The sequence below is a fragment of the Paracoccus endophyticus genome, assembly GCF_003286075.1.
Lineage (GTDB): Bacteria > Pseudomonadota > Alphaproteobacteria > Rhodobacterales > Rhodobacteraceae > Paracoccus > Paracoccus endophyticus.
Genome location: NZ_QLUV01000003.1, coordinates 1 through 220,353, shown reverse-complemented (window position 1 = coordinate 220,353; position 220,353 = coordinate 1). Strand labels below are relative to the sequence as shown.

At 69.2% G+C, this 220,353-nt stretch carries 223 protein-coding genes, 3 tRNA genes and 2 pseudogenes (1 of these 228 only partly in view); 155 read left to right on the top strand and 73 right to left on the bottom strand.

Annotation, left to right across the window (positions count from 1 at the left end; genetic code table 11):
• Positions 1-859, top strand: partial view of a tRNA 2-selenouridine(34) synthase MnmH gene (gene mnmH / locus DPQ23_RS06030; RefSeq protein WP_112873795.1) — the 3' portion only. 251 nt of this gene lie to the left of the window's left edge; the window shows 859 of its 1,110 coding nt (coding positions 252-1,110); its start codon lies off the left edge, out of view; the stop codon is at positions 857-859.
• An 82-nt stretch (positions 860-941) separates the two neighbouring features.
• Here mnmH and DPQ23_RS06025 read toward each other — a convergent pair whose 3' ends face one another.
• Positions 942-1,676: an NAD-dependent deacylase gene (locus DPQ23_RS06025; protein ID WP_112873794.1), complete on the bottom strand. Its 735-nt coding sequence runs from the start codon at positions 1,674-1,676 to the stop codon at positions 942-944.
• 1 nt (position 1,677) lies between these two features.
• On the bottom strand, positions 1,678-1,980 hold the full coding sequence (locus DPQ23_RS06020) for a hypothetical protein (RefSeq protein WP_112873793.1): 303 nt from the start codon (positions 1,978-1,980) through the stop codon (positions 1,678-1,680).
• Between the two features lie 155 nt (positions 1,981-2,135).
• Between DPQ23_RS06020 and DPQ23_RS06015 the strand changes: the two genes are divergently transcribed.
• The gene (locus DPQ23_RS06015; RefSeq protein ID WP_420818566.1) at positions 2,136-2,918 is read left to right on the top strand and encodes an HAD family hydrolase; all 783 of its coding nucleotides are present in this window, start codon (positions 2,136-2,138) and stop codon (positions 2,916-2,918) included.
• Here the strand turns inward: DPQ23_RS06015 and DPQ23_RS06010 are convergent.
• Positions 2,894-3,082 carry a heavy-metal-associated domain-containing protein gene (locus DPQ23_RS06010; protein ID WP_112873791.1) on the bottom strand — a complete coding sequence of 63 codons (189 nt, stop codon included), beginning with the start codon at positions 3,080-3,082 and terminating at the stop codon, positions 2,894-2,896. The genes DPQ23_RS06015 and DPQ23_RS06010 overlap by 25 nt on opposite strands.
• A 130-nt stretch (positions 3,083-3,212) precedes the next feature.
• On the opposite strand from DPQ23_RS06010, the gene DPQ23_RS06005 reads away from it, so the two are divergent.
• Together DPQ23_RS06005 and lepA are read left to right on the top strand one after the other, a co-directional pair.
• Positions 3,213-4,055 (top strand): DMT family transporter, encoded by an 843-nt coding sequence (locus DPQ23_RS06005; RefSeq protein WP_240602474.1) that lies wholly within the window; start codon positions 3,213-3,215, stop codon positions 4,053-4,055.
• A gap of 40 nt (positions 4,056-4,095) precedes the next feature.
• Positions 4,096-5,895: a translation elongation factor 4 gene (gene lepA, locus DPQ23_RS06000; protein WP_112873789.1), complete on the top strand. Its 1,800-nt coding sequence runs from the start codon at positions 4,096-4,098 to the stop codon at positions 5,893-5,895.
• A 6-nt stretch (positions 5,896-5,901) separates the two neighbouring features.
• Here the strand turns inward: lepA and DPQ23_RS15375 are convergent, their stop codons facing one another.
• The gene (locus DPQ23_RS15375; RefSeq protein ID WP_162630650.1) at positions 5,902-7,356 is read right to left on the bottom strand and encodes a P-loop ATPase, Sll1717 family; all 1,455 of its coding nucleotides are present in this window, start codon (positions 7,354-7,356) and stop codon (positions 5,902-5,904) included.
• Positions 7,357-7,578: 222 nt separating this feature from the next.
• Between DPQ23_RS15375 and DPQ23_RS05995 the strand changes: the two genes are divergently transcribed.
• The 5 genes and pseudogenes from DPQ23_RS05995 (at position 7,579) to DPQ23_RS05980 (ending at position 9,560) form a co-directional block, all read left to right on the top strand.
• Positions 7,579-8,103: a nucleoside deaminase gene (locus DPQ23_RS05995; protein ID WP_112873788.1), complete on the top strand. Its 525-nt coding sequence runs from the start codon at positions 7,579-7,581 to the stop codon at positions 8,101-8,103.
• 273 nt (positions 8,104-8,376) lie between these two features.
• Positions 8,377-8,525: pseudogene (locus DPQ23_RS16115) on the top strand (TraR/DksA family transcriptional regulator); the annotation flags it as partial.
• Complete coding sequence (locus tag DPQ23_RS16110; RefSeq protein ID WP_338067047.1) at positions 8,517-8,690, top strand: TraR/DksA family transcriptional regulator; 174 nt, start codon at positions 8,517-8,519, stop codon at positions 8,688-8,690. The pseudogene DPQ23_RS16115 and the gene DPQ23_RS16110, both read left to right, overlap by 9 nt.
• 69 nt (positions 8,691-8,759) lie before the next feature.
• Positions 8,760-9,287, top strand: coding sequence for a cytochrome b (locus DPQ23_RS05985; protein ID WP_112873787.1), 528 nt, complete (start codon positions 8,760-8,762; stop codon positions 9,285-9,287).
• A 69-nt stretch (positions 9,288-9,356) separates the two neighbouring features.
• Positions 9,357-9,560, top strand: coding sequence for a hypothetical protein (locus DPQ23_RS05980; RefSeq protein WP_112873786.1), 204 nt, complete (start codon positions 9,357-9,359; stop codon positions 9,558-9,560).
• Between the two features lie 7 nt (positions 9,561-9,567).
• Here DPQ23_RS05980 and DPQ23_RS05975 read toward each other — a convergent pair whose 3' ends face one another.
• Positions 9,568-10,335, bottom strand: a complete 768-nt coding sequence (locus tag DPQ23_RS05975; protein ID WP_112873785.1) for an alpha/beta fold hydrolase — start codon at positions 10,333-10,335, stop codon at positions 9,568-9,570.
• A 91-nt stretch (positions 10,336-10,426) separates the two neighbouring features.
• Between DPQ23_RS05975 and DPQ23_RS05970 the strand changes: the two genes are divergently transcribed.
• Complete coding sequence (locus DPQ23_RS05970; protein ID WP_112873784.1) at positions 10,427-10,807, top strand: hypothetical protein; 381 nt, start codon at positions 10,427-10,429, stop codon at positions 10,805-10,807.
• A 90-nt stretch (positions 10,808-10,897) separates the two neighbouring features.
• Here DPQ23_RS05970 and glyA read toward each other — a convergent pair whose 3' ends face one another.
• Positions 10,898-12,181: a serine hydroxymethyltransferase gene (gene glyA / locus DPQ23_RS05965; RefSeq protein ID WP_112873783.1), complete on the bottom strand. Its 1,284-nt coding sequence runs from the start codon at positions 12,179-12,181 to the stop codon at positions 10,898-10,900.
• Between the two features lie 152 nt (positions 12,182-12,333).
• Here glyA and DPQ23_RS05960 point away from each other — a divergent pair, with 152 nt between their 5' ends.
• Positions 12,334-13,086 (top strand): NAD kinase, encoded by a 753-nt coding sequence (locus DPQ23_RS05960; protein WP_240602465.1) that lies wholly within the window; start codon positions 12,334-12,336, stop codon positions 13,084-13,086.
• Positions 13,087-13,200: 114 nt separating this feature from the next.
• Positions 13,201-14,799 carry a peptide chain release factor 3 gene (locus DPQ23_RS05955; protein ID WP_112873781.1) on the top strand — a complete coding sequence of 533 codons (1,599 nt, stop codon included), beginning with the start codon at positions 13,201-13,203 and terminating at the stop codon, positions 14,797-14,799.
• Between the two features lie 46 nt (positions 14,800-14,845).
• Here the strand turns inward: DPQ23_RS05955 and gdhA are convergent, their stop codons facing one another.
• Together gdhA and DPQ23_RS05945 are read right to left on the bottom strand one after the other, a co-directional pair.
• On the bottom strand, positions 14,846-16,195 hold the full coding sequence (gdhA, locus tag DPQ23_RS05950) for an NADP-specific glutamate dehydrogenase (RefSeq protein ID WP_112873780.1): 1,350 nt from the start codon (positions 16,193-16,195) through the stop codon (positions 14,846-14,848).
• 198 nt (positions 16,196-16,393) lie between these two features.
• The gene (locus DPQ23_RS05945; protein WP_112873779.1) at positions 16,394-16,816 is read right to left on the bottom strand and encodes an OsmC family peroxiredoxin; all 423 of its coding nucleotides are present in this window, start codon (positions 16,814-16,816) and stop codon (positions 16,394-16,396) included.
• A gap of 94 nt (positions 16,817-16,910) precedes the next feature.
• Here DPQ23_RS05945 and DPQ23_RS05940 point away from each other — a divergent pair, with 94 nt between their 5' ends.
• Positions 16,911-17,795 (top strand): DMT family transporter, encoded by an 885-nt coding sequence (locus DPQ23_RS05940; protein ID WP_112873778.1) that lies wholly within the window; start codon positions 16,911-16,913, stop codon positions 17,793-17,795.
• Here the strand turns inward: DPQ23_RS05940 and DPQ23_RS05935 are convergent.
• Positions 17,792-18,982, bottom strand: a complete 1,191-nt coding sequence (locus DPQ23_RS05935; protein WP_112873777.1) for a deoxyguanosinetriphosphate triphosphohydrolase — start codon at positions 18,980-18,982, stop codon at positions 17,792-17,794. The two genes, DPQ23_RS05940 and DPQ23_RS05935, sit on opposite strands and share 4 nt — an antisense overlap.
• A 162-nt stretch (positions 18,983-19,144) precedes the next feature.
• On the opposite strand from DPQ23_RS05935, the gene DPQ23_RS05930 reads away from it, so the two are divergent.
• From DPQ23_RS05930 to glmM, 8 genes are all read left to right on the top strand, one after another.
• The gene (locus DPQ23_RS05930; protein WP_112873776.1) at positions 19,145-19,468 is read left to right on the top strand and encodes a HesB/IscA family protein; all 324 of its coding nucleotides are present in this window, start codon (positions 19,145-19,147) and stop codon (positions 19,466-19,468) included.
• Between the two features lie 3 nt (positions 19,469-19,471).
• Entirely contained in the window at positions 19,472-20,740 is a 1,269-nt protein-coding gene (locus tag DPQ23_RS05925; RefSeq protein WP_112873775.1) for a hemolysin family protein, read from the top strand.
• A 63-nt stretch (positions 20,741-20,803) separates the two neighbouring features.
• The gene (gene xth, locus DPQ23_RS05920) at positions 20,804-21,592 is read left to right on the top strand and encodes an exodeoxyribonuclease III (protein ID WP_112873774.1); all 789 of its coding nucleotides are present in this window, start codon (positions 20,804-20,806) and stop codon (positions 21,590-21,592) included.
• 90 nt (positions 21,593-21,682) lie between these two features.
• Positions 21,683-24,247 (top strand): putative PEP-binding protein, encoded by a 2,565-nt coding sequence (locus tag DPQ23_RS05915; RefSeq protein ID WP_112873773.1) that lies wholly within the window; start codon positions 21,683-21,685, stop codon positions 24,245-24,247.
• Positions 24,248-24,442: 195 nt separating this feature from the next.
• The gene (locus DPQ23_RS05910) at positions 24,443-24,964 is read left to right on the top strand and encodes a cell wall hydrolase (protein ID WP_112873772.1); all 522 of its coding nucleotides are present in this window, start codon (positions 24,443-24,445) and stop codon (positions 24,962-24,964) included.
• A 131-nt stretch (positions 24,965-25,095) separates the two neighbouring features.
• Positions 25,096-25,884: a dihydroneopterin aldolase gene (locus tag DPQ23_RS05905; protein WP_112873771.1), complete on the top strand. Its 789-nt coding sequence runs from the start codon at positions 25,096-25,098 to the stop codon at positions 25,882-25,884.
• 47 nt (positions 25,885-25,931) lie between these two features.
• On the top strand, positions 25,932-26,927 hold the full coding sequence (gene folP / locus DPQ23_RS05900; RefSeq protein WP_112873770.1) for a dihydropteroate synthase: 996 nt from the start codon (positions 25,932-25,934) through the stop codon (positions 26,925-26,927).
• A complete protein-coding gene (gene glmM / locus DPQ23_RS05895; protein ID WP_112873769.1) occupies positions 26,924-28,270 on the top strand; it encodes a phosphoglucosamine mutase in 1,347 nt (448 codons plus the stop codon). Before folP ends, glmM begins: the two co-directional genes overlap by 4 nt.
• A 210-nt stretch (positions 28,271-28,480) precedes the next feature.
• On the opposite strand, the gene DPQ23_RS05890 is transcribed toward glmM, so the two are convergent.
• Together DPQ23_RS05890 and dksA are read right to left on the bottom strand one after the other, a co-directional pair.
• A complete protein-coding gene (locus DPQ23_RS05890; protein ID WP_112873768.1) occupies positions 28,481-29,614 on the bottom strand; it encodes an FAD-dependent monooxygenase in 1,134 nt (377 codons plus the stop codon).
• A 4-nt stretch (positions 29,615-29,618) separates the two neighbouring features.
• Entirely contained in the window at positions 29,619-30,041 is a 423-nt protein-coding gene (dksA, locus tag DPQ23_RS05885) for an RNA polymerase-binding protein DksA (protein WP_112873767.1), read from the bottom strand.
• A gap of 161 nt (positions 30,042-30,202) precedes the next feature.
• Between dksA and DPQ23_RS05880 the strand changes: the two genes are divergently transcribed.
• Positions 30,203-31,045 carry an AAA family ATPase gene (locus DPQ23_RS05880; protein WP_112873766.1) on the top strand — a complete coding sequence of 281 codons (843 nt, stop codon included), beginning with the start codon at positions 30,203-30,205 and terminating at the stop codon, positions 31,043-31,045.
• 42 nt (positions 31,046-31,087) lie between these two features.
• On the top strand, positions 31,088-31,543 hold the full coding sequence (locus DPQ23_RS05875) for a GNAT family N-acetyltransferase (protein WP_112873765.1): 456 nt from the start codon (positions 31,088-31,090) through the stop codon (positions 31,541-31,543).
• A 98-nt stretch (positions 31,544-31,641) separates the two neighbouring features.
• Here DPQ23_RS05875 and DPQ23_RS05870 read toward each other — a convergent pair whose 3' ends face one another.
• The 10 genes from DPQ23_RS05870 to mdh form a co-directional block, all read right to left on the bottom strand.
• Entirely contained in the window at positions 31,642-32,133 is a 492-nt protein-coding gene (locus DPQ23_RS05870; protein WP_112873764.1) for a lytic transglycosylase domain-containing protein, read from the bottom strand.
• 239 nt (positions 32,134-32,372) lie between these two features.
• Positions 32,373-33,761: a dihydrolipoyl dehydrogenase gene (lpdA, locus tag DPQ23_RS05865; RefSeq protein WP_112873763.1), complete on the bottom strand. Its 1,389-nt coding sequence runs from the start codon at positions 33,759-33,761 to the stop codon at positions 32,373-32,375.
• Positions 33,762-33,843: 82 nt separating this feature from the next.
• On the bottom strand, positions 33,844-34,245 hold the full coding sequence (locus tag DPQ23_RS05860) for an MAPEG family protein (RefSeq protein WP_112873762.1): 402 nt from the start codon (positions 34,243-34,245) through the stop codon (positions 33,844-33,846).
• On the bottom strand, positions 34,242-34,502 hold the full coding sequence (locus tag DPQ23_RS05855) for a hypothetical protein (protein ID WP_112873761.1): 261 nt from the start codon (positions 34,500-34,502) through the stop codon (positions 34,242-34,244). Before DPQ23_RS05855 ends, DPQ23_RS05860 begins: the two co-directional genes overlap by 4 nt.
• A 51-nt stretch (positions 34,503-34,553) precedes the next feature.
• Positions 34,554-36,137, bottom strand: coding sequence for a 2-oxoglutarate dehydrogenase complex dihydrolipoyllysine-residue succinyltransferase (gene odhB, locus DPQ23_RS05850; protein WP_112873760.1), 1,584 nt, complete (start codon positions 36,135-36,137; stop codon positions 34,554-34,556).
• Position 36,138: 1 nt separating this feature from the next.
• Positions 36,139-39,105 (bottom strand): 2-oxoglutarate dehydrogenase E1 component, encoded by a 2,967-nt coding sequence (locus tag DPQ23_RS05845; protein WP_112873759.1) that lies wholly within the window; start codon positions 39,103-39,105, stop codon positions 36,139-36,141.
• 268 nt (positions 39,106-39,373) lie between these two features.
• A complete protein-coding gene (locus tag DPQ23_RS05840; RefSeq protein WP_112873758.1) occupies positions 39,374-40,438 on the bottom strand; it encodes a glycosyltransferase family 2 protein in 1,065 nt (354 codons plus the stop codon).
• A gap of 27 nt (positions 40,439-40,465) precedes the next feature.
• Positions 40,466-41,353 (bottom strand): succinate--CoA ligase subunit alpha, encoded by an 888-nt coding sequence (sucD, locus tag DPQ23_RS05835; protein ID WP_112873757.1) that lies wholly within the window; start codon positions 41,351-41,353, stop codon positions 40,466-40,468.
• Between the two features lie 324 nt (positions 41,354-41,677).
• Positions 41,678-42,871 carry an ADP-forming succinate--CoA ligase subunit beta gene (gene sucC / locus DPQ23_RS05830; protein WP_112873756.1) on the bottom strand — a complete coding sequence of 398 codons (1,194 nt, stop codon included), beginning with the start codon at positions 42,869-42,871 and terminating at the stop codon, positions 41,678-41,680.
• 217 nt (positions 42,872-43,088) lie between these two features.
• Positions 43,089-44,051 (bottom strand): malate dehydrogenase, encoded by a 963-nt coding sequence (gene mdh / locus DPQ23_RS05825; RefSeq protein WP_112873755.1) that lies wholly within the window; start codon positions 44,049-44,051, stop codon positions 43,089-43,091.
• Between the two features lie 124 nt (positions 44,052-44,175).
• On the opposite strand from mdh, the gene DPQ23_RS05820 reads away from it, so the two are divergent.
• Positions 44,176-44,916: a sulfite exporter TauE/SafE family protein gene (locus tag DPQ23_RS05820; RefSeq protein WP_112873754.1), complete on the top strand. Its 741-nt coding sequence runs from the start codon at positions 44,176-44,178 to the stop codon at positions 44,914-44,916.
• Positions 44,917-45,006: 90 nt separating this feature from the next.
• Here the strand turns inward: DPQ23_RS05820 and DPQ23_RS05815 are convergent, their stop codons facing one another.
• Positions 45,007-45,543, bottom strand: a complete 537-nt coding sequence (locus tag DPQ23_RS05815) for a YciE/YciF ferroxidase family protein (RefSeq protein WP_112873753.1) — start codon at positions 45,541-45,543, stop codon at positions 45,007-45,009.
• 193 nt (positions 45,544-45,736) lie between these two features.
• Here DPQ23_RS05815 and DPQ23_RS05810 point away from each other — a divergent pair, with 193 nt between their 5' ends.
• The 12 genes from DPQ23_RS05810 to DPQ23_RS05755 all read left to right on the top strand — a co-directional run bounded on the left by DPQ23_RS05810 (position 45,737) and on the right by DPQ23_RS05755 (position 54,121).
• A complete protein-coding gene (locus DPQ23_RS05810; protein WP_112873752.1) occupies positions 45,737-46,582 on the top strand; it encodes an HpcH/HpaI aldolase/citrate lyase family protein in 846 nt (281 codons plus the stop codon).
• Positions 46,583-46,640: 58 nt separating this feature from the next.
• A complete protein-coding gene (locus DPQ23_RS05805; RefSeq protein ID WP_112873751.1) occupies positions 46,641-47,195 on the top strand; it encodes an NnrU family protein in 555 nt (184 codons plus the stop codon).
• A gap of 1 nt (position 47,196) precedes the next feature.
• Positions 47,197-47,403 (top strand): DUF1737 domain-containing protein, encoded by a 207-nt coding sequence (locus tag DPQ23_RS05800; RefSeq protein WP_112873750.1) that lies wholly within the window; start codon positions 47,197-47,199, stop codon positions 47,401-47,403.
• The gene (locus DPQ23_RS05795) at positions 47,400-48,440 is read left to right on the top strand and encodes a MaoC family dehydratase (RefSeq protein WP_112873749.1); all 1,041 of its coding nucleotides are present in this window, start codon (positions 47,400-47,402) and stop codon (positions 48,438-48,440) included. Before DPQ23_RS05800 ends, DPQ23_RS05795 begins: the two co-directional genes overlap by 4 nt.
• A gap of 195 nt (positions 48,441-48,635) precedes the next feature.
• Positions 48,636-49,028 (top strand): succinate dehydrogenase, cytochrome b556 subunit, encoded by a 393-nt coding sequence (gene sdhC / locus DPQ23_RS05790; protein WP_112873748.1) that lies wholly within the window; start codon positions 48,636-48,638, stop codon positions 49,026-49,028.
• A gap of 14 nt (positions 49,029-49,042) precedes the next feature.
• Positions 49,043-49,432, top strand: a complete 390-nt coding sequence (locus DPQ23_RS05785) for a succinate dehydrogenase, hydrophobic membrane anchor protein (protein ID WP_112873747.1) — start codon at positions 49,043-49,045, stop codon at positions 49,430-49,432.
• A 9-nt stretch (positions 49,433-49,441) separates the two neighbouring features.
• Complete coding sequence (sdhA, locus tag DPQ23_RS05780; RefSeq protein WP_112873746.1) at positions 49,442-51,244, top strand: succinate dehydrogenase flavoprotein subunit; 1,803 nt, start codon at positions 49,442-49,444, stop codon at positions 51,242-51,244.
• The gene (locus tag DPQ23_RS05775; RefSeq protein ID WP_112873745.1) at positions 51,244-51,606 is read left to right on the top strand and encodes a hypothetical protein; all 363 of its coding nucleotides are present in this window, start codon (positions 51,244-51,246) and stop codon (positions 51,604-51,606) included. Before sdhA ends, DPQ23_RS05775 begins: the two co-directional genes overlap by 1 nt.
• On the top strand, positions 51,606-51,926 hold the full coding sequence (locus tag DPQ23_RS05770; RefSeq protein ID WP_112873852.1) for a hypothetical protein: 321 nt from the start codon (positions 51,606-51,608) through the stop codon (positions 51,924-51,926). Before DPQ23_RS05775 ends, DPQ23_RS05770 begins: the two co-directional genes overlap by 1 nt.
• A gap of 109 nt (positions 51,927-52,035) precedes the next feature.
• Positions 52,036-52,815: a succinate dehydrogenase iron-sulfur subunit gene (locus DPQ23_RS05765; protein ID WP_112873744.1), complete on the top strand. Its 780-nt coding sequence runs from the start codon at positions 52,036-52,038 to the stop codon at positions 52,813-52,815.
• 160 nt (positions 52,816-52,975) lie between these two features.
• Positions 52,976-53,164, top strand: a complete 189-nt coding sequence (locus DPQ23_RS05760) for a hypothetical protein (RefSeq protein WP_162630649.1) — start codon at positions 52,976-52,978, stop codon at positions 53,162-53,164.
• A 102-nt stretch (positions 53,165-53,266) separates the two neighbouring features.
• On the top strand, positions 53,267-54,121 hold the full coding sequence (locus DPQ23_RS05755) for an urea carboxylase-associated family protein (RefSeq protein ID WP_420818567.1): 855 nt from the start codon (positions 53,267-53,269) through the stop codon (positions 54,119-54,121).
• Here the strand turns inward: DPQ23_RS05755 and DPQ23_RS05750 are convergent.
• Positions 54,091-54,462 (bottom strand): ArsR/SmtB family transcription factor, encoded by a 372-nt coding sequence (locus DPQ23_RS05750; RefSeq protein WP_112873741.1) that lies wholly within the window; start codon positions 54,460-54,462, stop codon positions 54,091-54,093. The two genes, DPQ23_RS05755 and DPQ23_RS05750, sit on opposite strands and share 31 nt — an antisense overlap.
• 121 nt (positions 54,463-54,583) lie before the next feature.
• Between DPQ23_RS05750 and DPQ23_RS05745 the strand changes: the two genes are divergently transcribed.
• The 5 genes from DPQ23_RS05745 (at position 54,584) to DPQ23_RS05725 (ending at position 57,778) form a co-directional block, all read left to right on the top strand.
• Entirely contained in the window at positions 54,584-55,132 is a 549-nt protein-coding gene (locus DPQ23_RS05745) for an AtpZ/AtpI family protein (protein WP_112873740.1), read from the top strand.
• On the top strand, positions 55,122-55,919 hold the full coding sequence (locus tag DPQ23_RS05740; RefSeq protein WP_112873739.1) for a F0F1 ATP synthase subunit A: 798 nt from the start codon (positions 55,122-55,124) through the stop codon (positions 55,917-55,919). Before DPQ23_RS05745 ends, DPQ23_RS05740 begins: the two co-directional genes overlap by 11 nt.
• A gap of 54 nt (positions 55,920-55,973) precedes the next feature.
• Positions 55,974-56,216, top strand: a complete 243-nt coding sequence (locus DPQ23_RS05735) for a F0F1 ATP synthase subunit C (protein WP_036702121.1) — start codon at positions 55,974-55,976, stop codon at positions 56,214-56,216.
• Positions 56,217-56,633: 417 nt separating this feature from the next.
• The gene (locus tag DPQ23_RS15890) at positions 56,634-57,206 is read left to right on the top strand and encodes a F0F1 ATP synthase subunit B' (RefSeq protein WP_276310550.1); all 573 of its coding nucleotides are present in this window, start codon (positions 56,634-56,636) and stop codon (positions 57,204-57,206) included.
• The gene (locus tag DPQ23_RS05725) at positions 57,203-57,778 is read left to right on the top strand and encodes a F0F1 ATP synthase subunit B (RefSeq protein WP_112873737.1); all 576 of its coding nucleotides are present in this window, start codon (positions 57,203-57,205) and stop codon (positions 57,776-57,778) included. Before DPQ23_RS15890 ends, DPQ23_RS05725 begins: the two co-directional genes overlap by 4 nt.
• Before the next feature lie 147 nt (positions 57,779-57,925).
• Here the strand turns inward: DPQ23_RS05725 and DPQ23_RS05720 are convergent, their stop codons facing one another.
• Positions 57,926-58,585, bottom strand: a complete 660-nt coding sequence (locus DPQ23_RS05720; RefSeq protein WP_112873736.1) for a YiaD family glycine zipper/OmpA-like lipoprotein — start codon at positions 58,583-58,585, stop codon at positions 57,926-57,928.
• Positions 58,586-58,937: 352 nt separating this feature from the next.
• Here DPQ23_RS05720 and nth point away from each other — a divergent pair, with 352 nt between their 5' ends.
• Together nth and DPQ23_RS05710 are read left to right on the top strand one after the other, a co-directional pair.
• The gene (gene nth, locus DPQ23_RS05715) at positions 58,938-59,594 is read left to right on the top strand and encodes an endonuclease III (protein WP_240602463.1); all 657 of its coding nucleotides are present in this window, start codon (positions 58,938-58,940) and stop codon (positions 59,592-59,594) included.
• A gap of 51 nt (positions 59,595-59,645) precedes the next feature.
• Positions 59,646-60,641, top strand: coding sequence for an adenosine kinase (locus DPQ23_RS05710; protein WP_112873734.1), 996 nt, complete (start codon positions 59,646-59,648; stop codon positions 60,639-60,641).
• A gap of 148 nt (positions 60,642-60,789) precedes the next feature.
• Here DPQ23_RS05710 and DPQ23_RS05705 read toward each other — a convergent pair whose 3' ends face one another.
• The 5 genes from DPQ23_RS05705 to DPQ23_RS05685 form a co-directional block, all read right to left on the bottom strand.
• A complete protein-coding gene (locus DPQ23_RS05705) occupies positions 60,790-62,979 on the bottom strand; it encodes a 3-hydroxyacyl-CoA dehydrogenase NAD-binding domain-containing protein (RefSeq protein WP_112873733.1) in 2,190 nt (729 codons plus the stop codon).
• A 14-nt stretch (positions 62,980-62,993) separates the two neighbouring features.
• Positions 62,994-64,205 (bottom strand): acetyl-CoA C-acetyltransferase, encoded by a 1,212-nt coding sequence (locus tag DPQ23_RS05700; protein ID WP_112873732.1) that lies wholly within the window; start codon positions 64,203-64,205, stop codon positions 62,994-62,996.
• Positions 64,206-64,503: 298 nt separating this feature from the next.
• Positions 64,504-66,279, bottom strand: coding sequence for an acyl-CoA dehydrogenase C-terminal domain-containing protein (locus DPQ23_RS05695; RefSeq protein WP_112873731.1), 1,776 nt, complete (start codon positions 66,277-66,279; stop codon positions 64,504-64,506).
• A gap of 16 nt (positions 66,280-66,295) precedes the next feature.
• Entirely contained in the window at positions 66,296-66,697 is a 402-nt protein-coding gene (locus DPQ23_RS05690; protein WP_112873730.1) for a MerR family transcriptional regulator, read from the bottom strand.
• Positions 66,698-66,816: 119 nt separating this feature from the next.
• Positions 66,817-67,194 carry a MerR family transcriptional regulator gene (locus tag DPQ23_RS05685; protein ID WP_112873729.1) on the bottom strand — a complete coding sequence of 126 codons (378 nt, stop codon included), beginning with the start codon at positions 67,192-67,194 and terminating at the stop codon, positions 66,817-66,819.
• 208 nt (positions 67,195-67,402) lie between these two features.
• Between DPQ23_RS05685 and DPQ23_RS05680 the strand changes: the two genes are divergently transcribed.
• The 3 genes from DPQ23_RS05680 to DPQ23_RS05670 are packed head-to-tail and all read left to right on the top strand — an operon-like array spanning position 67,403 to position 69,627.
• A complete protein-coding gene (locus DPQ23_RS05680; protein WP_112873851.1) occupies positions 67,403-67,801 on the top strand; it encodes a PaaI family thioesterase in 399 nt (132 codons plus the stop codon).
• Between the two features lie 52 nt (positions 67,802-67,853).
• Positions 67,854-68,303 (top strand): PaaI family thioesterase, encoded by a 450-nt coding sequence (locus DPQ23_RS05675; RefSeq protein WP_240602504.1) that lies wholly within the window; start codon positions 67,854-67,856, stop codon positions 68,301-68,303.
• Between the two features lie 7 nt (positions 68,304-68,310).
• Positions 68,311-69,627: an MATE family efflux transporter gene (locus DPQ23_RS05670; protein ID WP_112873727.1), complete on the top strand. Its 1,317-nt coding sequence runs from the start codon at positions 68,311-68,313 to the stop codon at positions 69,625-69,627.
• 35 nt (positions 69,628-69,662) lie between these two features.
• Here DPQ23_RS05670 and DPQ23_RS05665 read toward each other — a convergent pair whose 3' ends face one another.
• On the bottom strand, positions 69,663-69,977 hold the full coding sequence (locus DPQ23_RS05665; RefSeq protein WP_112873726.1) for a DUF1476 domain-containing protein: 315 nt from the start codon (positions 69,975-69,977) through the stop codon (positions 69,663-69,665).
• Positions 69,978-70,108: 131 nt separating this feature from the next.
• Here DPQ23_RS05665 and purC point away from each other — a divergent pair, with 131 nt between their 5' ends.
• From purC to rnr, 9 genes are all read left to right on the top strand, one after another.
• A complete protein-coding gene (gene purC / locus DPQ23_RS05660; RefSeq protein WP_112873725.1) occupies positions 70,109-70,867 on the top strand; it encodes a phosphoribosylaminoimidazolesuccinocarboxamide synthase in 759 nt (252 codons plus the stop codon).
• A 10-nt stretch (positions 70,868-70,877) separates the two neighbouring features.
• Positions 70,878-71,117 (top strand): phosphoribosylformylglycinamidine synthase subunit PurS, encoded by a 240-nt coding sequence (gene purS, locus DPQ23_RS05655; RefSeq protein ID WP_112873724.1) that lies wholly within the window; start codon positions 70,878-70,880, stop codon positions 71,115-71,117.
• A gap of 65 nt (positions 71,118-71,182) precedes the next feature.
• Positions 71,183-72,055 carry a LysR family transcriptional regulator gene (locus DPQ23_RS05650; protein WP_112873723.1) on the top strand — a complete coding sequence of 291 codons (873 nt, stop codon included), beginning with the start codon at positions 71,183-71,185 and terminating at the stop codon, positions 72,053-72,055.
• A 94-nt stretch (positions 72,056-72,149) separates the two neighbouring features.
• The gene (locus DPQ23_RS05645; protein WP_112873722.1) at positions 72,150-72,665 is read left to right on the top strand and encodes a formate dehydrogenase subunit gamma; all 516 of its coding nucleotides are present in this window, start codon (positions 72,150-72,152) and stop codon (positions 72,663-72,665) included.
• On the top strand, positions 72,665-74,197 hold the full coding sequence (locus tag DPQ23_RS05640) for a formate dehydrogenase beta subunit (protein ID WP_112873721.1): 1,533 nt from the start codon (positions 72,665-72,667) through the stop codon (positions 74,195-74,197). Before DPQ23_RS05645 ends, DPQ23_RS05640 begins: the two co-directional genes overlap by 1 nt.
• Complete coding sequence (gene fdhF / locus DPQ23_RS05635; RefSeq protein ID WP_112873720.1) at positions 74,194-77,082, top strand: formate dehydrogenase subunit alpha; 2,889 nt, start codon at positions 74,194-74,196, stop codon at positions 77,080-77,082. The genes DPQ23_RS05640 and fdhF overlap by 4 nt, the downstream gene beginning before the upstream one ends.
• Positions 77,079-77,945: a formate dehydrogenase accessory sulfurtransferase FdhD gene (gene fdhD, locus DPQ23_RS05630; RefSeq protein ID WP_112873719.1), complete on the top strand. Its 867-nt coding sequence runs from the start codon at positions 77,079-77,081 to the stop codon at positions 77,943-77,945. The genes fdhF and fdhD overlap by 4 nt, the downstream gene beginning before the upstream one ends.
• A gap of 3 nt (positions 77,946-77,948) precedes the next feature.
• The gene (locus DPQ23_RS05625) at positions 77,949-78,206 is read left to right on the top strand and encodes a formate dehydrogenase subunit delta (RefSeq protein ID WP_112873718.1); all 258 of its coding nucleotides are present in this window, start codon (positions 77,949-77,951) and stop codon (positions 78,204-78,206) included.
• Positions 78,207-78,283: 77 nt separating this feature from the next.
• Positions 78,284-80,551 carry a ribonuclease R gene (gene rnr, locus DPQ23_RS05620; protein WP_112873717.1) on the top strand — a complete coding sequence of 756 codons (2,268 nt, stop codon included), beginning with the start codon at positions 78,284-78,286 and terminating at the stop codon, positions 80,549-80,551.
• An 81-nt stretch (positions 80,552-80,632) separates the two neighbouring features.
• Here the strand turns inward: rnr and DPQ23_RS05615 are convergent, their stop codons facing one another.
• Positions 80,633-82,228 carry a phosphoenolpyruvate carboxykinase gene (locus DPQ23_RS05615; protein WP_112873716.1) on the bottom strand — a complete coding sequence of 532 codons (1,596 nt, stop codon included), beginning with the start codon at positions 82,226-82,228 and terminating at the stop codon, positions 80,633-80,635.
• Between the two features lie 154 nt (positions 82,229-82,382).
• Here DPQ23_RS05615 and DPQ23_RS05610 point away from each other — a divergent pair, with 154 nt between their 5' ends.
• From DPQ23_RS05610 to DPQ23_RS05585, 6 genes are all read left to right on the top strand, one after another.
• Positions 82,383-82,820 (top strand): HPr kinase/phosphorylase, encoded by a 438-nt coding sequence (locus tag DPQ23_RS05610; protein ID WP_112873715.1) that lies wholly within the window; start codon positions 82,383-82,385, stop codon positions 82,818-82,820.
• 34 nt (positions 82,821-82,854) lie between these two features.
• The gene (gene rapZ / locus DPQ23_RS05605) at positions 82,855-83,880 is read left to right on the top strand and encodes an RNase adapter RapZ (protein WP_112873714.1); all 1,026 of its coding nucleotides are present in this window, start codon (positions 82,855-82,857) and stop codon (positions 83,878-83,880) included.
• The gene (locus DPQ23_RS05600) at positions 83,877-84,290 is read left to right on the top strand and encodes a PTS sugar transporter subunit IIA (protein WP_112873713.1); all 414 of its coding nucleotides are present in this window, start codon (positions 83,877-83,879) and stop codon (positions 84,288-84,290) included. The genes rapZ and DPQ23_RS05600 overlap by 4 nt, the downstream gene beginning before the upstream one ends.
• Complete coding sequence (locus DPQ23_RS05595; protein WP_112873712.1) at positions 84,287-84,565, top strand: HPr family phosphocarrier protein; 279 nt, start codon at positions 84,287-84,289, stop codon at positions 84,563-84,565. The genes DPQ23_RS05600 and DPQ23_RS05595 overlap by 4 nt, the downstream gene beginning before the upstream one ends.
• 5 nt (positions 84,566-84,570) lie before the next feature.
• Complete coding sequence (locus DPQ23_RS05590) at positions 84,571-85,188, top strand: TetR/AcrR family transcriptional regulator (RefSeq protein WP_112873850.1); 618 nt, start codon at positions 84,571-84,573, stop codon at positions 85,186-85,188.
• A gap of 85 nt (positions 85,189-85,273) precedes the next feature.
• Entirely contained in the window at positions 85,274-85,651 is a 378-nt protein-coding gene (locus DPQ23_RS05585; RefSeq protein WP_112873711.1) for a DUF2852 domain-containing protein, read from the top strand.
• Positions 85,652-85,696: 45 nt separating this feature from the next.
• Here the strand turns inward: DPQ23_RS05585 and DPQ23_RS05580 are convergent, their stop codons facing one another.
• From DPQ23_RS05580 to DPQ23_RS05565, 4 genes are all read right to left on the bottom strand, one after another.
• Positions 85,697-87,061 (bottom strand): glutamate--cysteine ligase, encoded by a 1,365-nt coding sequence (locus DPQ23_RS05580; RefSeq protein WP_112873710.1) that lies wholly within the window; start codon positions 87,059-87,061, stop codon positions 85,697-85,699.
• A gap of 126 nt (positions 87,062-87,187) precedes the next feature.
• Positions 87,188-88,297 carry a chorismate synthase gene (gene aroC / locus DPQ23_RS05575; protein WP_112873709.1) on the bottom strand — a complete coding sequence of 370 codons (1,110 nt, stop codon included), beginning with the start codon at positions 88,295-88,297 and terminating at the stop codon, positions 87,188-87,190.
• Positions 88,298-88,351: 54 nt separating this feature from the next.
• Positions 88,352-88,690 (bottom strand): carboxymuconolactone decarboxylase family protein, encoded by a 339-nt coding sequence (locus DPQ23_RS05570; protein ID WP_112873708.1) that lies wholly within the window; start codon positions 88,688-88,690, stop codon positions 88,352-88,354.
• A 28-nt stretch (positions 88,691-88,718) separates the two neighbouring features.
• Entirely contained in the window at positions 88,719-89,789 is a 1,071-nt protein-coding gene (locus tag DPQ23_RS05565; RefSeq protein ID WP_112873707.1) for an NAD(P)/FAD-dependent oxidoreductase, read from the bottom strand.
• A 137-nt stretch (positions 89,790-89,926) separates the two neighbouring features.
• On the opposite strand from DPQ23_RS05565, the gene DPQ23_RS15370 reads away from it, so the two are divergent.
• On the top strand, positions 89,927-90,100 hold the full coding sequence (locus tag DPQ23_RS15370; protein ID WP_162630648.1) for a hypothetical protein: 174 nt from the start codon (positions 89,927-89,929) through the stop codon (positions 90,098-90,100).
• 513 nt (positions 90,101-90,613) lie between these two features.
• Here the strand turns inward: DPQ23_RS15370 and DPQ23_RS15365 are convergent.
• From DPQ23_RS15365 to fliK, 4 genes are all read right to left on the bottom strand, one after another.
• A complete protein-coding gene (locus tag DPQ23_RS15365; RefSeq protein ID WP_162630647.1) occupies positions 90,614-91,216 on the bottom strand; it encodes a hypothetical protein in 603 nt (200 codons plus the stop codon).
• A 3-nt stretch (positions 91,217-91,219) separates the two neighbouring features.
• Entirely contained in the window at positions 91,220-94,558 is a 3,339-nt protein-coding gene (carB, locus tag DPQ23_RS05560; protein WP_112873706.1) for a carbamoyl-phosphate synthase large subunit, read from the bottom strand.
• Positions 94,559-94,770: 212 nt separating this feature from the next.
• Positions 94,771-95,517, bottom strand: coding sequence for a flagellar hook capping FlgD N-terminal domain-containing protein (locus DPQ23_RS05555; protein ID WP_240602461.1), 747 nt, complete (start codon positions 95,515-95,517; stop codon positions 94,771-94,773).
• A 4-nt stretch (positions 95,518-95,521) separates the two neighbouring features.
• On the bottom strand, positions 95,522-96,088 hold the full coding sequence (fliK, locus tag DPQ23_RS15360) for a flagellar hook-length control protein FliK (protein ID WP_162630646.1): 567 nt from the start codon (positions 96,086-96,088) through the stop codon (positions 95,522-95,524).
• A 935-nt stretch (positions 96,089-97,023) separates the two neighbouring features.
• Between fliK and DPQ23_RS05545 the strand changes: the two genes are divergently transcribed.
• The 6 genes from DPQ23_RS05545 (at position 97,024) to DPQ23_RS05520 (ending at position 100,572) form a co-directional block, all read left to right on the top strand.
• Entirely contained in the window at positions 97,024-97,266 is a 243-nt protein-coding gene (locus DPQ23_RS05545) for a hypothetical protein (RefSeq protein ID WP_112873704.1), read from the top strand.
• Complete coding sequence (locus DPQ23_RS05540) at positions 97,259-97,573, top strand: hypothetical protein (RefSeq protein WP_112873703.1); 315 nt, start codon at positions 97,259-97,261, stop codon at positions 97,571-97,573. The genes DPQ23_RS05545 and DPQ23_RS05540 overlap by 8 nt, the downstream gene beginning before the upstream one ends.
• A gap of 172 nt (positions 97,574-97,745) precedes the next feature.
• Positions 97,746-98,954 (top strand): flagellin, encoded by a 1,209-nt coding sequence (locus tag DPQ23_RS05535; RefSeq protein ID WP_112873702.1) that lies wholly within the window; start codon positions 97,746-97,748, stop codon positions 98,952-98,954.
• A 78-nt stretch (positions 98,955-99,032) separates the two neighbouring features.
• Positions 99,033-99,395 (top strand): flagellar biosynthesis regulator FlaF, encoded by a 363-nt coding sequence (gene flaF / locus DPQ23_RS05530; RefSeq protein WP_112873701.1) that lies wholly within the window; start codon positions 99,033-99,035, stop codon positions 99,393-99,395.
• On the top strand, positions 99,392-99,793 hold the full coding sequence (gene flbT / locus DPQ23_RS05525; RefSeq protein WP_112873700.1) for a flagellar biosynthesis repressor FlbT: 402 nt from the start codon (positions 99,392-99,394) through the stop codon (positions 99,791-99,793). Before flaF ends, flbT begins: the two co-directional genes overlap by 4 nt.
• Complete coding sequence (locus DPQ23_RS05520) at positions 99,790-100,572, top strand: DUF1217 domain-containing protein (protein ID WP_112873699.1); 783 nt, start codon at positions 99,790-99,792, stop codon at positions 100,570-100,572. The genes flbT and DPQ23_RS05520 overlap by 4 nt, the downstream gene beginning before the upstream one ends.
• Positions 100,573-100,676: 104 nt before the next feature.
• On the opposite strand, the gene DPQ23_RS05515 is transcribed toward DPQ23_RS05520, so the two are convergent.
• The 3 genes from DPQ23_RS05515 to DPQ23_RS05505 form a co-directional block, all read right to left on the bottom strand.
• Positions 100,677-101,717: a DUF475 domain-containing protein gene (locus tag DPQ23_RS05515; RefSeq protein ID WP_112873698.1), complete on the bottom strand. Its 1,041-nt coding sequence runs from the start codon at positions 101,715-101,717 to the stop codon at positions 100,677-100,679.
• Between the two features lie 124 nt (positions 101,718-101,841).
• Positions 101,842-102,801: a magnesium transporter CorA family protein gene (locus DPQ23_RS05510; protein ID WP_112873697.1), complete on the bottom strand. Its 960-nt coding sequence runs from the start codon at positions 102,799-102,801 to the stop codon at positions 101,842-101,844.
• Between the two features lie 77 nt (positions 102,802-102,878).
• Positions 102,879-103,865: a DUF808 domain-containing protein gene (locus DPQ23_RS05505; protein WP_112873696.1), complete on the bottom strand. Its 987-nt coding sequence runs from the start codon at positions 103,863-103,865 to the stop codon at positions 102,879-102,881.
• Positions 103,866-104,024: 159 nt separating this feature from the next.
• On the opposite strand from DPQ23_RS05505, the gene cobS reads away from it, so the two are divergent.
• Positions 104,025-105,002, top strand: a complete 978-nt coding sequence (gene cobS, locus DPQ23_RS05500) for a cobaltochelatase subunit CobS (protein WP_162630645.1) — start codon at positions 104,025-104,027, stop codon at positions 105,000-105,002.
• A 113-nt stretch (positions 105,003-105,115) separates the two neighbouring features.
• Here cobS and DPQ23_RS05495 read toward each other — a convergent pair whose 3' ends face one another.
• A complete protein-coding gene (locus tag DPQ23_RS05495; RefSeq protein ID WP_112873694.1) occupies positions 105,116-105,607 on the bottom strand; it encodes a hypothetical protein in 492 nt (163 codons plus the stop codon).
• Between the two features lie 118 nt (positions 105,608-105,725).
• On the opposite strand from DPQ23_RS05495, the gene cobT reads away from it, so the two are divergent.
• The 18 genes and pseudogenes from cobT to DPQ23_RS05405 form a co-directional block, all read left to right on the top strand.
• Complete coding sequence (gene cobT / locus DPQ23_RS05490; RefSeq protein ID WP_112873693.1) at positions 105,726-107,585, top strand: cobaltochelatase subunit CobT; 1,860 nt, start codon at positions 105,726-105,728, stop codon at positions 107,583-107,585.
• A gap of 1 nt (position 107,586) precedes the next feature.
• Positions 107,587-107,907, top strand: a complete 321-nt coding sequence (locus tag DPQ23_RS05485) for a hypothetical protein (RefSeq protein ID WP_112873692.1) — start codon at positions 107,587-107,589, stop codon at positions 107,905-107,907.
• Positions 107,904-109,727 (top strand): aminopeptidase P family protein, encoded by a 1,824-nt coding sequence (locus DPQ23_RS05480; RefSeq protein WP_112873691.1) that lies wholly within the window; start codon positions 107,904-107,906, stop codon positions 109,725-109,727. The genes DPQ23_RS05485 and DPQ23_RS05480 overlap by 4 nt, the downstream gene beginning before the upstream one ends.
• Positions 109,728-109,925: 198 nt before the next feature.
• The gene (locus DPQ23_RS05475; protein WP_112873690.1) at positions 109,926-111,305 is read left to right on the top strand and encodes an FAD-binding oxidoreductase; all 1,380 of its coding nucleotides are present in this window, start codon (positions 109,926-109,928) and stop codon (positions 111,303-111,305) included.
• A gap of 158 nt (positions 111,306-111,463) precedes the next feature.
• Positions 111,464-112,267 carry a glycoside hydrolase family 25 protein gene (locus DPQ23_RS05470; RefSeq protein ID WP_240602459.1) on the top strand — a complete coding sequence of 268 codons (804 nt, stop codon included), beginning with the start codon at positions 111,464-111,466 and terminating at the stop codon, positions 112,265-112,267.
• Positions 112,231-112,923, top strand: a complete 693-nt coding sequence (locus DPQ23_RS05465; RefSeq protein WP_112873688.1) for a CPBP family intramembrane glutamic endopeptidase — start codon at positions 112,231-112,233, stop codon at positions 112,921-112,923. Before DPQ23_RS05470 ends, DPQ23_RS05465 begins: the two co-directional genes overlap by 37 nt.
• 91 nt (positions 112,924-113,014) lie before the next feature.
• Positions 113,015-115,009 (top strand): aspartate--tRNA ligase, encoded by a 1,995-nt coding sequence (aspS, locus tag DPQ23_RS05460; protein ID WP_112873687.1) that lies wholly within the window; start codon positions 113,015-113,017, stop codon positions 115,007-115,009.
• Between the two features lie 135 nt (positions 115,010-115,144).
• The gene (locus DPQ23_RS05455; protein WP_112873686.1) at positions 115,145-116,512 is read left to right on the top strand and encodes a DUF1800 domain-containing protein; all 1,368 of its coding nucleotides are present in this window, start codon (positions 115,145-115,147) and stop codon (positions 116,510-116,512) included.
• Between the two features lie 10 nt (positions 116,513-116,522).
• Positions 116,523-117,698 (top strand): DUF1501 domain-containing protein, encoded by a 1,176-nt coding sequence (locus DPQ23_RS05450; RefSeq protein ID WP_112873685.1) that lies wholly within the window; start codon positions 116,523-116,525, stop codon positions 117,696-117,698.
• Between the two features lie 89 nt (positions 117,699-117,787).
• Positions 117,788-120,448 (top strand): alanine--tRNA ligase, encoded by a 2,661-nt coding sequence (gene alaS / locus DPQ23_RS05445; protein ID WP_112873684.1) that lies wholly within the window; start codon positions 117,788-117,790, stop codon positions 120,446-120,448.
• Positions 120,445-120,744 carry a DUF1330 domain-containing protein gene (locus tag DPQ23_RS05440; protein WP_112873683.1) on the top strand — a complete coding sequence of 100 codons (300 nt, stop codon included), beginning with the start codon at positions 120,445-120,447 and terminating at the stop codon, positions 120,742-120,744. The genes alaS and DPQ23_RS05440 overlap by 4 nt, the downstream gene beginning before the upstream one ends.
• A gap of 60 nt (positions 120,745-120,804) precedes the next feature.
• Positions 120,805-121,599: a class II glutamine amidotransferase gene (locus tag DPQ23_RS05435; protein WP_112873682.1), complete on the top strand. Its 795-nt coding sequence runs from the start codon at positions 120,805-120,807 to the stop codon at positions 121,597-121,599.
• Between the two features lie 117 nt (positions 121,600-121,716).
• Positions 121,717-122,958 carry an RSP_2647 family RNA methyltransferase gene (locus DPQ23_RS05430; RefSeq protein WP_112873681.1) on the top strand — a complete coding sequence of 414 codons (1,242 nt, stop codon included), beginning with the start codon at positions 121,717-121,719 and terminating at the stop codon, positions 122,956-122,958.
• On the top strand, positions 122,955-123,506 hold the full coding sequence (locus tag DPQ23_RS05425; protein ID WP_112873680.1) for an RSP_2648 family PIN domain-containing protein: 552 nt from the start codon (positions 122,955-122,957) through the stop codon (positions 123,504-123,506). Before DPQ23_RS05430 ends, DPQ23_RS05425 begins: the two co-directional genes overlap by 4 nt.
• A 95-nt stretch (positions 123,507-123,601) precedes the next feature.
• Positions 123,602-125,053, top strand: coding sequence for a glucose-6-phosphate dehydrogenase (zwf, locus tag DPQ23_RS05420; protein ID WP_112873679.1), 1,452 nt, complete (start codon positions 123,602-123,604; stop codon positions 125,051-125,053).
• A gap of 7 nt (positions 125,054-125,060) precedes the next feature.
• Positions 125,061-125,729 carry a 6-phosphogluconolactonase gene (gene pgl / locus DPQ23_RS05415; protein WP_112873678.1) on the top strand — a complete coding sequence of 223 codons (669 nt, stop codon included), beginning with the start codon at positions 125,061-125,063 and terminating at the stop codon, positions 125,727-125,729.
• Positions 125,719-127,374, top strand: a complete 1,656-nt coding sequence (gene pgi, locus DPQ23_RS05410) for a glucose-6-phosphate isomerase (RefSeq protein WP_112873677.1) — start codon at positions 125,719-125,721, stop codon at positions 127,372-127,374. The genes pgl and pgi overlap by 11 nt, the downstream gene beginning before the upstream one ends.
• Positions 127,375-127,413: 39 nt before the next feature.
• A pseudogene (locus tag DPQ23_RS05405) lies at positions 127,414-127,577 on the top strand (transposase); the annotation flags it as partial.
• A 187-nt stretch (positions 127,578-127,764) separates the two neighbouring features.
• On the opposite strand, the gene DPQ23_RS05400 reads toward DPQ23_RS05405, so the two are convergent.
• Complete coding sequence (locus DPQ23_RS05400) at positions 127,765-128,745, bottom strand: alpha/beta fold hydrolase (RefSeq protein WP_112873676.1); 981 nt, start codon at positions 128,743-128,745, stop codon at positions 127,765-127,767.
• Entirely contained in the window at positions 128,746-129,030 is a 285-nt protein-coding gene (locus tag DPQ23_RS05395) for an SCP2 sterol-binding domain-containing protein (protein WP_112873675.1), read from the bottom strand.
• Positions 129,031-129,151: 121 nt separating this feature from the next.
• On the opposite strand from DPQ23_RS05395, the gene DPQ23_RS05390 reads away from it, so the two are divergent.
• The 4 genes from DPQ23_RS05390 to fdxA are packed head-to-tail and all read left to right on the top strand — an operon-like array spanning position 129,152 to position 133,592.
• Positions 129,152-129,658: a tetratricopeptide repeat protein gene (locus tag DPQ23_RS05390; protein WP_240602457.1), complete on the top strand. Its 507-nt coding sequence runs from the start codon at positions 129,152-129,154 to the stop codon at positions 129,656-129,658.
• Between the two features lies 1 nt (position 129,659).
• On the top strand, positions 129,660-132,809 hold the full coding sequence (locus tag DPQ23_RS05385) for a helicase-related protein (RefSeq protein ID WP_112873673.1): 3,150 nt from the start codon (positions 129,660-129,662) through the stop codon (positions 132,807-132,809).
• A gap of 25 nt (positions 132,810-132,834) precedes the next feature.
• Complete coding sequence (locus DPQ23_RS05380; protein WP_112873672.1) at positions 132,835-133,218, top strand: RNA-binding S4 domain-containing protein; 384 nt, start codon at positions 132,835-132,837, stop codon at positions 133,216-133,218.
• A 35-nt stretch (positions 133,219-133,253) separates the two neighbouring features.
• Positions 133,254-133,592, top strand: coding sequence for a ferredoxin FdxA (gene fdxA / locus DPQ23_RS05375; RefSeq protein ID WP_112873671.1), 339 nt, complete (start codon positions 133,254-133,256; stop codon positions 133,590-133,592).
• A gap of 264 nt (positions 133,593-133,856) precedes the next feature.
• On the opposite strand, the gene DPQ23_RS05370 is transcribed toward fdxA, so the two are convergent.
• Both DPQ23_RS05370 and DPQ23_RS05365 read right to left on the bottom strand, forming a co-directional pair.
• On the bottom strand, positions 133,857-134,330 hold the full coding sequence (locus tag DPQ23_RS05370; protein ID WP_112873670.1) for a DUF302 domain-containing protein: 474 nt from the start codon (positions 134,328-134,330) through the stop codon (positions 133,857-133,859).
• A gap of 24 nt (positions 134,331-134,354) precedes the next feature.
• Positions 134,355-134,804, bottom strand: a complete 450-nt coding sequence (locus DPQ23_RS05365; RefSeq protein WP_205961417.1) for a thioredoxin domain-containing protein — start codon at positions 134,802-134,804, stop codon at positions 134,355-134,357.
• Positions 134,805-134,919: 115 nt separating this feature from the next.
• Between DPQ23_RS05365 and DPQ23_RS05360 the strand changes: the two genes are divergently transcribed.
• From DPQ23_RS05360 to DPQ23_RS05320, 9 genes are all read left to right on the top strand, one after another.
• Positions 134,920-135,654 carry a cytochrome c biogenesis CcdA family protein gene (locus DPQ23_RS05360; protein ID WP_112873669.1) on the top strand — a complete coding sequence of 245 codons (735 nt, stop codon included), beginning with the start codon at positions 134,920-134,922 and terminating at the stop codon, positions 135,652-135,654.
• A gap of 225 nt (positions 135,655-135,879) precedes the next feature.
• Entirely contained in the window at positions 135,880-136,377 is a 498-nt protein-coding gene (soxX, locus tag DPQ23_RS05355) for a sulfur oxidation c-type cytochrome SoxX (RefSeq protein ID WP_240602455.1), read from the top strand.
• A 37-nt stretch (positions 136,378-136,414) separates the two neighbouring features.
• A complete protein-coding gene (soxY, locus tag DPQ23_RS05350) occupies positions 136,415-136,909 on the top strand; it encodes a thiosulfate oxidation carrier protein SoxY (protein ID WP_112873667.1) in 495 nt (164 codons plus the stop codon).
• Positions 136,910-136,944: 35 nt separating this feature from the next.
• Positions 136,945-137,274: a thiosulfate oxidation carrier complex protein SoxZ gene (gene soxZ, locus DPQ23_RS05345; RefSeq protein ID WP_112873666.1), complete on the top strand. Its 330-nt coding sequence runs from the start codon at positions 136,945-136,947 to the stop codon at positions 137,272-137,274.
• Between the two features lie 88 nt (positions 137,275-137,362).
• Positions 137,363-138,223, top strand: a complete 861-nt coding sequence (soxA, locus tag DPQ23_RS05340) for a sulfur oxidation c-type cytochrome SoxA (protein WP_112873665.1) — start codon at positions 137,363-137,365, stop codon at positions 138,221-138,223.
• Between the two features lie 147 nt (positions 138,224-138,370).
• On the top strand, positions 138,371-140,062 hold the full coding sequence (gene soxB / locus DPQ23_RS05335) for a thiosulfohydrolase SoxB (protein ID WP_112873664.1): 1,692 nt from the start codon (positions 138,371-138,373) through the stop codon (positions 140,060-140,062).
• 45 nt (positions 140,063-140,107) lie between these two features.
• Entirely contained in the window at positions 140,108-141,388 is a 1,281-nt protein-coding gene (gene soxC / locus DPQ23_RS05330) for a sulfite dehydrogenase (protein WP_112873663.1), read from the top strand.
• Complete coding sequence (locus DPQ23_RS16170; RefSeq protein ID WP_112873662.1) at positions 141,372-142,319, top strand: c-type cytochrome; 948 nt, start codon at positions 141,372-141,374, stop codon at positions 142,317-142,319. The genes soxC and DPQ23_RS16170 overlap by 17 nt, the downstream gene beginning before the upstream one ends.
• Before the next feature lie 59 nt (positions 142,320-142,378).
• Positions 142,379-143,299, top strand: a complete 921-nt coding sequence (locus DPQ23_RS05320; protein ID WP_112873661.1) for an MBL fold metallo-hydrolase — start codon at positions 142,379-142,381, stop codon at positions 143,297-143,299.
• Here DPQ23_RS05320 and DPQ23_RS05315 read toward each other — a convergent pair.
• Positions 143,272-144,381, bottom strand: coding sequence for a YeeE/YedE family protein (locus DPQ23_RS05315; RefSeq protein ID WP_112873848.1), 1,110 nt, complete (start codon positions 144,379-144,381; stop codon positions 143,272-143,274). The two genes, DPQ23_RS05320 and DPQ23_RS05315, sit on opposite strands and share 28 nt — an antisense overlap.
• A 319-nt stretch (positions 144,382-144,700) precedes the next feature.
• Between DPQ23_RS05315 and DPQ23_RS05310 the strand changes: the two genes are divergently transcribed.
• Positions 144,701-145,210 carry a CarD family transcriptional regulator gene (locus DPQ23_RS05310; RefSeq protein WP_112873660.1) on the top strand — a complete coding sequence of 170 codons (510 nt, stop codon included), beginning with the start codon at positions 144,701-144,703 and terminating at the stop codon, positions 145,208-145,210.
• A gap of 296 nt (positions 145,211-145,506) precedes the next feature.
• On the opposite strand, the gene DPQ23_RS05305 is transcribed toward DPQ23_RS05310, so the two are convergent.
• Positions 145,507-146,892, bottom strand: a complete 1,386-nt coding sequence (locus DPQ23_RS05305) for a dipeptidase (protein WP_112873659.1) — start codon at positions 146,890-146,892, stop codon at positions 145,507-145,509.
• 162 nt (positions 146,893-147,054) lie between these two features.
• Here DPQ23_RS05305 and hemA point away from each other — a divergent pair, with 162 nt between their 5' ends.
• The 3 genes from hemA to ispG all read left to right on the top strand — a co-directional run bounded on the left by hemA (position 147,055) and on the right by ispG (position 150,883).
• The gene (hemA, locus tag DPQ23_RS05300) at positions 147,055-148,284 is read left to right on the top strand and encodes a 5-aminolevulinate synthase (RefSeq protein ID WP_112873658.1); all 1,230 of its coding nucleotides are present in this window, start codon (positions 147,055-147,057) and stop codon (positions 148,282-148,284) included.
• A 111-nt stretch (positions 148,285-148,395) separates the two neighbouring features.
• Complete coding sequence (locus DPQ23_RS05295; protein ID WP_112873847.1) at positions 148,396-149,652, top strand: helix-turn-helix domain-containing protein; 1,257 nt, start codon at positions 148,396-148,398, stop codon at positions 149,650-149,652.
• Between the two features lie 97 nt (positions 149,653-149,749).
• The gene (ispG, locus tag DPQ23_RS05290) at positions 149,750-150,883 is read left to right on the top strand and encodes a flavodoxin-dependent (E)-4-hydroxy-3-methylbut-2-enyl-diphosphate synthase (protein ID WP_112873657.1); all 1,134 of its coding nucleotides are present in this window, start codon (positions 149,750-149,752) and stop codon (positions 150,881-150,883) included.
• Positions 150,884-150,975: 92 nt separating this feature from the next.
• On the opposite strand, the gene DPQ23_RS05285 is transcribed toward ispG, so the two are convergent.
• A complete protein-coding gene (locus tag DPQ23_RS05285) occupies positions 150,976-151,761 on the bottom strand; it encodes a DsbA family protein (protein ID WP_338067045.1) in 786 nt (261 codons plus the stop codon).
• Between the two features lie 151 nt (positions 151,762-151,912).
• Here DPQ23_RS05285 and DPQ23_RS05280 point away from each other — a divergent pair, with 151 nt between their 5' ends.
• The 5 genes from DPQ23_RS05280 (at position 151,913) to DPQ23_RS05260 (ending at position 159,433) form a co-directional block, all read left to right on the top strand.
• A complete protein-coding gene (locus DPQ23_RS05280; RefSeq protein WP_112873656.1) occupies positions 151,913-153,055 on the top strand; it encodes a pyridoxal phosphate-dependent aminotransferase in 1,143 nt (380 codons plus the stop codon).
• Positions 153,052-154,425, top strand: a complete 1,374-nt coding sequence (locus DPQ23_RS05275; RefSeq protein WP_240602453.1) for an N-acetylmuramoyl-L-alanine amidase — start codon at positions 153,052-153,054, stop codon at positions 154,423-154,425. The genes DPQ23_RS05280 and DPQ23_RS05275 overlap by 4 nt, the downstream gene beginning before the upstream one ends.
• Before the next feature lie 108 nt (positions 154,426-154,533).
• Positions 154,534-157,047 carry a penicillin-binding protein 1A gene (locus tag DPQ23_RS05270; RefSeq protein ID WP_112873655.1) on the top strand — a complete coding sequence of 838 codons (2,514 nt, stop codon included), beginning with the start codon at positions 154,534-154,536 and terminating at the stop codon, positions 157,045-157,047.
• A gap of 142 nt (positions 157,048-157,189) precedes the next feature.
• Positions 157,190-158,317 carry a peptide chain release factor 2 gene (prfB, locus tag DPQ23_RS05265; RefSeq protein WP_112873654.1) on the top strand — a complete coding sequence of 376 codons (1,128 nt, stop codon included), beginning with the start codon at positions 157,190-157,192 and terminating at the stop codon, positions 158,315-158,317.
• Positions 158,318-158,386: 69 nt separating this feature from the next.
• Positions 158,387-159,433 carry a patatin-like phospholipase family protein gene (locus DPQ23_RS05260; RefSeq protein WP_112873653.1) on the top strand — a complete coding sequence of 349 codons (1,047 nt, stop codon included), beginning with the start codon at positions 158,387-158,389 and terminating at the stop codon, positions 159,431-159,433.
• Between the two features lie 25 nt (positions 159,434-159,458).
• Here the strand turns inward: DPQ23_RS05260 and DPQ23_RS05255 are convergent, their stop codons facing one another.
• Genes DPQ23_RS05255 through tyrS form a run of 4 tightly spaced genes read right to left on the bottom strand, consistent with a single transcriptional unit; the run spans position 159,459 to position 163,225 of the window.
• Positions 159,459-160,151 carry a DUF502 domain-containing protein gene (locus DPQ23_RS05255; protein ID WP_112873652.1) on the bottom strand — a complete coding sequence of 231 codons (693 nt, stop codon included), beginning with the start codon at positions 160,149-160,151 and terminating at the stop codon, positions 159,459-159,461.
• Positions 160,152-160,182: 31 nt separating this feature from the next.
• Complete coding sequence (locus tag DPQ23_RS05250) at positions 160,183-161,097, bottom strand: pseudouridine-5'-phosphate glycosidase (RefSeq protein WP_112873651.1); 915 nt, start codon at positions 161,095-161,097, stop codon at positions 160,183-160,185.
• The gene (locus tag DPQ23_RS05245; RefSeq protein ID WP_112873650.1) at positions 161,094-161,984 is read right to left on the bottom strand and encodes a PfkB family carbohydrate kinase; all 891 of its coding nucleotides are present in this window, start codon (positions 161,982-161,984) and stop codon (positions 161,094-161,096) included. The genes DPQ23_RS05250 and DPQ23_RS05245 overlap by 4 nt, the downstream gene beginning before the upstream one ends.
• Positions 161,981-163,225 carry a tyrosine--tRNA ligase gene (gene tyrS / locus DPQ23_RS05240; protein ID WP_112873649.1) on the bottom strand — a complete coding sequence of 415 codons (1,245 nt, stop codon included), beginning with the start codon at positions 163,223-163,225 and terminating at the stop codon, positions 161,981-161,983. The genes DPQ23_RS05245 and tyrS overlap by 4 nt, the downstream gene beginning before the upstream one ends.
• A gap of 74 nt (positions 163,226-163,299) precedes the next feature.
• On the opposite strand from tyrS, the gene DPQ23_RS05235 reads away from it, so the two are divergent.
• The 12 genes from DPQ23_RS05235 (at position 163,300) to DPQ23_RS05180 (ending at position 171,510) form a co-directional block, all read left to right on the top strand.
• Positions 163,300-164,385 carry an anhydro-N-acetylmuramic acid kinase gene (locus DPQ23_RS05235; protein ID WP_112873648.1) on the top strand — a complete coding sequence of 362 codons (1,086 nt, stop codon included), beginning with the start codon at positions 163,300-163,302 and terminating at the stop codon, positions 164,383-164,385.
• Positions 164,386-164,522: 137 nt separating this feature from the next.
• Entirely contained in the window at positions 164,523-165,365 is an 843-nt protein-coding gene (locus tag DPQ23_RS05230; protein ID WP_112873647.1) for a PRC-barrel domain-containing protein, read from the top strand.
• Between the two features lie 160 nt (positions 165,366-165,525).
• A complete protein-coding gene (locus DPQ23_RS15355) occupies positions 165,526-166,743 on the top strand; it encodes a hypothetical protein (RefSeq protein ID WP_162630644.1) in 1,218 nt (405 codons plus the stop codon).
• 175 nt (positions 166,744-166,918) lie between these two features.
• Positions 166,919-166,995 (top strand) — tRNA-Asp (locus DPQ23_RS05220).
• A gap of 27 nt (positions 166,996-167,022) precedes the next feature.
• Positions 167,023-167,099 (top strand) — tRNA-Asp (locus tag DPQ23_RS05215).
• A 121-nt stretch (positions 167,100-167,220) separates the two neighbouring features.
• The gene (locus DPQ23_RS05210) at positions 167,221-167,673 is read left to right on the top strand and encodes an SspB family protein (protein ID WP_112873646.1); all 453 of its coding nucleotides are present in this window, start codon (positions 167,221-167,223) and stop codon (positions 167,671-167,673) included.
• A gap of 217 nt (positions 167,674-167,890) precedes the next feature.
• A complete protein-coding gene (fumC, locus tag DPQ23_RS05205) occupies positions 167,891-169,288 on the top strand; it encodes a class II fumarate hydratase (RefSeq protein ID WP_112873645.1) in 1,398 nt (465 codons plus the stop codon).
• Position 169,289: 1 nt separating this feature from the next.
• Complete coding sequence (locus DPQ23_RS05200; protein WP_112873644.1) at positions 169,290-169,640, top strand: VOC family protein; 351 nt, start codon at positions 169,290-169,292, stop codon at positions 169,638-169,640.
• Between the two features lie 11 nt (positions 169,641-169,651).
• Positions 169,652-169,861: a DUF4169 family protein gene (locus DPQ23_RS05195; protein ID WP_112873643.1), complete on the top strand. Its 210-nt coding sequence runs from the start codon at positions 169,652-169,654 to the stop codon at positions 169,859-169,861.
• Positions 169,854-170,114: a ribbon-helix-helix domain-containing protein gene (locus DPQ23_RS05190; protein WP_112873642.1), complete on the top strand. Its 261-nt coding sequence runs from the start codon at positions 169,854-169,856 to the stop codon at positions 170,112-170,114. The genes DPQ23_RS05195 and DPQ23_RS05190 overlap by 8 nt, the downstream gene beginning before the upstream one ends.
• Before the next feature lie 53 nt (positions 170,115-170,167).
• Positions 170,168-170,911, top strand: coding sequence for a YebC/PmpR family DNA-binding transcriptional regulator (locus DPQ23_RS05185; protein ID WP_112873641.1), 744 nt, complete (start codon positions 170,168-170,170; stop codon positions 170,909-170,911).
• Positions 170,908-171,510 carry a LysE/ArgO family amino acid transporter gene (locus DPQ23_RS05180; RefSeq protein ID WP_112873640.1) on the top strand — a complete coding sequence of 201 codons (603 nt, stop codon included), beginning with the start codon at positions 170,908-170,910 and terminating at the stop codon, positions 171,508-171,510. The genes DPQ23_RS05185 and DPQ23_RS05180 overlap by 4 nt, the downstream gene beginning before the upstream one ends.
• On the opposite strand, the gene DPQ23_RS05175 is transcribed toward DPQ23_RS05180, so the two are convergent.
• The 4 genes from DPQ23_RS05175 to thrS all read right to left on the bottom strand — a co-directional run bounded on the left by DPQ23_RS05175 (position 171,507) and on the right by thrS (position 176,102).
• Positions 171,507-172,139: a DsbA family oxidoreductase gene (locus DPQ23_RS05175; RefSeq protein WP_112873639.1), complete on the bottom strand. Its 633-nt coding sequence runs from the start codon at positions 172,137-172,139 to the stop codon at positions 171,507-171,509. The two genes, DPQ23_RS05180 and DPQ23_RS05175, sit on opposite strands and share 4 nt — an antisense overlap.
• Positions 172,136-173,614 (bottom strand): class I adenylate-forming enzyme family protein, encoded by a 1,479-nt coding sequence (locus DPQ23_RS05170; protein WP_112873638.1) that lies wholly within the window; start codon positions 173,612-173,614, stop codon positions 172,136-172,138. Before DPQ23_RS05170 ends, DPQ23_RS05175 begins: the two co-directional genes overlap by 4 nt.
• A 95-nt stretch (positions 173,615-173,709) precedes the next feature.
• Complete coding sequence (locus tag DPQ23_RS05165; protein ID WP_112873637.1) at positions 173,710-173,916, bottom strand: cold-shock protein; 207 nt, start codon at positions 173,914-173,916, stop codon at positions 173,710-173,712.
• 236 nt (positions 173,917-174,152) lie between these two features.
• Positions 174,153-176,102, bottom strand: coding sequence for a threonine--tRNA ligase (gene thrS, locus DPQ23_RS05160; protein WP_112873636.1), 1,950 nt, complete (start codon positions 176,100-176,102; stop codon positions 174,153-174,155).
• Between the two features lie 167 nt (positions 176,103-176,269).
• On the opposite strand from thrS, the gene DPQ23_RS05155 reads away from it, so the two are divergent.
• Positions 176,270-177,013, top strand: coding sequence for an alpha/beta fold hydrolase (locus DPQ23_RS05155; RefSeq protein ID WP_112873635.1), 744 nt, complete (start codon positions 176,270-176,272; stop codon positions 177,011-177,013).
• 123 nt (positions 177,014-177,136) lie between these two features.
• Here the strand turns inward: DPQ23_RS05155 and phaZ are convergent, their stop codons facing one another.
• Entirely contained in the window at positions 177,137-178,465 is a 1,329-nt protein-coding gene (gene phaZ, locus DPQ23_RS05150; RefSeq protein ID WP_112873634.1) for a polyhydroxyalkanoate depolymerase, read from the bottom strand.
• A gap of 997 nt (positions 178,466-179,462) precedes the next feature.
• On the opposite strand from phaZ, the gene DPQ23_RS05145 reads away from it, so the two are divergent.
• From DPQ23_RS05145 to urtE, 17 genes are all read left to right on the top strand, one after another.
• Positions 179,463-181,244: a PHA/PHB synthase family protein gene (locus DPQ23_RS05145; RefSeq protein ID WP_240602497.1), complete on the top strand. Its 1,782-nt coding sequence runs from the start codon at positions 179,463-179,465 to the stop codon at positions 181,242-181,244.
• 138 nt (positions 181,245-181,382) lie between these two features.
• Positions 181,383-181,850 (top strand): Phasin, encoded by a 468-nt coding sequence (locus tag DPQ23_RS05140; RefSeq protein ID WP_112873632.1) that lies wholly within the window; start codon positions 181,383-181,385, stop codon positions 181,848-181,850.
• A gap of 134 nt (positions 181,851-181,984) precedes the next feature.
• Positions 181,985-182,638 (top strand): polyhydroxyalkanoate synthesis repressor PhaR, encoded by a 654-nt coding sequence (gene phaR, locus DPQ23_RS05135; protein WP_112873843.1) that lies wholly within the window; start codon positions 181,985-181,987, stop codon positions 182,636-182,638.
• Between the two features lie 53 nt (positions 182,639-182,691).
• Positions 182,692-182,781, top strand: a tRNA-Ser gene (locus tag DPQ23_RS05130).
• Positions 182,782-183,154: 373 nt separating this feature from the next.
• A complete protein-coding gene (locus tag DPQ23_RS05125; protein WP_112873631.1) occupies positions 183,155-183,958 on the top strand; it encodes an urease accessory protein UreD in 804 nt (267 codons plus the stop codon).
• Positions 183,959-183,967: 9 nt separating this feature from the next.
• Positions 183,968-184,270 carry an urease subunit gamma gene (locus tag DPQ23_RS05120; RefSeq protein ID WP_112873630.1) on the top strand — a complete coding sequence of 101 codons (303 nt, stop codon included), beginning with the start codon at positions 183,968-183,970 and terminating at the stop codon, positions 184,268-184,270.
• Positions 184,271-184,279: 9 nt separating this feature from the next.
• Complete coding sequence (locus DPQ23_RS05115; RefSeq protein ID WP_112873629.1) at positions 184,280-184,837, top strand: HupE/UreJ family protein; 558 nt, start codon at positions 184,280-184,282, stop codon at positions 184,835-184,837.
• Position 184,838: 1 nt separating this feature from the next.
• On the top strand, positions 184,839-185,153 hold the full coding sequence (locus DPQ23_RS05110) for an urease subunit beta (protein ID WP_112873628.1): 315 nt from the start codon (positions 184,839-184,841) through the stop codon (positions 185,151-185,153).
• Positions 185,143-186,846 carry an urease subunit alpha gene (gene ureC / locus DPQ23_RS05105; protein WP_112873627.1) on the top strand — a complete coding sequence of 568 codons (1,704 nt, stop codon included), beginning with the start codon at positions 185,143-185,145 and terminating at the stop codon, positions 186,844-186,846. The genes DPQ23_RS05110 and ureC overlap by 11 nt, the downstream gene beginning before the upstream one ends.
• 7 nt (positions 186,847-186,853) lie before the next feature.
• The gene (locus tag DPQ23_RS05100; protein WP_112873626.1) at positions 186,854-187,318 is read left to right on the top strand and encodes an urease accessory protein UreE; all 465 of its coding nucleotides are present in this window, start codon (positions 186,854-186,856) and stop codon (positions 187,316-187,318) included.
• The gene (locus DPQ23_RS05095; protein WP_112873625.1) at positions 187,284-187,949 is read left to right on the top strand and encodes an urease accessory protein UreF; all 666 of its coding nucleotides are present in this window, start codon (positions 187,284-187,286) and stop codon (positions 187,947-187,949) included. Before DPQ23_RS05100 ends, DPQ23_RS05095 begins: the two co-directional genes overlap by 35 nt.
• Entirely contained in the window at positions 187,946-188,563 is a 618-nt protein-coding gene (gene ureG / locus DPQ23_RS05090; RefSeq protein WP_112873624.1) for an urease accessory protein UreG, read from the top strand. The genes DPQ23_RS05095 and ureG overlap by 4 nt, the downstream gene beginning before the upstream one ends.
• Positions 188,564-188,839: 276 nt before the next feature.
• Complete coding sequence (urtA, locus tag DPQ23_RS05085; RefSeq protein ID WP_112873842.1) at positions 188,840-190,117, top strand: urea ABC transporter substrate-binding protein; 1,278 nt, start codon at positions 188,840-188,842, stop codon at positions 190,115-190,117.
• A gap of 51 nt (positions 190,118-190,168) precedes the next feature.
• On the top strand, positions 190,169-192,067 hold the full coding sequence (gene urtB / locus DPQ23_RS05080) for an urea ABC transporter permease subunit UrtB (RefSeq protein ID WP_112873623.1): 1,899 nt from the start codon (positions 190,169-190,171) through the stop codon (positions 192,065-192,067).
• A gap of 5 nt (positions 192,068-192,072) precedes the next feature.
• On the top strand, positions 192,073-193,296 hold the full coding sequence (gene urtC / locus DPQ23_RS05075) for an urea ABC transporter permease subunit UrtC (protein WP_112873622.1): 1,224 nt from the start codon (positions 192,073-192,075) through the stop codon (positions 193,294-193,296).
• Positions 193,293-194,033, top strand: a complete 741-nt coding sequence (urtD, locus tag DPQ23_RS05070; RefSeq protein WP_112873621.1) for an urea ABC transporter ATP-binding protein UrtD — start codon at positions 193,293-193,295, stop codon at positions 194,031-194,033. The genes urtC and urtD overlap by 4 nt, the downstream gene beginning before the upstream one ends.
• 1 nt (position 194,034) lies before the next feature.
• The gene (gene urtE, locus DPQ23_RS05065; protein ID WP_112873620.1) at positions 194,035-194,742 is read left to right on the top strand and encodes an urea ABC transporter ATP-binding subunit UrtE; all 708 of its coding nucleotides are present in this window, start codon (positions 194,035-194,037) and stop codon (positions 194,740-194,742) included.
• A 120-nt stretch (positions 194,743-194,862) separates the two neighbouring features.
• Here the strand turns inward: urtE and DPQ23_RS16050 are convergent, their stop codons facing one another.
• Both DPQ23_RS16050 and DPQ23_RS05055 read right to left on the bottom strand, forming a co-directional pair.
• The gene (locus DPQ23_RS16050) at positions 194,863-194,988 is read right to left on the bottom strand and encodes a hypothetical protein (RefSeq protein ID WP_276310549.1); all 126 of its coding nucleotides are present in this window, start codon (positions 194,986-194,988) and stop codon (positions 194,863-194,865) included.
• A gap of 238 nt (positions 194,989-195,226) precedes the next feature.
• On the bottom strand, positions 195,227-196,276 hold the full coding sequence (locus tag DPQ23_RS05055; protein ID WP_112873619.1) for an NAD(P)-dependent alcohol dehydrogenase: 1,050 nt from the start codon (positions 196,274-196,276) through the stop codon (positions 195,227-195,229).
• 3 nt (positions 196,277-196,279) lie between these two features.
• Between DPQ23_RS05055 and DPQ23_RS05050 the strand changes: the two genes are divergently transcribed.
• The 8 genes from DPQ23_RS05050 (at position 196,280) to DPQ23_RS05015 (ending at position 203,936) form a co-directional block, all read left to right on the top strand.
• On the top strand, positions 196,280-197,440 hold the full coding sequence (locus DPQ23_RS05050; RefSeq protein ID WP_240602449.1) for an ATP-binding cassette domain-containing protein: 1,161 nt from the start codon (positions 196,280-196,282) through the stop codon (positions 197,438-197,440).
• Between the two features lie 8 nt (positions 197,441-197,448).
• Positions 197,449-198,372, top strand: a complete 924-nt coding sequence (locus DPQ23_RS05045; RefSeq protein WP_112873618.1) for a 3-hydroxyacyl-CoA dehydrogenase — start codon at positions 197,449-197,451, stop codon at positions 198,370-198,372.
• Positions 198,373-198,376: 4 nt separating this feature from the next.
• A complete protein-coding gene (kce, locus tag DPQ23_RS05040) occupies positions 198,377-199,312 on the top strand; it encodes a 3,5-dioxohexanoate:acetyl-CoA acetone transferase (RefSeq protein WP_112873617.1) in 936 nt (311 codons plus the stop codon).
• A 403-nt stretch (positions 199,313-199,715) separates the two neighbouring features.
• Entirely contained in the window at positions 199,716-200,513 is a 798-nt protein-coding gene (locus tag DPQ23_RS05035; protein ID WP_112873616.1) for an ABC transporter substrate-binding protein, read from the top strand.
• A gap of 63 nt (positions 200,514-200,576) precedes the next feature.
• On the top strand, positions 200,577-201,245 hold the full coding sequence (locus DPQ23_RS05030) for an amino acid ABC transporter permease (protein WP_112873615.1): 669 nt from the start codon (positions 200,577-200,579) through the stop codon (positions 201,243-201,245).
• Positions 201,246-201,249: 4 nt separating this feature from the next.
• Positions 201,250-201,912: an amino acid ABC transporter permease gene (locus DPQ23_RS05025; protein ID WP_112873614.1), complete on the top strand. Its 663-nt coding sequence runs from the start codon at positions 201,250-201,252 to the stop codon at positions 201,910-201,912.
• A gap of 19 nt (positions 201,913-201,931) precedes the next feature.
• The gene (locus tag DPQ23_RS05020; RefSeq protein ID WP_112873613.1) at positions 201,932-202,657 is read left to right on the top strand and encodes an amino acid ABC transporter ATP-binding protein; all 726 of its coding nucleotides are present in this window, start codon (positions 201,932-201,934) and stop codon (positions 202,655-202,657) included.
• Positions 202,658-202,667: 10 nt separating this feature from the next.
• Positions 202,668-203,936 carry an NAD(P)/FAD-dependent oxidoreductase gene (locus DPQ23_RS05015; RefSeq protein ID WP_112873612.1) on the top strand — a complete coding sequence of 423 codons (1,269 nt, stop codon included), beginning with the start codon at positions 202,668-202,670 and terminating at the stop codon, positions 203,934-203,936.
• A gap of 305 nt (positions 203,937-204,241) precedes the next feature.
• On the opposite strand, the gene DPQ23_RS05010 is transcribed toward DPQ23_RS05015, so the two are convergent.
• Both DPQ23_RS05010 and DPQ23_RS05005 read right to left on the bottom strand, forming a co-directional pair.
• On the bottom strand, positions 204,242-205,534 hold the full coding sequence (locus DPQ23_RS05010; RefSeq protein ID WP_112873611.1) for an NAD(P)/FAD-dependent oxidoreductase: 1,293 nt from the start codon (positions 205,532-205,534) through the stop codon (positions 204,242-204,244).
• 14 nt (positions 205,535-205,548) lie between these two features.
• Positions 205,549-206,214, bottom strand: a complete 666-nt coding sequence (locus DPQ23_RS05005; protein WP_240602447.1) for a helix-turn-helix domain-containing protein — start codon at positions 206,212-206,214, stop codon at positions 205,549-205,551.
• 36 nt (positions 206,215-206,250) lie between these two features.
• On the opposite strand from DPQ23_RS05005, the gene DPQ23_RS05000 reads away from it, so the two are divergent.
• The 5 genes from DPQ23_RS05000 (at position 206,251) to DPQ23_RS15350 (ending at position 209,731) form a co-directional block, all read left to right on the top strand.
• Complete coding sequence (locus DPQ23_RS05000; RefSeq protein WP_112873609.1) at positions 206,251-207,012, top strand: ABC transporter substrate-binding protein; 762 nt, start codon at positions 206,251-206,253, stop codon at positions 207,010-207,012.
• A 67-nt stretch (positions 207,013-207,079) separates the two neighbouring features.
• Positions 207,080-207,730, top strand: coding sequence for an amino acid ABC transporter permease (locus tag DPQ23_RS04995; protein WP_112873608.1), 651 nt, complete (start codon positions 207,080-207,082; stop codon positions 207,728-207,730).
• Positions 207,727-208,461: an amino acid ABC transporter ATP-binding protein gene (locus DPQ23_RS04990; RefSeq protein ID WP_112873607.1), complete on the top strand. Its 735-nt coding sequence runs from the start codon at positions 207,727-207,729 to the stop codon at positions 208,459-208,461. Before DPQ23_RS04995 ends, DPQ23_RS04990 begins: the two co-directional genes overlap by 4 nt.
• 2 nt (positions 208,462-208,463) lie before the next feature.
• Positions 208,464-209,354 carry a 2-hydroxyacid dehydrogenase gene (locus DPQ23_RS04985; protein WP_112873606.1) on the top strand — a complete coding sequence of 297 codons (891 nt, stop codon included), beginning with the start codon at positions 208,464-208,466 and terminating at the stop codon, positions 209,352-209,354.
• A gap of 98 nt (positions 209,355-209,452) precedes the next feature.
• The gene (locus DPQ23_RS15350) at positions 209,453-209,731 is read left to right on the top strand and encodes a hypothetical protein (RefSeq protein ID WP_162630643.1); all 279 of its coding nucleotides are present in this window, start codon (positions 209,453-209,455) and stop codon (positions 209,729-209,731) included.
• Between the two features lie 170 nt (positions 209,732-209,901).
• Here DPQ23_RS15350 and DPQ23_RS04980 read toward each other — a convergent pair whose 3' ends face one another.
• Complete coding sequence (locus DPQ23_RS04980) at positions 209,902-210,705, bottom strand: universal stress protein (protein WP_112873605.1); 804 nt, start codon at positions 210,703-210,705, stop codon at positions 209,902-209,904.
• A 266-nt stretch (positions 210,706-210,971) separates the two neighbouring features.
• Here DPQ23_RS04980 and DPQ23_RS04975 point away from each other — a divergent pair, with 266 nt between their 5' ends.
• Entirely contained in the window at positions 210,972-212,057 is a 1,086-nt protein-coding gene (locus tag DPQ23_RS04975) for a calcium/sodium antiporter (protein ID WP_112873604.1), read from the top strand.
• A gap of 28 nt (positions 212,058-212,085) precedes the next feature.
• On the opposite strand, the gene DPQ23_RS04970 is transcribed toward DPQ23_RS04975, so the two are convergent.
• The 9 genes from DPQ23_RS04970 to DPQ23_RS15345 all read right to left on the bottom strand — a co-directional run bounded on the left by DPQ23_RS04970 (position 212,086) and on the right by DPQ23_RS15345 (position 219,325).
• Positions 212,086-213,780 (bottom strand): complex I subunit 5 family protein, encoded by a 1,695-nt coding sequence (locus tag DPQ23_RS04970; RefSeq protein ID WP_112873603.1) that lies wholly within the window; start codon positions 213,778-213,780, stop codon positions 212,086-212,088.
• Entirely contained in the window at positions 213,777-215,252 is a 1,476-nt protein-coding gene (locus DPQ23_RS04965; RefSeq protein ID WP_112873602.1) for a complex I subunit 5 family protein, read from the bottom strand. The genes DPQ23_RS04970 and DPQ23_RS04965 overlap by 4 nt, the downstream gene beginning before the upstream one ends.
• On the bottom strand, positions 215,249-216,706 hold the full coding sequence (locus DPQ23_RS04960; RefSeq protein ID WP_112873601.1) for a complex I subunit 5 family protein: 1,458 nt from the start codon (positions 216,704-216,706) through the stop codon (positions 215,249-215,251). Before DPQ23_RS04960 ends, DPQ23_RS04965 begins: the two co-directional genes overlap by 4 nt.
• Positions 216,703-217,029: an NADH-quinone oxidoreductase subunit K gene (locus tag DPQ23_RS04955; RefSeq protein ID WP_112873600.1), complete on the bottom strand. Its 327-nt coding sequence runs from the start codon at positions 217,027-217,029 to the stop codon at positions 216,703-216,705. Before DPQ23_RS04955 ends, DPQ23_RS04960 begins: the two co-directional genes overlap by 4 nt.
• A complete protein-coding gene (locus tag DPQ23_RS04950; RefSeq protein ID WP_112873599.1) occupies positions 217,026-217,970 on the bottom strand; it encodes an MnhB domain-containing protein in 945 nt (314 codons plus the stop codon). Before DPQ23_RS04950 ends, DPQ23_RS04955 begins: the two co-directional genes overlap by 4 nt.
• Positions 217,967-218,260, bottom strand: a complete 294-nt coding sequence (locus DPQ23_RS04945; RefSeq protein ID WP_112873598.1) for a cation:proton antiporter — start codon at positions 218,258-218,260, stop codon at positions 217,967-217,969. The genes DPQ23_RS04950 and DPQ23_RS04945 overlap by 4 nt, the downstream gene beginning before the upstream one ends.
• Entirely contained in the window at positions 218,257-218,562 is a 306-nt protein-coding gene (locus DPQ23_RS04940; protein WP_162630642.1) for an MrpF/PhaF family protein, read from the bottom strand. The genes DPQ23_RS04945 and DPQ23_RS04940 overlap by 4 nt, the downstream gene beginning before the upstream one ends.
• Complete coding sequence (locus tag DPQ23_RS04935) at positions 218,555-219,052, bottom strand: Na+/H+ antiporter subunit E (protein WP_112873596.1); 498 nt, start codon at positions 219,050-219,052, stop codon at positions 218,555-218,557. The genes DPQ23_RS04940 and DPQ23_RS04935 overlap by 8 nt, the downstream gene beginning before the upstream one ends.
• A gap of 78 nt (positions 219,053-219,130) precedes the next feature.
• Positions 219,131-219,325, bottom strand: a complete 195-nt coding sequence (locus tag DPQ23_RS15345) for a hypothetical protein (RefSeq protein ID WP_162630641.1) — start codon at positions 219,323-219,325, stop codon at positions 219,131-219,133.
• Between the two features lie 114 nt (positions 219,326-219,439).
• Between DPQ23_RS15345 and DPQ23_RS04930 the strand changes: the two genes are divergently transcribed.
• Both DPQ23_RS04930 and DPQ23_RS15340 read left to right on the top strand, forming a co-directional pair.
• Positions 219,440-219,718, top strand: a complete 279-nt coding sequence (locus DPQ23_RS04930; protein WP_112873595.1) for a DUF2442 domain-containing protein — start codon at positions 219,440-219,442, stop codon at positions 219,716-219,718.
• On the top strand, positions 219,715-220,353 hold a 639-nt coding region (locus tag DPQ23_RS15340; RefSeq protein WP_205961416.1), incomplete at its 3' end, for a hypothetical protein. The genes DPQ23_RS04930 and DPQ23_RS15340, both read left to right, overlap by 4 nt.

Sequence of the window (220,353 nt, the reverse complement as noted above, 5' to 3'; positions counted from 1 at the left end):
GCGCGACCGTGGCGGCGGATGGCGGCCGCTGGTCTATTGCTGGCGCGGCGGCCAGCGGTCGGGCGCCTTCGCCACCATCCTGGACCAGATCGGTTGGCGGGTCAGCCGGCTGGAGGGCGGCTACAAGACGTGGCGCGCGCTGATCGTCGATCAGGTGGAACGGCGCGGCTTTGGCGCGCCGGTCGTGGTTCTGGACGGCAACACCGGATCGGCCAAGACCGCGGTCCTGCATCGGCTGGCCGCGCGCGGCGTGCAGGTCGTCGATCTCGAGGGGCTGGCCAACCACCGCGGCAGCCTGTTCGGCGCGATGCCCGGCGGCCAGCCCTCGCAGAAGATGTTCGAGACGCATCTGGCCATGGCGCTGGCCGGCCTGGACCCGGCCCGGCCGGTCGTGGTCGAGGCGGAAAGCTCGCGCATCGGCGATCGCGGGCTGCCCCGCGCGGTCTGGAAGGCCCTGTGCGCCGCCCCGCGCCTGAGGCTGGACGCACCCCTTTCGGCGCGCGCCGCCTATACCGCCGGGTCCTATGCCGAGGCCGTCGCCGAACCGGGACGCGTCGCCGACACGGTGGCGCAGTTGGCGCGGCTGCATCCGGCGGACCGCATCGCGGACTGGGCGGCGATGGCCGACCGGGGCGACTGGGGCGCCCTGGCCGAGGGGCTGATGCGCGACCATTATGACCCGCGCTATCGCAAGCACCGCGAGCGCTATGCCGAGCGCGAGGTCGCGGTGATCGACGCGCCCGCGCTGGATGCCGCGGGGCTTGATCGGGTGGCGGCCTTGGTCGAGGGCGTGGCGGACAGGATGGCGGCGCAGGACGCGCCGACCCCGGGCGCCGGACCGCAGACGGGGCCGGAATAGCCGTCCGCCGTGCGTTGGCGCCGACCCGGGCCTGTGCGGCGGGCAGGGCACCTTGGATACGCGCCGCCGCCGTGCGTGCCGATCAGCCGGGGCCGATCAGCCCCTCGACCCAGGCGGGTACGGTCCGGCCCGCCGGGCCTGCGATGCTGGCGTCGAACCGGTCGAGGGCGTCGTCGGTGGGGACCAGGTTCAACTCGACCGTCTCGGCCCCCACGGCGCGGGCGAAATCGACAAAGCCCGCCGCCGGATAGACCTGCCCTGACGTGCCGATGGCCGCGAACAGCTGCGCCCGGGCCAGCGCCTGCTCGATCTGGTCCATGTGATACGGCATCTCGCCGAACCACACGATGTCCGGGCGCGTGCGCGGGCGCCCGCAGGCGGGGCAGGGGTCCGCCGGCGCCATGGCGGCGGGCGCCGTCCAGCGATGGTCGCAGGCCGCGCACAGCGCGCCGTCGATGCGCCCGTGCATGTGGATGACGTCGCGCGCGCCCGCGCGTTCCAGCAGCGTGTCGATGTTCTGCGTGACCAGGGTCACGCCGGGGTGGTGCGACAGGCGCGCCAGCGCGGCATGGGCCGGGTTCGGCTGCGCCGTGGCCGCAGCGGCGCGGCGCATGTCGTAGAACCGCAGCACCAGCGCGGGGTCGCGGTCGAACGCCTCGGGCGTGGCCACATCCTCGATCCGGTGGCGTTCCCACAGGCCGTCGCCGTCGCGGAAGGTGGGAATGCCACTTTCGGCGGACAGTCCAGCCCCGGTCAGCACGACGATGCGGTCGGGCGCCCGGCCCGGGCCGCGGCGGGATGCGGGCGTCACCGTCATCTCAGCGGGTGCAATACGCCTCGGCCGTGGCGGCGAATGTCTTGTAGCGCGCCCAGAATGCGTTGTCGGCGGCGGTTTTCGACATCCGCACCTCTTGCGCGAGTTGTGCGTCGCGGAAGAACACCGCCGCGCGGCGCTGGTCGCTGCGCGACAGCGTCATGTCGGCGACCTGCTGGATGCATCCGCACAGGGGCGCGTTGCGCGCCCCCCGGTCCGAGCGCACGCAGGCGTTGTCGATCGGCCCGGCCACGGCCAGCGGCGCGGTCAGGATCACGGCGGCCACGACGACCACGGGTTTCAGCATGTTCACTCTCCTCGTCCCCAGGCTGCCTTGGCGGCAGTCGTCCCCTGCCGGTCGCACCCGCCGGCTTGGCCACAGTATACCAGAGCGGTTAACAGGCAACAAACGCGCGTCGATCGCATATCTGCGACTATACGCCCTGGCCGCCGCAAGATGATGTGGCTGCGCCTGTCGGGCCGCCCCCGCCCGCGCGAATCGGCCCCTTTGCCGCCGCCGCGGGCGGTGCTATCCCCGGGGCCATGCTGACCATCGCCTTCGACGCCGACGACACGCTGTGGGAAAACGAGACGTTCTTCCACCTGACGCAGGACGATTTCGTCGCCCTGCTGGCGGGACACGCGGACGCCGCCACCGTCCGCGCGCGCCTGCATGAGACCGAGATCCGCAACCTCGACCTCTACGGATACGGGATCAAGGGCTTTACCCTGTCGATGATCCAGACCGCGCTGGAGCTGACGGACGGCGACCTGCCCGGTCCCACCGTGGGGCGGCTGCTGGCGCTGGGCCAGCAGATGCTGCGCCATCCGGTGCGGCTGCTGCCGGGGGTGGACCACGCGCTGACGGCGCTGCGCGAGCATCGCCTGTGGCTGATCACCAAGGGCGACGTGCTGGACCAGGAACGCAAGATCGCCGCCTCGGGCCTCGCCCCGCTGTTCGACCGGATCGAGATCGTGCAGGACAAGACGCCCGAGGCCTATGCCCGCATCCTGCGCCGTGCCGATGTCGCCCCCGCAGACCTGCTGATGGTGGGCAACGCCATGCGGTCGGACGTGCTGCCGGTGCTGGCGCTGGGGGGCATCGGCGTCCATGTGCCCCACGAGCTGGGCTGGGCGCATGAACAGGCCGACGACCCCGACAGCCCCAGGTTCCACCGGCTGGCCAGCCTGACCGAACTGCCGACGCTGGTGCGGCGGCTTCAGTCCAGCGGCTGGGGGGTATAGCCCGCGTCGCGGATCAGCTCGGCCGCGCGCGCGGTGCCCAGCCCCCCGACCGTGACGGTCTTGCTGGACAGGTCGGCGGATGCGGTGCCCCCCGCGCCCTTGATGGCGGTCTCGATCGCGGCGGTGCAGTGGCCGCAGGTCATGTCGTCGACTCGGAACTTCATGGTGTGCCTTTCGCGCTTGACGCAGTGGGCGGACTCTAGCATCGCCGGCGGGATGAGCCAGCCCCGCACCCCTTGCCCGACGGCCCTTGCCCCCTTGTCTGCGGGCGGCAACCTGCGCGCGGCCGGGCTGATGACCGGCGCCATGGCCATGTTCGCGCTGGAGGATGCGGGGATCAAGCTGCTGGCCCAGCGCCTGCCGGTGGGCCAGATCGTGGCCACCATCGGCGTGCTGGGGCTGGGCATCTTCTGGATGCTGCTGGCGCGGCAGGGCGGGCGGATGTTGACGCGCGACCTGATCCGGCCCGTGGTCGTCCTGCGCAACGCGGGCGAGACGCTGGGCACGCTGTCCTTTGTGTCGGCGGTGGCGCTGACGGACCTCGCCTCGGCGTCGGCGATCCTGCAGGCCCTGCCACTGGCGCTGGTGCTGGGCGCTGCGCTGTTTCTGCGCGAACGCGTGGGCTGGCGGCGGTGGCTGGCGATCCTGATCGGCTTTGCGGGGGTGGTGGCGATCATCCGGCCCGGCCTGTCGGCGTTCCAGCCTGCGTCGGTGCTGGCGCTGGTGGCCGTCGCGGGGCTGGCGATCCGCGACCTGTCCACGCGCCGGATGCCGCGGCACGTTCCCTCGCATCAGCTGTCGGCCTCGGCCTTCGGGGTGCTGGCCCCGGCCGGGCTGGTCCTGGCCGCGGCGCAGGGCACGCCCCTGCTGCGCCCCACGGGCGCCGAGGTCGCGACCTTTGCCGCCTGCATCGGCGTGGGCGTCGCGGGCTATGCCATGATGGTGATGGCGACCCGCGTGGGCGAGGCGTCGATGGTCGCGCCCTTCCGCTATACAAGGCTGGTGTTCGCGCTGGTTCTGGCGGTCCTGGTCTTTGCCGAGCGGCCGGATGCGGTGACGCTGGCCGGCGCCGCCGTGATCTGCGGGTCGGGCGGGTTCGCCATGTGGCGCGAACTGCGGCGCGGACGGCGTTCCTGACCCCTTTTCGCAACCGGGACCGCCCTGTATAGCCCGGCGCATGACCCAGCTTTCCCTGATCCGCAACTTCTCGATCGTGGCCCATATCGACCACGGCAAATCCACCCTGGCGGACCGGCTGATCCAGTCCACCGGCACCGTCGCCGACCGCGACATGAAGGAGCAGATGCTCGACAGCATGGACATCGAGCGCGAGCGGGGGATCACCATCAAGGCCAACACCGTCCGCATCAGCTATCCGGCGAAGGACGGGCAGACCTATGTGCTGAACCTGATCGACACCCCCGGCCACGTCGATTTCGCGTATGAGGTCAGCCGCTCCATGCGCGCCGTCGAAGGGTCGCTGCTGGTCGTGGACGCGACGCAGGGGGTCGAGGCGCAGACGCTGGCCAACGTCTATCAGGCCATCGACGCGGGGCACGAGATCGTGCCGGTCCTGAACAAGATCGACCTGCCCGCGGCCGAGCCCGACCGCGTCAAGGCGCAGATCGAGGACGTGATCGGCATCGACGCCAGCGACGCCATCCCGATCAGCGCCAAGACGGGCTTGGGCATCCCCGACGTGCTGGAGGCCATCGTCCACCGCCTGCCCGCGCCGAAGGGCACGCGCGAGGCGCCGCTGAAGGCGATGCTGGTGGACAGCTGGTATGACGCCTACCTGGGCGTCGTCGTGATGATCCGCGTCATGGACGGCGTGATCCGCAAGGGCGACCGGGTCCGCATGATGCAGACCGGCGCCGTCTACGGCATCGACAAGCTGGCCGTGCTGACCCCGCAGATGGTGGACATCGCGGAACTGGGTCCGGGCGAGATCGGCGTCTTCACCGCGTCCATCAAGCAGGTCCGCGACACGCGCGTGGGCGACACGATCACCCACGAGCGCAAGGGCACGGACAAGGCGCTGCCCGGCTTCAAGCCCGCGCAGCCGGTGGTGTTCTGCGGGCTGTTCCCGGTGGACGCCAACGACTTCGACGCCCTGCGCGACGCGATCGAGAAGCTGGCGCTGAACGACGCGTCCTTCAGTTCCGAGATGGAAACCTCGGCCGCGCTCGGCTTTGGCTTCCGCTGCGGCTTTCTGGGCCTGCTGCATCTCGAGGTCATCCGCGACCGGCTGGAACGCGAATACGACCTGGACCTGATCACCACCGCGCCCAGCGTGGTGTTCAAGCTGCACATGAAGGACGGCGAGGTGCGCGAGTTGCACAACCCCGCCGACATGCCCGACGTGATGCTGATCGACCATATCGAGGAGCCGCGGATCAAGGCCACGATCATGGTTCCCGACGAATACCTGGGCGACGTGCTGAAGCTGTGCCAGGACCGCCGCGGCATCCAGCTGGACCTGACCTATGCGGGCTCGCGCGCGATGGTCGTCTATGACCTGCCGCTGGCCGAGGTCGTCTTCGACTTCTACGACCGGCTGAAGTCGGTGACCAAGGGCTATGCCAGCTTCGATTACCAGATTTCGGAATACCGCGAGGACAACCTGGTCAAGATGTCGATCCTGGTGAACGACGAGCCGGTGGACGCCCTGTCCATCATGGTCCACCGCGACCGCGCCGAGGCCCGCGGCCGGGCGATGGTGGAAAAGCTCAAGGACCTGATCCCCCGCCACATGTTCAAGATCCCGATCCAGGCGGCCATCGGCGGCCGTGTCATCGCGCGCGAAACACTGGCGGCTTTGCGCAAGGACGTGACGGCCAAGTGCTATGGCGGCGACGCCACACGGAAAAAGAAGCTGCTGGAGAAGCAGAAGGCCGGCAAGAAGAAGATGCGCCAGTTCGGGAAGGTGGAGATTCCGCAGAGCGCGTTTATCTCGGCGTTGAAGATGGATGGGTGAGCGCGCTCAAAGTAGAGCTATCGTTTCCAAGATTTCATGCACCGACTTCGGCTGTAGAGCCCAACGATAAGCAGGATGTACTTCCCAATGATAACCAAAGTCGACAAATTGGCTCTTCAGCATCCTATTTTGATCAAAATATGTCCACTTTGTTTTTCCACCTTCATCGGACCTGGCGACGATGAAGTCTATCTTGTACAAAAACTCGGCTAGGGACTTTGGTGTGACGGCGGTTCCTGATGTAAACCGAAAGTTATGATTCTGCATGATGTTGTGCAACTTCGTTACCAGCTGGTCGTTTGTGTAGAGCCACCTCCGATCCTTTGCTTCCTGCGTTTTTCCGCTCGGACGCATATTATAGAGTAGTTTTTCGATTTCAGGGAGCTCTGAACGAAACTCAAGAATCAGATCAGTGATGCGGCCTTGGGAATACTCGCCAAAGACGCTTTCAAGGTCAGTAGAAGTGATTATAGAGTGGTTCTCGCGGTGAGCCTCTTGAGCAGCTTGAGTTAAGAGTTTCACTAAGTCTCGCGGGCGATTTCTGTTTAATGAAAGAAGAACAACGTTTATTGGCGCATTCTGCCAGTGACCTCGCCCTACGTTGAACCTTTCCTCTATGATCGGAAAGAGCTCACGCGTTATCTCCGACTGACTGCGCAGATGAAATTCCTCAAATTTAATGTTCTTACGAAAATAGTGCGCGACTCTAAGCGCCATTACTGTTATGATATCGTGCCGGTTCCAACTTAGACGAACTACATTACTTTCGACCTTATCAGTGCTCTCGTCCGAAGTTCTGAAAAGATAATAGGCATCGCTACGTAGTCCAATTCGAATCCGAATCCTGCTGTCTTCGTTGGTGATATCGCGCGCCGCGTTAATCAGCGCGGAAATGTTGTTTATGTCATTCCTGCTTGCTGACCACCCCCGATCAAGATCATCTATGTAGACGCTTACTGTGCCGGATTTCGAAAAGCCGCTTCTAAGCCGAAGAATTTCATCATCAGTGCTGCCGCCTACAAGTGAGTTTGCCTTGGCTATAAGAGAGTGGATGAGCTGCTTGGCAGTCGACTCTATTGCTCCTGCACGGCTCTGGGGATCGAAGTAGTGGAGCTTGTCCAAAGCTTTTTGTGCAATAGCATGGAGGATTAGTTTTTTGTATTCGTCGATCTTCTTTATGAATGACATATTTTCAGCGTCCGATAGAATCAAGTCATTGGGCCGCACAAAGATAGCTAGTTGGCTGCTCTCCTCGTCTTCTAGGTGGGACATTCGTAGGAGAGCGCTTTTCCCAATCCCCTTGTGACCCACCAGAATGCGAAGCGGAAGGGGAGCTCGGATGTTTTCGTAGGCCTTATTTCTAAGAAAATAGGCCTTAAGACGCTGCGGATCATCGTCCTCTGCTGCATCAGTTCCGAAGAGTTCGCGCAGGGTCGCGTCATCAAAGTTTAACTTCTGCATCACTGCTCCTCTTCTCGTAGGCGGTTACTATAAACGGCTCATTCGTCACCTCAAGGGAGTGTTACATCAGCCTGCTAGCAGCTAGATGGTGTGTGCTCCGTATGCATCTGGCCCGCCACAAGGGTGCATGGAAAGTGCGCACGTTTAGCGGACCGCCTGCAGCTTGCCTCTGTTGCAAGTCGCCGATCTCGCGCTGCATCAAGAAGACCGCTATAGTAGGAGATCTTTGGTGGCAAAGTTGCACAACCCAACTCACCCAAAGCACCCCATGACCCCACCGCCACCGACCTCCACCACCTCCGCCGCTGCATCGAACTCGCCGCCGAGGCACTCGCGGCGGGGGACCAGCCGTTCGGCTCGGTCCTTGTGGCGGCGGACGGGACCGTGCTGGCCGAGGATCGGAACCGCGTGGGCACCGGCGACGCGACGCGGCACCCCGAACTCGCGCTGGCGCAATGGGCCGCCCGCCACATGACCCCGGAGGAGCGGGCCAATGCCACCGTCTTCACCTCGGGCGAGCATTGCCCGATGTGCGCCGCCGCGCATGGCTGGGTCGGGCTGGGGCGGATCGTCTATGCAAGCTCGGCCCGGCAGCTCGCCGACTGGATGGCCGAGCTTGGCGCGCCACCCGCGCCCGTCCGCGCCTTGCGGATCGCGCAGGTCGTGCCCGGCCTGCAGGTCGATGGGCCGGTGCCCGCGCTTGCGCAGGAGCTGCGCGACCTGCATCGCCGCCACGCCCAGGCCTAGGGCGGACCGCGCCGCCAGACGGACCCATGCGGCCAATCGTTCGTCCGCGGCACCGATCCGGGCTTCACGGGAACGATCCGAAACCCGCGCAAGCGCCACGGTAATGACCGTCAGGGCGCCGGACAGGCGCGGGCAGGGCCGCGCCCTTTGCCCGCGGGATGGGCGCCGCGCAGGCTGCGGCCGATCCCCGCCCCCAACCCTAAGCCTTGACGAACCGCACCGCCGCCGCTGATCTGGACCAAGGCACATCCGCCACGACAGGGAAGGCCCGCCATGACCCCAGACGCCGCCAAGGACATCCTCCTCGCCCGCCGGGCCGAGCTGCTCGGCAACCTGGAACGCATCGAGGACCAGCTGGACGATCCCATGCCCAAGGACTGGGAGGATGCGGCGTCCGAACGGCAGGGGACGAGGTGCTGACCGCGCTGGGCCAGTCCGACCGGGCCGAGATCCGGCGCATCGACGCGGCGCTGGCGCGGATCGCGGCCGGGGACTACGGCGACTGCGTCCAATGCGGCAACCCGATCCCGGACAAGCGGCTGCAACTGCTGCCCGACACGCCGTTCTGCGCAAATTGCTCGCCCTGAGCGGGCTTTGGAACATTCCGGCCGCTTGCGGCATTTCCCGCCTGAACCCCCGGCACAAAGGCCAGCCCCATGCGACAGCCAGCCCGATATTCCGCCATCCAGATCGCGCTTCACTGGGGCGTGGTCGTCCTGATCGTCGTCCAGCTGCTGACGGGCGGCCTGATGGCCGAGTACTTCGACGCCCTTCTGAAGGCGGGCGAGGACCGGCCCATCATGGGCAACGCCGTCTGGCACATCGTGTCGGGCATCCTGATCCTGATCTTCATGCTGACGCGGCTGGCGCTACGCTATAGCCACGGCGCGCCGCCGCCCAAGGCGGATTCGCCCGAGTGGGACAAGCTGCTGTCCAAGCTGAATCACTGGCTGTTCTATCTGGTGCTGATCGCGATGCCGCTGGTCGGGCTGGCCGCCTATCTGATCCCCAGCGAAAACCTGGGCGAGTTGCACGAAAGCACCGCCCCGGTGCTGCTGGCGCTGATCGCGCTGCATCTGGCGGGGGTGGTGTATCACCAGTTCATCCGCAAGGACGGGCTGATCCGCCGCATGACCCGCCCCGAGCGGGGAGTCGAGCATGTGCCGCCCGCCCGGCCGCGCTAGGCTGATCTGGATCAAGGCGCCGCCCTCAGCCTGCCCTAGACAGGCAGAAACCGCACAGAAAGGTCTGCGATGCCCCGGCTTGTCCTGTTCATCTCGCTGATCACGGTCCCGACGCTGGCGGGCATCGGCGTGATCATCATGCTGGCGCTTGGCTATTACGATTCGCGCGCGATCCTGCTGTCCGCCGCGGTCGGCGCGCTGGGCGGGTTCCCGGTCAGCTGGCTGGTGGCCCGCCGCCTTCAGCAGGCCGACCCCAGCAAAGGCCGCGACTGACCGCCCCTCAGTCGTTCAGGAACGCGGCGATGCGGGCGGCGACCTCGGCCGGCCGCTCGGCGTGCAGCCAGTGGCCGGTGCCGGCCACCGTCTCGACCACCGCGTTGGGAAACAGCCGGGCGATCGCCGCCAGCCCGTCGTCGTCCACATAGTCGCTGTCGCCACCGCGCAGGACCAGAACCGGCCCGTCGAAGGGCGTGCCCCCCTCTGGCCAGCCGGTCAGCGCGCCCATCTGCTCGCGCAGCACGTCCAGGTTCATCTTCCACTGCGGGGGATTGGCCTTGACGTCCAGGGATTGCAGCAGAAAGGCCCGCACGCCGGGATCGTCCAGATGGCGTCCCAAGGCGGCATCGGCGGCCGATCGGCTGCTCACTCCCGACAGGTCCGCCGCCTCGATCGCGTCGATGACGGCGTGCTGGCTGTGGCCGTAGGCCAGGGGTGCGATGTCCAGCACGACCAGCCGGCGCACGGCGGCGGGTTGCGTCGTCGCCAGCCGCATGGCCGCCTTGCCGCCCATGGAATGGCCGATCACGTCCGCGGGGCCGCCGTAGTCGGCCACGACGCGCGCCAGATCGCCCGCCAGCGCATCATAGGAATGGTCGTCGTCCCAGAACGAATCGCCGTGATTGCGCATGTCGACCGAGATCACGCGCCGCGTGTCGGCCAGCGTGCGGGCGATCACGCCCAGGTTGCGTCCCTGGCCGAACAGCCCGTGGGCGACGATCACGGGGGGCAGGGGGGTGGGCGGGCCGGCATGGGTGGCGTTCAGCGTCATGCCGGCCAGTCTAGCGTCATTGGCAACGACCCGCCATGCCCCCTATCCTGCGGGCACGGATGCCGGGCGGGGACGGATGTCGGGAGGTCGGATGACAGAGGATGTGCACGCGATGGCCGACGAGGTCGCGCAGCTGATGGCGCAGCGCCTGGGCGGCGCGCGGCGGGGCACGCGGCCCGATCTGGCCACCATGCTGCGCCGTCGCGGCGGCGCATTGCCGCGCCGCCAGCGCCGTGCGGCCCGGCTGCTGGCGCAGATGCAGGCGCAGGCGCGCAGCCCCCGGGTTGCGCGCCAGATCGACATCCGCCCCGCCGCCCGCGCCCATGCCGATCTGGTCCGCTATCTGCGGCCGCTGGGCACCGCCGCGCGCTGGCAGGCAGGCGCGCTGAACCTGACCGCGGCCGTCATGTTCGGGCTGATGGTGCTGGCGGCGGGCGTGCTGTGGGTGCTGGTCTGGCGGGGCCTTGTCTAACGGCCCGTGCCCGTGCGGGCGCACCGCGGGACCCGCGACGTACAGCGGCCCGCGCGGCGATGCGCGCGGGCGGGTGCTTTCCTTCCGGTCTTAAAGGTCCGGGTACAGCGGGAAACGCGCGCAGAGCGTCTTGACCTCGCCGGCGACCTTCGCCTCGACCGCGGCGTTGCCGTCGGCGCCGTTCGCGGCCAGCCCGTCCACGACCTCGACAATCCAGCGGCCGATCTGGCGGAACTCCTGCTCGCCAAAGCCGCGGGTGGTGCCGGCGGGCGAGCCCAGCCGCACGCCCGATGTCACCGTCGGCTTTTCAGGGTCAAAGGGGATGCCGTTCTTGTTGCAGGTGATGTGGGCGCGGCCCAGCGCATCCTCGGTGTGGTTGCCCTTGACCCCCTTGGGGCGCAGGTCCACCAGCATCAGATGCGTGTCGGTGCCGCCCGTGACGATGTCGAGGCCGCCCTTCATCAGCTCGTCCGCCAAGGCCTGTGCGTTGGCCACAACGGCTTTGGCATAGTCCTTGAAATCCGGCCGCAGCGCCTCGCCGAAGGCGACGGCCTTGCCGGCGATCACATGCATCAGCGGTCCGCCCTGAAGGCCGGGGAAGATCGCCGAGTTCACCTTCTTGGCGATCGTCTCGTCGTTGGTCAGGATCATCCCGCCGCGCGGGCCGCGCAGCGTCTTGTGCGTGGTCGTGGTGGCGACATGGGCGTGCGGGAAGGGCGAGGGGTAGAGCCCCGTCGCGACCAGGCCCGCGAAATGGGCCATGTCCACGATGAAATACGCCCCCACCTGATCGGCGATGGCCCGCATCCGCGCAAAGTCGATGATCCGCGGGATGGCCGAGCCGCCGGCGATGATGGCCTGGGGCTTGTGCTCGTTGGCCAGCGCCTCGACCTGGTCATAGTCCAGCAGGCTGTCCTGCTCACGCACGCCGTATTGCACCGCGTTGAACCACTTGCCCGACAGGTTGGGCCTGGCGCCATGCGTCAGGTGGCCGCCGGCATCCAGGCTCATGCCCAGGATGGTGTCGCCCGGCTTCAGCAGCGCCAGGAAGACGCCCTGGTTGGCCTGGCTGCCGCTGTTGGGCTGGACGTTCGCGAACGCGCAGCCGAACAGTTGCTTTGCCCGGTCGATCGCCAGCGTCTCGGCGATGTCCACGAACTCGCAGCCGCCGTAATAGCGCTTGCCGGGATAGCCTTCGGCATATTTGTTCGTCAGGACCGAACCCTGCGCTTCCAGCACCGCCTGCGAGACGATGTTCTCGGACGCGATCAGCTCGATCTCGTCGCGCTGGCGGCCCAGTTCCTTGCGGATGGCGTCGAAAACCGCGGGATCGCGGTCGGCCAGCTTCTCGGTGAAAAACGCGTTGTCGGCCATGGGGTCTCCTCCGGCGGGTCTACAGGGGCTGTTAGCCCGTTTGTGCCGATGGTTCCAGAATGCACGCGACGGCGCCGGCGCGGAAATGCGTCCGGGGGGACGCCCGACCGCCAAGGCTTGCCAAGCGGCGGCCCGGGTGCAGGATGCGGGCCATGACCGCGATCCACTTCGCCGCCAACGACACCGAGATCGCCACCAGCGCCCTGGGGCGGCTGATGCATCGCTATGGCCAGGCGCCCGTATCGCGCGCCGACGTGATCGTGGCGCTGGGGGGCGACGGCTTTCTGCTGTCCACGCTACGCCAGAACCTGGGGCTGCCGGTCTATGGCATGAACCGCGGCACGGTCGGGTTCCTGATGAACGACTATGACGAGGCGGACCTGCCCCGGCGCATCCGGGCGGCCGAGGAAACCGTCATGCACCCGTTGGCGATGCTGGCCAGCACGCCCGAGGGCGAGGAGCACAGCGCCCTGGGCATCAACGAGGTCAGCCTGCTGCGCGCGGGCGCGCAGGCCGCCAAGCTGCGCATCAGCGTCGATGGCCGCATCCGCATGGAGGAGCTGATCTGCGACGGCGTGATCCTGGCCACGCCGGTCGGCTCGACCGCCTACAACTATTCGGCGGGCGGGCCGATCCTGCCGCTCGGCTCGGACGTGCTGGCGCTGACCGCCATCGCCCCGTTCCGGCCGCGCCGCTGGCGGGGCGCGATCCTGCCGCAATCGGGCGTGGTGCGCATCGAGGTGCTGGAGCCCATGAAGCGCCCGGTCATGGCCGACGCCGATTCCGCCGCCGTCGAGCGCGTCCGCTGGGTCGAGATCCGCAACGAGCCGCGCATCAGCCACCGCATGCTGTTCGACCCCGGCCACGGGATGGAGGAACGGCTGATGCGCGAGCAGTTCGTCTGACCCCAAAGAACGGGGGGCGCTGCCCCCGACCCTGCGGGCCTCCCCCGGGATATTTGATCAAGGAAGAACGGGGGGTCGATTGCCTCAGGGCGGCCCTCGCGCTAAAGGCCGTCCATGCTGGACAACCGCCCCCAACTGCCGCCCGACATCGCCCGCCGCCGGACCTTTGCGATCATCGCGCACCCGGACGCCGGCAAGACGACGCTGACCGAAAAGTTCCTGCTGTTCGGGGGCGCGATCCAGATGGCCGGACAGGTCCGCGCCAAGGGCGAGGCGCGGCGGACCCGGTCCGACTTCATGAAGATGGAGCAGGACCGGGGGATCTCGGTCTCGGCATCCGCCATGTCGTTCGACTTCGGGCCGTATCGCTTCAACCTCGTGGACACGCCCGGCCACTCGGATTTTTCCGAGGATACCTATCGCACGCTGACGGCCGTGGACGCCGCGATCATGGTGATCGACGGGGCCAAGGGCGTGGAAAGCCAGACCCGCAAGCTGTTCGAGGTCTGCCGGATGCGCGACCTGCCGATCCTGACCTTCTGCAACAAGATGGACCGGGAAAGCCGCGACACCTTCGAGATCATCGACGAGATCCAGGAAAACCTGGCCATCGACGTGGCCCCGGCAAGCTGGCCCATCGGCTCGGGGCGCGAGTTCCTGGGCACCTATGACCTGCTGCACGACCGGCTGGAGCTGATGGACCGCGCCGACCGTAACCGCGTGGCGGGGTCGATCCGCATCAGCGGGCTGGACGACTCCAAGCTGGCCGAGCATATCCCCGCCGACCTGCTGGCCAAGCTGCGCGAGGAGGTCGAGATGGCGCGCGCGCTGCTGCCCGCCTTCGACCGCAAGTCGTTCCTGGAAGGGCACATGACGCCGATCTGGTTCGGCAGCGCGATCAACAGCTTCGGCGTCAAGGAGCTGATGGCGGGCATCGGCGAGTACGGCCCCGAGCCCCAGCCCCAGACCGCCGCGGAACGCCAGATCGCGCCCGAGGAGGACAGCGTCACCGGCTTTGTCTTCAAGGTGCAGGCCAACATGGACCCCAAGCACCGCGACCGGGTGGCGTTCGTCCGCCTCGCGTCGGGGCATTTCGAGCGGGGGATGAAGCTGCTGCACGTGCGGTCGAAAAAGCCGATGGCGGTGTCGAACCCGGTCCTGTTCCTGGCCGCCGACCGCGAGCTGGCCGAAGAGGCCTGGGCCGGCGACATCATCGGCATTCCCAACCACGGGCAGCTTCGCATCGGCGACGCCCTGACCGAAGGCGAGGCGCTGCGCTTCACCGGCATCCCGTCGTTTGCGCCCGAGCTGTTGCAGACCGTACGCGCGGGCGACCCGATGAAGGCCAAGCATCTGGAAAAGGCGCTGATGCAGTTCGCCGAGGAGGGCGCGGCCAAGGTCTTCCGGCCCGCCATCGGATCGGGGTTCATCGTCGGCGTCGTGGGCGCGCTGCAGTTCGATGTGCTGGCAAGCCGGATCGAGATGGAATACGGCCTGCCCGTGCGCTTCGAGCCGTCGCAGTTCACCAGCGCCCGCTGGGTCGCCGGCCCCCGCGACAAGGTCGAAGCCTTCGCCGCCACCAACAAGCAGCACATGGCCACCGACCACGACGGCGACCTTGTCTATCTGACGCGCCTGCAATGGGACATCGACCGCGTGATGCGCGACCATCCCGACCTGAAGCTGACGGCGACGAAAGAGATGATGGTGTGAGACACGAAACCGACCGGGACGGCGCCGCCGCCCCGGTCGGTTTCCCTTAGACCACGCCCAGCGCCTGCATCGCCTCGGCCACGCGGACAAAGCCCGCGATGTTGGCGCCCAGGACATAGTTGCCTGGCTCGCCGTATTGCTCGGCGGTGGTGGCGGTTTCGTCGTGGATGGTGCGCATGATGCCTTCCAGGCGCGTCGCGGTCGTCTCGAAGGTCCAGCTGTCGCGCGAGGCGTTCTGCTGCATCTCCAGCGCGGATGTGGCGACGCCGCCGGCGTTCGCGGCCTTGCCGGGCGCAAACAGGACGCCCGCCTTGTGGAACGCCTCGATCGCGTCGGGGGTGGCGGGCATGTTGGCGCCCTCGGCCACGACCTCGACCCCGTTCTTGATCAGCGTGCGCGCGTCGCGGCCGTGCAGTTCGTTCTGCGTCGCGCAGGGCAGCGCGACCGCGCAGGGCACGTCCCAGACCGAGCCGTTGGCCACGAAATGCGTGCCGGTGCCCTTGAGACGGGCGTATTCGCTGATCCGGCCGCGGCGGACCTCCTTGATCTGCTTGACCAGGTCCAGGTCGAGCCCGGCCTCGTCCACGACATAGCCCGCGCTGTCCGAGCAGGCGACGACGATGCCGCCCAACTGCTGGACCTTCTCGATGGCATAGATGGCGACGTTGCCCGATCCGGACACGACGACCTTGCGCCCGTCCAGCGACTGGCCCCGCGCGGCCAGCATGCTGTCCACGAACCACACCGTGCCGTAGCCGGTCGCCTCTTTGCGCGCGCGCGAGCCGCCGTAGGACAGGCCCTTGCCGGTCAGCACGCCCGCCTCGTAGCGGTTGGTCAGCCGCTTGTACTGGCCGAACATGAATCCGATCTCGCGCCCGCCCACGCCGATGTCGCCCGCCGGCACGTCGGTGTATTCGCCCACATGGCGCCACAGCTCGGTCATGAAGGACTGGCAGAACCGCATGATCTCGCGGTCCGACCGGCCCTTGGGGTCAAAGTCGGACCCGCCCTTGCCGCCGCCGATGGGCATGGTGGTCAGCGCGTTCTTGAAGGTCTGCTCGAAGCCCAGGAACTTGATGATCCCCAGGTTCACCGAGGGGTGGAACCGGATGCCGCCCTTGTAGGGGCCCAGCGCACTGTTGAACTGGACGCGGAAGCCGCGGTTGATCTGCACGTCGCCCGCATCGTCGATCCACGGCACGCGGAAGATGATCTGCCGTTCGGGTTCGCAGATGCGTTCGATCAGCGCGTTGTCGGCGTAATGGGGATGCTTGGCCAGAACCCGGCCGAGGCTGTGCATCACCTCGTGGACGGCCTGGTGGAATTCGGGCTCGCCCGGATTGCGCCGCAGGACGGTCGCGGTGATCTGGGCCAGCACGGCCTCCTGGTCGGACATGATCGGGGTTCCTTTTCGCCTGATGCCGGAAAAAGCGGCACCCGCTGCGCATAGTTAGCGCGGCCGCCACCGTCAATGCGCCGGAATGCGGCACGGCAGCGCGGGCATTCCTGTCGCCGGGCGACGGGACAAGGGGGGCGGCACGGCCCCCGACGGGCGGGGGCCGTGCAGGTCCGGGGGGCCGGCCTGCGCCGGCCGTCAGGCGACGGTGGCGTCCAGCGTGATGTCGGCCTTGAGCAGCTTGCTGACCGGACAGCCCGCCTTCGCCTTGTCGGCGGCGGCGCGGATCGCGGCCTCGTCGCCCGTGCCGCTGATGCGGGTGGTCAGATGCGCGGTCTTGATGGCAAAGCCGTCGCCGTCCTTGTCCAGCCCGATGGCCGAGGTCGTCTCGATCGAGACATCGGTGATGCCCGCCTCGGCCAGGATCATCGACAGCGCCATGCTGAAGCAGGCGGCGTGGGCGGCGCCGATCAGCTCCTCGGGGTTGGTGCCCGGCTGCCCCTCGAACCGGGTCCGAAAGCCGAAGGGCTGCGCGGCAAGGACGCCCGACTCGGTCGAGACCGTGCCCCGTCCGTCCTTGAGCCCGCCTTGCCAGGTCGCCGAGCCAGTCTTGGTGATCATCGCGTCCTCCGTGGTTGAGACGCGGCCCAACGCGCCGCGCGTTGCACCGGTTCACCAAGGGCGATAGCTGCGCGTCGGCAAAGGGGACCGCGCGATGCCGATCCATGAACTGGCTGCGCTGGGCGCGGCCGTCTGCTGGGCGATGACCGGCCTGCTGGCGGCGGCGCCGGTGCGCGCGCTGGGACCGTTCGGGTTCAACCTGATCCGGCAGGGCTTTGTCGCAGGGCTGCTGGCGGTGCTGGTGGCGGCGACGGGGCGCTGGCGGGGCATCGACCCGGACTGGGTCGGGCCGCTGGTCTGGTCGGGGCTGGTCGGGATCTTCCTGGGCGACACGGTGCTGTTCTTTGCGCTGCAGCGGCTGGGGCCGCGCCGCACGGGAGCGCTGTTTGCCATGAACGCGCCGCTGGCCGCGCTGCTGGGATGGCTGTTTCTGGGCGAGACGCTGTCGGCGCAGGGCGTGGCCGGGGTGGCGCTGTGTTCGGCGGGGGTGGCCGTCTGCGTGCTGGGGCGCGGGGGGCTGCATCACTTGGACCGGGTGCGCGGCCCGGTCTGGATCGGGGTCGCGCTGGGATTGCTGGCGGCCCTGGGGCAGGCGGGCGGGTCGCTGATCGCGCGCCCGGCCATGGCGGCGGGGATGGACCCGGTCGTCGGCTCGCTGATCCGGGTGGCGGTGGCGGTCGCCTGCCTGTCGGCGCTGGGCGCGACCGGGCTGCGGCTGTTTCGCCCCACCGGCCCGCTGACCGCGCCGGTCGCCGCGCAGATCATGGCCTCGGGCCTGCTGGCCATGGTGGTGGGCATGACGCTTTTGCTGTTCGCGCTGCAGGGCGGCAAGGTCGGCATCGTGTCCACGCTGTCGGCGCTGTCGCCGGTGATGATCCTGCCGATCCTGTGGGCGGTCACGGGCGAGCGCCCGACGGCCGCCAGCTGGACCGGCGCCCTCCTCGCCGTCGCGGGAATGGCGCTGATCTTTTTGCGCTAGGGGCGCGGGCCGCGCGTCAGGCGGCTGTATTCCGCAATCGCGAACCGGTCGGTCATCCCGGCCACATAATCCAGCACGACGCGCGCCCGCTGGGTGCGGTCGGGGGCGGCCGCCGCCTCGGCCTGCCAGTCGGGGGGCATCAGGCGCGGGTCGTCCAGCAGCATCGGAAAGATCGTGTTCAGCATCGCCGTCACCCGCGCCCGCTCGTCCATGACCGAGGGGGCGCGGTACATCCGCGTGAACAGGAACCCCTTGATCGCCTTGAGGTTCTGGTACAGCGGCTTGGAAAACCGGATGATCGGGCCGTCCATCGCGCGGATCGCGTCGGCGCTGTCGGGCTGCGCGGCCTCGATCCGGCCCTGCGCCACGGCGATCACGTCCTCGACCATGACGCCGAACACCCGGCGCAGCGCCTCGTGCCGGCGGCGCATCGGGTCGAGGGCGGGATGCAGGCGGTCCACCTCGGCAAAGGCCGGGCCGATCAGCGGCAGCTCGGCCAGGTCGGCTTCGGTGAACAGCCCGGCGCGCAGGCCGTCATGCAGGTCGTGGTGGTTATAGGCCACGTCGTCGGCGACGGCGGCCACCTGCGCCTCGGCGCTGGCATAGGTGGACAGGCGCAGGTCCCAGGCGGCGTCCACCTCGGCCAGCGCCCAGGGCAGCGGCGGGGCGTCGCCCCCCGGCCCGGCCGGGCCGGTGACGGGACCGTTGTGCTTGGCAATGCCCTCCAGCGTCTCCCACGTCAGGTTCAGCCCGTCAAAGCCCGCGTAATGCCGCTCCAGGCGCGTCACGATCCGCAGCGCCTGCGCGTTGTGGTCAAAGCCCCCATGGGGGGCCATCAGCGCGGCCAGCGCATCCTCTCCGGTGTGGCCAAAGGGCGGGTGGCCCAGGTCGTGGGCCAGTGCCACCGCCTCGGCCAGGTCGGTGTTCAGCCCCAGCACGCCGGCGATGGTGCGTGCGACCTGGGCCACCTCGATCGTGTGGGTCAGGCGGGTGCGATAATAGTCGCCGCGATAGTCATTGCCGTCCTGTTCCACGAAGACCTGCGTCTTGTGCTTGAGCCGCCGGAACGCGCTGGAATGAATGATCCGGTCGCGGTCGCGCTGCCAGGGACTGCGAAAGCTGGACAGTTCCTCGGGAAAGCGGCGGCCGCGGCTGTCGGCAGGGTGGCAGGCGAAACGCGCGGTCATCGGATGTCCTTGGCCGGTCCGGGTCGCCCGCGCGCCGCCGCCGGGTCGCGCGGGCGAGGGGCGCGCGGAACGGCCGGCCGGGTGGGGCAGGGCGGGCGCGCCTTGCGACGACCCGGTGTCCATCCTATATTCCGGGACACGCAATCGAAACGGGAACGCCCCATGAACCTGCCTCCCACGGTGACGCCCCGCGCCTTTGCGCGGCTGGCCGACATCAACGCGGGCGGCGACGGCCAGCCCCTGCGGGTGGCGGTGCTGGGCGGCGGATGCTCGGGATTTCAGTACGACATCCGTCTGGACGCGCCCGCGCCCGACGACCTGGTGATTGAGGGGCAGGGGCAGCGCGTGGTCGTCGATCCGGTGTCGCTGCCTTTCCTGTCGGGTGCCACCATCGACTGGTCGGACGAGCTGATCGGCGCGCGGTTCGTCATCGACAACCCCAACGCAAGCGCGTCGTGCGGCTGCGGCACCTCGTTCTCGATCTGACGCATGTGGCTTGAGATTCTGCTGATTCTGGCGCTGACGGTGGGCAACGGCCTGCTGTCCATGTCCGAGCTGGCCGTGGTGTCAGCACGCCCGGCGCGGCTGGCCAGCATGGCTGAAAAGGGCGACGCCGGGGCGCAGGCCGCGCTGCTGCTGCTGGACGAGCCGGGCAAGTTCCTGTCATCGGTGCAGATCGGCATCACGCTGGTCGGCGTGCTGACCGGGGCGGTGTCCGGCGCGACGCTGGGGGCGCGGGCCGGGACGACGCTGGTCGGGATGGGCGTGCCCCATGGGCTGGCGCAGACGCTGGGCGTGGTCCTGGTCGTGGCCGGGATCACGGCGCTGTCGGTGATCCTGGGCGAACTGGTTCCCAAGCAGATCGCCATGTCGAACCCCGAAGGCATCGCCTCGCGCGTGGCGCCCGCCATGCGGATGGTGGCGCGCATCGGCACGCCGCTGGTGTGGGCGCTGGATGCGCTCAGCCGGCTGACGCTGCGCCTGATCGGCATCCGCGACAGTTCGGACCGCGCCATCACCGACGAGGAGGTGCGGATGACCATCGCCGAGGCCGCGCAGGCCGGCGTGCTGATGGAGGGCGAGCGCGGCATGATCGCGGGCGTCATGCGCGTGGCCGACCGCTCGGCCGCGGCGATGATGACGCCGCGCCGCGATGTCGAGACGATCGACCTGAACGACCCGCCCGCGGTGATCGTGGCCAAGGCGCGTGCGGCCCGCTTTTCGCGCCTGCCGGTCACGGACGGGGCCGCCGACGAGATCCTGGGCGTCGTCGCCCTGCGCGACCTGATCGGGGTCGAGGCCCCCGACCTGAGGGCCCTGATGCGCGAGGCGCCGACGGTGCTGGACGCCGCCGACGCGCTGTCGGTGATCGAGGTGATGCGCGCCACGCCCTCGCGCATGGTGCTGGTCTATGACGAATACGGCCATTTCCAGGGCATCATCACCGCCATGGACCTGCTGGAGGCGATCACCGGCGATTTCGTGGACCGCGACGGCGAGGAACCCGACATCGTTCGGCGCGCGGACGGATCGTGGCTGGTCGCCGGCAGCGAAAGCGCGGATGAATTCGCCGGCGAAACCGGGTTTCCGGTGCCCGAGGGGGATTTCAACACCGTCGCGGGCATGGTGCTGGCCATCATCAACCGCATCCCGCGCACGGGCGACGTCTTCACCCACGACGGCTGGACGGTCGAGGTGGCCGACATGGACGCGATGCGGATCGACCGGCTGATCGTGACCTCGCCCAGCGCGGACTAGGCGTCCGGGCGCGCAGCCGCCCTGCCTTGCCCCCTTTGCGTGCGGGCTGCTAGGGTCGCGGCCATGAAGATCGCCAGTTTCAACGTCAACGGGATCAAGGCGCGGCTGCACCAGCTGACCGCCTGGCTGCCCGAGGCGCAGCCCGACATCGTCGTCCTGCAAGAGATCAAGAGCGTGGACGAGGGCTTCCCGTCGGACGCGATCGAGGACCTGGGCTGGCGGGTCTGGACCCACGGCCAGAAAAGCTGGAACGGCGTGGCCGTGCTGTCGCGCCTGCCCGTCGAGGATGTGCGCCGCGGCCTGCCGGGGGACGACGGCGACGAACAGGCCCGCTGGATCGAGGCCGACGTAATGGGCGAGCGGTGCATGGTGACGGTCGCGGGCCTGTATCTGCCCAACGGCAACCCCGCGCCGGGGCCGAAATACGACTACAAGCTGGCGTGGATGGAACGGCTGCGCCACCGCGCCGGGGCGCTGCTGGCGACCGAGGCGCCGGCGGTCATGCTGGGCGACTACAACGTCATCCCCGAACCGCGCGACGCCGCGCGCCCCGAGAACTGGGTGGACGACGCGCTGTTCCTGCCCGAAACCCGCGCCGCGTTCCGCCGCGTCGTCCACCAGGGCTGGACCGACGCGATCCGCATCCGCGCCCCGCAGGCGACCCGCGGGCCGTTCACCTTCTGGGATTACCAGCGCCAGTCCTGGGACCGCGACAACGGCATCCGCATCGACCACATCCTGCTGTCGCCGCAGGCCGCCGACCTGATGCGCGACGCGGGCGTGGACCGCGACCAGCGCGCGGGCGAAAAGCCCAGCGACCACGTTCCGGTCTGGGTGGACCTGGCGGCCTGACAGGACGCACCGGCGCATCCCTGCGGCAGACCGCCTGCCGGCGTTCGCGCTTGCAGCCTGCGCGTGCGGGCGCTTAGGGTCGGGGCCATCATGGACCAGCCCCGCGACACCTCTTCGGTCATCGAGATCACGCCCTCGGCCCCCGTCACGACGGCCGATCACGGCTGGCGCGCCAAGTGCCTGCAACGGCTGATCCGCATGGACCTGCCGGTGCCGCGCAGCTTTGCGATCTCGGCCGCGGCGGTGCGCGGCATCGCGTCGGGGCGGATGCTGGCACGCGGCGATCTGGACCGGCTGATCGCGGCAGCGGGCGGGCTGGTCGGGGTGCGGCCCTCGGCGCTGAACCCGGAATGGGGCGGGCCGGGGACGGTCCTGAACGTGGGCATCAACGCGGCCTGCCATGCGCGGCTGGCGCAAAGGCTGGGGGTCGACGCGGCAGACGCGCTGTATCGCGGGTTCGTGCAGTCCTATGCCATCCATGTGGCGCGCCTGGACCCCGACATGTTCTCGGAACCCGACGCCACACTGGCCGACGCGCTGGCGGCTTACCGCGACGAGACGGACGAGGATTTCCCCCAGGACCCCGCCCGCCAGCTGGCCGAAGTGCTGCGGTCCATGGCGCGCGCGTGGGACGGGCCCAGCGCCCGGCTGCTGCGGCAGGCCAAGGGCGCACCTGCCGACGCCTCGCTGGGGCTGGTGGTGCAGGACATGGCACTGGCCCTGGGACCGGGGGTCACCGGGTCGGGCACGATCCAGTTCATCGACAGCGTGACCGGCGCCCCCGGCATCACGGGGCGGTTCCAGGGCCAGACCCAGGGGCGCGCGATGCTGGCCGATGCCGTGACGCTGTATCTGACCCGCGATCCCCGGGGCCCCTCGCTCGAGGAGACCGCGCCCGGCGTGTTCGCGGATCTGGTCCGCTTTGGCGTGGCGGCGCGAGAGCGGCTGCGCGAAGAGATGCAGATCGAGTTCGTCGTGGCCGACAGCGAGCTGTCGATCATCGACGCGACGCGGGTGCAGCGATCGTCGCGCGCCGCCGTGCGGATCGCGGTGGCGCTGGGCCGCGACGGCATCATCCCCACGGACGAGGCGGTGATGCGCGTCCAGCCCCGCGCGCTGTCGGACCTGCTGCACCACCAGGTCGACCCGCGTGCCCCGCGCGACCTGATCACGCGCGGCATGGCCGCCAGCCCCGGCGCGGCCACCGGGCGCATCGTCTTCACCGCCGCCGCCGCGCAGGCCGCCGCAGCCCGGGGCGAGCCCTGCGTGCTGGTGCGCCGAGAGACGGTGCCCGAGGACATCCGCGGCATGCACGCCTCGGTCGCGGTGCTGACCGAACGCGGCGGCATGACCAGCCACGCCGCCGTCATCGCGCGCGGCCTGGGCCTGCCCTGCATCGTGGGGGCGTCCGGCATCAGCATCGACGCCCGCGCCCGAACCCTGACCGCCGGCGCCCGCAGCTTCCGCGAGGGCGAGGAGATCACCATCGACGGCACCTCGGGCGAGGTGCTGGCCGGGGCCGCGGCGATGCTGGAGCCGGCGCTGGACGACGCCTTCAACCAGCTGCTGGAGTGGGCCGACGCGGCCTGCACCATCGCCGTGCGCGCCAACGCCGACACGCCCGAGGACGCGCGCACCGCCCGGATGTTCGCGGCCCAGGGCATCGGCCTGTGCCGCACCGAGCACATGTTCTTTGACGAAAAGCGCCTGCCGGCCATGCGCGAGATGATCTTCGCCGACCGGCCCGAGGATCGGCGGCTGGCGCTGGATCGCCTGCTGCCGATGCAGCGCGACGATTTCACGACGCTGTTCCAGATCATGGACGGCCTGCCGGTCACGATCCGCCTGTTCGACCCGCCCCTGCACGAGTTCCTGCCCCACGACCGCGAGGGGATGCGCGAACTGGCCGAGACGCTGGACCTGCCCCTGTCCGACGTGGTCCGCCGCGTCGATGCGCTCAGCGAGTTCAACCCGATGCTGGGGATGCGGGGGGTGCGGCTGGGCATCGTGATCCCTGAAATCTACGAGATGCAGGCCCGCGCCATCTTCGAGGCCGCCGTCGCCGCCGGCCGCAAGGGCGAGGGGGTGGTGGCCGAGATCATGATCCCGCTGGTCAGCGCCATGCGCGAGGTCGAACTGGTCCGCCACCAGATCGAGGGCGTCGCCGCCTCGGTCCGGCAGGAAACCCGCACCCGCTTCGACTATCGTCTGGGCGTGATGGTCGAGACCCCGCGCGCCGCGCTGCGCGCGGGTGACATTGCCGAGCACTGCGCCTTTCTGTCGTTCGGCACGAACGACCTGACCCAGATGACCTATGGCCTTTCGCGCGACGACGCAGGCCGGTTCATGGGCAGCTATGTGGCCCAGGGGGTCTATGCCGAGGACCCGTTCCACATCCTGGACCAGGAGGGCGTGGGCGAGCTGATCCTGACGGGCGTCAAGCGGGCGCGGGCGCGCAAGCCGGGGATCACCCTGTCGGTCTGCGGGGAACATGGTGGCAATCCCGAGTCCATCGCCTTTTGTTTGCACGCAGGAGTTGACTATGTCAGCTGCTCGCCTTTCCGTGTGCCCATCGCCCGGCTGGCCGGGGCTCAGGAATCGATTCGCGCCTTGCGCGCGGCGCAGGCGTGCGAGGGCCTGAAGGCCGGGTCCTAGTCCGCGGCTTTTTGCACAGATCCGCTCAAATGCCCGATCACCTCCGGCGGGAACCCGCCCGAACGGGCCGGATTCGCCCGGGTTCCCGTCCTCACGGCCCTGTGTGCTGGAATCACAGGCCCGTTCATCCCACCCCGTTCGTCACGGGCCGGCAGCTGCCACTGCGGCCTTGGGGAAACGATACGGGACTGTTCTATGCAAAAGCTTCTCTCGCGGCTGGTGCGCATCGGTGTGTGTGTTGCGTGCGCCCTGCCCCTGATGTCCATGACCTCTGCCCCTGCCGCGGCCGAGGCGTCGCTGAACCCGGCACGGGTGTCGTCGAAGGGCGGCGATTCCATGAAGTGCCTGACCGAGGCGCTGTACTTCGAGGCGCGGGGCGAGCCGGTCAAGGGCCAGCGCGCCGTGGCCGAGGTGATCCTGAACCGCGTCGATCATCCCAGCTTTCCCAAGTCCGTCTGCGGCGTGGTCAACCAGCGTGGCCAGTTCAGCTACAAGGGCGGCAGCCTGCGGATGCGCGACGGCAGCGCCGCCGCCCGCGCGGCCCGCATCGCGGCCGAGGCGCTGGCCGGCGCGCCCCGCACCCTGACCGGGGGCGCCACGTATTTCCACACCACCCAGGTCCGGCCGTCATGGTCCAAGCGGTTTACCCGCACGACCCGGATCGGCGCGCATATCTTCTATCGCCGCGGCGGCGGGCAGCGCGTCGCCTCGAACTGAGGGGGCGGCCGGCACCGGCCTTCGACATCGACGGGCGCAGCGCGGACACCGCCTGCGCCCTTTTCTGTCGCACCCGTGTTCGGTTTCGCGCACCGCCTTGCGGCAAGGCCGTTTCCGGTTAATCAGATCCGATGGACCAGCCCGACCGCATCCACCTGCGTGACCATGTCGTCACCGCCGACATCGGCGCGTTCCAGACCGAACGCGGCCAGCCGCAGCGGCTGCGCTTTACGATCGAGGTCGATCTGGCCGAGCCGGTGTCGGCCGCGGACGATCAGGTGGACCGCATCCTCAGCTATGACGTGCTGACCGGGGCCGTCTCGACGGCGCTGGCCGACGCGCGCGTGGCCCTGCTCGAGACGCTGGGCGAGCGGATCGCGGCCCAGGTCCTGCGCCATCCGCGCGCGGCCCGGATTTCCGTGACCATCGAAAAGCTGGACCGCGTCCCGGGTGCGCTGGGCGTCACGCTGGTGCGCCGGGCCGCGCGGGTGGCGCCCCTGCCGTCCGGCGCGCCGCCCGCCGTGCTGTTTCTGGGGACGGACGCCGCGCTGCCGCCCGGGGCGGTGGTCGTGGTGCCCGATGCGCCGCGCCTGCCGCTGCCGCAGGGCGGCGACGCGCGGCGCATTGCGCTGCTGGCGCTGGACCAGGCGGCCTGGGCGCTGGCCGGGCAACGGGGCCTGACCGTCGCCGACAGCCGGACCGAGATCGACTGGGCCGCGACCGAGAGGCGCGCCGTTGTCTGGGCGCCCGCGCGCATGGCCGCGGACGTTCCCGACCTGCCGGCGGACCCGGTCGCGCTGGCCTTCTGGATCGCGCAGCGGCTGGGCGCCCCCCGGCTGGACCTGGCCCTGCCGCACGGTGTGCCCCTGCCTGCGCCCTTGGCGGATTTCCGCGGCACCGTGGCCCGCGCAGGGGGCTGAGCTTGTCCAGCCGCGTACTTTGTGAGCACTCTGCGCCCTGATCCCCCATGAGCCCGACGCAGCACCCCCGACCCTATTGGCGACCCATCCCCGACCCGGCCGGCGGCCGCTGGCGGCTGGCGGGCGGCTGGGTCGGTTTCTCGCGGCTGGAACGCCTGACCCGCGGCGGCGCGCCCGAAATCGTCGACGCCGCCCCCGATGATGTGCTGGCCGCGCTGACGGCCCCGCGCCCGCCCGTCCTGGGCCTGTCCATGGACCGGCCCCGCGTCATGGGGATCGTCAACGTGACGCCGGACAGCTTTTCCGACGGCGGCCGCTGGACTGCCGACGGGGCGGCGCATGGGCGCGGCCTGCTGGCGGCGGGGGCCGACATGCTGGACATCGGCGGCGAATCGACCCGCCCCGGCGCGGCCGAGGTGCCTGTGGCCGACGAGATCGCCCGCGTCGTCCCGGTGATCGCAACGCTGGCCGGGCTTGCCCTGTCCGTCGACACGCGCAAGGCTGCCGTGGCGCGTGCGGCGCTGGCCGCCGGGGCGGGGATGGTCAACGACGTGTCGGGGCTGGACTTTGACCCCGACATGGCCGCGACGGTGGCCGAAAGCGGGGCCGCCCTCTGCCTGATGCACGCCCAGGGCGTGCCGCAGACGATGCAGGACGACCCGCGATACGACGACGTGCTGCTGGACGTCCATGACGCGCTGGCCGACCGCATCGCCCGCGCGGTTGCGGCGGGCATCCCGCGCGCGCGCATCGTCGTCGATCCCGGCATCGGCTTTGGCAAGACGCAGGCGCACAACCTGGCGATCCTGCGCCGCATCGGGCTGTTTCACAGCCTGGGCGTGCCGGTCCTGCTGGGGGTGTCGCGCAAGGGCTTTGTCGGCGCCATCGGCGGGGCGGACAACCCGGCCGACCGCGACCCCGGTACGCTGGCGCTGACGCTGGCGGCGGTCGCGCAAGGCATCCAGATTCACCGCGTCCACGACGCGGCCGGCATCAGACAAGGCCTGTCCCTGTGGCAGGCCGTCGAAGGGACACAGACATGACACGACAGCTTTTCGGCACCGACGGCGTGCGCGGCCAGGCCAACACCCACCCGATGACGGCCGAACTGGCGCTGCGGCTCGGCGCCGCCGCCGGGCGCTATTTCCGCTGCGACGGCAGCAACGGGCATCGCGTGGTGATCGGCAAGGACACGCGGCTGTCGGGCTATATGCTGGAAAACGCGCTGACCGCCGGGCTGACCAGCACGGGGATGAACGTGCTGCTGCTGGGGCCGGTGCCGACGCCTGCGGTGGGGTTCCTGACCCGGTCCATGCGCGCCAGCGTGGGGATCATGATCTCGGCCAGCCACAACCCGGCCGAGGACAACGGCATCAAGTTCTTCGGCCCCGACGGCTTCAAGCTGTCGGACGAGGCCGAGGCCGAGATCGAGGTCATCCTGCAGGGCGAGATCCCCCTGGCCCCGCCCCGGCAGATCGGTCGCGCCCGGCGGATCGACGACGGCCGCGGCCGCTATGTCGAATATGCCAAGACGACCTTCCCCGCCGGCCAGCGGCTGGACGGGCTGAAGGTGGTGATCGACTGCGCCAACGGCGCCGCCTATCGCGCCGCGCCCGACGTGCTGTGGGAATTGGGGGCCGAGGTCATCGCGCTGGGCGTCAAGCCCGACGGGTTCAACATCAACGACGGCGTGGGCTCGACCCACCCGCAGGCCTGTGCCGAGGCCGTGCGCCAGCATGGCGCGCATCTGGGCATCAGCCTGGATGGGGACGCCGACCGCGTGATGATCGTGGACGAGACTGGCGCGGTCGCGGACGGCGACCAGATCATGGCGCTGCTGGCGGGGCGCTGGGCCGACCAGGGACGGCTGCGCGGGGATGCGCTGGTGGCGACAGTGATGTCGAACCTGGGGCTGGAACGGCACCTGTCGCGCCGCGGCCTGCGGCTGGAGCGCACCGCGGTGGGCGACCGCTATGTGGTGGAGCGGATGCGCGCCGGCGGGTTCAACCTGGGCGGCGAGCAGTCGGGCCATATCGTAATGACCGACTATGCCACCACCGGCGACGGGCTGATCGCCGGGTTGCAGTTCCTGGCCGCCCTGGCCGACAGCGGCGAGCGGGCCAGCACCCTGGTGCGCCAGTTCGATCCCGTCCCGCAGATGCTGAAGAACGTGCGCTTTGCCGCCGGCGCCGATCCCCTGTCCACCGCGCCGGTCCGGGCCGAGATCGCGGCGGCCGAGGCGCGGCTGGCGCAGTCGGGCCGCGTGCTGATCCGCAAGTCCGGGACCGAGCCGCTGATCCGCGTCATGGCCGAGGCCGAGGACGAGGGCGTGCTGCGCGAGGTCGTGGACGGGATCGTGGCCGCCGTGGAAAAGGCCGCCGCCTGACGGCGGGGCCGCCCGCGGCCCTGCATCCGGCACGGCGGGGGCAGGCGTGGAAAGGACCGCCGGTTGGCGTGCAGGTCGCGCACGCCCGGTCCGGCATCCGGGCGCGACGACGACCCCGGGCCGTGTCCCGTTTGCGGCAGAACCAGTCCAATCCGGCGGGCGGGCACGCGCAGGGCAGGGGGCCAGCCACCCGCCTTCACGGCTGCGGCGTCAGGCGACCGCCGTCGGGTCGTGGTCGTAAACCCAGGCGAACCGCTCGAACACGGCGCGCGGCGCCAGCCGGTCTGCCAGCCGCAGCGCCGTATGGCCCACCCTGCGGCGCGGGCCGGACAGGTGATAGTTGCGCGCATTGGCATTCGCCGCCTCGACGATGCGGACGCAGCGCGGGCGCCGCAGCGCCTGATAGCGTGCCAGCGCCCGCGGCTGGTCGGCGTCGGCGTCCAGGCAGGCGGCCAGCACCCAGGCATCCTCGATCGCCATGCAGGCCCCTTGCGCCAGGAAGGGCAGCGTCGGATGGGCCGCATCCCCCAGGATCGCGCGCCGGTCGTCGTGCCAGCGCGGGGCAACGCGGTGGCGGTGCAGCCCCCAGACGGCACAGTCGGTCACCTGCGAAAGCCAGCCCGGAACCGGCCCGCCGAAATCCGCGAAGGCGGCGCGCAGGGCGGCGGGGTCGTCGGGCCGGGACCAGTCCTCGGCCGTCCAGGCGGCCCGTTCCTCGACCGCGACGATGTTGCGCAGCCCGTAGGCCAGCGGATAGCTGACCATGTGCCGCCCGGGCCCCATGAACACCTGCGCGCCAAAGCTGGCGGCGTCTTCCAGGGGCACCAGCGTCCGCCATGCGGCCTGCCCCGTGAAGAACGGCGTCTCGGTTCCGTTCAGGGCGACCCGCACGCGGCTGTGCAGCCCGTCCGCGCCGATCAGCAGCCCGGCGTCGGGCAATGTCTCGACCGGGGTGTCCAGCAGGATCGTGGCCCCGGCGGCGCGCGCGGCGTCGTCCAGCACCGCGATCAGCCGCGCCCGATGCACGGTGCGAAAGGCCGCGCCGGGACGCCAGCGGTCGAAATCCATGTGCAGCACACGGGCACCCGCCGCATCGCGCAGCGTCACCCCGTGCGAAGGCACCGACACGGCGGTGAAATCGCGACCGATGTCCAGCGCCTCGAGGACGCGCACCGCGTTGGGGCTGACCTGGATGCCCGCGCCCACCTCGCGCAGCGCGCCCGCGCGTTCCAGAACGGTCACGGCCGCGCCGCGCCGGGCCAGCGCCAGCGCCGCGGTCAGTCCGCCGATGCCCGCGCCCACGATGGTGACGGCGCGACCCGCAAGGGCACCGGCCGCGGCCATATCCTTAATCCTCGCGGTGGACGCGCTCGCGCCGTTCGTGGCGCTCCTGCGCCTCCAGCGTCATGGTGGCAATGGGGCGGGCGTCCAGGCGGCGCAGGCTGATCGGCTCGCCAGTCATCTCGCAATAGCCGTATTCGCCCGTGTCGATCCGCCGCAGCGCCGCGTCGATCTTGCTGACCAGCTTGCGCTGGCGGTCGCGGGTCCGCAGTTCGATCGAGCGGTCGGTTTCCTCGGACGCGCGGTCGGCGATGTCGGGGACGTTGCGGCCGCTGTCCTGCAACCCCTCCAGCGTTTCGGCCGACTGGTCCAGCAATTCCTGTTTCCACGCCACAAGCTTGCGGCGGAAATACTCCAGTTGGCGATCGTTCATGAAGGGCTCGTCTTCGGCCGGGCGATAGTCTTCGGGCAGAAAGGTCTGGCGCTTCATTGGTCCTCCGGCCGGGCCGGGCAGGGCGATCCGGCTCCTCGGGCGTCCGCATAAAGGATGAGGGCACGAAAGGGAAGTGCCGGCGCCGGACGGCATGGTCACAAACTTGCGGCTGCCGCGGACGGGCACTAGGGTCGGCGCGACGCTGGAAAGGATGCCCGATGCAGTTCCGTTCGACCGACCGCTATGTCGCGCCCCCCGATCTGGCGCTGGCCGTGAACGCCGCCGTGACGCTGGAGCGCCCCTTGCTGGTCAAGGGCGAGCCGGGCACCGGCAAGACCGAGCTGGCCCGGCAGGTGGCCGCCTCGCTGGGCCTGCCGATCCTGGAGTGGAACGTCAAGTCCACCACCAAGGCCCAGCAGGGCCTGTACGAATACGACGCGGTCAGCCGGCTGCGCGACAGCCAGCTGGGCGACGCGCGGGTGCATGACGTCGCCAACTATATCCGGCGCGGCAAGCTGTGGCAGGCCTTCGACGCGCCCGGCAAGGTCGTGCTGCTGATCGATGAGATCGACAAGGCCGACATCGAGTTTCCCAACGACCTGCTGCAGGAACTCGACCGGATGGAGTTCCACGTCTACGAGACCGGCGAGACGGTCGTGGCGCGGCACCGCCCCGTGGTCGTCATCACCTCGAACAACGAAAAGGAACTGCCCGACGCGTTCCTGCGGCGCTGCTTCTTCCACTATATCCGCTTTCCCGACGCCGAGACGCTGAAGCAGATCGTCGCGGTCCATTACCCCGGCCTCAAGCCGCGGCTGCTGGACGAGGCGCTGACCCAGTTCCTGGAGTTGCGCGAGGCGCCGGGGCTGAAGAAGAAGCCCTCGACCAGCGAATTGCTGGACTGGCTCAAGCTGATCCTGGCCGAGGACCTGTCCCCCGAGGACCTGAAGCGTCCGGCGGGCGAGATGCTGCCCAAGCTGCACGGCGCGCTGGTCAAGAACGAACAGGACGTGGCCCTGTTCGAACGGCTGGCGTTCATGGCCCGCCGCCAGGCGCGCTGAGCGGATGGCCGCGTCCCGCCCGGCGATGCAGGGGCGCACCCGATGAGCGCGGGTCTGACGGTGCGCCCGCTTGCGACGGCGGATCGCACGGGCTGGCAGGCACTGTATCGCGGCTATCAGGCGTTCTACGGGTTTCACCACCGACCCGACGGGTTCTATGACGCGGCATTCGCGCGGCTGACGGGCGCAGACCCGCAGGATTTCCGCGGCCTGCTGGCCGAGGCGGGCGGCGTGCCCGTCGGCCTTGCGCATTACGTCTTTCATCCCAACCTGTGGCGGCCCGAGGGCGTCTGCTATCTTCAGGACCTGTTCACCGCGCCGGCGGCGCGCGGGCAGGGGGCAGGCCGCGCTCTGATCGCCGCGGTCTATGCCGCCGCCGATGCGGCCGGCGTGCCGTCCGTCTATTGGCTGACGGCTGAGGACAACTATCCCGGCCGGATGCTGTACGACCGGGTTGGCGTGAAGTCGCCCTTCATCCGCTATAACCGGCCCGCCTGAACACCGACCGCCCGAACAGCCCGTCCCCGGCGCCGGACGGCAGGCGGTGTCTGACTGGCTGGCGGCGGCCGGGGCCCGGCCCCGGTGAACGAGGGCCGTCAGCGCAGGCCGGTTTCTTCCAGCAGGCCCTTGCGCTTGGCCTCGTAGTAATAGCCGCGTGCATACCATTTCACCGCCGCGTCTGGGTTCCCGTCGGCCACAAGATAGGCCCCCCGCAGGTACTTGACGCCGTATTTCAGGTTGGTGTCCGCATCCAGCAGCCCCGAGGGCGAACCCTTGTAGCCCATGCCGCGCGCGGTCGCGGGCAGCATCTGCATCAGGCCATAATACGGACCGTTGCGCGCGCCCGGGCGGTGGCGGCTTTCGCGGATCACGACGCGATGGACCAGCGATTCCGGCACGTCGTACTGGGCCGAATATTTCCGGATCAGCGCGCGCAGTTCGGGGGTTTCGTTGGGGTGCAGGTCCGCCTGTGTGACGCGCGGCTGCGCCAGGTACATCCGGTTGTCATGGTCGATCTGGTTTCCGCCGCAGGCGGCCAGCGACGCGGTCAGGGCCAGCGCGGCCAGCCGCGGAAAGGTGGGGGTCATCACTGCCTCGGGTCGTGTCGTTGAGATTGCCAGCACGATAGCGCAGGCCGACGCACGCGGAACGGGTAATAAGCAAACCTTCGCCCCGCGCAGGGTGCTTCGGCGGAATCCCGCCGGCAGGGATGACCGTCAAGGGAACGCCTGCGGAACCAGATGAACCGCCCGGGGCCGGAACGGGGGGATCGGATACCCCCCGGCCGCTGAACTTCTCAAAGGTCCGCCCGTTCGTGCGGATCCCGTCAGACGTGGATCGCGCCGTCGCCGCAGGCCAGCGCGGCCTCGCGCACCGCCTCGCTGATGGTCGGGTGGGCGTGGCAGGTCAGGGCCACGTCCTGCGCGGCTGCGCCGAACTCCATCGCGACGCAGATCTCGTGGATCATCTCGCCCGCGCCGGGGGCAATGATATGCGCGCCCAGGATGCGGTCGGTCTCGGCGTCCGCGATCACCTTCACGAAGCCCTCGGCGTGCAGCATCGCCTTGGCCCGCGCGTTGCCCATCAGGGGGAACTTGCCGACCTTGATCTTGCGGCCGCTGGCCTTCGCGGCCTCTTCCGTCAGGCCGACGCTGGCCACCTCGGGGGTGGTGTAGATGACGCCGGGGATCACGTCATAGTTCACGTGCCCATGCTTGCCGGCGATGACCTCGGCCACGGCCATGCCCTCGTCCTCGGCCTTGTGGGCCAGCATCGGACCGGGCACCGCATCGCCGATGGCGTAAAGGCCGGGGACGCTGGTGGCGAAATGGGCGTCGATGGCGATCTCGCCGCGGTCGGTCATCGTCACGCCCAGCGCCTCCAGGCCCAGACCGTCGTGCCGGGGACGGCGCCCGGTCGCGACCAGCACGACCTCGGCCTCGATCGTCTTGGCGTCGCCGCCCTTCTTGGGGGCATAGGTGACGGTCGCCCCGGCGTCACTCGCCTCGACCCCCGACACGGCCGCCCCAAGGACGAAGGTCAGGCCCTGCTTGGCCAGGATGCGCTGGAACTGCTTTTGCACCTCGGCGTCCATGCCGGGGGTAATGGTATCCAGATACTCGACCACCGTGACCTTGGTTCCCAGCCGGTTATAGACCGAGCCGAGCTCGAGCCCGATGACGCCCGCACCGATCACGACCATGGTGTCGGGGATCTTCTTCAGCGCCAGCGCGCCGGTCGAATCGACGACCACGCCCGCGTCGTTGTCGACCGTCACGCCCCTCAGTGGCGAAGCGACCGAGCCCGAGGCGATGACGATGGCCTTCGCCTCGTGGGTCTGGTCGCCGACCTTGACCGTGCCGGGCGCCGGGATCTCGGCCCAGCCCTTCAGCCAGTCGATCTTGTTCTTCTTGAACAGGAACTCGATGCCCTTGGTGTTGGCGGCGACCGTCTCGTCCTTGTAGGCCTGCATGCGGCCCCAGTCGATGTCCGCATGGGCGTTCATCAGGCCCAGCGTGGCAAAGTTCTCGTGCATCTCGTGAGCCATGTGGCTGGAATGCAGCAGGGCCTTGGACGGAATGCAACCGATGTTCAGGCAGGTGCCGCCCAGCGTCTCGCGCCCTTCGACGCAGGCCACCTTCAGGCCAAGCTGCGCGGCACGGATGGCGCAGACATAGCCGCCGGGTCCGGCGCCGATCACGATCAGGTCATACATTCACGTCGTCCTTTCCTCTGCCGCAGGCCGGGGCGTGGCGCCCCCTGATGACCCCGCGGGATGTTTGCAACCGCCCGACGCCTCAGGCCAGGGCCGTCAGGATCATGGCCATCGTGGCCAGGAACCCCACGCCCCAGATGGCCGAGCGCCAGGGCGACCAGCCCAGTGCATAGGCCGGAACATACAGCACGCGCGCCGCCAGATAGACCCAGGCGCAGGCGGCGGTCAGCCCGCCGTTCGATTGGGTCAGCTGGACCAGCACCACGGCAATGGTGAAAAACGCCAGACCCTGGAAATGATTGTCCACCGCACGCCGCAGCCGCCCGCTCAGGGGCGACAGCGGCGCGTCCTGGTCGCGCGGCCCGGCGTTCCACGCCGGACCCGCGTCGCGGTTCACCGCCCAGCCCGCCAGGCCGATCTGGACGGCCTGCAGCAGCGCCGCCAGACCCAGCACGGTCAGTTCGGGCGAGGGCGGCAGGCTCATGCGGTTTCCAGCATGTGGAATTCGGTCCGCGAGACGCCGGCCCGGCTTTCGAAGACATGCGAGCCCTGGCCCATGAAGTCGCGGGCGCGTGCCGCGTTTGCCACCTGATACAGCACCCACGCCCGGTTGCCGCCTTCACGCCAGATCTGCAGCACCGACAGCGAGGCGTTGCCCCGATCTTCGGCGTCGGCGTCGAAGATCGATTTCCAGGCGTCATAGTCGCCGATGTCGTAGCGGGCGAGAAGTTGGGTGGTCATGGGCAGATCCTTGCTGGAATGGTCAATGCAGCGTCAACGAACGGACCGCCGTCACAGATCCATCAGCAGCCGGCGCGGGTCCTCGAGCGCATCCTTGACCCGCACCAGGAACGTCACCGCGCCCTTGCCGTCCACGATCCGGTGGTCATAGCTGAGCGCCAGGTACATCATCGGGCGGATCACGATCTGGCCCTTGACCACCACGGGACGGTCCTGGATCTTGTGCATCCCCAGGATGCCCGACTGCGGCGGGTTCAGGATCGGGCTGGACATCAGCGAGCCGTAGACGCCCCCGTTCGAGATGGTGAACGTGCCGCCCTGCATGTCGGCCATGGTCAGCTTGCCGTCGCGGGCGCGCGCGCCCAGTTCGGCGATCTCCTTCTCGATCTGGGCGAACGACTTCTGGTCGGCGTCGCGCACGACCGGGACGACCAGGCCGCTGGGGGTGCCCACCGCCACGCCCATGTGGACGAAGCGCTTGTAGACGACGTCGCCGCCGTCGATCTCGGCATTGACCTCGGGCACTTCCTTCAGAGCGTGGGAACAGGCCTTCACGAAGAAGGACATGAAGCCCAGCTTGACCTTGTGCTTCTTTTCGAAGGCATCCTTGTAGTCGTTGCGCAGGTCCATGATGCCCGACATGTCCACCTCGTTGTAGGTGGTCAGCATCGCGGCGGTGTTCTGCGCGTCCTTGAGGCGGCGGGCGATGGTGGCGCGCAGGCGGGTCATCTTGACGCGCTCCTCGCGGGCCGCGTCGTCGGCGCTGGACGGCGCGCGGGGGGCCTGGGCGGGCGCGGGGGCCGAGGACGGCTGCGGCGCGCGGGGCGCCTGCGCGGCGCGGGCCACGTCCTCCTTCATCACGCGGCCGCCCTTGCCGGTGCCTTCGACCTGGTCGCGGCCGATCCCGGCCTCGGCCATGGCCTTTTTCGCCGACGGCGCGTCCTCGACGTCGCCGCGCGGGATCATCTGTTCGGGACCGGCGCCCGGCGATCCGACGTCGCCCGCCGTGACCCCGTCCTCGCCGCCCGAGGCAGAGCCGACGGGCAGGGCTTCGGCGCCCTCGCCCGGCGCACCGGCCGCGGCGCCCTCGGTGACGACGGCCAGCCGCGCCTTGGCGTCAACGGTCGTGCCTTCGGGCGCAAGGATCTCGGCCAGCACCCCGGCGGCCGGGCTGGGCACCTCGACCGAGACCTTGTCGGTTTCCAGTTCGCACAGCATCTCGTCCAGGGCGACGGCGTCGCCGGGCTTCTTGAACCAGGTGGCAACCGTCGCTTCGGTCACGCTTTCGCCCAGCGTGGGCACCATCACATCGACGGATTTTCCGGTCATCTTCGGCTGATTCCTGTCTGCGGCCGGCTGGCCTTGGGTGGTGGTCCGGGCAGGCGCGGCGGCCTGCGCGGCGTTGTCGATCTGCGCCAGCAGCGCGTTGGGGCTGACCGTCTCGCCCTCGGCGGCGACGATCTCGGCCAGGACGCCGGCGGCGGGCGAGGGCACCTCGACCGTCACCTTGTCGGTTTCCAGCTCGCACAGCATCTCGTCCACGGCGACGGCGTCGCCGGGCTTCTTGAACCAGGTGGCGACCGTCGCCTCGCTGACGCTTTCGCCCAGTGTGGGCACGCGCACTTCGGTGGTCATGTCAGGCTCCGATCTTCAGGGCGTCGGCGACCAGCGCCTCTTGTTCCTTCTTGTGGCGACTGGCCAGGCCCGTCGCCACCGAGGCCTGCGCCGCGCGCCCCGCGTAGAGGGCCCGGCCATGCGTCGCGCCGACCCGGTGCAGGACCCACTCCAGGTTCGGCTCGACGAAGGACCAGGCGCCCTGGTTCTTGGGCTCCTCCTGGCACCACACGATCTCGGCCGTCTTGAAGCGTTCCAGCTCCTTGGACAGCGACTGCGCGGGGAACGGATAGAACTGTTCCAGCCGCAGCAGATAGGTGTCGCTCAGCCCGGCCTGGTTCCGCGCGGCCAGCAGGTCGTAATAGACCTTGCCCGAGCAGATCACGACGCGCCTGATCTCGGCGTCCGGGGCCAGGCTGAAGTCCGACTTGCCGCGTGCGGCATCGTCCTCCAGCACCCGGTGGAAGGTCGAGCCGGTGGTGAACTCGTCAGCCGAACTGACCGCCAGCGGATGGCGCAGCAGGGATTTCGGCGTCATCAGCACCAGCGGCTTGCGGAAGCCGCGGTGGATCTGGCGGCGCAGGATATGGAAATAGTTGGCCGGCGTCGTCAGGTTGGCGACGATCCAGTTGTCCTCGGCGCACATCTGCAGGAAGCGTTCCAGACGCCCGGACGAATGCTCCGGCCCCTGGCCCTCGTAGCCGTGGGGCAGCAGCATCACCAGCCCCGACATCCGCAGCCATTTCTTTTCGCCCGACGAGATGAACTGGTCGAACATGATCTGCGCGCCGTTGGCAAAGTCGCCGAACTGCGCCTCCCACAGGGTCAGGGCGTTCGGCTCGGCCAGCGAATAGCCGTATTCGAAGCCCAGCACCGCGTATTCCGACAGCATCGAGTCGATGACCTCGTAGCGCGCCTGCCCGCCCCGGATGTGGTTCAGGGGATAATGCCGCTCTTCGGTCGTCTGGTCGATGAAGGCCGAATGGCGCTGGCTGAAGGTGCCGCGCGTGCTGTCCTGGCCCGACAGGCGGACCGGATGGCCCTCGATCAGCAGGCTGCCGAAGGACAGCGCCTCGGCCGTGGCCCAGTCAAAGCCCTCGCCGGTGGCGAACATCTGGCGCTTGGCGTCCAGCAGGCGGGTGACGGTCTTGTGCATGTCGAACTGCTCGGGGGCGCGGGTCAGCGCCTCGCCGATCTCGGACAGGGTGTCGGGGGTGATCGCGGTGTTGCCGGGGACATAGTCGTCCCCCTCGGTCCCCAGTCCCGACCACTTGCCGTCCAGCCAGTCGGCCTTGTTCGGCTTGAAGTTCTTGCCGACCTCGAACTCCTCGTTGAGATGCGCCTGGAAGGCGGCCTTCATGTCCTCGATCTCGCCCTCGGGGATCAGGCCGTCGCGGACCAGCCGCTCGGTGTACAGCTGCAGGGTCGTCTTATGACCCTTGATCTGCTTGTACATCGCCGGGTTGGTGAACATCGGCTCGTCGCCTTCGTTGTGACCGAAGCGGCGATAGCAGAAGATGTCGATGACCACGTCCTTGTGGAACTTCTGCCGGAACTCGGTGGCGACCTTGGCGGCATGGACCACCGCCTCGGGGTCGTCGCCGTTCACGTGGAAGATCGGTGCCTCGACCATCAGCGCGATGTCGGTCGGATAGGGCGAGGTGCGGCTGAAATGCGGCGCCGTGGTAAAGCCGATCTGGTTGTTGACGATGATATGGATCGTGCCGCCCGTGCGGTGGCCGCGGATCCCCGACAGCTGCAGGCATTCCGCCACCACGCCCTGGCCCGCGAAGGCCGCATCGCCGTGCAGCAGGATCGGGATGACCGAGGTGCGGGTGTTCGTGTCGGAATACTGGTCCTGCTTGGCGCGGACCTTGCCCAGCACGACGGGGTTCACCGCCTCCAGGTGGCTGGGGTTCGCGGTCAGCGACAGATGGACGACATTGTCGTCGAAGGTCCGGTCGCTCGACGCGCCGAGGTGGTATTTCACGTCGCCCGATCCGTCCACGTCCTCGGGCTTGTAGCTGCCGCCCTGGAATTCGTGAAAGATCGCGCGGTAGGGCTTGCCCATGACGTTGGCCAGCACCGACAGGCGACCCCGGTGCGGCATGCCGACCACCACCTCCTTGGCGCCCAGCGCGCCGCCGCGCTTGATGATCTGCTCCATCGCCGGGATCAGGGCCTCGCCCCCGTCAAGGCCGAAGCGCTTGGTGCCCATGTACTTGACGTGCAGGAACTTCTCGAAGCCCTCGGCCTCGACCAGCTTGTTCAGGATCGCGCGGCGCCCTTCGCGGGTGAAGGCGATCTCCTTGCCGTAGCCCTCGATGCGCTCCTTCAGCCACGCGGCCTGCTCGGGGTCCGAGATGTGCATGAACTGCAGCGCAAAGGTGCCGCAATAGGTGCGGTTCATCAGGTCCACGATCTGCCGGATCGAGGCGACCTGCAGGCCCAGAACGTTGTCGATGAAGATCGGCCGGTCCATGTCGGACGCGGTGAACCCGTAGGTCGCGGGGTCAAGCTCGCCCAAGGGCGGCATCTCGCGCATCCCCAGCGGGTCCAGGTCGGCGTGCAGGTGGCCCCGGATGCGATAGGCGCGGATCAGCATGATCGCGCGCACGCTGTCCAGCACGGCGCGGCGCAGCTGGTCGTCCGACAGCGCCACGCCCTTTTCGTCGGCCTTGGCGGTGATCTTCTTGATCGCGGACTTCGCCTCGGCCTCGGTTGCCCGCGGCCATTCGCCGGTCAGCGCGGCGGTGTTCTCGTCCGACGGCATCGGCGGCCAGTCGGGCCGTGCCCAGCTGGCGCCCTTGGCCTCGCGCGTCACGGTGGCCTCGGCGTCGCCCAGGCCCCGGAAGAACTCGTCCCAGGCCGCGTCCACCGCGGCGGGGTCGTTGGCCCACTGGCCATACAGCTGTTCCACATAGGCCGCGTTCGCGCCTTGCAGGAACGAGCTGTCGTGGAAGGCGGTATTCGGGGATTGGTCGTTCATGGGGTCGCCTCTTGATCGCGAGGAAAGTCTGATATTGTCAGGACGACGCGCCGCATGGCCAGGGGGCCAGCGGCAAGCCGCCAAGGATCGGGCAGGGTGCGGCTCACGCCTGCTGCCGCCCGGGGCATCCGGCCCAGTCTAGGACCGCGCGCGGCGCTGTCCACTGACATGAGCGTTGGCAGTCGGGCCGGCCGGACACAGGCGCGGCGGCAGGCGCGTCGCAGCGCATGGCCCCCGGACGCGAGGAAGGACCCGGACGGCCCCCGCATCATCGCGCCCCCGCCATGATGCGGCGCTGGACGGTCTGATACCACGGCACCAGCGCCCCGCGGGGCGCGGCCCAGATCCGCGGCAACCAGGTCAGCGCCAGCACCGATCCGCGAAACCGGGGCAGCGTCCAGCGCCGTCCCGCCAGGTCCTTGGCCAGGTCGGCCACCGTCATTCGGCCCGACCACAGTGTCAGGCGCGCCAGGTCCCGCGTCGGTCGCGCCGAATGGCGGCGCACGAAATAGGCCACGTTCATCTGCGCCAGCGCGGAATTCACTCGCCGGCCACTACGGGCGCCCGCCGCCTCGAGATGGTGGCAATGCGCGTCCGAGGCGCGCCACAGCGCGCCCAGGCGGCCCAGCCGATAGCTGGCATCCAGGTCCTCGGCGATCGAGGGGCCGACCAGCCCCTCGTCGAACGGCTCGCGCAGCACGGCGGCGCGCCGGACCGTCAGGGCGAACCCGTTGATGAAGTCGATGGGGTGGCAGTGCCGTGGCGGCTGCGGGGAGTGCGCCGAATGCCAGCGGCGATCGGCGCCGTCATAGCCCACGAAGCGGCAGTCGGCATCGGTCAGCAGCAACTGCCGGCGCAGGACACGCGCCACCGCGCCGCCGCCGGTCGCGATCCGGCCAGCGGCGGCGGGGCTGACCGACTTGCGGTCAAGCCCCTCTGCGCTGTCCTCGGGTGCATCGGGGACATGATGGGCCGCAATGGCCACGACCGACGGATGGGCGGCATAGCGCGCCATGATCCGGTCCGCGCAATCGGGATACATCAGCGTATCGTCGTCGAACAGGAACAGGATGTCGGCACGGGCCAGCCGGATGGCCTGGTTGCGCTGCACCGTCAGCGAGCGCGCCGCCGCCGGCTCGAACACCAGCCGCGCCCGGTTGCCCACCACGGCGGCCACGCGGTCGCGCGTGGCCTGCCAGTCGGTGCTGGCGTCCGCGATGACCACTTCGGCGGGGGGGCGGGTCTGCGACAGCGCCAGGCCCACCGCCCGCACCAGCACGTCGCCGCGGTTCAGCGTGGCGATGCACAGGCCCCAGTCCAGCGTTGCCGTCAACGTCCCGTCCCCCCAGCCGGATGCCGATCAGGCCCGGCCCAATGCCTTCAGAACGGCCTCTCCCAGACCGGCGGGGCTGTCGGCCACGATGATCCCGGCGGCCTTCATCGCCTCGATCTTCGACTCGGCGTCGCCCTTGCCGCCCGAGACGATCGCCCCGGCGTGGCCCATGCGGCGGCCGGGGGGGGCGGTGCGCCCGGCGATGAAGCCTGCGGTCGGCTTCCAGCGGCCCGCCTTCTTCTCGTCGGCCAGAAACTGCGCCGCGTCCTCCTCGGCCGAGCCGCCGATCTCGCCGATCATGATGATCGATTCCGTTTCCGGGTCCGCCAGGAACATCTCGAGGATGTCGATGTGCTCGCTGCCCTTGATCGGGTCGCCGCCGATGCCGATGGCGGACGACTGGCCCAGGCCCACGTCCGAGGTCTGCTTGACCGCCTCGTAGGTCAGCGTGCCCGACCGCGACACCACGCCCACCGACCCGCGGCGGAAGATGGACCCGGGCATGATCCCGATCTTGCATTCGTCGGGCGTCATCACGCCGGGGCAGTTCGGCCCGATCAGGCGCGATTGCGACCCCTGCAGGGCGCGCTTGACCTTCATCATGTCCAGCACCGGAATGCCTTCGGTGATGCAGACGATCAGCGGGATCTCGGCGTCGATCGCCTCGAGGATCGAGTCGGCGGCGAAGGGCGGCGGCACATAGATCACGCTGGCATTGGCGCCGGTCTTCTCCACGGCCTCGTGGACCGAGTTGAAGACGGGCAGGTCCAGGTGCGTGGTGCCGCCCTTGCCGGGCGTCACGCCGCCGACCATCTGCGTGCCATAGGCAATCGCCTGTTCGGTGTGGAAGGTGCCCTGAGAGCCGGTGATGCCCTGGCAGATGACTTTGGTGGTCTTGTCGACGAGAATGGCCATTCTAGACTTTCCTGATCCTGACTTCAGCGGGGCCTGTTTGGCTCAGCTCGATTGTAACCGGAGCGGAGTCAGTGATTCCGTTGGCGGCAAAGAAAGCATTAATAACTTCGTTTCTGCCGTCGGAGGTGAGCAAACCTTTGTCACCGTAGATCCACATTTCCGCAGTAGGCTTCGGTTCAAACACGACTCGCAAACGAGCTTTCGGTGCCTGAGCCTCATTAGTTCCGCCCGTGAATCGCGTGAAATCGAAGGGCGCGTCGGAAACCTTAATGTTCCGGTTTCGTATCGCGCCTGTCGTTAAGGTGGTGCGCCAAGTGGACATCATCAGCCCTTGACGGCCTTCACGATCTTCTGCGCGGCATCCGACAGGTCATCCGCCGAAATCACGTTCAGGCCGGACTGCGAGATGATCTCCTTGCCCTTCTCGACGTTCGTGCCTTCCAGCCGCACGACCAGCGGGACCTGCAGGCCGACCTCCTTCACCGCGGCGATGATGCCCTCGGCGATGATGTCGCAGCGCATGATGCCGCCGAAGATGTTGACCAGGATGCCCTTCACGTTCGGGTCGGACGTGATGATCTTGAAGGCTTCGGTCACCTTCTCCTTGGTGGCGCCGCCGCCCACGTCCAGGAAGTTCGCGGGTTCGGCGCCGAACAGCTTGATGATGTCCATCGTGGCCATCGCCAGGCCCGCGCCGTTCACCATGCAGCCGATCTCGCCGTCCAGCGCGATGTAGTTCAGGTCGAACTTGGACGCGGCCAGCTCCTTGGGGTCTTCCTCGGTCTCGTCGCGCAGCGCCATGATGTCGGGCTGGCGGTACAGCGCGTTGTTGTCGAAGCCCATCTTGGCGTCGAGGCATTTCAGGTTGCCGTCGGTCGTCACGATCAGGGGGTTGATCTCCAGCATCTCCATGTCCTTTTCGATGAACATGCGATACAGGTTGCGGATCAGCGCGACGCACTGCTTGATCTGGTTGCCTTCCAGGCCCAGCGCAAAGGCCACGCGGCGGCCATGCCAGTCCGACAGGCCGGACGCCGGATCGACGCTGAAGCTGACGATCTTCTCGGGGGTGTTGTGGGCCACCTCCTCGATGTCCATGCCGCCCTCGGTCGAGGCGACGAAGCTGACACGAGAGGTCGAGCGGTCCACCAGCAGCGCCAGATACAGCTCGCGCGCGATGTCGCTGCCGTCCTCGATGTAGATGCGGTTGACCTGCTTGCCGGCCGGGCCGGTCTGGTGGGTGACGAGCGTCCGGCCCAGCATCTGGCGGGCCAGTTCTTCGGCCTCGGTCGTGGACTTGGCCAGGCGCACGCCGCCCTTGTCACCCGCCTCGGGTTCCTTGAACTTGCCCTTGCCGCGCCCGCCGGCGTGGATCTGGGATTTGACCACCCACAGCGGGCCGTCCAGTTCCGATGCCGCGCGCTTGGCCTCGTCGGCCTTCAGCACGATGCGGCCGTCCGACACGGGCGCGCCATACTGCTTCAGCAGGGCCTTGGCCTGGTATTCGTGGATGTTCATCGTCGACCTCGCAGGAAAACTCGCGGGCGGTTTGCCACAGATCGGTTGGAAAGCAAAGGAATCCGTCACAGGCAGCAGGGGGTGCGGGGAAATACCGCCGCTTGTGATCACACGCTTTCAAGCCGTGATCACAAGCACAATCCGCCGGGGTCGTTTGCGGCTGTGCATGAAAAAGGGCGGGCACACCGGCCCGCCCCCGTTCGGTCCGTTTCGCCGCTTACGCCAGCGAGTTGTCGATGCCCTTGCAGGCCTCGACCAGACCCTTCACCGCATCGACCGACTTCTGCATCATGGCCTGCTCGGCGTTGTCCATCTGGATCTCGATGACCTTCTCGATGCCGCCGGCGCCGATCACGGTCGGCACGCCGACGTACATGCCGTCAAGGCCATAGGCCCCCTGCACATAGGCCGCGCAGGGGAGGACGCGCTTCTGGTCCTTCAGGAACGCTTCCGCCATCTCGATGGCGCTGGTCGCGGGCGCGTAGAAGGCCGATCCGGTCTTCAGCAGCGCCACGATTTCCGCGCCGCCGTCGCGTGTGCGCTGGACGATCTGGTCGAGCCTGTCCTGCGTCGTCCAGCCCATCTTGACCAGGTCGGGCAGCGGGATGCCGGCGACCGTGGAATAGCGCACCAGCGGCACCATCGTGTCGCCATGCCCTCCGAGGACAAAGGCAGTCACGTCGCGCATGGACACGCCGAACTCCTCGGCCAGGAAATGGCGGAAGCGCGCGCTGTCCAGCACGCCGGCCATCCCCACGACCTTTTCATGCGGCAGGCCGGAAAACTCGCGCAGCGCCCAGACCATCGCGTCCAGCGGGTTGGTGATGCAGATGACAAAGGCGTCGGGCGCGTGCGCCTTGATGCCCTCGCCCACCGACTTCATGACCTTGAGGTTGATGCCCAGCAGGTCGTCGCGGCTCATCCCCGGCTTGCGCGGAACGCCGGCCGTCACGATGCAGACGTCGGCGCCCGCGATGTCGGCATAGTCGTTCGTGCCCTTGAAGCTGCCGTCGAAGCCTTCGGACGGACCCGATTCCGCGATGTCCAGCGCCTTGCCCTGGGGCGTGCCCTCGGAAATGTCGAACAGCACGACATCGCCGAGTTCCTTGATGGCGGCGAGATGCGCCAGCGTGCCGCCGATCTGGCCGGCGCCGATGAGGGCGATCTTGGGACGGGTCATGGAGTCCTCCGTTTGGCTGATGAATCCGGGCCGGACTAGACCCTTGCCCCCGGTCGCGCAAGGCAGTTGGGTGCGGTCCGGCGCGGGTGAACGCGTAAAAATGGCGCGGGACGGGGGCGGGACGATGGATTGGCAGGTGTGGACGTTGCTGGCCGTCGCCTCGGCGCTGGTGGGCCTGGCCAAGGGCGGGCTGTCGATGATCGGGATGCTGTCGGTCCCGATCCTGTCGCTGGGCATGTCCCCGGTGCAGGCCGCGGCGGTGCTGCTGCCGGTCTATGTCGTGTCGGACGTCTTCGGCCTGATCGCCTATCGGCGCCATGTGGACCGGCGGGTGCTGGCCTGCCTGCTGCCGGGGTCGGTCGTGGGCATCGCCCTGGGCTGGGCGACCGCCAGCCTTGTGAACGATCAGGTCGTCGGCGGGCTGGTGGGCGTGATCGGCGCGGCCTTTGCCGTGTTCAACCTGGCGCGGCCCGATCCGGGGGATGCGCCGCGCAGGCCCGCCGGCTGGGGGCGCGGAACGCTGTGGGGGCTGGTCGCGGGCTATACCAGCTTTGTCAGCCATTCCGGCGCGCCCCCCTATCAGATCTATGTCCAGCCGCTGCGGCTGGGCAAGGAGACCTACGCGGGCACGGTGACAGTGTATTTCGCGGTGGTGAACGCGGTGAAGCTGATCCCCTATGCCGCGCTGGGCCAGCTGAACACGGCCACGCTGGGCCATGCCGCGGCGATGATTCCGGTGGCGGCAAGCGGGGTTGCCGCGGGGGTCTGGCTGGTCCGGCGCCTGCCCGAGCGGGCGTTCTATCTGTTCATCACCTGGGCGCTGCTGGCCGTGTCGGTGAAGCTGATCTGGGACGCGCTGCGCTGAGGGCGCGTCGGCGCACGCGCGCACCCGGTCCTGAAAACGGCCCGCCTGTCAGGGCGGGCCGCGGTCGGGTCGGTCGTGCAGGCGAGGGGCTCAGGCCTCCTCGTCCTCGTCCTCGTCGTCGTCCATGCCGCCGGCCGCCGCAGGGTTGGCGCTCGATTCGGCAAGGTCGGACAGCTTCTCGTCGGTGGCTTCCTCCTGCGCGAGGATGCCGTCCATGATCTCGGCCACGTCGTCCATGCCCAGAAGCGAGGCATAGGCGCGCAGGCTGCCATAGCGCGCGATCTCGTAATGCTCGACCGCCTGGCACGAGAAGATGATCGCCGAGTCGCCCGCGGGCGAGCCGCCGAAATCCTTGAGAAGCGAGTCGCCCTCGGCCAGGATGCCGTCCATCGCGTCGCATTTCTCGGCCTTGGCCTTCTCGCCCATCAAGTCGAAGGCCTCCTCGAGGCGCGCGATCTGGTCGGCGGTCTCCTCCAGGTGCGTCTCGAGCGCGGCGACAAGATCCGGGTCCTGCGCGGCCTTGATCATTTTCGGCAGGCTTTTCTGGATCTTGGTCTCGGCGTAATACATGTCCTTCAGCCCGTGCTTGAGCAGGTCTTCCAGTCCCATCATGTCGCTGTCAGCCATCGGCAGTCTCCCACAATGCGCGCCCGGCTCGCCCGGTCGCCTGCCCTTCAATGCACGAGGCGGCGTTCCGTTCACCCGCGCCCGACAAAAAGGCCGATCTTGCTGCATCGCAGCATTTCCGGCTTGCGCTTGGGTCGTTTTCGGTCCGGTATGCGCACGATCTTATCCCACGCGCGAGTTGAAGGAGACCGGGATGACCCAGGCCCGTCCTTACCGTTCCGTCCTGTACATCCCCGCGGCGAACGCCCGCGCCATGGACAAGGCGCGGACCCTGCCGGCCGACGCCATCATCTTCGATCTCGAGGATGCGGTCGCGCCGGCGGAAAAGCCCGGCGCGCGCGACCTGCTGCGCGCGGCGCTGACGCAGGATTACGGCGCGCGGGCGCGGATCGTGCGGATCAACGGGCTGGACACCGACTGGGGCCGCGACGACGCCGCGGCCTTTGCGACCGGGGCCGATGCGGTGCTGGTGCCCAAGGTCAGCCGCCCCGAGGATCTGGACGCCGTGGCCGCGCTGACCGGCGACACGCCGTTGTGGGCGATGATGGAAACCGCGCTGGGGATGCTGAACGCGCCCGCCATCGCGGCCCATCCGCGGCTGCAAGGCATGGTCATGGGCACCAACGACCTGGCCAAGGAACTGGGCAGCCGCAACCGCCCCGACCGGCTGGCGATGCAGACGGGCCTGGGCCTGTGCCTGCTGGCCGCGCGGGCGCACGGGCGGGTGATCGTGGACGGCGTCTTCAACGCCTTCAAGGATGAGGACGGCCTGCGCGCCGAATGCGAGCAGGGGCGCGACATGGGGTTCGACGGCAAGACGCTGATCCACCCCGCGCAGCTGGACATCGCCAATGCGGCCTTCGCGCCATCGGGGGACGAGGTGGACCTGGCCCGCCGCCAGATCGAGGCCTATGAGGCCGCGATCGCCGAGGGCAAGGCGGTCGCGGTGGTCGATGGCCGCATCGTCGAGAACCTGCACGTCGAAACCGCGCGAAAGACGCTGGCCAAGGCTGCGGCCATTGCCGCGATGAACGGATGATGGCAAAGCGGGCGGGGCTTGCGGCCTTGCCGCGCTTTCATGCCGAAGGGAACGCCGGATGCTGATCTTGATCCTGGGTGTCGCGCTCTGGTGGGGGGCGCATCTGTTCAAGCGCCTGGCCCCCGCGCGTCGGGCGGCGATGGGCGAGCGGGGCAAGGGCCTTGTCGCTGCGGCGCTGATCCTGTCGGTCCTGCTGATGGTCGCGGGCTATCGCATGGCCGACATCGGCACGGTCTGGTGGGGTCCGTCGGCGGCGATGAAGGGCATCAACAACCTGCTGGTGCTGATTGCCGTGTATCTGTTCGCCGCGTCCGGGATGAAGACCCGGATCGGGACGCAGATGCGCCACCCGCAGCTGACCGGTTTCGCGTTGTGGGCGTTTGCCCATCTGCTGCCGAACGGGGACCTGCCGTCGTTCGTCCTGTTCGGCGGGCTGCTGCTGTGGGCACTGGTCGAGATGGCGGTCATCAACCGCGCCGTGCCGGACTGGCGCGCGCCCCCGCACCAGACCGTGGTCCGCAAGGAGGTTATGGCCGCCGGCGGCGCGCTGGTGGTGTATCTGGTCCTGGGCGTGATCCACGGCTGGGTCGGGCCCAACGTGTTCGGCGCCTGACATGACGACCCTGTACCGCCTGCTGACCGAGGACGACACCTCGGCCTTTTGCCACAAGATCAGCCTGGCGCTGTCGCGCGGCTGGGTGCTGCACGGCGACCCCAGCCTGGCCTTCGACCCGGTGCGCGGCACCATGCGCTGCGCGCAGGCCGTCACCAAGCAGGTCGCGGCCGACTATTCCCCCGACATGAAACTGGGCGAGCAATGACCGCAGGAAAGACCAACACCGGCCGCTTCTTCGAGGACTATCGCGTCGGCGACGTGATCCGCCACGCCGTGCCCCGCACCGTCGCCGAGGGGGAACGGGCGCTCTATCACGCGCTGTATCCGGCCCGTCACGCGCTGTATTCCTCGGACGTGTTCGCGGCCGGGTGCGGGCTGGACGGCAGCCCGATGGACGATCTGCTGGCCTTTCATGTCGTGTTCGGCAAGACCGTGCCGGACATCAGCCTGAACGCCGTGGCCAACCTCGGCTATGCCGAGGGGCGGTGGCTCGGCCCGGTCTGGCCCGGCGACACGCTGCGGGCCGAGTCGCAGGTGATCGGCGTCAAGGAGAACTCGAACGGGACCTCGGGCAACGTCTATGTCCGCACCCGCGGCCTGAACCAGTCCGACGAGGTGGTGCTGGAGTATGTCCGCTGGGTCATGGTCCGCAAGCGCGATGCGACCTCGGCGGCCCCCGTGGCGGTCGTCCCGGACCTTGCGCCGGCGGTGGCGGCCGCGGACCTCGTGGTCCCGCCGGGGCTGCGCTTTGACGACTATGACTTCGATCTGGCCGGAGAGCCGCACCGCTGGGGCGACTATGCCGTGGGCGAGGTCATCGACCATGTCGACGGTGTCACCATCGAGGAGGCCGAGCACATGCTGGCCACCCGCCTGTGGCAGAACACCGCCAAGGTGCATTTCGACGCCACCTTCCGCGACGACGGTCGGCGGCTGATCTATGGCGGCCATGTCATCAGCATGGCGCGGGCGCTGTCCTTCAACGGGCTGGCCAACGCGCAGATGATCGTGGCGCTGAACGCGGGGGCGCACGCCAACCCGTGCTTTGCCGGCGACACGCTGCGCGCCTGGTCCGAGGTCCTGGACCTCGCCGAGACTGCCGCCCCGGGCGTGGGCGCGATCCGCCTGCGGCTGGTCGCCCACAAGGGTGCGCCGGGGGACAGGACGCTGCGGGGTGCGGACGGGCGCTATGCCCCGCATGTGCTGCTGGATCTGGACTATTGGGCGCTGATGCCGCTGTAAGGGACCGCAGTGCGAGCCCCTTGGCCAAGGCTGTGATCACAGCGCGGGATGCTGTGATCACAAGATGGGAAATGCAGGCGGCCCTGTCGTAAACTCTGGCATGCGGGCGTGACATCGCTATGAACATCACTATCACGTTGCCAACGAAAGCCAGCCGCGGGCATCGGCGCCCGCGCCGTCATCAAGGAGCGTCTCATGGGTGACATTCCCCGCGGAAACCGCCCGCTCTCTCCGCATCTCAGCGTCTATCGGCTGCCGCTTGCGGCCATCACCTCGATTCTGACCCGCGCGACCGGGCAGGCCATGCTGGCGGGAATCCTGCTGATCGTCTGGTGGCTGCTGGCTGCCGTGACCGGCCCGCAGGCCTTTGCCACCGCGGACTGGGTACTGCGGTCCTGGCTGGGCTTTCTGGTCATGACGGTCGCGCTGTGGTCGCTGTGGTACCACTTCCTGGCCGGCATCCGGCACCTGCTGTACGACGCGCGGCTGCTGATCGACATCGCCGGTGCCCGGCAGTCCAGCATCGTGATCCTGGCGGGGTCGGTCGTGCTGACGCTGCTGACGCTGATCCTTTTCATCTTCGCCTGAGACCGGAGGCTTCGATGCGCTACATCACCCCCCGCAAGGCCGCCAAGGGCCTGGGCGCCGCAGGCCCCGCCAGCGCCACCCACAAGCACTGGTCGATGACGGTCAGCTCGGTCGCGCTGGCGATCCTGACGCCGGCGTTCATCCTTGTCGTCGGCAGCGCCATCGGGCTGCCCCGCGCCGGCGTGCTGACCTATTTCGCGCAGCCCTATCCGGCCCTCGTGACGGCGTTGTTCCTGGTCGTCGGCATGCTGCATTTCATCAGCGGCACCCGGATCATGATCGACGACTATCTGGACCACACCGAACGCAAGGTGGCCATCATCCTGTCGCAGCTGTTCGGCTGGGCCGTGATCGCCGCCGCCGTCTATGCGCTGGCGCGCATGGCGCTGAGCCCCGTCGTCTGAGGAAACCCCATGTCCGCATATCCGATCCAAACGCATGATTACGACGTGGTCGTCGTGGGCGCCGGCGGCGCGGGCCTGCGCGCGACGCTGGGCATGGCCGAACAGGGGTTCCGCACCGCCTGCGTGACCAAGGTCTTTCCGACCCGCAGCCACACGGTCGCGGCGCAGGGCGGCATCGCCGCGTCGCTGTCGAACATGGGCCCCGACAGCTGGCAGTGGCACATGTACGACACCGTCAAGGGGTCCGACTGGCTGGGCGACACCGACGCCATGGAATACCTGGCGCGCGAGGCGCCCAAGGCCGTCTACGAGCTGGAACATTACGGCGTGCCCTTCAGCCGGACCGAGGATGGCAAGATCTACCAGCGCCCGTTCGGTGGCCACACCACCGAATACGGCGAGGGCCCGCCCGTCCAGCGCACCTGCGCCGCGGCCGACCGCACCGGCCACGCGATCCTGCACACGCTCTACGGCCAGTCGCTGAAGGAAAAGGCCGAGTTCTTCGTCGAATACTTCGCGCTGGACCTGATCATCACCGATGGGGCCTGCACCGGCGTCGTCTGCTGGAAGCTGGACGACGGCACCATCCACGTCTTCAACGCCAAGATGGTGGTGCTGGCGACCGGCGGCTATGGCCGGGCCTATTTCAGTGCGACCTCGGCCCATACCTGCACCGGCGACGGCGGCGGCATGGTGGCGCGCGCGGGCCTGCCCCTGCAGGACATGGAGTTCGTGCAGTTCCACCCGACCGGCATCTACGGCTCGGGTTGCCTGATCACCGAAGGCGCGCGGGGCGAGGGCGGATACCTCACCAATTCGGAAGGCGAGCGGTTCATGGAACGCTATGCCCCGACCTACAAGGATCTCGCGTCGCGCGACGTGGTGTCGCGCTGCATCACCATCGAGATCCGCGAGGGCCGCGGCGTCGGTCCGAACAAGGACCACATGCATCTGAACCTGATGCACCTGCCGCCCGAAAGCCTGCACGAACGCCTGCCCGGCATTTCCGAATCGGCCAAGATCTTTGCCGGGGTGGACGTAACCAAGCAGCCGATCCCGATCCTGCCGACGGTCCACTACAACATGGGCGGCATCCCCACCAATTTCTGGGGCGAGGTGCTGGCCCCCGCGCAGGGCGATCCCGACCGCGTGTTCCCTGGCCTGATGGCGGTGGGCGAGGCCGGCTGCGCCTCGGTCCACGGGGCGAACCGGCTGGGGTCCAACAGCCTGATCGACCTGGTCGTGTTCGGCCGGGCCGCGGCGATCCGCGCGGGCGACGTGATCGACCGCGCCTCCTCGATCCCTGCGACGAACGCGGTCGAGGTGGATCGCGCCCTGGCCCGCTTTGACGGGCTGCGCCACGCCAAGGGCGGCACCCCCACGGCCGCGCTGCGCCTCGAGATGCAGAAGACGATGCAGTCGGACGCGGCGGTGTTCCGCACCGACAAGACCCTGGGCGAGGGGGTCGAGAAGATGACCGCCATCGCGGGCCGGCTGGGCGACCTCAAGGTCACGGACCGGACCCTGATCTGGAACAGCGACCTGATGGAGACGCTGGAGCTGACGAACCTGATGCCGAATGCGTTGGCGACCATCGTCGCCGCCGAGGCGCGCAAGGAATCCCGAGGGGCGCACGCCCACGAGGACTATCCCGACCGCGACGACGCGAACTGGCGCAAGCATTCGCTTGCATGGGTGGATGGGAATGAAGTCAAACTGGCCTATCGACCCGTGCATCTGGAACCGCTGACCGCGGTAGAGGACGGCGGGATCGACCTCAAGAAAATCGCACCGAAAGCGAGGGTCTATTGATGCGTCTCACCGTTCTTCCCGTTCTGGCCGCGGCGCTTGCGCTTTCGGGCTGCGTTGTCGCCGTGCCGACCCAGGCGCCCGATGTGGTGGCGCCGCCGGTCGTGGTGCGCCCCCCCGTCACCGTCACCCCCGCGCGCCCCGACACCGCGGCCGCCCGGCAGGTGGTCAACGCCGAGATGGCCCGGCGCCTGCCCGGCCGCAACGTCGCGCCGCTGACCGACTGCGTCGTCGCGAATGCCACGATGGCCGAGCTGGCCGACCTGGCGGCGATGCAGGGCACGCCCGGTGCCGCCGATGCCGTCGCGTCCATCGTCAAGCGGCCCGCGACGTCGCAATGCATCTCGCGGGCGGCGGTCGCCTGATGGCCCGGCGCCCGCCCCTGTCGGTGGCGGCGCTGTTGCTGCTGGGCGTGCTGGCGGCCTGCGGGCCGGTCCCGGTGGCGCAGGCCGAGCGCATCTGCCTGGACGACGCGCGCGCCGCCACCGGCCCGCGCAGCAAGGTCGGCGTGGGCGTCGCGACCGACGGCGACCGCGTGTGGACGGGCGCGGGCTTTGAAGTTTCGCTCTCGTCTGACTATGTCATGGGACGAGACCCGACCGACGTGTTCAACCGCTGCGTCATGCGTCGCTCGGGGCAGCTTCCGACCCGTCCGCTGACCGACCAGCCCGGCTGGCGGGGATAGGGCGGTGCCCGGACACATCCCCGCCGGGACGGCCTTTCCTGTGCGGTCCGGCCCATCATTCGATCAAGCCGGCGCCACCCCGGGCGCCGCAGCCAGAGGAGCGTGACCCGTGGTCCAGCTTAACCTTCCCAAGAACAGCCGCATCAAGGTCGGCAAGACCTGGCCCAAGCCCGCCGGCGCGACGCGTCTGCGCCGGTTCAACATCTATCGCTGGGACCCCGAGACAGGCGAGAACCCGCGGCTGGACAGCTACTGGATCGACCTGGACGATTGCGGGCCGATGATCCTGGACGCGCTGATCAAGATCAAGAACGAGATCGACCCCACGCTGACCTTCCGCCGGTCCTGCCGCGAGGGGATCTGCGGGTCCTGCGCGATGAACATCGACGGCGGCAACCACCTGGCCTGCATCTACGGCATGGACGAGGTTGCGGGCGACGTGAACATCTATCCGCTGCCGCACATGCCGGTGGTCAAGGACCTGATCCCCGACCTGACGCATTTCTTCGCCCAGCACGCGGCCGTCCATCCCTATCTGCGGACCGAGACGCCCGCCCCCGGCAAGGAATGGCGCCAGTCGATCGAGGACCGCAAGAAGCTGGACGGGCTGTACGAATGCATCCTGTGCGCGTCCTGCTCGACGGCCTGCCCGTCCTATTGGTGGAACGGCGACAAGTTCATGGGTCCGGCGGCGCTGCTGACCGCCTATCGCTGGATCGTCGATTCGCGCGATGAGACCACCGGCGAGCGGCTGGACGAGCTGGAAGACCCGTTCAAGCTGTATCGCTGCCACACGATCATGAACTGCACCAACACCTGTCCCAAGGGGCTGAACCCGGCCAAGGCCATCGCCGAGATCAAGCACCTGATGGTGGACCGGCTGGTCTGATCCGCGTGAAGCGCGGCGACACGGGGGCCGTCCGCAAGGGCGGCCCTTTTGCATGGGTGCCTTGCAATGACGCTGCGTCCCGGGGGATGGACGCACCCGCGCAAGGCGACTATATCGTCCACCGGGGGGAACAGACAATCTTGCACGAATGGTGCCGCCGATGTTCCGTGATCTGACCGAAGACCGTCCCGAAAGCCTGCTGGAGCCGATGGAGAGCCGCCGCCGTGCGCCCGTCCGCCATCTGCCCAACCGCCGCGCGCTGGAGGTGCTGGCCCAGATGTACGGGTATTACGACATCCAGTCGACCCGTCACGTCGTCATCGACGACAGCTACGCCGCCGCCGCCTGACAGGCGCCCGGGCGCCGCATCTGCCACGGGGATCGCTGCGCGGTCCCCGTTTTTCTGTCGGCGGTTTGACAGCTGCGATCCCTGCGCTAGCCTTCGCGCATGATGGATCGCCCCGACTGTCCCGCCCCGCCCGACGCCGACGTCCGCCGCGCCGTGCGGCCCGTCATCTGCTATCCCGACGACACGCTGCCCGACCCCGACCTGGCCGCGCTGACGGCCGCGCGACAGGACGCGGTCAAGGTGGCCGAGACGCTGGTTCCCCCGCGGCAGGGCCGATGCTGGGACGTGCGCGCGGGGCAGTTCTTCCGCATCACCTGCGTCGGCGGGGCGCAGGTCGGCGACCTGAACCTGTGGTCGGCGGCCGATCCGTCCGAGCGGTTCTATTCCGGCAAGACCCGCGCGCTGCACGGCACCCATCTGACGACCGGCGACCGGATGTGGTCCGGCTTTCCCCAGCTGCGCCCGATGGCGACGATCGTGGCCGACACGCTGGGCTGGTACGGGTTCGACGGCGACGGCGGCTCGGTCCATGACGTGATCGGCACGCGGTGCGATCCCTACACGCACCGCCTGCTGGCGGGCGACGACTATCACCACTGCTGCCATTCCAACCTGACCCGCGCGTTGGCCGCCCATCTGGGACGCGACCCCCGCGAGGTCGAGCCGCTGGTCCACGACGTGCTCAATGTCTTCATGTGCACGGGCTTCACCCGCGACAGCGGCCAGTATTTCATGAAGGCCAGCCCCGTGCGGCCCGGCGACTACATCGAGTTCTACGCCGAGATCGACCTGATCGGCGGTCTGTCGGCCTGCCCGGGCGGGGACTGCGGGGCAGAGCATTCGTCGGACACGGCCGCCTGCCATCCGCTGCTGGTCGAGGTGTTCGACGCGGGCCGCGTGGCCCGGCCACAGCCCCAGCCAAGCCCCTATCGCTGGCCGTCCGTCTCGCCCGGCTGAGCGTCCCCGGCCAGTTCCGCCGCCAGGAACCGCTCGAAGTCGTCGAGGTCCAGCGGGTCGAACTGGCCGAAGCCGCGCATCCAGACGCTGGCGTCCCGCATCCCGTCCGGGTCCAGCTTGCACCAGGTGATGCGGCCGCGGCGGTCCTGCACGATCAGCCCGGCCGCGGCCAGCGTCGCCAGATGGCGCGAGATGGCGGCCAGGCTGATGCCGAAGGGGGCCGCGACATCCGTCACCGCCATGTCATCCTCAAGCAGCATGGACAGGATCGCGCGCCGTGTCGGATCGGACAGGGCGGCGAAGATGGCGTCCAGTCGGGCAGAGGCGTCGGGGGCTGTCATGCGGCCATGTTCAACGTTGGGGTTGAATGATGGACCGCCCGCGCCAAAGGGGCAAGGCCGTTCGCCGGCGTGGTGAAATCTGGAAGTGCAGGCACTTCAAGGACTTGTTGACAGGCCGGTGATGGTTGACTCGGGGCCGGGGCTTGCCTATCAGCACCGCAACCGAACGGGGGGTGCCGTGGCCGACGACGACACGGGCGATGGCGGGTCTGGGGCGGCGGACGACGGCGATGACCGCCAGCGTGCGGCACGCGACGCGGCCCGGCTGGCGGCGCTGGAAGCGAAGCTGGCGCAGCTGCGAGGCGACAACCGGCCCTCGACGCCGGGGATGGACAAGTTCCAGCACGCCAACCAGGCGTGGCGGATGGTGGTCGAGCTGGTGGCCGGTCTGGCGATCGGCTTCGGCTTCGGCCTTGGACTGGACTGGCTGCTGGGCACCGCGCCCCTGATGCTGGTGATCTTCGTCTTTCTGGGCTTTGCGGCCGGGGTCAAGACGATGCTGCGGACCGCCGCCGAAATGGGCGGCACCGTGATGGACACATCGTCGGCCAGACCGGCGGACGAACAGGCGCCGGCACCGCCGGCAGGTGGACAGACGCCGGCACCGCCGGCGACCGACAGGATGCCGGCAGGGCCGGCGGGCACGAAGGGGACAGAGCGTGGCGACTGAAGCGCAGGGCGAGGGTTCGGGTCTGGTCTTTCACCCGATGGATCAGTTCATCGTGAAGCCGCTGTTCCGGGACATCGCGCCCGGAAGCTGCGATGCCGCCGCCGGCCTGACCGACGGCTGCGTTCGCTGGTATGAGCCCACCAACGTCACGCTGTGGCTGGCCTTGTCCGCGCTGGTGGTGTTCGCACTGTTTGTGCTGGGCACGCGCGGGCGGGCGCTGATCCCCTCGCGCGTCCAGTCGGTCGCGGAACTGACCTACGGCATGGTCCACAAGATGGTCGAGGATGTCAGCGGCAAGGACGGGCTGAGGTATTTTCCCTATGTCTTCACGCTGTTCTGCTTCATCCTGTTCGCCAACCTGCTGGGGCTGATCCCCAAGTCATTTTCCACCACCTCGCATATCGCGGTCACGGCGGTTCTGGCGCTGTTCGTGTTCCTTGGCGTGACGATCCTGGGCTTCGTGCTGAACGGCACGCATTTCCTGAACCTGTTCTGGGTCAAGTCGGCGCCGCTGGCGCTGCGCCCGGTGCTGGCGATCATCGAGCTGATCTCGTACTTCGTGCGCCCCGTCAGCCATTCCATCCGACTGGCCGGCAACATCATGGCAGGCCACGCCGTCATCAAGGTCTTTGCCGCCTTTGCCGCGATCCTCGCCATCGCGCCTATCTCGATCCTGGCCATCGTGGGCATGTACGGGCTTGAGGTGCTGGTGGCCGTGATCCAGGCCTATGTCTTCACCATCCTGACCTGCGTCTATCTCAAGGATGCGCTGCATCCGGGCCACTGACGGCCTTCGTAGGACCTGATTTCCAACCGTTTCCAAAGCCTCAAGGAGCATACCATGGAAAACGTCGCGACCTATGCCGAACTGGGCAAATACCTGGGTGCGGGCCTGGCCTGCATCGGCATGGCGGGTGCCGCCATGGGCGTGGGCAACGTCGCCGGCAACTATCTGTCGGGCGCGCTGCGCAACCCCTCGGCCGCTGCCTCGCAGACCGCCACGCTGTTCATCGGCATGGCTTTCGCCGAAGCCCTGGGCATCTTCTCGTTCCTGGTCGCCCTGCTGCTGCTGTTCGCAGCCTGATCCCGACGCCGTTCCTTGCTTTTGGGTGAGGCGACCCGCCTCACCCGATTGCCAACCGCAGGCCAGGGATAGGACATGTTCAGCCTTTTGCAGCAGACCGCCCCAACCGCGGTCCAGACGATCCCCGCGACCCCGCAGGCCGGGGCCAGCACCACGACCGTGACCGTCCCAATCGCGGACGCCACGTCAACCACACCCGCCGTCACGGCCCCGGCCGTGGTGGTCACGCCGGCGCCAAGCGCGCCCGTGGCCGTCGCACCGGCCGCTGACGCGCAGACCCACGCCACCGACGCCATCCAGGTTCCGGGGGCCACCGGGGCCGACACCGCCCCGCCGGTCGCCGAAACGGGGCTGGGCCACGCGCCGGCTGCCGCCGATGCCGGCCACGCCGTCGTTGCGGCCGATGGCACCCACGCCGTGGTCACCCACGCCGTTCCCGGAACCGACGCCGCCCACGCGGTTGGCGCGGGCGGACATGAGGCGGCTGCCTCGGCCGGTATGCCGCAGCTGGATTTCTCGTCCTTCGGCAACCAGATCTTCTGGCTGCTGATCACGCTTGCGGTCATCTACCTGATCCTGTCGCGCGTCGCGCTGCCCCGGATCGGTCGCATCCTGGCCGACCGGCAAGGGCTGATGACCTCGGACCTGGCGACGGCCGAGGATTTCAAGCGCAAGGCGCGCGACGCCGAGGCCGCCTATGACAAGGCCCTGGCGAATGCCCGCGTCGAGGCCGGCAAGATCGTCGCGGCCAACAAGGCCGAGATCGACGCCGAGCTGAAGGCGGCCATCGCGCGTGCGGATGCCGAGATCTCGGCCCGTGCGGTCGAGTCCGAGCGCCGCATCGGCGAGATCCGCGCCTCGGCCGCGCAGGACGTGCGGACGGTGGCGCGCGATGTCGCCGCGGAACTGGTGCGCGCCTTTGGTGGCAACCCCGATCCGGGCGCGCTGGACACCTCGGTCGACGCCCGCATGAAGGGAGCCGTGCAATGATCCGCCTGCTGACCACGCGTGCGGCGGCCTGCGCCGCGCTGGCGCTGGGGGCGACCCCTGCGCTTGCGGCGACGGGTCCGTTCTTTTCGCTGCGCAACACGGACTTCATCGTCCTGCTGGCGTTCCTGCTGTTTGTCGGCATCCTTCTGTATTTCCGCCTGCCGGCGGCGATCGGCAAGATGCTGGACAAGCGCGCGGACGGGATCAAGGCCGACCTGGCCGAGGCCCGCCGCCTGCGCGACGAGGCGCAGGAGATCTATGCAAGCTATGAGCGTCGCCAGCGCGACGTGGCCGGGCAGGCCGACGAGATCGTCGCGAACGCCCGCCGCGAGGCGGTGGCACAGGCCAACAAGGCCAAGCTGGACCTGCAAAGGTCGATCGAGCGTCGCCTGCACGCCGCGCAGGACCAGATCGCCTCGGCCGAAAGCGATGCCATTCGCGCGGTTCGCGACCGTGCCGTGCAGGTGGCCGTCGCTGCGGCGTCCGATCTGCTGGGCCACCAGATGGGCAGCGCCGACCGCGCGGCCGGCATCGACCGCGCCATCGACGACGTCGCGCGCCACCTGAACTGACACCAACAAGAACGACGGACAGTGACAAAACCCCCGGCCGCGAGGTCGGGGGTTTTCCTTTGATCCCTGCGTGTCCCGGCAGGGACGGCCGGGGCAGGACTTGCCCCGGCAGGCTGCGCGGCGGCTGGGGCCGCGCAGCTCGGTGCATCAGCGCGTGGGGCGGATCACGATCTCGACCCGGCGGTTCTGCGCCCGGCCTGCTGCCGTGTCGTTCGAGGCGACCGGCTGGTTCATCCCCACGCCCAGCGTCGCGATCCGGTTCGAGGCGACCCCGCCCGCGGTCAGGATGCCGGCGACCGAGCGGGCCCGGCGCTGCGACAGGTCCATGTTGTAGGCGGCCGTGCCGGTGCTGTCGGTGTGGCCGACCACCTGCACGGTCGAGTTCGGATACTGCTGCAGGTTGCGGGCCAGCGCATAGAGGTCGTTCTGCGCCGGGCCGGACACCGCGGCGCTGCCGACGGCGAACAGCACGCCCTCGGGCAGGTTCACGTTCAGCGTCTGTCCCGTGTTGATAACGCTTACGCCCGGCGTGGTCATCTGCTGCTGCAGGGCGCGGGCCTGGGCATCCAGCACCGATCCGACCAGGCCGCCCGCAGCGCCCCCGACGATGGCGCCCTTGATGGCGTCGCGGCCGCGCCCCCGGCTGTCGCTGTCGCGGGTGCCGCCAGCAATCGCCCCGACCGTGGCGCCGGCAATCACCCCCTGCTGGGCGCGCGACATCTGCGTGGGCTGGCCATACTGGTCCGTGCAGGCGCCCAGCGCCGTCAGCGCGGCGGTCGCAAGAAGAAGGGTGATGCGGGTGGACATGGGTGACATCCTTTCAATGTGGCCCGTCGCGCGGGCGTGCGTGAGAAACCGGGGCCCGGCCGTCCCCTGGGGGGGGCGCGGCCGGGCCAGACCGGGTGCAGACTGCCATGCGCGGGCACCCGGCGCCAGCGTTTCCCCCTGCAGACGGGTCGCGGTGCGTCACAGTCAGGACGCTGCCCCGCCCGGTGTTGATCGGGGCGAAACCGGAATGGCGGCGTGATGCCTTGCGGGCGCGCGCCCGGATTGGCATCACCGGCCCATGACCCATCCCGCCGATTCCGCTGGCCCTGCCGCGGATGTCCCCTCTGTCCCCCGTCCGCGCCGCACCCCGGCAGGGGGCCGACGGGCGCGCGTGCCTGCACCGCTGGCCTATGGCGTGCAGCATGCGATCTTTGCCCGCCTGCGCGACGCCAACCCGCAGCCGGTCACGGAACTGGACTATTGCGACGCCTTCACCCTGCTGGTGGCGGTCGCGCTGTCGGCGCAGGCGACAGACGCCGGGGTGAACAAGGCCACGCGCGGCCTGTTTGCCGCCGCGCCCACGCCGCAGGCCATGGTGGCGCTGGGGGTCGAGGGCGTGACCGACCATATCCGCACCATCGGCCTGTTCCGCCAGAAGGCGCGCAACGCCGTCGCGCTGTCGCAGCGCCTGATCGACGACTATGGCGGGCAGGTGCCATCCTCGCGCGCGGCGCTGATGACGCTGCCGGGCGTGGGGCGCAAGACCGCGAACGTGGTGCTGAACTGCATCTGGGGCCTGCCTGCCCAGGCGGTGGACACGCACATCTTCCGGGTCGGCAACCGCACCCGGATTGCACCCGGCCGGGACGAATCCGAGGTCGAGCGCGCCATCGAGGACAACGTCCCCGCCGAGTTCCAGGGCAACGCCCACCACTGGCTGATCCTGCACGGCCGTCACATCTGCCAGGCCCGCCGGCCGCGCTGCACGATCTGTCCGGTCGCGGACCTGTGCCCCTATGAGCCGAAGACGACCGACCCCTTGCCCTGACCGCCGCCAGCCGCCATTGACGCGGGCGACGGCGGACAGCAGGGGGCAGACATGGCGCGGGTCATCGGAATCGGCAACGCGATCATGGACGTGATCGCCCCGGCCACCGACGCGGAACTGGCCGGCTTGGGCATCCACAAGGGCATCATGCAGCTGATCGACCGCGACCGATCAGAGCATCTGATGGCCGCGCGCCAGACGTCGGGGCAGCGCTCGCGGCTGGTGCCGGGCGGCTCTGTCGCAAACAGCCTGGCGGGGCTGGGCCGGCTGGGATTGTCCACGGCCTTCGTCGGGCGCGTTGCCGCCGATGACCTGGGTCGCGCCTATGCGCACGAGATGGCGGCCGACGGCACGGCGTTCGTCAACCCGCCGGTCGCCGGAGCGGATCAGCCGACCTCGCGGTCGATCATCTATGTGACCCCGGACGGCGAGCGTTCGATGAACACCTATCTGGGCATCTCGGCCGAACTGGGCGAGGCCGACGTGGACCCGTCCCTGTTCACCGACGGCAGCTGGCTGTTCCTTGAAGGATACCTGTTCGACAAGCCCGACGGCAAGGCGGCGTTCCTGAAGGCCGCGAATGCCTGCCACGCGGCGGGCGGGCAGGCGGGCATCGCGCTGAGCGATCCGTTCTGCGTGGACCGCCACCGTGACGACTTCCGCCGCCTTGTCGCCGGTCAGATGGACTATGTCATCGGCAACGTTCACGAATGGCAGTCGCTTTATCAGGTCGAGGACCTCGACGCCGCTCTGGCGCAGGCGACCCGGGATTGCGGGACGGTGATCTGCACGCGGTCGGGTCAGGACGCCATCCTGATCCGCGGCGGCGAACGGGTGCTGGCGCCGGTCCGCCGGGTGACGCCCGTGGACGCGACGGGGGCAGGGGACCAGTTCGCGGCGGGGCTGATCTATGGACTGGCGACGGGCCGCCCGCTGGCAGTGGCCGGACGCATGGGCTGCATCGCCGCGGCCGAGGTGATCGGCCATGTCGGCGCCCGCCCGGAAGCGGACGTCATGGCCCTGTTCCACGCCGAGGGGCTGGTCTGACGACAGCACCGCGCCGGGCTTGCCGCCCGGTCGGCGCCCGCGCCCTTGCCGGACCGGAAAGGGCGGGCCGTGCCCCGGCCGCACCGTTTCCTTGCGGGCGGAATACGTCCGCCGTGGAAAGGCCGGGCGTTGGCCCGGCCTTCCTGCGTCAGGCCGCTTCGCGCGCCGTCCGGTCGAAGCGGCCGTAGAACGTCTGGCCCTTGGCCGCCATGTCACGCAGCAGGGCAGGCGGGGCAAAGCGCCTGCCATGGCGGGCGGCCAGCGCATCGGCGATCTCGACGGCGCGGGCCGCGCCCATCATGTCCAGCCATCCGAACGGCCCGCCCGTCCAGGGCGCAAAGCCCCAGCCCAGGATGGCGCCCACGTCGCCCTCGCGGATGTCCTCCAGCACGCCCGCCTCAAGGGCGCGCACGGCCTCAAGCGCCTGGGCGAACATCAGGCGGTGCTGCACCTCGGTCAACTCGGGCTGCTCGTCGGCGCGGGGCCAATGGGTGCCCAGCTCGGCCCACAGCCCCAGCCGCTTGCCGGCGTCGTCATAGACGTAAAAGCCCGCGTTCGCCTTCTTGCCCAGGCGGCCCGCGTCGGCCATGCGGAACAGCACCTCGTCCACGTCGTCGTCGGCATAGTCGGCGCCCATCGCGGCGCGGGTCGCCTTGGCGATCTTGACGCCCAGGTCGATCGACGTCTCGTCCACCAGTTGCAGCGGGCCCAGCGGCATTCCCATCATCTTGGCCGCATTCTCGATCAAGGTCGGGTTCGTCCCCTCGCGCAGCAGCCGAATGCCCTCGTTGATATAGGGGATGATGCAGCGGTTGGCGTAGAAGAACCGCGCGTCGTTCACCACGATCGGCGTCTTGCGGATCTGGCGCACGAAATCCAGCGCCTTGGCCACCGCCCGGTCGCCGGTCTGCGCGCCCTTGATGATTTCCACCAGCATCATCTTGTCCACCGGGGAAAAGAAATGGATGCCGATGAACTGGTCCGGCCGCGCGCTGGCCTTCGCCAGTTCGCCGATCGGCAGGGTCGAGGTGTTGGTAGCGAAGATCGCGTCCTGGGGGATCACCGCCTCGGCGCGCCTGGTGACGTCGGCCTTGACGCCCATATCCTCGAACACCGCCTCGACGATCAGGTCGCAGCCGGCCAGCGCGGCATAGTCGGTGGTGGCGGTGATGCGGCCCAGAACCTCGGCCTTTGTCTCGGCGGTCATCTTCTTGCGGCTGACCGCCTTGTCGAGCAGCGCCTCGGCGTGGGCCTTGCCCTTGTCCGCGGCCGCCCGCGTGGCGTCGATCAGGACGACCTCGATCCCGGCCTTCGCGCTGACATGGGCGATGCCCGCGCCCATCATGCCGGCGCCCAGGACGCCCAGCTTGCGGACGGTCTGGTCGGGGGCCGCGGGGCGGTTCGCGCCCTTCTCGAGCGCCTCCTTGTTGATGAACAGCGACCGGATCATGTTGCCGGACGACGGGTTCATCAGGACATGGGTGAACCAGCGGGCCTCGATCCGCAGCGCGGTGTCAAAGGGGACAAGCGCGCCTTCGTAGACCGCGCTCAGCAGGGCCCTGGCGGCGGGATAGACGCCCATGGTCTTGCCATGGACCATCGCGCTGGCCCCGACCATGGTCATGAACCCGTGGGGGCTGTAGGGCGCGCCGCCCGGCATCTTGAAGCCCTTGGCGTCCCACGGCTTGACCAGGTCGGCGTCGGTCGCCTTCAGCACCCAGTCGCGCGCCGCAGCAACGGGGTCGTCCACGACCTCGTCGATCACGCCGGCCGCCCTGGCCTTCTGCGGGTCGTTCAGCTTGCCTTCCAGCAGCAGGGGGGCCGCCATCATCGCGCCCAGCTTGCGCACCAGGCGCGTGGTGCCGCCCGCGCCGGGGAAGATGCCGACCATGATCTCGGGCAGGCCGATCTTGGCCCGGGGGTTGTCGGCGGCAAAGATGCGGTGCGTGGCCAGCGGCAGTTCCAGCCCGATCCCCAGCGCGCTGCCGGGCAGGGCGCTGGCGATGGGCTTGCCGCCCTTCAGCGTCTTGGGGTCCATGCCCGCGCGCTCGATCTTGCGCAGCAGGTGGTGCAGGGACATCACGCCGTCGAACACGCCCTGCGCGCCGCCCGCGTCCTTCATCCCGGCGATCACGTTCAAGTCCATGCCGGCGGCAAAGTCCTTCTTGCCGCTGGTGATGACGATCCCTTTCACGGCCTCATCGGCCAGCGCCTCGTCGATCAGGCCGCCGAGGGTTGCCGCGCCGTCCATCGACAGCACGTTCATCGACTTGCCGGGCACGTCCCAGGTGATGACGGCGACGCCGTCGGCGTCCTTCTGCATGGTGAAATCGGTCATGTGCGTCGTCTCCCTCACACGCGCTCGATGATGGTGGCGGCGCCCATGCCGGACGCGATGCACAGCGTGGCCAGGCCCGTGGACAGGTCGCGGCGTTCCAGCTCGTCCAGCAGCGTGCCGATGATGATGGCGCCGGTGGCCCCCAGCGGGTGGCCCATCGCCATCGCGCCCCCGTTCACGTTCACCCGGTCGGGGCTGACCTGATAGGCCTGCATGAAGCGCAGCACGACCGCGGCGAAGGCCTCGTTCACCTCGAACAGGTCGATGTCTCCGATGCTCATGCCGCTTTCGCGCAGGATCTTGTCGGTGACGGGAACCGGGCCGGTCAGCATGATGGTGGGGTCGGTGCCGATCTTGGCTGTGGCGCGGATGCGGGCGCGGGGTGTCAGGCCCATCGCGTCGCCCCATTCCTTGCTGCCGATCAGCACGGCCGCCGCCCCGTCCACGATCCCCGACGAATTGCCGGCGTGGTGGATGTGGTCGATGCGGTCCAGATGCGGGTATTTCAGCATCGCCACCTTGTCGAAGCCGGGCATGACCTCGCCCATCTCCTTGAAGGCGGGCTTCAGCTTGGCCAGGTCCTCGATCGTGGTGCCGGGGCGCATGTATTCGTCATGGTCCAGGATCGTCAGGCCATTCTGGTCCAGCACCGGCACGATCGAGCGCGAAAAACGGCCCTCGGCCCATGCCTCGGCGGCGCGGCGCTGGGATTCGACGCCCAGCGCGTCGGCCTCGTCGCGGGTGAACCCGTATTCGGTGGCGATGATGTCGGCGGAAATGCCCTGCGGGACGAAATAGGTCTTCATCGCAAGGCTGGGGTCGATGGCGATGGCGGCGCCGTCGCTGCCCATCGCCACGCGGCCCATCATCTCGACGCCGCCGGCGATATAGGCCTGGCCCGCGCCGCCCCTGATCTGGTTGGCGGCCAGGTTCACCGCCTCCATCCCGGATGCGCAGAAGCGGTTGATCGACAGGCCGGGGATGGACTGGTCCAGGTCCGACGCCAGCACGGCCGAGCGCGCAAGGCAGCCGCCCTGTTCCATGACCTGGGTCACGTTGCCCCAGATCACGTCCTCGACCGCGTGGCCGTCGAGGCCGTTGCGGTCCTTGACGGCGTTCAGCAGCCGCGCCGACAGCGCCAGCGAGGTCACTTCGTGCAGGCTGCCGTCCGGGCGGCCCTTGCCGCGCGGGGTGCGGGCGGCGTCATAGATATAGGCTTCGGTCATGCGGTCCTCCGATGATCTCGTGGTCCCCGCGGCACGCCGGGGGGCTTCGCGCCCCCCGAACCCCCCGCGGGATATTTCGACAAGGAAGAAGCGGGGCGGAAACGGAGTGTTAATCTTTCTCCGCCAGATATGGGTGCGCGGTACAGGCTGGGAAGCCGATGACCGCCAAGGGAGAAAGCCCCGGTCTGCCGTTGATGCCTTCGGCCGCGCGGATCGGGGCCGCCCCCCGTCTTCTTCCTTGTTCAAGTATCCCCGCCGGAGGCACGCGACCGCGCCCCCGGGCAGGGACGGTGATGGTTCAGAACCGGTCCGCCGCAAGCGCCATCACCGCGTCGCCACCCGACCGGATGCGCGCCAGGTGCGTCGCGGTGATGGGCAATTGCCGCTTCATGTAATAGCGCCCGGTGATCAGCTTGTCCTGGTAGAAGGCCGCATCCGCGGCGCCCTTGTCCAGCGCCGCCTGTGCGGCGACGGCCATCCGCCCCCACATCAGCCCCAATGCGACATGACCGAACAGGTGCATGAAGTCGTAGCTGCCTGCCAGTGCGTCGTTCGGGGCCTTGGCCGCGCGCTCCATGAAGAACATCGCGGCCGCTTGCAGGTCCTTGGACGCGGCCTTGAGCGGGTCGAGGAAATCGGCGTTGAGGTCCTGCTGGCCTTCGTTGTCCTTGATGAAGCCCTTGACCATGTCGAAGAACGCCATGGCCGGCTTGCCGCCGTCGGCAGCCAGCTTGCGGCCGACCAGGTCCAGCGCCTGGATGCCGTTCGCGCCCTCGTAGATCATGGCGATGCGGGCGTCGCGGACGAACTGCGACATGCCCCATTCCTCGATATAGCCATGCCCGCCATAGACCTGCTGGGCCTGCACCGCGCCCTCGAAGCCCTTGTCAGTCAGAAAGCCCTTGATGACCGGCGTCAGCAGCGAGATCAGCCCCTCGGCCGCGGCATCGCCATTGTGGCCGCGGTCGATCATGTGCGCGCCCCAGAATGCCAGCGCCCGCGCGCCTTCTAGAAAGGACCGCTGGTCCATCAGCATCCGGCGCACGTCCGGGTGGACGATGATCGGATCGGCGGGACCAGCAGGGTTTTGCGTCCCCGTCACCGCGCGGCCCTGCAGCCGGTCGCGGGCGTAGACCACGGCGTTCTGATACGCCGCCTCGGCCACGGCATAGCCCTGCAGGCCCACGCCCAGCCGCGCCTCGTTCATCATGGTGAACATGGCGCGCATGCCCTTGTGCAGGTCGCCCAAGAGCCAGCCCCGCGCCCCGTCATAGTTCATGACGCAGGTCGCGTTGCCGTGGATGCCCATCTTGTGTTCCAGCTTGCCGACGGACACCGGCTGGCGCGCGCCCAGGCTGCCGTCCGCGTTCACCAGGACCTTGGGCACGATGAACAGGCTGATGCCCTTGGTGCCCTCGCCCCCGCCCGGCGCCTTGGCCAGCACCAGATGGATGACGTTGTCTGCCAGGTCGTGGTCGCCGGCCGAGATGAAGATCTTCTGCCCGGTGATCAGATAGCTGCCGTCGTCCTGCGGTTCCGCCCGCGTCCGCAGCATCCCCAGGTCGGTGCCGCAATGCGGCTCGGTCAGGTTCATGGTGCCGGTCCATTCGCAGGACACCATCCTGGGCAGATAGGTCTGCTTCTGCTCGTCCGTGCCGTGGGCGTGAATGGCGGAATAGGCGCCGTGGGTCAGGCCCTGGTACATGTTGAAGGCCATGTTGGCCGCCACGAAGATCTCGCCCGTGGCCACGCCCATGACATAGGGCATGCCCTGGCCGCCGTACGCGGGGTCGCAGTCGAGGCCCGTCCAGCCGCCGTCCTTCACGGCCTCGAAGGCTGCCTTGAACCCCTCGGGCGTGCGGACGACGCCGTTTTCCAGCACGCAGCCCTGCGCGTCGCCCACCGTGTTCAGAGGCGCCAGCACGTCGCTGGCCAGTTGCCCGGCCGCGTCCAGGATCGCCTGGGTGAAGCTGGGGTCCAGCTCGTCGTGGCCCGGCAGGCCGGATTGCGCGACGTTCAGCACGTCGTGCAGCAGGAACTGCATGTCGCGGACGGGGGCTTTGTAGACGGTCATGGTGGGTCCTGTCTGGTCAGCGGATCGGGGTGTCGTCGGCGGGCAGTGCATCCAGCCGCGCCTGCGCCTCGGCGATGTGGGATTCGAGGTCGGTGATCGCCTGCCCCAGCTCGTCGCGCTGGGCGCGCATCTTGGCCAGATGGTCGCGGGCGGTCGTCAGCGTTCGGGCGATCTGGTCACGGTTGCGCGCCCCCGGCACATACAGGTCCAGAAGGTGGCGGATCTCCTCCAGCGAAAAGCCGAAGCGCTTGCCGCGCAGGATCAGCACCAGCCGCCCGCGGTCGCGGCGGTCGTACAGGCGGTGCTGGCCCCGGCGTTCGGGAAACAGCAGCTCGCGTGATTCGTAAAAGCGCAAGGCGCGCGGTGTCACGCCATAGCGGTCGCACATCTCGCGGATGGTCAGCAGCTCGTCGGTCATGCGCAGCGCCCCCTCTCGCCCGGTGTCCTGTCCAGACTATAGGGCAATGTTGACGTTCGCGTAAACAAAACGTCGCGTCAGTCGCGGAGGCCGCGGTGGCGCCTGAGGGGTGGCCGGCGTCAGTCGGGCATGGCGTCCAGCAGCGCCGCCGTCTCGTTGCGCAGCGCGCGCAGGTCGGTGATCGCCGTCTCGATCTCGTCGCGCTGGCCGGCCAGCACCTGAAGCTGCCGGTCGGCGTGCTCCAGCCAGACGCGGTACTGCTCGGCGGTGCCCTTGTGCTGGTAGATCAGCAGCCACTGGCGGATTTCCTCCAGCGAGAATCCGAAGCGGCGGCCGCGCATGATCAGCTTCATCCGCGCGATCTCGCGCGGGCCATAGAACCGCGCGCGCCCGTCGCGGCGGGGGCTGAGCAGTTCGATGTATTCGTAGTACCGCAGCGTGCGGGGGGTCACGTCGAACCGCGCGCACATGTCCTTGAAGCTGATATCCTGGGTCATTCCGCACGCCCCTGCTGCCACCGTCACGCTAGATCAACGGCCAGGCGATCTCAACCGATGCAGCGGTCCTTGCCGCGGCCGCGGGGGCAGGGCAGACAGGGGCCGGATCATCACGCGTGGCGGGGCATGAGGCGGACAGATGCACGATGACGACGCGACGGGGCCCGCAGGGACCCCCGTGACCGCGGCCGACGATCCCCGGCTGGCGATGGCGCGCGAATTCCTGGACCACATTCCCCATGCGCGGGCGCTGGGCATGACGGTCGCCTCGCTGGGCATGAGCAAGGCCGAGATCACGATGGCATGGCGGCCCGAATTCGTTGGCGACCCGTCCACGGGGGTCCTGCACGGCGGGGTCGTCTCGGCCCTGATGGACACCTGCTGCGGGGCGGCGGTGCTGGCCGATCCCAAGGGACCCCCCAGCACCGCCACCATCGACCTGCGCATCGACTACATGCGGGCGGCCACGCCGGGGCAGACGATTCGCGCGCGGGCAGAGTGCTTTCACATCACGCGCTCGGTCGCCTTCGTGCGGGCGCTGGCGCTGGATGACGACGAACAGAACCCCGTGGCCACCGCCACCGGGGCGTTCAGCGTGGGGGGCTGAGGTGGGCGACCGCAACGAACCTTTGGCGCAGGTGAAATCCCGCCGCGACACCATGCTGGCGGCGCTGGTGGACGGCGTGCCCTATGTCGCATGGCTGGGCGTCCGCTTCGACCGGCGGGGGGACGAGCTGACGGCGGTTCTGCCGTTTGCGGAACGCCTGATCGGAAATCCCATGCTGCCGGCCCTGCACGGGGGCGTCACGGCGGCCTTTCTTGAAACGGCGGCCATCGTGGGGCTGACCTGGACCGCGTTGTGGGACGACATGGAGGCCGGGCGCCTCGCCCCCGACCTCGGTCGCCCCGACAGCCTGCCGCGGCTGCCCAAGACCATCGACTTCACGGTCGACTACCTGCGCTCCGGCCTGCCGCGCGACAGCTATGCGCGCTCGCGCATCGTGCGGATGGGGCGGCGCTTTGCCAGCGTGCAGGTCGAGGCGTGGCAGGACAACCGCGACCGGCCGTTCGCCCACGCCACCGGACATTTCGTGATGCCGCAGGGCTGATCTGACCGTGCCCGCCGCGGCGGCCCTGACCCACCGGCGGGTGCTGGCCATCGCGCTGCCGATCGTGGCGTCCAACGCGACGATCCCGCTGCTGGGGGCCGTGGACACCGGCGTCGTGGGCCAGATGGGCCAGGCCGCGCCGATCGGCGCCGTGGGCTTGGGCGCCGTGATCCTGATGTCGGTCTACTGGATCTTCGGGTTCCTGCGGATGGGCACCTCGGGGCTGGTCGCGCAAAGCCATGGCGCGGGGCGGCCGGGGGACAGCGGGGCGCATCTGGTGCGCGCGCTGGCCGTCGCGTTGGCGGTCGGGCTGGCCTATGTGGCTGTGCAGGCGCCGCTGAGCGCCGCCGCGTTCCGCCTGGCGCCCGCCTCGGCCGAGGTCGAGACGCTGGCGCGGCAGTATCTGGCGATCCGCATCTGGGGCGCGCCCGCCACCATCGGGATGTATGCGCTGACCGGCTGGATGATCGCGACCGAGCGGACCCGCGCGATCCTGGCCGTGCAGATGCTGATCAACGCGATCAACATCGGGCTGGACCTGTGGTTCGTGCTGGGGCTGGGGTGGGGCGTGCGCGGGGTCGCCGCCGCCACCCTGATCGCCGAGATGGCGGGCCTGGCGCTGGCGCTGTGGATCGCGCGCGGCGCGCTGGCGGCCGGGCTGGCGCAGGCGGGGTTGTTCGCGCGCGACCGGCTGGCGCAGCTGGGCCGGGTCAACGGCGACATCATGATCCGCTCGGTCCTGCTGCAGGGGTCGTTCACCAGCTTCGTGTTCTTCGGCGCGGCACAGGGCGACGTCACGCTGGCCGCCAATCAGGTCTTGATGCAGTTTCTGGAAATCACCGCCTTTGCCCTTGACGGATTTGCCTTTTCAGCCGAGGCGCTGGTCGGGCAGGCGGTCGGTGCGCGCCGACCGGGCGCGGTGCGCCGCGCCGCCGTGCTGACGTCGCAATGGGGCGTGGGCGGGGCGCTGCTGCTGGGCCTGTCGTTCGCGGTCGGCGGCGGGGCGATCATCGACCTGCTGACCACCGCGCCGGCGGTGCGCGAGGCCGCGCGCGCCTTTCTGCCCTGGCTGGCGCTGGCGCCGGTGATCGGCATCGCAAGCTGGATGCTCGACGGCATCTTCATCGGGGCGACCCGCACGGCCGAGATGCGGCGCGCGATGATCCAGGCAGTCGCGGTCTATGCGGTGGCGCTGGCCGTGCTGCCCCCGATCTGGGGCAATCACGGGCTATGGGCGGCGCTGATGGTGCTGAACGCCACGCGCGGCCTGACCATGGCACGGCTGTACCCCACGGTCGAGGCCGCGGCCCGCGCCCCGGCCTGAGCGCATCCCGACCCTAGGGCGGGACGCGCCGGCCCTCAGCTTTCCTCGAGGACCTGGCGACGCGCCTCGGTGCGCAGTTCGTCCATCTTGGCGCGGATCGCCGCCTCGTCCGCCTTGCCCGACAGGTCCGCCGCCAGCTTGCGGAACACGTCCCCGTCGCCCGGCTCCTCGAAGTCCGAGGTGACGACGGTCAGCGCATAGGTGCGCGCCTCGTCGCCCGACTTGCCCAGCAGCCCGGCCGCCCATTCGCCCAGCAGACGGTTGCGGCGCGCCTCGGCCTTGAAACGCAGGTCGGCGTCGTGGGCGAACTTCGCCTCGTAGGAACGTTCGCGATCGTCAAAGGTGGTCATGTCGGCCTCCGGTCAGGTCTGCGCCTGATATGCCCACGGGCCCCGCCTGCCGCAACCCCGTATTGCCCCGCGCGCCCGTTCGGGTCTATGGGAGGACCAAATGGACCCTTGGCCCACGAAAGGCGCAGGACATGGCCCCACGGCGCAAGAAGATTTACGAAGGCAAGGCCAAGATCCTGTACGAAGGCACCGAGCCCGGCACCCTCATCCAGTATTTCAAGGACGACGCCACGGCCTTCAACGCACAGAAGAAGGCCGTGGTCGAGGGCAAGGGCGTGCTGAACAACCGCCTCAGCGAGTTCTTCATGACCGGCCTGACCAACATCGGCGTCCCGAACCACTTCATCCGCCGCATCAACATGCGCGAGCAACTGATCCGCCAGGTCGAGATCATCCCGCTTGAAGTGATCGTGCGCAACTTCGCCGCCGGCTCCATCTCCAAGCGGCTGGGGCTGGAGGAGGGGACGGCGCTGCCCCGGCCGATCGTCGAGTACAGCTACAAGAACGACGAGCTGGGCGATCCCATGGTCAGCGAGGAATATGTGATCGCCTTCGGCTGGGCCAGCCAGCAGGACCTGGACGACATCGTCAGCCTGGCGCTGCGCGTCAACGACTTCCTGTCGGGCGTGTTCTATGGGGTCGGCATCAAGCTGGTGGATTTCAAGATCGAGATCGGCCGCATCTGGGACGGCGACTTCATGCGCCTGATCGTCGCGGACGAGATCAGCCCCGACAGCTGTCGCCTGTGGGACGTCAAGACCGGGCAGAAGCTGGACAAGGACGTGTTCCGCCGCGACCTGGGCAATCTGACCGACGCCTATACCGAGGTGGCGCGGCGGCTGGGCGTGATGCCGGCGGCCCCTGTCGCCAAGCCCACGCTGATCAACTGAAGGCCCGCCGATGAAAGCTCGCGTCACCATCATGCTGAAGACCGGCGTCCTGGACCCGCAGGGAGAGGCGATCCGCCACGCGCTGGGCAACCTGGGGTTCAAGGGCGTCGAGGGCGTGCGCCAGGGCAAGGTGATCGAGCTTGACCTGGCCGCCACCGATCCCGCCGCGGCCGAGGCGGAGGTGGGCCGGATGTGCGAGGCGCTGCTGGCCAACACCGTCATCGAAAGCTGGCGAGTCGAGATCCTTTAGGACGCGCGGCCGGTGCGCGGCCCTGCGGTGCGACCTGCGGGGCAGAGGGTGGGGGCAGGGCGACGGTGATCGACCGGCTCAACATGTTCATGGTGCTGGCGCGCGAACAGCATTTCGGCCGCGCCGCCGAGGCGCTGGGAATCACCCAGCCGTCGCTGTCGTCTGCGCTGCGCGCGCTGGAGGATCAGCTGGGCGTGCAGCTGGTGCGGCGCGGCTCGCGCTATGGCGGGCTGACGCCCGAGGGCGAGCGGGTGCTGGACTGGGCGCGCCGGATCGTGGGTGACGCCCGCACCATGCAGGCCGAGATGCGCGCCCGCCACCGGGGCGTCAGCGGCCGCCTGCGGATCGGCGTGATCCCGACCGCCATGCCCCGCATCGCCGACCTGACGGCCCCCTTGCTGGCCCGCCACCCGGCGACCGAGGTGACGATCCTGTCGCGGTCCTCGGACGAGATCCGCGACCAGATCGCCGCGCTGGAACTGGACGCGGGCGTCACCTATCTGGACAGCGAGCCGCTGGGCAAGGTCCAGCGCCTGCCGCTGTTCCGCGAGACCTATTGCCTTGTGGACCGCACCGAGCAGGCCGGGCCGGTCGGCTGGGCCGAGGCCGCCACCCGGCCCCTGTGCCTGCTGACCCCCGACATGCAGAACCGCCGGATCGTCGCCCGGCACCTGGCGGACGTGGGCGCGCGCGACGTGCCGCGGGTCGAGTCGAACTCGATGCTGGCGATCCTGTCGCACGTGGCGACGGGTGACTGGGCGGCGGTGCTGCCGCAGGCTCTGGCCGACGGGCTGCCGCTGCCGGCGGGCGTGCTGTCGCGGCCGCTGACCGGGGCCGAAGGGCACATGGTCGGCCTGATCGTCGCCGCCCGAGAGCCGCATCCGCCGCTGATCCGCGCGTTGCTGGAGGCCGGCACACGAGGGGCAGCAGTGTCATAGGAACCGCCTATCATCCTACGGGTCTTTGGTATTGATTTGCCTATCACGGCGCAGGTAGCGTTCGGGGGATCGTTCTGCCGGAAGCATCCCTGCCATGACCCATGCGGCCAACACGCCGACCGCCCCCAACAGCCTGACCGTTTCAGCCCTTGACGCCGACGCCCTTGATCGCCTGAACGCGATCATCGCGCGCCATGCCGGACGAGAGGGTCCGCTGCTGCCGATCCTGCATGACGTGCAGGCCGACTTCGGCCTGATCCCCGAGGCGGCGCAGCCGATCATCGGCAACGCGCTGGGGATGAGCCGGGCCGAGGTCTATGGCGTGGTCAGCTTTTACCACGACTTCCGCGAACGACCGGCGGGCCGGCATGTGCTGCGCCTGTGCCGGGCCGAGGCGTGTCAGTCGATGGGCGCCGATGCGCTGGCCGATCAGGTCCGCGCCGCGCTGGGGCTGGACTGGCACGAGACCACGCCCGACGGGCGGCTGACGCTGGAGCCGGTGTTCTGCCTGGGCCTGTGCGCCTGCGCGCCCGCCGCGCAAATGGGCGACCGGCTGATGGGTCGCGCCACGGCGCAGCGCGTCGTCGCGATGGTCGGGGGGGCGCGCTGATGCGGATCTGGGTTCCCGTCGATGCCGCCGCCCGCGCGCTGGGCGCCGACGAGGTTGCCGATGCGATCCGGCGCGAGGCCGCGGCCCGCGGCATCGACATCGCGCTGACACGCAACGGCACGCGCGGCATGGTCTGGCTGGAGCCGCTGGTCGAGATCGAGATCGACGGCGTCCGGCACGGCTTTGGCCCCGTGGCGCCCGAGGACGTGCCCGCGCTGCTGGCCGGTCCTGCCGGGCATCCGCTGGCGCTGGGGCCGGTGGACGACCTGCCGTGGATGCGGGCGCAGACGCGGCTGACATTCGCCCGGGTGGGGATCATCGACCCGCTGTCGGTCGAGGAATATCAGGCGCATGGCGGGCTGGCGGGCCTGCGCGCCGCGCTGGCTGCGCCCGACCGCATCGTGGCCGAGATCACCGACTCGGGCCTGCGCGGGCGGGGCGGGGCGGGTTTTCCGACCGGGATCAAGTGGGCCACCGTCGCCAGGGCTGCGGCGGACCGCAAGTACATCGTCTGCAACGCCGACGAGGGCGACAGCGGCACGTTCGCCGACCGGATGCTGATGGAAGGCGATCCCCTGACCCTGATCGAGGGCATGGCCATCGCCGGCGTGGCCGTGGGGGCGACGCAGGGCTATGTCTATATCCGCAGCGAATACCCCGACGCGATCCGCGCCATGGACAGTGCGATCCGCATCGCCCGCGGCGCGGGCGTGCTGGGCGCGTCGGTGCTGGGATCGGGCCGCACCTTCGACATGGAGGTGCGGGTGGGCGCGGGCGCCTATGTCTGCGGCGAGGAAACCAGCCTGCTCAACAGCCTTGAGGGCAAGCGCGGCGTGGTGCGCGCCAAGCCCCCGATCCCCGCGCTGGAAGGGTTCCTGGGCAAGCCCACGGTCGTCAACAACGTGCTGTCGCTGGCCACCGTGCCCTGGATCATGGCGAACGGGGCGGCGGCCTACGCCGCCCACGGCATCGGCCGGTCGCGCGGCACCATGCCGTTGCAGATCGCGGGCAATGTCCGGCACGGCGGGTTGTTCGAGGTCGCGTTCGGCCTGTCGCTGGGCGAGATCGTGACCGCCATCGCGGGTGGAACCGCCAGCGGCCGGCCCGTCAAGGCGGTGCAGGTGGGCGGGCCGCTGGGCGCCTATTTCCCGCCGTCGCTGTTCGACACCCCCTTCGGCTATGAGGAGTTCGCGGGCAAGGACGGGCTTGTCGGCCATGCGGGCGTCGTCGTCTTCGACGACACGGCCGACATGCGCGCGCTGGCGCGCTTTGCGATGGAGTTCTGCGCGATCGAGTCCTGCGGGAAATGCACGCCCTGCCGGATCGGATCGACCCGCGGGGTCGAAACCATCGACCGCATCGCCGCCGGGGACCTTGAAGCGGTCCCGGTGCTGACCGATCTGTGCAACACGATGAAATGGGGCAGCCTGTGCGCGCTGGGGGGGTTCGTGCCCTATCCCGTGCTGTCGGCGCTGGAGCATTTCCCCGATGATTTCACCGGACGGCGCGTCCGGGTGGAGGCCGCAGAATGAAGGACTTCGTCATTCCCCCCAAGGACTGGACGCGCGACATGGGCACGCCCGAGTCGCGGTCCGACATCGCCGTGACGCTGAGCGTCGATGGCATGCTGGTCACGGTTCCAGCCGGCACCAGCGTGATGCGCGCGGCGGCCGAGGCGGGCGTCACCGTGCCCAAGCTGTGCGCGACCGACACCCTGGCGGCCTTCGGCTCGTGCCGGCTGTGCGTCGTTCAGATCGAGGGGATGCGCGGCACGCCCGCATCCTGCACGACCCCCGTGGCCGAGGGGATGGTGGTCCACACCCAGACCGACGAGATCGCCCGCATCCGCCGCGGCGTGATGGAGCTGTACATCTCGGACCATCCGCTGGACTGCCTGACCTGCGCGGCGAACGGCGACTGCGAGTTGCAGGACATGGCCGGTGCCGTGGGCCTGCGCGAGGTCCGCTTTGAGCCGGGCCAGAACCATTTCCTGCGGCGCGAAAACGGCGAGCCGAACCCCGAATGGCGCGCCAAGGACCAGTCGAACCCGTATTTCACCTTTGATCCGGCGAAATGCATCGTCTGCTCGCGCTGCGTACGGGCCTGCGAAGAGGTGCAGGGCACGTTCGCCCTGACGATCGAGGGACGGGGCTTTGACAGCCGCGTCAGCGCCGGGATGGCGTCCGACAGCTTCCTGTCGTCGGACTGCGTCAGCTGCGGGGCCTGCGTGCAGGTCTGCCCGACCGCCACGCTGATCGAGAACAAGGTGATCGAGATCGGCACGCCCGAGCGCATCGTCAAGACCACCTGCGCCTATTGCGGCGTGGGCTGTTCCTTCGACGCCCATATGCGCGGCGAGACGGTCGTGAAGATGGTGCCCAGCAAGGACGGCAAGGCCAACCGGGGGCATAGCTGCGTCAAGGGCCGCTTCGCCTGGGGCTATGCCACGCACGCCGAGCGCGTTTTGAACCCGATGATCCGCGAGCATTACACCGACCCGTGGCGGGTGGTGTCGTGGGAGGAGGCGATCCGTTTCGCCGCCGACCGCCTGCGCGCGACGCAAGCAAAGCACGGGCGCGATTCGGTCGGCGTCATCACATCCTCGCGCTGCACGAACGAGGAAACCTATCTGGTGCAGAAGCTGGCGCGCGCCGTCTTCGGCAACAACAACACCGACACCTGCGCCCGCGTGTGCCATTCGCCGACCGGCTATGGCCTCAAGACGACGTTCGGCACATCGGCAGGGACGCATGACTTCGACTCGGTCGAGGACACTGACCTTGCGCTGATCATCGGGGCGAACCCGACCGAGGGGCACCCGGTCTTCGGCTCTCGCCTGCGGCGGCGGCTGCGGCAGGGGGCGGGGCTGATCGTGATCGACCCGCGCCACATCGACCTGCTGGACACGGCCCACCGCCATGAGGCGATGCACCTGCCGCTGCTGCCCGGCACCAACGTCGCCGTGCTGACCGCGATGGCCCATGTGATCGCGGCCGAGGGCCTGTATGACGAGGCGTTCATCCGCACCCGCTGCGACTGGGACGAGTTCCTGGCCTATCGCGAGTTCCTGCTGGACCCCCGCCATTCCCCCGAGGCGGTCGAGCGCACAAGCCAGGTGCCGGCCGACCTGATCCGCCGCGCCGCCCGCGCCTATGCGGGCGCGCCGCGTGCCAGCATCTATTATGGCCTGGGCGTGACGGAACACTCGCAAGGGTCCACCACCGTCATGGCCATTGCCAACCTGGCGATGATGACGGGCAACATCGGCAAGCCGGGCACCGGCGTGAACCCGCTGCGCGGCCAGAACAACGTGCAGGGATCGTGCGACATGGGGTCGTTTCCGCACGAGTTCCCCGGCTATCGCCATGTGACCGACATCGAGACGCGCCGGATCTATGAACAGGCCTGGGGCGTGCCGCTGTCGGACGAACCCGGCCTGCGGATCCCCAACATGTTCGACGCGGCGACCGCGGGCACGTTCCGGGGCCTGTACTGCCAGGGCGAGGACGTGCTGCAATCCGATCCCGACACCAGCCATGTGCAGAAGGCGCTGGCGAGCCTGGACATCCTGATCGTCCACGACCTGTTCCTGAACGAGACCTCGAACTATGCCCATGTCTTCCTGCCGGGCTCGTCGTTTCTGGAAAAGGACGGCACCTTCACCAACGCCGAACGGCGCATCAACATGGTGCGCCGGGCAATGACGCCCCTGAACGGCCATGCCGACTGGGAAATCACGGTGATGCTGGCGAACGCGCTGGGCGCGGACTGGCGGTATGACCACCCTTCGCAGATCATGGACGAGATCGCGATGACGACGCCCAGCTTTGCCGGCGTCAGCTATGACCTGCTGGACCGCGAAGGCTCGGTCCAGTGGCCGTGCAACGCAGCGGCCCCGCTGGGGACGCCCGTCATGCATGTGGACGGCTTCGTGCGCGGCAAGGGCAAGTTCATCCACACCGAATACGTCGGCACGGACGAGCGCACCGGCCCGCGCTTTCCGCTGCTGCTGACCACGGGGCGGACGCTGACGCAGTACAACGTGGGTGCGCAAACGCGGCGCACCGACAACACCGTCTGGCATGCCGAGGATCTGCTGGAGATCCACCCGTCGGACGCCGAAAACCGGGGCATCGCGTCAGGCGACTATGTCCGCGTGGCCAGCCGGGCAGGGGACACGACGCTGCGCGCGCGGGTGACGGACCGGGTGGCGCCGGGCGTGGTCTACACGACCTTCCACCACCCCAACACGCAGGCCAACGTGGTCACGACCGACAATTCCGACTGGGCGACCAACTGCCCGGAATTCAAGGTGACGGCGGTGCAGGTCAGCCCGTCGAACGGACCGTCCGAATGGCAGGAGCAGTATCGCGCCCATGCCGAGCTGTCGCGCCGCATCCTGCCCGCCGCCGAATGACGGCAGGGACGACCGGCGCGGCCCGCATCGTGCCGCCTCACGCGCCGGCCGATGGCCGGCCGCTGTGGCGCTGGCGGGACGGCGGCTGGCATCAGGGATCCGTGCCCGCCAGCCCCGAGGAGGCGGCGGTGGCGATCGTCATCGACGGGGCCTCGCAGGCCGTGCTGATGGCGACCCCGCACGAGCTGGATGATTTTGCGTTCGGCTTTGCCCTGACCGAGGGGCTGATCGCCAGCCCGGCCGACGTGACCGGGTGCGAGATCGTGGCTGTCCCCGCCGGTCCCCTGAACCTGCCCGCGCACGAGGCGCGGCTGTGGCTGCGCCCGGGCCTGTCGGCCGGGCTGGCGGAACGGCGGCGCAGCATGGTGGGGCCGGTGGGCTGCGGGCTGTGCGGCGTGGACAGCATTGCCGCCGCGCTGCCCGCCGTCTGGCGGAGTGAATCCACGCTGCGCCTGTCGCCGGGCGACATCCTGGCCGCAATGGCGGCGCTGTCGGCGGGCCAGCGCCGCTGGCGCGACACGCCCGCGATCCACGCGGCCGCCCTGTGGGTGCCCAGGGACACGCCGGGCCGGGACGCGCTGGTGCGCGAGGACGTCGGCCGCCACAACGCGCTGGACAAGCTGGCAGGGGCTGCCGCCCGGGCGGGCCTCGACGCACGCCGCGCCTGTGTTGCCATGACCTCGCGCCTGTCGGTCGATCTGGTGCAGAAGACCGCGCGCATGGGCGCCCCGGTGCTGATGGGTGCGGGCGTGCCCACGCGGCTGGCGATCGCCTGGGCCGAGGCCGCAGGGGTGACGCTGATCGGGCGCGCGCGCGGCGACAGCTTTGACGTCTTTACCCATCCACATCGCATCCAGGACTGACGCATGGCCGACAAGCTGATCCGCATGGCGACGCAGATCGCCGATTTCTTCCGCAGCCAGCCGGACCTGGTGCCGGAACAGGCGGTGGCCGGGCACATCAACGATTTCTGGACCTATCGGATGCGGATGGAGTTTCTGGACCAGTTGCGCGCCGGGGCCGAGGCCGATCCGATCGTGCGCGCGACGGCGCCGTTCATCCGCCTGCCGGAGGAGCCGTCCGAAGGCGCTAAGCCCACGGACCCGCTGTCGCATCAGGACTAGGGCCGCCGGGGAACCGGGCGGGGCCGGCGGCCCTTTTGTCCCTGCCGCAACGCCCGCGGCCGTGTTAGCGTGCCGTCATGAACCAGATGCCCACCCGCCAGCAGATCCTCGACTGGATCGCCGACCATCCCGACGCCACCGCAAAGCGTGACATCGCCAAGGCCTTCGACATCAAGGGCAGCGCCCGGATCGAGCTGAAGCGCCTGCTGAAGGAGCTTGAGGCCGAGGGCGTGCTGGAACGCCGCCGCCGCAGCTATCGTGATGCCGAAAAGCTGCCCCCCGTGACGGTGGTCGAGATCACGGCCCCGGACGCGCAGGGCGACCTGTTCGCCCGCCCGCTGGAATGGCAGGGCACGGCGCCGATGCCGCGCATCCTGTTTTCCCCGCTCAAGGCCGATCCGGCCGTCGCGCCGGGCGAACGCCTGCTGGTGCGCCTGATCCCGGTCGAGGGCGAGGACCACCAGTATCAGGCCCGCCTGATGCGGCGCATCGGCACCGTCTCGCATCGCGTCGTCGGCATCTTCCGCAAGGAGACCGAGGGCGGACGCATCGTGCCCATCGACAAGGGCGAGGGGCGCGAATGGCGGGTGCGCGGCGACGCGACGCAAGGGGCGCAGGACGGCGAACTGGTCGAGGCCGAACAGATCGGCTCGCGCGCGCGGATCGGCCTGCCGCAGGCCCGCATCCTGGACCGGCTGGGCGATCCCTCGGCCCCGCGCGCGGTCAGCCTGATCGCGATCCACCAGCACGGCATCCCCGACGATTTCCCCGACGCCGTGATGGCCGAGGCGGATGCCCAGACGCCCGCAACCCTGCAGGGGCGCGAGGATCTGCGCCCGCTGCCGCTGATCACCATCGACCCGGCAGACGCGCGCGACCACGACGACGCGGTGGCCGCCATGCCCGACGACGATCCCCGCAACCCGGATGGCATGGTGATCTGGGTCGCCATCGCCGATGTGGCCGCCTATGTGCGGCCGCAGTCGGCGCTGGACCGCGAGGCGCGCCACCGGGGCAATTCCACCTATTTCCCCGACCGCGTGGTGCCTATGCTGCCGGACGTGCTGTCGGGCGATCTGTGTTCGCTGCACCACGGCGTGGACCGGCCCGTGATCGCCGTGCGGATGCGGCTGGACGCGCAGGGCAACAAGATCGGCCATGACTTTCACCGCGGCATGATGCACAGCCGCGCCTCGCTGAGCTACGAGCAGGCGCAGGCGGCGGCGGACGGCAATCCCGACGAGGATGCCGCGCCCCTGATGGACGAGGTGATCCGGCCGCTGTTTGCCGCCTATGCGCTGCTGAAGACGGCGCGCGCGCGGCGCCAGCCGCTGGAACTGGACCTGCCCGAGCGCAAGATCGAACTGACCCCCGACGGGCGCGTCAAGTCGGTGGCGTTCCGCGACCGCTTTGACGCCCACAGGCTGATCGAGGAGTTCATGGTGCTGGCCAACGTCGCGGCGGCCGAGGAGCTGACCCGCCTGCGCCGCCCGCTGCTGTTTCGTGTCCATGAAGAGCCCAGCCCCGAAAAGCTGAACGCGCTGCGCGACGTGGCCGAGGCATCGGGGTTCAGCCTGGCCAAGGGGCAGGTGCTGCAGACCAGCCAGCTGAACCGGCTGCTGGCGCAGGCGCAGGACACCGACTTTGACGAGCTGATCAACGTCAGCACCCTGCGGTCGATGACGCAGGCGTATTATCACGCGGAAAACCTGGGGCATTTCGGCCTGGCGCTGAAATCCTATGCGCATTTCACCTCGCCGATCCGGCGCTATTCCGACCTGATCGTGCACCGGGCGCTGATCTCGGCCCACGGCTGGGGCGGGGGCAAGAAGGGCGACGGCCTGTCGGCGCAGGACATCGAGACGCTCGACGAGACCGCGATCCACATCAGCGAGACCGAGCGGCGCAGCATGGCGGCCGAACGCGACACCACGGACCGGTATCTGGCGGCGTTCCTGGCGGACCGGGTCGGCAGCGAATTCACGGGCCGCGTCAGCGGGGTCCAGCGATTCGGCGCCTTCGTCAAGCTGGACGAGACCGGCGCCGACGGGCTGATCCCCATCCGCGACATCGGGCAGGAATATTTCCACTATGACCGGGACGCGCAGACGCTGGTCGGCGCGGACAGCGGTCTGGAAATCGGCATCGGGCAGCGCGTCCTGGTGCGCCTGGCCGAAGCGGTGCCCACCACCGGCGGGCTGATGCTGCAACTGCTGGAGGTCGAGGGGAGCGCGATCGCGCGCGGCCCGTCCGGGCGGCGGGGCAAGTCCCCCCGGCGCGCCGACGCCCGGTCCGCCAAGGCCGGCGAGGCGCGCGCCCGCAAGCTGCGCCGCATCCGCAAGTAGCCGGCCTGGCCTGGCCGCGTTCTGAAACGGGAAACGCCCCACGGGCTGCGCGGGGCGTTCGTCAGGCCGGGGTCGCGTGCGTCAGATCGCGGCGGCCCTGACGTCCGCGTCCACCTTGTCCGTGTATTGGGCGAAGTTCTCGCGGAACATGGCGCGCAGCTTTTCGGCCTGCGCGTCATAGGCCGCGCCGTCCGGCCATGTCTGGCGGGGGTCCAGCAGCGCATCGTCCACGCCCGGAACGCTGACCGGCACCTCGAACCCGAAGTTCGGGTCGATGCGGAAGGTGGCATCGTTCAGCGAGCCGTCCAGCGCCGCGCTCAGCAGCGCGCGGGTGGCCTTGATCGGCATGCGCTTGCCGGTGCCGAAGGCGCCGCCGGTCCAGCCGGTGTTGACCAGCCAGCAGACGGCCCCGGTTGCGGCGATGCGCTCTTGCAGCAGCTTGCCGTAAACCTCGGGGCGGCGCGGCATGAAGGGGGCGCCGAAGCAGGTCGAGAAGGTGGGCGACGGCTCGAGCACGCCATCCTCAGTCCCCGGCGTCTTGGAGGTGAAGCCCGACAGGAAATGATACATCGCCTGCGCCGTGGTCAGCCGCGAGATGGGGGGCATCACGCCATAGGCATCCGACGTCAGCATGATGATGTTGCGCGGGTGGCCGCCCATCGAGGTGGGCGAGGCGTTGCTGATCGCCTCGAGCGGATAGGCGCAGCGCGTGTTTTCCGTGATCGAGCCGTCGGCGAAGTCCAGTTCCAGCGTGTCGGGGTCATGGACCATGTTCTCGACCACGGTGCCGAACCGGCTGGTCGTGGCGTAGATCTCGGGCTCGGCCTCAGGCGACAGGTTGATGGTCTTGGCATAGCAGCCGCCTTCGAAGTTGAAGGTGCCGTTGTCGGACCAGCCATGCTCGTCGTCGCCGATCAGCACGCGCGAGGGGTCCTGCGACAGCGTGGTCTTGCCGGTGCCCGACAGGCCGAAGAACACTGCCGTGTCGTCGGGGTTGCCAATGGCGTGGTTGGCCGAGCAGTGCATCGCCATCACGCCCTTGCCGGGCAGGATATAGTTCAGCAGCGTGAACACGGATTTCTTGTTCTCGCCCGCATACTGGGTGTTGCCGATCAGGATCAGCTTGCGGTCGAAGTTCAGGGCGATCACCGTGTCGGACCGGGTGCCGTGACGTGCCGGATCGGCCTTGAAGCCGGGGCAGTTGATGATCGTGAAGTCGGGCGTGAAGCCGGCCAGTTCCTCGGCGGCGGGACGGCGCAGCAGGTGGCGGATGAACAGCCCGTGCCACGCCAGCTCGGTGACGACCCGCACGTCAAGCCGGTGTTCGGGGTCCGCGCCGCCATACAGGTCCTGCACGAAATACTCGCGCCCCTTCATGTGGGCCAGCATGTCCCGATACAGCGTGTCGAAATGCTCGGGCGACATGGGGGCGTTGTTGTCCCACCAGATCGAATCCTCGACCGACGGCGTGCGGACGACGAACTTGTCCTTGGGCGACCGGCCGGTCTTGGCGCCGGTTTCCACCAGGAACGCCCCGCCCAGGCCCAGATGCCCCTCGCCCCGGCGGATCGCCGCCTCGACCAGGGCGGGTTCCAGAAGGTTGTAGTGGACCGATCCGACGCCTTCGATCCCCTGATCTTCCAGCTTGCAGTTGGGGTTGACGCGGGCGTGGGTCATGGCGGGTCTGCTCCTGAAGGGCGGGACGGGGGGGTGTCGCCGTGGTCCTATAACATGGCAAAAAGATGAAGGAAGGCGGGGCGCACCCCGGTTAGCGCAACCATCGTGGTTTAGCGTTACCAACTGGCGGAATAGGCAGGATGCGGGGGGCGTTATGACGACGGATGACCAGGGCGGCCAGGGCACGATCCACGCCAGTGCCGTCGCCCTGGACGGTCGAGGGCTGCTGATCCTCGGCCCGCCGGGTTCGGGCAAGTCTACGCTGGCGCTGGCCCTGCTGGCGATGGGGGGGCAGCTTGTGGCCGACGACAGGGTTCGGCTGATCCGCCGCGGCGACCGGCTTGTCGCATCCTGTCCGCCCCGCCTGTCGGGCCTGATCGAGGCGCGCGGCGTCGGCATCCTGCGCGCAGGCGCCGCCGGCGATACGCCCCTGTCGCTGGCTGTGGACCTGGGCCGGGCCGAGGACGCGCGCCTGCCGCCATCGCGCCACATCACCCTTCACGGTGTCGAGCTTGACCTTGTGTTGGGACCGATGGGACCGCATCTTGGTGCTGCACTGCGGCAGATGCTGATCGGCGGACGGTTCGCCTGAGGCGCGCAGCGCGGGCGTGTGGATGGGAAGGGCGATGGACAAGGCGATCGAGCCTCGGCAGGACACGACTTTCGCCACCGCGCAGCCGGACGGCGGTGAACAGCCCGCCGCTGACGTGCAGCGCATCGTCCTTGTGACCGGCCCCTCGGGCGCGGGGCGGTCCACCGCCATCAACGTGCTGGAGGACCTGGGTTTCGAGGCAATCGACAACCTGCCGCTGTCGCTGATCCCGCGCCTGCTGGCCGGACAGCCCCGCCCGGTGCCGCTGGCCCTGGGGCTGGACGTGCGCAACCGCGATTTCGCCGTCTCGCGCGTGATCGACCAGATCGACGGGCTGACCCGCGACCCCGCCTTTGCCCCCGAGGTGCTGTATCTGGATTGCGCGACCGAGGTTCTGGTGCGCCGCTATGCCGAGACGCGCCGCCGCCACCCGCTGGCAACCGGGGGATCGCCGTCGGATGCCATCGCGGTGGAACGCGACCTGCTGGCCCCGATCCGCGCACGCGCGGACGTGCTGGTGGACACCACCGACCTTAGCCCCCATGACCTGCGCGCAGAGCTTGCCCGCGCGTTCGACGTGGGCCCGGGCGGCGCGCTGTCGGTGTCCGTGCAAAGCTTCAGCTACAAGCGGGGCGTCCCGCGCGGGCTGGACCTGATGTTCGACTGCCGGTTCCTGGCGAACCCGCACTGGGTCGCGCCGCTGCGGTCCCTGGACGGCCGCGACCCGGCGGTTCGCGCCCATGTCCGTGCCGATCCCCGATACGATGAATTCTTTGCCCGGGTCCGCGACCTGCTGGTTTTTCTGCTGCCCGCGCAGGTGGCCGAGGGCAAGGCGCACCTGGCGATCGGGTTCGGGTGTACCGGCGGGCAACACCGTTCAGTCACTTTGGCGGAAGAAATGGCCGATGCCCTTGCCGTTCAGGGCTGGCAGGTGTCTAAACGACACAGGGAACTGGAACGCCGACAGGACGCACCTCGCCCCGGCGATACGCTGCAGGCAGGCGGGTCCATGGGCGTGCGCGGGGGCGCGCCAGCGTTCGCGGGTGGTGGAAAGACTTGATCGGGATTGTCATCGTTGCGCATGGTGGGCTGGCGCGGGAATACCTCGCCGCCGTAGAGCATGTCGTGGGGCCGCAAAGCGGCATTCGTGCCGTCATGATCGAGGAAGACCATGACCGCGGCGCCAAGCAGATCGAGATCTGCGACGCGGCCAACGCGGTGGATACCGGACAGGGCGTGGTGATCGTCACCGACCTGTTCGGCGGCTCGCCGTCGAACCTGTCGCTGCCGGCCTGCATGCCCCGGCAGCGCCGCATCCTTTATGGCGCCAACCTGCCGATGCTGGTCAAGCTGGCCAAGTCGCGCAACATGGGGGTGGCCGAGGCCGCCGAGCTTGCGGCAGAGGCGGGGCGCAAGTACATCGACTGCTATGCCCCTGCGGACAAGGACCTGCGCCGAGCTGTTTCATGAGCCAGACGATCACGCGAGACCTGCCCATCATCAACGAAAAGGGCCTGCACGCCCGCGCCTCAGCCAAGTTCGTCGAGACGGTCGAGCAGTTCGACGCCCGCGCCTGGGTCGAAAAGGACGGCGAACGGGTGTCGGGCGATTCGATCATGGGCCTGCTGATGCTGACCGTGGCGCGCGGCAGCTCGATCACCGTCACGACCGAGGGGCCGGAGGCCGCGGCCCTTGCCGATGCGCTGGCGACCCTGGTCGGGGATTATTTCGGCGAAGGCATGTGACGCGGGTGCCCCGCGACAGCTATCATCATGGCAATCTGAAACAGGCGCTGGTCGATGCGACCGTTCGCCTGGTCGAGGACAAGGGGCCGCTGGCCTTTACCCTGGCCGAGGCGGCGCGTCTGGCCGGCGTCAGCCCTGCCGCCCCCTATCGCCATTTCGCCGGCCGCGACCAGCTGCTGGAGGAGGTCGCGCGCCAGGGCTTTCTGGACTTTGCCGACCGGCTCGAAGCCGCCTTCGACCGCGGGCGGCCCGCGGCGTTGTCGGCGTTTGTCCGCATGGGGCAGGCCTATCTGGCCTTTGCCCGCGACAAGCCCGGCTTCTACATGGCGATGTTCGAGTCCGGCCTGTCGATTTCGGGCAATGCCGAGCTGTCGGCCGCAGCGGACCGCGCGCAATCGGTCCTGGTGGACGCCGCCCGCGCCTTGTCCGCGCGCCTGCCCGCCGACCGCCGCCCGCCCGCCACCATGGTCGCCAATCACCTGTGGGCGCTGTCGCATGGCGTGGTCGAGCTGTTTGCGCGCGGGCGTCCCGGTGGGCGGTCGCCAGAATCCGCCGACGAGATGCTGGAAAGCGGGGCGCTGATCTATCTGCGGGGCCTGGGCGTCATCGGCGCCGAAGGATAATTCCCACGCCGGGGATTGAACCGCAAGCCGCGCAGGGCCATCTGTGTTAATGTGATTAACATTCACATCAACACGGAGCCCGCAGATGCACCCCGCCGTCTATTCCGCCACCCCCCGCGTCAACCCGCTGGTCCGCGCCCGCGACTGGCTGGACGACCGCGGCCGCCTTGCCTGGCTGGCCGCCGTCGCCCTTGGGCTGGTCGTCTTCTGGCCGGTCGGCCTGGCCATCCTTGGATACATGATCTGGAGCAAGCGCATGTTCGCACGCTGTCACGCCACCCGCACCGCGGTGTTCCATCCCGCCGCCTCGTCCGGCAACGTCGCCTTCGACGCCTATCGCGACGAAACGCTGAAGCGGCTGGAGGACGAGCATCGCGCCTTTGTCGAGTTCTTGGCCAGGCTGCGCGAGGCCAAGGACAAGGCCGAGTTCGACCAGTTCATGGCCGAGCGCCGCGACGCCTGACCGGCCGACCAGCGAAAGACGGGGCCGGGCGACCGGCCCCATCCCTCAATAGGCCTGGTCAGCGTAGATATGCGACAGGTCGCCCGCCCATTCGCCCTGATAGCGCGCCAGCAGCCGGTCGGCCGTGACCTCGCCCGTTGCCAATTGCGCGTCCAGGACGTCCAGGTAAGCTGTTTCATCCGCCAGACCGCCGCCCTCGCGCGCACGCGCGGCCAGCCCGCTGCGCGCGATTTGCACCGCCTGCGCGGCCAGGTCGCGCAGGCGAATGCCGTTCGCCTCTCCCGCCAGCCCGTCGCGCGCGGCAGCCCGCCGCAGGCCCTCGCGCGTGTCGTCGTCCCAGCCCCGGACCAGGTCGCTCGCCGCATCCAGGGCCGACTGGTCATAGGTCAGCCCGACCCACAGCGCGGGCAGCGCCACAAGATGCGCGCGGTCGCCCGCGTCGGCGCCCCGCATCTCGATGTACTTCTTGATCCGCGCCTCGGGGAACACCGTGGTCATGTGGTCGGCCCAGTCCGACAGCGTCGGCACCTCGCCCGGCAGGGCCGGCAGGCGCCCCTTCAGGAAGTCGCGGAACGACATCCCCAGCGCGTCGATGTAGCGGCCGTCACGATAGACGAAATACATTGGCACATCAAGGACATAATCCACCCACGCCTCGTACCCGAAGCCGTCCTTGAAGACAAAGGGCAGCATTCCCGTGCGCGCCGCGTCCAGGTTCTGCCAGATATGGCTGCGCCACGACTTCATGCCGTTGGGCCGTCCGTCCAGAAACGGCGACGAGGCGAACAGCGCCGTGGCGACCGGTTGCAGTGCCAGCGCGACGCGCAGCTTCTGCACCATGTCGGCCTCGGACCCGAAGTCCAGGTTCACCTGCACCGTGCAGGTGCGGTACATCATCTGCTTTCCCAGCGTGCCCACGCGGTCCATGTAATCGGTCATCAGCCGATAGCGGCCCTTGGGCATCATCGGCATCTGGTCCTGCGACCACACCGGGGCCGCGCCCAGGCCCATGAAGCCGACGCCCAGGCCGCGCGCGATCTCGGCCACCTCGGACAGGTGATTGTCCAGTTCCGCGCGTGTCTCGTGCAGGGTCTCGACCGGCGCGCCCGACAGCTCCAGCTGTCCGCCCGGTTCCAGGCTGACGTTCGCGCCGTCCCGGCTCAGCCCGATGATGGCGCCGGCTTCCTCGACCGGGGTCCAGCCGAACCGGTCGCGCAGCCCTTCCAGCATGGCGCGGATCGACCGCGCGCCGTCATAGGGCAGGGGCGTCAGATCGTCCCAGGAAAAGCCGAACTTCTCGTGTTCCGTGCCGATGCGCCAGGCCTCACGCGGCTTTTCCCCGCCAGCGATATAGTCGGCCAGTTGCTCGCGCCGCTCGATCGGGCCGCCGCCCTGCTGGGGAATGGACATCGGACGGGGCCTCTCGGGATCGTTGCCGGTGACAGGTGGCGCGGCGGCGCGGCATAGTCAAGCGGGCCGCGCGGGTGGCGCGACCTTGGGCCAAGGCCCGCCCGCGCCCCTCTGCGGGCGCGGCCTTCAGGGGGCCGGCCCGATCCGGCCGCGCACCCCGCCCGTCTGCGCGCGGTCCAGCAGCAGGTGGTCCAGGATCACGCAGGCGGCCATCGCCTCGGCCACCGGGACGGCGCGGATGCCCACGCAGGGGTCATGGCGGCCTTTCGTGACCAGCGCGATCTCGTCGCCCGCGGCGGTGATCGTGCGCCGGGGCGTCAGGATCGAGCTGGTCGGCTTGACCGAGAACCGCACCACGATGTCCTGCCCGGTCGAGATCCCGCCCAGGATGCCGCCTGCGTGGTTGGACCCATAGGCCGGGCCGTCCGCTCCCATGGTGATCTCGTCGGCGTTCTGCGTTCCCCGCAGGCCGGCGGCGGCCATCCCTTCGCCGATCTCGACGCCCTTGACGGCGTTGATCGACATCATCGCGGCCGCCAGGTCGGTGTCCAGCTTGCCGTAAACGGGCGCGCCCAGGCCGGGTGGGCAGCCCTGGATCAGCACCTCGACCGCGGCGCCGACGCTGTCCTGATCCTTGCGGATGCCGGTCAGGTAATCGGTCCAGTCGGCGACCGCGCCCGCGTCGGGCAGGAAAAAGTCGTTCCGGTCGATCTCGGCCCGATCGAACCGGGCGCGATCGATGTGCCGGTCGCCCATCTGCACCATGTAGCCGGTGATCCGCAGCCCCGGCAGCAGATCGCGCAGGACGGCAAGCGCCACCCCCCCGGCCGCGACCCGCGCCGCGGTCTCGCGCGCGCTGGACCGCCCGCCCCCGCGATGGTCGCGGTGCCCGTACTTGAGGTGATAGGTGATGTCGGCGTGCCCCGGCCGGAAGGCCTGCGCGATGTCGCCGTAATCGCGCGAGCGCTGGTCGGTGTTCTCGATCATCAGCTGGATGGGCGTGCCCGTGGTGCGGCCCTGAAACAGGCCCGACAGGATGCGCACGGCGTCGGGTTCCTGGCGCTGGGTCGTCATCTTCGACTGGCCGGGGCGGCGGCGGTCCAGCTGGCGCTGGATGAACGCCTCGTCCAGGGCGATTCCGGGCGGGCATCCGTCCACCGTGGCGCCCAGCGCCGGACCGTGGCTTTCGCCCCAGCTGGTAAAGCGGAATACCCGGCCGAAGCTGTTGACGCTCATCTGCATCCCCCGTTTGCGCCCCCCATACGCGGCGCGCGCAGGGGCGGCAATGCGTCAGGCGGCCGACAGCTCGTCCCAGGCGGCCAGCGCGCGGGCGGCATACATCAGCGCGGGCCCGCCCCCCATGGTCATCGCCATCGCGCAGACGTCGCCCAGCTCTTCGCGGGTGGCGCCGGCCTTGATCAGGGCTTGGACGTGAAAGAGGATGCAGGGCTCGCAGCGTTCCGAGATCGCGATGCCAAGGGCCACGAATTCCTTGGTCTTGGCGTCCAGCACGCCGTGGCGGGTGGCGCCGTGTTCCAGCGCCATGAAGCCCTTGAGGGTTTCGGGCACCAGCTTGTTCAGCGCCTTGTTCATCGCGCGCTGATCGGCCATCTTGTCGGCAGCAGACATTCCCATACTCCTATATGACACGGCAGGCTTATCCCCGCAGACGCGCTGGCGACAAGAGGGCCGACAGCGCCGCGTCCGGTCTGCGGCCAAGGGTCACATCGGCGATCAGCCGGGCCGCGGCGGGCGCGGACTGGAATCCATAGCCGCCCTGGCCCGCGAACCAGATGAAGTCGGGACGGTCGGGCTCGGGGCCATAGACCGGGTTGCCGTCGGGCGCAAAGGTCCGCAGTCCCGCCCAGCTGGACAGCAGCCGGTCGACGGGAAAGCGCATCATCGCCTCGTACCGCGCCAGCCCTTCGGCCAGAACCATGTCGTCGGCCCAAGCGTCGTGGGCGTCCACCGGGTCGGCCTCGGCCGGCGAGACGATCAGCGCGCCGGCGTCGGGCTTGGCGTACCACGTCTCGGCGACGCCGAAGACCATCGGCCAGCGCGCCGGATCGAGGCCGCCGGGCGCGGGAATGCGCGCCATCGACCGTCGGTGCGGCTGCAAGCCCAGCGGCGCCACGCCGGCCATGGACGCGACCCGGTCGGCCCAGGCGCCGGCGGCGTTCACCAGGATCGTGGCGCGGATCTGGTCGGTCGCGGTCGTCACGGTCCAGCCGGCGGCGTCATGCGCGATGGCCGTCACGGGCGCGCGGGTGCGCAGCGTGGCGCCGTGGTGGCGGGCGGCGCGCGCATAGGACTGGATCAGCGCGTCGGTGTCGATGTCGCTGGCATGGTCGGCCCGGGCCGCATGGGCGACACGCGCGGGGTCAAGCGGCGGAAACAGCGCCGCGGCCTCCTCGGGGGACACGGAGGTCAGCTGCATTGCCTCGGCCTCGGCGGCGAAGGACGCGGCCTGGTCGGCAGAGGCGACCAGCAGCACGCCCCGCGGCGTCAGCACGCCCGCCGCCCGCAGCGCCTCGCCCGAGGCGAGCGACAGCGCCACGACGGGCGGCGGGCCGTAATGCGGCTCGTACAGCGCCGCCGAACGCGACGAGGCGTGATGGGCCAGGTTGTCCTCGGATTCGAGCAGCACAACCGAGGCGTGGGGGGCCAGCTCGGCCGCGGCCGAAACGCCCGCAATGCCGCCGCCGATGATCAGGATGTCGGTGTTCATGGGGGGGTTGTGGCACGGGGGCGCAGGGCGGGGAAGGGGAGGCGGGGCGGGGTTGGGGGGCGGACAGGGCGGGCTGCGTTGGGGCTGGCCTCGCGCGGGGCTGCTGGGTGGGGCGAGACGAGGGGCTGCCTGTCCCGATGAGCGAGGAGGGGCTGGACGGCCGCAAGCCGGGCTGGGGCGAGGCGCAGAAGGATTACGAGGACCTCGGCCCCGACGCCGCCCGGCTGATGAGCGACGAGCCGGGTGTGCCGCTGGGCGAGGAGAAGCGCTCGGCGCGGGCGGATACGATGGCGTGGTTAAAGGCGCGGTAGGGTGGGATCTTGCCCCGCCATTGCGGTGCAGTGGGCGTGGAACCCACCCTAGGATTGCTATACGCTATGCCACACAGCTATTTCCAGAGAACGACACCTTGGTGACACGGCCTTGAGCGACAGTGTAATTTGTCCTGCATTGCATGTCGTGAAGTTGCTGCCCGCCCGGTTGATATGTTCCATACCCAGAAGCGCTCGGCACATATACGCTCTTGTTTGTGGTGAATTGCTGCCTAGAAACATAGGTAAGAACGCGTTGTCCCGGTGTCGGAGCATAAACGCTTTCAGGCGCGCCCAGTGCGCTCACGAGTTCGCCTTCGGTTGAGCCTACCCAACTCGACACCTGTTGGTTATAACCTTCCGAGGTCGCGCAACCAGAGATCAGTAGAGTCGTGACGAGCAATCCAGAACAAAATCTATACAAGTCTTCCTCCCATGAGCTTGCAGACTGTCTAGTTGATTATTGTCATTCACTCCTGCCCGGCATGCAAGCGAAAGCTGCAGTGATGGGAACTATTTGTCTCTTGCAAGAGCAGTGCATCGTTGTGTGCAAATTTTTATCGCTTCCAAGAGTTCTGTGCGCTTGTCATCAAGGTGCCTGAACGCCCAACCCGCACCGTCAATAACTTCTATCAAATTTAACAATGATAAGACGCTCTGCGGCAATCCTGAGCATTCAATAATCCACCCCTTAGGCGAAAAGTGAACAAATTGGTTTCTTAAATCGTGTATCTGCTCAAAGGCTCGTTGCTGTTGAGTTGTGGCATCCAGCTTTGTTTGAGGATATTGTTCGATAAATGGCGACTTGCCAAATACCCTTGCAAAAAGGTCCTGAGGGCTTGCAACGGCTTCGCGGGGGCATGCCCCTGGATCGCCAAACCGCGCCTTCTCGTGCCATTCAAGCATAGCGCGAGCCGACTTCTCAGTCAGTGCACCTATACCAGCCGAGCCGGATAGGTGGCAAACCATGGCACCACAAAGCGCACTGTGCACGGAAAGTATCGCCCACTTCCACGCTCTCTGCTCAACGGAAACTTGCTCCAAGCAAGAGGACAGATGCTTTATCGAGTAGACAACATCATCCACCTCTGAAGTAGTCAGCCACCGCTCTACCATAGTTCACCCCTGCAACGTCCTCACCCCCACGTCCCCTTCCTCGCGCGACTTGATCGCCGCCACGGCGGCAATCGCCCCCGCCGCCGTCGTGAAATACGGGATCTTGTCGTACAGCGCGACCGAGCGGATGTCGCGGCTGTCGGAGATGGTCTGCGCGCCCTCGGTCGTGTTCAGCACCATCGCGATCTCGTCGTTCTTCAGCCGGTCCACGATGTTCGGACGGCCCTCGTAGACCTTGTTGACCAGTTCGGCCGGAACGCCCGCGGCGCCCAGAAAGTCCAGCGTGCCGCGGGTCGCCAGCAGCGTGAACCCCATTCCCGACAGCGCGCGCATGGCCTCGGCCATCTGCGGGGTCTTGTCGGCGTCCTTGACCGACACGAACACCCGCCCCGATTCGGGCAGGTGCGTGCCCGCGCCCATCTGCGCCTTGAGGAAGGCGCGGGGGAAGTTGCGGTCCCAGCCCATCACCTCGCCGGTCGAGCGCATCTCCGGCCCCAGCAGCGTGTCCACGCCGGGGAAGCGGGCGAAGGGCAGCACGGCCTCCTTGACGGAAAACCACGGCGTGACCGGATCGGCCAGAGTCAGCGGGTCGGCATAGGGCAGGGGGGTGTCGGGACCCACGCCCGCGGGATAGGCGGCGCGGTGGGGAAACGCCTCCATCGGCTCGCCCGCCATCAGGCGCGCGGCGATCGAGGCGATGGCGCTGTCCGTCGCCTTGGCGACGAAGGGCACGGTGCGGGACGCGCGGGGGTTCACCTCCAGCACGAAGATCTCGCCGTCCTTGATCGCGAACTGCACGTTCATCAGGCCCACGACGTTCAGCGCCAGGGCCATCGCGGAGGTCTGGACCTTGAGCTCCTCGATGGTGGCCGCGTCCAGCGTATGAGGCGGCAGCGAGCAGGCCGAGTCGCCCGAGTGGACGCCGGCTTCCTCGATATGCTCCATGATGCCGGCGACGTGGACGGTCGTGCCGTCCGACAGCGCGTCCACGTCCACCTCGATCGCGCCGGACAGATAGCTGTCCAGCAGCACCGGGTTCTTGCCGGACACCTGCACCGCATGGGTGATGTAGCGGTCGAGATGGTCCATGTCGCGCACGATCTCCATCGCGCGGCCGCCCAGCACATAGGACGGGCGGATCACCAGCGGAAAGCCGACGCGCGCGGCGATCTCGCGCGCCTCGTCGCGGCTGCGAGCGATGCCGTTCACCGGCTGGCGCAGGCCCAGGTCGTTCAGCAGCTTCTGGAACCGCTCGCGGTCTTCGGCCAGGTCAATGGCGTCCGGGCTGGTGCCCAGGATCGGGATGCCCTCGGCCTCAAGCGCGTTCGCCAGCTTGAGGGGCGTCTGGCCGCCGAACTGGACGATGACGCCGTGCAGGGTGCCGTTCTCCTGCTCGACGCGCAGGATCTCCAGCACATGCTCCAGCGTCAGCGGCTCGAAGTAGAGCCGGTCCGAGGTGTCGTAGTCGGTGCTGACCGTTTCCGGGTTGCAGTTGACCATGATGGTTTCATAGCCGGCGTCGGTCAGCGCAAAGCATGCGTGGCAGCAGCAATAGTCGAACTCGATCCCCTGGCCGATCCGGTTGGGGCCGCCGCCCAGGATCACGACCTTGGTGCGGTCGCTGGGCCGCGCCTCGCACTCGACCTCGCCCATCGCGGGCATCTCGTAGGTCGAATACATGTAGGGGGTCTGGGCCTCGAACTCGGCCGCGCAGGTGTCGATGCGCTTGAAGACGGGCAGGACGCCGGCGGCGCGGCGGGTGCGGCGGATGTCGGCCTCGTCGCGCCCGGTCAGATGCGCCAGGCGCGCGTCGGTAAAGCCCATCATCTTCAGCCGGCGCAGCCGTTCGGGATTGGCAGGCAGGCCCGCGTGACGCACGACATGCTCGGCATCCACGATCTCGCGGATGCGGGCCAGGAACCACGGATCGAACCGGGTGATCGCGGCGATCTCGTCGTCGGGCAAGCCCGCGCGCATCGCCTCGGCGATGACCCGGATACGGTCGGGGGTCTGCTTCGACAGCGCGGCGACAAAGGCGGGCTTGCCGTGTTCGGCCGCCCCCTCGATGGCGATCTCGTCCAGGCCCGTCAGGCCGGTTTCCATGGACGCCAGCGCCTTTTGCAGCGATTCGGCAAAGCTGCGGCCGACCGCCATGACTTCGCCCACGGATTTCATCGCGGTGGTCAGGTCGGGTTTGGACCCGGGGAACTTCTCGAAGGCAAAGCGCGGGATCTTGGTGACGACATAGTCGATCGACGGCTCGAACGAGGCGGGCGTGACCTTGGTGATGTCGTTGTCCAGCTCGTCCAGCGTATAGCCCACGGCCAGCTTGGCGGCGATCTTGGCGATGGGAAATCCGGTGGCCTTGGATGCCAGCGCGGACGAGCGGCTGACGCGGGGATTCATCTCGATCACCACCATCCGGCCGTCGGCGGGGTTGATCGCCCATTGCACGTTCGAGCCGCCCGTCTCGACCCCGATTTCGCGCAGGACTGCGATCGAGCCGTTGCGCATCCGCTGGTATTCGCGGTCCGTCAGTGTCAGGGCGGGGGCGACGGTGATCGAATCGCCGGTATGCACGCCCATCGGGTCGATGTTCTCGATGGCGCAGACGATGATGGCGTTGTCCGCCTTGTCGCGGACCACCTCCATCTCGAATTCCTTCCAGCCGAGCAGGCTTTCATCGACCAGGACCTGCGCCACGGGCGATGCGTCAAGGCCCGAGCGCACGATCGCCTCGTAGTCGTCGCGGTTATAGGCGACGCCGCCGCCGGTCCCCCCCAGGGTATAGGCCGGGCGGATGATGGCCGGCAGGCCGATGTCGTCCAGCGCCTCGACCGCTTGGGCCACGCCCGCATTGATGTCGGGCCGGCCGTCGGGCCGCTTGGGCGCGGTTACGATGGTGGCGCGCGGATTTTCAAGGCCGATCCGGTCCATCGCCTCGCGGAACAGCTTGCGGTCCTCGGCCATCTCGATGGCGGCCCGCTGGGCGCCGATCAGCTCGACGCCGTAGCGTTCCAGCACGCCCATGTCGGCCAGCGCGAGCGCGGTGTTCAGGGCCGTCTGCCCCCCCATCGTCGGCAGCAGCGCATCGGGGCGTTCGGCGGCGATGATCTTCTCGACGATCTCGGGCGTGATCGGCTCGATATAGGTCGCGTCGGCCATGCCGGGGTCGGTCATGATCGTGGCCGGGTTCGAGTTCACCAGGATGACCCGATAGCCTTCCTCGCGCAGGGCCTTGCAGGCCTGGGCGCCGGAATAGTCGAACTCGCAGGCCTGGCCGATCACGATGGGCCCCGCGCCGATGATCAGGATCGAGGAGATATCGGTACGTTTCGGCATGGCGGCCCCCTCGGACGATCGTCGTTTGCAAATCGTCCGGGGTTATACGCGGCGCGGGCGGGTGTGCAAGGCCGCCCGTCGATGCCCTGGGCCGGGGCCGCGCCCGCAGCAGGCGGCGCCGGCGGCGCTGTTCATCGGGGCGCAGTCCCGGGTCGCGGCCATTGGCCCCGCCCGGGCAACGGGCGTGCCGTCGCGGGTTGCAAGACGGCCGGTCAGCTGCCGCGTTCGCGCAGCGCCGTCACCTCGGACTCCAGGGTCGAGGCGCCCCCGGCCAGTGTCAGTCGGGTGCCCTGGGCCGTCAGCTCTGCCCCTGTCACGGGCGCAAAGACGCCCACGTTGGAGGTCGCGATCACCTCGCCGCGAAGGGCGCTTTCCAGCCGGAAGCTGTATCGGCCGTGACCCAACGCCGTCCCGTCCGCGCGGCGTCCCGACCAGTCCACCTCGCCGGTGCCGGTGCCGATGTCCTCGCGCAGCACCTCTGTCCCCGAGACGTCCAGTGTGACCAGCGTCACCTGATCGGCGTCCCGTGCGGGATCGATCTGCATCGTCAGCGGGCTGCCCTGAAAGGCCACCGGGGCGGTCGTCCGCACCTCCTTGCCGATCCAGTGCGCCAGGGCCGACAGGCCGCCCGAGCCCTCTCCGACAAGCTGGCCCAGCAGGGCGTTGGTGCGCACCTGCTGTTCGACGCCCGAGAACGTGGCAAGCTGCACTGCGAAATCCGATCCCTCCATCGGATTCAGCGGATCCTGGTTCTTGATCTGCGTCGTCAGCATCTTGAGATAGGTGTCGAAGTCCCCGCCGACCTGCGCCATCGGCCCGGCGGCTGACGGGGCGTCCGTGAACGCGGTCGCCGGCACAGGCGCCGCCGCAGAGAAGGCCTGCGCCGTTCTGGCGCCCCCAGGTGCCGAGGTCATCGACAGGGGGGCGGGGGCGGTCTGCGGCGGAAAAAGTGTTGTCATCTGTCTAGACCCTGATGTCGAGGCGGCCGTGGGAACCGGCAAACGGCCGTGACGGGGCCGATGCCGGGATGATCTGATCCGCGTCGTCTGCCGACCCGCGCCGGGCGCCGCGTGGGCGAGACTCGCCTTCGGACTGACCGTCTGGTGCGCCGCCCCGCGTGTCCAGGCCGTGCGCCTGTTCCCCGGTGCTGCCCTGTGCGTGCCACCCCGCGGTCGAGCCGGCCTGCGACGGGCGTTCGGGTGCGTCGCTGCGCTGAAAGCTCAACTGTGCATCCGGCAGGCCGCTGTCCCGCAGGTCTCGGATCAGCATGTCGCTGTGGCGGCGGATCAGCTCCAGCGTCTCGGGACGTTCCGCGATCACGCCCAGCCGCGGGCCTGCGCCGCTGGTGCCGATGACCACGGTCAGCCGCCCCAGCTCGACCGGGGCCAGGGTGATTTCGACAACCCCCCCGGTGCTGCGCACCACGGCGTCGGCGATCTGGCGATGCGGCGGAAGCTGTGGGGCGCTGCGAAGGCCATCGTCGCCGAGCGGCGCCGGGCCGGTTCGCGCCAGAGCGGGCGCAGGGGACATCTCGACCGGTCCGGCGGTGACGGGGTCCGCCGCCGTTCGCCGTGGGGCCGCGGCGGTGCTGGTGCGCGGACGTTCCTCGTTGTCCGGCGCGCTTGCGTGAGGCGATTCCCTTGGCGACGTCACAAGGTCTGCGCCAGAGGTCTTTGGCATCGCGGGTGCGTCCTGTGGCACCGGGTCCGGCGACCCGAACGGCGAGGGCTCTGCAGCCGCGCCCAGGGGCTTGGGACGCGGCATGGGCGCCCCCGATGCGGCGACCGGCGCGGGGGCCACGGCGATGTCGAACGGCACGGGGTTGCAGGGGGCGATGGCAGGAACTGGCGCGGGGGCAGGTCCCGAGGCGGCGGTCGCGCCGCTGTCAGCCTTGGGCGTGGGGGGTGATTGCGCCGCGTCCGGGCCGGGCTTGCCGGGGTCGGCGGAGTGCCTGTCCCGGCTGTTCAGGGCCGCATCATCGAAGCTGAACGGGAAAGAGGCCGCGGCGGATTGGTTTTGCCCCTCCTTGGCAAAGGACGGCGGCGCGTCGGCTTGCAGGCTGTCGCCGGGCCCAGGGTCCGGGTAAGGCGCGGCGAGGGCCGGGGGCAGCCCGGGCCAGGCGCCCGCCCAGGCCTGCTGTTCGTCCGTGGACTCGGCGCAATCCGCGGCGTCGGCACGCCCCTCGGCTGTGCCAGGGTCCTGCGTCTCGTCACCAGTCTCGGGCTCGATCGGCGGGGCTGTGGCCGGGCCGCCGCCCGCCCCCGCCGCCACAAGCTGCGCGAATGCTGCGCCGTCCCCTGCCGCCTTGGCGGGGGCGGTCAGGCCGGCTGGCGGCGGGCACTGGACTGGGTCTAGGGAAATCATGATGCACCGGGAATCACCGTTCCATTTCCTTTTACGGGGTGAAAGTTACCGATTGTTTACCGCTGGCTGCTATTTCGGGCCGACGCAGGCAAGGAGCCATCATGCAGGTCCAATTCAGATCCAGTCCGCCGCCGGTTCCGGCCATGGCGCCCGCCGAAAAGCTGGAAACGGCGTTTCTGGCGGAAATGCTCAAGCACGTGATGCCGCAGGGTCTTGCGGGCTCGTTTGGGGGCGGGGCGGGCGAGGCGCAGTTTGCCTCGTTCCGAACCGAACAGCTGGCGCAATCCCTGGCGCAGGCGATCGACCTGCGGCTGGACCTGCGGACAGGGGGCCGCGATGCGTGATCGGGCGTCGCTGATCGCCCGTGCGGGCGACGCGCTGCGCGACGGCTCGGCGGACCGGTGCGACAGCCTGTTGCAGGCATTCGCCGCAGACCTGCACCGTCACCCGCTTTCGCAGGAGGAGCGGCTGGCCTGCGAGCGGCAGCTGGCCCGGCTGCGCGCGCTGGCCGTCGCCTCCCGGACGGGCCTGGACCAGGCGCAGGCCGTCCTGCGCGACATTGCGGCGGCGGCCGGCGGGCTGGATATCTATGACCGCAGCGGACGCCAGCGCGTGACCACGGACCTTTCCAGGGTGGTGCAAAGGTTTTGACGAAAATGCGAATGAAACCGCGCGCGACATCGCCAGCGCCGTTCATTATTCCTTAGGGGGGCCTTGGTAATCAGGGCCTCGCATCAACCGATGCACGGGATTTTCCCACCGGTCAGAAGGCCAATCCATCTTGCAACCCTGGCGCACAATGCGCCGTTTACAGGAGGACGTCATGTCCAGCATTCTGACCAACAATGGCGCGATGGTCGCGCTGCAGACCCTGAAAGGGATCAACGCGGGCCTGGCCAAGACCCAGGACGAGATCTCGACCGGCAAGACGGTCGCGACGGCCAAGGACAACGCGGCCGTCTGGGCGATCTCGAAGGTGATGGAGGCCGACGTCAGCGGCTTCAAGGCGATCTCGTCCGGCCTGGCGACGGGCGGGGCGGCGGTCGGCATGGCGCGCGAGGGGGCCGAAAAGATCAGCTCGCTGCTGACCAAGATGCGCGACACGATCATCAGCGCGCAAAGCCCGACGTCCGACCGTGCCAAGCTGCAAAAGGATGTCGTCGATCTGCGATCGCAGGTCGAGGGCACCGTCAAGGCCGCTCAGGTCAACGGGCTGAACCTGCTGAACGGGACGAACACGTCGGTGAACTTCCTGTCGTCGATCGACCGTGCGGCGGACGGCACCACGACCCTGTCCAACATCACCGTTGCCGGACAGAATCTGTCGGTTGGTGTCTACGCCCCCAAGGCGGCGCTGACCGGGTCGGAGGGCGCCTCCACGACCGGCGACGCCGCCGCGTTCAGCCTGAATGCGGGGGCGGCTGCCAGCGACCTGGTGATCGACAACACCGCGCCGCTAGCCGCCGGCGACAGCATTTCGGTGAGAATCGGCGACAAGGTCGCGAGCTATACGCTTTCGGCCAATGATGCGACGGCCACGTCGCCCGCCGACATCGTCGCAGTCGGTCTGAAATCCGCGATCGAAAAGCTGGGCATCGACGGGCTGACCGTCAACTATGACCAGGGCTCGGCCGGTACGCTGTCGCTGACCAACGCGGGGACGTCGGACCTGACGGTCGCCGCACAGTTCAGCAACGTGGGCAGTGGCGGACTGGGCGCTCTGGCCGGACTGGACGTGTCCACCGCGGCCGGGGCATCCGGCGCGCTGGCGTCGATCGAGACGATGATGAAGACCGCCATCGACGCGGCGGCCAAGTTCGGCGCGGCCGGCGCCAACATCGAGGCGCAGGGCGAGTTCCTGTCCAAGCTGACGGACTCGCTCAAGTCCGGGATCGGCTCGCTGGTCGACGCGAACATGGAAGAAACCTCTGCCCGCCTGCAGGCGCTGCAGACCCAGCAGCAGCTGGGCATCCAGTCGCTGTCGATCGCCAACAAGGCGCCGCAGAACATCCTGTCGCTGTTCCGCGGCTGATGACACCGCGGGGCGCGCGCCGCCCGCCGGCCGCGCGCCCGCTTCCCCCCAAAGCCCGCCCCCAGAAGGAGCCGCCCCTTGACCGCCCATCCGAAAGGATTTGCCCCCCGGCGTTTCGGCGCCGAAGAGATCCGGACGCCCCGCGACATCGAGTACGACGCGTTCGCCCGCACCACGCGGCAGCTTCAGCAGGCCGCAGACGGTCACGGGTCGCTGGCAGCCGCGGCGCATGTGAACACGCAGCTGTGGCAGACCCTCGCCTCCGACCTGGCCGAGGCGGGCAATGGCCTGCCCGAGCCGCTGCGCGCGGGCCTGCTGTCGCTCGCGCTGTTCTCGATCCGGCACGGGCAGGGCGTGATGACGCGCGGCGTCAGCCCCGCACCCCTGATCGACATCAACCTGTCCATCATGAAGGGGTTGCGCGGAGAGGTGGCGCAATGAGCGGCCTGATCCTCAAGCTTGCGCCGGGCGAGCGCGTGCTGGTCAACGGCGCGGTGATCGAGAACGGCGACCGCCGGGCGCGACTGGCCATCAAGTCGCCCAATGCCAACATCCTTCGCCTGAAGGAGGCCATTCACCCCGATGCCGTCACGACGCCGGTGGCGCGCGTCTGCTATCTGGCACAGCTGATCCTGTCCGAGGACGTCGCGCCTGCGGACGGACGGCGCGACCTGCTGCGCGGGATCGAGCAGCTGTCGCAGGTCTTCGACGATCGCGACAGCCGCCTGGCGCTGGACGACGCCACGACCGACGCCATTCAGGGCAACTACTATCAGGTCCTGCGGCGCCTGCGCAGCCTGCTGCCGCGAGAGGCGCGGCTGTTCGCGCAGGTGACATGAGCGTCCAGCCCCTCGTCGGCTCGGGCGGCTATGCAGGGTGGCGCCTGCTGGTCCGCACGACCGAGCAGCAAAAGGCGATGGTTGCCCGCGATCCGGTGGTCGCGCAGGATCACCGCCACTTCAGGGGGACGATCGGCTCGGTACAAACGGCAGGGCAGCTGGTGTCGGACTTCCGACTGCTCAGGACCGCCCTGACCGCGTTCGGGCTTGAGAATGACCTGAACAGCCGGTTTTTCATCCGAAAGGTCCTCGAATCCGACCTGAACGACCCCAAGAGCCTGGTGAACCGCCTGAGCGACAAGCGCTACAAGGCGATGGCCCAGGCGTTCGGCTTTGGCACGGCCAAGCCGGGCACGGCCGCACCGGGCTTTGCCGACGCGATCGTGGCCCGTCATGTCGATGCCGAACTGGAACGGCGGGTGGGCACCGTCGACGGCAACCTGCGGCTTGCGATGAACGCGCGGCGCGAGTTGCCGACGCTGGCCGCGTCGCCGTCAACGGACGCCACGAAATGGTACACGATCCTGGGGTCGACTCCGCTGCGCAAGGTGGTCGAGGGCGCCTTCAACCTCGGGACTGCCTTTTCCAAGCTGCCGCTGGACCGGCAGGTGCAGGATCTGAAGGCCAGAAGCGAACGGCTGCTGGGATCGGGCTCACCCAGCGTCCTGGCCGACGCCGGCAAGGTCGAACTGCTCATCCAGAGATTTCTGCTGACCGCGCAAAGCGTGACGCCCACGCAGTCGTCCTACAGCGCGGCGCTGACGCTGCTGTCGAGCTGAAGCCCCCCTTCCGCGCCTGGCGGCCGCGCCGCTTTCCGCCTTGCCCCCGTGCCGCCGCGCCCCCGGACGGGCCGGCCTGCTGCACCGGCCGCGCGCGCCCGCGATCACGCTTCAGCGTGGGCGCGGTTCCAGCGCAGGGACGACAGGAAGGACAACCCGATCACGGCCGCGCCGAACAGGCCCGTGACCGCCTCGGGGATATGCCACATCGTCTGGGCGAACATCACGACCGACAGGATCAGGATGGACCAGAACGCGCCGTGTTCCAGGTACCGGAACTCGGCCAGGGTGCCGCGTTCGACCAGCATCACCGTCATGGACCGCACATACATCGCGCCGATCCCCAGTCCGATGACGATCAGGAACAGGTTCTGGGTCAGTGCGAAGGCACCGATCACCCCGTCAAAGCTGAACGAGGCGTCCAGCACCTCGAGATAGAGGAACGCGCCAAGGCCGCCCTGGGCGGCCGAACCGCCGCTTGTGCCCCAATGGTCCAGAACCTGACCGAGCGCATCGACCGCAAGATAGGTGACGATCCCCCAAATGGCCGCGAACATGAACGCGGCCTTTGCGGCCTCGGGCAAAAGGATGGTGAAGATCAGAACAACCAGCAGGACAAAGCCGATCTCCATCCCGCGGACCGATCCGACGGCGCGCAGGCTTCGCTCGAGGCCGCCGATCCAGTCGATCTCCTTGGACTGGTCGAAGAAATAGCTCAGGCCGACCAGCATCAGGAACGACCCGCCGAAGGCCGCGATGGGCAGGTGGGCGGCGTCGATCAGCTGGGCATAGCGCGCGGGCTCGGTCGCGGCCAGCCGCACGGCGTCCAGCGGGCCGATGCGCGCGGCGATCACCACGACCAGCAGCGGAAAGACCAGCCGCATGCCGAACACGGCGATGACGATCCCCCAGGTCAGAAAGCGGCGCTGCCACACCGGCGCCATCGTCTTGAGCTTGTTGGCGTTGACGATGGCATTGTCGAAGGACAGCGAGATTTCCAGCACCGCCAGCACGGTCGCAATCAGCAGGAACGATGCAGCCCCGGCCATCGTCCCCGAGACCTGCAACCCCAGCGCCAGGGCCAGCACCAGACCTGCGGCGGTCATGATCAGGGGCCATGTCATGTACGAAAGCGTCGTCTTCATGGCCCGTCCCCGGTTCTGCCGCGTCCAGATAGGCCCGTTGCGCCACGCCATCAAGGCGGCGGATGCCCGCGTCCGTGCGGCCCCGCGGGGCCGATCGGGCAGCGGACCGGCCGGGTCCGCCGGATCAAAGCCAGCGCCGCCAGCGCAGCAGCAGCCAGACCCCGACGGCCGTCACCAGCATCGCCACCAGCGACAGCGGATAGCCCCAGCGCCAATCCAGTTCCGGCATGTGCTGGAAGTTCATGCCGTAGATGCTGGCGATCAGCGTCGGCGGCAGGAACAGCGCGGCCACCACCGACAGGATGCGGACGGTGTTGTTCTGTTGCAGGTTGATCATCCCCAGCGTCGTGTCCACCGTCAGCGACACGCGCGAGGTCAGGAAGTCCGCATGCACCTCCAGCGCCTGGATGTCGCGGTTGATGGCCTTGACGGCCGCCTTCAGCCGCGCCGCATCGGCATGGCCGTCCAGCCCCACGGAATAGAACGCAAGGATGCGCTCGATCGTCAGCAGCGCCAGACGGACGCGCGACATCAGGTCGGCCTGCTGGCCCGTCCGTTCCAGCGCGGTTTGCAGATGCGCGGGTCGCCCCCGGGCCGCACCGCCGAACACCCCCGAGGCCACTTCGTCCACGACCTTGCTGGCGCCCTCGGACAGGTCCGCCAGCCGCGCGACGATCTCGTCGATCAGGGACAGAAACAGCCTGTCGGGCGTCTGGGTGCCGAATGCCGCCCGTTCGGCACGGGTCGGAAGCGTCTCGAACGGACGGGGGGCGTGGTGGCGCACCGTGACCAGCCGCGCCTGCGTCAGGATGAAGGTGACGGGCATGGCCACCGACTGGCCGTCCGGCAGCCGCCCGGGCAGCACCGCCGTCATGTAGGCTGCGTCACCCTGGCGATAGAGGCGGTTCGAGATCTCGATCTCCTCCATGTCGGCAAGGGTGGGGATCTCGATCCCCAGCGCCTCGGCCTGCGCCACCTGGCGGTCAAGCGGGCGATAGAGATCGATCCAGACCGCGCTGTCCAGCGGCTGGTCGGGGGTCAGGGGCCCAAGCGCGTGGCCGCAGATCTGATAGGCGTAGAGCATGGCGCAGAGGCAAGCGGCACGGCGCCACCGGCGTCAAGGGCCTGCGCCATCCTGGGCCCCGGAGTTTGGCATCCGCATCACGCCTCGGACCCGGCAGGCGCCCGTCCCAGCAGCCGCGCGCCGGCCGTCCACAACGGGATGAACAGCACCTTGCTGAGCGGGATGAGCGCGAACCCCAGGACCAGCCCGACGATGCCGTCGAAATAGGCGGTGACCAGCCAGCGCACAAAGCCCGGCGCGGCCCCGACCGCCCCTGCCGCCCATTCGGCCTGGTGGTGGATCCATTCATAGGGCTGGTGCAGGCCAAGCTCGTGCAGCCCGTGGATGACGATGTTGCCCCCCACCCAGATCATCGCGGCCGTCCCGACGACCGTCAGCAGCGTCATGAATCCCGGCATGATCCGGACGATCCCCCGGCCCAGGCTGGCGGCCGCCCCGTCGCCGCGCCGTGCCAGCGACAGGCCGACATCGTCGGCCTTCACGATCAGCCCGACAAAGCCATAGACGGCGGCGGTGATCGCCAGCGCGACGAAGAACAGGATCACGGCGCGCATCACGATCCCCTCGGTCGCGGGGATGGTGGACAGGGCGATGGTCATGATCTCGGCCGACAGGATGAAGTCGGTCTTGATCGCGCCCTTGACCTTGGCCTCCTCGAGGTGGCACGGGTCGCCCGTTTCCTGTCCCTCGTAGCTGTCATGGTGGGCGTGGGGGTTCAGGGCGTGCCAGACCTTCTCGGCCCCCTCGAAGCACAGATAGGCGCCCCCAATCATCAGCAGGGGCGAGATCAGCCACGGTGCAAAGGCCGACAACAGCAGCGCGATGGGCAGCAGGATCACGACCTTGTTGAAGATCGATCCCCTGGCGATGCGCCACACGATCGGCAGTTCGCGGCTGGCGTCGAAGCCGTGGACGTACTTGGGCGTGACCGCCGCATCGTCGATGACCGCGCCCGCGGCCTTCATTCCGGCCTTGGCCGACATCCCCGCCACGTCGTCCACCGAGGCCGCCGCCACCTTGGCGATGCCCGCCACGTCATCGAGAAGTGCAATCAGCCCGCTCATCCGCTGTTCCCTTGCCTTGCCTGCCGCCCCATTGGCCAGAACGCGCCAGCGCCCGTCCGGTTCATCCCCTGCCTGCCATCCCGCGGCGGCCAGCGGCGGCGGCTTGCACCCCGTCGCGCGATGCGCCATCAACGGCCGGATCAGGAAAGGGGCAGGGCCATGGCCGATCTGGACGCCACCGCGAAACCGACCGAGGATATCGACGTCCGCGACGTCTTCGGCATCGACAGCGACATGAAGGTCAAGGGCTTCGCCGAACGCACCGCCCGCGTGCCCGATCTGGACTCGACCTACAAGTTCGATCCCGACACGACCCTCGCGATCCTGGCGGGCTTTGCCTACAACCGGCGCGTGATGATCCAAGGCTATCACGGCACGGGGAAATCGACGCATATCGAGCAGGTGGCCGCGCGGCTGAACTGGCCCACGGTGCGGGTGAACCTGGACAGCCACGTCAGCCGCATCGACCTGATCGGCAAGGACGCGATCAAGCTGGTCGAGGGCAAGCAGGTCACCGTGTTCCACGAGGGCATCCTGCCCTGGGCGCTGCGCAACCCCGCCGCCATCGTGTTCGACGAATACGACGCCGGCCGCGCCGACGTGATGTTCGTGATCCAGCGCGTGCTGGAGGCCGAGGGCAAGCTGACCCTGCTGGACCAGAACGAGGTCATCACGCCCAACCCGTATTTCCGGCTGTTCGCCACCGCCAATACCGTCGGGCTTGGCGACACCACCGGGCTTTACCATGGCACCCAGCAGATCAACCAGGGCCAGATGGACCGCTGGAACCTGGTCGCCACGCTGAACTATCTGTCGCATGACGCCGAAACGGCGATCGTTCTGGCCAAGGTGCCGCAGATGAACACCGAAAAGGGCCGCAAGTGCGTGGCGCAGATGGTGACTCTGGCGGACCTGACCCGGACGGCGTTCATGCAGGGCGACCTGTCCACGGTGATGAGCCCGCGCACGGTCATCAGCTGGGCGCAGAACAGCCGCATCTTCGACAACGTGGGCTATGCCTTCCGTCTGACCTTCCTGAACAAGTGCGACGAGCTGGAACGCCAGACCGTGGCCGAGTTCTATCAGCGCCTGTTCGACGAGGAACTGCCCGAAAGCGCCGCCGCCCGCGCGGGCTGAGGCGCCGCCCCACACCCTGACCGAAGCGGGGCAGCCCAGCGGCGGCCGCCCTGCCGCTGACCGCTTGGGCGGCCGGGGCTGCATCGCTTTGCCGGCCGGTCCGGTCCCCCGCTTTATCGGCGGACATGCTCCATCAGCATGCGAAACAGCTCGGGCGGCAGGGCCTGCGGGTCGGTGATGGTGATGGTCGTGCCCGGCTGCAAGGCGGCCGGATCGCTGGGCAGGGGGGCGGCCTGCCCGGCAGCGGCACGCGAAGGCTGCGGGATCGGTGGCAATGTCGGCATCCGGCTGACCGGCAGGCCGGGCGCGGCGGTGCCGGTGGCGGTCGTTGCGGGTCCTGAGGTCCCCGTCAGCGCCTCGGCCTGCGCGGCGGCAAGGCGGGCGTCCAGCTCGCGCCCGCGCTGCGCCTCGATCTGCGCGAGCTGGGCGTTCACCTGGTCCTGCACCTGCTGCTGGATGCGTGCCGTCACCTGGCCCATCTGGGCGTTCACCGCCGCGACGCCGTCCTGGAATCCCCGGCGATAGGCCTGCTGCGGGGTTTCGGCCGCAACCGGCAGGGCCAGCAGGGCTGCTGTCGCGACAAGGGGCAGGATGGTGGGGCGCATGGTGATCCTCGGGCTGTGGGGCCGCAACGCGCGGGGCCTGCCGCGGGTTCGGCGGTCGCGGCCGCGGGGCCGTTGTCCGGCATGGACAGTCGCCCCCGCTTGGCGGAAAAGATAAGCCATGAAACCGATCGACAACCCCGCCGACCCGTTCAAGAAGGCGCTGGCCGAGGCGACCCGCGCCCTGGCCGACGAACGCGAACTGAACGTGACCTTCACCGCCGATCCGTCGGGCGTCGCGGGCGACACGATGCGGTTGCCCCAGATCAGCCGGCGGATGACGCGCGACGAGATCGTGCAGGCGCGCGGCACCGCCGATGCGCTGGCCATGCGCCTGCGCCACCACGATGCCGCCACCCACGCCCGCTATGCCCCGAGCGGGCCGATGGCGCGCGACCTTTACGAGGCGATGGAAACCGCGCGGTGCGAGGCGCTGGGCGCGCGCGACATGCCGGGCGCGCTGTCCAACATCGATGCACGGCTGGGCGCCGACGCGGATCGCAAGGGCTATGGCCAGATCAAGGCGCCCGCCGACGCGCCGCTGGCGGTGGCCGCGGGCTATCTGATGCGTCAGGCGGCGACGGGGCGCGTGCTGCCGGCGGGCGCGCAGCACGTGGCGGACCTGTGGCGGCCCTTCGTGGAACAGCAGGCGGGTGCGGCGCTCGACGAGGCGGCGCTGGCGCTGGGCGACCAGGCGGCCTTTGCCCGCGTCGCGCGCCGGGTGATCGCGGACCTCGGCTATGGCGACCAGCTGGGCGACGATCCCGACCAGCCCGACCAGGACGACGCCGAGGACACCGCCGAGCCCGACCCCGAATCGGGCGAGAACCAGTCGCAGGAGGAGGAGCAGGGCGACGACGCCGAGGCCAGTCCCGAACGCAGCCAGGAGCGCACGCAGGACGAACGCCAGGCGCAGGTCAGCCTGGACGACCAGTCCGACGACGAGATGGCCGAAGACGCCGAGATGGCCGACAGCGAGATGCCGCCCGAGCTGCCGCCCCCGGTCAGCGAGGCGTCCGCCGACTACAAGGTCTTCAGCCTGGCCTTCGACGAGGAGATCCGCGCCGAGGATCTGGCCGAGCCGGCCGAGCTGGAACGGCTGCGGTCCTATCTGGACAAGCAGCTGGAACCGCTGCGGGGCGCGGTCGGCCGTCTGGCCAACAAGCTGCAGCGCCGCCTGCAGGCCCAGCAGAACCGCAGCTGGGAGTTCGACAAGGAGGAGGGCGTGCTGGACGCAGGTCGTCTGGCGCGCGTCGTGGCGAACCCGACGATGCCCCTGTCCTTCAAGGTCGAGAAGGACACCGAGTTCCGCGACACCGTGGTCACGCTGCTGATCGACAACTCGGGGTCGATGCGCGGGCGGCCCATCAGCATCGCCGCCATCTGCGCCGACGTGCTGGCGCGCACGCTGGAACGCTGCTCGGTCAAGGTCGAGATCCTGGGCTTCACCACCCGCGCCTGGAAGGGCGGCCAGTCGCGCGAGGCGTGGCTTGCCGCGGGCAGGCCCGCGTCACCGGGACGCCTGAACGACCTGCGCCACATCGTCTACAAATCCGCCGATGCGCCGTGGCGGCGGGTGCGCCCGAACCTGGGGCTGATGATGAAGGAAGGGTTGCTGAAGGAAAACATCGACGGCGAGGCGCTGGAATGGGCCCATCGCCGCCTGACCCGCCGCCCCGAGGCGCGGCGCGTGCTGATGGTGATCTCGGACGGGGCGCCCGTCGATGACAGCACGCTGTCGGTGAACCCTGCGAACTATCTGGAAAAGCACCTGCGCGACGTGATCGCCATGGTCGAGCGCCGCAAGCAGGTCGAGTTGATCGCGATCGGTATCGGCCATGACGTCACGCGCTATTACCAGCGCGCCGTGACGATCACGGACGTGGACCAGCTGGCCGGCGCGATGACCGAGCAGTTGGCCGCGCTGTTCGAATCCGACCCGCGCAAGCGCGCGCGCGCCATGGCTGCGGGACGCCGCTGACGTGCGCGGCGCGACGGCTGCGCGCAAGGGTTCGCTCGACCGCGCGCCGGGGGCTGTGCTGGCCACCGCGCTGGCTGCGCCGGTCGCCGGGTGCGGTCTGGGCGCCCCCATCGCGGACATGCGACGCCAGGCCCGGCGCGACGGCTTCGCCTTCGACGTGGCGGCGGTTCCGGCCGACCTGCCGACCGCGCCGTTCGATCCGGCCTGCATGGGGATCCTGTACCGGGCGGGTCTGGCGACCGGCGGCTCGGCAAGCGGCTGGGCGGGGGACATGGCCCCGCTGCTGGCGGCATCCGCGGCCGCCACGGGGGACGCGCAATGACGCATACGGCACCACAAGGCGACACCGGCTGGCAGGGCTTTGACGCCGGGGCCGATCCCGCGCAGGCCGCCCCGCGCGTGGCGGCCCTGCGCGCGCACATGGCCGCCGCCGGTCTGGACGCGGTCATCGTGCCGCGCGCGGACGCCTATCAGGGGGAATATGTCGCCGACTGCGACGCGCGGCTGCGCTGGCTGACGGGGTTTTCGGGCAGCGCCGGGTTCGTCATCGTCACGGCCGACCGCGCCGGGGTGTTCATCGACGGCCGCTATCGCGTGCAGGTCCGGGCCGAGACCGATCCGGCGATCTTCACCCCGGTCCCTTGGCCCGAAACCTCGGCCGCCGCCTGGCTGCGCGAGGCGCTGCCGCAGGGCGGCGTGCTGGGCCTCGACCCCTGGCTGCACACCCGGGCCGAGGTCGAGGCGATGGCCCGCGGGCTGGACGGCAGCGGCATCGCGGTGCGGTCCGTGGCGAACCCGGTCGATGCGATCTGGCCCGACCGCCCGGCCGCGCCGCAGGGGGCCGCGCGCATCCACGACGCGGCCCTTGCGGGCGCAACCCCGGCCGAGCGGCGCGAGGCGATCGGGCAAAGCCTTGCGCAGGCAGGGCAGGGGGCGGCGGTGCTGACCGCCCCCGACAGCATCGCGTGGCTGCTCGACATCCGGGGCGCCGACGTGCCCCGCAATCCCGTCGTGCAGGGCTTTGCCATCATCGATGCGCAGGGCGGGGTGGACCTGTTCGCAAGCCCCGCCAAGTTCGACGCCGACCTGCGCGAGCATCTGGGCAAGGCCGTCCGTATCCACCCGCCCGAGGCCCTAGCCGCGGCGCTGGCCCGCCTGCCGGGGCCGGTGCGCGTGGACCCCGACACCGCGCCTGAGGCGGTGTTCGCCGCGCTCGAGTCCGCCGACGTCGCCATCGTCCGCGGCTGCGATCCCGTGGCGCTGCCCAAGGCGCGCAAGACCGGGGCCGAACTGGACGGCATGCGCGCCGCGCATCGCGCCGACGCGGTGGCGATGATCCGCACGCTGGCCTGGATCGACGCGCAACCCCCCGGCACATTCACCGAGATCGACGTCGTGCGCGCCCTTGAATCCGCGCGCCGTGCGGCCGGGGCCCGCGACCTCAGCTTTGACACGATCTGCGGGTCGGGTCCCAACGGCGCGATCGTGCATTACCGCGTGACGCGCGCCACCGACCGCACCGTGCGGCCGGGGGACGTGCTGCTGCTGGATTCGGGCGGCCAGTATCCCTGCGGCACGACCGATGTCACCCGCACGATGCCGGTGGGCCGGCCCGATCCGTCGGTCCGCGATGCCTATACCCGCGTGCTGCAGGGCATGATCGCCCTGTCGCGGCTGCGGTTCCCGCGCGGCCTTGCCGGGCGCGACATCGACGCGGTGGCCCGCGCGCCGCTGTGGCAGGCGGGCATGGATTATGACCACGGCACGGGCCACGGCGTCGGCGCCGCGCTGTGCGTCCACGAGGGCCCGCTGCGCATCTCGCGCCGGTCCGATCTGGCGATCGAGCCGGGAATGATCTTCTCGAACGAGCCGGGGTATTACCGCGAGGGCGCCTGGGGCATCCGCATCGAGAACCTGATCGCCGTTGAACCCGCGCACAGCCCCGATGGCCGGGACCTGCTGGGATTCGAGACGCTGACCCTGGTTCCCATCGACACCCGCCTGATCGAGCCGGGGATGCTGAGCCGGGCCGAGATCGCGTGGCTTGACGAATACCACGCCCGCGTCGCGGCCGAGATTGGCCCCCTGATCGACGAGGCGGGCGTGCGAGACTGGCTGGCGCGGGCGACCGCGCCATTGTGATGCGGACGGGGCCGCGGACCGAAGCCCGGCCCCCGGACGCCCGCAGTATTTTCGCCAGAACGACGCCCGTTGCGGGCCTCGCGCGGTCGCGCCGTCCAGGCCGCCCCGAAGGCCGCGCCAAAGGGTCGCGCTTGAACGGCGGCGCGCGCGGCGGCATGGTCGCGCGACGATCTTCATCCCCCGCGCCCGAGGCCCGCCATGCCGATCCCCACCGCCGTTCTCGACCAACTTCGCGCCGTGCTGGGCGATCGGCTGTCCACCGGCGCGTCGGACCTGGACCTGCACGCCGCGTCCGAGACGTTCCACCGCGCGCCCCCGCCCGACGCCGTGGCCTTTCCGCTGAGCACCGACGAGGTGTCGCAGGTCCTGCGGATCTGCAACGAGGCCCGGGTGCCGGTGATCGGCTGGGGCACCGGCACCTCGCTGGAAGGGCACGCGCTGGCGATCCACGGCGGGCTGGTCATGGACCTGATGCGGATGGACAAGGTGCTGGCCGTCCGGCCCGAGGACATGCAGGCCACCGTCCAGCCCGGCGTCACGCGCGAGGCGCTGAACCGCGAACTGCGCGCGACCGGGCTGATGTTCCCGGTCGATCCCGGCGCCAACGCCTCGCTGGGGGGCATGGCGTCCACCCGCGCCAGCGGCACGACCGCCGTGCGCTATGGCACGATGCGCCAGAACGTCCTGGCGCTGGAGGTGGTGCTGGCCGACGGCACGGTGATCCGCACCGGCACCCGGGCGGCGAAGTCCAGTGCCGGCTATGACCTGACGGCGCTGATGGTCGGGTCCGAAGGCACGCTGGGCATCATCACCGAGCTGACCCTGCGCCTGCACGGCCAGCCCGAGGACGTGGCGGCCGCCGTCTGCGCCTTTGCCACGCTGGAGGACGCGGTGAACTGCGTCGCGCAGACGATGCAGATGGGCATCCCCATGGCGCGGATCGAATTCATGGACGCCATGGCGATGCGCGCGGTCAACCTGCACCTCGGCTCTGCCTATCCCGAGCAGCCGCACCTGATGGTCGAGTTCAACGGCTCGCCCGCCGCGGTCAAGGCCGATGCCGAGGCGTTCGGCGCCCTGGCCGAGGAGCACAACGGCCAGGGCTTTGCCTGGGCCACCAGCCTGGAGGACCGCAACCGCCTGTGGGCCGCGCGCCACGCGTCCTATTACGCCGCGCTGAAGCTGCGGCCGGGGGCGACGGGGATGTCCACCGACATCTGCGTGCCGATGTCGGAACTGCCGGCGGCGGTGGCGCAGGCCTCGGCCGACATGCATGCAAGCGGGCTTCTGGGCGATGTGGTGGGCCATGTGGGGGACGGCAATTTCCATGTGCTGATGCTGCTGGAACCCGGCAACGCCGAGGAACTGGCGGCCGCCAAGGGCGTGGCCACCCGCATGGCCGAACGGGCCATCGCCGTCGGCGGCACGATCAGCGGCGAACACGGCATCGGGGTGGGCAAGCGCCCGCTGATGGCCGCGCAGCACGGCGCCGCCTGGGGGGTGATGGGCACGATCAAGCGTGCCCTTGACCCCAACAACATCATGAATCCGGGCAAGATGGTCCCTGACATGAACTGACGCCTGCCGCGATGGCGACACTCCTGACGACTTCGTGATCTGTGCCCTGCGCTGCGTGTGCAGGGGCAGGGTGACATTCCCGGCCCGGCATGAATGATGCCGATCAACGATAATCACGACTTCGGGGCAGCGGCAGCATGCGGTTCTTGTTCAGGGCGATGGCCATCTTGACGATTGCGGCGGTCGCCGCCTGCGGGGGACCGCCCCGCCGCGTCGTCACCGACATCGGCATCGGCTCTGGCCAGTCGATCCAGGGCGGGTTCGTGGGCGGGGCGGTGCCCGCGCTGGGCGACAGCGCCCCCCATGTCTGGACCAGCGGCCATCCCTACAACCACCAAGTCCACGGCGTGGACGTGTCGCGCTATCAGGGCGGGGTGGATTGGGACGCCGCGCGCCGGGCCGGGGTCAGCTTTGCCTTCCTCAAGGCGACCGAGGGGGCCGACCACTCCGATCCGGCGTTCCGCACCTATTGGGCGCAGACGCGGGCGGCGGGCATCCTGCGCGGGGCCTATCATTTCTACTACTTCTGCCGGTCGGGGGCCGAGCAGGCGGCCTGGTTCATCGCCAACGTCCCGCGCGAGCGCGGCGCCCTGCCGCCGGTGCTGGACCTGGAATGGAACCACGCCTCGCGCAGCTGCAAGCACCGCCCCTCGCCGGCCGAGGTGCAGCGCGAGGTCAACACCTTCATCTCGATGGTCTCGCGGCACTATGGGCAGCGGCCGATCATCTACACGACCGTCGATTTCTATCACGAAACGGGCGTGCGCCGCATCAACGCCGAGTTCTGGCTGCGCTCGGTCGCCGACCACCCGCGCCAGACCTATCCCGGCCAGAACTGGACGTTCTGGCAGTATACCGGCACCGGCACCGCGCCGGGGTTCCAGGGCAATGTCGATCTGAATGCCTTTGCCGGGTCACGGGCGCAATGGAACCGCTGGCTGGCCGCGCGCGTGCAGCGCTGACCGCGGACCCGGCCGCCGCGTCCCGGCGCGGCTGGCTGTGGGCGGAATTCGTGGCGCTGTATGTCGGCGCGCCGCTGGCGATCGCCCTGTTTCTCAACCCGCGCTGGATGTTCGCGGCGCTGTTCGGCTTTACCCTGGTGGGCATCGGCCTGATCTGGCGCACCGGAGAGTTCGACTGGCGCGAGCTGGTGCGCGGCTGGGGCCGGGTCCGCTGGGACCGCACGGCGGCGTTTGCGCTGCTGGTCGGCGCCGCGGGGGTCGGGGTCATGGCGGCCACGCGGCCGGGGTTCATGCCCGACGTGTCCCCCGAGCGGCTGCGCTTTCTGGCCATGCTGTGGCTGGCCTATCCGCTGCTGTCGGCACTGCCGCAGGAGCTGATCTTCCGCGCCCTGTTCTTTCACCGCTATGCCCCGCTGCTGCCCGACCCGCGAACGGCGCTGCTGGTCAATGCGGCCGTCTTTGCGCTGGCGCATCTGATGTACTGGTCGGTCGTCGTGACGGCGATGACCTTTGTCGGCGGCTGGATCTTTGGCCGGACCTATCGACGGCGCGGGTTTCCGGCGGTCTGGATGCTGCACGCGGTGGCCGGCAACGTGCTGTTCACGGTCGGGATGGGGACATATTTCTGGTCGGGCAACGTGGTGCGGCCGTTCTGACCCCGCCTTGACTTCGCGGCCCTGAATCCGTGTAAGCACGCCCGACACGCGCCGCCAGACCCGCGGCCCCGACGCCCCGGAAGGATACCCGATGAACGCCTATCGCAGCCACACCTGCGGCCAGTTGACGGCCGCCGACGCCGGGACCACCGTCCGCCTGTCGGGCTGGGTGCATCGGGTGCGCGACCACGGGGGCGTGCTGTTCATCGACCTGCGCGACCATTACGGCATCACCCAGGTGATCGCCGACAGCGACTCGCCCGCCTTCGCGGCGCTGGAACGCCTGCGCGCCGAAACCGTCATCCGCATCGACGGCCGGGTCAAGCTGCGCGACGCTTCGCTGGTCAACCCCAAGCTGTCCACCGGCGAGATCGAGGTCTATGCGACCGATGTCGCGGTGCTGGGCGCGGCCGACGACCTGCCGCTGCCGGTCTTCGGCGACCAGGACTATCCCGAGGAAACGCGGCTGGCCTATCGCTTCCTCGACCTGCGGCGCGAAAGCCTGCACGCCAACATCATGCTGCGGTCGCGCGTGGTGAAATGGCTGCGCGACGCCATGTGGGACGCGGGCTTCACCGAGTTCCAGACGCCGATCATCACCGCGTCCTCGCCCGAAGGGGCGCGCGACTTCCTGGTGCCTTCGCGGCTGCATCCGGGCAAGTTCTACGCGCTGCCGCAGGCGCCCCAGCAGTTCAAGCAGCTGATCATGGTCGCGGGCTTCGACCGCTATTTCCAGATCGCGCCCTGCTTTCGCGACGAGGACCCGCGCGCCGACCGCAGCCCCACCGATTTCTATCAGCTTGACGTGGAAATGTCCTTTGTCGAGCAGCAGGACGTCTTTGCCGCCGTCCAGCCGGTGATCCAGGGGCTGTTCGAGCAGTTCGGCGGCGGCCGCCGCGTGGACCCCGACTGGCCGCTGATCCCCTATGTCGAAAGCCTGCGGAAATACGGCACCGACAAGCCCGACCTGCGCAACCCCATCGAGATGGTGGACGTCAGCGAGCATTTCCGCGGCTCGGGCTTCACGCTTTTTGCGAACTTGTTGGAGCAGGAAGGCACCGAGGTCCGCGCGATCCCCGCGCCCGGCGGCGGAAAGAGCGGGAAGTTCGCCAAGAATATGGACGCTTGGGCGCGACAGCAAGGGCTGCCGGGGATGGGGTATATCTTCTGGCGGAAGATAACGATGCCCGCCGAAGATCGCTTTGACCCCAACAGCGATATTAACAAGCTCGCGCGCGCTCAGGACATGCATGCCAGGAACCGAGCGGAGTTCCCCCAAGCGGTTCCGAGCGAACCTCGCTTTGCTCTTGGCTCCGATGTTCTGCGTACTATCTTTGCACATACTTGGCCCGAGATGGATGAAGCGTCGCGTGACCAGCATGCGCTACAGACGCCTGAAACCTACTTGGAGGGTGCTGGCCCTGTCGCCAAAGCCCTTGGTGCTGAAAAAACGGAGGCCATTCGACAGGAGCTTGGCCTTGCCGAAGGCGACGCCGTCTTCTTCCTTGGCGGCAAGCCCTCGGACTTTGAGGCGGTGGCGGGCCGGGCGCGCACGGAAATCGGGCGTGAACTCGGCCTTATCGACGAGAACCAGTTCAAGTTCGCCTGGATCGTCGATTTCCCGATGTATGAAAAGACCGATGACGGTCGCATCGACTTCAGCCACAACCCCTTCTCGATGCCGCAGGGCGGGCTTGAGGCGCTGAATGGCGACCCGCTGAAGGTCCATGCCTATCAGTACGACCTTGCCTGCAACGGCTATGAGCTGGTCTCGGGCGGCATCCGCAACCACACGCCCGAGATCATGTTCAAGGCCTTCGAGATCGCGGGTTACGGCCGCGACGAGGTGGAAAAGCGCTTTGGCGGCATGGTCAAGGCCTTCCGCTATGGCGCGCCGCCGCACGGCGGATGTGCGGCGGGCATCGACCGGATCGTGATGCTGCTGGCGGACGAGAGCAACATCCGCGAGGTCATCATGTTCCCGATGAACCAGCGCGCCGAGGACCTGATGATGGGCGCGCCCAGCGAGCCCACGAACGAGCAGCTGCGCGAACTGCGCCTGCGCGTGCTGCCCAGGGACGCCTGAGCGCCCCGGGGCCGCAGGGCGGCACCGCTGCCCCTCGCGCGTTTGTCAGGACGGACGGACGTGCCTTGACGCGCGCGGCGTGGCATAGACGATCTGGCGCGGGGCGCATCCCGCGCGCCGACAGGGGCATGAGCCATGCCAGAGACGATCGACCCGGCCGAGATGCTGGCCATCCGCCTGGGCTTTGGCCTGGGGCCGGGGGCCGCGCCCCCTGACGGCGCGGCCATGCTGGCGTCGGTCGGGGCGGCGCAGGCGGGGGACGGCTGGACGGTCCAGCGCGCGGGCGAGGCGCAGCGGCTGTTCGCGCAAACGCGCCAGGGCCGCACCGAGGGCACGGTTTCGCCGCAGGATTACGACCGCATCCTGGCTGACCTGAACGCGCAGCGTATCGGCGTGCTGCGCCGCCGGGCCGCCCGCGCCGTGGGCGCGCAGGCCGGCTTCGGCGAGCGGCTGGTCCAGTTCTGGGCCGACCATTTCACCACCGCGGCGCCGAACCTGCCCCGGCAGCTGATGGCCGCGGCCTTTGTGGACGAGGCGATCCGGCCGCACCTGAACGGGCGCTTTGCGAACCTGCTGTTCGCCGCCGACACCCACCTGATGATGCTGACCTATCTGGACCAGGTCAGCAGCCGTGGCCCGAATTCGCCCTTTGTGCGCAGGCGTCCCGAACGGCGGCTGGGCCTGAACGAGAACCTGGCGCGCGAGGCGATCGAGCTGCACAGCCTGGGGGCGGGGGCCGCCTATACCCAGGCCGACGTGCGCGAACTGGCCGAGTTGCTGACCGGGCTGACGGCGGACAACCGGCAGGGCACCCGGTTCGTCCCGCAGGCGGCCGAGCCGGGCGCCGAGACCGTGCTGGGCCGGGCCTATGGGGGCGGCGGCACCTCGGGCCTCGACGAGATCCGGCGTGCGTTCGGCGACCTGGCCGACCATCCGGCGACGGCCGCGCATCTGTCGCGCAAGCTGGCGGTGCATTTCGTGGCCGACGACCCGCCGCCGTCGCTGGTCGCGGACCTGACCGACGCTTGGCAGGGCAGCGGCGGCGATCTTGCGACGGTCTATGGCGTGCTGGTCGCCCACCCTGCCCTGGCGCAAGAGTTCCGCCACAAGGCGCGCCCGCCGTTCGAGTTCCTCGTCGCCGCCCTGCGGGCCCTGGGCGTGGACGAGGCGGGGGTGATGGCGTTCGACACAAAGCGCGTCAACCAGGTGCTGGCCGGCCCGCTGGCGCTGATGGGCCAGCCCTGGAACCAGCCGCGCGGCCCGGACGGCTGGCCCGAGCGGGCCGAGGACTGGATCACCCCGCAGATGCTGTCGGCGCGCATCGGCTGGTCGCTGCGCCAGCCTGCGCGCCTGGTCGATCCGCTGCCCGATCCGCGCGCCTTTGTGGCGGCCGCCCTGGGCAGCACCGTGTCCGCCCCGCTGGCCTGGGCGGTGCCCAAGGCCGAATCCGCGCGCGAAGGGGTGGCGATCGTGCTCGCCTCGGCCGATTTCAACCGACGCTGACGGAGGCATCATGCACACGCGCCGTTTCCTGCTGAAATCCGCGGTGCTGGCGGCCTGTTCGGCGGCCGCCCATCCGCTGCTGTCCACCATGACCTTTGCCGCGGCACCGGGCGACAACCGCCTGGTGGTGATCGTGCTGCGGGGGGCGATGGACGGGCTGGACGCGGTGCAGCCCTGGGGCGACCCGGCGCTGCGCGGCCTGCGGCGCGACCTGTCGATGGGGCCGCAGGGCGGGGCGCTGGACCTGGACGGGTTCTATGCGATGCACCCGGCGTTGGCGCCCCTGATGCCGCTGTGGCAGGGGGGCGAGCTGGCCTTTGCCCACGCCGTGGCCACCCCCTATCGCGACAAGCGCAGTCATTTCGACGGGCAGGACCTGCTGGAGGCGGGGACCGGCAACGACCTGCCCATCGACGCGCAGAAGGGCGGCTGGCTGAACCGGCTGTTGCAGCAGATGCCGGGCGCCACGGCCGAGACGGCGTATTCCGTCGGGACCGAGGAGATGCTGATCCTGTCAGGCCCGGCCCACGCGCTCAGCTGGGCGCCCGATGCGCGGCTGGCGCTGTCGGCGCAGGCGCAGCTGCTGCTGGCCGAGGTCTATCACGACGACTCGCTGTTCCGGCAGGCCGCGGCCGACGCGGCCGAGATCGGATCGGCCGGCATGACCCCGGCCGCGCAGGGCGGCCCCGCCCGCGAGGCCGTCAAGCTGGCGCGCTTTGCCGCCGACCGGCTGAACGGCGAGACGCGGATCGCCTCGTTCTCGCTGTCGGGCTGGGACAGCCACGCCCGACAGCCGCAGGTCATCGCGCGGTCGCTGGGGGCGCTGTCGGACGCCCTCCTGGCGCTGCGCGAGGGCCTTGGCGCGAACTGGGCGCGCACCACGGTGCTGGCGATGACCGAGTTCGGCCGCACCGTGCGCGAGAACGGATCGGGCGGCACCGACCACGGCACCGGCGGGGCGCTGGTCATGGCGGGCGGGGCGGTGCGCGGGGGCGCGGTCTTGGGCGACTGGCCGGGCCTGGGCGAGGGGATGCTCTACCAGGACCGCGACCTGCTGCCCACGCGCGACGTGCGCGCCTATGCCGGATGGGCCATGCGGGGCCTGTTCGGGCTGGACGCGGGGCTGATCGAGCGGACGGTGTTTCCGGGACTGGACCTCGGCCCCGACCCGCGCTTTCTGCGCTGATCCCCCGTCCTGCGCTGATCCCCGCCGTTCTGGACAGGCCGGCGGCGCATCGCTATCTCTGCCCGGCAGCATTCCCCGCAGGACATCCCATGGCCAGCCTGAACGACATCCGCTCGACCTTCCTCGACTTCTTCGAACGGAACGGGCACGCCCGCGTGGACAGCTCGCCCCTCGTGCCGCGCAACGACCCGACGCTGATGTTCGCGAACTCGGGCATGGTGCAGTTCAAGAACCTGTTCACCGGCCTGGAAAAGCGCGACTACGTCCGGGCGACCACGGCGCAGAAATGCGTGCGCGCGGGCGGCAAGCACAACGACCTGGACAACGTGGGCTATACCGCGCGGCATCACACCTTTTTCGAGATGCTGGGCAACTTCAGCTTCGGCGACTATTTCAAGGAACAGGCGATCCCCTATGCGTGGGAACTGCTGACCAGGGACTTCGGCATCGCCAGGGACAAGCTGCTGGTCACGGTCTATCACACCGACGACGAGGCGGCGGACATCTGGAAAAAGGTTGCGGGCCTGACCGACGACCGCATCATCCGCATCCCCACCAGCGACAATTTCTGGCAGATGGGGCCGACCGGCCCCTGCGGTCCCTGCACCGAAATCTTCTATGACCACGGCGACCACATCTGGGGCGGCCCGCCCGGCAGCCCGGACGAGGACGGCGATCGCTTCATCGAGATCTGGAACCTCGTCTTCATGCAGTTCGAGCAGTTCGAGGACGGCAGCTTGAAGCCGCTGCCGAACCCTTCGATCGACACCGGCATGGGGCTGGAACGGATCGGCGCGCTGCTGCAGGGCAAGCACGACAACTATGACACCGACCTGATGCGGGCGCTGATCGAGGCGTCGGCGCACGCCACCAACTCGGACCCCGACGGGCCGGGCAAGGTGCATCACCGGGTCATCGCCGACCACCTGCGGTCCACCAGCTTCCTGATCGCGGACGGGGTGATGCCGTCGAACGAGGGGCGCGGCTATGTGCTGCGGCGCATCATGCGCCGGGCCATGCGCCACGCGCACATGCTGGGCGCGCAGGACCCGGTCATGCACCGGCTGGTGGCCGCGCTGGTGCGCCAGATGGGCACGGCCTATCCCGAACTGACCCGCGGGCAGGCGATGATCGAGGAAACGCTGCGGGGCGAGGAGACGCGCTTCAAGCAGACGCTGGACCGTGGGTTGCGGCTGCTGGCCGACGAGGTCGCGCGGCTGCCCGAGGGCGCCGACCTGCCGGGCGAGACGGCGTTCAAGCTGTACGACACCTACGGCTTTCCGCTGGACCTGACGCAGGATGCGCTGCGCGAGCAGGGGCGCGGGGTCGAGGTCGCGGGCTTTGACGCGGCCATGGCCGAGCAGAAGGCCAAGGCCCGCGCCGCCTGGTCCGGGTCCGGCGAAAGCAAGGACGCCGCGATCTGGTTCGAGTTGGCCGACCGGCATGGCGCGACCGAGTTCCTGGGCTATGACACCGAAACGGCCGAGGGCGCGATCCTGGCCCTGGTCGAGGGCGCGGCCGAGATCGAGACCGCCCGCGAGGGCCAGCAGGTGCAGATCATCGTGAACCAGTCGCCGTTCTATGCGGAAAGTGGCGGGCAGGTGGGCGACACCGGGCTGATCAGGACCGAGACGGGCGCGGCCCGCGTCACCGACACGCGCAAGTCGGGCAACCTGTTCGTCCACGTGGCCGAGGTCACGATGGGCCACATCGACCGCGGGCAGGGGGCGACGCTGTCGGTGGACAGCGACCGCCGCGGCAGGATCCGCGCCAACCACTCGGCCACTCACCTGCTGAACGAGGCGCTGCGGGCCGCGCTGGGCGAGCATGTCGCGCAGAAGGGCAGCCTGAACGCCGAGGACCGGCTGCGCTTCGACTTCAGCCATGGGCGCGCGCTGTCGGCGGACGAACTGGCGCGGATCGAGGCCGAGGTGAACGCCATCATCCGCCAGAACACCCCCGTGGAAACCCGCGTGATGGCGCCCGACGACGCGCGCGCACTGGGCGCGCAGGCGCTGTTCGGCGAGAAATACGGCGACGAGGTGCGGGTCGTCTCGATGGGCCGCAAGCCCGGCGCGGGCAAGGGGTCGAACAACGACACCTATTCCATCGAACTGTGCGGCGGCACGCATGTGCAGCGGACCGGCGACATCGGCGCCTTCGTGCTGCTGGGCGACAGCGCCTCGGCCGCGGGCATCCGCCGGATCGAGGCGCTGACGGGGCCTGCCGCGCTGGCGCATCTGCGCGCCGCCGAAGGACAGCTGAGCGAGATCGCGGGCCTTCTCAAGGCGCAGGCGGGCGACGTGGTGGACCGGGTGCGCGCCCTTGCGGATGAACGCAAGGCGCTGGCCAACGAGGTCGCCCAGTTGCGTCGCCAGTTGGCCATGGGCGGCGGCGGCGCCGAGGCGGCGCCCAAGGACATCGGCGGGCTGCAACTGATCGCCCGCACCGTCAGCGGCGTGTCGGGCAAGGAGCTGGGCGCGCTGGCCGACCAGATGCGCGGATCGCTGGACAGCGGCGCGGTCGTGGTCATGGCCGAGGACAACGGCAAGGCCACGGTCGCGGCGACCGTGACGCCCGACCTGACCCCGCGGCTCAGCGCCGTGGCGCTGGTTCAGGCGGCCGTGGCTGCGCTGGGCGGCAAGGGCGGCGGCGGACGGCCCGACCGCGCGCAGGGCGGCGCGCCCTCGCTGGAGCGGGCTGACGCCGCCATTGCCGCCGTCGAACAGCTTGTGAGGGACGCCGCATGACCGCGCTGTGGATCGCCCATGTGACCGTCACCGATCCCGACCGCTATGCCCGCTATGCCGCGCTGGCGGGTCCGGCGATCGCCGCCCATGGGGGCGTGTTCCTGTCCCGGTCGGGCCGCCACGTCCAGCTTGAGGGCACCGACCGGGCCCGCAACGTCGTCGCCCGCTTTCCCAGCCTCGAGGCCGCCGAGGCGTGCTATCGCTCGGCCGAGTATCAGGCGGCGCTGGACCACGCCCGCGGGGCCGCCGAACGCGACCTTGTGATCGTGGACGAGAACGGCGACGGCACGAAATAAGGTGAAGTCTTGACCCGTGCCTGCTAGCCTGCGGGCAAAGCAGAACAAAAAGGGACAGGCATGTGCCGCTGGGCGGCCTATATCGGCAGGCCGATCTATCTTGAAGACATCGTCAGCCGGCCCGGCCATTCGCTGGTCCGGCAAAGCCATGGCGCCACGCGCTGTCACACGGCGGTCAACGCAGACGGCTTCGGCATCGCCTGGTACGGCGACCGGGACGAGCCGGGGCTGTACCGCGACGTGATGCCCGCCTGGTCCGACCCGAACCTGCGCAGCCTGACCGCCACGGTCCGCTCGCCCCTGTTCATGGCCCATGTCCGCGCCTCGACCGGGACGGCGACCAGCCGCAACAACTGCCATCCGTTCGCGGTCGGGCGCTGGTCGTTCATGCACAACGGCCAGTTCGGCGGCTATGACGGCTGGCGGCGGTCGGCCGAGGTGCTGATCTCGGACGACCTGTATCCGCACCGCAAGGGCGCCACCGACAGCGAGGCGCTGTTCCTGGTCGCGCTGGGCGAGGGGCTGGACGCCGATCCCGCCGGCGCGCTGGCGCGGGCGACGGCCCGGTTCCAGGCGCTGGCGGTCGCGCGCGGAACGGCCCCCCATGTCCGCCTGACCTGCGCCTTTTCGGATGGGCGGCGGCTTTATGCGGTGCGCTATGCCTCGGACGACCAGGCGCCGTCGCTGTATCACCGCTGGTCCGACAGCCGGCAGGGCTGCGCCGTCGTGTCCGAGCCGCTGGAGGGGGACCAGGCCGACTGGCTCGAGGTGCCGCAGGGCTCGTTCTGCGTCTTCGACGGCGCCGGGGTGACGATCGCACCCTTTGTCCCCGCGGACCTGCGCGCCGCGGCCTGACGCCCCGGTCGCGTGGCTTTCCCGATGCCGCGGCCTGCCAAGCGGGCCCCCCGTCCGCGCCGCGGCGCTTGTTCCGCCCGCGCCGCCGTGCGACAGCCCCGCAACAAGGAGCTTGCGATGACCCACGCCCCCGCCGACCCGGCCACCGATGGCCACGCCCCTGCGGCCGCAGGCCTGCCCGTCGTCCGCCTGCGCCCCAAGGCGAACGCCCGCGCGATCCGGCACGGCTTTCCCTGGGTCTATGCCGACGAGCTGGTGCTGGACCGGCGCACCGGCACCCTCGCACCCGGCAGCTTTGCCCGGCTCGAGGATGCCGAGCGCGCGCATCTGGGCGTCGTCACCGTCAACCCGGCGTCCCGCATCGTCGCGCGCATGATGGACGCCGACCCCGGCGCGCAGATCGACCGGACGTGGCTGGCGGGGCGCTTGCGCCGGGCCCTTGCCCTGCGCGAGCGGCTGTTCGACGCCCCCTTCTATCGGCTGGTCCATGCCGAGGCGGACGGCCTGCCGGGCACCATCATCGACCGCTTCGGCGACGCCGCGGTCATCCAGCCCAACGCTGCCTGGGCCGACCGGATGGCGGGCGACCTGGCCGCCGCGCTGGCCGAGGTGACAGGGGTCGCCACCATCATCCTGAACGGCAGCGGCCGCGCCCGCGCGCTGGAGGGGCTGGACGACCGGACCGCGGTCCTGGCGGGCGGGGTCGCGGCCCCCGTGCCGGTGCCGATGAACGGCGCGGTCTATCTGGCCGACCTGATGGGCGGGCAAAAGACCGGCCTGTTCTTTGACCAGCGCCCGAACCAGGCCTTTACCCAGCGTCTTGCGCCGGGCGCGCGGGTGCTGGACGTGTTCAGCCACGTCGGCGGCTTCGGCCTTGCGGCGCTGGCGGCGGGCGCGGCGCAGGCGACCTGCGTCGATGCCTCGGCCCCGGCGCTGGCGCTGGCGCGGGCGGGCGCCGATGCGATGGGGGCAGCCGCCCGTCTGACGACGCGGCAGGGCGACGCCTTCGCGCAGATGGAGGCGCTGGCCGCCGAGGGCGCGCGCTTCGACGTGGTGATCTGCGATCCCCCCGCGTTCGCCCCGGCAAGGCCCGCGCTCGAGGCCGGGTTGCGCGCCTATGAACGGGTGGCGCGCCTGGCCGCGGCGCTGGTGGCGCCCGGCGGGTATCTGGGCCTGTGTTCCTGCAGCCACGCGGCCGATCTGGCCGCGTTCCGCAACGCCAGCGCGCGGGGCATCGGCCGCGGCGGGCGGCGGATGCAGCTGATCCACACCGGGTTCGCCGGCCCCGACCATCCGATGCTGCCGCAACTGGCCGAAAGCGGCTATCTCAAGGCGCTGTTCTTCCGGCTGGACGGATGAAGGCGGTCCTGGACGCCTGCGTCCTTTACCCCACCGTCCTGCGCGAAATCCTGACGGGTGCGGCGGCGGCCGGGCTGTTCCAGCCGGTCTGGTCGGCCCGCATCCTGGCCGAATGGCGGCACGCAGCGGCACGGCTTGGCCCGGACGACGCCGCGGTGGCCGGGGCGGACATTGCCCTGCTGACCGACCGCTTTCCCGAGGCCAGCGTGCCGGACGATGGCAGCGCGGCGCTGGGGGTGGACTGGCCCGACCCTGCCGACCGTCACGTCGCCGAGGCGGCGCTGGCCGCGGGCGCCCCGCTGATCGTGACCGCGAACCTGCGCGACTTTCCCCGCCGCGCCACCGCCGCGCTGGGGCTGTCCGCCGTCCATCCCGACGCGTTCCTGATCGACCTGCACCACCGCGCCCCCGACCCCGTCGCGCAGATCGTGGCGGCAACCCATGCGCGGGCGCGGGCCGTGGGGGGACCGGTGGCGCTGCGCGACCTGATGGCGCGTGCGCGGCTGCCGCGGCTGGCCAAGGCGCTGGCGCGCGCGGCGTCGCCATGACCCCGACCGCCGCCCCGCCCCAGCCGGCCGCGCCAGGCGGCTTGCCGCGGTGGCCGGCATCGCCTAGCACCGCCCCGCAACGGACGGAGGCACCGATGGTCTCGCGGCTCATCCAGGTCGAGGACTTCGACCTTGTCATCTTCGGCGCGACGGGTGACCTTGCGCGCCGCAAGATTCTGCCGGGGCTGTTTCGCCGCCATGCCGCCGGCCAGTTCCCCGACACCGTCCGCATCATCGGCGCCGCCCGCACCGCGACGGACGAGGCCGCGTTCCGCGCCGACACCGCCGCCGCCATCGCCGAGTTCGACCCGGCCCGCGCGCAGTCCCCGGACCTGCCCGCGTTCCTGGACCGGCTGCACTATGTCGCGCTGGACGCAACCGGCGACGAAGGCTGGGCGCAACTGTCCGCGCTGATGCGCCCGGGCGTGATCCGCGCCTTTTACTTCTCGGTGGCGCCCGTCCTGTTCGGCGCCCTCGCGGAACGGCTGGCCGGGCACGGCATCGCCGACGGCGACAGCCGGATCGTCGTGGAAAAGCCGTTCGGCCGCGACCTCGGGTCCGCCCGCGCGCTGAACGAAACGCTGGCGCGGCATTTCGACGAGGGGCAGATCTATCGGATCGACCATTACCTGGGCAAGGAAACCGTCCAGAACCTGATGGCGGTGCGCTTTGCCAACATGCTGTTCGAGCCGCTGTGGAACGCCCACTATATCGACCATGTGCAGATCACCGTGGCCGAAACCATGGGGGTGGCGGGGCGGGGGGCCTATTACGACCAGTCCGGCGCCATGCGCGACATGATCCAGAACCACCTGATGCAGCTTGTCTGCCTGATCGCGATGGAGCCGCCCTATCACTTCGACCCCGCCGCAGTGCGGGACGAAAAGCTCAAGGTCATCCGCGCGCTGGAGCCGCTGGCCCCCGGCGACATCGTGCGCGGCCAGTATGTCGCGGACGGCGACACCCCCGGCTATCTGGACGACGTGGAAAACCCCGACAGCCGGACCGAAAGCTTTGTCGCGCTGAAGCTGCGGATCGCCAACTGGCGCTGGCAGGGGGTGCCGTTCTATCTGCGCACGGGCAAGCGGCTGCGCGCGCGCACCAGCGAGATCGCGATCGTGTTCCGCCTGCCGCCGCATTCCATCTTTGACGACTCGGGCCCGCAGAAGGCCAACCAGCTTGTCATCCGGCTGCAACCGAACGAGGGCATGAACCTCAAGGTGATGATCAAGGAGCCGGGGCCGGGGGGGATGCGGCTGGTGCAGGTGCCGCTGGACATGTCGTTCGCCGAGGCACTGGGGCGGGACGGCACCGACATGCCCGACGCCTACGAGCGGCTGATCACCGATGTGATCCGCGGCAACCAGACGCTGTTCATGCGCGGCGACGAGGTCGAGGCGGCCTGGGCCTGGACCGACCCGGTGATCGCCGCGTGGGAGGCGTCGAAGACGCAGCCGGAACCCTATGATCCCGGAACCAGCGGCCCCGAGGAATCCTTGGGGCTGATGCACCGCGACGGCCGCCGCTGGCGCGAGATCAAGACATGAGGGCAGGATGAGGATCATCGAACACCCGGACCGCGAGGCGCTGACCCTGGCGGTCGCCCATGACATCGTGACGTGCCTGGGCATGGCGCTGCGGGTGCAGGATCGCGCGACGCTGTCGCTGCCCGGCGGCTCGACCCCGGTGCCGGTGTTCAAGGCGCTGTCGGCCGCGCCGCTCGACTGGGACCGCGTGACGATCATCCCCGGCGACGAACGCTGGGTGCCGTCCGACCATCCGCGGTCCAATGCCCGGCTGATCCGCCGCCATCTGCTGGACGAGGGGGTTCCCGCCACGCTGGTCGATCTGTACGATCCCGCCCTTGACCCGGAGGCGGGCGCCGCCGCGGCCTCGGCGCTGGTCGCGGGCGTTCTGCCCCTGTCGGTCGTGTTGCTGGGCATGGGCGAGGACATGCACACCGCCAGCCTGTTTCCGGGCGCGCAGGGCCTGGCGGCCGCGCTTGCGCCCGACGCGCCCCCCGTGCTGCCGATCCGCAGCGAGACGGCCGACGAGCCCCGCGTGACGCTGACCCTGCCGGTGCTGAAGGGCGCGACCGAGGCGTTCCTGATGATCGCGGGACCCGAAAAGCGCGCCGCACTGGACCGCGCCGTGGGCCTGCCCCCTGAACAGGCGCCCATCGCCGCGCTGCTCAAGGACATGACGGTGCATTATGCCGAGTGACGACGCGCTCCCCCTCGCCACCCCCACTGCCGCCGATGAGGCCGCATGGGACGCCCTGTCGGCCCATCGCGCCCGCACGCGGGGCCGTCGGATCGAGGCGCTGTTCGCCGCCGATCCCGACCGCGCGGCGCGGCTGACCACGCAGGCCGACGGGCTGGCGCTGGACTGGTCCAAGACCGCCATCGACCAGGCCGCGCGCAATCTGCTGCTGGCGCTGGCCGCCAGGGTTCCGGGCGCGCGCGCGGCCCTGTTCCGCGGCGACCGCATCAACCAGACCGAGGATCGCGCCGTCCTGCACAGCGCGCTGCGCCGGGCGGGCGGGCCGGTGCTGGTGGACGGGCGCGACGTCATGCCCGACGTGCTGGCGACCCGCGCCCGGATGGGCGAGTTCGCGCGCGCGGTGCGGACAGGTGCGTTCCGCGGGCAGGGCGGCGCCATCACGGATGTCGTCAACATCGGCATCGGCGGGTCCGACCTGGGCCCCGCGATGGCGACGCTGGCACTGGCCCCCTATCATGACGGGCCGCGCGTGCATTTCGTGTCCAACGTCGACGGCGCCGATATCGCGGACACGCTGCACGGGTTGGACCCCGCCACGACGCTGGTGATCGTCGCGTCCAAGACCTTCACCACCATCGAGACGATGACCAATGCCGCCACCGCCCGGGACTGGATGGCGCGGGTCGTGTCCGATCCGGGGCGACAGTTCGTGGCCCTGTCGTCCGACAGTGCCCGCACCGCCGAATGGGGCATCGACCCGTCCCGCGTGTTCGGCTTTGCCGACTGGGTGGGCGGGCGCTATTCGGTCTGGGGCCCCATCGGCCTGTCGCTGATGCTGGCGATCGGGCCGGAGGCCTTCGACGAGTTCCTGGCGGGCGGCGCGGCGATGGACGCCCATTTCCAGGATGCGCCCCTTGCGGACAACATGCCGGTGATCCTGGCCTTGGTGGGGCTGTGGCACCACCAGGTCTGCGGGTTTCCGACCCGCGCCGTCCTGCCCTATGACAACCGGCTGCTGCGGCTGCCCGCCTATCTTCAGCAGCTCGAGATGGAATCGAACGGCAAGCGCGTGGCGATGGACGGGTCGGACCTGACCCGCCCGTCCGGCCCGGTCGTCTGGGGCGAGCCCGGGACCAACGGGCAGCACGCGTTCTATCAGCTGATCCACCAGGGCACCGGCATCGTCCCGTGCGAGTTCATCGTGGCCGCGCGTGGGCACGAGCCCGACCTGGACCATCACCACCGGCTGCTGGTCGCCAACTGCCTGGCCCAAAGCCAGGCGCTGATGCGCGGCCGGTCGCTAGACGAGGCGCGCGCCCTGATGGCCGCGCGCGGGCTGACCGGGGCGGAGGCAGAGCGTCAGGCCCGCCACCGCGTCTTTCCGGGCGACCGGCCCTCGACCACGCTGGTCATGGCCCAGCTGACGCCGTTCACGCTGGGACAGGTCGTGGCGCTCTACGAACACCGGGTGTTCGTCGAGGGCGTCATTCTGGGCATCAACAGCTTCGACCAGTGGGGGGTCGAACTGGGCAAGGAACTGGCGCTGGCCGTCGCGCCGCTGCTGGAGGGGGCCGCCGGCTCGGAGCAGGACGGATCGACCCTGGCGCTGGTTGACCGGATCCGGCACCTGCGCGGCGAGGCCTGAGCCCGAGGGGTGGTTCAGCCTCCGCAAGGAGGCTGATGCATGAGCAACCTTTTCTGGCTGACCGAGGCGCAGATGGAGCGTCTCCGTCCATTCTTCCCGAAGCGCCATGGAAAGCCCCACGTCGTGATCGGCGTGTGTTGAGCGAGATCGTCTTCGTCAATCGCAATGGGCTGCAATGGCGAGGCGCGCCTCGGGAGTATGGTTCTCGAACGGTGCGGAAACCGGGTCGCTCTGCACCGGCCTCGAGGCGCCGGAGGAGATCTTTGCGATCCTCCCGAAACTGCGCGACCGGGACCATGCCCCTGTCGCTGCGCGTCCCTTGGCGACCGGCGGGATGGGCCGCAATCTGGTGGTTCGTCACGCGCAGAACGGCCGCGCCAGGCCGCGGCCTCAGGTCCGTTGTGCGGTCGTGGCCGTGAACAAGGCGAGAGCGGCGGCGGTGAATCGCTGCGCCAGCGCCTCGCTCTCGAACATCAGTTCGTGGCGCGCGTCCGCAATCTGCAACAGCCGCGCCTGCGGCCAGCCTGCGGCGCGGCTGCGGATCGCCGCCTGCGAGACGACCGCCTCGGCCCCGCCGACGCCGATCAGCGTGGCGACGTCGGGCGAGGGCAGGCGGGCCAGGCGCTGCATCTCGGCCCGCGCGGCGGCGATCCAGGCGTAGGTTGCGCCCCCCAGCGTCAGGTCGGGCCAGCTTCCGGCCTGCGCCACCAGACGCGCCCACTGGCGGGCGTCGCCGGTCAGCGCGTTGCCCCGGAACGGCGCGTCCAGCAGATAGGTCCCCGCGCCCCCGGTGCCGATCGCCACGCGCTGCGCGCGCCTCAGCCGATGGGCGGCGCGGGTCACGCCGGTCACGACCGCCCCCGGCACGCGCGGATGATGCAGCCCCCACATCGGCGCGGAAAACGCGGCACTGTCGACGGGCAGGCCGTTCATCAGCGCGGCAAGCCCGATGCACCCGCCCATGGAATGGGCCAGCAGATGCCAGGGGCGCGGCAGGTCCATGGCCTGTGCGGCGACCGCCAGCTCGACCACGTCGCGCTGATACTCGGCAAAGTCCGCGACATGGCCCAGCCGGGGATCGGCCAGCAGCCGGTCCGACAGCCCCTGTCCGCGCCAGTCCACCCCGATCACCGCCAGCCCCGCGCCCGTCAGGCAGCGGGCGACCGGCCCGTATTTCTCAAGATACTCGGTGCGGCCCTGAAACAGCAGCACCGTGCCGCGCGCAGGGCCCACAGGCTGCCACAGCCCCGCGCGCAGGCGGATGCCGTCCTCGGTCCGCAGCCACCATGCGGCGGGGGGCGCGGGATCGCCGGGCAGCAGGTGGAACGGCGCGACCTCGGCCGCGCCGTCACGCGGATCGTCCGTTGCCACTTACGACAGCGCGGCGCCCAGTTTCATCGCGTCGGTCAGCGAGCCGTCGATCTTCAGCTTGCCCGTCATGTAAGCCATCGTCGGGTTCACATCGCCGTTCAGGATGCCCTCGAACGTGTCGCGGCTGGCGGTCAGCGTCACCTCGGCCGGCTCGTCCCCGGCGCGCACGCCGCCGGCGTCGATCATGATCGCGCCCTCGCCCTCGATCACGAACTTGGCCGTCGAATCGAACGACGAGATCTTGTTGCCCAGCGCCTTGACGGCCCCCTCGATCACAGCACTCATCTTTGTCTCCCTTTGGGTGGCGCCGCGGCGCGTCAGCCATTACATCGACACTATGCGTCGCGTGTCCGCCCGTTTCCATCCTGTCGTCGCGGCATTATGCACCGGACTTGTTGCGATTTCGTTGACGGCCACCCCCGCGGCCGCCCAGACCCCGGCCGAGATGGACCGGCTGTTCGCCGAACTGGCCCAGACAACCGGCGACGGCTGGATGCGTGCGCAGTCCGACATCGAGCGCGCGTGGTCGCGCTCGGGCTCGGCCGCGCTGGATCTGCTGCTGCAGCGGGGCGAGGCGGCGCTGGACGCCGGCGATCCGCTGGCCGCCATCGGCCACCTGACGGCGCTGACCGATCACGCGCCCGATTTCGCCGCCGGATTCGCCGCCCGCGCGCAGGCCTATGCCATGGTCGGGCAGTTCGGTCCGGCCAGCGCCGACCTGGCCCGCACCCTGGCGCTGGAACCGCGGCACTGGGGCGCGCTGACGCAACTGGGCGCCATGCTGGAGGAGACGGGCGCAGACGACCGCGCCCTGGCTGCCTGGCGCCAGAGCCTTGAGATCAATCCCCACCAACCCGAGGCGCAGGACGGTGTCGCGCGGCTGACGGCGCGGCAAACCGGGCAGGACGTCTGACATGGCGGGTCGCATCACGGCCGTGCTGGGGCCGACCAACACCGGCAAGACCCATTACGCCATCGAGCGGATGCTGGCGCACCGCACCGGGGTCATCGGCCTGCCGCTGCGGCTGCTGGCGCGCGAGGTCTATGACCGCATCGTCAAGGCGCGCGGGCCGTCTGTCGTGGCCCTCATCACCGGCGAGGAGCGCATCGTCCCCGAGCGCGCCGCCTATTGGGTCGCCACGACCGAGGCGATGCCCGAGGTGCTGGCCGATTTCGTCGCCATCGACGAGATCCAGCTGTGCGCCGACCCCGAACGCGGCCATGTCTTCACCGACCGCCTGCTGCATATGCGCGGCCTGCACGAGACGCTGTTTCTGGGCAGCGCCACCATGCGTCCGGCCATCGCGGCGCTGGTTCCCGAGGCCAATTTCATGCGGCGCGAGCGGTTTTCCACGCTGTCCTGGGCGGGGTCGCGCAAGCTCAGCCGGATGCCCGAGCGTTCGGCCATCGTCGGGTTTTCCGTGGACGACGTCTATGCCACGGCAGAACTGCTGCGCCGGCAAAAGGGGGGCTGCGCGGTCGTGATGGGGGCGCTGTCGCCCCGCACCCGAAACGCGCAGGTGGCCATGTACCAGGCGGGCGAGGTCGATTACCTGGTCGCCACCGACGCCATCGGCATGGGGCTGAACCTCGACATCCGCCATGTGGCGTTCGAGGCCACCCACAAGTTCGACGGCCGCCGCCTGCGGCCGCTGTTCCCGCACGAACTGGGCCAGATCGCCGGCCGCGCGGGCCGCCACACCGAGCCCGGCACCTTCGGCGTCACCGGCGAGGCGTCCGAGCTGGACGAGGGGCTGATCGACGCGATCGAAAACCACCGCTTTGCTCCGATCAGCCGCCTTGTCTGGCGCAACTCGGCGCTGGAGTTCGGGACCGTGGACCGGCTGGTGCAGTCGCTGGAGCGGCCCTCGGGCGACGAATGGCTGGGCCGCGGGCGCGAGGCGGACGACCTGTCCGCGCTGAAGGTCCTGCGCGACCTGCCCGAGATCCGCGACCGGGTGACGCATCCAAAAGACGTGCGGCTCTTGTGGGACGTCTGCCGCATCCCCGATTTTCGCGGCATCTCGCCGGCCGAGCACACCAGCCTGCTGACCCGCATCTTCGGGTTTCTGCAGGAGGGCGGCATCCCCGGCGACTGGCTGGCGCGCGCCGTCGCCCGCATCGACAGGCCGGGCGGCGACATCGACGCGATCAGCAAGCGCCTGGCCTATATCCGCACCTGGACCTATGTCGCCCAGCGCAGCGGGTGGGTCCGGGACGAAGCCCATTGGCGGGGCGAGACCCGCGCGGTAGAAGACCGCCTGTCGGATGCGCTGCATGCGGCGCTGACGCAGCGATTCGTGGACCGGCGCACATCCGTGCTGATGCGCCGGCTCAAGCAGAAGGAGAGCCTGGTGGCCGAGGTGAACGACAAGGGCGAAGTGACGGTCGAGGGCGAGTTCGCCGGCCGTCTGGACGGATTCCGCTTTCGGACCGATCCGTCCGCCGCGGGGGACGAAGCGAGAATGCTGACCCGCGCCGCCTATGAGGCGCTGCGCCCCGAGTTCCACCTGCGCGCCGACCGCTTTCTGAACGCCCCCGACCCCGAGCTGGACTTTACCGTTCAGGGTGGGCTGATGTGGGGGTCGTCCGCGGTCGGCAAGCTGGTCAAGGGCGCCGAGCCGCTGAAGCCCGGCATCGAGGTCTTCGTTGACGAGGAGGCCGGGCCCGAGGTCGCCGAAAAGGTGCGCCGCCGCCTGCAGCATTTCATCGACCGCAAGATTGCCGCCGGATTCGAGCCGCTGCTTGGTCTGCTGGCCGACGAGAGCGTCAGCGGCCTGGCCCGCGGCGTGGCGTTCCGTCTGGGCGAGGCGATGGGCGTGCTGCCGCGCGAGGGCATCGCGGCCGAGATCAAGGAACTGGATCAGGACGCGCGCGGCAGTCTGCGAAAGCACGGCGTCCGGTTCGGCCAGTACACGATCTTCCTGCCGGCGGTGCTGAAGCCTGCGCCGACGCGGCTGCGGCTGCTGCTGTCGGCCCTGTGGGAGGGCGCGGACGAGTTTCCCGAAAGCCCGCCCCCCGGGCTGGTGACGATCCCGAACCTGCCCGACGTGCCGCGCGGCTATTATACGCTGTCGGGGTATCACCCGGCGGGCGTCCGGGCGATCCGCATCGACATGCTGGAACGCCTGGCCGACATGCTGCGCGGGCAGGACAGCCGCGGCGGCTTCGAGGCGACGCCCGAGATGCTGTCGATCACCGGCATGACGCTGGACCAGTTTGCCGATCTGATGGGCGGGCTTGGCTATCGCGCGACCAAGGGAGAGCGTGCCAAGACCCGCGCTGCGGCCGTCCCGGTTGCCGTGCCCGAGGCTGCGGCCGTTCCCGAGGGCGAGACGGCGGCACCCCTGACCGAAGAGGAAAGCGTTCTGGCCGCAGAGACGCGCGCCCGCTGGGAGGCCGAGCAGGCCGAGCGCCGCGCCGCCGAGGGGGCCGCCGCCGCCGAGGCAGGGGCAGCCACGGGCAACGCGGACGCGCCCGCCACCGCAGAGGGTGCGGATGGCGCGACGGATGCGATGCCGACGCCGGATGCGGATGCGGGCGCGCCGGCCGAGGCGCCGGAGATGGAGAGCTTCTATACCTTCGTCTGGGCGCCGCGCACGCGCGGCCCGCGTCGCGGACACGAGGGCGAGGGGCGCGGCGAGACCCGGTCCGAGGGACGCGGTCCCCGACGCTTTGACGGGCCGCGCGGCGGCGGGCAGGGGGGCGGGCAGGGCGTCGCATCGCCCGAGGCTCGGAGCGAGCAGCCCCAGGGCGACCGGCCGCGGGGCGAGCGTCCGCGTGGCGATCGGCGCCCCGGCGCAAAGCCCGGCGGCGATCGCCCGCGCGAAGGCGCAGCCGAGGGCCAGCAGGACCGCGGCTTCCGGGGGGACGGCAAGCCGGCCCGCTTCGGCGGCAAGGGCGGCAAGCCGCAGGGGCGGTCGGGCGACAAGCCGGGCGGTCCTCAGGGCGACAAGGGCAAGGCGCAGGGCGCGCGCTTCGAGGCGCGGCCCCCTCGTGCCGAAAAGCCGCTGGACCCGGACAGCCCGTTCGCCGTCCTCGCCGCGCTGAAGAACAAGCCATGAGCGCTCGCAGGACCCTGCGGCGCTGATGGCGCGGCGCGCCGACCGCAGCCGCGGCAACCCGCCCGAGCCGCTGCCCGCCGCGATCCGGCTGGACCGCTGGCTGTGCCACGCCCGCGTGTTCAAGACCCGCAGCCTTGCCGCCGACCGCATTGCGGCGGGCGGGGTGCGGATCAACGGCTCGCCCTGTCGAAAGCCTGGGCACGAGGTCCGGCCGGGCGATGTGGTGACTGCCGCGGTGCCAGGCGGCGTGCGCAGCCTGCGCGTGCTGGCCTCGGGCGAGCGGCGCGGCCCCGCGACCGAGGCGCTGGCGCTCTACGAGGATCTGGACCGCCCCCCGCAGGGCGACGACGTGGTCGGGACGTCCCCCGCGACGGCCGCGCCGCTTGAACCGGGGGCGGCAAAGGACTAGGTGAAACCCCGCACCGCCCGCGCGAGGAACTGCCGATGACCTATGTCGTGACCGAAAACTGCATCATGTGCAAATACACGGACTGCGTCGAGGTCTGCCCCGTGGACTGTTTCTACGAGGGCGAGAACACGCTGGTCATCCACCCCGACGAATGCATCGACTGCGGCGTCTGCGAACCCGAATGCCCCGCGGACGCCATCCGACCGGACACCGAGCCGGACATGGAGAAATGGGTCGAGTTCAACCGGACTTATGCGGACCAGTGGCCGGTCATCACCCGCAAGAAGGACCCGATGCCCGGCTATCAGGCCATGGACGGCCAGCCCGGCAAGCTGGAAAAATATTTTTCGCCCGCGCCCGGCGAGGGGGACTGACCTCGACGCGCCCCGACGGGCACGTCCCCACGGGCCCGTCGGCCGCTTTGTCCACTCCCTGGCCGCAGCGCCGGCCCCGGGGCGCCCGCGCTGCGTGCCGTTCTGCGCCCAGGGCACCGCCGACGACGCTGACCGCCCGCTGGCCTCGGGGGCTGGCGTTGTCGCCTTCTCTGTCCGCCTCGACCTTGGTGCCGATGCGACGGCCAGCCTCAGGATCAGGCGGCCGCGCGTTGCCCTGCCGCAGGTTGCTGGGATCGGGCGGGCCTACTCGGCCGTGGCCTCGTCCACGATGCCCGACAGCAGGGCATTGACCGGCGCCATCGTGTCGCCCGGATACAGGCGGTGGCCCACCGTCACGCGACCCGGCTGGTCTGCGGTCTCGTAGACAAAGATCGAGTACGGGCAGAACTGGATGTTGGTGATGTCCGCCTCCATCACCTTGCGAGAGACGTCGGCCGAGCAGAACGTGTAGGCGTCCGCCTCGGTGTACAGGTCCTTGGCCCCGCCCACGTCAGCCTTGGTCCGGGACAGCATCTCGCCGACGTGGCTGGTGTTGTCGATGACCAGCCCGGCGTTCGTGATCGCCTGTTCGACCGCAAAGGTCACGTCGTCGAATGCGGCGTCGAGGGTCTTGGTATAGGCCGCGCCGTCCGGCGACGCTTGTGCCAGCGCGGCGGCGGGGATCGCAAGGGCGGCGCTCAGCGCAACAAGGCGGGCGAAGGTGGGAATCGGGGTCATCTGCGTCTCCGTGGAAGGGAAGGGTCAGTGTGTGGCGGGCGGCCCGGATGCCGGGGCCGCCGCGACGGGATCGGCGGGCAGGGCGGCCGGGGGCGGGGTCCATCCCGTCTGCGCCAGCATGCCATCCAGCAGCACCCAGAAGAATTCGTCCCCCGCATAGCCGGTCAGCCGCGCCACCTCGGTCCCGCCGTCGGTCAGCACGAACGTGGGCGTAATGACCGGCGGCCCGGCGGTCAGGGCCGTGCCGGCGGGCAGCGGATCGTGGATGTCCAACTGCAACAACGGCGCGGCGGCGCCCTCGGGGGTCTTGGGATAGGCCGGCCCGACCTGTTCGTGCCACTGGCGGCAGTAGATGCAGCCCTCGCGCTCGAACATCACCAGCCGCAGGTCAGCGGCCATTGCGGCGGGCGCGACGGCCGTCATCACGGCCAGCACGGCAACGCGCAGGGGGATCAGCGGGGCAGGGCGGGCCACGGCAACCTCATTGACGACAGCGACGGCTTGACGCAAGCCTGACACGGGACGGCCGTGCACCGCAACAGTGACGCGTGGCGACCGGCGGTTGCCGTTTCGACACGAGGCAGGGACGATGCCCGAGATATCCTACGGCGGCGCCGTCCTGGCCGGTCTGCTGTCGTTCCTGTCGCCCTGCATCCTGCCGATGGTGCCGTTCTATCTGGCCTATCTGGCAGGGGTGTCGATGGGCGAGCTGCGCGGCGACGGGCTGGCGCCGGGTGCGCAGCGGCGGCTGGTCGGCGGGGCTGTGGCCTTTGCGCTGGGGGTCACGACGATCTTCGTCCTGCTGGGACTGGGCGCGACCGCCATGGGGTCGGCCTTTGCGCGCTATCGGACCGAACTGTCCTGGGTCGCCGCTGCGATCCTGCTGGTGTTCGGCCTGCATTTCCTGGGCGTGATCCGCGTGCCCTTGCTGTACCGGCAGGCGCGGCTGGACAGCACCGCCAGCGCGGCCACGCTGCCTGGCGCCTATCTGATGGGGCTGGCCTTCGGCTTTGGCTGGACGCCTTGCGCGGGACCGGCGCTGGCGGCGATCCTGTTCGTCGCGGGCGGGCAGGGGGATCTGTGGCGCGGGGGCACGCTGCTGCTGGTCTATGGCCTTGCGATGACGCTGCCCTTTGTTCTGGCCGCGTTCTTCGCGCGGCCTTTCCTTGCCTGGGTGGGACGCCACCGTGCCCTGCTGGGGCGCGTCGAAAAGGCGATGGGCGCGATGCTGATCCTGTTTGCGCTGCTGATCGCCACCGACAGCATCAACCGCATCGCGGCCGTCATGGTGAACAGCATGGACTGGAGCGCGACGATCCGATGAGGACAAGGCGCCCTTTGACCCGGCACGAAACCCTGTGTCCCGGAAGGGCGGCGACAGGAGGATATTCCGAGATGTTTGCCGAGCGGAGAAAAAACGTATCGCTTCCGGTCGGAATGGCGGAAGATAAAAGGACGAATCAAGGAATTGCAGACTGACTGCAACTATCGTTTGCCACACGTCTCAATTCTTGCATATGTTGAGTCGAGGAACCTGGGGAGGAGCCGAATGACCTGTCTTGCCCATCCGCGCGCCATGCGCGCGACCGCCCTGGGGGCGCTGCTGGCGGCTTTCGCCCTGCCGTCCTGGGCAGCCGAGCCTGTCGCGCCCTCTGCCGTCGTGTTCACCGATGGTGCGGTCGCCCAATCGCTCAGCGGTGCGCCCGGCAACCCGGACGAGGGCAAGAAGATCATCTCGACGAACTCTCTGGGCAACTGCGTCGCCTGCCACCAGATCAGCGCGATGCCCGAGGTGGATTTCCAGGGCAACATCGGGCCGTCGCTGGACGGCGTCGCCAGCCGCTATGACGAGGCGCATCTGCGCGGGCTGGTGGCCAATGCCAAGCACACCTTCCCCGTCACCATCATGCCCGCATTCTACAAGACCGAGGGCTTCATCCGTCCGGGCGTCGCCTATACCGGCAAGGCGCCCGAGGGCGACCTGCCGCCCATCCTCGGCGCCCAGCAGATCGAGGATGTGCTCGCCTATCTCTTGACGCTCAAGTGATGGGCGGGCGCGTTCCGCACAGACAAGGAGGACTTTCATGAATCTGAACCGTCGCAAGACGATCGCCCTGGGGGCGGGCGGCGTGGCTGCCCTGCTCGGGACCGCGGCGCTGGCCCAGACGGCCGCAGCCCCCGCGGCCGCGCCCGCAGCGCCTGCCGCGCCTGCAACCCCTGCCGCGTCCGCGGCCGCGGCGAAAACGACCGATCAATGGATCGCCGAGTTCACCGGCGGGGCCGAGGTGACCGATGGGGGGGTCGCGCTGACCGCACCCGAGATCGCCGAGAACGGCAACACGGTGCCGGTGTCGGTCGCCGCCGAGGGCGCGTCCGAGGTGCTGATGCTGGCCCCCGGGAACCCGACCGCCGGGGTGATGATCGCCAAGTTCGGCCCCGCCGCCGGCAAGCGCGAGATCGCGACCCGCATCCGGCTGGCCACCACCCAGGATGTCGTCGCCATCGCCAAGATGGAGGACGGAAGCTTCAAGCGCGCGACGGCCAACGTCAAGGTGACCATCGGGGGCTGCGGCGGCTGACGCCCCTGCCACGATCGCAGTTTCAGGAGAAGAGCATGGCCGAGAATGTCAAACCCCGCGTCAAGGTGCCCAAGTCCGCCAGCGCCGGCGACGTCATCACGCTGAAGACGCTGATCAGCCACCCGATGGAATCGGGCCAGCGCAAGGACGCCGACGGCAAGATCATCCCGCGGTCGATCATCAACCGCTTCGTGGTGGACTTTGCCGGCACCAACGCGCTGGACGTGCAGCTGGAGCCCGCGATCTCGACCAATCCGTATTTCGAGTTCGACGTGCTGGTCGACAAGTCGGGTGAGTTCACCTTCACCTGGTACGACGACGACGGGTCCGTCTACGAGGAAAAGCAGTCGATCGAGGTTGCCTGACCGGGCGGACGCACGCGCCGGGCTGCCGCCGGCCAGGACAGAACCAGACGACATCCGGCGCGCCGGACCGACCAAGGGGGGAATCGCAATGACCAGGAAACATGTCGCCGCTGCACTGGCGCTGGCCGCGATGACGGCGGCGACCGCGGTCCGGGCCGATCCGATCGACGAGGCCGAGATCTCGATCAACGGGGGCGAGGTGACGCTGCCCACCCGCGCGCCTGCGCCCGCGTTCCTCAAGGACGTGCTGCCCGAGGTCCGGTCGGGCTGGCTGTACCGCGACCCCGACACCCGAGCCATGCAGATGGACGATTTCGAGAACCCTGCGATGGTGTTCGTCGATCAGGGGCTGGAAAGCTGGGACACCGCCGACGGCACGGTGGGCAAGTCCTGCGCGGACTGCCACAACGACATCGAAAGCATGAAGGGCGTGCGCGCCGCGATGCCCAAGATGAACAAGGCCGGCGACAGCCTGTGGTCGCTTGAGAACTTCATCAACGACTGCCGGGTCAACCGGATGGGCGCCGAGGAATGGGGCTGGAACAGCCCCGAGATGAAGAACATGACCGCCGCCGTCTCGCTGCAATCGCGAGGCATGCCCGTGCAGGTCGCCATCGACGGCCCCGCCGCCGAATGGTGGGAAAAGGGCCGCGAGATGTACTATACGCGCTATGGCCAGCTCGAGATGGCCTGCGCGAACTGCCACGAGGACAACGCCGGCAGGATGATCCGCGCCGACCACCTGTCGCAAGGCCAGATCAACGGCTTTCCCACCTATCGTCTGAAGGATGCCGGCATGGTGTCCAGCCACCAGCGGTTCGTCGGCTGCGTGCGCGACACCCGCGGCGAAACCTTCAAGGCGGGATCGGACGAGTTCCGCGCGCTGGAGCTGTATGTCGCCTCGCGCGGGACCGGCCTGCCGGTCGAGGGGGTGGCGGTCCGCCACTGACGCGACCCCCGGCGCGCGGGGCGCGGCGCATCGCGGCCTGCGGCAGGGCCGCCTCTGCATCCAGCGGGGTGCGGCCGTCGCGGCCGCCCCGTCAACAAGGACCATCCTCTGCGCCCGCTGCGGCCGCGGAACGGGAAGGATTTGCCCATGATCACCAAACGCGAGTTCCTGCAGGCCGCCCTGGCCACGTCCGCCCTGTGGGGCCTGTCGGGCCACGGCAACTGGGGCCGGCTGGCCGCGCAGCAGGCCCTGTCGCAGGACAAGCTGCTGGAGTTCGAGGACTTCGGCAACGTCACGCTGATCCACGTCACCGACATCCATGCCCAGCTGAAGCCGGTCTGGTTCCGCGAGCCCGAGGTCAACATCGGCGTGGGCGACGCGCGCGGCCGCCCGCCGCATGTCACCGGACAGGATTTCCTGACCATGTTCGGCATCCCGCCCGGCACCCCGGACGCCTATGCCCTGACCCACGAGGATTTCGTGGCGCTGGCCCGCGCCTATGGCCGGATGGGCGGGATGGACCGCGTGGCCACGGTGGTCAAGGCGATCCGCGCCGCGCGGCCAGATTCGATCCTGCTGGACGGCGGGGACACGTGGCATGGCTCGATGACGTCGCTGCGGACGCGCGGGCAGGACATGGTCAACGTCATGAACGCGCTGGGCGTCGAGGCGATGACCAGCCACTGGGAATGGACGTTCGGCCAGGACCGCGTGAAGGAGATCGTGGACACGCTGCCGTTTCCCTTTCTGGGCGCCAACATCTTCGACGCGGAATGGGACGAGCCTGCCTTCGAGCCCTACAAGGTCTTTGAAAAGGGCGGGGTTCGGATCGGGGTCGTGGGGCAGGCCTTCCCCTACATGCCGATCGCCAACCCCCGATGGATGTTCCCCGACTACAGCTTCGGCATCCGCGAGGAGCGCATGCAGGCCGTCGTGGACGAGCTGCGCGAGACGGAAAAGGTCGATCTGGTCGTCTGCCTGTCACACAACGGCTTTGACGTGGACTACAGGATGGCCGGGCAGGTCAGGGGCATCGACGTCATCCTGACCGGCCACACCCATGACGCCGTGCCCGAACCCGTGCTGGTGGGCGAGACGATCCTGATCGCGTCGGGGTCCAACGGCAAGTTCGTCAGCCGCGTCGATCTGGACGTCCGCGACGGCAAGATGCTGGGGTTCCGCCACAAGCTGATCCCGGTGTTCTCGGACGTGATCGCCCCCGATCCCGAGATGGCGGCACTGGTGGACGCCGAGCGTGCCCCCTTCAAGGCCGAGCTGGAAGAGGTGGTCGGCACCACCGAAAGCCTGCTGTATCGCCGCGGCAACTTCAACGGGACGTGGGACGACCTGATCTGCGACGCGATCCGGTCCGAACGCGACGTGCAGATCGCGCTGTCCCCCGGCGTGCGCTGGGGGCCGTCGCTGCTGCCGGGCGATCCGATCCGGCGCGAGGACATCCACAACGCCTGCTCGATGACCTATGGACAGGTCTATCGCACCGAGATGACCGGCGAGACGATCAAGACGGTGATGGAGGATGTGGCCGATAACCTGTTCAACGCCGACCCCTATTACCAGCAGGGCGGCGACATGGTGCGGGTCGGCGGGCTGTCCTATGCCATCGACGTGGCCGCGCCGATGGGCCAGCGCATCTCGGCCCTGACGCTGGACGGTGGCGAGGCGGTCGATCCCGCCAGGTCCTATACGGTCGGCGGCTGGGCCAGCGTCAACGAGGGGACCGAAGGCCCCCAGATCTGGGACGTGATCGAGGCCCATGTCCGCAAGCTGGGCAGCGTCCGCCTTGAACCCCGCACCACCGTGACCGTGACCGGCGCCTGACCGCCGCCGGATCGATTCCACCACCACGAAGACCCGAGGTCCCACATGACCCATCGTCCCCCTCTCCACACCGGCCGCCGCCGCTTTCTGACCGCAAGCCTTGCCACGGGCGGCGCGATGGCCACCGCCGGGTTGCTGCCCGCCGCGGCCCGGGCGGCCACGCCCGATCCCCTGATCACCGAGGTCCAGCCCTGGGCCTCGGGGTTCGGCGACGGGGTGGACGCCCATCCCTATGGCCTGCCCACCGAGCATGAGGGCGACGTGATCCGCCGCACGGTCAGCTGGCTGACCGCGGACACGATCAGCTCGATCAACTTTACCCCCATCCACGCGCTGGACGGCACGATCACGCCGCAGGGTTGCGCCTTCGAGCGCCACCACTCGGGCGCCATCGACCTGGCAAAGCCCGACTATCGACTGATGATCAACGGCATGGTGGAACGCCCGCTGGTGTTCACCTATGACGACCTGGAACGCTTTCCGCGCCGCACCATGACCTGTTTTCTGGAATGCGCCGCCAACACCGGCATGGAGTGGGCGGGCGCGCAGCTGAACGGCGCGCAGTTCACCCACGGCATGATCCACAACATGGAATACACCGGCGTGCCGCTGCGCCTGCTGCTGGAGGAGGCGGGCGTCAAGCCCGAGGCGACATGGGTGATGGCCGAGGGGGCCGACGCCTCGTCCAACGCGCGCAGCTTTCCCATCGAGAAGATGCTGGACGACGTGCTGGTCGCTTTCAAGGCCAACGGCGAGGCGCTGCGCAAGGAACATGGCTATCCCGTCCGGCTGGTTGTGCCCGGATGGGAAGGCAACATGTGGATCAAGTGGCTGCGCCGGATCGAGGTCGCCGACGCGCCCTGGGAAAGCCGCGAGGAGACGTCGAAATACACCGACACGCTGGCCAACGGCACGTCCCGCAAATGGACTTGGGTCATGGACGCCAAGTCGGTCGTGACCTCGCCCAGCCCGCAATCGCCGATCCGGCATGGGGCCGGGCCCCTGGTCATCACCGGGCTGGCCTGGTCGGGGCGCGGCGCGATCAAGCAGGTGGACGTGACCGTCGATGGCGGCAGGACCTGGCAGACCGCCCGGCTTGAGCCGCAGTCCAACCCGCTGGCGCTGCATCGTTTCTATCTGGACCACCAGTGGGACGGGTCGGACATGTTGATCCAGTCGCGGGCCATGGATGCGACCGGCTATGTCCAGCCTACCAAGGATGCGCTGCGCGCCATCCGGGGGCTGAACTCGGTCTATCACAACAATGGAATCCAGACCTGGCTCGTGAAAGCGAACGGAGAGGCCGAGAATGTCGAGATTTCCTGAAACGCTTCTGTCCCTCGCCCTGACGGTCGCCCTGCTGACGCCGGCGGCGGCGCAGACCCCGGCCCCCGCTGAGGCGGCGCCGGCCGGAACGGTGCCCGCCGACGCGCAGCCGCCCGAGGCGGCGACCCCCGGCGCATCCGCCGGATCGGACGGCGCCGCACAGCACGAGGCGGCGGTCGCGGACCCCGCCACGCCCGCTGCCGCGGAGGGCGAAGGCTCTGCCCTGTCCGAGAAGCCTGCCGCGGCCGCGGCCGCGGATGCCTCGGGGGCGCCCGAAGACCCCGCAGGGGCGGGCGCGGCAGCCACCGCCTGGCCGGGCGCCGGCAAGACGATGAAGCTGGGCCGCGAAGCCCTGCCCGAAGAGATCGCGGCTTGGGACAAGGACGTGCGTCCCGACGGGCTGGGCCTGCCGCCCGGATCGGCAGACGTGGCGACCGGCGAGGAGCTGTTTTCCGAACACTGCGCCTCGTGCCACGGCGACTTTGCCGAGGGCGTGGACAACTGGCCCAAGCTGGCCGGCGGCATGAACACCCTGGACCACGAGGACCCGTTGAAGACCGTCGGGTCCTATTGGCCCTATCTGTCCACGGCCTGGGATTACGTCCACCGCTCGATGCCGTTCGGCGCGGCGCAGACGCTGGATGTCGATCAGACCTATGCGGTGGTTGCCTATATCCTGTATTCCAACGATCTGGTGGACGAGGACTTCGTGCTGGATCAGGACAGTTTCCGCACGGTCCAGATGCCGAATGCCGACGGCTTCATCGTCGATGACCGCGAAACCGCCGAGCTTCCGCAGTTTACCGTCCAGCCCTGCATGGAAAACTGCAAGGAAGCGGTCGAGATCACCCGCCACGCCACGAACCTGGACGTGACGCCCGGCGATCCCGATGACGGCGCGGACAGCGAGGGTGCGCCCGCCCTCGACTGAACCCGACGGCGCGCGCGGCGTTGGGCCGCGCCCCCCCTTTCCCTGACGGAGCTTGCGTCATGCCGATTACCCGCCGACTTGTCCTCTCCGCCTCGGCCGTGCTGGCGGCGGGCGCGCTTTTGCCCCGCCGCCTGTGGGCCGTGACGACGCTGACGCTGGGCGACCTGCGGATCGACACGGTCTCGGACGGCACGCTTGAACTGCCGGCCAGCTTTCTGACCGACAGGCTGCCCGAGGCCGAGCGGGCCGAGCTGATCGCGCGCTATGGCATTCCCGCGGACCGGCTGGTGAACCCGGTGAACGTCACGCTGATGCGCCAGGGCGACCGCGTGGCCCTGTTCGACGTGGGCTCGGGTCCCGACTTCATGCCCACCGCGGGCAAGCTGACCGAGGCGCTGGCCGCGATCGGGATCGCGCCCGACGATGTGACGGACGTCGTGTTCACCCACGCCCACCCCGACCATCTGTGGGGTCTGCTGGACGAGTTCGACGAGCCGGTGTTCGCCAACGCCCGCCTGCAGATGGGCGCGGCCGAGCATGCCTTCTGGACCGACCCGGCGACCCCCGCGGCGATCGGCGAGGCCGGGCAGGCCTTTGCCGCCGGCGCGGCGCGGCGGCTGGCGGCGGTCGGCGACCGGATGCAGCGGTTCGAGCCGGAGGCCGAGGTCCTGCCGGGCGTCCGCGCGGTCGCGACCCCGGGCCATACGCCGGGCCACACGTCCTTTGCCATCGGCGCGCCGGACGGGGGCGTGATGGTGATCGGCGACGCGATCAGCAACGCGATGTATGCCTTTGCGCGTCCAGACCTGCCGGGCGGCGGCGATCAGGACGCCGCGATGGCCGCGCAGACGCGCCAAGCCCTGATGGCCCGGCTTGCGGACGAGGGTTGGCGTCTGATCGGCTATCACCTGCCGGAGGGCGGCATCGGCCGCTGCGTGCGCCAGGGCGACGCCTACGCCTTCGTCCCCGAGGCGGGCTGAACAGCAGGCGCCGGGTCGGTCATTGCCGCCCGGCGTTCCGTGCGCTGATCCACAAGCCAGTCGGTCAGCATCCCGCCGATCCACATCGACAGCAGCGCCAGCCACGCCGTCGCCGCGAACAGCGAACTGCCGCTGACGCCGTTGCCGATCGAGCAGCCGCCCGCCAGCATCCCGCCGAACCCCATCATCACCGCGCCCAGCATCGAACGGCGGGTCTGGCTGATGCTTTCGAAGGTCTGGAACCGCAGCTCTCCCCCGATCGAGGCGGCCAGGAACGACCCGAGCAGGGCGCCGGGCACCAGGCCCACGTCGAAGCTCCAATCGGGAAAGGGCACCAGCAGCGCCATCAGCGTGTTGGCCGATGGTCCCGTGAAGGTGACCGAGGTGACGGACACGGGATCGAATGCGGTCTGCGCCAGCCGATAGGTCAGGAAAAAGCCGATCGCGACCGAAACGCCCACGCCCGCCCCAAAGACCAGAATGCGCGGCGAGATGCGGTTGCGGCGCGCCAGCCACAGGGCCAGCGCCGCCGTGGCCATGCCCAGCGCCAGCCCGGACCAGGGCGGCAGGCCCCAGGCGGTCGTCAGGTCGACGTTTGCGCCCGCGGGCGTTGTCCACAGCGCGGCAAGCGCGGTGCGCGGCTCGGCCAGGATGCCGCGCAGCGTCATCTGCGCGGTGACCGCGAAGATCAGCCCCGCGATGATCGAGCGCAGGTTCCCGGTCGCCGCCAGCACCACCAGCCGCCCCGGGCAGCCGCGCGACAGGATCATGCCGGCGCCGAAGATCAGCCCCCCGATCACAGCGCCGCTGAGGCTTCCGGTGGACGCCATCATCCGCGCCGCGCCGGTGTCGAACAGCCCGGCCATGCGCGCGCCCTGCACCCAGACCGCGGCCGCCGAAAAGGTCAGCAGCCAGACCGCCATGCGCGGCCCCAGCCGTCCGCGCGCGAACTCGACCGTGGCCGCCCGCAGGCAAAAGGCCGACCGCTGCGCGGCGACCCCGAACAGGATGCCGACGACCGCGCCGATCAGGGCGGACGTGGCGGAATCGCCGATCCGGTCGCTGAGGAATGTCAGGTCCATGCTGTCCTCCCGCATAGCGCACGCTCTGGCCAGACTAGCCGCATGGCGTGCGTTCTGGCCAGACCATGCAGGCGTGCCGGGGCGCGGCATGGCGCCCCAGCCGTCAAATACCTTTATTTCAGGGGTGATTCGTGATACAAGCTTGTTACATCCCCCGTTTCACGCAGGGTCTGCCAACCTGCGCGCCGCGGGGATTTTGTCTGCCCATCCGGCCAGTGTCGGACCGGGCCTTGTCAAGTATCACACCAGGAACCAGGGCGGGGCAACCCGTCTGTGGTTCTTTTTGCGCCGCGTTTCGGCGACACTGGAAGGAGACCGGATGTCCAGAGGCAAGAAGAACGAATTCCACCCTGACGAGTTCGTGGTCTATCCGGCGCATGGCGTCGGCCGGATCATCTCGATCGACGAGCAGGAGGTCGCTGGCCTGCGGCTGGAGATGTTCGTGATCTCGTTCGAAAAGGACAAGATGACCCTGCGCGTGCCCACCGCGCGCGCCAGCGAGATCGGGATGCGCAGCCTGGCCAGCCCTGACCTGGTCAACCGCGCGCTGGAAACGCTGAAGGGCAAGGCCCGCGTCAAGCGCGCCATGTGGTCGCGCCGCGCGCAGGAATACGAGCAGAAGATCAACTCGGGCGACCTGTTGTCGATCGCCGAGGTGGTGCGCGACCTGCACCGCAGCGACGACCAGCGCGAGCAATCCTATTCCGAGCGCCAGCTCTACGAAGCCGCCCTGGACCGCCTGACCCGTGAGGTCGCGGCGGTGGACGGTCTGGACGTGGCGGGCGCACAGCGCCGTGTGGGCGAGGTGCTGACCTCGCGCGCGGCCTGAGCTTTCGGGTTCAACCCGTTGACAAGGCAGGGCCGCGCAGGCCCTGCCTTTTTCATTGGCGGCGCGGCGCGGCCCGCCCGATGACCCGCACCATCACCGCGACCCGGGGCAGGGCAAGCGCCGGCAGGCAGGGCACCGGACCCGTCCGCCGTGAACCACGACGCTGACGTCCTGCCCCGGAACGCGGCGCCCTGTGGCGCTGCCGCGGGCGGGGCTGCACCCCGTCAGGACCGGCGGCGGCGCCGTCGCCCCCGGCCCCAAAGACTGGCAGAACCGCTACCCCCGTAACACGCGCCTCAGCGCAGCGCCGCCAGAATCCGCGCCCAGCTGCGCGCGCCCTTGGCAAAGCTTTCCACGTCGTATTTCTCGTTCGGGGAATGGATGCGGTCGTCGTCGCGGGCAAATCCGATCAGCATCGTGTCCATGCCCAGGATCGTCTTGAAGTCCCCCGCGATGGGGATCGAGCCGCCTGCGCCGATGAACGCCGCCTCGCGCCCCCATTCGGCGCTGAGCGCCGCCCTGGCTGCGTCAAAGCCGGGATCGCTGGTGTCCATGACGCTGGCGGGCGAACTGCCGTGGGCGTGGAACTCGACCCGGCAGTCCGGCGGCAGATGGGCGCGGACATGGGCGCGCAGGGCGGCGCGAACCGCCTCGGGGTCCTGGGTGCCGACGAGTCGGCAGCTGACCTTGGCGCGGGCCTCGGCGGGCAGCACCGTCTTGAACCCCTCGCCAGTGTAGCCGCCGCTGATCCCGTTGATCTCGAACGTCGGGCGGTTCCAGACCATCTCCAGCCCGCTGCGGCCGCGTTCGCCGATGGGCGTGCCCAGTCCCACGCGCGACAGATAGTCCGCGGGGTCGAACCCCAGCCCTTGCCAGTCCTCGCGCAGCGTGTCCGACAGTTCGGCCACGCCGTCGTAGAACCCCGGCAGCGTCACGCGGCCGTCGGCGTCCTTGACGGCGGCCAGGGCCGTGACCAGCACCTGGATCGGATTGGCCGCCAGCCCCCCGAAGCTGCCGGAATGCAGGTCGCGGTCGGCGGCGCGCACGACGATCTCCTCTCCCATCAGGCCGCGCAGCTGGGTGGTGATCGCGGGGCGGCCGTCGGCATAGAGGGCGGTGTCGCAGATCAGCGCCAGGCTGGCGCGCAGCGCATCGGCGTTCGCCCGCAGAAAGGGTTGCAGGCTGGGCGACCCCGACTCCTCCTCGCCCTCGAACAGCAGGATCAGCCCGTCGGGCAGGGTGCCGTGGACGACCTTCCAGGCGCGGCAGGCCTCGACGAAGGTCATCAGCTGCCCCTTGTCGTCCGAGGCGCCGCGCCCGCGGATCACCGGGCCTGCGGGGGTGTCCTCGATCGCGGGGTCGAACGGGGCGCGGTCCCACAGGGACAGCGGATCGACGGGCTGCACGTCGTAGTGGCCATAGAACAGCAGCGTCCGCGACGGGCCGGGCGGGGTGCGCGCCACCACCATCGGGTGGCCCGCCGTGTCGTGGACGGCCGCGTCGAACCCCAGCGCCGCCAGCTCGTCGCACAACCACCCGGCCGCCCGGCGGACATCCGCGGCATGGGCCGGATCGGTCGAGATCGAGGGGATGCGCAGGAACTGCATCAGCCTGTTCAGCGCCGCCGGCAGGCCATCGTCCAGCGCATCAAGCACCGCGCCGACATCGGGGTTTTCACGCATTCCGCATTCCTAATCTGACCCAAATGGTCAAGTGTTTCAGGTGTCTTTTCGTCGCAGGCGGGAAAATTTGGGGTGTAATCCCCTCCGATTGACCCTTATCAAGTCATGACCCGCACGATCCGACGATGATCGCACCCAGCCCGCGACGCAAGGGAGCCAGCGATGAACTACGACGCCGCACTCGATCAGGCCATTGACCGTCTGCATCAGGAAGGACGCTATCGGACCTTCATCGACATCGAGCGGCGCAAGGGCGCCTTTCCGCAGGCCATCTGGACGCGGCCCGACGGGTCGGAAACCGAGATCACCGTGTGGTGCGGCAACGACTATCTGGGCATGGGCCAGCATCCTGCCGTGCTGGCCGCCATGCACGAGGCGCTGGACGCCACGGGGGCAGGGTCGGGCGGCACGCGCAACATCTCGGGCACGACGGTCTATCACAAGCGGCTGGAGAGCGAGATCGCCGACCTGCACGGGAAAGAGGCCGCGCTGGTCTTTTCATCGGCCTACATCGCCAACGACGCCACGCTTTCGACCCTGCGCAAGCTGTTTCCGGGCCTCATCATCTATTCGGATGCGCTCAATCACGCCTCGATGATCGAGGGGATCAAGCGGTTCGACGGCGAAAAGCGCATCTTCCGCCACAACGACGTGGCCCACCTGCGCGAGCTGCTGGAGGCCGACGATCCGGCCCTGCCCAAGCTGATCGCCTTTGAATCCATCTATTCGATGGACGGCGACTTCGGCCCGATCAAGGCGATCTGCGATCTTGCCCAGGAATTCCACGCCCTGACCTATCTGGACGAGGTTCACGCAGTGGGGATGTACGGCCCCCGCGGCGGCGGCGTTGCGGAACGCGACGGGCTGATGGGCCGCATCGACATCTTCAACGGCACGCTGGGCAAGGCGTTCGGCGTGTTCGGCGGCTATATCGCGGCGTCCGCCCGGATGGTGGACGCGATCCGATCCTATGCGCCGGGCTTCATCTTCACCACCTCGATTCCGCCCGCGGTGGCGGCGGGCGCGGCGGAATCCATTCGCCTGCTGAAGACGGCCGAGGGCCAGGCGCTGCGCGACGCGCAGCAGCTGCACGCCCGCATCCTGAAGATGCGCCTGCGCGGCCTGGGCCTGCCCATCGACGACCGCGGCAGCCATATCGTGCCCGTCCATGTCGGCAACCCGGTCCACTGCAAGATGCTGTCGGACATGCTGCTGGCCGATTTCGGCATCTATGTGCAGCCGATCAACTTTCCGACCGTGCCGCGCGGAACGGAACGGCTGCGTTTCACGCCGTCGCCGGTGCATGATTCCAAGCAGATCGACCATCTGGTGCGCGCAATGGATGCGCTGTGGTCACGCTGCGCGCTGAATCGTGCCCACGCGGTCGCCTGACCCCACGAAGCGGGTGTGACGCCTCGCGCGCGCGTGATACCGTCGGCTTGATAAAAGTGGTAGATTCGCGCAGTTGCGGTCTGGCCAGATAAGAAAATGGGGCAGGCGTTGATGATCGGCATGCGGGCGCCGTCGGCGACGGACCAATCCGGCACGACTGTAATGGCCGCGCCGGGTTTCGACGATTTCGAAATGCGGTTGGGCGACATGATGCGGGGCGAGCGCGCCACGCTGGGCAAGTCTCTGCTGGACGTCCAGCGCGAGCTGCGCATCCGCGCGTCCTATGTCGCCGCGATCGAGAACTGCGATGTCTCGGCCTTTGACGCGCCAAGCTTCGTCGCCGGCTATGTGCGGTCCTATGCCCGTTACCTCGGCATGGACCCCGAATGGGTGTTCCACCGGTTTTGCGAGGAATCCGGCTTTCAGCCGACGCATGGCATGGCGCCCTCGGCGTCCGGCCCCAAGCCGCAGCGCCGCCCGTCGGACCCCGCCGAGGCGCTGGCCAATCCGCGCGCGCTGTTCATTCCCCAGCCCGAAAGCTTCTGGTCGTCGGTCGAGCCGCGGGCCATCGGCTCGATCCTGGTGATGATGGCGCTGGTCGTGGGCCTGGGCTATGGCGGCTGGTCCGTCCTCCAAGAGGTGCAGAAGGTCAACCTGACGCCCTCGGACCAGGCGCCGGCGGTGGTGGCGACGCTCGACCCTGTGCAGGACGCGGGCGCGGTGCCCGAAATGGACATGGCGTCAGCCGATCTGCCCCAGCCCGAGGCGCTGGACCGCGTCTATCGGCCGCAGGCCCTCGAGGTGCCGGTGCTGACCGCCCGCGACGAGCCGATCGCCGCCATCGACCCCGGCCTGTCCGACGCCGCATCCGCGCAGGCGACGGCCGCCACGACGGACGGGACGCTGGTTGCGGCCGCGGCCCCCGCCGGGCAGGCGATGCTGATCGGACCCGAACTGCCGGCCAGCCAGAACGCCGTCCGCACCGTCGCCCCGGACGCCCCGGACGTCGAGATCCTGGCCGTGCGCGCGGCCTGGGTGCGGGTCAGCGCGGCCGACGGCACCGTCATCCTGGAAAAGACCATGGACGCGGGCGAGCGGTTCGTCCTGCCCAAGACCGAGCAGCCGCCGCTGCTGCGCACCGGCAATTCCGGCGCGATCTATTTCGCGGTCAACGGCCAGACCTTTGGTCCTGCCGCGCCGGGGGCACAGGTGGTCAAGAACGTCGAGCTGTCGCCCGTGGCCGTGACCGCCGCCTATGCGCAGGCCGATCCGACCGCCGACCCCGAACTGGCGCAGATGATCGCCGTCGCCTCGGCCGCGCCCTTCGTGGATGCTGCCGGAACGGCCGATCCCCCGTCCGACCGCTGACCGGGCGGCGGCAGGGGCCGCCGATCACGTCCGCGCGGGGCGGTTGCCCCGGCGGGCGCGGCGTCTTATCTGGGGGCTGTCAGCGAAAGGCCGCGTCATGACCCACAATCCGATCCGCCCCTGGCGCAACATCCAGCGCCGCCCCTCGCGCCGGATCATGGTCGGCAACGTCCCGGTCGGGGGCGACGCCCCGATCAGCGTGCAGACGATGACCAACACCGACAGCGCCGACGTACGCGCCACGCTGGCGCAGGTGATCGCGGCGGCCGACGCGGGCGCGGACATCGTGCGCGTCTCGACCCCGGACGAGGCCGCGACCCGCGCCCTGCGCGAAATCACCCGCGAAAGCCCGGTCCCGATCGTGGCCGACATCCATTTCCATTACCGCCGCGCGATCGAGGCGGCGCAGGCGGGCGCCGCCTGCCTGCGGATCAACCCGGGCAACATCGGCGACGCCGCGCGGGTGCGCGAGGTGGTGCAGGCCGCCAAGGATCACGGCTGTTCGATCCGCATCGGCGTCAACGCCGGCTCGCTGGAACGCCATCTGCTGGAAAAATACGGCGAGCCCTGTCCCGAGGCGATGGTGGAATCCGGCCTGGACCACATCAAGCTGTTGCAGGACAACGACTTCCACGAGTTCAAGATCAGCGTGAAGGCGTCGGACGTGTTCCTGGCCGCCGCCGCCTATCAGCAGCTTGCCGACGCGACCGACGCGCCCATCCACCTGGGCATCACCGAGGCGGGCGGCCTGCGCGGCGGAACCGTGAAGTCGGCCGTCGGCATGGGCAGCCTGCTGTGGGCGGGGATCGGCGACACGATCCGCGTCTCGCTGTCCGCCGATCCGGTCGAGGAGGTCAAGGTCGGCTACGAGATCCTGAAATCCCTGGGCCTGCGCACCCGCGGCGTGCAGATCATCAGCTGCCCCAGCTGCGCCCGCCAGGGCTTTGACGTGATCCGCACGGTCGAGGAACTGGAACGCCGGCTGGAGCACATCCGCACCCCCATGAGCCTGTCGATCATCGGCTGCGTCGTGAACGGACCCGGCGAGGCGCTGATGACCGACCTGGGATTCACCGGCGGGGGCGCGGGCAGCGGCATGGTCTATATCGCCGGCAAGCAGGCCCACAAGATGTCGAACCCGCAGATGATCGACCACATCGTGCAACTGGTCGAGGCGCGCGCCGCGGCCCTTGCCGCCGCAGAGCAGGCGCCCGAGCAGGCCGCGGAATAGCAGGCAGGGCCGGTCCGCGGCGCACCCCGCCCTTGTCCCCGCACGCCTGAGACGGCCGCACGGTCTGCGGGGCAGACCGGCGGCCCGGCCCTTCAGCCTTTCATCGACGCCCGCACCTGCTCGACCGCGCCGGCAAGCCCGGTCGAGGGCACGCCGCGCAGCATCTCGGGGCCCACGATGAAGGTCGGGGTGCCCATCACGCGCATCCGCTCCGCCAACTGGTGGTTCTTGCGGATCTCGGCGCTGACCTCCTCGGTGTTCATGCGCTGGATCAGCGCCGCGGCGTCCCAGCCCTCGGCCTTGGCCAGTTCGCCGAACGCCTCCAGCGTGGCAGGGCCGCGCAGGGCCATCAGGCGGTCGTGCGCGATCTTGTAGGCGTCTGCGCCCAGCGTCTGCTTGACCGCGATGGCAAAGCGCGACGACAGGTCGCTTTCCTGGCCCAGGATCGGGAACTCCTTGAGGATCCAGCGGATGTTGCCGTCGGACTTGACCAGTTCCTCGACCTCTGCATTGACCTTGCGGCAGACGCCGCAGCGATAGTCGATGAACTCGACCATCGTCAGGTCGCCGTCGGGGTTGCCACCGACCCAGGAATGGCCGTCGTCGAAGATCTCGGCCTTGTTCGTCTCGACCATGACGCGGTCGTTCTTGGCCTCGTCGGCCAGGCGCTGTTCCTCCAGGCTGTTTACGGCCTCGATCAGCACCTGCGGGTTGGTCATGATATAGTCGCGGACCGCCTCGCCGAAGGCGGCCTTTTCGCTTTCGGTCATCGCGGCCGGATCGAACGCGGCGGCGGCGCCGGCGGTCAGGGTCAGGGCGGCCAGCGGCAGGGCGGCGGTGGCCATCAGCGCGGCAACGGTCCTCAGGGATGTCATCATGCGTCCTTTCGCGTGTCGCGCGAGAGAGTGGCCCTGCATCGCCGCCCTGTCCACCCCCGGCCGCGGCCCCGCCGGCCACGCCTGCGTGAGCGGCTTGACCCCTGCCGCCGCTGCGGGCCACAAGCGGCCAACGACACGAAGGAACAGGCGGATGCGGCAGTCACGGCGCGGACAGGTCGATGCGTTCATCGTCATGGACGTGATGGAGGCGGCGCGCGCCGCCGAGGCGGCCGGCCGCTCGATCATCCACATGGAGGTGGGCCAGCCCTCGACCCCGGCGCCGAAAGCGGCGCGCGCGGCGCTGGCAGGGGCGCTGGACCAGCCGCTGGGCTATACGGTCGCGCTGGGACTGCCCGCGCTGCGGCAGGGGATCGCCGATCTTTACCGGCGCTGGTACGGCGTCGATCTGGACCCCGCGCGGGTCGTGGTCACGCCGGGGTCGTCGGGGGCGTTCATCCTGGCGTTCTCGGCGCTGTTCGACGCGGGCGACCGGGTCGCGGTGGGCGAGCCGGGCTATCCCAGCTATCGCCAGATCTTGCGCGCCCTGTCATTGGACCCCGTGGGGATGCCGACACGGGCCGAGAACCGCTATCAGCCGGTGCCCGACGACATCCCGCCCGGCGTGGCGGGGGTGATGCTGGCGTCGCCCGGCAATCCCTCGGGCACGATGCTGACCCGCGACCAGCTTGCCGCGCTGGCGCAGCGCGCCGCGGGGCAGGGGGCCACGCTGATCTCGGACGAGATCTATCACGGGCTGAGCTATGGGGCGCCCTGCGTGAGCGCGCTGCAGGTGACGGACGACGTGGTGGTCATCAACAGCTTTTCCAAGTACTTCAGCATGACCGGGTGGCGATTGGGGTGGATGGTTGTGCCCCCCGACATGGTGCGCACGGTCGAGCGCATCGCGCAGAACATGTTCATCTGCCCGCCCCATGCCAGCCAGATCGCCGCGCTGGCCGCGTTGTCGCCCGAGGCCGGGACCGAGGCGCAGGCCCATCTGGCGGTCTATGCCGAGAATCGCCGCATGATGTTGGACCGCCTGCCGGGGATGGGGTTCACCCGCATCGCGCCCCCCGACGGGGCGTTCTATGTCTATGCCGACGTGTCCGACCTGACCGCCGACAGCGTGGCCTTTTCGGCCGAGATCCTGCAGCGGGCGGGCGTCGCGGTCACGCCCGGGCTGGATTTCGACCCGGTGCGCGGCGCCCGCACGCTGCGGTTTTCCTATGCGCGCTCGACCGCTGACATCGCCGAGGGGCTGGACCGGCTGGCGCGGTTCATGGCGGCCGGATGAGCCGTGGTCGCGCCGCGCTGGTGCTGGCCCTGCTGGCGCCCGCGATGCTGGCGCTGCTGACCGCGCCGGGAACGGGACCGCAGGCCGCCGCGCAGGCAAGCCTGCACGGGGCACCGCAGGGCGGCCCGACGGGGACGACCGGGACGGCAGCGGGCGTTGCGGCGGCGCTGGTGCCCGGCCGTTCCTCGCTGCGGGCCGAGGGGCGCGACCCGGCCAGGCCGCGCCCGCTGGTGCTGACGCTGGGGCTGACGCAGGCGGTGGCGCACCGCGTGGCGCTGATCGACGGACCGCCACGGCTGGTGGTCGACCTTGACGGTGCGGCCCTGCCGCCTCCGGCCGTGCTGGCCGGGGCGGATCTGGTGCCGGCGCTGCGCTGGGGACCCGGCCGGCGCGGCTGGTCGCGGGTGGTGGTGGAACTGCCCGGCCCGATGCGGATCGACCGCGCGGGCCTGGACGCGGGCCCCGCGCTGGTGATCCGCCTGGCCCCGGTCGCGCCCGCCGATTTCATCCCCCGCCCGGACACGCTGGCGGTGCTGCGTGACCTGCCCCGGCCGGCGCAGGTGCAGCCCCCCGCATCGCTTGACGGCAGGCTGCGCGTGGTGATTGATCCCGGCCACGGCGGCATCGATCCCGGCGCGCAGGTCGGCGCCATCTCCGAGGCGGCGGTGATGCTAGGCTTTGCCCGAGAACTTGCGGCTGCGTTGAAGCAGGCCGGGATCGAAGCGGTGCTGACCCGCGATGGCGACCGCTTTGTCGCGCTGGAACGCCGCACGACCATCGCGCGGGCGCAGGGGGCGGACCTGCTGATCTCGCTGCACGCCGATGCCCTGCCGGCAGGCGCGGCGGCGGGGGCCAGCATCTATTTCTGGGACGAGCAGTCCAACGACCGCGCCGCGCGGCAACTGGCGCTGCGCCATGGCAGCGACGACATGCTGGCCGGCATCGACCTGGCCGACACCGACGAGGCCGTGACCCGCGCCCTGATCGACCTGGCGCGCAGCGGCACCCAGCCGCGCAGCCAGCAGTTCGCCCGGACCCTGACCGCGCACCTCGACCGCGCGGGGATCGGGATGCACCGCACGCCGATGCGGGGCGCGGCCTTCTCGGTGCTGAAATCGCCCGACATCCCCTCGGTGCTGCTGGAACTGGGCTTCTTGACCGACCCGGCCGACCGGGCCAACCTGTTCGATCCCGAATGGCGCGAGGGCGTCGCCCGCGCCATCGCCGCCAGCGTCCGCGCCTGGGCCTCTGCGGGCGGTGAGCCTGCCGCGCCCGGTCTCGCCGCACCCGGTCTCGCCGCGCCAGGGCAGGGCGCCACAGACGGGCAGGGCGCAGGCCCGCCCGGCGCGGCGCAAGCGGCCCGACCTTGACGCCCCGTCCGCACGCGCCTGACACAAGGTTGTTTTGACGCACCCCACCCCCGACTGTATAGAGACCGCCGATCCCCTTGAAGGCGATCCCCTTGAAGGCTGGCGCGCGTGATCCGTTTCGTTCTGAATTTCCTGGGCGCGATCTTTTCGTGGTTCGTGACCGCCGCGGTGTTCATCGCGTTGACCGTCGGCGGCATCTTCTGGATCTATTCGCGCGACCTGCCCAGCCACGAGGAGCTGGCGAACTATGCGCCCAAGACGATCAGCCGCATCTATTCGGGCGAAGGCAAGCTGATCGACGAGTTCGCCGAGGAACGCCGCATCTTCGTTCCCATCGAGGAAATCCCCGACGTCGTGAAGCAGGCCTTCATCTCGGCCGAGGACAAGAACTTCTACACCCATCGCGGCTATGATCCGCGGGGGATGATGGGCGCGCTGGTGCAGGCGGTCCGCTCGCGCGGGGAATCGGTGCGCGGCGCGTCCACGATCAGCCAGCAGGTGATGAAGAACTTCAAGCTGTCGTCGGACCGCACCGCCGAGCGCAAGGTCAAGGAGCTGATCCTGGCGACCCGGCTGGAAAAGTCGCTCAGCAAGGACCAGATCCTGGAACTGTACCTGAACGAGATCTTCCTGGGCCAGAACAGCGCGGGCGTCGCCGCGGCGGCGCAGACCTATTTCAACAAGGCCCTGTCGGAACTGGCCCCGCATGAGGCGGCGATGCTGGCGGCCATGCCGCAGGCCCCGTCCCGGTCCGTCGTGCGCGACAAGGACCGCATCACCGAACGGCGCAACTATGTGCTGCGCGAGATGTGGCAGAACGGCTATCTGGACGAGGCGACCTTCCGGGCCGAGGAGGCGATGCCCCTGCGGTCGGTCCAGAACGGCGACTTTCCGTCGTTCCGCGACAGCCTGCCGCCGCGCGACTATTTCACCGACGAGATCCGCCGCCAGCTGTCGGCGCAGTTCGGCGAGGACCAGTTCTATGGCGGCGGCCTGTCGATCCGCGCCACGGTCGAGCCGCAGCTGCAAAGCGTCGCCGCCAAGGCGCTGCAGGACGCGCTGGAGAGTTACGACCGCGGCCTGGGCCTGTGGCGCGGCACCGGCCAGACCATTCCCGCCGACGCGCTGGGCGACGAGGCCCGTTGGCGCGCAGCCCTGGCCAAGGCCAAGATCCCCCGCGACATCGAGGGCTGGCACGCCGCCGTCGTGCTGGAGATCGGAGAGACCGACGCCCGCATCGGGATCGAGGGCGTGCCCGACGACGAGGACGGCCATGTCATCCCCGCCAAGGACGTGCAGTGGGCGCGCAAGCTGATGCCGGGGCGCGAACGGGCGCGGCAGGCCCGCGTCGCGGGCGACCTGCTGGCGGTGGGCGACGTGGTGCTGGTGCGCCAGATGACCGACGACGACACCGGCGCCTTCATCCGCTGGACGCTGCGGCAGGTGCCGGCGATCCAGGGCGGGTTCATGGCGATGGATGTCAACACCGGCCGCGTCTATGCGATGCAGGGCGGGTTTTCCTATCAGTCCTCGGTGTTCAACCGCGCGACGCAGGCGATGCGCCAGCCGGGGTCGTCGTTCAAGCCCTTCGTCTATGCCGCGGCGCTGGACAGCGGCTATACCCCCGCCACCATCGTCGCGGACGAGCCGATCACCGTGAACACGCCGCAGGGCCTGTGGACGCCCAAGAACGCCGGCGGCGGGTTCTACGGGCCGACGCCCCTGCGGACCGGCATCGAGCAGTCGCGCAACCTGATGACCATCCGCATCGCCCAGGACATCGGGATGGAGACGGTGGCCCGCTATGCCGAACGCTTCGGCGTCTACGACAAGCTGGACCCGTTCCTGGCCAACAGCCTGGGGGCGCAGGAAACCACGCTGTTCAAGATGGTCGCGGCCTATGCCATGTTCGCCAACGGCGGCGAGCGGGTGGAGCCGACCCTGGTGGACCGCGTGCAGGACCGCCGCGGGCGCACCGTCTATCGCCAAGACCAGCGCGTCTGCGAAACCTGCGACCAGCCGGCGCTGCCCGCCGGGCAGGCGCCGCTGATCGCGTCGGACCGCGAGCGCGTGATGGACGCGATCACCGCCTATCAGCTGACCTCGATGATGGAGGGGGTGGTCAAGCGCGGCTCGGGGCGCGGCGTCAAGCTGCCGGTGCCGGTGGCGGGCAAGACCGGCACGACGAACGACGCCAAGGACGTGTGGTTCATCGGCTTCACCTCGAACATCGTCGCGGGCTGCTATCTGGGCCACGACCAGCCGCGCTCGCTGGGCGAGAACGCCTATGGCGGCACGCTGTGCGTGCCGGTGTTCAATGCGTTCATGCGGCAGGCGGTCAAGCAGTATGGCGGCAGCGCCTTTCGGGTGCCACCGGGCGGGCATTTCGTGAACGTCTCGTACGGCAAGGGCACGATCGCCGAATATTTCCGCGACGGCACGGGCGCGGAATCGGTCCCGCGCGTCGTCGATGGCGGGTTCGAGCGGGTCGAGTTGCCGGGCCTGCGGGGCAACGACGTGACCAACACCCGCGCCAAGGCGGTCACGACGTCGACCGGCAAGAAGAAGGTCATCCCGAAAAAGGCCGATTTCGGCACCATCAGTTCGGGCGGCCTGTACTGACCGCCCCGTCCGCGCAGGCCGCCCGGCCTGCCTGCGCGCTTGTGCCGGGGACGCGCGCGCGCTATCACCCGCAGCCGGTGCGCCTGCCCGCCCTGCCCGTCAACGACCCCGCCGCCGAACCGACCCGCCGAAAGGACGCCCGATGCGCGCCGAAACCCAGGCCACCGCCGACTCGATCCGCAAATCGCTGCGCCTGCTGGGGCAGCGCCTGGACTGGGACACCGCCCCCCACCGGCTGGAGGAGATGAACGCGATCATCGAGGACGGCGACCTGTGGTCGGACCCGGCGCGTGCGCAGAAGCTGATGCGCGACCGCCAGCGGCTGTCGGATGCGATCGACACCTATCGCCACATCGAGCGTGAGCTGGCCGACAATCTCGAGCTGATTGAACTGGGTGAGGCCGAGAGCGACGCCGAGGTCGTGGCCGACGCCGAGGCCGCGCTGAAGGCGCTGGCCGCGACGGCCGCGCAGAAGGAGTTGGAGGCGCTGCTGAACGGCGAGGCGGACGGCAATGACACCTTTGTCGAGATCAACGCCGGCGCGGGCGGCACCGAAAGCTGCGACTGGGCGTCGATGCTGGCCCGCATGTACGTCCGCTGGGCCGAGAAGAAGGGGTATCAGGTCGAGCTGATGTCCGAGAACCCGGGCGAAGAGGCGGGGATCCGCAGCGCCGCCTACAAGGTCAGCGGGCCGAACGCCTATGGCTGGCTGAAATCGGAATCGGGGGTGCACCGGCTTGTCCGCATCAGCCCCTATGACAGCGCGGCGCGGCGGCACACCTCGTTCTCGTCGGTGTGGGTCTATCCCGTCGTGGACGACAACATCGAGATCGACATCCCCGACCGCGACATCCGCATCGACACCTATCGGTCGTCGGGCGCGGGCGGCCAGCACGTGAACACCACCGACTCGGCGGTGCGGATCACCCACCTGCCCACGAACATCGTCGTCACCAGCTCGATGAAGTCGCAGCACCAGAACCGCGAGATCGCGATGAACGCCCTGCGTTCGCGGCTGTATCAGCTGGAACTGGACAAGCGCAACGCGGCCATCAACGCCGCGCACGACGCCAAGGGGGACGCCGGCTGGGGCAATCAGATCCGCAGCTATGTCCTGCAGCCCTATCAGATGGTCAAGGACCTGCGTACGGGGGTCGAGACCAGCGACACGCAAGGCGTGCTGGACGGCGACCTGGACGCCTTCATGGCGGCGACGCTGGCCATGGATGTCGCCGGAAAGAGCCGGGCCGAGGCCAACGCCGAGGACTGACCGCCGCCCGTTCCGTTCGCCCGCGCGGCGCGTTATGCTGCAATGCAGCATCAACAAGGGCCCGTCCCTATGACCAAGACACTGAACCTAGCCCTGCAGGGCGGGGGCGCGCATGGCGCCTTCGCCTGGGGCGTCCTGGACCGCCTGCTGGAGGGCGATGAGGTCACGATCGCGGCCATCAGCGGCACCTCGGCCGGTGCGCTGAACGGGGCTGCGGTCAAGGCGGGTCTGGCCTGCGCCGAGGGCGCCGAGGGTCGCCGCGCCGCGCGCGACAACCTGGACCACGTCTGGGCGCAGGTCGGCCGATTCAGCGACGGCCGCCTGGCGCGCTGGATGACCCCGTCGCTGCCTGTGCCACACGGATTCCACCGATTGGCCGAGATGCTGTCCCCGGCCGCGCTGGTGGAAAACCTGACCCGTGTCTTCAGCCCGTATGATTCGGGCGTGTTCTATTCCAACCCGCTGGCGCGGATCATCCGCACCATGCCCCATGCCGGGCTTGCCTCGCCGGGCGGCCCGCAGTTGTTTGTCACGGCCACCAATGTCCGCACCGGACGGGTGCATATCTTTTCGGGCGCGGGGGTCACGCCGGACGCCGTCATGGCCTCGGCCTGCCTGCCGACCCTGTTCCGGGCGGTCGAGATCGAGGACCCGCAGACCGGCCGCCTCGAGACGTACTGGGACGGCGGCTATTCCGGCAACCCGGCGCTGTTTCCGCTGTTTCCGAACGACCTGCCGCGCGACATCGTGATCGTCACCATCAACCCCCAGGAACGAGAGGGGGTGCCCAGCACGCCCACGCAGATTCAGGACCGGATCAACGAGATCAGCTTCAACTCGTCCCTGCTGCGCGAACTGCGCGCCATCGCCTTCGTCAAGCGGCTGGCCGACGAAGGGCGGCTGCAGGACCGCGGCATGAAGATCCCGCTGATCCACATGGTGTCGGACGAGGCGCTGATGACCTCGCTCAACAGCCGCAGCAAGAGCTTTCCCGGACCCGGGCTGCTGGCCCGGATGAAGGCCGCCGGCCGCGCTGCTGCCGAGGCCTTCGTCGCCGGCGACCTCGCCAATGTCGGAGAGCGCGATTCAGTCGAACTGCGCCGCATCTACGGCTGACCGCCGGCAGTGCCGGTGCGCGGCGTTACGGCGTCTGGTCTGCCGCGCCGACGGGATAGACCAGCCCGCCCGAGATGATCAGCTTGGCCGCGTCCTCGACGCTCATCGTCAGGTAATGCACGTCGGCCTCGGGCACGTACAGCAGGAACCCCGAGGTCGGGTTCGGCGTCGTCGGCAGGAACACCGCCATGATCCGGTCGCCCTGCGGGCCGATCCCGCCCAGCTCGCCCTTGGCGGGGCCTGCGACAAAGCCCACGCCCCACAGCCCCTTGCGCGGGTATTCGATCAGGCAGGCGCGGTCGAACTTGTCGTCGCCCTGGCTCAGCAGGGTTTCGCTGATCTGCTTCAGCCCGCCATAGACCGACCGCACGATCGGCACCCGGTCCAGCAGGTTTTCCCCGGTCCGCAGCAGCCGCCGGCCGATATAGCCCTTGGCGAACCAGCCCACGATGACGGTGAACACCAGGAAGATGATGACGCCCACGCCGCGGGGGTTGATGCCCAGCCAGCGATCGGGGTGCCAGCGCGTGGGGATCATCGGCATGACCCAGCCATCGACCCAGCCGGTCAGGGTCCAGAACAGCCAGAGCGTCAGCGCGATCGGCAGCATGACGGCCAGTCCGGTCAGGAACGAGGCGCGCAGCGTGCCGAACCGGCGCGGACGGCGGGGGGGTGGCGAGGGGGCGTGCAGCGGTGGCAGGTCGTCAGGTTGTCGCATGCTGCACCGTCAACCGCCGCGCGCTGAAGGGTCAAGCGCCTTCGGCGGCGATCCGGGCGGCCAGCCGGGCATTGTTGATGACAAGGGCGATATTGGCGCTGAGCGACTGGCCGGCGGTCAGCTCGAACAGCCGCGCCAGTAGGAAGGGCGTGACGGCCTTGGCCGCGACGCCTTGGGTCCGCGCCTCGGCCAGCGCCTGATCCACCAGGGGGATCATCCGGGCGCGCGGGATCTCGTCGGCCGCGGGGATCGGGTTCACGACCAGTTGTCCCCCCGGCAGGCCCAGGGCACGCCGCATCCGGGCGGCGGCCGCGATGTCGGCAGGATCGTCCAGCCGCAAGGGCGCGGCCAGCCCCGAATCGCGCGACCAGAACGCCGGCAGCGCGTCCTGCCCCACCGCGATCACGGGGACGCCCAGCGTTTCCAGCAGCTCCAGCGTGCGGGGCAGGTCCAGGATCGCCTTGGCGCCCGCCGAGACGACCGTGACCGGCGTGCGCGCCAGTTCCTGCAGGTCGGCGCTGACGTCCATCGTCTCTTCCACCCCGCGGTGTACGCCGCCGATGCCGCCGGTCGCAAAGACGCGGATGCCGGCCAGGTCGGCGCAGATCATGGTCGCCGCGACCGTGGTGGCGCCCGTGCGCCCGGTCGCCATGCAGACGGCCAGGTCGGCGCGGCTCAGCTTCATCACCTGATCCTGCGGGGTGCGCGACAGCGCCTGCAGCGTTTCGTCGTCCAGCCCGACCCGGATGCGGCCCGCCATCACGGCAATGGTGGCGGGGGTGGCCCCGGATTCGCGCACGCTCGTCTCGACCCGGCGGGCAACCTCGAGGTTCTGGGGGAACGGCATGCCGTGGGTGATGATGGTGGATTCAAGCGCCACCACGGGGCGACCGCCATCCAGCGCGTCGCGCACCTCGGGGGAAAGGTCGATCAGGTCGTGGGTCATGTGTCGGCTCCGGCGACATGGGCTGCGGCTGCGGCGACGGCGGCGTCCAGCGCCGCCTGTCGGTCCGCGCCGCCGTGTTCGGCTACCAGATGGGCGGCCATGAAACAGTCGCCCGCGCCGGTGACGCGGGCCAGCGTGACGGTGGGCGGCGCGGCGGTCAGCACCGGCCTGCCCGCCACGGCGCAGGCCGCCGGGCGCGCGCCGTCCGTGACCAGCACGCGCCCGGCCCCGCGCGCCGCGACGGCGGCGGCGGCACCGGCCGCGTCGGCGCAGGGGTGGCCCGCCAGCGTCTCGGCCTCGGCCCGGTTCAGATACAGCGTGACGCGCGGCCGGTTCAGCAGCGGGGTCAGCCGGTCGGCCTTGCCGGGGCTTGCGGGCACCACGCGCAGATCGGCCGCGGCCAGCGCCGGGTCGGCCGCGGCGGCGGCCAGCTGGCCGGCGGTCAGGTTGCCGTCCAGCACGACCGGGCCGGTCCATGGCCGGTCGAGGGCGCCCAGACGGCCGTCCGCCAGCGCCGACCAGACGGCGGCCCCGGCGCGTTCCAGCGAATGGGCGTCGGCGATCGCGGCGACAAGGCCGTGGGAATCCTCGATCGCCATGTAGACGTCCGTGGGCCCCGCGCCCTGCGTCAGCCAGCGCGTGTCCACCCCTTGCGCGGCGACGGCGGCGGCCAGCGCCTCGCCCTCGGCATCGCGGCCGATGGCGCCCAGCACGGCCGCGCGCCAGCCGCGCCGGGCCAGCGCCAGGGCCACGTTCAGCGCAACGCCCCCCGGCAGGTGCCGGATGCGCCCCGGCACGTCGTCGCCGTGCGTCATCGGCGCGGTGCTGCGGCCGATCACGTCCCACAGCACCGCGCCGATGCACAGGACCTGGGGGGCGGCGGTCATGCCAGCCGCAGCATGCGATGTTTCTTGCGCCCGACGCTGACCTTGAGGCCGTCCCCGATGTCGTCGGCCGACAACATGCGCTGGGGGTCGGCGACGGCTTCGTTGTTCAGCCGCAGACCGCCTTCGGCGATCAGGCGCTTGGCCTCCTTGCCCGATGGCGCGATGCCCGTCCGCACCAGCGCCTGCACGACCGACAGCCCGTCGGCCAGATCGGCGGCGGGAAGCGTCACGACCTCCAGGTCGCCGCCGGCGCCCCCCTGCTCGAACACCGCGCGGGCGGTCGCCTCGGCCGATGCCGCAGCGTCAGGCCCGTGCAGCAGGGCCGTGACCTCGTTCGCCAGGATCACCTTGGCGTCGTTGATCCCCGACCCCGACAGCGCGCCCAGCCTGTCGCAGTCCGCCACCGGCAATTCGGTGTACAGCTTGAGAAAGCGCCCCACGTCCGCGTCGGTGGTGTTGCGCCAGAACTGCCAGAACTCATAGGGCGACAGCATCGCGGCGTTCAGCCAGACCGCGCCCCCCGCCGACTTGCCCATCTTGCGCCCGTCGCTGGTGGTCAGCAGCGGGCTGGTCAGGCCCCAGACGGTGCCGTCCAGCACCCGCCGCGTCAGGTCGATGCCGTTGACTATGTTGCCCCACTGGTCGGACCCGCCCATCTGCAACCGGCAGCCGTGGCGGCGATACAGTTCCAGAAAATCATAGGCTTGCAGGATCATGTAGTTGAACTCGAGGAAGCTCAGCGACTGTTCCCGGTCCAGCCGCGACCTGACCGATTCGAACGACAGCATCCGGTTGACGCTGAAATGCCGCCCGATGTCGCGCAGGAAGTCCAGATAGTTGAGGTCGTCCAGCCATGCGGCGTTGTCCAGCATCACCGCGCCGTCCGCGCCGTAATCCAGATAGCAGGCAAAGACCTGCTGCATCCCGTCGATGTTCGACTGGATCGCCGCGGCGTCCAGAAGGGGGCGTTCCTCGGACCGGAAGCTGGGGTCGCCCACCTTGGTCGTGCCGCCGCCCATCAGGGTGATCGGGCGGTTCCCGGTCTTCTGGAACCAGCGCAGCATCATGATGTTGAGCAGATGGCCCACGTGCAGGCTGGCTGCCGTGGCGTCATAGCCGATATAGGCCGTCACCGGACCCTCGGCCAGCGCCCCGTCCAGCGCCGCGATGTCGGTGCAGTCGGCCAGATAGCCGCGCTCGACCATGACGCTCAGGAACTCGGACGTGGGGCGGTGGGTCATCGGCTTTTTCCTTCTTCTCTGCCCGCCTATACAGCCAGCGGGATGCAAGGAAAAGCAAAGGCGGGGCAGGGCGGATGCTGGTCCTTGGGATGATGTCGGGCACCTCGCTGGACGGGGTGGACGCGGCGGTGCTGGACACCGACGGCGAGACGATCGCAGGCTTTGGCCGCACGGGCTTTCGCCCCTATGCGCCGGCCGAGGCCGACGTGCTGCACGCCGCGCTGGGCCGCTGGCCGGGCCAGCCGGGCGTGGCGCAGGCGGCGGCATTGTCCGTGGACGCCCACGCGGCGCTTGCCGCCGATTTCCCCGAGGCCGCGCTGATCGGCTATCACGGGCAGACGCTGGCCCACGACCCCGCCGCAGGGCGGACGCATCAGGCGGGGCCGGGGTGGCGGCTGGCGCGCGCCACCGGCCGTCGCGTCGTGTGGGATTTCCGCACCGAGGACGTGCGGCAGGGCGGCGAAGGCGCGCCGCTGGTGCCGTTCTTCCATCATGCGCTGGCCCGCTGGGCGGTGACGCAGGGGCGGCTGGACGCGGCGCCCGTCGCGTTCCTGAACCTGGGCGGGGTGGGCAACCTGACATGGTGCGACCCGCGCATTCCCCGCCCGCATGATGCCTGCGTGGCCTTCGACACCGGCCCGGCCAATGCGCCCCTGAACGATCTGCTGCGCGCCCGGCGCGGCCTTGCGCGCGACGAGGGCGGCGCGCTGGCCGCGTCCGGCACGCCGCGCGACAGCGTGATCGCCGATGTCCTGCGCCATGCGTATTTTGCCCGGCCCGCGCCCAAGTCGCTGGACCGCGACAGCTTTGCCGGCCTGGCGGCGGCCGTTGCACAGATGGACGACGCCGACGCCGCCGCAACGCTGACCCATGTCGCGGCGGCCGCGGTCGCGGCGGGACTGCCGCTGCTGCCCGGCAGGCCCACGCGCATTCTTGTGTGCGGGGGCGGGCGTCACAACCGGACGCTGATGGACGCGCTGGCCGCGCGCTGCGACGCCGAGGTGGTGGCGGTCGAGGTGCTGGGCGTGGACGGCGACATGATCGAGGCGCAGGCCTTTGCGTGGCTGGCCGCGCGGGTGGTCCGGGGCCTGCCGACCTCGGGTCCTGCCACGACGGGCGTCGCGCAGCCGGTCTGCGGCGGCCGCATCAGCGCGCCCTGATCCGCACCCCGCGGGCCGCCGCCGTGCAGGCCGCGGGCAGGCCCTGGGGGGATACGGGGGAACGAATGACGCGCAGGGCACGTTGAGGCCCCGATGCGCGGCGCAACACCCGCGCGGACGAAACTTGGAGAACGATCATGAAAGCATTGCTTCTTGCTGCAACCTCGTCGCTGGCGCTGACCGGCGTGGCCTTTGCCCAGACCGCCACCACCACCACCGACACCGCGACGCCGCCGGCCACCACCATTGAGCAGGCCGCTGACAATGCCGCAACGGCAACCGGAAACGCCGCCGCCGCGGCGGGCGATGCGATCGAAGGCGCCGCGGACCGCGCCGAGAATGCCATGGACGCGGCCGGCAACGCCGTGGACGAAGCGGTGACGACCTCGACGGCCGACACCGCCGAGGACGGCGCCGACCGGGCCGAGGATGCGGCCGATTCGGCCGAGGATGCCGCGGACGCGGCCACCACCGCCGGCGGTGCGACCACGACGACGACCGACACCACGACCACCACCACCGCGCCGATGACCACCACCACGACCGATGGCTCCACCGCGACCACCTCGTCGGACGCCACGGCTACGACCGGCGCCGCCGTGGTTGCGCCCGACGTCGATGCCCCGGTGATGACGGCCGACAACCCCGGCATGCTGGGGTCGTGGATCATGAACCGGCGCATCTGGACGACCAACCAGCCGTCCAGCACCGCATGGGCCGATTCGACCCTGACCGAGCGTCCGGCCGACTGGACCGACATCGCCAAGGTCGATGACCTGGTCGTCGATGCCGACGGGAACCTGCAGGGCTATATCGCCGACATCGGCGGCTTCCTGGGGATCGGCGCCAAGCAGGTGCTGCTGGGCAAGGACGCGCTGCACTTCGTCAAGATCGGCGACGACGCGTTCTTTGCCACCAACTTCACCAAGGAAGAACTTGAGGCGCTGCCCGACTTCGACGCCGCCACGGTGATGAAGTAACGCTAGGCCGCAGTCATCCCGTTGGTTTGAAAAGGAAAGGGCGCCGTTTTCGGCGCCCTTTTCGCTGATCGGCGGAACCTTGCCACCCGCAGCGTGTTTGTGTGCGAGGCCTGAAACACCGGCGGGCGCTCTCAAGAGAAATGACTGAAAGGGTAACCCGATGATCAAGCAACTGCTCGGGACAGCTGCCGTGCTGTCGTTCGTGGCTGGCGGCGCGCTGGCGCAGACCGCAGCCCCCGCAGACAACGATGCCGCAGCCGCAGCCGCAGCCGCCGACTCGGCGGCATCCGCCGCGCAGTCGGCCGCCACCACCGCCGAGGCGGCCGCCGATAGCGGGGCAGCGACCGAAGGCGCCGCGCCGACCGATGCGCCCGTGGCCACGGACGCCGCCCCCGGCGCCTCGACCGCGGTTCCGGTCGCGGGCGGCGGCCAGGTTGTCGTCCAGCAGGCCGAGCCTGTCGTGAACGTGGATGTCCCGACCCCGCAGGTGACGGTCAACCAGCCCGCCCCGCAAGTGACCGTCGAGCAGCCCGAGCCGACCGTGACCGTGACCCAGGCCCCGCCCGAGGTGACTGTCCAGCAGTGCGCGCCGACGATCACCGTCACCCAGGCCGAGCCGACCGTCACGGTCAACATCCCGCAGCCGATCGTGTCGGTCGCCATGGCCGACCCCGAGGTCAAGGTAGGCGAGACCACGCCGGTCGTGACCGTCGAGACGCCCGAGCCCATCGTCAGCTTCGTCGCGCCCGAACCGCGCGTCGTGGTCGAGGGGGCCGAGGCGCAGGTCAACGTCACCGAGGCAGAGCCGACCGTGAACGTGACCAAGGCCGACACGGCCGAGGTCCAGATCACCCAGAACCAGGCCGCCGTGACCGTCGATCAGGGGGGCGAGGCGCAGGTGACCGTCGCCGAGGCGCCGGAGCCGAACGTCCAGGTCGAGCAGGCCGGGCAGGCGCAGGTCGAGGTGCAGCAAGGCGAAGCTGCCGTGAACGTGACCGGCGCGGACACCCCGGCCAGTGCCGTGGCCGCAACCGACACGGCCGTCGCAGTCGCCCCCGTGATGGCGACCGACATTCCCGTGCGCGAGGGCTATACGCTGGTCGATCCGGTCGAGGTCACGAACCAGGGCCTTGACGGGCTGCAGGTCTTTGCCCCCAACGGCAGCAACTTCGACGACATCGGCGAGATCGACGCGTTCGATGCGGCGACCAACACCGCGATCGTGTCGGTGGGTGGCTTCCTGGGCATCGGCGAGCGTCAGGTCGCCTATCCGCTGGACCAGATCTCGTTCCAGCGCACCGCCGCGGGCGATCTTGAGGCTTATGTCGGCACGCCCGCCGACCAGATCCAGAACCTGCCGCCCCATACCGCCAACTGAGGCGGCACCGGCGATCACCGGCCGCCCCGCGCGGCCCTCAGGAACCCCGCGCCCTTCGCGCGGGGTTCCGCTTTTTCGGGCTCATGGGCAGGTGCGGCCAGATTGTCGCTTGACCTCATCTGCGGCGCTGCGTAAATCCCCGGCACCCCAGAGGCGATCTGGGTGTGGTCGCTGCGCGGTTGTAGCTCAGTTGGTTAGAGTACCGGCCTGTCACGCCGGGGGTCGCGGGTTCGAGCCCCGTCAACCGCGCCACCACCACCGATCGCCCCGGGCCGATGCGCGGTTGTAGCTCAGTTGGTTAGAGTACCGGCCTGTCACGCCGGGGGTCGCGGGTTCGAGCCCCGTCAACCGCGCCATCATTCCCCTGCCTTGCCCCTGACCGTTCCTGACCGCCGCCCGGTCTGCTTTCGGGCCGGCAGCCCTTTTCAATGCCCCCCGTTTCCTTATGCTGGCCGCGTTGAAGGCGGGGGATGACGGATGGCGCGCGAGATCGACTATGGCGGGATGATGCACCGCGCGATGCAGGGGCTGATCGCCGATGTCCTGCGGGGCGTGGCCGAGGAAGGCCTGCCGGGCGAGCACCATTTCTTCATCACCTTCGACACGCGCGACGAGGGCGTGCAGATGGCGGACTGGCTGCGCGAGCGGTATCCCGAGGAGATGACGATCGTCATCCAGCACTGGTTCGAGAACCTGACCGTGACGCACGAGGCGTTCACGGTGACGCTGAACTTCGGCAATGCCCCGGAACCCCTGTACATCCCCTTCGATTCGGTCCGCACCTTCGTCGATCCCTCGGTCGAGTTCGGCCTGCGCTTCGAGACGCAGGAGAGCGCGGACGACGAGGACGAGAGCGGACCTGACGCAGCCCCGGCCGACACGCCCCCCGGCGGGGCCGAGGTCGTGAGCCTGGACAAGTGGCGGAAATAGGCGCGTCTGCGCGGCATCGCGCCGGGCCGCATGCCGGAACACCCAACCGCGTCACACCGCAGCCGGCATCGGCAGGCGCAGCCCTGTCCTGATCCGCCCGGCGGGAGGCCAGCGCGTTATTGGGATGTGCCGCATACCACGGCATACCGATTGCGAATCCGGCGGCCCGGCCCTAGAACCCCCGCCAACACGCATAGCCGCCTGCCTGCGAGGGACCATGACCAAGACCACCCGTACCGAGACCGACAGCTTCGGCCCGCTGGAAGTTCCCGCCGACCGCTATTGGGGCGCGCAAACGCAGCGATCCCTGGGCAACTTCAAGATCGGCTGGGAAAAGCAGCCGGCGCCGATCATCCGCGCCCTGGGGGCGATCAAGCTGGCGGCGGCGCGGGTGAACATGGCCGAGGGCCGCCTTGATCCCGCCATCGGCCGGGCCATCGAACAGGCCGCGCAAGAAGTCTTTGACGGCCGGCACAATGACGAGTTCCCGCTTGTCATCTGGCAGACCGGCTCGGGCACGCAGACGAACATGAACGCCAACGAGGTCATCTCGAACCGGGCGATCGAGATCCTGGGCGGCGAGATGGGGTCCAAGAAGCCCGTCCACCCGAACGACCACGTCAACATGGGCCAGTCGTCGAACGACACCTTCCCGACCGCGATGCATGTGGCCACCGCGATGCTGGCCCGCGACGTGCTGCTGCCGGGATTGCGCCACCTGCACGCGGCACTGGCGGCGAAGTCCGAAGAGTTCAAGGACATCATCAAGATCGGCCGCACCCATACGCAGGACGCCACCCCGATGACGCTGGGGCAGGAGTTCGGCGGCTACGCCCATCAGGTCTCGCAAGGCATCATGCGGGTCGAAAAGGTGCTGCCCGAAATCTACGAGCTGGCGCAGGGCGGCACGGCGGTGGGCACCGGGTTGAACACCAAAAAGGGCTGGGACACGGCCATTGCGGCGGAAATCGCCAGGATCACCGGCCTGCCCTTTGTCACCGCGCCCAACAAGTTCGAGGCGCTGGCCGCGCATGACGCGATGGTGTTCTTCTCGGGCGCGCTGAGGACTGTTGCGGTCAGCCTTTACAAGATCGCCAGCGACCTGCGGCTGCTCGGCTCGGGCCCCCGCAGCGGCATCGGCGAACTGATCCTGCCCGAAAACGAGCCGGGCAGTTCCATCATGCCGGGCAAGGTCAACCCGACCCAGGCCGAGGCGCTGACCATGGTCTGCGCGCAGGTGATGGGCAACGACGCGGCCGTCGGCTTTGCCGGCTCTCAGGGCCACTTCGAACTGAACGTCTACAATCCGATGATGGCCTTCAATGTCATCAAGTCCCAGCGACTTCTGGGCGACGCGGCGGTCAGCTTCACCGACAACATGGTCGTGGGCACGCAAGCCAACATCCCGCGCATCGACCAACTGATGAAGGAATCGCTGATGCTGGTGACGGCCTTGGCGCCGACCATCGGCTATGACGCCGCGACACACGTCGCCAAGACCGCGCACAAGAACGGCACCACCCTGCGGGAGGAGGCGATCGCGCTGGGTTATGTGGACGAGGAAACCTTTGACAGGGTCGTGCGCCCGGAACTGATGGTGGGGCCCGAGGACTGAGATGCGCATCGTTCCCCAACTGATGTTCGAGGGCCGCGTGGACGAGGCGCTGGCGCTGTGGCGCCGGGCCTTTCCGGGAATGACCGTGACCCAGGGCACGCCCGTCGAGGTGCAGATCGCGGGCCAGTCGCTGCGGCTGCTGGACAGCGCCATTCCCGACGGGTTCGGGCTCACACCGTCGTTCTCGCTGACCGTGACCGTTGCCGAGGAGGGCGAGCTGCGCGCCATCGCGGACGTGCTGGGCGAGGGGGGCGAGGTGCTGATGCCGCTGGGGGCCTATGATTTTGCGCCCTGCTTTGTCTGGCTGGTCGATGCGGTCGGCGTCAGCTGGCAGCTGATCGTCAAGCCCTAGGCCGCCGGGCCATGAGCCGCGTCATCAACCTGCGGCAGGCGCGCAAGGCGGCCGCGCGCGCCGCAGACCGCAGGGCGGGCGACGAGAACGCCGCCCGCTTTGGCCGCACCCCGGCCGAACGCGCGGCCGAGGCCGAGGCGGCCGCCCGCGCCGCCCGCCACCTTGATGGCCATCGCCGCGACAGGGCCAGCGAGGGTGCGGACGACATCGCCGATGACTGAGCCGCTGGACCTGCCGCCCCTGACGCCGCCGGTCAAGCGATCCATCACCATCGACGGCCATGCCACCAGCGTCAGCCTCGAGGATGCGTTCTGGCGGGGCTTGGGGGCGCTGGCGCGGGCGCGCGGCACGACGCCCGCGCGGCTGATCGCGGACATCGACCACGGCCGTCCTGCCGACGTGGGGCTGGCGACCGCGATCCGGCTGGTGGTGCTGGCGCAGGCGCAACTTGCGCGTGGACCGGACGGCGACTAGAACCCGCCGCGACCGGCGGCGCGGCCGCCCATTGATGCAGGACGGGGTTCACCATGGCAGGCCATTCCAAATGGGCCAACATTCAGCACCGCAAGGGCAAGCAGGACAAGCTGCGCGCCAAGCTGTTTTCCAAGCTGTCCAAGGAGATCACCGTCGCCGCCAAGATGGGCGACCCCGATCCCGACAAGAACCCGCGCCTGCGCCTGGCCGTCAAGGAGGCGCGCGCCAGTTCCATGCCCAAGGACGTGATCGACCGCGCGATCAAGAAATCGCAGGGCGGCGACGCCGACACCTACGAGGAAATCCGCTATGAGGGCTATGGCCCCGGCGGGGTGGCCATCATGGTCGAGGCGATGACCGACAACCGCAACCGGACCGCGTCGAACGTGCGGTCCTATTTCACCAAGAACGGCGGGGATCTGGGGCAAAGCGGCTCGGTCGCGTTCATGTTCGACCGGGTGGGCGAAATCGTGTTTCCCGCATCAGTGGGCGATGCCGACACGGTGATGATGGCCGCGCTTGAGGCCGGGGCCGACGACGTCGAATCCGACGACGAGGGGCACTGGATCTATTGCGCCGACAGCGCGCTGGGCGACGTGGCGGCGGCGCTGGAATCGGCGCTGGGCGAATACCAGTCGGCCAAGCTGATCTGGAAGCCGCAGGCCCCCGCCGAGGTCGCCGACATGGAGGCCGCGCAAAAGCTGATGAAGCTGATCGACGCGCTGGAGGAGGACGACGACGTCCAGACCGTGACCGGCAACTTCGACCTGTCCGAGGACGTGGCCGCGCAGCTGTGACGCCGTCGGTCCTGGCCGGGCTTGCCACCGGCCTGTCGCTGATCGTGGCGATCGGCGCGCAGAACGCGTTCGTGCTGAAGCAGGGATTGCTGCGGCAGCACGTCTTCGCGGTATGCGCGTTCTGTGCGGTGTCCGACGCGGCGCTGATCGGCGCGGGCGTGGCCGGCGCGGGGGCGATCGCCCAGGGCGCGCCCTGGTTCCTGGGCGCGATGCGCTGGGGAGGGGCTGCGTTCCTGACATGGTACGGACTGCGCGCGCTGGCGTCCGCGTGGCGGGGCGGACAAGGCCTGCGCGCGGCGGGTGGCGTCGCGCCGTCGCTGGCGGCGACCTTGGCGACGATGGCGGCGCTGACCTGGCTGAACCCGCATGTCTATCTGGACACCGTCGTGCTGCTGGGCGCGGTGTCGGCCACCCAGCCCGACCGGCTGGGCTTTGCCCTGGGGGCGATGGCGGGTTCGTTCCTGTTCTTCTTTTCGCTGGGCTACGGGGCGCGGCTGCTGGTGCCGGTGTTTGCCAGACCCTCGGCGTGGCGGGTGCTGGACCTGCTGATCGCGGCGGTGATGCTGACGCTGGCCGCGGGGCTGGCGCTGGGCGGCTAGGCCGCCGCCAGTTCGTCGATGATGCGCCGCCAGATCTCGGCCGGCTGCGCGCCCGGCACGACATGGCGGTTGGCGATGATGAAGGTCGGCACCGCGCGCACGCCGCGTTCGCGGGAATGCGCCTCGGCGGCCGCCACGGTGTCGCGGTCGGCATCGCTGGCCAGCAGGCGGGCCACCACCGCGCGATCCATCCCCGCCGTCGCCGCGATGTCGGCCAGCACCGCGGCGTCGCCGATGTCGCGCCCCTCGCGCCAGTGCGCGGCCAGCAGCAGGGCCATCACGCGGGTCTGCGCGCCCTCGATCCCTGCCCAGTGCAGCAGCCGGTGCGCGTCGGCGGTCGACGGCTCGCGCGCGATGGCCGGCAGGTTCAGCGTGATCCCCAGCCGTTCCGCCGCCTGCAACAGCGGGCGGTGCGCGGCGACGATCCCGGCCTCGTCCCGGAACGTGGCGCGCAGATATGCGCCGCGATCCATGCCCTGCGCCGGCATGTCGGGGTTCAGCCGGAAGGGACGCCAGACGATGGCAAAGGGGTGGTCGGGGCGGCTGTCCAGCGCCAGGTCCAGTTCGGCCTTGCCGATCAGGCACCAGGGGCAGACCGGGTCCGCGAAGATGTCCAGCGATACCGTCATGGGCGGTCCCTTCTGTGCGCTTCCCGCAGGGCGCGGCGGTTGATCTTGCCTGTGGGCGTGCGGGGCAGGGCCTCGACCCGGACATAGTCGCGCGGCTGCTTGTAGCGGGCGAGCGCCGCCTCGGCCGCCTGGCGCAGCGCGCCGGCATCCGCCGGTCCGGTCCAGAAGGCGGCGATGATGGTGGCCCCACCGGGCACCGCCAGTTCCGTGGCCGCGACGTCGCCCGCGCCGGGGACGGGGGCCAGCACATCCTCGACCTCGGCGGGGGCCACGCGAAAGCCGCCGGCGTTCATCATGTCGTCGGCCCGGCCCAGGGTCGAGATCGCGCCGTCCTGTGCCATCACGGCCAGATCGCCGGTCAGGAACCAGTCGCCGGCAAAGCGGTCCGCCGTGTCTTGCGGCTGGCCCAGATAGCCCAGAAACAGCCCCGGATCGCTGCGATGAACGGCCAGCACGCCGGGTTGTCCGGGCGGCAGCGGCCGGCCTGCGTCGTCCAGCACCGCAACGCGCCGCCCCGGTTGGGGATACCCCGCGCTGCCGGGCGGCGCCGGGCGCGCAGGGCTGCCCGACAGGAAGGTCGAGCATTCCGACATTCCCATCGCCTCGTGCAGGTCCGTGCCGGTGCGCTGCATCCACGCGCGGCGCAGGTCGGGGTCAAGCCGTTCGCCCGCCGCCAGGCCGTGGCGCAGCGTGGCCACGGGCGCCCAGTCGGCGCGCAGCATCCGCCGGAACACGCCCGGCGCCCCGGCCAGGATCGTCGCACCGTGGCGCCGCGCCAGCAGCGGGATCTGCTCGATGGCCGTGCCTTCGGCCGGGATCAGGGCGGTGGCGCCGCGCGTCCACGGGTCCATCAACCCGGTGCCCAGCGTGAAGGTCCAGTTGAACGCCCCGGCGTGCAGCAGCCGGTCCGAGGGCGTCAGCCCGTACCAGCCGTCCATCATCATCTGCCGCGCCAGGATCGCGCGGTGGGCGTGCATCACGGCGCGCGGTTGCCCCGAGGTCCCCGAGGTGTAGACGATATAGGCCAGCCGCTCGGGATCGCCCCGGTCCCAGTCGGCCGGGGGCAGGCCGGCCATGGGCGCAAGGTCCGCGGCGCGCAGGATGCGGTCCTCCCCGTCAGGCAGGGGGACGCCATCGCCGCCGATGATCAGCGCAGGCTTGATGTCGCGGGCGATCTTCGTGACCTCGGGCGCGGTCAGCAGGGCCGAGGTCGGCACCGGCACCAGACCGGCCGCGATGCAGGCAAGATAGGTGACCGGGAACGCCGGCTGATTGCCGATCCGCAGCAGAACCCGGTCGCCCGGCCGCAGTCCGCGCGCCAGAAGCCCCGTGGCCGCGCCCCGCACGGCCGAGATCAGCCGTGCATACGACCAGCGTTCGGCCCCTGTCGGCGACAGGATCGCCATGGCCAGCTTGTCGGGTGTCGCATGTCCCGCGCGCAGGACGTGTTCGGCCAGGTTGAAACCGTCTGTCATGGCGCCGTGACTGCCGCTCTTTGCCGCCGCGGGCAAGGCGGTAACGAAAAGCGGCCCGCGTCGCCGCGGGCCGTGGTCAATCCGAGGTCAGCCGATCAGAGCAGTTTCAGGTCCGAGGCCGAGGCCCGGCCGTCGCGGCCCGACTGCAGTTCGTACTGGATCTTCTGGTTGTCGTTCAGGCCGGTCAGTCCCGCGCGCTCTACGGCCGAGATGTGGACGAACACGTCCTTGCCGCCATCATCGGGCGCGATGAAGCCGTAGCCTTTGGTGGAATTGAACCATTTGACGGTGCCAGTCGCCATGACCTTACTCTCCTTCAAGTCCTCGGGCAGCGAGATTGCCGACCGAGCCGTGCAGCCCTTTCGCAGTCCGGCTGCCCCGTGAAGGGAGGCGGTAGAAAGATATGCTCACGCGAGGGTGAGGATGCCCGAATCGCATCCGAACGCAAGACTCGTTTGGGGCGAAAGGTTGACGTTGCGTCACCCTTGGGCGGAATCCGACCGACGGGGCCTTGGGACGGCTGCTGGCCGCCTCGTCGTCAGCGCAGGTCCGGCGGCGTCCCCTCGGCCACAAGGGCTGCCACGGCATCGTCGAGCGTTGCCGACTCCGTGCCCTGCCGGTCCAGGCGGCGGATCGAGACGCTGCGCTCCTGCACTTCCTTCATGCCGACGGCCATGATGACCGGCACCTTGCCGACGGAATGCTCGCGCACCTTGTAGTTGATCTTTTCGTTGCGCAGGTCGGCCTCGGCCCGGATGCCGGCGGCGGTCAGGGTGGCGACCACCTCGGCCACATAATCGTCGGCGTCCGAAACGATCGAGGCCACCACGACCTGCCGGGGCGCCAGCCACAGCGGCAGCTTGCCCGCGTGGCTTTCGATCAGGATGCCGATGAACCGCTCGAAGCTGCCCAGCACCGCGCGGTGCAGCATGACGGGGCGGTGCTTGGCGCCGTCTTCGCCGACATAGGCGGCGTCCAGCCGCTCGGGCAGGTTCGGGTCCACCTGAAGCGTGCCGCATTGCCAGTCCCGGCCGATGGCGTCGGTCAGCACGAATTCCAGCTTGGGCCCGTAGAAGGCGCCTTCGCCCGGGAAAATCTCATAGCTGTGGCCGGCCGCCGTGACCGCATTGGCCAGGGCAGCTTCGGCATGGTCCCAGCTTTCATCCGAGCCGATACGCTTTTCGGGCCGGGTGGACAGCTTGATGCGCCATGTGTCGAAGCCGAGATCGCTGTAGATCCGCGACAGGAACTCGATGAAGCGGCGGGATTCGGACTCGATCTGGCTTTCGGTGCAGAAGATATGCGCGTCGTCCTGGGTGAATCCGCGCACCCGCATGATCCCGTGCAACGCGCCCGAGGGTTCATAGCGATTGCACGATCCGAACTCGGCCATGCGCAGGGGCAGATCGCGATAGGATTTCAGGCCGACGTTGAACACCTGAACATGGCAGGGGCAGTTCATGGGCTTCAGCGCGTTGACGGTCTTTTCGCGGGCATGCTCCTCGTCAACCTCGACGATGAACATGTTTTCCTGATAGTTTTCCCAGTGACCGGACTCTTCCCACAATGTGCGAGAGACGACCTGCGGCGTGTTCACCTCGACATAGCCGCCCGCGCGCTGGCGCCGGCGCATATAGTCCTGCAGCGCGACATAGATCGTCCAGCCGTTCGGGTGCCAGAACACCTGGCCCGGCGCCTCCTCCTGCATGTGGAACAGGTCCATCTCGCGGCCCAGCTTGCGGTGGTCGCGTTTCGCGGCCTCCTCCAGCATGGTCATGTGGGCCTTGAGTTCGTCGCGATTGCGGAAGGCCACGCCATAGATGCGCTGAAGCATCGGGCGGGTGTTGTCGCCCAGCCAGTAGGCGCCGGCGACATGGGTCAGGCGGAAGGCATCGGCAGGCAGTTGCCCCGTCGATTGCAGATGCGGGCCGCGGCACAGGTCCTGCCAGTCGCCATGCCAGTACATCCGCAGGTCCTCGCCCTCGGGGATGCGGTTGACCAGTTCGACCTTGAAGGGCTCGCCGGCGGCCTCGTAGTGGGCAAGCGCGCGGTCGCGGTCCCAGACCTCGGTGCGGACGGGGTCGCGGGCGGCGATGATCTGCTTCATCTTCGCCTCGATCGCGCCAAGGTCTTCGGGCGTGAAGGGCTCGGCCCGGTCAAAGTCGTAGAACCAGCCGTAATCGCGCACCGGGCCGATGGTGACCTTCACGTCCGGCCACAGCTCCTGCACGGCGCGGGCCATGACATGGGCAAGGTCGTGGCGGATCAGTTCCAGCGCCGGGACGGCATCCTTCATCGTGTTGATGGCGATGCGGCCCGACGACCGGATCGGCCAGGCCAGATCGACATGGTTGCCGTCCAGCGTGGCGCTGATCGCGTTCTTTGCCAGGCTGGGCGCGATCGAGGCGGCGACCTCGGCCGCGGTGACGCCTGCGGGATAGTCGCGGGCGTTGCCATCGGGAAAGGTCAGGGAAATCTGGTCGGCCATGTCTGGCTCCTCGTCGGTCTGGCGCCCACGGAACGCCCGGTTGCGGGTATGTGCCGGGGGTTTGGCGCGGCGCACGGGGCGTGTCAATGCGGGGGTTTCACACCCCCATCGTCATATACGACGATCCCGTGTGATAGTTCGGCAAGGAAGACATCAGGAGAGACGCGATGATCCATGTCACAGCGGGCGGGCGCAGGCTGGGGTACGATCGGCTGGACGGGCACGCGCCGGGCGTGGTGTTCCTGCACGGGTTCCGGTCCGACCGGCAGGGGACCAAGGCGCTGGACTTGCAGGACTGGTGCCGCGCCACGGGGCGCGCGATGCTGCGGTTCGACCTGTCGGGACATGGCGAGTCTGCGGGCGCGGTCGAGGACTTCGGCATCGCGGACTGGCTGGAGGACGCCCGCGACGCGATCGACGCGCTGGCACCGGGGCCGCAGGTCCTGGTCGGATCGTCGCTGGGGGGGTGGCTGGCGCTGCTGCTGGGGCGCGCGTCGCCGGACCGTTGGGCGGGGCTGGTGACGATCGCCGCCGCGCCGGATTTCACGACCCGGATGGAACAGGGCTTCACGCCAGAGGATCGGGCCGCGATGGCAGGGCAGGGGGCCGTGACCCGGCCCAGCGCGTACGGGTCGGATTACGTCTTTTCGCGCCGGCTGTTCGACCAGGGCGCGCAGAACCGGGTGTTCGCCGACCCGCTGCCCCTGCCCATGCCGGTCCGGTTCCTGCAGGGAACGGCGGACGCCGAGGTGCCGATGTCCGACGCGCTGGCGCTGCTGGACCACGCGACCGGGACCGACATCCGGCTGACGCTGGTCAAGAACGCTGACCACCGCTTTTCGGGCCCTGCTGAACTGGCGCTGATCCGCGCCACGGTGGCCGAGGTCTGCGAGACCACTGCACCCGGCTGACGACCGGCAGGCCCCGCAGCGGCCGGGCTGACCGGCCGCGCGCGAACAGGGGCGCGCCGTGGCAGACCCGCGGCGCAAAGGCGACGAACCCGACCGCAGGGGCAGGGCGCGCCGCCGGCTGGGTCAGACCGCGATCTTGGCGTCGTCGTCGGGGCCCAGCGGGGTCGTGTCGCCGACCACCTGCCCGCCGCGCTTGCGCTTGGGCCGCAGCGCGAGGTCGGTGCCCGAATGCTCGTCCATGAAGTCCAGCACCAGCGGGCGGATGTTCAGCCGCCAGCTTTTCCCGGCGAAGATGCCGTAGTGGCCCGCGCCCGGTTCAAGATGCTGCGCCTTCTTGCTGTCGGGCACGCCGGTGCACAGCGCCAGGGCCGCGACGCATTGACCGGGGGCCGAGATGTCGTCGTTCGCGCCCTCGACCGTCATCACGGCCACGTCGCGGATCTTGCCCATGTCCACCGGTACGCCGTTCACCGTGAACCTGTTCTGCGCGACCTGCAGATCCTTGAAGATCCGCTCGACCGTGGAGAGATAGAACTCGGCCGTCATGTCCATGACAGCCAGATATTCGTCATAGAACTGGTTGTGCTTGTCGCCCTCGGACGCCTGGCCGCGTGCCTCGGCCACGATCTTGTCCAGAAACGCCTTGGTGTGGGTGTCGGCGTTCATGGCGATGAACGAAGACAGCTGCGCCAGACCGGGATAGACCATCCGGCCAGCGCCGCGATACTTGAACCCGACCTGCTGGATCACCAGGTGCTCCAGCTCGCCCATGGTGACGCGGTTGCCGAAATCGGTCACTTCGGTCGCGGCGGCGTCCGGGTCGATGGGTCCGCCGATCAGGGTCAGCGTGCGCGGCTGTGCCGAGGGGTCCTGTTCGGCCAGCATGGCGGTCGCCGCCAATGCCAAGGGCGCAGGCTGGCACACCGCGATCACGTGCAGGTCCGGCCCGAGATAGCGCATGAAGTCGGCCAGATAGGCGACGTAATCCTCGATGTCGAACTTGCCCTGGCTGACCGGAATATCACGGGCGTTGTGCCAGTCCGTCACCCACACGTCGCAGTCCTGCAGCAAGGATGTGACCGTGGACCTCAGCAGGGTGGCATAATGGCCCGACATCGGCGCGACCAGCAGGACACGGCGCGCCATCGGCTCTCGGCGTGCGACGCGGAAATGGACCAGGTCGCCGAACGGCCGTCTGACCGCCGGTTCGACATAGACCAGATGGTCCTGTCCCTCGACCCCCGGCACGGGCGGAATCTCCCAGTCGGGCTTGATGACCATGCGCGCAAAGCTGCGCTCGGTGACGCGGCCCCACGCGCTCATTATCTTGAACATCGGGTGGGGGATCAGCGCGAAGACCGGATAGGACGCCATGGCCCGGGCCGTGGCGCCCATCCATTCATTCGTGTTCCGCAGCGTTTCCATCGCGTCGTAGGACACGATTCCACGCAAACCTTTGTATGCCATCAATGGGTATCCTGTGAGTGCTGCGACCGCACATCGGCTTTACGATGGTAGCAAGGCACGCCTATTATGGGCGCCAGAGTAAGGAGGATTTTCGGCAATGGCAAGAAAACCTGACGACAACGGTTCGTCGATGGACGACGTAACGGCAGGGGCAGTCGGGGCCGCTTCACTCGCAGACCTGCGTACAAGCACAGCAATTCCGGCCGAGAGCGTTACTTTGGCCACAGGCGAGCGTGGCCAGGATGTCACATCTGTTGTTTCTGAGCACGGGGCGGACCGTGCAGGCGGAACCTCTGTCAAGGCCGCGCCAGGCCCTGACCAGACGCCTTCGGTTGCGTCCGTGACAGCCAAGGACGACGGCGGAGACGATTCGCGCCCGGCAGCGCAGGCCGATTCTTCAGCCGTGGCGCCGGCAGGACCCCCGGGGGAGGAGGAGCCGGCACCGCATCAGTCTGCCCAGGGAGAGGCTGCTCCGGCAGCGTCCCCGCCCGAGCCTGAACACGCTGAACAACAGGGGTCGGACGCGCAGACTGTCCATGCAACCGACGAATCCCCCGACGAGCTGTCGCAGCCGGCTCTTGCGACCGTAGACGAGGGCGGCGAATCCGCCGGTCTTGCAGGTGAAACGGGCACCGAGGCCGAGGGCAACGAAACGGAACCGGACCACGGCGAACGTCAGGCCGGGGCGCGGGACGAGACGCACGGCGCCCGCCCCCACGGCGCCGCGGCGCGGGCCTCGGCGGCGCGCGGCACCGTGGCGCGGGCGCGCACCAAGGACAGGGCCGACGATCCCCGCACGGGTGTCCGCAAGCCGCCGAAGCCCCCGGCCCCCAAGGTCGCGGCTGACGCGGCCGCCAGCGCGGCCGAGCCCGCTGCCGCCCACGCCAGCGGGGCCGAGGAATCTCTCGCACAGGGGGCAGGGCACCAGTCCCATGCACCCGCCGAGGGCGTCGAACTGGCCGCCGGGGGCGAGTCCGCGTCCCTGCGGCTGGACGAGGCCAATCCGCTGACAGGCCCGCTGCTGCCCGCCCGGCTGGCCGAGAACATCGAGCGAATCGAGGTGCTGGGCCAGCGGCTGGTCCGTGCGCTGGCGCAGCGCACGCCGACCTCGCCCCAGGTCGAGGCGCCGGGTCCCGATCTTTACGCATCGGCGATGCAGGCCTGGTTCAAGCTCGCGTCCGAGCAGCCGGCCCGGATCATCGGACACCAGGTACGCTTCTGGGGTGATACGCTGCGCCACGTGGCCCAGGCACAGCATGCGTTCGCGAAGGGCTTTTCCGCGCCCCCCGACGACGGCCCCGAGGACCGACGCTTTGCCAACCCGCTGTGGCGGACCAACCCATTCTACAGCTTCGTGCGGCGCCAGTACCTGATCAACGCCGAGGCGCTGCGCAAGGCGATCGCGGACCTCGAGATCGAGGCCGCCGTCGATCGCCGCCGGATCGACTGGTTCACCCGCCAGATCATCGACATGCTGTCGCCCACGAACTTTCTGGCGACCAACCCGGACGCGCTGGAAAAGGCCATCCAGACCGAGGGCGAAAGCCTGGTCAAGGGACTGGAGAACCTTGTCGCCGACGTCGAGGCAGGCGGCGGGCAGCTTGTCGTGTCGCTGGCCGACCGCAACGCCTTTCGCGTCGGCGAGAACATCGGCACCACCCCCGGCGATGTCGTCTATCGCACGCCGCTGTTCGAGCTGATCCAGTATCGGCCCACGACCGAGCAGGTCCACAAGGTCCCGCTTGTGATGTTCCCGCCGTGGATCAACAAGTTCTACATCCTCGACCTGAAGCCCGAGAACAGCCTGCTGCGCTGGCTGGTGGGGCAGGGGCATACCCTGTTCGTGGTGTCCTGGAAGAACCCCGACGAACATTATGCCGATGTCGGGCTGGAAGACTATGTCGCGGCCTATCTCGAGGTCATCGACAAGGTCCTGGAACTCACCGGCGAGCCGCGGCTGAACGCCATCGGCTATTGCATCGCGGGCACGACACTGGCGATGACGCTGTCGGTGATGAAGCAGCGCGGCGATGACCGGGTGGCCTCAGCCTCATTCTTCACCGCGCTCACCGATTTCTCGGACCAGGGCGAGTTCACCACCTTCCTGCAGGATGATTTCGTCAGCGGAATCGAGGAGGAAGTGGCGCGGCGGGGCTATCTCTCGGCCAAGCTGATGCAGCGCACCTTCAGCTTTCTCCGGGCCAACGACCTTGTCTGGGGTCCGGCCATCCGCAGCTACATGCTGGGCGAGTCGCCGCCCGCCTTTGACCTGCTGTTCTGGAACGGCGACGGCACGAACCTGCCGGCGCGCATGGTCACCGAGTACCTGCGGGGCCTGTGCCAGCGCAATGCGCTGGCCACGACCGGCTATCCGGTGCTGGACGTCGTGGCGCAGCTGCGCGACGTGACCGTCCCGTTGTGCGCCATCGCGTGCGAGGGCGACCACATCGCCCCCTGGAAACACAGCTGGACCGGGATTGCGCAGATGGAATCGCCCGAGCGTACCTTCATCCTGAGCGAGTCGGGCCATATCGCCGGTATCATCAACCCGCCGGGAAAGGTGAAATACGGGCACTATATCTCGGACGCAGGGTTCGGCGGCACGCCGGACGACTGGCGGAAAAAGGCCGAGCATCACCAGGGCAGCTGGTGGCCCCGCTGGGGCGCATGGCTGGCCGAGAGGGCCGGGGATAAGGTGGCGGCGCGCCAGCCCCGGGACTCGCTGGGCGCCGCGCCGGGCAGCTATGTCCATGAAACCGTCTAGCGCGCTCCGGCGCGCCAGACTGCGAAAATGCTGCACTGCAGCATAAGCCTCTTGCAATGCTGCGTTGCAGCACATATAACTATCACACTGGACAATGGACGAGGCAGCCCGTCGCTGCTTTCGCTGAGGAGACGACCGATGGCCAAGACCCCCGACTTCACCAAGACCTTCCAAGACATGATGCAGAAGATGCCCGTCGACACCTCGTCGATGTCCGAAGCGTTCAAGTCGCAGACCGCTCTGGGCGAGCGCATGACCCGCGTCGCGCTGGACGCCGCCGAGCGTTCGACCGAGATCTCGGCAGCCTGGGCCAAGGACACGCTGGCCCGCATGGGCGAGCTGGCCACCAAGAAAGAGCAGCCCGCCGACTACGCCAAGGCGATGAGCGATTTCGCCTCGGCCGCCGCCGAACTGGCCGCCGAGCACATGGCGGCCTATGCCGAAGTCGCCAAGAAGGTGCAGATGGACACCGTCGATCTGCTGATGAGCGCGGGCAAGGAAGCCGGCGCCGACATGCAGCGCATGGCTGAAAAGACCACGCGCGACGTGCAGGACGCCGCCCGCCAGGCGACCGACGCGACCAAGAACATCGTCAACAAGGTCTGATTGCCCCACGGCAATCGCCGGTCGCGCTGACCGGCATCACGACAGACCCCGCGGCCACACGGCCGCGGGGTTTTCGTTTGCTTTTCGCGTGCAGGGGTTCCAGTATGCTGCACATGCAACACGCCCGACCCGCCATGTCTGCAGATCGCCCCGCCCCGCCCCTGCTGATCAAGCGATACGCCAGTCGGCGGCTGTATAACACCGAAAGCAGCGACTACGTGACGCTGGAGGAGATCGCCCGCGTCATCCGCGAAGGGCGCGAGGTTCGGATCGTCGATCTGAAATCCGGTGACGATCTGACGCGGCAATACCTGCTGCAGATCATCGCCGAGCACGAGAGCCGCGGCGAAAACGTCCTGCCGATCGATGTGCTGACCGACCTCGTGCGCAGCTATACGGCGCAGGCCCAGTCGGTTGTTCCCCAGTTTCTTGCCGCCAGCTTCGAGATGCTGCGCGATGGCCAGTCCAAGATGCTGGAGCAGTTTTCAACCCTGCAACACCCCATCGCCTCGATGCCCGGCTTTGCCGAGATGCAGCGTCAACAGCAGAAGTTCCTGCGCGCGATGATGGCAGGCTGGCCTGTGGCCTCCAGCGGCCCCCAGCGCGAGGACGACGGAGCCGGCGAGGGGGCTCAACCTGCCCCCCCTGTGCCTGCAGCGCGCCCGGCGGCGCCCGGGGACACTGCCGCCAGCCCCGCCGCGGATCAGCGGACAGCGCCGGACGAGACGTCGATGGACGACATCCGCCGCCAACTGTCCGAGTTGCAGGCCCGCATCGCCCGCCTGTAACCAGGCAGTCACCCTTGCGCCCCCCGCGCCTGCGCGCTAAACGCCCCCCACACGGACGGTTGGCCGAGTGGTCGAAGGCGCACGCCTGGAAAGTGTGTAGGCGGGGAACCGTCTCGAGGGTTCGAATCCCTCACCGTCCGCCACTACCTTTGTTCATCTCCCTGATCTTGTTGAACTTGTCTTGTCGCCAGCGCGGGGGGGCAGCATCCGGCCACGCAAGGTGCGGGCAGCGGCGTGGAGCAACTGCCTTGTGGAAGGTGGAGATCCGTAGGCCCCGCACTTTGCCGAGCGCATCTTCCGCCGGCTCGACGGCTTCGGCTTCTACGGCTTTCCCGAAAGCCATGCGGCGAGCTTCGCGCTGATCGCCTAATGCCGGCAGGCGCGGCTATTCTCCCGTGGCCCTTGTTTCGGGCTTCATGCACATAAATCGACCATCCTGTCTGTTCGGCCTGATTTCTGCCGCTGCATCGGCGGGCATGGGCTGCAGTTTCCGCGTTCCCCTGCCAGCAAGAAGGCATGTTCGACGCCATCCCCCTTCAGCGCAGCCACGGCGCGGCGCATGTCTCGCTGGATGGCGGGCGGCTGACCGAGTTGCGGCAGTCAGGCTCGGGCAAGGCGATTCTGCCGCGCACCCACGCGGCTGTGCCAGAGATCGTGTTCCTGAACACCTCGGGCGGGCTGACGGCCGGGGACCGGCTGGACTATTCGCTGTGGCTGGGCGCGGGAATGCGCGCGCGGGCGACGACGCAGACCGCCGAGCGGGCCTATCGCGCCGAAGGGGGCTGCGCGCGCGCCACCGTGACGCTGCAACTGGGGCGCGGGGCCGATCTTGCCTGGCTGCCGCAGGAGACGATCCTGTTCGACGGCTCTGCGCTGCGGCGGCAGACGCGGGTGGAGATGGCGGATGACGGGCGATTCCTTGGCATCGAAACCGTCGTTCTGGGCCGGGCGGCCATGGGCGAAACCGTGGTGCGGCTTGCGCTGGAGGACACGCGAACGGTGCGGCGCGGCGGCAAGCTGCTGCTGGTCGATCCGTTCCGGCTGGACGATGCGGCGTTGGCCCGCACCGGCGGCGCGGCCCTGCTGGGGGGCGCGAGGGCCTTCTCGACGCTGATCCTTGCCGGGCCAGGCACCGCCGCCGCACTGGAGGCCCTGCGCGCGGAACTGGACGAACCTGGCGTGCAGGGCGCGGCATCAGCCCTCGACGACCTGTTGGTGCTGCGCTGCCTTGCCGCTGACGCCTGGCCGCTGCGGCGGCAGATGGTGAGGCTGATGTCGCGCCTGGACCCCGGCGGCGTTCCGCGCTGCTGGCAGATGTGAGGGCATCCGATGAACCTGACCCCCCGTGAACGCGACAAGCTGCTGGTGTCACTCGCCGCAATGGTGGCGCGCGGACGGCTGGCCCGTGGCGTCAGGCTGAACCACCCCGAGGCGGTGGCGCTGATCACCGACTTCGTCGTCGAGGGCGCCCGCGACGGCCGCAGCGTCGCCGACCTGATGGAGGCCGGCGCCCATGTCATCCGCGTCCAGGACTGCATGGAGGGCATCCCCGCGATGATCGACACCGTGCAGGTCGAGGCGACCTTTCCCGACGGGACCAAGCTCGTCACCGTCCACCATCCCATCCGATAGGAGACCTCGATGAAGCGGCTTCTTTCCTTGGCCCTGTTCCTTGCGCTGCCGGGTGCCGCTCTGGCCCATCCGGGCCAGGACCACGGCAGTTTTGGGGGCGGCTTCGCCCATCCGCTGGGCGGGGCCGACCACGTGTTGGCGATGGTGGCGCTGGGGCTGCTGGCCGCGCAGGCGGGGGGTCGGGCGTTGTGGCTGCTGCCGGCCGCCTTCGTTGGTGCCATGCTTGCGGGCTTCGCGGCAGGCCGGGCCGGGGTTCCCTTCAGCGGGGTCGAGCCGGTGATCCTCGCCTCGGTGATCGTGCTGGGGGCGCTGGTCGCGGTGGCGGTGCGGATGCCGCTGGGCGCAATGGCGGCGATGGCGGCCGTCTTCGGCCAGGCCCACGGCTGGGCGCACGGGGCAGAGGGGCCGGCGCAGGGGCTGCTGTCCTATGCCTTCGGCTTGGCGATGGCGACGGCGCTGCTGCATGGCGCGGGCATCCTCGCCGGACGTGCCGCCGCGCGGCCCGTGCTGAGGGCAGCGGGCGGCATGACGGCGTTGTCGGGCCTCGCGCTGGTCGTGGTGGGCTGACATGATCCCCGGAGAGATCATTCCCGCCCCCGGCTCGGTCACCCTGAACGAGGACCGCCCCGCGATCACCCTGATGGTCGCCAATACCGGCGACCGCCCGGTGCAGGTCGGCAGTCACTACCACTTTGCCGAGGTGAACGCCGGCCTCGCCCTCGACCGCGAAGCGGCGCGGGGCATGCGCCTGGACATCCCTGCCGGCACCGCCGCCCGCTTCGAGCCGGGCCAGCGGCGCGAGGTGCGGCTGGTGCCCTTCGGCGGCGCGCGCGAGGTCTGGGGCTTCAACGGCCATGTCATGGGGGTTCTGGATGCCGGTTGAGATGTCCCGCGCGGCTTACGCCGACATGTTCGGTCCGACGACCGGCGACCGCGTGCGTCTTGGCGACACCGCGCTGGTGATCGAGGTCGAGCGCGACCTGACCCTCTATGGCGAGGAGGTGAAGTTCGGCGGCGGCAAGGTCATCCGCGACGGCATGGGCCAGTCGCAGCGGACCCGCGCGGCGGGCGCGATGGACACCGTCATCACCAATGCGCTGATCCTGGACTGGACGGGCATCACCAAGGCGGACGTGGGGCTGCGCGACGGCCGGATTGCCGCCATCGGCAAGGCGGGCAACCCCGATGTGCAGCCGGGCGTGACCATCGTGATCGGACCGGGGACCGAGATCATCGCGGGCGAGGGCCGCATCCTTACGGCGGGCGGCATCGACTGCCACATCCACTTCATCTGCCCGCAGCAGGTCGACGACGCGCTGCATTCCGGCGTCACCACCATGATCGGCGGCGGCACCGGCCCCGCGCACGGAACGCTGGCCACCACCTGCACGCCGGGGCCGTGGCATATCCGGCGGATGCTGGAGGCCGCCGACAGCCTGCCCGTGAACATCGGGCTGGCGGGCAAGGGCAACGCCAGCCGCCCCGAGGCGCTGGTCGAACAGATCCGCGCCGGGGCCTGCTGCCTGAAGCTGCACGAGGACTGGGGCACGACCCCCGCCGCCATCGACTGCTGCCTGACCGTGGCCGAGGCCGAGGACGTGCAGGTGATGATCCACACCGACACGCTGAACGAATCCGGCTTTGTCGAAAACACGCTGGCCGCCATCGCCGGCCGCACGATCCACGCCTATCACACCGAGGGCGCAGGCGGTGGCCACGCCCCGGACATCATGAGCGTGGTCGGGTCGGCGAACGTGATCCCGTCGTCCACCAACCCGACGCGGCCCTATACCCGCAACACGATCGAGGAGCACCTCGACATGCTGATGGTGTGCCACCACCTCGACCGGTCGATCCCCGAGGACGTGGCCTTCGCCGAAAGCCGCATCCGGCGCGAGACGATCGCGGCCGAGGACATCCTGCACGACCTGGGCGCCTTCAGCATCATTTCCTCGGACAGCCAGGCGATGGGCCGGGTGGGCGAGGTCATCACGCGGACATGGCAGACCGCCCACAAGATGCGCGTCCAGCGCGGGCGCATGGAGGGCGAGGCGGGCGAGAACGACAACCTGCGCGCCCGCCGCTATGTTGCGAAATACACGATCAACCCCGCCGTGGCGCATGGCATCTCGGCCCATGTGGGCAGCGTCGAGGTCGGCAAGCGCGCCGACCTGGTGCTGTGGCACCCGGCCTTTTTCGGGGCCAAGCCCGAGATGGTGCTGGTCGGCGGCCAGATCGCCATGGCGCAGATGGGCGACCCGAATGCCTCGATCCCCACGCCGCAGCCGATGTATTCGCGGCCCATGTTCGGTGCGCTGGGGCGGGCGCGGCACGCCGCCTCGGTCAGCTTCGTAAGCCACGCGGGGCTGGAGGCGGGCTGCTGCGACGGCCTTGGCAAGCAGGCGGTGGCCGTCGCCGGGACGCGCGGCATCGGCAAGGCCGACATGCGGCTGAACGACGCGAGGCCGGTGATCGAGGTCGATCCCGAGACCTACGAGGTCCGCGCCGACGGCCAGCTTGTGACCTGCGAACCGGCGACCGAGCTGCCGCTGGCCCAGCGCTATTTCCTGTTCTGAGGGCTCCATGAACATTTCCGCGACACCCGACCTCGGCATCGCCGATGCGGTCCTGGAACCCGGCCACGGGCGGCCCTGCGCGGGCCGCGTCGTGCTGGACTACGAGGCGCGCTGCCTGCGCCGCAAGCGGCTGGTCACGGCCGAGGGCGCCAGTTTCATGGTGGACCTGCCGCAGACGATCAGCCTTGCGCCGGGCGCCGCCTTTGCGCTGCGGAACGGCCGCGCCGTGGCAGTGGTCGAGGCGCTCGAGCCCGTCCTACGGATCGAGGGCGACCTGCCCATGCTTGCCTGGCACATCGGCAACCGCCACTGCCCCTGCGAGATCGCCGCCGCCCACCTTGTGATCCGCACCGACCCGGTGCTGGAGGCGATGCTGCTGCAACTCGGCGCCAAGGTGACGCGCAGCCTTGCGTCCTTTCGGCCGCTGGGTGGGGCCTATGGGCACGGGCGGACCTTTGGACACAGCCACTGAAACGGGCGCCCTGCTGCTGGTGCAGCTTCTGTCCCCGGCCTTTCCGACCGGGGCCTTCGCCTATGCGCAGGGGCTGGAATGGGCGATGGACAGCGGCGCGGTGCAGGACGCGGCCTCGCTGGCCCAGTGGCTGCGCGACGTGCTGGACCATGGCAGCGGCTGGTCGGACGCGGTGCTGCTGGCGATGTCCCTGCGGCAGGGGGCGGATCACGCGGCGCTGAACGACCTTGCCCGCGCGCTGTGCCTGACGGCCGAGCGGCTGACCGAGACGCTGGAGCAGGGCGCTGCCTTCGCGCGGACCGCCGCCTTGCTGACCGGGACCGATGCGCGCCCCGTTGCCCTGCCGGTGGCGGTGGGGCGGGCCTGCGCGGCTCTGGGTCAACCGCCCGCGCAAGTCATCGGGCTTTACCTGCACGGGCAGGCGCTGAACCTGGTGCAGGCCGCCGTGCGATTCCTGCCCTTAGGCCAGTCCGAAGGCCAGCGCCTGCTGGCCACTCTCTCGCCGGCGATCCTCCGGCTGGCGGCGCGCGCGGCAACCGCGACCGAGGACGACCTTGGCACCTGCGCCATCGGCGCCGAGATCGCCCAGGCACGACATGAAACCATGCAGACGAGGATCTTCAGGACATGATGAACGGCCCCCTTCGCGTCGGCATCGGCGGCCCCGTGGGCGCCGGCAAGACCACACTGACGGAAAAGCTGGCGGCGGCGCTGGCCCCGCGCCTGTCGATGGCGGTCGTCACCAACGACATCTACACCCGCGAGGATGCCGAGGCGCTGATGCGCGCGCAGGTCCTGCCGTCGGACCGCATCCGCGGCGTGGAAACCGGCGGCTGCCCCCATACGGCCATCCGCGAGGACGCCAGCATCAACCTGGCCGCCATCGCGGATCTGAACGCGGCCTTTCCCGACCTCGACCTGATCCTGATCGAGTCGGGGGGCGACAACCTCGCCGCGACCTTTTCGCCGGAACTGGCGGACCTGACGATCTATGTCATCGACACTGCGGCCGGGCAGGACATCCCGCGCAAGAAGGGGCCCGGGCTGGCGCGGTCGGACCTGCTGGTGGTGAACAAGACCGACCTCGCGCCGCACGTGGGCGTGGACCCGGTGCTGCTGGAATCCGACGCCCGCGCGGCGCGGGGAACGCGGCCGGTCGTGATGGCGTCCCTGCGCGCCGGGCACGGCGTGGATGAGGTCGCCGATTTCATCGTCCGCGAGGGCGGCCTGAGCCTGCGGGCCTGAGCCCCCGCCCAAATCGCGGGCAGGAAACCATGCAACTGCCACAGGTTTCGCCAGATGCGCGTCGCCCGGGCGGGAACCGGCAGCCGCGCGTTGCCGCAAGTCCGACCCCCTGATTTGCTGCAACTGCGAACGGCCAACAGGCCGGAAGTGTGCGGGCAGCGTCTGGACCACAAGGACGACCGCACGGGTGCAACCATGATGCCGCCAAGGCTTGCGACTGCCCGCGTCCTTCAGGGAGGCGGCGGGATGCCTGCGGCCCTGAAGGGGAAACAGAAGATGAGGGCAAGGACGATCCTTTGCGGCGCGGGGCTGACGCTCGCGCTGTCGGGCGCGGCATGTGCGCAGGAGGACACGATCAGGATCGGCGTGCTGCATTCGCTGTCCGGCACCATGGCGATCTCGGAAACCACGCTCAAGGACACGGTGCTGATGCTGGTGGACCAGCAGAACGCCAAGGGCGGCGTTCTGGGCAGGAAGATCGAGGCGGTGGTGGTGGACCCCGCATCGGACTGGCCGCTGTTTGCCGAAAAGGCGCGCGAGCTGATCTCGGTCCAGGGGGTGGACGCGATCTTCGGCTGCTGGACCTCGGTCAGCCGCAAGTCGGTCCTGCCGGTGGTCGAGGAGCTGAACGGCTTGCTGTTCTACCCCGTGCAATACGAGGGCGAGGAATCCTCGAGGAACGTCATCTACACGGGCGCCGCGCCGAACCAGCAGGCCATCCCGGCGGTGGACTACATGATGAACGAACTGGGCGTGGAGTCATGGGCGCTGCTGGGCACCGACTATGTCTATCCGCGCACGACGAACACGATCCTCGAGGCCTATCTGAAGGGCAAGGGCGTCGGACAGGCGGACATCTTCGTCAACTACACACCCTTCGGCCATTCGGACTGGTCGAAGATCGTGGCCGACGTGGCGGCGCTGGGCAAGGAGGGCAAGAAGGTCGGCGTGGTCTCGACCATCAACGGCGACGCCAACGTGGGCTTCTACAAGGAACTCGGCGCGGCAGGGATCTCGGCCGACGACATCCCGGTGATGGCCTTCTCGGTCGGCGAGGAGGAGCTGTCGGGCCTCGATACGGCGAACCTCGTCGGGCATCTGGCCGCCTGGAACTATTTCCAGACCGCCGAGTCCCCCGCGAACGAAACCTTTGTCGCGGAATGGACGGCGCGCATGGGCGAGGACCGCGTGACCAACGACCCGATGGAGGCCACGATGCTGGGCTTCAACCTGTGGGTCCAGGCGGTCGAGAAGGCGGGGTCCACCGAAACCGACGCGGTGCTGGCAGCCATCGGTGGGCTTGAGGTGCCGAACCTGACCGGCGGCACGGCCAGGGTCCTGCCGAACCACCACCTGACCAAGCCCGTGCTGATCGGCGAGATCCGCGAGGACGGCCAGTTCGACATCGTCAGCCAGACCGAGCCGGTCGCGGGCGACGCCTGGACCGATCACCTGCCCGAATCCGCCGTCCTGGACGCCGACTGGCCGGGCAAGGACTGCGGGATGTGGAACACGCAGACCAACAGCTGCGTGCAGAGGCAGTCGAACTACTGACCACCGGGGCGGCGCGATGCCGCCCCCTTTTCCCGGCCCTCGGGGGGGACCATGCGCCATCTTCTTCTTTCCCTACTGATGCTGCTGGCCGCGCCCGCCTGTGCGCAGGACCTTGCCCAGGTGCTGGACGCCAACCGCGCGCAGATCGAGCAGCCCTCGCGCCAGACCATCGCCCCGGTGATCGAGGCGCTGGCCGCCGCAGGCCCGCAGGCCGGGGCCGTGCTGGAGGCCTGGGCCGACCGCCGCCTGGGCCTTGCGGACGGGCGCTTCGTGATCGTTCAGGGCGACGAAGCGGTCGATGCCGTCACGGGCGCCGCCGTTCGGGGCGAGGTGCGGGTGCTGAGACCCAACTCGGGCGTGCGCGGGATTATTGGCGCGGCGCTGGTGCAGTTCCAGCTGAGCGACCCCGATCCGTCCCGCCGCGCCGCGGCGCTGGATGCCATCGCGCGCCGGTCGGATGAAACGCACCTCGCCGCCCTGCGGGCCGCAGGCAACGACCCCGATCCGGCGCTCGCCGTCCGCAAGGCGCGGCTCGAGCGGCTGCTGACCATCCGCTTCGATCCCGACCCGCAGGCCCGCGTCGACGCCATCGAGGCGTTTTCCGGCGACACCGGCGCCGACCTGCAGGCGGTGCTGAACCCGCTGCTGGCGACGACCCGCATCGCCGCGCCGACGATCCCCGGCCAGGCCAATGTCGCGGCGGAACTGATCCCGGGCGACGACATCCCACAGGATGAGGCCTATCGGCTGTTGGTCGAAGCCGGCCTTGCCCCGGCCCGGCTTGCCCCCGACGCGCAGAAGCAGGCCCTGAGCGCGCATATCGTGGAGGGCACGGTGGGCGGCGTGCCGGTCGCGGAACTGTCGGACCCGGCCCGGCGCGATACCGCTTACGATGCGCTGGCAGAGGTCGGGCTGGTTCCGCCCGCCGCCACCGCCGCCGAGGCCGAGGCGGCGCTGTCCGGCCACCGCTTTGCCGACATCTATGCCGAACCGAACGCCCAGATCACCGACGCCGCGCGCCGCGCGCTGAACGCGATGGCGCTGCGGCAGGGCGCGCAGCAAACCGCCGACCTGGCGCTGGACGCGCTGTCGCTGGCGTCGATCTATTTCCTCGCCGCCATCGGTCTTGCCATCACCTTCGGCGTCATGGGCGTCATCAACATGGCGCATGGCGAGTTCATCATGATGGGCGCCTATACCGGTTATGTCGTCCAGACGCTGATCGCGGGGCGCACCCTGTCGCTGATCGTGGCGCTGCCGGCCGCCTTCATCGTGACCTTTCTGGCAGGCGTGGTGCTGTATCGGCTGGTCATCCGCCATCTTGTGAAACGCCCGCTGGAAACGCTGCTGGCGACCTTCGGCCTGTCCATCGCCCTGCAGCAGATCGCCAAGAACATCTTCGGGACGCAGGCCCGCCCCCTGACCGCGCCCGCCTGGCTGGAAGGCTCGGTCGGCTTCGGAGAGATCGTGTCGATCTCGACCATCCGGGTGGCGATCTTCGTCCTGGCGCTGATGTTTCTGGGCCTGTTCCTGTGGATCATGAATCGCACCCGGCTGGGGCTGGAGGTCCGCGCCGTCACCCAGAACCCCGGCATGGCGGCCAGCATGGGCATCAACCCCGACCGGATCGCCATGCTGACCTTTGGCCTGGGTTCCGGCATCGCCGGGATCGCGGGGGTGGCGATCGGGCTTTTCGCCAAGGTCACGTCCGAACTGGGCAGCGACTACATCGTGCAAAGCTTCATGACGGTCGTCGTGGGCGGCGTCGGCAACATCTGGGGCACGCTCGCGGGTGCGGCGCTGATCGGCGGGTTGCAGAAGGGCATCGAGGTCATCAACCCGGCCAACACCCTGGCCGCGCAGACCTGGATGATCCTGCTCATCATCATCTTCATCCAGTTCCGGCCCCGCGGCATCATGCCGACACGCGGCCGCGCGGCGGAGGCCTGATTCCCATGCTGATCCGCAAGCATCCCTCGGTGCTGGTCTTCCTCGCCCTGCTGGCGGTCTTCACCCTGGCCGTGACGCTGATGTCCGAGGCCTATGGCTCGGGCGTCGTCCCCACCTCGACCGTCAAGACGCTGGGCAAGACGCTGTGCCTCGCCCTTGCGGCGGTGGCGATGGATCTCGTCTGGGGCTATGCGGGCATCCTGTCGCTGGGCCACATGGCCTTTTTCGCCCTTGGCGGCTACATGATCGGGATGTGGCTGATGTATGCCCGCACGGGCGAGATCGTCGCGGCCACGCTCGCCAGTTCTCCTGTCCCGCCCACGGCCGAGGAACTGCGCCAGGGGATCACCGGCCAGATCTTCGGCGTCGTGGGGTCCACCGACCTGCCGCTGACCTGGAGCATTGCGGGCAGCCTGCCGATGCAGTTGCTGCTGGTGCTGGCGGTGCCGGGGCTTTTGGCCTTCCTGTTCGGCTGGCTGGCCTTTCGCAGCCGGGTGAATGGCGTTTACCTGTCCATCCTGACGCAGGCGATGACGCTGGCGCTGTCGCTGTGGCTGTTTCAGAACGACAACGGTTTTCGCGGCAACAACGGGCTGTCGGGGCTGCAGAACATCCCAGGGCTGAGCCACGTGCCGCAGTCGGTGATCTCGATCTGGTTCCTCTGGGCCTCGGCCCTGCTGCTGGCCGGGGGCTATCTGCTGGCCACATGGCTGACCGCCGGCAAGTTCGGCAGCGTCATCCGCGCGATCCGCGACGACGAGACGCGGGTGCGCTTCCTGGGCTATCCCGTCGAAGGCTACAAGCTGACCGTCTTCACCATCAGCGCCATGATCTGCGCGGCGGCGGGGGCGCTGTATTACCCGCAGGCCGGGATCATCAACCCGGCAGAACTCGCGCCCATCGCCTCGGTCTACCTGGCCGTCTGGGTCGCGATCGGAGGGCGCGGTCGCCTGTATGGCGCGGTGATCGGCGCGGTGGTCGTGTCGCTGCTGTCGAGCTGGTTCACCGGCGGCCGCGCGCCTGCGCTGGATCTCGGGTTCTATCGCATCGACTGGGTGAACTGGTGGCAGGTGCTGCTGGGCCTCGGCTTCGTCGCGGTGACATTGTTTGCGCCGCGCGGTCTGTCATCGCTGGTGGATGCGCTGGCCGGGCTGCGCCCGCCACGCCGCAGGGGCGCCGACCTTGGCCCCGATGCCGGCGCCCTGCGCGAAAAGGAGGCCGAGGCATGACCGCCCTTCTGGAAGTATCCGGCGTGTCCAAGTCCTTCGACGGGTTCAAGGCGATCAACGGCCTGTCCTTCAGCATCGGCCCGGCGGAACTGCGCGCCGTGATCGGTCCGAACGGGGCGGGCAAGACGACCTTCATGGACATCGTCACCGGCAAGACCCGTCCCGACCGGGGACAGGTGCTGTGGGGCGAAAGGTCCCGATCGCTGCTGAAGCTGTCCGAGGCGCAGATCGCCCGCGCGGGCATCGGCCGCAAGTTCCAGCGCCCCACCGTCTTCGAGGACCAGTCCGTCGCCGACAATCTGACCATGGCGCTGAAGGCCTTGCGCGGCCCCTTCGCCGTGCTGTGCTGGAAGCCCTCGGCCGCCAGCGCGGCACGGGTGGCGGAACTGGCCGGGGATGTGGGCCTTGCCGAGCGTCTGGCGCACAAGGCGGGGGAACTCAGCCACGGGCAGAAGCAGTGGCTGGAGATCGGGATGCTGCTCGCGCAGGAGCCGCGCCTGCTGCTGGTGGACGAGCCCGCCGCCGGCATGACCCTGGCCGAGCGGGAACAGACCACGACCCTGCTGCGCCGGCTGGCCGAGACGCGGGCCGTGGTGGTGGTCGAACACGACATGGACTTCGTGCGGCGGCTGAACTGCAAGGTGACGGTGCTGCACCAGGGGTCGGTTCTGGCCGAGGGCTCGCTGGACCATGTGTCGGCCAATCCCGAGGTGATCGACGTGTATCTGGGGCGCTGAGATGATCGAGGCCGAGAACATCACCCTGCATTACGGCGGCTCGCAGATCCTGCACGGCGTGTCGATCAGCGCCGCGCCGGGCAAGATCGCCTGCGTCATGGGCAACAACGGCGCGGGCAAGACCTCGCTGATGAACGTGCTGGCCGGGCGCCATCCCCGTTCGGGCGGCGAGCTGCGCCTGATGGGCGAGCGGTTGGGGCGCGTGTCCGCGCAAGAGATGGCGCGGCGCGGCGTCGCTTACGTCCCGCAGGGCCGCGCGATCTTCCCGATGCTGACGGTGCGCGAGAACCTGGAAACCGGCCTTTGCTGCCTGCCGCGCGGGTCACGCCGCATCCCCGACGAGATCCATGACAGCTTCCCCGTTCTGGCCCAGATGGCGCAGCGGCGCGGCGGCGACCTGTCGGGCGGCCAGCAGCAGCAGTTGGCCATCGCCCGCGCGCTGGTGATCCGGCCCAGGGTGCTGCTGATGGACGAGCCGACCGAGGGGATTCAGCCCAACATCATCGCCCAGATCGGCCGCGTGATCGCCGCGCTGCGGGACACGGGCGGGATAGCGATCGTGCTGGTGGAGCAATACTTCGACTTTGCCTGGGACCTCGGCGATCGCTTCGCTCTGATGGAGCGGGGACAAGTCGTCCTTGGCGGCCCGCGCGCCCGGGTGCAGCGTGGCGACCTGCACCGGAGGCTGGCGGGGCTGGCGACCGTCTGAAGCGGCCGCCCAGCCGCCGTTTCCCTCATGCAGATGGCCTGTGTTCCGCCGCCCACAGTGATGCGGTCACGGATGCGGGGGTTCATGTCCTCGAAAGAGGACCGCGGCAGAATGCCGGCTTCAACCCCGGACCGCGCCCGACACCGTCTCCCTCCAGGTCACGGCTGTTCCGTCGATGGCGTCCCGGATGGCGCCGGTGCGGATCACCTGCACCGGGCCGACCACGCGCTGGACGGCCGAGATCACGTTCAGGGACCGGCCCTCAGGGAGGGTGTGCCGGGCCGTGCGCGCGCCCGGCTCGACGGTGACAGGGGGGCCGGCGGTCCGGCTGGGGGCCTTGGCGGCGAACAGCGGACTGGTGCGGACGGTGCCTGTGAACCGGTCGGCGGGGCCGGCAGCCGAGGGGCTTTCACCCGGCGCGGATGATCTTCGTGGGTGCGTTCTTCTGTGGCGAAGGGGCGGCGAGGCCGCCGCCCGTCCCGTCTCAGTTGGCCATCGTCGCGATATCCATGACGAAGCGATACTTCACGTCGCCCGCCAGCATCCGCTCATAGGCGGCGTCGATCTGGTCGGCGCGGATCATCTCGATGTCGGCGGTGATGCCGTGGCGGGCGCAGAAATCCAGCATCTCCTGCGTCTCGGGGATGCCCCCGATCATCGATCCCGCCAAGCTGCGGCGGCGCATGATCAGGTTGAACACGTTGGGCGAGGGATGCGGCGTCGCCGGCGCGCCGACCAGCGCCATGGTGCCGTCGCGCTTGAGCAGCGCCAGGAACGCGTCCAGGTCATGCGGGGCTGCGACCGTGTTCAGGATGAAGTCGAAGCTTTGCGCGTGCGCCGCCATCTCCTCGGCATTGCGCGACACGACCACCTCGTCCGCGCCCAGCCCCTTGGCATCCCGGGTCTTGTCGGGCGAGGTGGTGAAGGCCACCACATGCGCGCCCATGGCATGCGCCAGCTTCAGCCCCATGTGGCCAAGGCCCCCGATGCCGACGACGCCGACCTTCTTGCCCGGCCCCGCGCCCCAGTGCCGCAGCGGCGAATAGGTCGTGATCCCGGCGCAGAGCAGCGGAGCCACGGCGGCCAGCTCCTCCTCAGGGTGGGTGATCTTCAGCACATAGCGCTCATGCACCACGATCTGCTGCGAGTAGCCGCCGAGCGTGTGGCCTGGCGCGTCGTTAGTCGGGCCATTGTAGGTGCCGACCATCCCGTCGCAGTAGTTCTCCAGTCCTTCCTCGCAGTCGGCGCAGTGCTGGCAGCTGTCCACGATGCAGCCCACGCCGACCAGGTCGCCGACCTTGTGGGCAGTGACATGGCCGCCCACGGCGGCGACGCGGCCCACGATCTCGTGGCCCGGCACGCAGGGATAGATCGTGCCCGCCCATTCGCTGCGGACCTGGTGCAGGTCCGAATGGCAGATGCCGCAATAGATGATCTGGATCTGCACGTCATGGGGACCCGGCTGGCGGCGGGTGATCGCCATCTTTTCCAGCGGACGGTCGGCGGCAGGGGCGCCATAGGCGAGAACGGGCATGGGATGATCCTTCGTGGTTGGTTCGCAAATGATGGTGGGTGTCGGCCGAAATCCATCCCTTTTCTTGGGCTCCGGCAAGCACGACCCACAGCGGGAACTCGCCCCGCGCCGAAAGAGGTCCCGTGCCGCCGGCTGCTGGACCTGGGGCTGGCGCTTGCCACCAAGCCGCGCATCCTGCTGGCGGACGAGCCGCTGGCCGGGTTGTCGGTCGCGGAACGCGAGCGGGTAGGCAACCTCATCAAGCAGGTGTCCCGCGATCTGCCCGTGCTGCTGGTCGAACATGACATCGATCGGGTCTTCACCCTGGCCGACCACGTGACCGTGATGAACGAAGGCAAGGTGCTGCTCGATGGCGATGTCGAGGCGGCGCGCACCTCGGACCGGGTGCAGGAAATCTATATCGGCTCGGGCACATCGGCCGTCGCCGCGACGGCGCATCGCGGACAGATGTCGGAGGAAACGCTCTGCGCGCTGGACGCGGTCAACGTCCATTACGGCAAAAGCCACATCCTTCATGATGTCGGCTTCGACATCCGCAAGGGCGAGATCCTCGCGCTGCTGGGCCGCAACGGGGCGGGGAAATCGACGCTGCTCAAGGCGATGATCGGGATCGCGCCGGTCAGTTCCGGCACGATCACGCTGGGCGGGCAGACTATCTCTGGCCTGCCCCCGGCGGCGATCGCGCCGGCAGGCGTGGGTTACGTCCCGCAGGGCAGGGGGCTGTTCGCCGGCATGACCGTGCGCGACAACCTCGAACTCGGCCGCATCCGCCGCCGCACCGGCAACGGCACGCATTGGAGCGACGAGGAGATCCTGGAATATTTCCCGCGCCTCGCCGAGCGGATGGACACCGAGGCCGACCGCCTGTCGGGGGGCGAGCAGCAGATGGCTGCCGTGGCGCGTGCCTTGTCGGGCGACACCCGCATCCTGCTGCTGGACGAGCGGTTCGAGGGTCTGGCCCCCGCCATCGTGGAACAGCTTTTCCGCACCTTCGACCGGCTGCGGGACCGGCTGTCCATCGTGATCGTGGATCACAATCTGGACCTTGCGCTGGCCCTGTCCGACCGCACAGTGGCGCTGGAACGCGGCCGGGTGTTTCATGAAGGGCCGTCGCGGGCGCTGGCCGAGGATCTTGAACTGCGCCGCAAGGTGCTGTGGCTGTGAGGAGCGCAATGGAGAAGAAGGACGTCATCGGCATCGTCGGCGCCGGGCTGATCGGGCGGGCATGGGCCTGTGTCTTTGCGCGGGCGGGCCATCCCGTGCAGCTCTGGGACCCCCAGCCGACCCTGCGCGCGGCGATGCCCGAACTGCTGCGGGAGATGCTGAAGGAGGCGGGGAACGACCCCGCGAGCGCCGACCGGGTGATGCCATGCGAGACGCTGGAGGACGCGCTGCGCGGAGCAGTGCTGGTGCAGGAAAGCTGCCCCGAAATCCTCGACATCAAGCGCGAGCTGTTCACACGCATGGACAAGGCCGCCGCGCCGCAGACGATCCTCGCCTCGTCCTCCTCGGCGTTGATGGCGTCCGAGTTCTCGGCAGGTCTGGCCGGCGCGCGGCGCTGCCTCGTCGCCCATCCCGTGAACCCGCCGCATGTGATTCCGGTCGTGGAACTCTGCCCCTCGGCCGAGACCGACCGCGAGGTCCTGTCCCGCGCCGAGGCGATCTATGCCGGCGCGGGGCAGGTGCCCGTGCTGCTCGACCGCGAGATCCCCGGTTTCGTGCTGAACCGCCTTCAGGCGGTGCTGCTGGCGGAAGCGCTGCGGCTGGTCGGCGAGGGCGTCTGTTCCGTGCAGGGCCTTGACGACACCATCCGTCACGGCCTGGGGCGGCGCTGGGCGCTGATGGGGCCGCTGGAGACGATCTCGCTCAACGCGCCGGCTGGCCTTCACGACTATATCCGCCGCTATGGTCCGACGATGGGCCGGCTTGCCGACGATGGCGCGGGGGCCGAGGCGTTCTCGGACCGGGCGGCCGATATCGTGGACGCGGCCTTCCCCCATTCCGGCCCGGACTCGGTTCGCGCCCGCGCCGCCTGGCGGGACCGCGAACTTGCCGCGCTGGACCACCATCTGCGCTCCCGCAACGTCAAGGACTGACATCATGGCCAAACCGCCCCGCAAGACGATCATCACCTGCGCCGTGACCGGCGCCATCCATACGCCCTCGATGTCGCCGCATCTGCCCGTCACGGCCTCGGAAATCGCCGAGGCCGCCATCGGGGCCGCCGAGGCGGGGGCCGCCATCGTCCACCTGCACGCCCGCAACCCCGAAGACGGCAGCCCCGACCAGTCGCCCGAGGCCTTCCTGCCCTTTCTTCAGGTCATCAAGCAACGCTCGAACGTGGTGGTGAACCTGACCACCGGCGGCGCCCCCACCATGACCATCGAAGAGCGGATGAAGCCCGCCGCCACCTACCGGCCCGAGGTCGCGTCGATGAACATGGGCACGATGAACTTCGGCCTGTTCCCGATGCTCGACCGCTTTCAGGGCAAGCTGAAGCACGACTGGGAAAGGACCTATCTCGGCAACCGCGACATCGTCTTCCGCAACACCTTCGGCGACCTGGAAAAGGTGATGACGGACCTTGGCGCGAACGGCACCCGGTTCGAATTCGAGTGCTACGACACCTCGCATCTGTATAACCTCAAGTACTTCTACGATCGGGGCATCGTCAGGGGGCCGCTGTTCATCCAGACCGTGTTCGGCCTGATGGGCGGGATCGGGGCGCATCCCGAGGATGTCATGCACATGAAGCGCACGGCCGACCGGCTGTTCGGCGACGACTATCGCTGGTCAGTCTTGGGGGCGGGCAGGAACCAGCTGCCCATCGCGGCAATGTCGGCGGCGATGGGCGGCCATGTCCGCGTGGGGCTGGAGGATTCGCTCTGGGCCGGCCCGGGCAAGCTGGCGGAAACCAACGCCCAGCAGGTCCGTCTGGCGCGCCAGATCATCGAGGGGCTGGGGCTGGAGATCGCGACCCCTGACGAGGCCCGCGAGATCCTGACGCTGAAGGGGACCGACGATCTGGGGTTCTGATCGGCCTTGACCCACCCGCCAAAAGGGACCGTGGCGATGGCGCAGCCGGGCCCTGCCTTGAAGGCAGGGCCTTCGCCTACCTTCCCGACACCATCTCGGCCAGGGCACGGCAAGTTCCGCGAGGCGGACGGGGCGACTGCCTGCCGCAAGGGCATTCGAGACGTGAGTCAGGACAGGGGACGCAGCGGTGTGGCTCGAGGAGGCTGACCTGCTGCCCGTAGACAGTCGGCCATGCCACATGAGAACACTTGGCTGTGGGCTGCGAATGGCATGAACATCTTGTGTCGCGAACGGTGCAGCTTGAGATTCACCCGTACGCCTTTGGCCAGGCGCCAGGCATCGGCCCGCAGGAAAATCAAGAGGGCGGAGCGTTTCCGAACCTCGCAACAGGGGAGAAGGAAAGATGAAAAACCTCACTGCGCTCGCATGTGCCGCGATACTCACGGGCATGGCGGCGGTGGCCACGCCGGCGGCGGCGGGAACGCTGGACGACATCCTGGCGCGCGGCGAATTGCGGGTGGCGGTGCAGACGCAGGGTCCTCCGTTCTCGTTCATGGACAAGAACGGCCAGCGCACCGGCAGCGCCATCGAACTGACCACGCTGATGGCGGAGGAGATGGGCGTGAAGGTGGTCTATCTCGATTTCGACTGGGACGGGCTTCTGCCGGCGCTCATGTCGGGCAAGGCCGACATGCTGGCGGCCGACATGACGCCGACGCTGGCGCGGGCCACCAAGGTCGCCTTCACCAAGCCGTTCATGTATGTCGGCGCCGTGGCCTTCGCCAAGCAGGGGGGCGACATCGCCTCGGTCGAGGACTGCAGGAAGCCCGGCACGACCCTCGCCGTTCTGCTGGGATCGACCGGCGAGAAGCTGGCGCCCAAGGTCTTTCCCGAGGCCGAGATCAAGTCCTTCAAGGGCGGCGGCACCCTGATCCTGGACGCGGTCGCCTCGGGTCAGGCCAAGTGCGGGCTGAACGACAACTCGGCGGTCAAGGCGCAGGCGGCGGCCTATCCCGAGGGCACCTTCACCATCTTCGAGGAGATGCTGTCGAAGGAGCCCCTGGCCTATGCCGTGCGCTACGACTCGATGGACCTGCTGACCTGGGGCAACCTGTTCATCGACACCGTGACGCTGGACGGGCGGCTGGATGCCAACCTCGACTACTGGGTGAACTCGGACGCCTGGAAGGCCGATCACTGATCCCTGCGCGGCACCGCGGGACCTGGTCCCCGGTGCCGCCCTTTCGACAACCGATGGTGGGACATGCTGGGCGGACTGAACACGCGCGTGATGCTGGAATACCTGCCCGAGATCTGGCAGGGCTTTCTGGCGACGCTGTTTCTGTCCGCCGCCAGCTTCGTCGGTGCGATGGTGCTGGGGGTGCTGGCCTGCGCGCTGGCCATTCAGCCGCTGCGCTGGCTGCGTGCGCCGGCGGTGGTCTATGTCGATGCGATCCGCGCCACGCCGCTGCTGGCGCAGCTGTATTTCCTTTACTTCGGCCTGCCCCGGCTGGGCGTCGTCCTGCCCGAGATGCTGATCGGCATCATCGCGCTGTCGCTGAACTCGGGTGCCTACATGGCCGAGATCATCCGGTCCGGCATCCTGTCGATCCCGCGCGGCCAGGTCGAGGCGGGGATGAGCACGGGGCTGAGCTACCTGCAGCGGATGCGGCTGATCGTGCTGCCGCAGGCGCTGCGGGTTACGGTCTCGCCGCTGATCGGCCAAGCCATCGTGCTGATCAAGGACAGCTCGCTGCTGTCTCTGATCTCGGTGGTGGAATTGACCCGCGCGGGCCAGCGGATTGCCATCGATCGCTTCATGCCGGTCGAGGGGCTGGTGGCCACGGCCCTGGGCTATCTGGTGCTTTATTACGTCCTGAAGTCGGCGGCGGGCGCATGGCAGGCGCGCAACAGCCTTCCGGGCAGAGGATAGGCGCATGGTCTGGTTCTATCTCGAACGCATCTTCGGCTACTGGCCTGTCCTTCTGAAGGGCATGGGGATGACCATCGGGCTGTCGCTTCTGTCGCTGGTGATCGGCGTGGCGATCGGCTTCGGCTTCGGCATCATCCGGGCGGGCCGCAACCGCTGGGCCGCGCGGGCGCTGGGACTTTACATCGACTTCTTCCGCGCCACGCCGTTCCTGGTGCAGGTCTTCATCGTCTTCTTCATCCTGCCGCAGGTGGGCATCGAGCTTTCGGCCTTTGCCGCCGGCGTTGTCGCGCTGTCGAACATGGCCGCCTGCTTCATCGGCGAAATCGTCGCGGCGGGCCTGAAGGCGGTGCCCCCCGGGCAGTCCGAGGCGGCACTCGCCTCGGGGATGACCCGCGCCCAGCAGATGCGGCTGGTGGTGATGCCGCAGGCGGTCCGCATCATCACGCCCTCACTGGTCGGGCAGTTCGTGCTGCTCATCAAGGATTCCTCGGTCGTCTCGGCCATCGGGCTTCTCGACCTCACCCGCTCGGGCTGGCTGATCGTGCAGTCGGTGCCGAACGGCCTTCTGGTCTTCGGCATTGTCGGCGTCGGCTATTTCATCATCTGCTATCCGCTGATCCACCTGTCGCGCCGGCTGGAGCGCCGCGGACAGGCCGCCTTCCTGTGACCTTGGGACACACACCCGCATGATCGAATTTTCCGGCGTCAACAAATGGTTCGGCTCGCTGCATGTCCTTCGGGACATAAGCCTGACCGTCGCAAGGGGCGAGGTCGTCGTGGTCTGCGGACCCTCGGGGTCCGGCAAGAGCACGCTGATCCGCTGCATCAACGGACTGGAACCGTTTCAATCCGGCAGGCTGCTGGTCGATGGCACCGATCTGGCCGACCGCAAGGCGCTGCTCAGGCTGCGGACAGAGGTCGGCTTCGTCTTCCAGAGCTTCAATCTCTACCCCCACAAGACGGCACTGGAGAACGTGACGCTGGCACCGATCCATGTGCGACGGCTGAGCAGGGCGCAGGCCGAGGAAAGGGGCAGGGCGCTGCTGGAGAAGGTCGGGCTGGCCGACAAGATGGACAGCTATCCGCACCAGCTTTCGGGCGGCCAGCAGCAACGGGTGGCGATCGCGCGGTCGCTTTGCATGCAGCCCAAGATCATGCTGTTCGACGAACCCACCTCGGCCCTGGACCCCGAGATGATCAACGAGGTGCTGGACGTGATGGTGGGGCTGGCGCGCGAGGGCATGACGATGATGGTGGTCACGCACGAGATGGGCTTTGCCCGCAAGGTCGCCGACCGCGTGATCTTCATGGACCGGGGCGCCATCGTGGAAACCGCGCCGCCAGAAACCTTCTTCACCGCGCCCGCCCATGCCCGCACGCGCGATTTCCTGAGCAAGATTCTGCATCAATGACCCCTCGCCCATGATGGACCAAGCACCCCTTGCGCCGCAGGACATCGCCGTGATCGGCGCGGGCCTCGTCGGGTCGGCCTGCGCGCTCGCGCTCGCCGCGGACGGGCACCGGGTGACGATTTACGATCCCGATCCGCCCGGCGCCGGCACCTCGTCGGGCAATGCGGGCGGGATCGTGACGGGGGCGGTGGTGCCGACCGCGACGCCGCAGGTCTTGCGGGCGCTGCCCTCCTATCTTCTCGACCGCAATTCGCCCGCCGTGCTGCGACTTCGCCATGCCGTCCAGGCGGCGCCCTGGCTGTGGCGGTTCATCCGCGCAGGCCGCCCGGCCGAGGTCGCCCGGATCGCGGCGGCGCTGTGGCCGCTTGTCGACGGCAGCCTTGCGGCGCATCGGCATCTTGCGGGGCTGTCGGGCGCGGCTGGCATGATCACCGACGAAGGCTGGCTGAAGGTCTATGCCTCCGAGGCCGAGTTCGCTGCCACCGCAGCCGACCGGCTGCTGATGGACCGCTGCGGGGTCCGCTATCAGGTGCTTGACCGGGATGAGGTGATGGCACTGGAGCCGGGCCTCAATCCCGATCTGGTGCAGATCGGACTGCACCAGCCCGAAAGCGGGTTTGTGCCAGATCCACGCGGTCTGGCCCAATCCTACGCCGATGCGGCCATGGCGCGGGGGGCGCAGCACCTGCGCCAGCGGGTGCGCGGTGTTGCCCGCTCTCCGGCTGGCGTGACGGTCCATGCCGAGCCCGGGCCGCAGCACTTCGATCGGCTGGTGATCGCGGCGGGGGCATGGTCGGCCACGCTGGCGCGGCAACTTGGCGACCGCGCGAGCCTTGATACCGAGCGCGGCTATCACCTCGGCTTCGGGTCGGGGACCGCCGACCTGCTGCGGCGTCCGGTTGGACTGCCGGGCCTCGGGATGGTGCTGTCGCCGATGCAGGACGGTTTGAGGCTGGTCAGTGGCGACGAACTGGCCGGGCTGGTGGCCCCCCCGGACTTCCGCCGCATCCGGGCGCTGGTGCCAGGGGCGCAGCGGGCGGTTCCAGGGCTGAGGGGTCTGCCCGTCGTCAGCGAGTGGATGGGGTTCCGGCCCTCGACTCCCGACTCGCTGCCGGTGATCGGGCCGTCGCCGCGTGGGCCCGAGGTGGTTCATGCCTTTGGCCATGGCCACCTGGGACTGACGCTGTCGGCGATCACCGCGCTGATAGTGGCCGATGCCATCGCCGGGCGGCCCCCGCGCCTCGATCCTGGCCCCTACGGCATCGAGAGGTTCTCATGAACGGCCTTGCGATCATGCTTGCCCCCGAGCCGGCATCGCGGCCCCTTGACCGTGACAGTGGACGCTCCCCGCTCTGAGGCGGCATGACACCCTGCCGCCGGCCCCGGCCCAGCGCACGAGGGGCAGGGGTGCATCCGTGCAACACGGGTGCTTCTGCCGCGCCGGCAGCCTGCGGCAATGCTGCCGAAGGCCGCAGGGCAGGATCGGCAGGGCGCACGCTCCCTCCGAGAGGCAGGTCGGGCGGGGCGCGGTGTTCCGCGATGCCGCCGCGATCACCGAGCTGGTTGCAGCCGCGCGCCGCCGGCCTATCGCCCGAGGCGATCCTGAAATCGCGACCACGCCACGGTTGCGATCACGGCAGGCTTTCGCATGAAGTGGAACGGGATCGGGCGCGGGCGGGTCACCGGATAATCCAACGCGCCTTCGGGCGTATCGGTTGCCCAGTCCGCAAGAACCTTGCCCATGGCCGAGGCCAGTGCGACGCCACGCCCGTTATACCCCATCGCCGCCATCACGCCGGGCGCGACGAGGCTCAGGTGAGGGTAATGATCTGCGGTCATGGCGACGTAGCCGCCCCAGGCAAAGCGCCAGGGAATGTCGCGAAGTTCGGGATAGAGCCTGACCGAGGCTTCGCGCAGCACCTGCATCTGGCGACGCGTGGCTCCGGCCGAGTAGTTGCCGCGCCCGCCCATGATGAACCGCCCAGCCGCATCCTTGCGGAAATAGACGAGCAGCCGGCGGCTGTCCGAGGCCGAGTGGCCTTGCGGCAGGATGCGCCCGGCAATCTCGGGGGGCAGGACATCGGTTGCGACCTGGACCGAGCGGATCGGCACCACGGTGCGGTCCATGGGGGGCACGACGGAAGACGTGTAGCCATTCGTGCAGACCAGCACCCTGCGGGCCAGGACCTCGCCGCCTTCGGTGCGCAGCAGGTGATCGGGGCCGCGTGTTTCATGCGCCGTCACGCGGCTGCTGCCGTGGATGACCGCACCGGCCCGCATCGCCGCATCGGCAAGGCCCAGGGCATAGTTCAGCGGATGCAGGTTGCCGCCGCGCTCGTCGATCATCGCGCCGCGATACAGCTCGGTGCCCAGCAGCGCCACCGTCGTATCCCGGTCCAGCATCCGCAGCGGAGCACCGCGCCGGGTCCATTGCTCGACGCGACGCCGGACCACCGTATCCGCCGCGTCGTTGTGGACGGGCTGGATCCAGCCCGTCTGGCGGGCGTCGCAGTCGATCCCCAGGCGCGCGATCAGATCGAAGACGAATTGCCCTGCGCCCCCCGACAGGGCGACCATGCGCCCGCCCACCTTGGGCCCGAACTGCGCCTCGATCGTGTCAGGGTCTTCCTTCAGGCCCGGATTGACCTGACCGCCGTTGCGCCCGGACGCCCCCCAGCCGGGAGAGTGCGTGTCGAGCACGATGACGCGCTGTCCCCGCTCAGCCAGGTGAACCGCAGCGGAAAGGCCTGTGAAGCCCGCCCCGATGACTGCCACGTCGCATTCCGCCGTTCCCCGCAATGCTGGGCAGTTCGGCGCAGGGTTTGCGGTCGCCGTCCACAGCGAGTTGGCAATCACGTCCTCTTCGTTCTCGATCATCCCCATGGGTCCTTTCAGTAGACGGCCGGTGTCACGATCCACAAGACCTCGGCTGTTTCGCTGCTCTCGCACCAGAAGCGGATCATGCGCGTCGCCTCGAAGGCAAAGCTGTCCCCGGTGTTCAGGCGGCGGGTGTCGCCATCGACCTCGAGCATCAACTGGCCCGAGAGCACGGTGCCGCATTTCGCACCGCTCGGGTGATTGTAGGGGGTATCGCCGGTCGATCCGCCCGGGCGGATCATCAGGCGCATCATCTGGATGCCCGTGCAGCTGTCGGGCGTCATCAGTTCCTTGACCATCCCCTTGGCGCCCAGGTCCAGCATCCGCCGCTGGTGCCGTCGCACCACGAGGTCGTCGGGATCACCCGCGTCAGCCGTGTCGAAAAGCCAGCCGACAGGCATTTCCAGTGCACCGCAGATCGCGCCCAGCGACCGGACCGAGGGCATCGTCAGCCCGCGTTCGACCTGGCTGACCAGTCCGATCGAGACTTCCGCCCGGCGAGCGACCTCTTTCAGCGAGAGGCCGCGAACCTTGCGACGCTGCCGCAGTCGTGCGCCGATGCCGTCTGGCTCTGCTGCATCCGCATTCAACTCGATCGTTGGGGAGTTAGGAGGCGAGGACATGCGTTGACAACCCGATGTTTGTTTCGTCAGACTGAAACAACCCGCAAGAAGTTTCAATGATGATGAATCCATATCGGGCTTGGGAGGATAACCATGAACAAAGTGACTTGGATGATGCGCGCTGCCGTGCTGACGCTGACCGCCAGTGTGGCCCTGTCGGGGCAAGTTCTGGCACAGGATACGCTGAAGGTCGGCTCGACGCCCTCGGGGATCCCGTTCACCTTCCTCGACGTCCAGACCAACGAGATCGACGGGGTGATGGTCGATATCATCAACGCGATCGGGGCAGAGGAAGGCTTCACGGCCGATATCGAGGCGACCCAGTGGAGCGCGCTGATCCCCTCGCTGACCTCGGGCAAGATCGACGTGATCGCCGCTGCGATGTATGCGACCGAGGAGCGCGCCAAGGTCGTCGCCTTCAGCGACCCGGTGTATTCCTACGGCGAGGGGTTGTTCGTTCCCAAGGACGACACCACGGCCTATGCCTCGCTGGACGATCTTGAGGGCAAGGTTGTCGGCGCGCAGGTCGGCACCGCCTATGTCGGGCCGCTTCAGGCCAGCGGCAAGCTGAAGGAGGTCAGGGTCTACGACACCATTGCCGACATCATGCGCGACGTGTCGCTGGGCCGGATCGACGCGGGCTTCGGCGACCGCCCGATCGTCGCCTATCAGCTGTCAAAGGGTGCGTCCGACGTGCGGCTGGTGTCCGAATACGAAAGCACCATCGTCGGCGACGTTGCCATCGCCGTGCGCCAGGACGAGCCCGAACTGCTGGCGCGGATGAACTCCGGCCTGGCGAAGATCAAGAAGGCCGGCAAGCTGGACGAGATCATCGCCGAGTGGGGCATCGAATAAGACCTGCGGGGACGGCAATGGATCGTCGCCGTCCCGCCTGACCGCGCACTGAATGGGACATTCGCCGATGGGTTTCTGGGAACGGGCTGCCGATTATGTGCCGCTGCTCTTGCAGGGGGTGTGGCTGACGCTGATCGTCACCTTCCTCTCGGTCGCCCTCAGCACGCTTCTGGGATTCCTCTGGGCGGTCATGGCCTGGACCCGCCACCCTGTCCTGGTTGCGATCAGCCGCGGCTTCGTCACCATCATTCGCGGCATCCCGATCATCGTGCAGCTGTTCTACATCTACTTCGTCATGCCCGAGATCGGGATCAACCTGACTGCCATGCAGGCCGGGATCATCGGTCTGGGCATCGCCTATTCGGCCTATCAGGCGGAAAACTTCCGCGCCGGCATCGAGGCCATCGACAAGGGCCAGATCGAGGCGGCCCATTCGATCGGCATGACCGACCAGCTTGTCATGCGCCGGGTCATCCTGCCGCAGGCCATTCGCATCGTCCTGCCGCCCTTCGGCAACACGATCATCATGATCCTCAAGGATTCGTCGCTGGTCTCGACCATCACCGTGGCGGAACTGACGCGGCAGGGGCAGCTGATCGCGGCTTCGACCTTCGACAACATGACGGTCTTCACGCTGGTGGCGCTGATCTATCTGGCGCTCAGCCTGCCGCTGACCTTCCTCACCAGGCATCTGGAAAAGAGATATTCGCAGGCATGATCCAGGTTCAGGACATCCACAAATCCTTTGGCACGCTGAACGTCATCAAGGGCGTGTCGTTCGAGGTCAACAAGGGTGAGGTGGTCTGCATCATCGGCCCGTCCGGCTCGGGCAAGTCCACGATCCTGCGCTGCATCAATGGTCTGGAGACCTATCAGCGCGGCGCGATCCTGATCGAAGGGGCAAAGGTCGATCCCGCCGACCGCTCGATCACGAACCTCCGCACGCAGGTGTCGATGGTGTTTCAGCGTTTCAACCTGTTTCCGCACCGGACCGCGCTGGAAAATGTCATGGAGGGTCCGGTTTTCGTCAAGAAGACGGCGCCCACGCAGGCCCGTGACCAAGCGGCGGCACTGCTGGACAAGGTGGGGCTGGGCGATAAGCTGGACACGTATCCGGGCAAGCTGTCAGGCGGGCAGCAGCAGCGCGTGGCGATCGCGCGGGCCCTGGCGATGCAGCCCAAGGCGATCCTGTTCGACGAACCGACCTCGGCGCTCGATCCCGAACTGGTGGGCGAGGTGCTGACGGTGATGCGCGATGTCGCGGCCGAAGGCATGACGATGGTTGTCGTCACGCATGAGATGGAGTTTGCGCGCGCCGTGGCCGATCGTGTCCTCTTCCTGGAGGGGGGCGTGATCGTCGAGCAGGGGCCGCCGCAGGACGTGCTGCGCAATCCTCGACATCCCCGCACCCAGGACTTCCTGCACCGCGTCATCCACCCGATGGAGTGAGCATGGGCAAGCTCGTGTATGTGGACGCGACACCGCACAGCGTGTCGCTGCTTGCGGATCTCGACTGCCCGGATGGCATGGTCATCCATTCAGGCGATCCCGACCGCGAGACGCTGCGCGACCTGTTCGTGGATGCCGAGATCGTCTGGAACGGGCATACCTACATGACCGCCGACGACCTTGACGCCGCGCCGTCGCTGAGGCGGATCATCTTTCTGGGCACCGGGGCATCATCCTATATCGACATGGCTGCGGCCGAAGCCCGCAGCATCACGGTCGAGACGATCCGGGGCTATGGCGACCAGGCGGTCGCCCAGCACGCCATCGCATTGGCGCTGAGTGCGCTGCGCCAGATCGCCCTGATGGATCGCAGCCTGCGTGCTGGTCACTGGGAGCCGCTTGCCGGCCGCGAGTTCCAGGACCTGACCTTTGGCATCATCGGCATGGGCGGGATCGGGCGGGCGACAGCTGGCCTCGCCGCTGCCTTGGGGTTTCGGGTGATCGGATGGAACCGCTCGCCCCTTGAGGACACACCGTGCCCGCTCATGTCGCTCGACGCTCTTCTGGGGACCGCCGACGTGATCAGTCTGCATCTGGCGCTGACTTCGGAAACCGCCGGGATGATCGATGCCGACGCGCTGGGCAGGATGCGGCGGCAGGCCGTGATCATCAACACTGCTCGTGCCGGGGTCATCGACACGCCGGCGCTGGTCGCAGCCCTCTCGGCGGACCGTCTGGGTCACGCCGCTCTGGACGTCTTCGACGAAGAGCCCCTGCCGCCCGACCATCCCTTGCTGTCCCTGCCCAATGTGACCCTGACGGCACATGCGGGCTTCAAGACGGACGCTGCTCTGCGTCGATTGCTGGTCGAGGCCTTGGCCCGCGTGCAGTGAAAGCGCGGCACGCGCGAGTTTGCATGGCCTGAGCCGCGCGGGATGGGCTTTGAACTCCCTGGTTTGAAACATCTGAAAGCCAGAGCGAGAGAACGCCGGTGGAACTCTGCCCAATTCCTGGCCGAGGACGTCACCGCCATGGAACGCCATGGCGCGCAGGTCACGGCCCCATCACCGCGACCGGCTCGCGCATCGAGGCCGACCACCTCGTCGACGCCGCCGGCGCCTGGGCCAAGGACATCCGCGCCATGCTGGGTCTTTACGTTCCCATCGAGCCTTTGCGCCGATCTGAGCATTACGTCGAATGCGAGGAATCGATCAAGCCGCTGCCCCATCTGAAGGACCCCGAGCGACAACGGACCCGCAGTTCTGGATGAACCTTCAAGGGCAGGGGGACCTCGCGCTCCGAGCGTGAGATCGGCGAGGCAATCCGACACCTGCCAGCACGGGCGGCGCAGCCCCCGGAGGCGCCGAACCAAGCCGTTCGGCCTGTCTCTTGCAGGGCGGCACGGGGCGAGAGCGACAAGACCCCTGAGCGCGTCGCGGCTCAGGCCACAAGCAGGGTCGGGTGCCTCGGACCCTGGGCCAGGATGCTGGTGGTCAGGCTGCCGAACAGCATCTCGTGCAAGGTTCCGTGACGAACGGCGCCAGCAACCAGCAGATCCGCCCCGGACTCGACGCAATGCCGCTCAAGCACGTCACGCGCAGGGTCGCCCTTTCCCTCCAGGACCACAAAGGTCGACTCTGCGCCGTGCATCGCGGCCAGATGCGCCGCTTCGACGCCCGATTGCCCGGGGCGGTGCGCGTCAGTCTCCTCGATGCTGGCGATGATGATCCGGCCCCCCGGCCCGGCAAGGGCAATGGCGGCGCGCAGAGCCCGCGCGGCGGCGACGGAGCCGTCCCAGCCGACAAGCATCGAGGAGGGCAGGGCGGCAGTCCCCGTCGAACCTGGAAGCAGCAAAAGAGGGGCGCCGCCATTGAACAGGGCGGCCGAGGCCACCATCCGGGCCGCGATCGACGGCTGGAAAGGGTAGTGGATCACGCCGAGGTCGCTGACCCGCAGGTGATCCGCGAAGACGTCGCCGGCCCCATGGGCATAGCTCGACCGATCGAACACCCGCAGCTTCAGTCCGTCGCGGGCCGCGAGCCGCTCGAAGTCCAGCCTTGTGTCGTCGAAGGTGGCCTCGCCCCTTTCCTGTGGTGCAAGGCTCGGCAGGACTTCGGTCACATAGGCGAGAACGTCGATCTCGGCGTCGCTGGTCGCCGCAAGACGGCCGGCCAGTTCGACCGCCGCGCGGTCGCCCGGGCCAGAGGGTATTTCAACCCGCACCGAGATCCGTTTCAGTGTCATTCTTCCCCCCCCCTCGTGGCGCAGTTCTTTCCCTTGCAGGCCGACAGGCCTCCTGTCGTGGTGTCACTGACGCACCCCAGACAGATCGTGGTCCTCGCCGGCGGGTTCAAGGGACCGGGGAAGACCGCCGTTGACCCGGCGGGATCGAAGCCGGCCGGTTGCCGGGCCGTCCCCATCGCTGCAAGGGCGGGCTGCGGCGCATATCGTCGTTGACCCTTCCTGCGCCGGATGAGAACCCTTGCCGGGAACGGCGCCGGATTCATCACATGGACATCATCTTTTTTCTGGGCGGGCTGGTCTTGCTGGTCGTCGGGGCCGAACTGCTGGTCAAGGGCGCCTCTCGTCTGGCGCTGGCGCTGGGGCTGTCGCCGCTGGTGGTTGGCCTTACGGTCGTGGCCTTCGGCACCTCGGCGCCCGAGGTCGCCGTCTCGGTGGGCGCGGTCTGGGGCGGGCAGAACGACATCGCCATCGGCAACGTCGTGGGCAGCAACATCTTCAACGTGCTGTTCATCCTGGGGGTAAGCGCGCTGGTCACGCCCCTGGCCGTGAACCGGCAGGTGATCCGCCAGGAGGTCCCGATCATGATCGCGGTCAGCGCCCTTCTTCTTGTGATGCTGCACGGCGACCGCGTGATCGGCACGGCCGAGGCGGCGCTGCTGCTGGTCCTGCTTGTCGGCTACACCGCCTTTCTCGTGATCCAGTCGCGGCGCGCGAACGGGCGCGCGCAGGACGAGGTCATGCCCGACGGGGTGGCTGCGGATGCATCCCCCGGGGCCGGGTCGCGGCTGGCGCAGGTGGTCCTGATCGTCGGCGGGCTCGCCTGTCTCGTGGTCGGATCGCGGCTGCTCGTCACGGCGGCCGTGTCCTTCGCCAAGGCGCTGGGGGTCAGCGACCTGGTCGTGGGCCTGACCATCGTGGCGGCGGGCACGTCGCTGCCCGAGGTCGCCACATCGATCACCGCCGCCGTCCGCGGCAACCGCGACATCGCGGTCGGCAATGTCGTGGGCAGCAATGTCTTCAACATCCTGGGCTGCCTTGGCCTGTCGGGCCTGGCCGCGGGGGGCGCGGGGATCGCCGTGGCGCCGTCCATCCTCGCCTTCGACGCCTGGGTCATGCTGGTCACCGCCATCGCCTGCCTGCCGATCTTCCTGACCGGCCGCGAGATCGCCCGCTGGGAGGGCGCGGTCTTCGTGGCCTATTACGTCTTCTACATCGGCTATCTTATCCTTGCGGCCGAACAGCACGACGCCCTGGATACCTATACACGCGCGATGACGGTGTTCGTGGTCCCGCTGACCCTGCTGACCGCCGCCGTGATCTATGCGGGGTCCCGGAAATTGCGGCGGGGGTGAGGGGTTCCGGGCGCCCGCCCTTGGGCGATCAGCGCAGCAAGGCTGCCAGAAGCGCGCCCATGAGGACGAGCAGGACGACGGCGATGGAAGCCCTGTCCCGCACCAGCGCCTCTATCCTGGCGAGATTGTCGCCCCAGACAGCTGCGGGCCGCCCCTGTGAATCGTGCATCGATACCGCGCCGGTCCGGACCGCGGCCTCGAAGCCGGCGCGGGCGGCGGCAACCGATCGCCGCATCAGGTCCAGAAGATCCCCTTCCGGCAGCAACGGCGGCTTCAGCCCGAGCGCAAGCGCGCCGATCACGAGCAGCCCGGCGAGCGCCAGCGGCCATGTGCCCTCCAGCAGGCTGGCCAGCGTCGTCGCGGCGAACGGCGCCTTGCCGGCCACGGCGGGATACAGGACCACCGGCAGGACAAGCGCCGCCCCCGCCAGCGCCAGCACCGGCAGCGCCAGCAGCAGGGGCGGGCGACCGGCGCCGGCCCGGGCCGGGGGAAGAACCGCCAGAAATCGCGCCAGCACCAAAGCCGAGGTCAGGGCGGACAGGCCGATCAGCGTGGCGCCGAACGGCCCGGCGGGCCCCTTGATCGCCGACTTGGCCAGCGCGCCCGCCGTGAAGGGCAGGCCCGCGATCGACAGCGCCAGCAGCAGTGCGACGGCCACAAGCGCCCGGCGCCAGCCCCTGCCGCACCACGGCGCAAGGCCATAGGACAGAAACAGCGCCCCCTTGGACAGCCCGTGGCCCAGCGCGTATAGCGCCGCGGCCGGCAGGACCGCCGCCGCGGGCGTGCCCGCCGCCAGCGCCGCGCCCAGGACGCCCATCACCAGCCCCATCTGGCTGACCGTGGAATAGGCCAGCACCGCCTTGCCGCCCGGCTGGGCCAACCCCAGCAGCGCGCCCGCGAACAGCCCGGCAAAGCCCAGCAGCGCCAGCACCGTGCCGGCCAGGGGGACGGGCACGCCAAAGGGCAGGAACACCAGCAGGCCGAAGATGCCCGCCTTGACGATGGCGCCCGACAGCACGGCCGAGGCCGGGACCGGCGCGGCGGGATGGGCCACGGGCAGCCAGACGTGCAGCGGCATCAGCCCCGCCTTGATCCCGAAGCCCAGGATCATCAGCCACAGGATCGCAGAAGGCGAGCCGGGCAGGCCAAGGCCCGCGCGGACGTCCGCGATCCACAGCGACCCGCCTGCGTGGTAAGAGGCCAGCATGAACGCGGCCAGAAGGGCGGTCTCTCCGATCACCGCAAGGACGATATAGGCGGTCCCCGCCCGCAGCGAGGCGGGCTTTCTGTCGTGGATGACCAGGGGATAGGCCATCAGCGAGACAAGGGCGAAGAAGACGTAGAAGCTGACGATGTCGGCGGCGACGAACACCCCCAGGTTCCCCGCCAGCACGACGTTCCAGAACAGCGCGAAACCGGCCGGGCGCGGGTCGGTCCGCAGGAAGCGCGCCGCATAGATCCCCGCGCAGACCCACAGAAGGGCCGCGCCGCCCAGGAACACCGCGCCCGTGTCACCCAGCACCAGCCCCCCGTCCAGCAGGATGCCGGGGAGCCGGGCGATCTGGTCGCGCGGCGCCAGAAGCGCCGCGCACAGCGCCGGCACGGGGGCGAGCGGCAGCAGCGCGATCATGCGGGGTCCCCAGGCCGGCACCAGGCAGAACAGCGCCAGCACGAGCGGCCAGACCACTGCGAGGGGCAGAAGGGGCGCCAGGTCCGCCGTCATTGCAGATACCCCCTCTCGGCGATCAGCTTGGCCCAGGTCAGGGGGCTGAACGAGGAAGAGGCGAAGACGCCCGCCGCCAGCGCGGCCGCCGCGGTCACGACCGCGGGCAGGACCAGCATCCGGTCGCGGGTCGTGCCCAGTTCCCGGAACCCCGCCCGTTCCGGCGGGGGCAGAAGCCAGGCCCGATACAGCATCGGCAGGAAATAGGCGGCGTTGAGCAGGGACGAGCCCGCAAGGACCGCCACCACCCACGCGGCGTCCGATTGCAGCCCCCCGATCCCCAGATACCACTTGGAGATGAAGCCCGCCACCGGCGGCACCCCGATCATCCCCAGCGCCCCGATCGAAAAGGCCGCCATGGTCACCGGCATCAGCCGCCCCGCGCCGTCCAGGTCGGTGACGGCCTTGATCCCCAGGCGGTTCGCCAGCGCGCCCGCGCACATGAACAGCGTGATCTTCATGATGCCCTGGTGCACCAGGTGGACCAGGCCCCCGATGACCGCGAACGGCCCGATAAGGCTGGCGCCCAGCAGGATGTAGCTGACCTGGCTGACCGTCGAATAGGCCAGCCGCGTCTTGATCTCGTCCTGCATGACCGCGCGCAGCGAGCCGTAAAGGATCGTGAACGCGGCCAGCGCCGCCAGCGGCGGGCCGAGCCCGAGTTCCGCCACGGTGCCGATGCCGTAGACGTCATAGATCATCCGCACGATGCCGAAGGCGCCCGCCTTCACCACCGCGACCGCGTGCAAAAGCGCGCTGACCGGCGCGGGCGCGGCCATGGCCGTCGGAAGCCAGCCGTGAAGGGGAAAAAGCGCGGCCTTGACCCCCAGGCCGCCCACGCACAGCACGAAGATCAGCGTCAGGGTCAAGGGCGGGACCGCGGACAGGTCGGGGGGCGCGGTGAACTCGATCGATCCGACCAACGCCTTCAGCCACAGGATGCCGACCAGAAAGGCGGCGCTGCCGGCCAGCGTGTAGGCCAGGTAGATGCGGCCCGCGCGCAGGGATTTCTCGTCCCCGTTGTGGACCACCAGCGGCCAGGTGGCCAGCGTGAGAAGCTCGTAGAACAGGAAGAAGGTGACAACCGTGCCCGACAGCGCCACGCCGGTGGCCGACAGGACGCACAGGTTGAAAAAGCCGAAGAACCGGGCCAGGTTCGGCCCGCGCCCGAAATAGCCGATGGCATAGACGGTGGTGACCAGCCACAGGAAGACCGACAGGCTGACGAACAGCAGCGCCAGCGTGTCCACCCGCAGCAGGAAGTCATGGCCCGGCAGAAAGGTGTAGCGCCATTCGAGATCGACGCCGCCGCGGACCTGCCGCAGAAGATCGGCCACGATCCCGACCTTGACCGTCGCGGCGACCAGGTTCGCGGCATTGCGCCAGGCGGCGAGGCGTTCGGGCAGCGCGAAGCTGATGATCGCCGGGATCAGCGGCAGCAGCACGAGGACGAGAGGCGCGGACAGCATCATCGGCCGGGCTCCGCCTGAACGGGCCCGGCGACGGCGGGCGGGGCCGCCACCGACGACAGCTCGATCAGCGTCATGCCGGCAAAGCCCAGGGCGATGGCCAGCGACGCCAGCGCCAGGGGCGCCGCGACCCGCAGGGGCGCCTCGGCCCGGACGGCCGGCGCGGCGCTTCCGCTGAAGGCCACCGAAAGCGGACGGAACAGATAAACGGCCCCCAGCAGGCCGCCGATCACCAGCACGGCCGCAGGAACCACGCGGCCCTGTTCGATCGCGGCGTGCAGCAAAAGGAACTTGGCGGTGAACCCGCCCGACGGGGGCAGCCCGGCAAGCGAGATCGCCGCCAGCGCAAAGGCGGTGACGGACAGGGGCATGGCGCGGGCCAGCCCCGCCAGGTCGCTGATGCGGTCGCCGGCGACGGCCTTGAGCATCAGCCCCGCGGCCAGGAACATCGCGGCCTTGGCCAGCATGTGGGACACGGCATGCACCAGCACCGCGGCCCAGGGCTCGGCGGGGTTCTGGGCATTTGCGATCAGGGGAAAGGCCAGGAACAGATACCCCAGCTGCGCCACCGTCGAATAGGCCACCAGCAGCTTCAGCCGTTCTTGCCGGATCGCCTGGACCGAGCCGTAGAGGATCGCAAGCGCACCCATGCCCCCCAGAAGATCCATCGCGGCCGGACGGATGATCTCGGCGAAGGCCTCGAACCAGAGCCGCAGGAGGATCACGAACCCCAGCTTGATGACGACGGCGGACAGCAGGGCGCTGGCGGGGGCCGGGGCGGCGGCATGGGCGGGGGGCAGCCAGCCGTGCAGCGGGAACAGCGCCGTCTTGACCAGAAGCCCCGCCGTCATGACGGTGATCGCCATCAGGGTCGGCAGGTCGGGCCGCGCGCGGACTGCCAGCAGGGTGGCATCCACCGTGTCGTAATGGCTTGCCAACAGCGCGACGCCCAGCAGATAGGCCAGCGAGCCGACAAGCGCGATCAGGAAATACTGCAATCCCGCCGCAAGCGACCCCATCGCCGCCATGGCGACCGCGGCCAGGCTGACCATCTCGATCGTCACATAGAGGTTGAACAGGTCCGTCGTCAGATAGCCGGCGTTCGATCCGCCCCACATCAGATACAGCATGGGCCAGAACGTGTGGGCGCGCGCGGTCTCGGCCCCCGCCTTCGGCGAAAACTCGTGCCATGCGTAAAGCGCGACCGCCACGAAGCAGGCCGAGGTGGCGGGCACCAGAAGCCGCGCGACGCCGTCGGCGCGCAGCAGGATGCCGAGCGGAAGGTCCCAGTCGCCGACCAGATGGGCCACGCCCGGGGGAAGAACCACGAGCCAGGCCGACAGGGCCAGCATCACCGGGCCCGCGGCCAGGATCAGCCAGCGTCCGCCCTGTCCGGCGACAAGCGCGGCCACCATGAAGGCCAGGGGCGCGGCCACCAGCAGGTCGAGGGGGCTCACGGGTCCTGGTCCTTCGGCTGGTCCGGCCCGGATCCGGCGGCGCGGCGGTCTTCGGACAGGCGGGCGATCATCGCCGTCCCCAGCGCGGTCAGGGCGACCGACACGACGATCCCCGTGATGACCAGCGCCTGCGGGTAAGGATCGGTGACCCCCTCGCCACGCCCCAGCCCGCCCAGGATCAGGAAGATGCCGGCGCCGATGACGTTGACGGCCAGAAGCTGGCGCAGCGGATGGCGCAGGGTGATGAAGCCGCACAGCCCCAATCCGACCAGCACGGCCCCGGTCAGCGGAAACAGATGCCCAAGAACGGCGGGAACCGTCATGGACCCGTCCCTGCCCTGGCAGGGGGTCCGGCCACCAGCAGCGCCAGCGTCACCCCGATCGAGAACGCCAAGACATATTCGATGGTCACGATCAGCGCCTTGGCCGTTCCGTCGGGATAGGCCAGGAACCGCCCCGTCGCCGCCCCGGCAAGGCCGATGGCCAGGAACACCAGCGGCCCCGCCACCAGCGCCCAGCGAAGCCTCGGATCGTCGCTGCGCGGCAATCCGATGGCGCCGCCCATGGCGGCCAGCAGGAACCCGCCGGCCAGCACCGTGCCCCCCTGGAACGCCCCGCCAGGCCGGTCGGAGCCGACCCAGACGAGATAGGCCGCCATCACGAGCGCGACCGGAAGCAGGAGCCGGCCGAAGCTTCCCGCCACGTTCAGGGCGGCGGGATCGGCCATCCGCAGCGCGACCGGGGGCTGCGGCCAGGCGGCGGGGGGCGCCAGCGACCAGACGGCGACCAGGGCACCCAGCAGGACAAAGGATTCAAGCAGCGTGTCATAGGCGCGGAAGGCCATCAGAACCCCCGTCACCGGGTTGTCAAGCCCGATCCGCGGCATGAGCCCGTCGACGACCGGCGCCAGATCGTCGCCAGGCGCAATCGAAAGGACCGCGGCGGCCAACAGGGTCGTAAAGGCCGAACAGGCAGCCGCCGCCCCCAGCCGCAGCCAGGGCCTGGCCGGGCCGCAGGCTATCTCCTCGCCAAGCGCCAGCAGCCGGCTGCGGGTCAGGACAAGCAGCACGCCCGTGACCCCTGCACCGATCGCGATCTCGGCCAGGGCGACATTCACCGCGCCCATCGCCAGCCAGGCCAGTCCCAACAGGTTGCCGAAGACCACGAAGAAGGCGATCGCTGTCAGAAAGTCGCGCACGAACAGCGCGACGCACGCCGTCCCCAGGATCATGACGCACAGGATCAGTTCGAAGGTGGCGGTCATGGTCCGTCGCCATCGTCCTGCCGGGCCACGCGCGCCATCAATTGCGCGCTCGTCCCGGCGGCCAGGATTGCGAACAGCCAGACCGCGGCGATCTTGGCGGCGACGACCAGCGAACCCCATTGCAGCGCAGCCGCCAGGGCGACGAAGCCCAGCCCGACATTGTCGGCCTTGGTCAATGCGTGCAGGCGCGAGGCCGCATCGGGAAAGCGCAGCAGGCCGACCGTCCCGGCCGCATAGAAGAAAAGCCCCGCGGACAGCAGCAGAGTGACGGCGAGGTCGGTCCAGGTCACGAGGGTTCCTTTCCTTCCGGCGCTTGCCCCGGCGGGTCGGGCCGCGCGGCGCCGGGCGGGCTGCCGCGGGCAAAGGCGGACACCAGAACGGCCGCCAGAAGCGTGCCCGTCAGCGCGGCGTCCAGCATCGCCGGGTCCTGCCGGGCCGTCCCCAGGGTGACGGCCACGCCGATCGCGCCGGTGCCCACCAGCTGGACCGCCATGATCCGGTCCACGCGTCCGGGGCCCTTCCAGCAGCGCACCAGCGCCCCCGCGACCGTCACCAGCAGGAACGCCGCGGCAAAGGTGAACATGTCATGCATCGGAGCCGCCTGCTTTCTCGATCCCCCTGCCGAAGAGCCCGAGCGCATGGCGCTGATCCCTCTCGAACTCGCCGGGGTCGAAGCTGGGGGCGTGAAGCAGGTGAAGATCCATCGTGCCGCCCGCTGAAGCCGCCGCCAGGGAACCGGGAACCAGGCTGACTATTCCGCCCAGCAGCGCATTCGCCGCCGCATGGTCGCTGGCCAGCCGGACCCTCGTCCAGGCCGGATCGATCGCAAGGCGCGGCTGGAGCGCGCGCCACGAGACGTCGAAGCCGCCCCGAAAGCCCTGAACGAAGAGCGAGCCGAACAGCGGAACGAGGCGCCCGGCACGAACGCCGCTGTGATCGAGGGGATGAAGCCTTGCGCTGAGGAATGCCGCAGCCGCCGCAGCGACCGCGCCGAAGAGGATCGAGGCGGGGTCGGAGGCGACAAGCACCCACCACAGGACAAAAAGCAGGCCCGTCCGAGAGAAGAACTTGTAAACAGGCATCAACTCTCCCGTCGCTTGGGGGTGGCCAACTATTGGTGCTCTTTCAGGATATGGGCGCTGTTCAGGAATCCAAAATGCTCAGTTCATCTTCTGCAGGGCTTCGGGATGCTTTGCTGGCTTGGGGTGCGGCACACGGCGGGGCCGAGACACGGGAAACGGTTCGGCCAGGTCGCTGATCGAAGACGCGCCGGTGGGGTGGCTTGGTTTGGCTGAACGGCTTTCGGGCTGCCGCCAAGCAAAAGCCGGCAGCGTGATCGGCAGCTTCCAGGCCATGACCTCTCGCCATCGAGGGCCGCAAGCGCCTAGAGTGAGGCTTCGATGCCGGAACGTTGAACCAGATACGGCGGCTTGTTAACGAATATCGCGAGCGTTCGGAAAGGGCCTGGCATGAGCATTTTGCCCAAGTCGCTGCGCTTCGACCAGGACAGCAGGGAGGCAGAGCTGGACAATGGCCTTGTATCGGGCGTGCCGCCAATCTGGTTCCCCCGCCTGCTGCACGCCACCCCGGCGCAGTTTCAGGCCTGCGAGTCGAGCCGGCGCGGCCTGCAGGGGGACACCGTGGACGATGACCTTTCCCTGGCCGGCCTGCTGGCCGGATGGGGCGATCAGACCCACTGGTCATCCCATGGCAGGGAAATGATAACCACCGGAGGAGAAGCATTGTGAATGGACGACTGAGGAAGAAATATCTTCTCGTCGCACCAGTGTGTTTTTACAGGAACCGGGAGGGGCGCATATGGCTTGATGAACTGTGGTGGCACGATCTAAGAGAACACCTGACTTATCTGGAAGACATTACTGTCCTGGCGCCTTGCATGGAAATTTCCGCGCCCGAGAAAGGAATGCTGGAGGTCATCGGACGGGAAAACGGGCGCCTTGAATTCGTCGCCTTTTTTCCCGATGGCGGCTTGCGGACAATTCTGCTGCACCTGCCGGCGGCGGCCCGAGTCGCCTGGAAAGCTGTCGGTCGATCGGAACTGGTGCATTCGGGCGTGGCCGGTTGGCCCATTCCGGTTGGAGCGATTGTCAACCCGATCGCAGTCATCCGCGGCAAGCCGCTGATAATATTCATAGAAAGTGCATTCTGGCGGCTACAGAAAGGAAAGCCTGCCGGATGGAAAACCCGCCTGCGGGCATCCCTGAACGAACGATTCGCCAGATGGACGCTTCGTCAAGCCAGAGCGGCAATTTATACGCATGCCGGATGGCTCTGTTGCACAAATCCCTTCCGTGATTCATGTCGTGAGTCCGGTATGGTAGCTGGTCGGCATGAGCAGACTCACACGCCTGACCTACAAGAC

What these genes read in the sequence shown, in the direction of transcription:
- DPQ23_RS06025 (WP_112873794.1), bottom strand. Translation starts at nt 1,676, where the DNA reads ATGACGGTGACGCCCGCATCCCGCCGCGGCCCGGGCCGGGCGCCCGAC.
- DPQ23_RS06020 (WP_112873793.1), bottom strand. Translation starts at nt 1,980, where the DNA reads ATGCTGAAACCCGTGGTCGTCGTGGCCGCCGTGATCCTGACCGCGCCG.
- DPQ23_RS06010 (WP_112873791.1), bottom strand. Translation starts at nt 3,082, where the DNA reads ATGAAGTTCCGAGTCGACGACATGACCTGCGGCCACTGCACCGCCGCG.
- DPQ23_RS06005 (WP_240602474.1), top strand. Translation starts at nt 3,213, where the DNA reads ATGACCGGCGCCATGGCCATGTTCGCGCTGGAGGATGCGGGGATCAAG.
- lepA (WP_112873789.1), top strand. Translation starts at nt 4,096, where the DNA reads ATGACCCAGCTTTCCCTGATCCGCAACTTCTCGATCGTGGCCCATATC.
- DPQ23_RS15375 (WP_162630650.1), bottom strand. Translation starts at nt 7,356, where the DNA reads ATGCAGAAGTTAAACTTTGATGACGCGACCCTGCGCGAACTCTTCGGA.
- DPQ23_RS05985 (WP_112873787.1), top strand. Translation starts at nt 8,760, where the DNA reads ATGCGACAGCCAGCCCGATATTCCGCCATCCAGATCGCGCTTCACTGG.
- DPQ23_RS05980 (WP_112873786.1), top strand. Translation starts at nt 9,357, where the DNA reads ATGCCCCGGCTTGTCCTGTTCATCTCGCTGATCACGGTCCCGACGCTG.
- DPQ23_RS05975 (WP_112873785.1), bottom strand. Translation starts at nt 10,335, where the DNA reads ATGACGCTGAACGCCACCCATGCCGGCCCGCCCACCCCCCTGCCCCCC.
- DPQ23_RS05970 (WP_112873784.1), top strand. Translation starts at nt 10,427, where the DNA reads ATGACAGAGGATGTGCACGCGATGGCCGACGAGGTCGCGCAGCTGATG.
- glyA (WP_112873783.1), bottom strand. Translation starts at nt 12,181, where the DNA reads ATGGCCGACAACGCGTTTTTCACCGAGAAGCTGGCCGACCGCGATCCC.
- DPQ23_RS05960 (WP_240602465.1), top strand. Translation starts at nt 12,334, where the DNA reads ATGACCGCGATCCACTTCGCCGCCAACGACACCGAGATCGCCACCAGC.
- DPQ23_RS05955 (WP_112873781.1), top strand. Translation starts at nt 13,201, where the DNA reads ATGCTGGACAACCGCCCCCAACTGCCGCCCGACATCGCCCGCCGCCGG.
- gdhA (WP_112873780.1), bottom strand. Translation starts at nt 16,195, where the DNA reads ATGTCCGACCAGGAGGCCGTGCTGGCCCAGATCACCGCGACCGTCCTG.
- DPQ23_RS05945 (WP_112873779.1), bottom strand. Translation starts at nt 16,816, where the DNA reads ATGATCACCAAGACTGGCTCGGCGACCTGGCAAGGCGGGCTCAAGGAC.
- DPQ23_RS05940 (WP_112873778.1), top strand. Translation starts at nt 16,911, where the DNA reads ATGCCGATCCATGAACTGGCTGCGCTGGGCGCGGCCGTCTGCTGGGCG.
- DPQ23_RS05935 (WP_112873777.1), bottom strand. Translation starts at nt 18,982, where the DNA reads ATGACCGCGCGTTTCGCCTGCCACCCTGCCGACAGCCGCGGCCGCCGC.
- DPQ23_RS05930 (WP_112873776.1), top strand. Translation starts at nt 19,145, where the DNA reads ATGAACCTGCCTCCCACGGTGACGCCCCGCGCCTTTGCGCGGCTGGCC.
- DPQ23_RS05925 (WP_112873775.1), top strand. Translation starts at nt 19,472, where the DNA reads ATGTGGCTTGAGATTCTGCTGATTCTGGCGCTGACGGTGGGCAACGGC.
- xth (WP_112873774.1), top strand. Translation starts at nt 20,804, where the DNA reads ATGAAGATCGCCAGTTTCAACGTCAACGGGATCAAGGCGCGGCTGCAC.
- DPQ23_RS05915 (WP_112873773.1), top strand. Translation starts at nt 21,683, where the DNA reads ATGGACCAGCCCCGCGACACCTCTTCGGTCATCGAGATCACGCCCTCG.
- DPQ23_RS05910 (WP_112873772.1), top strand. Translation starts at nt 24,443, where the DNA reads ATGCAAAAGCTTCTCTCGCGGCTGGTGCGCATCGGTGTGTGTGTTGCG.
- DPQ23_RS05905 (WP_112873771.1), top strand. Translation starts at nt 25,096, where the DNA reads ATGGACCAGCCCGACCGCATCCACCTGCGTGACCATGTCGTCACCGCC.
- folP (WP_112873770.1), top strand. Translation starts at nt 25,932, where the DNA reads ATGAGCCCGACGCAGCACCCCCGACCCTATTGGCGACCCATCCCCGAC.
- glmM (WP_112873769.1), top strand. Translation starts at nt 26,924, where the DNA reads ATGACACGACAGCTTTTCGGCACCGACGGCGTGCGCGGCCAGGCCAAC.
- DPQ23_RS05890 (WP_112873768.1), bottom strand. Translation starts at nt 29,614, where the DNA reads ATGGCCGCGGCCGGTGCCCTTGCGGGTCGCGCCGTCACCATCGTGGGC.
- dksA (WP_112873767.1), bottom strand. Translation starts at nt 30,041, where the DNA reads ATGAAGCGCCAGACCTTTCTGCCCGAAGACTATCGCCCGGCCGAAGAC.
- DPQ23_RS05880 (WP_112873766.1), top strand. Translation starts at nt 30,203, where the DNA reads ATGCAGTTCCGTTCGACCGACCGCTATGTCGCGCCCCCCGATCTGGCG.
- DPQ23_RS05875 (WP_112873765.1), top strand. Translation starts at nt 31,088, where the DNA reads ATGAGCGCGGGTCTGACGGTGCGCCCGCTTGCGACGGCGGATCGCACG.
- DPQ23_RS05870 (WP_112873764.1), bottom strand. Translation starts at nt 32,133, where the DNA reads ATGACCCCCACCTTTCCGCGGCTGGCCGCGCTGGCCCTGACCGCGTCG.
- lpdA (WP_112873763.1), bottom strand. Translation starts at nt 33,761, where the DNA reads ATGTATGACCTGATCGTGATCGGCGCCGGACCCGGCGGCTATGTCTGC.
- DPQ23_RS05860 (WP_112873762.1), bottom strand. Translation starts at nt 34,245, where the DNA reads ATGAGCCTGCCGCCCTCGCCCGAACTGACCGTGCTGGGTCTGGCGGCG.
- DPQ23_RS05855 (WP_112873761.1), bottom strand. Translation starts at nt 34,502, where the DNA reads ATGACCACCCAACTTCTCGCCCGCTACGACATCGGCGACTATGACGCC.
- odhB (WP_112873760.1), bottom strand. Translation starts at nt 36,137, where the DNA reads ATGACCACCGAAGTGCGCGTGCCCACACTGGGCGAAAGCGTCAGCGAG.
- DPQ23_RS05845 (WP_112873759.1), bottom strand. Translation starts at nt 39,105, where the DNA reads ATGAACGACCAATCCCCGAATACCGCCTTCCACGACAGCTCGTTCCTG.
- sucD (WP_112873757.1), bottom strand. Translation starts at nt 41,353, where the DNA reads ATGGCCATTCTCGTCGACAAGACCACCAAAGTCATCTGCCAGGGCATC.
- sucC (WP_112873756.1), bottom strand. Translation starts at nt 42,871, where the DNA reads ATGAACATCCACGAATACCAGGCCAAGGCCCTGCTGAAGCAGTATGGC.
- mdh (WP_112873755.1), bottom strand. Translation starts at nt 44,051, where the DNA reads ATGACCCGTCCCAAGATCGCCCTCATCGGCGCCGGCCAGATCGGCGGC.
- DPQ23_RS05820 (WP_112873754.1), top strand. Translation starts at nt 44,176, where the DNA reads ATGGATTGGCAGGTGTGGACGTTGCTGGCCGTCGCCTCGGCGCTGGTG.
- DPQ23_RS05815 (WP_112873753.1), bottom strand. Translation starts at nt 45,543, where the DNA reads ATGGCTGACAGCGACATGATGGGACTGGAAGACCTGCTCAAGCACGGG.
- DPQ23_RS05810 (WP_112873752.1), top strand. Translation starts at nt 45,737, where the DNA reads ATGACCCAGGCCCGTCCTTACCGTTCCGTCCTGTACATCCCCGCGGCG.
- DPQ23_RS05805 (WP_112873751.1), top strand. Translation starts at nt 46,641, where the DNA reads ATGCTGATCTTGATCCTGGGTGTCGCGCTCTGGTGGGGGGCGCATCTG.
- DPQ23_RS05800 (WP_112873750.1), top strand. Translation starts at nt 47,197, where the DNA reads ATGACGACCCTGTACCGCCTGCTGACCGAGGACGACACCTCGGCCTTT.
- DPQ23_RS05795 (WP_112873749.1), top strand. Translation starts at nt 47,400, where the DNA reads ATGACCGCAGGAAAGACCAACACCGGCCGCTTCTTCGAGGACTATCGC.
- sdhC (WP_112873748.1), top strand. Translation starts at nt 48,636, where the DNA reads ATGGGTGACATTCCCCGCGGAAACCGCCCGCTCTCTCCGCATCTCAGC.
- DPQ23_RS05785 (WP_112873747.1), top strand. Translation starts at nt 49,043, where the DNA reads ATGCGCTACATCACCCCCCGCAAGGCCGCCAAGGGCCTGGGCGCCGCA.
- sdhA (WP_112873746.1), top strand. Translation starts at nt 49,442, where the DNA reads ATGTCCGCATATCCGATCCAAACGCATGATTACGACGTGGTCGTCGTG.
- DPQ23_RS05775 (WP_112873745.1), top strand. Translation starts at nt 51,244, where the DNA reads ATGCGTCTCACCGTTCTTCCCGTTCTGGCCGCGGCGCTTGCGCTTTCG.
- DPQ23_RS05770 (WP_112873852.1), top strand. Translation starts at nt 51,606, where the DNA reads ATGGCCCGGCGCCCGCCCCTGTCGGTGGCGGCGCTGTTGCTGCTGGGC.
- DPQ23_RS05760 (WP_162630649.1), top strand. Translation starts at nt 52,976, where the DNA reads ATGTTCCGTGATCTGACCGAAGACCGTCCCGAAAGCCTGCTGGAGCCG.
- DPQ23_RS05755 (WP_420818567.1), top strand. Translation starts at nt 53,267, where the DNA reads ATGGATCGCCCCGACTGTCCCGCCCCGCCCGACGCCGACGTCCGCCGC.
- DPQ23_RS05750 (WP_112873741.1), bottom strand. Translation starts at nt 54,462, where the DNA reads ATGACAGCCCCCGACGCCTCTGCCCGACTGGACGCCATCTTCGCCGCC.
- DPQ23_RS05745 (WP_112873740.1), top strand. Translation starts at nt 54,584, where the DNA reads ATGGTTGACTCGGGGCCGGGGCTTGCCTATCAGCACCGCAACCGAACG.
- DPQ23_RS05735 (WP_036702121.1), top strand. Translation starts at nt 55,974, where the DNA reads ATGGAAAACGTCGCGACCTATGCCGAACTGGGCAAATACCTGGGTGCG.
- DPQ23_RS05725 (WP_112873737.1), top strand. Translation starts at nt 57,203, where the DNA reads ATGATCCGCCTGCTGACCACGCGTGCGGCGGCCTGCGCCGCGCTGGCG.
- DPQ23_RS05720 (WP_112873736.1), bottom strand. Translation starts at nt 58,585, where the DNA reads ATGTCCACCCGCATCACCCTTCTTCTTGCGACCGCCGCGCTGACGGCG.
- DPQ23_RS05710 (WP_112873734.1), top strand. Translation starts at nt 59,646, where the DNA reads ATGGCGCGGGTCATCGGAATCGGCAACGCGATCATGGACGTGATCGCC.
- DPQ23_RS05705 (WP_112873733.1), bottom strand. Translation starts at nt 62,979, where the DNA reads ATGACCGATTTCACCATGCAGAAGGACGCCGACGGCGTCGCCGTCATC.
- DPQ23_RS05700 (WP_112873732.1), bottom strand. Translation starts at nt 64,205, where the DNA reads ATGACCGAAGCCTATATCTATGACGCCGCCCGCACCCCGCGCGGCAAG.
- DPQ23_RS05695 (WP_112873731.1), bottom strand. Translation starts at nt 66,279, where the DNA reads ATGACCGTCTACAAAGCCCCCGTCCGCGACATGCAGTTCCTGCTGCAC.
- DPQ23_RS05690 (WP_112873730.1), bottom strand. Translation starts at nt 66,697, where the DNA reads ATGACCGACGAGCTGCTGACCATCCGCGAGATGTGCGACCGCTATGGC.
- DPQ23_RS05685 (WP_112873729.1), bottom strand. Translation starts at nt 67,194, where the DNA reads ATGACCCAGGATATCAGCTTCAAGGACATGTGCGCGCGGTTCGACGTG.
- DPQ23_RS05680 (WP_112873851.1), top strand. Translation starts at nt 67,403, where the DNA reads ATGGCGCGCGAATTCCTGGACCACATTCCCCATGCGCGGGCGCTGGGC.
- DPQ23_RS05675 (WP_240602504.1), top strand. Translation starts at nt 67,854, where the DNA reads ATGCTGGCGGCGCTGGTGGACGGCGTGCCCTATGTCGCATGGCTGGGC.
- DPQ23_RS05665 (WP_112873726.1), bottom strand. Translation starts at nt 69,977, where the DNA reads ATGACCACCTTTGACGATCGCGAACGTTCCTACGAGGCGAAGTTCGCC.
- purC (WP_112873725.1), top strand. Translation starts at nt 70,109, where the DNA reads ATGGCCCCACGGCGCAAGAAGATTTACGAAGGCAAGGCCAAGATCCTG.
- purS (WP_112873724.1), top strand. Translation starts at nt 70,878, where the DNA reads ATGAAAGCTCGCGTCACCATCATGCTGAAGACCGGCGTCCTGGACCCG.
- DPQ23_RS05645 (WP_112873722.1), top strand. Translation starts at nt 72,150, where the DNA reads ATGACCCATGCGGCCAACACGCCGACCGCCCCCAACAGCCTGACCGTT.
- DPQ23_RS05640 (WP_112873721.1), top strand. Translation starts at nt 72,665, where the DNA reads ATGCGGATCTGGGTTCCCGTCGATGCCGCCGCCCGCGCGCTGGGCGCC.
- fdhF (WP_112873720.1), top strand. Translation starts at nt 74,194, where the DNA reads ATGAAGGACTTCGTCATTCCCCCCAAGGACTGGACGCGCGACATGGGC.
- fdhD (WP_112873719.1), top strand. Translation starts at nt 77,079, where the DNA reads ATGACGGCAGGGACGACCGGCGCGGCCCGCATCGTGCCGCCTCACGCG.
- DPQ23_RS05625 (WP_112873718.1), top strand. Translation starts at nt 77,949, where the DNA reads ATGGCCGACAAGCTGATCCGCATGGCGACGCAGATCGCCGATTTCTTC.
- rnr (WP_112873717.1), top strand. Translation starts at nt 78,284, where the DNA reads ATGAACCAGATGCCCACCCGCCAGCAGATCCTCGACTGGATCGCCGAC.
- DPQ23_RS05615 (WP_112873716.1), bottom strand. Translation starts at nt 82,228, where the DNA reads ATGACCCACGCCCGCGTCAACCCCAACTGCAAGCTGGAAGATCAGGGG.
- DPQ23_RS05610 (WP_112873715.1), top strand. Translation starts at nt 82,383, where the DNA reads ATGACGACGGATGACCAGGGCGGCCAGGGCACGATCCACGCCAGTGCC.
- rapZ (WP_112873714.1), top strand. Translation starts at nt 82,855, where the DNA reads ATGGACAAGGCGATCGAGCCTCGGCAGGACACGACTTTCGCCACCGCG.
- DPQ23_RS05595 (WP_112873712.1), top strand. Translation starts at nt 84,287, where the DNA reads ATGAGCCAGACGATCACGCGAGACCTGCCCATCATCAACGAAAAGGGC.
- DPQ23_RS05585 (WP_112873711.1), top strand. Translation starts at nt 85,274, where the DNA reads ATGCACCCCGCCGTCTATTCCGCCACCCCCCGCGTCAACCCGCTGGTC.
- DPQ23_RS05580 (WP_112873710.1), bottom strand. Translation starts at nt 87,061, where the DNA reads ATGTCCATTCCCCAGCAGGGCGGCGGCCCGATCGAGCGGCGCGAGCAA.
- aroC (WP_112873709.1), bottom strand. Translation starts at nt 88,297, where the DNA reads ATGAGCGTCAACAGCTTCGGCCGGGTATTCCGCTTTACCAGCTGGGGC.
- DPQ23_RS05570 (WP_112873708.1), bottom strand. Translation starts at nt 88,690, where the DNA reads ATGTCTGCTGCCGACAAGATGGCCGATCAGCGCGCGATGAACAAGGCG.
- DPQ23_RS05565 (WP_112873707.1), bottom strand. Translation starts at nt 89,789, where the DNA reads ATGAACACCGACATCCTGATCATCGGCGGCGGCATTGCGGGCGTTTCG.
- DPQ23_RS15370 (WP_162630648.1), top strand. Translation starts at nt 89,927, where the DNA reads ATGAGCGAGGAGGGGCTGGACGGCCGCAAGCCGGGCTGGGGCGAGGCG.
- DPQ23_RS15365 (WP_162630647.1), bottom strand. Translation starts at nt 91,216, where the DNA reads ATGGTAGAGCGGTGGCTGACTACTTCAGAGGTGGATGATGTTGTCTAC.
- carB (WP_112873706.1), bottom strand. Translation starts at nt 94,558, where the DNA reads ATGCCGAAACGTACCGATATCTCCTCGATCCTGATCATCGGCGCGGGG.
- DPQ23_RS05555 (WP_240602461.1), bottom strand. Translation starts at nt 95,517, where the DNA reads ATGACAACACTTTTTCCGCCGCAGACCGCCCCCGCCCCCCTGTCGATG.
- fliK (WP_162630646.1), bottom strand. Translation starts at nt 96,088, where the DNA reads ATGTCCCCTGCGCCCGCTCTGGCGCGAACCGGCCCGGCGCCGCTCGGC.
- DPQ23_RS05545 (WP_112873704.1), top strand. Translation starts at nt 97,024, where the DNA reads ATGCAGGTCCAATTCAGATCCAGTCCGCCGCCGGTTCCGGCCATGGCG.
- DPQ23_RS05540 (WP_112873703.1), top strand. Translation starts at nt 97,259, where the DNA reads ATGCGTGATCGGGCGTCGCTGATCGCCCGTGCGGGCGACGCGCTGCGC.
- DPQ23_RS05535 (WP_112873702.1), top strand. Translation starts at nt 97,746, where the DNA reads ATGTCCAGCATTCTGACCAACAATGGCGCGATGGTCGCGCTGCAGACC.
- flbT (WP_112873700.1), top strand. Translation starts at nt 99,392, where the DNA reads ATGAGCGGCCTGATCCTCAAGCTTGCGCCGGGCGAGCGCGTGCTGGTC.
- DPQ23_RS05520 (WP_112873699.1), top strand. Translation starts at nt 99,790, where the DNA reads ATGAGCGTCCAGCCCCTCGTCGGCTCGGGCGGCTATGCAGGGTGGCGC.
- DPQ23_RS05515 (WP_112873698.1), bottom strand. Translation starts at nt 101,717, where the DNA reads ATGAAGACGACGCTTTCGTACATGACATGGCCCCTGATCATGACCGCC.
- DPQ23_RS05510 (WP_112873697.1), bottom strand. Translation starts at nt 102,801, where the DNA reads ATGCTCTACGCCTATCAGATCTGCGGCCACGCGCTTGGGCCCCTGACC.
- DPQ23_RS05505 (WP_112873696.1), bottom strand. Translation starts at nt 103,865, where the DNA reads ATGAGCGGGCTGATTGCACTTCTCGATGACGTGGCGGGCATCGCCAAG.
- cobS (WP_162630645.1), top strand. Translation starts at nt 104,025, where the DNA reads ATGGCCGATCTGGACGCCACCGCGAAACCGACCGAGGATATCGACGTC.
- DPQ23_RS05495 (WP_112873694.1), bottom strand. Translation starts at nt 105,607, where the DNA reads ATGCGCCCCACCATCCTGCCCCTTGTCGCGACAGCAGCCCTGCTGGCC.
- cobT (WP_112873693.1), top strand. Translation starts at nt 105,726, where the DNA reads ATGAAACCGATCGACAACCCCGCCGACCCGTTCAAGAAGGCGCTGGCC.
- DPQ23_RS05480 (WP_112873691.1), top strand. Translation starts at nt 107,904, where the DNA reads ATGACGCATACGGCACCACAAGGCGACACCGGCTGGCAGGGCTTTGAC.
- DPQ23_RS05475 (WP_112873690.1), top strand. Translation starts at nt 109,926, where the DNA reads ATGCCGATCCCCACCGCCGTTCTCGACCAACTTCGCGCCGTGCTGGGC.
- DPQ23_RS05470 (WP_240602459.1), top strand. Translation starts at nt 111,464, where the DNA reads ATGGCCATCTTGACGATTGCGGCGGTCGCCGCCTGCGGGGGACCGCCC.
- DPQ23_RS05465 (WP_112873688.1), top strand. Translation starts at nt 112,231, where the DNA reads ATGGAACCGCTGGCTGGCCGCGCGCGTGCAGCGCTGACCGCGGACCCG.
- aspS (WP_112873687.1), top strand. Translation starts at nt 113,015, where the DNA reads ATGAACGCCTATCGCAGCCACACCTGCGGCCAGTTGACGGCCGCCGAC.
- DPQ23_RS05455 (WP_112873686.1), top strand. Translation starts at nt 115,145, where the DNA reads ATGCCAGAGACGATCGACCCGGCCGAGATGCTGGCCATCCGCCTGGGC.
- DPQ23_RS05450 (WP_112873685.1), top strand. Translation starts at nt 116,523, where the DNA reads ATGCACACGCGCCGTTTCCTGCTGAAATCCGCGGTGCTGGCGGCCTGT.
- alaS (WP_112873684.1), top strand. Translation starts at nt 117,788, where the DNA reads ATGGCCAGCCTGAACGACATCCGCTCGACCTTCCTCGACTTCTTCGAA.
- DPQ23_RS05440 (WP_112873683.1), top strand. Translation starts at nt 120,445, where the DNA reads ATGACCGCGCTGTGGATCGCCCATGTGACCGTCACCGATCCCGACCGC.
- DPQ23_RS05435 (WP_112873682.1), top strand. Translation starts at nt 120,805, where the DNA reads ATGTGCCGCTGGGCGGCCTATATCGGCAGGCCGATCTATCTTGAAGAC.
- DPQ23_RS05430 (WP_112873681.1), top strand. Translation starts at nt 121,717, where the DNA reads ATGACCCACGCCCCCGCCGACCCGGCCACCGATGGCCACGCCCCTGCG.
- DPQ23_RS05425 (WP_112873680.1), top strand. Translation starts at nt 122,955, where the DNA reads ATGAAGGCGGTCCTGGACGCCTGCGTCCTTTACCCCACCGTCCTGCGC.
- zwf (WP_112873679.1), top strand. Translation starts at nt 123,602, where the DNA reads ATGGTCTCGCGGCTCATCCAGGTCGAGGACTTCGACCTTGTCATCTTC.
- pgl (WP_112873678.1), top strand. Translation starts at nt 125,061, where the DNA reads ATGAGGATCATCGAACACCCGGACCGCGAGGCGCTGACCCTGGCGGTC.
- pgi (WP_112873677.1), top strand. Translation starts at nt 125,719, where the DNA reads ATGCCGAGTGACGACGCGCTCCCCCTCGCCACCCCCACTGCCGCCGAT.
- DPQ23_RS05395 (WP_112873675.1), bottom strand. Translation starts at nt 129,030, where the DNA reads ATGAGTGCTGTGATCGAGGGGGCCGTCAAGGCGCTGGGCAACAAGATC.
- DPQ23_RS05385 (WP_112873673.1), top strand. Translation starts at nt 129,660, where the DNA reads ATGGCGGGTCGCATCACGGCCGTGCTGGGGCCGACCAACACCGGCAAG.
- DPQ23_RS05380 (WP_112873672.1), top strand. Translation starts at nt 132,835, where the DNA reads ATGGCGCGGCGCGCCGACCGCAGCCGCGGCAACCCGCCCGAGCCGCTG.
- fdxA (WP_112873671.1), top strand. Translation starts at nt 133,254, where the DNA reads ATGACCTATGTCGTGACCGAAAACTGCATCATGTGCAAATACACGGAC.
- DPQ23_RS05370 (WP_112873670.1), bottom strand. Translation starts at nt 134,330, where the DNA reads ATGACCCCGATTCCCACCTTCGCCCGCCTTGTTGCGCTGAGCGCCGCC.
- DPQ23_RS05360 (WP_112873669.1), top strand. Translation starts at nt 134,920, where the DNA reads ATGCCCGAGATATCCTACGGCGGCGCCGTCCTGGCCGGTCTGCTGTCG.
- soxX (WP_240602455.1), top strand. Translation starts at nt 135,880, where the DNA reads ATGACCTGTCTTGCCCATCCGCGCGCCATGCGCGCGACCGCCCTGGGG.
- soxY (WP_112873667.1), top strand. Translation starts at nt 136,415, where the DNA reads ATGAATCTGAACCGTCGCAAGACGATCGCCCTGGGGGCGGGCGGCGTG.
- soxZ (WP_112873666.1), top strand. Translation starts at nt 136,945, where the DNA reads ATGGCCGAGAATGTCAAACCCCGCGTCAAGGTGCCCAAGTCCGCCAGC.
- soxA (WP_112873665.1), top strand. Translation starts at nt 137,363, where the DNA reads ATGACCAGGAAACATGTCGCCGCTGCACTGGCGCTGGCCGCGATGACG.
- soxB (WP_112873664.1), top strand. Translation starts at nt 138,371, where the DNA reads ATGATCACCAAACGCGAGTTCCTGCAGGCCGCCCTGGCCACGTCCGCC.
- soxC (WP_112873663.1), top strand. Translation starts at nt 140,108, where the DNA reads ATGACCCATCGTCCCCCTCTCCACACCGGCCGCCGCCGCTTTCTGACC.
- DPQ23_RS16170 (WP_112873662.1), top strand. Translation starts at nt 141,372, where the DNA reads ATGTCGAGATTTCCTGAAACGCTTCTGTCCCTCGCCCTGACGGTCGCC.
- DPQ23_RS05320 (WP_112873661.1), top strand. Translation starts at nt 142,379, where the DNA reads ATGCCGATTACCCGCCGACTTGTCCTCTCCGCCTCGGCCGTGCTGGCG.
- DPQ23_RS05315 (WP_112873848.1), bottom strand. Translation starts at nt 144,381, where the DNA reads ATGGACCTGACATTCCTCAGCGACCGGATCGGCGATTCCGCCACGTCC.
- DPQ23_RS05310 (WP_112873660.1), top strand. Translation starts at nt 144,701, where the DNA reads ATGTCCAGAGGCAAGAAGAACGAATTCCACCCTGACGAGTTCGTGGTC.
- DPQ23_RS05305 (WP_112873659.1), bottom strand. Translation starts at nt 146,892, where the DNA reads ATGCGTGAAAACCCCGATGTCGGCGCGGTGCTTGATGCGCTGGACGAT.
- hemA (WP_112873658.1), top strand. Translation starts at nt 147,055, where the DNA reads ATGAACTACGACGCCGCACTCGATCAGGCCATTGACCGTCTGCATCAG.
- DPQ23_RS05295 (WP_112873847.1), top strand. Translation starts at nt 148,396, where the DNA reads ATGATCGGCATGCGGGCGCCGTCGGCGACGGACCAATCCGGCACGACT.
- ispG (WP_112873657.1), top strand. Translation starts at nt 149,750, where the DNA reads ATGACCCACAATCCGATCCGCCCCTGGCGCAACATCCAGCGCCGCCCC.
- DPQ23_RS05285 (WP_338067045.1), bottom strand. Translation starts at nt 151,761, where the DNA reads ATGATGACATCCCTGAGGACCGTTGCCGCGCTGATGGCCACCGCCGCC.
- DPQ23_RS05280 (WP_112873656.1), top strand. Translation starts at nt 151,913, where the DNA reads ATGCGGCAGTCACGGCGCGGACAGGTCGATGCGTTCATCGTCATGGAC.
- DPQ23_RS05275 (WP_240602453.1), top strand. Translation starts at nt 153,052, where the DNA reads ATGAGCCGTGGTCGCGCCGCGCTGGTGCTGGCCCTGCTGGCGCCCGCG.
- prfB (WP_112873654.1), top strand. Translation starts at nt 157,190, where the DNA reads ATGCGCGCCGAAACCCAGGCCACCGCCGACTCGATCCGCAAATCGCTG.
- DPQ23_RS05260 (WP_112873653.1), top strand. Translation starts at nt 158,387, where the DNA reads ATGACCAAGACACTGAACCTAGCCCTGCAGGGCGGGGGCGCGCATGGC.
- DPQ23_RS05255 (WP_112873652.1), bottom strand. Translation starts at nt 160,151, where the DNA reads ATGCGACAACCTGACGACCTGCCACCGCTGCACGCCCCCTCGCCACCC.
- DPQ23_RS05250 (WP_112873651.1), bottom strand. Translation starts at nt 161,097, where the DNA reads ATGACCCACGACCTGATCGACCTTTCCCCCGAGGTGCGCGACGCGCTG.
- DPQ23_RS05245 (WP_112873650.1), bottom strand. Translation starts at nt 161,984, where the DNA reads ATGACCGCCGCCCCCCAGGTCCTGTGCATCGGCGCGGTGCTGTGGGAC.
- tyrS (WP_112873649.1), bottom strand. Translation starts at nt 163,225, where the DNA reads ATGACCCACCGCCCCACGTCCGAGTTCCTGAGCGTCATGGTCGAGCGC.
- DPQ23_RS05235 (WP_112873648.1), top strand. Translation starts at nt 163,300, where the DNA reads ATGCTGGTCCTTGGGATGATGTCGGGCACCTCGCTGGACGGGGTGGAC.
- DPQ23_RS05230 (WP_112873647.1), top strand. Translation starts at nt 164,523, where the DNA reads ATGAAAGCATTGCTTCTTGCTGCAACCTCGTCGCTGGCGCTGACCGGC.
- DPQ23_RS15355 (WP_162630644.1), top strand. Translation starts at nt 165,526, where the DNA reads ATGATCAAGCAACTGCTCGGGACAGCTGCCGTGCTGTCGTTCGTGGCT.
- DPQ23_RS05210 (WP_112873646.1), top strand. Translation starts at nt 167,221, where the DNA reads ATGGCGCGCGAGATCGACTATGGCGGGATGATGCACCGCGCGATGCAG.
- fumC (WP_112873645.1), top strand. Translation starts at nt 167,891, where the DNA reads ATGACCAAGACCACCCGTACCGAGACCGACAGCTTCGGCCCGCTGGAA.
- DPQ23_RS05200 (WP_112873644.1), top strand. Translation starts at nt 169,290, where the DNA reads ATGCGCATCGTTCCCCAACTGATGTTCGAGGGCCGCGTGGACGAGGCG.
- DPQ23_RS05195 (WP_112873643.1), top strand. Translation starts at nt 169,652, where the DNA reads ATGAGCCGCGTCATCAACCTGCGGCAGGCGCGCAAGGCGGCCGCGCGC.
- DPQ23_RS05190 (WP_112873642.1), top strand. Translation starts at nt 169,854, where the DNA reads ATGACTGAGCCGCTGGACCTGCCGCCCCTGACGCCGCCGGTCAAGCGA.
- DPQ23_RS05185 (WP_112873641.1), top strand. Translation starts at nt 170,168, where the DNA reads ATGGCAGGCCATTCCAAATGGGCCAACATTCAGCACCGCAAGGGCAAG.
- DPQ23_RS05175 (WP_112873639.1), bottom strand. Translation starts at nt 172,139, where the DNA reads ATGACGGTATCGCTGGACATCTTCGCGGACCCGGTCTGCCCCTGGTGC.
- DPQ23_RS05170 (WP_112873638.1), bottom strand. Translation starts at nt 173,614, where the DNA reads ATGACAGACGGTTTCAACCTGGCCGAACACGTCCTGCGCGCGGGACAT.
- DPQ23_RS05165 (WP_112873637.1), bottom strand. Translation starts at nt 173,916, where the DNA reads ATGGCGACTGGCACCGTCAAATGGTTCAATTCCACCAAAGGCTACGGC.
- thrS (WP_112873636.1), bottom strand. Translation starts at nt 176,102, where the DNA reads ATGGCCGACCAGATTTCCCTGACCTTTCCCGATGGCAACGCCCGCGAC.
- DPQ23_RS05155 (WP_112873635.1), top strand. Translation starts at nt 176,270, where the DNA reads ATGATCCATGTCACAGCGGGCGGGCGCAGGCTGGGGTACGATCGGCTG.
- DPQ23_RS05140 (WP_112873632.1), top strand. Translation starts at nt 181,383, where the DNA reads ATGGCCAAGACCCCCGACTTCACCAAGACCTTCCAAGACATGATGCAG.
- phaR (WP_112873843.1), top strand. Translation starts at nt 181,985, where the DNA reads ATGTCTGCAGATCGCCCCGCCCCGCCCCTGCTGATCAAGCGATACGCC.
- DPQ23_RS05125 (WP_112873631.1), top strand. Translation starts at nt 183,155, where the DNA reads ATGTTCGACGCCATCCCCCTTCAGCGCAGCCACGGCGCGGCGCATGTC.
- DPQ23_RS05120 (WP_112873630.1), top strand. Translation starts at nt 183,968, where the DNA reads ATGAACCTGACCCCCCGTGAACGCGACAAGCTGCTGGTGTCACTCGCC.
- DPQ23_RS05115 (WP_112873629.1), top strand. Translation starts at nt 184,280, where the DNA reads ATGAAGCGGCTTCTTTCCTTGGCCCTGTTCCTTGCGCTGCCGGGTGCC.
- DPQ23_RS05110 (WP_112873628.1), top strand. Translation starts at nt 184,839, where the DNA reads ATGATCCCCGGAGAGATCATTCCCGCCCCCGGCTCGGTCACCCTGAAC.
- ureC (WP_112873627.1), top strand. Translation starts at nt 185,143, where the DNA reads ATGCCGGTTGAGATGTCCCGCGCGGCTTACGCCGACATGTTCGGTCCG.
- DPQ23_RS05100 (WP_112873626.1), top strand. Translation starts at nt 186,854, where the DNA reads ATGAACATTTCCGCGACACCCGACCTCGGCATCGCCGATGCGGTCCTG.
- DPQ23_RS05095 (WP_112873625.1), top strand. Translation starts at nt 187,284, where the DNA reads ATGGGCACGGGCGGACCTTTGGACACAGCCACTGAAACGGGCGCCCTG.
- ureG (WP_112873624.1), top strand. Translation starts at nt 187,946, where the DNA reads ATGATGAACGGCCCCCTTCGCGTCGGCATCGGCGGCCCCGTGGGCGCC.
- urtA (WP_112873842.1), top strand. Translation starts at nt 188,840, where the DNA reads ATGAGGGCAAGGACGATCCTTTGCGGCGCGGGGCTGACGCTCGCGCTG.
- urtB (WP_112873623.1), top strand. Translation starts at nt 190,169, where the DNA reads ATGCGCCATCTTCTTCTTTCCCTACTGATGCTGCTGGCCGCGCCCGCC.
- urtC (WP_112873622.1), top strand. Translation starts at nt 192,073, where the DNA reads ATGCTGATCCGCAAGCATCCCTCGGTGCTGGTCTTCCTCGCCCTGCTG.
- urtD (WP_112873621.1), top strand. Translation starts at nt 193,293, where the DNA reads ATGACCGCCCTTCTGGAAGTATCCGGCGTGTCCAAGTCCTTCGACGGG.
- urtE (WP_112873620.1), top strand. Translation starts at nt 194,035, where the DNA reads ATGATCGAGGCCGAGAACATCACCCTGCATTACGGCGGCTCGCAGATC.
- DPQ23_RS05055 (WP_112873619.1), bottom strand. Translation starts at nt 196,276, where the DNA reads ATGCCCGTTCTCGCCTATGGCGCCCCTGCCGCCGACCGTCCGCTGGAA.
- DPQ23_RS05050 (WP_240602449.1), top strand. Translation starts at nt 196,280, where the DNA reads ATGATCCTTCGTGGTTGGTTCGCAAATGATGGTGGGTGTCGGCCGAAA.
- DPQ23_RS05045 (WP_112873618.1), top strand. Translation starts at nt 197,449, where the DNA reads ATGGAGAAGAAGGACGTCATCGGCATCGTCGGCGCCGGGCTGATCGGG.
- kce (WP_112873617.1), top strand. Translation starts at nt 198,377, where the DNA reads ATGGCCAAACCGCCCCGCAAGACGATCATCACCTGCGCCGTGACCGGC.
- DPQ23_RS05035 (WP_112873616.1), top strand. Translation starts at nt 199,716, where the DNA reads ATGAAAAACCTCACTGCGCTCGCATGTGCCGCGATACTCACGGGCATG.
- DPQ23_RS05030 (WP_112873615.1), top strand. Translation starts at nt 200,577, where the DNA reads ATGCTGGGCGGACTGAACACGCGCGTGATGCTGGAATACCTGCCCGAG.
- DPQ23_RS05025 (WP_112873614.1), top strand. Translation starts at nt 201,250, where the DNA reads ATGGTCTGGTTCTATCTCGAACGCATCTTCGGCTACTGGCCTGTCCTT.
- DPQ23_RS05020 (WP_112873613.1), top strand. Translation starts at nt 201,932, where the DNA reads ATGATCGAATTTTCCGGCGTCAACAAATGGTTCGGCTCGCTGCATGTC.
- DPQ23_RS05015 (WP_112873612.1), top strand. Translation starts at nt 202,668, where the DNA reads ATGATGGACCAAGCACCCCTTGCGCCGCAGGACATCGCCGTGATCGGC.
- DPQ23_RS05010 (WP_112873611.1), bottom strand. Translation starts at nt 205,534, where the DNA reads ATGATCGAGAACGAAGAGGACGTGATTGCCAACTCGCTGTGGACGGCG.
- DPQ23_RS05000 (WP_112873609.1), top strand. Translation starts at nt 206,251, where the DNA reads ATGAACAAAGTGACTTGGATGATGCGCGCTGCCGTGCTGACGCTGACC.
- DPQ23_RS04995 (WP_112873608.1), top strand. Translation starts at nt 207,080, where the DNA reads ATGGGTTTCTGGGAACGGGCTGCCGATTATGTGCCGCTGCTCTTGCAG.
- DPQ23_RS04990 (WP_112873607.1), top strand. Translation starts at nt 207,727, where the DNA reads ATGATCCAGGTTCAGGACATCCACAAATCCTTTGGCACGCTGAACGTC.
- DPQ23_RS04985 (WP_112873606.1), top strand. Translation starts at nt 208,464, where the DNA reads ATGGGCAAGCTCGTGTATGTGGACGCGACACCGCACAGCGTGTCGCTG.
- DPQ23_RS04980 (WP_112873605.1), bottom strand. Translation starts at nt 210,705, where the DNA reads ATGACACTGAAACGGATCTCGGTGCGGGTTGAAATACCCTCTGGCCCG.
- DPQ23_RS04975 (WP_112873604.1), top strand. Translation starts at nt 210,972, where the DNA reads ATGGACATCATCTTTTTTCTGGGCGGGCTGGTCTTGCTGGTCGTCGGG.
- DPQ23_RS04970 (WP_112873603.1), bottom strand. Translation starts at nt 213,780, where the DNA reads ATGACGGCGGACCTGGCGCCCCTTCTGCCCCTCGCAGTGGTCTGGCCG.
- DPQ23_RS04965 (WP_112873602.1), bottom strand. Translation starts at nt 215,252, where the DNA reads ATGATGCTGTCCGCGCCTCTCGTCCTCGTGCTGCTGCCGCTGATCCCG.
- DPQ23_RS04955 (WP_112873600.1), bottom strand. Translation starts at nt 217,029, where the DNA reads ATGACGGTTCCCGCCGTTCTTGGGCATCTGTTTCCGCTGACCGGGGCC.
- DPQ23_RS04950 (WP_112873599.1), bottom strand. Translation starts at nt 217,970, where the DNA reads ATGACCGCCACCTTCGAACTGATCCTGTGCGTCATGATCCTGGGGACG.
- DPQ23_RS04940 (WP_162630642.1), bottom strand. Translation starts at nt 218,562, where the DNA reads ATGCATGACATGTTCACCTTTGCCGCGGCGTTCCTGCTGGTGACGGTC.
- DPQ23_RS04935 (WP_112873596.1), bottom strand. Translation starts at nt 219,052, where the DNA reads ATGCCTGTTTACAAGTTCTTCTCTCGGACGGGCCTGCTTTTTGTCCTG.
- DPQ23_RS15345 (WP_162630641.1), bottom strand. Translation starts at nt 219,325, where the DNA reads ATGGCCTGGAAGCTGCCGATCACGCTGCCGGCTTTTGCTTGGCGGCAG.
- DPQ23_RS04930 (WP_112873595.1), top strand. Translation starts at nt 219,440, where the DNA reads ATGAGCATTTTGCCCAAGTCGCTGCGCTTCGACCAGGACAGCAGGGAG.